Origin of the sequence: Limnohabitans sp. Jir72, from assembly GCF_003063575.1 — a bacterium.
In the GTDB taxonomy this organism is placed as follows: Bacteria; Pseudomonadota; Gammaproteobacteria; order Burkholderiales; family Burkholderiaceae_C; genus Limnohabitans_A.
In genome coordinates this window covers 110097-320137 of the sequence record NZ_NESC01000004.1, presented here as the reverse complement: position 1 = coordinate 320137, position 210041 = coordinate 110097, and the positions used below count along the sequence as shown (strand labels likewise).

200 protein-coding genes and 1 pseudogene (1 of these 201 only partly in view) are annotated in these 210041 nt (G+C 59.9%); 123 read left to right on the top strand and 78 right to left on the bottom strand.

Going from position 1 to position 210041, the window contains the following annotated elements:
* The first annotated feature begins 529 nt into the window (after positions 1-529).
* Positions 530-2071: a capsule assembly Wzi family protein gene (locus B9Z52_RS07910; protein WP_108413282.1), complete on the top strand. Its 1542-nt coding sequence runs from the start codon at positions 530-532 to the stop codon at positions 2069-2071.
* 92 nt (positions 2072-2163) lie between these two features.
* A complete protein-coding gene (locus B9Z52_RS07905) occupies positions 2164-3444 on the top strand; it encodes an O-antigen ligase (RefSeq protein ID WP_108413281.1) in 1281 nt (426 codons plus the stop codon).
* A 24-nt stretch (positions 3445-3468) separates the two neighbouring features.
* On the opposite strand, the gene B9Z52_RS07900 is transcribed toward B9Z52_RS07905, so the two are convergent.
* Positions 3469-3999, bottom strand: coding sequence for a nuclear transport factor 2 family protein (locus B9Z52_RS07900; RefSeq protein WP_108413280.1), 531 nt, complete (start codon positions 3997-3999; stop codon positions 3469-3471).
* 29 nt (positions 4000-4028) lie between these two features.
* Positions 4029-5111: a hypothetical protein gene (locus B9Z52_RS07895; RefSeq protein WP_108413279.1), complete on the bottom strand. Its 1083-nt coding sequence runs from the start codon at positions 5109-5111 to the stop codon at positions 4029-4031.
* Positions 5112-5444: 333 nt separating this feature from the next.
* On the opposite strand from B9Z52_RS07895, the gene B9Z52_RS07890 reads away from it, so the two are divergent.
* Positions 5445-12512, top strand: a complete 7068-nt coding sequence (locus B9Z52_RS07890; RefSeq protein WP_146182807.1) for a choice-of-anchor D domain-containing protein — start codon at positions 5445-5447, stop codon at positions 12510-12512.
* A 123-nt stretch (positions 12513-12635) separates the two neighbouring features.
* Here B9Z52_RS07890 and B9Z52_RS07885 read toward each other — a convergent pair whose 3' ends face one another.
* Positions 12636-13136 carry an Lrp/AsnC family transcriptional regulator gene (locus B9Z52_RS07885; RefSeq protein WP_108413277.1) on the bottom strand — a complete coding sequence of 167 codons (501 nt, stop codon included), beginning with the start codon at positions 13134-13136 and terminating at the stop codon, positions 12636-12638.
* Between the two features lie 137 nt (positions 13137-13273).
* Here B9Z52_RS07885 and glmS point away from each other — a divergent pair, with 137 nt between their 5' ends.
* Complete coding sequence (gene glmS / locus B9Z52_RS07880) at positions 13274-15136, top strand: glutamine--fructose-6-phosphate transaminase (isomerizing) (RefSeq protein ID WP_108413276.1); 1863 nt, start codon at positions 13274-13276, stop codon at positions 15134-15136.
* Positions 15137-15241: 105 nt separating this feature from the next.
* Positions 15242-15682 (top strand): surface-adhesin E family protein, encoded by a 441-nt coding sequence (locus B9Z52_RS07875; RefSeq protein ID WP_146182806.1) that lies wholly within the window; start codon positions 15242-15244, stop codon positions 15680-15682.
* Between the two features lie 134 nt (positions 15683-15816).
* Here B9Z52_RS07875 and B9Z52_RS07870 read toward each other — a convergent pair whose 3' ends face one another.
* A complete protein-coding gene (locus tag B9Z52_RS07870; protein ID WP_108413274.1) occupies positions 15817-16191 on the bottom strand; it encodes a hypothetical protein in 375 nt (124 codons plus the stop codon).
* 191 nt (positions 16192-16382) lie between these two features.
* Here B9Z52_RS07870 and B9Z52_RS07860 point away from each other — a divergent pair, with 191 nt between their 5' ends.
* Entirely contained in the window at positions 16383-16976 is a 594-nt protein-coding gene (locus tag B9Z52_RS07860; protein ID WP_108413272.1) for a helix-turn-helix domain-containing protein, read from the top strand.
* 200 nt (positions 16977-17176) lie between these two features.
* Here B9Z52_RS07860 and hemC read toward each other — a convergent pair whose 3' ends face one another.
* The 3 genes from hemC to hemF are packed head-to-tail and all read right to left on the bottom strand — an operon-like array spanning position 17177 to position 20058.
* Positions 17177-18106 (bottom strand): hydroxymethylbilane synthase, encoded by a 930-nt coding sequence (hemC, locus tag B9Z52_RS07855; RefSeq protein ID WP_108413271.1) that lies wholly within the window; start codon positions 18104-18106, stop codon positions 17177-17179.
* A gap of 16 nt (positions 18107-18122) precedes the next feature.
* The gene (gene hemB / locus B9Z52_RS07850; RefSeq protein ID WP_108413270.1) at positions 18123-19124 is read right to left on the bottom strand and encodes a porphobilinogen synthase; all 1002 of its coding nucleotides are present in this window, start codon (positions 19122-19124) and stop codon (positions 18123-18125) included.
* A 25-nt stretch (positions 19125-19149) separates the two neighbouring features.
* Positions 19150-20058, bottom strand: coding sequence for an oxygen-dependent coproporphyrinogen oxidase (hemF, locus tag B9Z52_RS07845; protein WP_108413269.1), 909 nt, complete (start codon positions 20056-20058; stop codon positions 19150-19152).
* 19 nt (positions 20059-20077) lie between these two features.
* On the opposite strand from hemF, the gene B9Z52_RS18210 reads away from it, so the two are divergent.
* Together B9Z52_RS18210 and B9Z52_RS07840 are read left to right on the top strand one after the other, a co-directional pair.
* Positions 20078-20206, top strand: coding sequence for a hypothetical protein (locus B9Z52_RS18210; protein WP_255417796.1), 129 nt, complete (start codon positions 20078-20080; stop codon positions 20204-20206).
* Positions 20207-20402: 196 nt separating this feature from the next.
* Positions 20403-22163, top strand: a complete 1761-nt coding sequence (locus B9Z52_RS07840; RefSeq protein WP_108413268.1) for an ABC transporter transmembrane domain-containing protein — start codon at positions 20403-20405, stop codon at positions 22161-22163.
* Between the two features lie 863 nt (positions 22164-23026).
* Here B9Z52_RS07840 and B9Z52_RS07835 read toward each other — a convergent pair.
* Positions 23027-23209, bottom strand: a complete 183-nt coding sequence (locus B9Z52_RS07835) for a hypothetical protein (protein WP_108413267.1) — start codon at positions 23207-23209, stop codon at positions 23027-23029.
* Between the two features lie 179 nt (positions 23210-23388).
* Here B9Z52_RS07835 and B9Z52_RS07830 point away from each other — a divergent pair, with 179 nt between their 5' ends.
* The 19 genes from B9Z52_RS07830 to B9Z52_RS18200 all read left to right on the top strand — a co-directional run bounded on the left by B9Z52_RS07830 (position 23389) and on the right by B9Z52_RS18200 (position 40061).
* Entirely contained in the window at positions 23389-24303 is a 915-nt protein-coding gene (locus B9Z52_RS07830; protein WP_108413266.1) for a polyprenyl synthetase family protein, read from the top strand.
* Positions 24304-24335: 32 nt separating this feature from the next.
* Positions 24336-25556, top strand: coding sequence for a methyltransferase (locus B9Z52_RS07825; protein WP_108413265.1), 1221 nt, complete (start codon positions 24336-24338; stop codon positions 25554-25556).
* A gap of 37 nt (positions 25557-25593) precedes the next feature.
* On the top strand, positions 25594-26547 hold the full coding sequence (gene bchC, locus B9Z52_RS07820; protein ID WP_108413264.1) for a chlorophyll synthesis pathway protein BchC: 954 nt from the start codon (positions 25594-25596) through the stop codon (positions 26545-26547).
* Positions 26544-27560 carry a chlorophyllide a reductase iron protein subunit X gene (locus B9Z52_RS07815; protein WP_108413263.1) on the top strand — a complete coding sequence of 339 codons (1017 nt, stop codon included), beginning with the start codon at positions 26544-26546 and terminating at the stop codon, positions 27558-27560. The genes bchC and B9Z52_RS07815 overlap by 4 nt, the downstream gene beginning before the upstream one ends.
* A 32-nt stretch (positions 27561-27592) precedes the next feature.
* On the top strand, positions 27593-29146 hold the full coding sequence (gene bchY, locus B9Z52_RS07810) for a chlorophyllide a reductase subunit Y (protein ID WP_108413262.1): 1554 nt from the start codon (positions 27593-27595) through the stop codon (positions 29144-29146).
* The gene (bchZ, locus tag B9Z52_RS07805) at positions 29143-30669 is read left to right on the top strand and encodes a chlorophyllide a reductase subunit Z (RefSeq protein WP_108413261.1); all 1527 of its coding nucleotides are present in this window, start codon (positions 29143-29145) and stop codon (positions 30667-30669) included. The genes bchY and bchZ overlap by 4 nt, the downstream gene beginning before the upstream one ends.
* Before the next feature lie 140 nt (positions 30670-30809).
* On the top strand, positions 30810-30953 hold the full coding sequence (pufB, locus tag B9Z52_RS07800; protein ID WP_081499349.1) for a light-harvesting antenna LH1, beta subunit: 144 nt from the start codon (positions 30810-30812) through the stop codon (positions 30951-30953).
* Positions 30954-31093: 140 nt separating this feature from the next.
* On the top strand, positions 31094-31222 hold the full coding sequence (locus B9Z52_RS18205) for a hypothetical protein (protein WP_255417795.1): 129 nt from the start codon (positions 31094-31096) through the stop codon (positions 31220-31222).
* Positions 31223-31232: 10 nt separating this feature from the next.
* On the top strand, positions 31233-31442 hold the full coding sequence (gene pufA, locus B9Z52_RS07790) for a light-harvesting antenna LH1, alpha subunit (protein WP_108413259.1): 210 nt from the start codon (positions 31233-31235) through the stop codon (positions 31440-31442).
* An 84-nt stretch (positions 31443-31526) separates the two neighbouring features.
* Positions 31527-32363, top strand: a complete 837-nt coding sequence (pufL, locus tag B9Z52_RS07785; RefSeq protein ID WP_108413258.1) for a photosynthetic reaction center subunit L — start codon at positions 31527-31529, stop codon at positions 32361-32363.
* A 48-nt stretch (positions 32364-32411) separates the two neighbouring features.
* Positions 32412-33389 (top strand): photosynthetic reaction center subunit M, encoded by a 978-nt coding sequence (pufM, locus tag B9Z52_RS07780; protein ID WP_108413257.1) that lies wholly within the window; start codon positions 32412-32414, stop codon positions 33387-33389.
* On the top strand, positions 33386-34456 hold the full coding sequence (pufC, locus tag B9Z52_RS07775) for a photosynthetic reaction center cytochrome PufC (protein WP_233251875.1): 1071 nt from the start codon (positions 33386-33388) through the stop codon (positions 34454-34456). Before pufM ends, pufC begins: the two co-directional genes overlap by 4 nt.
* A gap of 25 nt (positions 34457-34481) precedes the next feature.
* Entirely contained in the window at positions 34482-35315 is an 834-nt protein-coding gene (locus B9Z52_RS07770; protein WP_108413256.1) for a hypothetical protein, read from the top strand.
* On the top strand, positions 35308-36840 hold the full coding sequence (crtD, locus tag B9Z52_RS07765) for a 1-hydroxycarotenoid 3,4-desaturase CrtD (RefSeq protein ID WP_108413319.1): 1533 nt from the start codon (positions 35308-35310) through the stop codon (positions 36838-36840). Before B9Z52_RS07770 ends, crtD begins: the two co-directional genes overlap by 8 nt.
* Positions 36837-37700 carry a carotenoid 1,2-hydratase gene (locus B9Z52_RS07760; protein ID WP_108413255.1) on the top strand — a complete coding sequence of 288 codons (864 nt, stop codon included), beginning with the start codon at positions 36837-36839 and terminating at the stop codon, positions 37698-37700. The genes crtD and B9Z52_RS07760 overlap by 4 nt, the downstream gene beginning before the upstream one ends.
* Before the next feature lie 104 nt (positions 37701-37804).
* Positions 37805-37957 (top strand): light-harvesting antenna LH1, beta subunit, encoded by a 153-nt coding sequence (gene pufB / locus B9Z52_RS07755; protein WP_019429105.1) that lies wholly within the window; start codon positions 37805-37807, stop codon positions 37955-37957.
* A gap of 12 nt (positions 37958-37969) precedes the next feature.
* Positions 37970-38167, top strand: a complete 198-nt coding sequence (locus tag B9Z52_RS07750) for a light-harvesting protein (protein ID WP_108413254.1) — start codon at positions 37970-37972, stop codon at positions 38165-38167.
* Positions 38168-38215: 48 nt separating this feature from the next.
* Entirely contained in the window at positions 38216-39613 is a 1398-nt protein-coding gene (locus B9Z52_RS07745; protein WP_108413253.1) for a PucC family protein, read from the top strand.
* A 319-nt stretch (positions 39614-39932) separates the two neighbouring features.
* Positions 39933-40061 (top strand): hypothetical protein, encoded by a 129-nt coding sequence (locus B9Z52_RS18200; RefSeq protein ID WP_255417794.1) that lies wholly within the window; start codon positions 39933-39935, stop codon positions 40059-40061.
* 180 nt (positions 40062-40241) lie between these two features.
* Here the strand turns inward: B9Z52_RS18200 and B9Z52_RS07740 are convergent, their stop codons facing one another.
* From B9Z52_RS07740 to bchF, 14 genes are read right to left on the bottom strand one after another with little or no spacing between them, the layout of a single operon-like run.
* The gene (locus tag B9Z52_RS07740) at positions 40242-41411 is read right to left on the bottom strand and encodes a phytoene/squalene synthase family protein (RefSeq protein WP_233251874.1); all 1170 of its coding nucleotides are present in this window, start codon (positions 41409-41411) and stop codon (positions 40242-40244) included.
* Positions 41398-42975 carry a phytoene desaturase gene (locus B9Z52_RS07735; protein WP_199222058.1) on the bottom strand — a complete coding sequence of 526 codons (1578 nt, stop codon included), beginning with the start codon at positions 42973-42975 and terminating at the stop codon, positions 41398-41400. The genes B9Z52_RS07740 and B9Z52_RS07735 overlap by 14 nt, the downstream gene beginning before the upstream one ends.
* A gap of 9 nt (positions 42976-42984) precedes the next feature.
* Positions 42985-43767, bottom strand: coding sequence for a putative photosynthetic complex assembly protein PuhE (puhE, locus tag B9Z52_RS07730; RefSeq protein ID WP_108413252.1), 783 nt, complete (start codon positions 43765-43767; stop codon positions 42985-42987).
* Complete coding sequence (acsF, locus tag B9Z52_RS07725; protein ID WP_108413251.1) at positions 43761-44843, bottom strand: magnesium-protoporphyrin IX monomethyl ester (oxidative) cyclase; 1083 nt, start codon at positions 44841-44843, stop codon at positions 43761-43763. The genes puhE and acsF overlap by 7 nt, the downstream gene beginning before the upstream one ends.
* Before the next feature lie 42 nt (positions 44844-44885).
* Positions 44886-45386 carry a photosynthetic complex assembly protein PuhC gene (puhC, locus tag B9Z52_RS07720; protein ID WP_108413250.1) on the bottom strand — a complete coding sequence of 167 codons (501 nt, stop codon included), beginning with the start codon at positions 45384-45386 and terminating at the stop codon, positions 44886-44888.
* Positions 45383-46057 (bottom strand): photosynthetic complex putative assembly protein PuhB, encoded by a 675-nt coding sequence (puhB, locus tag B9Z52_RS07715; protein ID WP_233251873.1) that lies wholly within the window; start codon positions 46055-46057, stop codon positions 45383-45385. Before puhB ends, puhC begins: the two co-directional genes overlap by 4 nt.
* Complete coding sequence (gene puhA, locus B9Z52_RS07710; protein ID WP_108413249.1) at positions 46054-46818, bottom strand: photosynthetic reaction center subunit H; 765 nt, start codon at positions 46816-46818, stop codon at positions 46054-46056. The genes puhB and puhA overlap by 4 nt, the downstream gene beginning before the upstream one ends.
* Positions 46819-46845: 27 nt before the next feature.
* Positions 46846-48300, bottom strand: coding sequence for a BCD family MFS transporter (locus tag B9Z52_RS07705; protein ID WP_108413248.1), 1455 nt, complete (start codon positions 48298-48300; stop codon positions 46846-46848).
* Positions 48297-49004 carry a magnesium protoporphyrin IX methyltransferase gene (bchM, locus tag B9Z52_RS07700; RefSeq protein ID WP_108413247.1) on the bottom strand — a complete coding sequence of 236 codons (708 nt, stop codon included), beginning with the start codon at positions 49002-49004 and terminating at the stop codon, positions 48297-48299. Before bchM ends, B9Z52_RS07705 begins: the two co-directional genes overlap by 4 nt.
* 34 nt (positions 49005-49038) lie before the next feature.
* On the bottom strand, positions 49039-49950 hold the full coding sequence (bchL, locus tag B9Z52_RS07695; protein WP_019429120.1) for a ferredoxin:protochlorophyllide reductase (ATP-dependent) iron-sulfur ATP-binding protein: 912 nt from the start codon (positions 49948-49950) through the stop codon (positions 49039-49041).
* Positions 49947-53777, bottom strand: coding sequence for a magnesium chelatase subunit H (locus B9Z52_RS07690; RefSeq protein ID WP_108413246.1), 3831 nt, complete (start codon positions 53775-53777; stop codon positions 49947-49949). The genes bchL and B9Z52_RS07690 overlap by 4 nt, the downstream gene beginning before the upstream one ends.
* The gene (gene bchB / locus B9Z52_RS07685; RefSeq protein ID WP_108413245.1) at positions 53752-55395 is read right to left on the bottom strand and encodes a ferredoxin:protochlorophyllide reductase (ATP-dependent) subunit B; all 1644 of its coding nucleotides are present in this window, start codon (positions 55393-55395) and stop codon (positions 53752-53754) included. The genes B9Z52_RS07690 and bchB overlap by 26 nt, the downstream gene beginning before the upstream one ends.
* Before the next feature lie 16 nt (positions 55396-55411).
* Entirely contained in the window at positions 55412-56713 is a 1302-nt protein-coding gene (locus B9Z52_RS07680) for a ferredoxin:protochlorophyllide reductase (ATP-dependent) subunit N (RefSeq protein WP_108413244.1), read from the bottom strand.
* Complete coding sequence (bchF, locus tag B9Z52_RS07675; protein ID WP_108413243.1) at positions 56710-57219, bottom strand: 2-vinyl bacteriochlorophyllide hydratase; 510 nt, start codon at positions 57217-57219, stop codon at positions 56710-56712. The genes B9Z52_RS07680 and bchF overlap by 4 nt, the downstream gene beginning before the upstream one ends.
* 246 nt (positions 57220-57465) lie before the next feature.
* On the opposite strand from bchF, the gene B9Z52_RS07670 reads away from it, so the two are divergent.
* The 9 genes from B9Z52_RS07670 to B9Z52_RS07630 all read left to right on the top strand — a co-directional run bounded on the left by B9Z52_RS07670 (position 57466) and on the right by B9Z52_RS07630 (position 66338).
* Positions 57466-58272, top strand: a complete 807-nt coding sequence (locus tag B9Z52_RS07670; RefSeq protein ID WP_108413242.1) for a B12-binding domain-containing protein — start codon at positions 57466-57468, stop codon at positions 58270-58272.
* A gap of 131 nt (positions 58273-58403) precedes the next feature.
* The gene (ppsR, locus tag B9Z52_RS07665; protein ID WP_108413316.1) at positions 58404-59792 is read left to right on the top strand and encodes a transcriptional regulator PpsR; all 1389 of its coding nucleotides are present in this window, start codon (positions 58404-58406) and stop codon (positions 59790-59792) included.
* A gap of 73 nt (positions 59793-59865) precedes the next feature.
* Positions 59866-60831 carry a chlorophyll synthase ChlG gene (chlG, locus tag B9Z52_RS07660; protein WP_108413241.1) on the top strand — a complete coding sequence of 322 codons (966 nt, stop codon included), beginning with the start codon at positions 59866-59868 and terminating at the stop codon, positions 60829-60831.
* Positions 60828-62195 carry a BCD family MFS transporter gene (locus B9Z52_RS07655; RefSeq protein WP_108413240.1) on the top strand — a complete coding sequence of 456 codons (1368 nt, stop codon included), beginning with the start codon at positions 60828-60830 and terminating at the stop codon, positions 62193-62195. The genes chlG and B9Z52_RS07655 overlap by 4 nt, the downstream gene beginning before the upstream one ends.
* Positions 62192-63400 (top strand): geranylgeranyl diphosphate reductase, encoded by a 1209-nt coding sequence (locus tag B9Z52_RS07650; RefSeq protein WP_108413239.1) that lies wholly within the window; start codon positions 62192-62194, stop codon positions 63398-63400. Before B9Z52_RS07655 ends, B9Z52_RS07650 begins: the two co-directional genes overlap by 4 nt.
* Positions 63401-63553: 153 nt before the next feature.
* Positions 63554-63733: a hypothetical protein gene (locus B9Z52_RS07645; protein WP_108413238.1), complete on the top strand. Its 180-nt coding sequence runs from the start codon at positions 63554-63556 to the stop codon at positions 63731-63733.
* Positions 63734-63783: 50 nt separating this feature from the next.
* Entirely contained in the window at positions 63784-64680 is an 897-nt protein-coding gene (locus B9Z52_RS07640) for an alpha/beta fold hydrolase (protein ID WP_233251872.1), read from the top strand.
* Between the two features lie 46 nt (positions 64681-64726).
* The gene (locus B9Z52_RS07635) at positions 64727-65218 is read left to right on the top strand and encodes a TspO/MBR family protein (RefSeq protein WP_233251871.1); all 492 of its coding nucleotides are present in this window, start codon (positions 64727-64729) and stop codon (positions 65216-65218) included.
* Between the two features lie 262 nt (positions 65219-65480).
* Complete coding sequence (locus B9Z52_RS07630) at positions 65481-66338, top strand: B12-binding domain-containing protein (RefSeq protein WP_233251870.1); 858 nt, start codon at positions 65481-65483, stop codon at positions 66336-66338.
* Positions 66339-66354: 16 nt separating this feature from the next.
* On the opposite strand, the gene bchO is transcribed toward B9Z52_RS07630, so the two are convergent.
* From bchO to B9Z52_RS07605, 5 genes are all read right to left on the bottom strand, one after another.
* The gene (bchO, locus tag B9Z52_RS07625) at positions 66355-67242 is read right to left on the bottom strand and encodes an alpha/beta fold hydrolase BchO (RefSeq protein ID WP_108413236.1); all 888 of its coding nucleotides are present in this window, start codon (positions 67240-67242) and stop codon (positions 66355-66357) included.
* A gap of 42 nt (positions 67243-67284) precedes the next feature.
* The gene (locus B9Z52_RS07620) at positions 67285-69177 is read right to left on the bottom strand and encodes a magnesium chelatase subunit D (RefSeq protein WP_108413235.1); all 1893 of its coding nucleotides are present in this window, start codon (positions 69175-69177) and stop codon (positions 67285-67287) included.
* A gap of 23 nt (positions 69178-69200) precedes the next feature.
* Positions 69201-70226: a magnesium chelatase ATPase subunit I gene (gene bchI / locus B9Z52_RS07615; protein ID WP_108413234.1), complete on the bottom strand. Its 1026-nt coding sequence runs from the start codon at positions 70224-70226 to the stop codon at positions 69201-69203.
* Positions 70227-70315: 89 nt separating this feature from the next.
* Complete coding sequence (locus B9Z52_RS07610) at positions 70316-71596, bottom strand: Coenzyme F420 hydrogenase/dehydrogenase, beta subunit C-terminal domain (RefSeq protein WP_108413233.1); 1281 nt, start codon at positions 71594-71596, stop codon at positions 70316-70318.
* A gap of 26 nt (positions 71597-71622) precedes the next feature.
* Positions 71623-72213 (bottom strand): NnrU family protein, encoded by a 591-nt coding sequence (locus B9Z52_RS07605; protein WP_108413232.1) that lies wholly within the window; start codon positions 72211-72213, stop codon positions 71623-71625.
* Between the two features lie 192 nt (positions 72214-72405).
* Between B9Z52_RS07605 and B9Z52_RS07600 the strand changes: the two genes are divergently transcribed.
* From B9Z52_RS07600 to ccmI, 10 genes are all read left to right on the top strand, one after another.
* Positions 72406-72732 carry a high-potential iron-sulfur protein gene (locus B9Z52_RS07600; protein WP_108413231.1) on the top strand — a complete coding sequence of 109 codons (327 nt, stop codon included), beginning with the start codon at positions 72406-72408 and terminating at the stop codon, positions 72730-72732.
* 211 nt (positions 72733-72943) lie between these two features.
* Positions 72944-73597 (top strand): cytochrome c biogenesis heme-transporting ATPase CcmA, encoded by a 654-nt coding sequence (gene ccmA, locus B9Z52_RS07595; protein WP_108413230.1) that lies wholly within the window; start codon positions 72944-72946, stop codon positions 73595-73597.
* Positions 73594-74313, top strand: coding sequence for a heme exporter protein CcmB (ccmB, locus tag B9Z52_RS07590; protein WP_108413229.1), 720 nt, complete (start codon positions 73594-73596; stop codon positions 74311-74313). The genes ccmA and ccmB overlap by 4 nt, the downstream gene beginning before the upstream one ends.
* A 13-nt stretch (positions 74314-74326) precedes the next feature.
* The gene (ccmC, locus tag B9Z52_RS07585) at positions 74327-75085 is read left to right on the top strand and encodes a heme ABC transporter permease CcmC (RefSeq protein WP_108413228.1); all 759 of its coding nucleotides are present in this window, start codon (positions 74327-74329) and stop codon (positions 75083-75085) included.
* A complete protein-coding gene (gene ccmD / locus B9Z52_RS07580; RefSeq protein ID WP_108413227.1) occupies positions 75082-75366 on the top strand; it encodes a heme exporter protein CcmD in 285 nt (94 codons plus the stop codon). The genes ccmC and ccmD overlap by 4 nt, the downstream gene beginning before the upstream one ends.
* Positions 75363-75809: a cytochrome c maturation protein CcmE gene (gene ccmE / locus B9Z52_RS07575; RefSeq protein WP_108413226.1), complete on the top strand. Its 447-nt coding sequence runs from the start codon at positions 75363-75365 to the stop codon at positions 75807-75809. Before ccmD ends, ccmE begins: the two co-directional genes overlap by 4 nt.
* Positions 75810-76031: 222 nt before the next feature.
* On the top strand, positions 76032-78065 hold the full coding sequence (locus B9Z52_RS07570) for a heme lyase CcmF/NrfE family subunit (protein ID WP_199222057.1): 2034 nt from the start codon (positions 76032-76034) through the stop codon (positions 78063-78065).
* Positions 78062-78679 carry a redoxin domain-containing protein gene (locus B9Z52_RS07565; protein ID WP_233251869.1) on the top strand — a complete coding sequence of 206 codons (618 nt, stop codon included), beginning with the start codon at positions 78062-78064 and terminating at the stop codon, positions 78677-78679. Before B9Z52_RS07570 ends, B9Z52_RS07565 begins: the two co-directional genes overlap by 4 nt.
* Positions 78676-79224 (top strand): cytochrome c-type biogenesis protein, encoded by a 549-nt coding sequence (locus B9Z52_RS07560; RefSeq protein ID WP_108413225.1) that lies wholly within the window; start codon positions 78676-78678, stop codon positions 79222-79224. Before B9Z52_RS07565 ends, B9Z52_RS07560 begins: the two co-directional genes overlap by 4 nt.
* Positions 79224-80516 (top strand): c-type cytochrome biogenesis protein CcmI, encoded by a 1293-nt coding sequence (gene ccmI, locus B9Z52_RS07555; RefSeq protein ID WP_108413224.1) that lies wholly within the window; start codon positions 79224-79226, stop codon positions 80514-80516. Before B9Z52_RS07560 ends, ccmI begins: the two co-directional genes overlap by 1 nt.
* A 277-nt stretch (positions 80517-80793) precedes the next feature.
* On the opposite strand, the gene hemE is transcribed toward ccmI, so the two are convergent.
* Entirely contained in the window at positions 80794-81894 is a 1101-nt protein-coding gene (gene hemE / locus B9Z52_RS07550; RefSeq protein WP_108413223.1) for a uroporphyrinogen decarboxylase, read from the bottom strand.
* A 153-nt stretch (positions 81895-82047) separates the two neighbouring features.
* Between hemE and dxs the strand changes: the two genes are divergently transcribed.
* Both dxs and hemA (B9Z52_RS07540) read left to right on the top strand, forming a co-directional pair.
* A complete protein-coding gene (gene dxs, locus B9Z52_RS07545; protein WP_108413222.1) occupies positions 82048-83925 on the top strand; it encodes a 1-deoxy-D-xylulose-5-phosphate synthase in 1878 nt (625 codons plus the stop codon).
* The gene (gene hemA, locus B9Z52_RS07540; protein ID WP_108413221.1) at positions 83926-85179 is read left to right on the top strand and encodes a glutamyl-tRNA reductase; all 1254 of its coding nucleotides are present in this window, start codon (positions 83926-83928) and stop codon (positions 85177-85179) included.
* Between the two features lie 133 nt (positions 85180-85312).
* Here hemA (B9Z52_RS07540) and ispH read toward each other — a convergent pair whose 3' ends face one another.
* Positions 85313-86251 carry a 4-hydroxy-3-methylbut-2-enyl diphosphate reductase gene (gene ispH / locus B9Z52_RS07535; RefSeq protein ID WP_108413220.1) on the bottom strand — a complete coding sequence of 313 codons (939 nt, stop codon included), beginning with the start codon at positions 86249-86251 and terminating at the stop codon, positions 85313-85315.
* Positions 86252-86698: 447 nt separating this feature from the next.
* Between ispH and B9Z52_RS07530 the strand changes: the two genes are divergently transcribed.
* The 5 genes from B9Z52_RS07530 (at position 86699) to B9Z52_RS07510 (ending at position 89266) form a co-directional block, all read left to right on the top strand.
* On the top strand, positions 86699-86980 hold the full coding sequence (locus tag B9Z52_RS07530; protein ID WP_108413219.1) for an HU family DNA-binding protein: 282 nt from the start codon (positions 86699-86701) through the stop codon (positions 86978-86980).
* 88 nt (positions 86981-87068) lie between these two features.
* The gene (locus tag B9Z52_RS07525) at positions 87069-87530 is read left to right on the top strand and encodes an SET domain-containing protein (protein WP_108413218.1); all 462 of its coding nucleotides are present in this window, start codon (positions 87069-87071) and stop codon (positions 87528-87530) included.
* On the top strand, positions 87527-88744 hold the full coding sequence (locus B9Z52_RS07520; RefSeq protein ID WP_108413217.1) for an MFS transporter: 1218 nt from the start codon (positions 87527-87529) through the stop codon (positions 88742-88744). Before B9Z52_RS07525 ends, B9Z52_RS07520 begins: the two co-directional genes overlap by 4 nt.
* 150 nt (positions 88745-88894) lie before the next feature.
* Positions 88895-89110, top strand: a complete 216-nt coding sequence (locus B9Z52_RS07515) for a glycine zipper 2TM domain-containing protein (protein ID WP_108413312.1) — start codon at positions 88895-88897, stop codon at positions 89108-89110.
* A 9-nt stretch (positions 89111-89119) separates the two neighbouring features.
* Positions 89120-89266 carry a lmo0937 family membrane protein gene (locus B9Z52_RS07510; RefSeq protein ID WP_108413216.1) on the top strand — a complete coding sequence of 49 codons (147 nt, stop codon included), beginning with the start codon at positions 89120-89122 and terminating at the stop codon, positions 89264-89266.
* An 84-nt stretch (positions 89267-89350) separates the two neighbouring features.
* Here the strand turns inward: B9Z52_RS07510 and B9Z52_RS07505 are convergent, their stop codons facing one another.
* The 6 genes from B9Z52_RS07505 to B9Z52_RS07485 all read right to left on the bottom strand — a co-directional run bounded on the left by B9Z52_RS07505 (position 89351) and on the right by B9Z52_RS07485 (position 93857).
* Positions 89351-90559, bottom strand: coding sequence for an OmpA family protein (locus B9Z52_RS07505; protein ID WP_108413215.1), 1209 nt, complete (start codon positions 90557-90559; stop codon positions 89351-89353).
* 45 nt (positions 90560-90604) lie between these two features.
* Positions 90605-92431 carry an Ig-like domain-containing protein gene (locus B9Z52_RS07500; RefSeq protein WP_108413214.1) on the bottom strand — a complete coding sequence of 609 codons (1827 nt, stop codon included), beginning with the start codon at positions 92429-92431 and terminating at the stop codon, positions 90605-90607.
* Between the two features lie 204 nt (positions 92432-92635).
* Positions 92636-92800, bottom strand: a complete 165-nt coding sequence (locus tag B9Z52_RS17850; RefSeq protein WP_158270522.1) for a hypothetical protein — start codon at positions 92798-92800, stop codon at positions 92636-92638.
* Positions 92797-93180, bottom strand: a complete 384-nt coding sequence (locus B9Z52_RS07495; protein ID WP_108413213.1) for a hypothetical protein — start codon at positions 93178-93180, stop codon at positions 92797-92799. Before B9Z52_RS07495 ends, B9Z52_RS17850 begins: the two co-directional genes overlap by 4 nt.
* Positions 93180-93506 carry a hypothetical protein gene (locus B9Z52_RS07490; protein WP_108413212.1) on the bottom strand — a complete coding sequence of 109 codons (327 nt, stop codon included), beginning with the start codon at positions 93504-93506 and terminating at the stop codon, positions 93180-93182. Before B9Z52_RS07490 ends, B9Z52_RS07495 begins: the two co-directional genes overlap by 1 nt.
* 90 nt (positions 93507-93596) lie before the next feature.
* Positions 93597-93857 (bottom strand): VF530 family DNA-binding protein, encoded by a 261-nt coding sequence (locus B9Z52_RS07485; protein WP_108413211.1) that lies wholly within the window; start codon positions 93855-93857, stop codon positions 93597-93599.
* Between the two features lie 340 nt (positions 93858-94197).
* Between B9Z52_RS07485 and B9Z52_RS07480 the strand changes: the two genes are divergently transcribed.
* The 7 genes from B9Z52_RS07480 (at position 94198) to B9Z52_RS07450 (ending at position 100696) form a co-directional block, all read left to right on the top strand.
* Positions 94198-94761, top strand: a complete 564-nt coding sequence (locus B9Z52_RS07480) for a Crp/Fnr family transcriptional regulator (protein WP_369907865.1) — start codon at positions 94198-94200, stop codon at positions 94759-94761.
* Positions 94762-94790: 29 nt separating this feature from the next.
* The gene (locus tag B9Z52_RS07475; protein WP_108413209.1) at positions 94791-97391 is read left to right on the top strand and encodes a chemotaxis protein CheB; all 2601 of its coding nucleotides are present in this window, start codon (positions 94791-94793) and stop codon (positions 97389-97391) included.
* On the top strand, positions 97388-97987 hold the full coding sequence (locus B9Z52_RS17985) for a hypothetical protein (protein ID WP_199222056.1): 600 nt from the start codon (positions 97388-97390) through the stop codon (positions 97985-97987). The genes B9Z52_RS07475 and B9Z52_RS17985 overlap by 4 nt, the downstream gene beginning before the upstream one ends.
* 148 nt (positions 97988-98135) lie before the next feature.
* Positions 98136-98450, top strand: a complete 315-nt coding sequence (locus B9Z52_RS07465; RefSeq protein ID WP_108413208.1) for a BON domain-containing protein — start codon at positions 98136-98138, stop codon at positions 98448-98450.
* 430 nt (positions 98451-98880) lie between these two features.
* The gene (locus B9Z52_RS07460) at positions 98881-99516 is read left to right on the top strand and encodes a response regulator transcription factor (RefSeq protein WP_108413311.1); all 636 of its coding nucleotides are present in this window, start codon (positions 98881-98883) and stop codon (positions 99514-99516) included.
* Positions 99517-99561: 45 nt separating this feature from the next.
* The gene (locus B9Z52_RS07455; RefSeq protein WP_233251868.1) at positions 99562-99855 is read left to right on the top strand and encodes a hypothetical protein; all 294 of its coding nucleotides are present in this window, start codon (positions 99562-99564) and stop codon (positions 99853-99855) included.
* Positions 99856-100051: 196 nt separating this feature from the next.
* Positions 100052-100696 carry a response regulator transcription factor gene (locus B9Z52_RS07450; RefSeq protein WP_108413310.1) on the top strand — a complete coding sequence of 215 codons (645 nt, stop codon included), beginning with the start codon at positions 100052-100054 and terminating at the stop codon, positions 100694-100696.
* A 24-nt stretch (positions 100697-100720) separates the two neighbouring features.
* Here B9Z52_RS07450 and B9Z52_RS07445 read toward each other — a convergent pair whose 3' ends face one another.
* Complete coding sequence (locus B9Z52_RS07445; protein ID WP_158270521.1) at positions 100721-101278, bottom strand: Crp/Fnr family transcriptional regulator; 558 nt, start codon at positions 101276-101278, stop codon at positions 100721-100723.
* Between the two features lie 328 nt (positions 101279-101606).
* Between B9Z52_RS07445 and B9Z52_RS07440 the strand changes: the two genes are divergently transcribed.
* On the top strand, positions 101607-102296 hold the full coding sequence (locus B9Z52_RS07440; protein WP_146182804.1) for a hypothetical protein: 690 nt from the start codon (positions 101607-101609) through the stop codon (positions 102294-102296).
* Here B9Z52_RS07440 and B9Z52_RS07435 read toward each other — a convergent pair.
* The 4 genes from B9Z52_RS07435 to hemA (B9Z52_RS07420) all read right to left on the bottom strand — a co-directional run bounded on the left by B9Z52_RS07435 (position 102256) and on the right by hemA (B9Z52_RS07420) (position 107454).
* Positions 102256-104067, bottom strand: a complete 1812-nt coding sequence (locus B9Z52_RS07435; protein WP_108413205.1) for an NAD(P)/FAD-dependent oxidoreductase — start codon at positions 104065-104067, stop codon at positions 102256-102258. The genes B9Z52_RS07440 and B9Z52_RS07435 overlap by 41 nt on opposite strands.
* A gap of 69 nt (positions 104068-104136) precedes the next feature.
* A complete protein-coding gene (gene prmC / locus B9Z52_RS07430) occupies positions 104137-104976 on the bottom strand; it encodes a peptide chain release factor N(5)-glutamine methyltransferase (RefSeq protein ID WP_108413204.1) in 840 nt (279 codons plus the stop codon).
* On the bottom strand, positions 104976-106064 hold the full coding sequence (gene prfA / locus B9Z52_RS07425) for a peptide chain release factor 1 (protein ID WP_108413203.1): 1089 nt from the start codon (positions 106062-106064) through the stop codon (positions 104976-104978). The genes prmC and prfA overlap by 1 nt, the downstream gene beginning before the upstream one ends.
* Before the next feature lie 118 nt (positions 106065-106182).
* Positions 106183-107454 (bottom strand): glutamyl-tRNA reductase, encoded by a 1272-nt coding sequence (gene hemA / locus B9Z52_RS07420; RefSeq protein ID WP_108413202.1) that lies wholly within the window; start codon positions 107452-107454, stop codon positions 106183-106185.
* Between the two features lie 113 nt (positions 107455-107567).
* Between hemA (B9Z52_RS07420) and B9Z52_RS07415 the strand changes: the two genes are divergently transcribed.
* Positions 107568-107843 carry a hypothetical protein gene (locus B9Z52_RS07415; protein WP_108413201.1) on the top strand — a complete coding sequence of 92 codons (276 nt, stop codon included), beginning with the start codon at positions 107568-107570 and terminating at the stop codon, positions 107841-107843.
* 3 nt (positions 107844-107846) lie between these two features.
* Here the strand turns inward: B9Z52_RS07415 and ugpQ are convergent, their stop codons facing one another.
* The 5 genes from ugpQ to ugpB all read right to left on the bottom strand — a co-directional run bounded on the left by ugpQ (position 107847) and on the right by ugpB (position 112767).
* Positions 107847-108581 (bottom strand): glycerophosphodiester phosphodiesterase, encoded by a 735-nt coding sequence (gene ugpQ, locus B9Z52_RS07410; RefSeq protein ID WP_108413200.1) that lies wholly within the window; start codon positions 108579-108581, stop codon positions 107847-107849.
* Between the two features lie 9 nt (positions 108582-108590).
* Positions 108591-109601 (bottom strand): sn-glycerol-3-phosphate ABC transporter ATP-binding protein UgpC, encoded by a 1011-nt coding sequence (ugpC, locus tag B9Z52_RS07405; RefSeq protein WP_108413199.1) that lies wholly within the window; start codon positions 109599-109601, stop codon positions 108591-108593.
* 110 nt (positions 109602-109711) lie between these two features.
* Positions 109712-110563 carry a sn-glycerol-3-phosphate ABC transporter permease UgpE gene (gene ugpE / locus B9Z52_RS07400; RefSeq protein WP_108413198.1) on the bottom strand — a complete coding sequence of 284 codons (852 nt, stop codon included), beginning with the start codon at positions 110561-110563 and terminating at the stop codon, positions 109712-109714.
* A complete protein-coding gene (ugpA, locus tag B9Z52_RS07395) occupies positions 110563-111450 on the bottom strand; it encodes a sn-glycerol-3-phosphate ABC transporter permease UgpA (RefSeq protein ID WP_108413197.1) in 888 nt (295 codons plus the stop codon). Before ugpA ends, ugpE begins: the two co-directional genes overlap by 1 nt.
* A 9-nt stretch (positions 111451-111459) precedes the next feature.
* Entirely contained in the window at positions 111460-112767 is a 1308-nt protein-coding gene (gene ugpB, locus B9Z52_RS07390; RefSeq protein WP_108413196.1) for a sn-glycerol-3-phosphate ABC transporter substrate-binding protein UgpB, read from the bottom strand.
* 280 nt (positions 112768-113047) lie between these two features.
* Between ugpB and B9Z52_RS07385 the strand changes: the two genes are divergently transcribed.
* From B9Z52_RS07385 to aspS, 10 genes and pseudogenes are all read left to right on the top strand, one after another.
* Positions 113048-116926: a DUF3683 domain-containing protein gene (locus tag B9Z52_RS07385; RefSeq protein WP_108413195.1), complete on the top strand. Its 3879-nt coding sequence runs from the start codon at positions 113048-113050 to the stop codon at positions 116924-116926.
* 28 nt (positions 116927-116954) lie between these two features.
* Positions 116955-117371: a gamma-butyrobetaine hydroxylase-like domain-containing protein gene (locus B9Z52_RS07380; RefSeq protein WP_108413194.1), complete on the top strand. Its 417-nt coding sequence runs from the start codon at positions 116955-116957 to the stop codon at positions 117369-117371.
* Positions 117372-117394: 23 nt separating this feature from the next.
* Positions 117395-118126, top strand: a complete 732-nt coding sequence (gene ubiE, locus B9Z52_RS07375; protein WP_108413309.1) for a bifunctional demethylmenaquinone methyltransferase/2-methoxy-6-polyprenyl-1,4-benzoquinol methylase UbiE — start codon at positions 117395-117397, stop codon at positions 118124-118126.
* 37 nt (positions 118127-118163) lie between these two features.
* Positions 118164-119141 carry a Tim44 domain-containing protein gene (locus B9Z52_RS07370; RefSeq protein WP_233251867.1) on the top strand — a complete coding sequence of 326 codons (978 nt, stop codon included), beginning with the start codon at positions 118164-118166 and terminating at the stop codon, positions 119139-119141.
* Between the two features lie 49 nt (positions 119142-119190).
* The gene (locus tag B9Z52_RS07365; RefSeq protein ID WP_108413192.1) at positions 119191-119739 is read left to right on the top strand and encodes a hypothetical protein; all 549 of its coding nucleotides are present in this window, start codon (positions 119191-119193) and stop codon (positions 119737-119739) included.
* Positions 119736-121301 (top strand): ubiquinone biosynthesis regulatory protein kinase UbiB, encoded by a 1566-nt coding sequence (ubiB, locus tag B9Z52_RS07360; protein WP_108413191.1) that lies wholly within the window; start codon positions 119736-119738, stop codon positions 121299-121301. Before B9Z52_RS07365 ends, ubiB begins: the two co-directional genes overlap by 4 nt.
* 30 nt (positions 121302-121331) lie before the next feature.
* Positions 121332-122785 (top strand): annotated as a pseudogene (locus B9Z52_RS07355) (sodium:solute symporter family protein).
* 101 nt (positions 122786-122886) lie between these two features.
* Positions 122887-123213, top strand: coding sequence for an FmdB family zinc ribbon protein (locus B9Z52_RS07350; RefSeq protein WP_108413190.1), 327 nt, complete (start codon positions 122887-122889; stop codon positions 123211-123213).
* A 21-nt stretch (positions 123214-123234) separates the two neighbouring features.
* The gene (locus B9Z52_RS07345) at positions 123235-123909 is read left to right on the top strand and encodes a DUF502 domain-containing protein (protein WP_108413189.1); all 675 of its coding nucleotides are present in this window, start codon (positions 123235-123237) and stop codon (positions 123907-123909) included.
* A 54-nt stretch (positions 123910-123963) separates the two neighbouring features.
* On the top strand, positions 123964-125775 hold the full coding sequence (gene aspS / locus B9Z52_RS07340; protein WP_108413188.1) for an aspartate--tRNA ligase: 1812 nt from the start codon (positions 123964-123966) through the stop codon (positions 125773-125775).
* Positions 125776-125978: 203 nt separating this feature from the next.
* On the opposite strand, the gene B9Z52_RS07335 is transcribed toward aspS, so the two are convergent.
* Positions 125979-126374 carry an RNA-binding protein gene (locus tag B9Z52_RS07335; protein WP_108413187.1) on the bottom strand — a complete coding sequence of 132 codons (396 nt, stop codon included), beginning with the start codon at positions 126372-126374 and terminating at the stop codon, positions 125979-125981.
* Positions 126375-126791: 417 nt separating this feature from the next.
* On the opposite strand from B9Z52_RS07335, the gene katG reads away from it, so the two are divergent.
* Positions 126792-128948 carry a catalase/peroxidase HPI gene (katG, locus tag B9Z52_RS07330; RefSeq protein ID WP_108413186.1) on the top strand — a complete coding sequence of 719 codons (2157 nt, stop codon included), beginning with the start codon at positions 126792-126794 and terminating at the stop codon, positions 128946-128948.
* 63 nt (positions 128949-129011) lie between these two features.
* On the opposite strand, the gene B9Z52_RS07325 is transcribed toward katG, so the two are convergent.
* Both B9Z52_RS07325 and B9Z52_RS07320 read right to left on the bottom strand, forming a co-directional pair.
* Positions 129012-129617: an ATP-binding cassette domain-containing protein gene (locus B9Z52_RS07325; protein ID WP_233251866.1), complete on the bottom strand. Its 606-nt coding sequence runs from the start codon at positions 129615-129617 to the stop codon at positions 129012-129014.
* Between the two features lie 173 nt (positions 129618-129790).
* Positions 129791-130747, bottom strand: a complete 957-nt coding sequence (locus B9Z52_RS07320) for a DMT family transporter (protein WP_108413308.1) — start codon at positions 130745-130747, stop codon at positions 129791-129793.
* Positions 130748-130996: 249 nt separating this feature from the next.
* On the opposite strand from B9Z52_RS07320, the gene B9Z52_RS07315 reads away from it, so the two are divergent.
* From B9Z52_RS07315 to B9Z52_RS07275, 9 genes are all read left to right on the top strand, one after another.
* Positions 130997-131233, top strand: coding sequence for a DUF2789 family protein (locus tag B9Z52_RS07315; protein ID WP_108413184.1), 237 nt, complete (start codon positions 130997-130999; stop codon positions 131231-131233).
* A gap of 39 nt (positions 131234-131272) precedes the next feature.
* The gene (locus B9Z52_RS07310) at positions 131273-131698 is read left to right on the top strand and encodes a hypothetical protein (RefSeq protein WP_108413183.1); all 426 of its coding nucleotides are present in this window, start codon (positions 131273-131275) and stop codon (positions 131696-131698) included.
* 89 nt (positions 131699-131787) lie between these two features.
* Complete coding sequence (locus B9Z52_RS07305) at positions 131788-132861, top strand: efflux RND transporter periplasmic adaptor subunit (protein WP_108413182.1); 1074 nt, start codon at positions 131788-131790, stop codon at positions 132859-132861.
* On the top strand, positions 132858-135983 hold the full coding sequence (locus tag B9Z52_RS07300) for an efflux RND transporter permease subunit (RefSeq protein WP_108413181.1): 3126 nt from the start codon (positions 132858-132860) through the stop codon (positions 135981-135983). Before B9Z52_RS07305 ends, B9Z52_RS07300 begins: the two co-directional genes overlap by 4 nt.
* Complete coding sequence (locus tag B9Z52_RS07295; RefSeq protein ID WP_108413180.1) at positions 135980-137224, top strand: TolC family protein; 1245 nt, start codon at positions 135980-135982, stop codon at positions 137222-137224. The genes B9Z52_RS07300 and B9Z52_RS07295 overlap by 4 nt, the downstream gene beginning before the upstream one ends.
* A 321-nt stretch (positions 137225-137545) precedes the next feature.
* Entirely contained in the window at positions 137546-138610 is a 1065-nt protein-coding gene (locus tag B9Z52_RS07290) for a DUF6402 family protein (RefSeq protein WP_233251881.1), read from the top strand.
* Positions 138607-139212 carry a hypothetical protein gene (locus B9Z52_RS07285; protein ID WP_108413178.1) on the top strand — a complete coding sequence of 202 codons (606 nt, stop codon included), beginning with the start codon at positions 138607-138609 and terminating at the stop codon, positions 139210-139212. The genes B9Z52_RS07290 and B9Z52_RS07285 overlap by 4 nt, the downstream gene beginning before the upstream one ends.
* A gap of 27 nt (positions 139213-139239) precedes the next feature.
* The gene (locus B9Z52_RS07280) at positions 139240-140043 is read left to right on the top strand and encodes a DUF817 domain-containing protein (RefSeq protein WP_108413177.1); all 804 of its coding nucleotides are present in this window, start codon (positions 139240-139242) and stop codon (positions 140041-140043) included.
* On the top strand, positions 140030-140443 hold the full coding sequence (locus tag B9Z52_RS07275) for a DUF2809 domain-containing protein (protein WP_108413176.1): 414 nt from the start codon (positions 140030-140032) through the stop codon (positions 140441-140443). The genes B9Z52_RS07280 and B9Z52_RS07275 overlap by 14 nt, the downstream gene beginning before the upstream one ends.
* A gap of 130 nt (positions 140444-140573) precedes the next feature.
* Here B9Z52_RS07275 and arsB read toward each other — a convergent pair whose 3' ends face one another.
* The 5 genes from arsB to B9Z52_RS07250 are packed head-to-tail and all read right to left on the bottom strand — an operon-like array spanning position 140574 to position 143442.
* Complete coding sequence (gene arsB / locus B9Z52_RS07270) at positions 140574-141593, bottom strand: ACR3 family arsenite efflux transporter (protein WP_108413175.1); 1020 nt, start codon at positions 141591-141593, stop codon at positions 140574-140576.
* A 9-nt stretch (positions 141594-141602) separates the two neighbouring features.
* Positions 141603-142097: an arsenate reductase ArsC gene (locus B9Z52_RS07265; protein ID WP_108413174.1), complete on the bottom strand. Its 495-nt coding sequence runs from the start codon at positions 142095-142097 to the stop codon at positions 141603-141605.
* Positions 142098-142108: 11 nt separating this feature from the next.
* Entirely contained in the window at positions 142109-142606 is a 498-nt protein-coding gene (locus B9Z52_RS07260; protein ID WP_108413173.1) for an arsenate reductase ArsC, read from the bottom strand.
* A gap of 6 nt (positions 142607-142612) precedes the next feature.
* Entirely contained in the window at positions 142613-143107 is a 495-nt protein-coding gene (locus B9Z52_RS07255) for an ArsI/CadI family heavy metal resistance metalloenzyme (RefSeq protein WP_108413172.1), read from the bottom strand.
* Between the two features lie 11 nt (positions 143108-143118).
* Positions 143119-143442 carry a helix-turn-helix transcriptional regulator gene (locus B9Z52_RS07250; RefSeq protein ID WP_108413171.1) on the bottom strand — a complete coding sequence of 108 codons (324 nt, stop codon included), beginning with the start codon at positions 143440-143442 and terminating at the stop codon, positions 143119-143121.
* A gap of 108 nt (positions 143443-143550) precedes the next feature.
* Between B9Z52_RS07250 and arsA the strand changes: the two genes are divergently transcribed.
* The 8 genes from arsA to B9Z52_RS07210 all read left to right on the top strand — a co-directional run bounded on the left by arsA (position 143551) and on the right by B9Z52_RS07210 (position 152266).
* On the top strand, positions 143551-145326 hold the full coding sequence (gene arsA / locus B9Z52_RS07245) for an arsenical pump-driving ATPase (RefSeq protein WP_305037603.1): 1776 nt from the start codon (positions 143551-143553) through the stop codon (positions 145324-145326).
* Between the two features lie 62 nt (positions 145327-145388).
* Positions 145389-146144: a sulfite exporter TauE/SafE family protein gene (locus B9Z52_RS07240; protein ID WP_108413170.1), complete on the top strand. Its 756-nt coding sequence runs from the start codon at positions 145389-145391 to the stop codon at positions 146142-146144.
* Between the two features lie 60 nt (positions 146145-146204).
* Positions 146205-146762, top strand: a complete 558-nt coding sequence (locus B9Z52_RS07235) for an HD domain-containing protein (protein WP_233251864.1) — start codon at positions 146205-146207, stop codon at positions 146760-146762.
* 75 nt (positions 146763-146837) lie between these two features.
* Positions 146838-147680: a GNAT family N-acetyltransferase gene (locus B9Z52_RS07230; protein ID WP_108413168.1), complete on the top strand. Its 843-nt coding sequence runs from the start codon at positions 146838-146840 to the stop codon at positions 147678-147680.
* Entirely contained in the window at positions 147680-148600 is a 921-nt protein-coding gene (locus B9Z52_RS07225) for a UDP-2,3-diacylglucosamine diphosphatase (protein WP_233251863.1), read from the top strand. Before B9Z52_RS07230 ends, B9Z52_RS07225 begins: the two co-directional genes overlap by 1 nt.
* Complete coding sequence (locus tag B9Z52_RS07220) at positions 148597-149655, top strand: glycosyltransferase family 1 protein (RefSeq protein ID WP_108413167.1); 1059 nt, start codon at positions 148597-148599, stop codon at positions 149653-149655. The genes B9Z52_RS07225 and B9Z52_RS07220 overlap by 4 nt, the downstream gene beginning before the upstream one ends.
* Positions 149656-149719: 64 nt before the next feature.
* On the top strand, positions 149720-151795 hold the full coding sequence (ppk1, locus tag B9Z52_RS07215) for a polyphosphate kinase 1 (protein ID WP_108413166.1): 2076 nt from the start codon (positions 149720-149722) through the stop codon (positions 151793-151795).
* A gap of 9 nt (positions 151796-151804) precedes the next feature.
* Entirely contained in the window at positions 151805-152266 is a 462-nt protein-coding gene (locus tag B9Z52_RS07210) for a histidine phosphatase family protein (RefSeq protein ID WP_108413165.1), read from the top strand.
* 4 nt (positions 152267-152270) lie between these two features.
* Here B9Z52_RS07210 and B9Z52_RS07205 read toward each other — a convergent pair whose 3' ends face one another.
* The 5 genes from B9Z52_RS07205 to B9Z52_RS07185 form a co-directional block, all read right to left on the bottom strand.
* Positions 152271-152777: a hypothetical protein gene (locus tag B9Z52_RS07205; protein WP_233251862.1), complete on the bottom strand. Its 507-nt coding sequence runs from the start codon at positions 152775-152777 to the stop codon at positions 152271-152273.
* Positions 152778-152870: 93 nt separating this feature from the next.
* On the bottom strand, positions 152871-154376 hold the full coding sequence (gene ppx, locus B9Z52_RS07200) for an exopolyphosphatase (protein ID WP_108413164.1): 1506 nt from the start codon (positions 154374-154376) through the stop codon (positions 152871-152873).
* Positions 154377-154445: 69 nt separating this feature from the next.
* Positions 154446-155285, bottom strand: coding sequence for a CHAD domain-containing protein (locus B9Z52_RS18280; protein WP_108413163.1), 840 nt, complete (start codon positions 155283-155285; stop codon positions 154446-154448).
* Positions 155286-155288: 3 nt separating this feature from the next.
* The gene (locus tag B9Z52_RS07190) at positions 155289-156107 is read right to left on the bottom strand and encodes a PPK2 family polyphosphate kinase (protein WP_233251860.1); all 819 of its coding nucleotides are present in this window, start codon (positions 156105-156107) and stop codon (positions 155289-155291) included.
* Positions 156108-156121: 14 nt separating this feature from the next.
* A complete protein-coding gene (locus tag B9Z52_RS07185; RefSeq protein ID WP_108413161.1) occupies positions 156122-157402 on the bottom strand; it encodes an MgtC/SapB family protein in 1281 nt (426 codons plus the stop codon).
* A gap of 234 nt (positions 157403-157636) precedes the next feature.
* On the opposite strand from B9Z52_RS07185, the gene pstS reads away from it, so the two are divergent.
* From pstS to lplT, 9 genes are all read left to right on the top strand, one after another.
* Entirely contained in the window at positions 157637-158653 is a 1017-nt protein-coding gene (gene pstS / locus B9Z52_RS07180) for a phosphate ABC transporter substrate-binding protein PstS (RefSeq protein WP_108413160.1), read from the top strand.
* A gap of 107 nt (positions 158654-158760) precedes the next feature.
* Positions 158761-159747: a phosphate ABC transporter permease subunit PstC gene (pstC, locus tag B9Z52_RS07175; protein WP_233251859.1), complete on the top strand. Its 987-nt coding sequence runs from the start codon at positions 158761-158763 to the stop codon at positions 159745-159747.
* Positions 159748-159769: 22 nt separating this feature from the next.
* A complete protein-coding gene (gene pstA, locus B9Z52_RS07170; RefSeq protein WP_108413158.1) occupies positions 159770-160618 on the top strand; it encodes a phosphate ABC transporter permease PstA in 849 nt (282 codons plus the stop codon).
* 24 nt (positions 160619-160642) lie between these two features.
* Positions 160643-161422, top strand: a complete 780-nt coding sequence (gene pstB, locus B9Z52_RS07165; RefSeq protein WP_108413157.1) for a phosphate ABC transporter ATP-binding protein PstB — start codon at positions 160643-160645, stop codon at positions 161420-161422.
* 13 nt (positions 161423-161435) lie between these two features.
* Positions 161436-162134 (top strand): phosphate signaling complex protein PhoU, encoded by a 699-nt coding sequence (gene phoU, locus B9Z52_RS07160; RefSeq protein ID WP_108413156.1) that lies wholly within the window; start codon positions 161436-161438, stop codon positions 162132-162134.
* On the top strand, positions 162131-162826 hold the full coding sequence (phoB, locus tag B9Z52_RS07155) for a phosphate regulon transcriptional regulator PhoB (RefSeq protein ID WP_108413155.1): 696 nt from the start codon (positions 162131-162133) through the stop codon (positions 162824-162826). The genes phoU and phoB overlap by 4 nt, the downstream gene beginning before the upstream one ends.
* Before the next feature lie 15 nt (positions 162827-162841).
* Positions 162842-164176, top strand: coding sequence for a phosphate regulon sensor histidine kinase PhoR (gene phoR, locus B9Z52_RS07150; protein WP_108413154.1), 1335 nt, complete (start codon positions 162842-162844; stop codon positions 164174-164176).
* 96 nt (positions 164177-164272) lie between these two features.
* Positions 164273-165727, top strand: coding sequence for a UDP-glucose/GDP-mannose dehydrogenase family protein (locus B9Z52_RS07145; RefSeq protein WP_108413153.1), 1455 nt, complete (start codon positions 164273-164275; stop codon positions 165725-165727).
* Positions 165681-166928 carry a lysophospholipid transporter LplT gene (gene lplT / locus B9Z52_RS07140; protein WP_233251858.1) on the top strand — a complete coding sequence of 416 codons (1248 nt, stop codon included), beginning with the start codon at positions 165681-165683 and terminating at the stop codon, positions 166926-166928. The genes B9Z52_RS07145 and lplT overlap by 47 nt, the downstream gene beginning before the upstream one ends.
* Positions 166929-166953: 25 nt before the next feature.
* Here lplT and B9Z52_RS07135 read toward each other — a convergent pair whose 3' ends face one another.
* Positions 166954-168246: a glycosyltransferase family 1 protein gene (locus B9Z52_RS07135; RefSeq protein ID WP_233251880.1), complete on the bottom strand. Its 1293-nt coding sequence runs from the start codon at positions 168244-168246 to the stop codon at positions 166954-166956.
* Between the two features lie 34 nt (positions 168247-168280).
* Here B9Z52_RS07135 and B9Z52_RS07130 point away from each other — a divergent pair, with 34 nt between their 5' ends.
* Complete coding sequence (locus tag B9Z52_RS07130; protein WP_108413303.1) at positions 168281-168889, top strand: hypothetical protein; 609 nt, start codon at positions 168281-168283, stop codon at positions 168887-168889.
* Between the two features lie 66 nt (positions 168890-168955).
* Here B9Z52_RS07130 and B9Z52_RS07125 read toward each other — a convergent pair whose 3' ends face one another.
* Positions 168956-170587, bottom strand: coding sequence for an aminotransferase class III-fold pyridoxal phosphate-dependent enzyme (locus B9Z52_RS07125; protein ID WP_108413151.1), 1632 nt, complete (start codon positions 170585-170587; stop codon positions 168956-168958).
* Positions 170588-170643: 56 nt separating this feature from the next.
* Between B9Z52_RS07125 and asd the strand changes: the two genes are divergently transcribed.
* Complete coding sequence (gene asd, locus B9Z52_RS07120; protein WP_108413150.1) at positions 170644-171519, top strand: archaetidylserine decarboxylase; 876 nt, start codon at positions 170644-170646, stop codon at positions 171517-171519.
* A 19-nt stretch (positions 171520-171538) separates the two neighbouring features.
* Here asd and ppk2 read toward each other — a convergent pair whose 3' ends face one another.
* Complete coding sequence (gene ppk2 / locus B9Z52_RS07115; protein ID WP_108413149.1) at positions 171539-172438, bottom strand: polyphosphate kinase 2; 900 nt, start codon at positions 172436-172438, stop codon at positions 171539-171541.
* A gap of 161 nt (positions 172439-172599) precedes the next feature.
* Between ppk2 and B9Z52_RS07110 the strand changes: the two genes are divergently transcribed.
* Positions 172600-173697, top strand: a complete 1098-nt coding sequence (locus B9Z52_RS07110) for a magnesium transporter CorA family protein (protein ID WP_108413302.1) — start codon at positions 172600-172602, stop codon at positions 173695-173697.
* A 160-nt stretch (positions 173698-173857) separates the two neighbouring features.
* A complete protein-coding gene (locus B9Z52_RS07105) occupies positions 173858-174742 on the top strand; it encodes a sterol desaturase family protein (RefSeq protein WP_108413148.1) in 885 nt (294 codons plus the stop codon).
* Positions 174743-174779: 37 nt separating this feature from the next.
* Here B9Z52_RS07105 and B9Z52_RS07100 read toward each other — a convergent pair whose 3' ends face one another.
* Complete coding sequence (locus B9Z52_RS07100; RefSeq protein WP_108413147.1) at positions 174780-177353, bottom strand: cation-translocating P-type ATPase; 2574 nt, start codon at positions 177351-177353, stop codon at positions 174780-174782.
* Between the two features lie 749 nt (positions 177354-178102).
* On the opposite strand from B9Z52_RS07100, the gene B9Z52_RS07090 reads away from it, so the two are divergent.
* On the top strand, positions 178103-178555 hold the full coding sequence (locus tag B9Z52_RS07090; RefSeq protein ID WP_108413301.1) for a MaoC family dehydratase: 453 nt from the start codon (positions 178103-178105) through the stop codon (positions 178553-178555).
* On the opposite strand, the gene trmL is transcribed toward B9Z52_RS07090, so the two are convergent.
* Together trmL and B9Z52_RS07080 are read right to left on the bottom strand one after the other, a co-directional pair.
* Complete coding sequence (gene trmL, locus B9Z52_RS07085; RefSeq protein WP_108413146.1) at positions 178546-179034, bottom strand: tRNA (uridine(34)/cytosine(34)/5-carboxymethylaminomethyluridine(34)-2'-O)-methyltransferase TrmL; 489 nt, start codon at positions 179032-179034, stop codon at positions 178546-178548. The two genes, B9Z52_RS07090 and trmL, sit on opposite strands and share 10 nt — an antisense overlap.
* A gap of 30 nt (positions 179035-179064) precedes the next feature.
* The gene (locus B9Z52_RS07080; protein ID WP_233251857.1) at positions 179065-179808 is read right to left on the bottom strand and encodes a ComF family protein; all 744 of its coding nucleotides are present in this window, start codon (positions 179806-179808) and stop codon (positions 179065-179067) included.
* A gap of 117 nt (positions 179809-179925) precedes the next feature.
* Between B9Z52_RS07080 and B9Z52_RS07075 the strand changes: the two genes are divergently transcribed.
* The 8 genes from B9Z52_RS07075 to B9Z52_RS07045 all read left to right on the top strand — a co-directional run bounded on the left by B9Z52_RS07075 (position 179926) and on the right by B9Z52_RS07045 (position 186193).
* The gene (locus B9Z52_RS07075; RefSeq protein ID WP_108413300.1) at positions 179926-180843 is read left to right on the top strand and encodes a biotin synthase; all 918 of its coding nucleotides are present in this window, start codon (positions 179926-179928) and stop codon (positions 180841-180843) included.
* Between the two features lie 95 nt (positions 180844-180938).
* Positions 180939-181415 (top strand): DUF2244 domain-containing protein, encoded by a 477-nt coding sequence (locus tag B9Z52_RS07070; protein WP_108413144.1) that lies wholly within the window; start codon positions 180939-180941, stop codon positions 181413-181415.
* 78 nt (positions 181416-181493) lie between these two features.
* Positions 181494-182666, top strand: coding sequence for a cytochrome c oxidase subunit II (gene coxB / locus B9Z52_RS07065; protein WP_108413143.1), 1173 nt, complete (start codon positions 181494-181496; stop codon positions 182664-182666).
* Positions 182667-182698: 32 nt separating this feature from the next.
* The gene (gene ctaD / locus B9Z52_RS07060) at positions 182699-184315 is read left to right on the top strand and encodes a cytochrome c oxidase subunit I (RefSeq protein WP_108413142.1); all 1617 of its coding nucleotides are present in this window, start codon (positions 182699-182701) and stop codon (positions 184313-184315) included.
* Between the two features lie 7 nt (positions 184316-184322).
* Positions 184323-184439: a cytochrome oxidase small assembly protein gene (locus B9Z52_RS18105; RefSeq protein ID WP_369907864.1), complete on the top strand. Its 117-nt coding sequence runs from the start codon at positions 184323-184325 to the stop codon at positions 184437-184439.
* Between the two features lie 9 nt (positions 184440-184448).
* Entirely contained in the window at positions 184449-185060 is a 612-nt protein-coding gene (locus tag B9Z52_RS07055) for a cytochrome c oxidase assembly protein (protein ID WP_108413141.1), read from the top strand.
* The gene (locus tag B9Z52_RS07050) at positions 185057-185269 is read left to right on the top strand and encodes a DUF2970 domain-containing protein (RefSeq protein ID WP_108413140.1); all 213 of its coding nucleotides are present in this window, start codon (positions 185057-185059) and stop codon (positions 185267-185269) included. The genes B9Z52_RS07055 and B9Z52_RS07050 overlap by 4 nt, the downstream gene beginning before the upstream one ends.
* A 42-nt stretch (positions 185270-185311) precedes the next feature.
* On the top strand, positions 185312-186193 hold the full coding sequence (locus B9Z52_RS07045; protein ID WP_108413139.1) for a cytochrome c oxidase subunit 3: 882 nt from the start codon (positions 185312-185314) through the stop codon (positions 186191-186193).
* Between the two features lie 63 nt (positions 186194-186256).
* Here B9Z52_RS07045 and B9Z52_RS07040 read toward each other — a convergent pair whose 3' ends face one another.
* Positions 186257-186490, bottom strand: a complete 234-nt coding sequence (locus tag B9Z52_RS07040; protein ID WP_199222055.1) for a twin transmembrane helix small protein — start codon at positions 186488-186490, stop codon at positions 186257-186259.
* 99 nt (positions 186491-186589) lie between these two features.
* Between B9Z52_RS07040 and B9Z52_RS07035 the strand changes: the two genes are divergently transcribed.
* Genes B9Z52_RS07035 through B9Z52_RS07015 form a run of 5 tightly spaced genes read left to right on the top strand, consistent with a single transcriptional unit; the run spans position 186590 to position 190558 of the window.
* On the top strand, positions 186590-187237 hold the full coding sequence (locus B9Z52_RS07035; protein WP_233251856.1) for an SURF1 family protein: 648 nt from the start codon (positions 186590-186592) through the stop codon (positions 187235-187237).
* Positions 187197-187910, top strand: a complete 714-nt coding sequence (locus tag B9Z52_RS07030) for a hypothetical protein (RefSeq protein ID WP_108413136.1) — start codon at positions 187197-187199, stop codon at positions 187908-187910. The genes B9Z52_RS07035 and B9Z52_RS07030 overlap by 41 nt, the downstream gene beginning before the upstream one ends.
* Positions 187911-187915: 5 nt before the next feature.
* Positions 187916-189079 carry a heme A synthase gene (locus B9Z52_RS07025; RefSeq protein ID WP_108413299.1) on the top strand — a complete coding sequence of 388 codons (1164 nt, stop codon included), beginning with the start codon at positions 187916-187918 and terminating at the stop codon, positions 189077-189079.
* Positions 189076-189960: a heme o synthase gene (gene cyoE, locus B9Z52_RS07020; protein WP_108413135.1), complete on the top strand. Its 885-nt coding sequence runs from the start codon at positions 189076-189078 to the stop codon at positions 189958-189960. Before B9Z52_RS07025 ends, cyoE begins: the two co-directional genes overlap by 4 nt.
* A 7-nt stretch (positions 189961-189967) precedes the next feature.
* On the top strand, positions 189968-190558 hold the full coding sequence (locus B9Z52_RS07015) for an SCO family protein (RefSeq protein WP_108413134.1): 591 nt from the start codon (positions 189968-189970) through the stop codon (positions 190556-190558).
* A gap of 38 nt (positions 190559-190596) precedes the next feature.
* Here the strand turns inward: B9Z52_RS07015 and B9Z52_RS07010 are convergent, their stop codons facing one another.
* The 4 genes from B9Z52_RS07010 to ftsY all read right to left on the bottom strand — a co-directional run bounded on the left by B9Z52_RS07010 (position 190597) and on the right by ftsY (position 194854).
* Positions 190597-191592 (bottom strand): tripartite tricarboxylate transporter substrate binding protein, encoded by a 996-nt coding sequence (locus B9Z52_RS07010; RefSeq protein WP_108413133.1) that lies wholly within the window; start codon positions 191590-191592, stop codon positions 190597-190599.
* A 138-nt stretch (positions 191593-191730) separates the two neighbouring features.
* Positions 191731-192663, bottom strand: coding sequence for an RNA polymerase sigma factor RpoH (gene rpoH / locus B9Z52_RS07005; protein WP_108413132.1), 933 nt, complete (start codon positions 192661-192663; stop codon positions 191731-191733).
* A 99-nt stretch (positions 192664-192762) separates the two neighbouring features.
* Positions 192763-193824, bottom strand: coding sequence for a selenide, water dikinase SelD (selD, locus tag B9Z52_RS07000; RefSeq protein WP_108413131.1), 1062 nt, complete (start codon positions 193822-193824; stop codon positions 192763-192765).
* Between the two features lie 4 nt (positions 193825-193828).
* Positions 193829-194854, bottom strand: a complete 1026-nt coding sequence (gene ftsY / locus B9Z52_RS06995; protein ID WP_199222054.1) for a signal recognition particle-docking protein FtsY — start codon at positions 194852-194854, stop codon at positions 193829-193831.
* 28 nt (positions 194855-194882) lie between these two features.
* Between ftsY and B9Z52_RS06990 the strand changes: the two genes are divergently transcribed.
* From B9Z52_RS06990 to coaD, 5 genes are all read left to right on the top strand, one after another.
* Positions 194883-196301, top strand: a complete 1419-nt coding sequence (locus B9Z52_RS06990; protein ID WP_108413129.1) for a pitrilysin family protein — start codon at positions 194883-194885, stop codon at positions 196299-196301.
* Between the two features lie 10 nt (positions 196302-196311).
* Complete coding sequence (locus B9Z52_RS06985) at positions 196312-197664, top strand: M16 family metallopeptidase (protein WP_369907863.1); 1353 nt, start codon at positions 196312-196314, stop codon at positions 197662-197664.
* 150 nt (positions 197665-197814) lie between these two features.
* Positions 197815-198114: a cell envelope biogenesis protein TolA gene (locus B9Z52_RS06980; protein ID WP_108413128.1), complete on the top strand. Its 300-nt coding sequence runs from the start codon at positions 197815-197817 to the stop codon at positions 198112-198114.
* A gap of 142 nt (positions 198115-198256) precedes the next feature.
* Positions 198257-198904, top strand: coding sequence for a 16S rRNA (guanine(966)-N(2))-methyltransferase RsmD (gene rsmD / locus B9Z52_RS06975; RefSeq protein WP_108413127.1), 648 nt, complete (start codon positions 198257-198259; stop codon positions 198902-198904).
* Positions 198905-198946: 42 nt separating this feature from the next.
* Positions 198947-199441 carry a pantetheine-phosphate adenylyltransferase gene (coaD, locus tag B9Z52_RS06970; protein ID WP_108413126.1) on the top strand — a complete coding sequence of 165 codons (495 nt, stop codon included), beginning with the start codon at positions 198947-198949 and terminating at the stop codon, positions 199439-199441.
* Between the two features lie 124 nt (positions 199442-199565).
* Here coaD and B9Z52_RS06965 read toward each other — a convergent pair whose 3' ends face one another.
* Genes B9Z52_RS06965 through B9Z52_RS06935 form a run of 7 tightly spaced genes read right to left on the bottom strand, consistent with a single transcriptional unit; the run spans position 199566 to position 205394 of the window.
* Complete coding sequence (locus tag B9Z52_RS06965; protein ID WP_108413125.1) at positions 199566-201146, bottom strand: GMC family oxidoreductase; 1581 nt, start codon at positions 201144-201146, stop codon at positions 199566-199568.
* 23 nt (positions 201147-201169) lie between these two features.
* Positions 201170-201724, bottom strand: coding sequence for a gluconate 2-dehydrogenase subunit 3 family protein (locus B9Z52_RS06960; protein ID WP_199222053.1), 555 nt, complete (start codon positions 201722-201724; stop codon positions 201170-201172).
* The gene (locus B9Z52_RS06955; protein WP_108413124.1) at positions 201721-202428 is read right to left on the bottom strand and encodes a ligase; all 708 of its coding nucleotides are present in this window, start codon (positions 202426-202428) and stop codon (positions 201721-201723) included. The genes B9Z52_RS06960 and B9Z52_RS06955 overlap by 4 nt, the downstream gene beginning before the upstream one ends.
* Positions 202418-203059: a dihydrolipoamide acetyltransferase family protein gene (locus B9Z52_RS06950; RefSeq protein ID WP_108413123.1), complete on the bottom strand. Its 642-nt coding sequence runs from the start codon at positions 203057-203059 to the stop codon at positions 202418-202420. The genes B9Z52_RS06955 and B9Z52_RS06950 overlap by 11 nt, the downstream gene beginning before the upstream one ends.
* Positions 203056-203298 carry a lipoyl domain-containing protein gene (locus B9Z52_RS06945; RefSeq protein ID WP_108413122.1) on the bottom strand — a complete coding sequence of 81 codons (243 nt, stop codon included), beginning with the start codon at positions 203296-203298 and terminating at the stop codon, positions 203056-203058. Before B9Z52_RS06945 ends, B9Z52_RS06950 begins: the two co-directional genes overlap by 4 nt.
* Positions 203295-204335, bottom strand: coding sequence for an alpha-ketoacid dehydrogenase subunit beta (locus B9Z52_RS06940; protein ID WP_053172431.1), 1041 nt, complete (start codon positions 204333-204335; stop codon positions 203295-203297). The genes B9Z52_RS06945 and B9Z52_RS06940 overlap by 4 nt, the downstream gene beginning before the upstream one ends.
* 51 nt (positions 204336-204386) lie before the next feature.
* Positions 204387-205394, bottom strand: a complete 1008-nt coding sequence (locus B9Z52_RS06935; RefSeq protein WP_108413121.1) for a thiamine pyrophosphate-dependent dehydrogenase E1 component subunit alpha — start codon at positions 205392-205394, stop codon at positions 204387-204389.
* Between the two features lie 355 nt (positions 205395-205749).
* Between B9Z52_RS06935 and B9Z52_RS06930 the strand changes: the two genes are divergently transcribed.
* Entirely contained in the window at positions 205750-207747 is a 1998-nt protein-coding gene (locus tag B9Z52_RS06930; RefSeq protein ID WP_108413296.1) for a sigma-54-dependent Fis family transcriptional regulator, read from the top strand.
* A gap of 11 nt (positions 207748-207758) precedes the next feature.
* On the opposite strand, the gene recJ is transcribed toward B9Z52_RS06930, so the two are convergent.
* Together recJ and B9Z52_RS06920 are read right to left on the bottom strand one after the other, a co-directional pair.
* Complete coding sequence (recJ, locus tag B9Z52_RS06925; protein WP_108413120.1) at positions 207759-209468, bottom strand: single-stranded-DNA-specific exonuclease RecJ; 1710 nt, start codon at positions 209466-209468, stop codon at positions 207759-207761.
* A 7-nt stretch (positions 209469-209475) separates the two neighbouring features.
* Positions 209476-210041, bottom strand: the 3' portion of a protein-coding gene (locus tag B9Z52_RS06920; protein WP_108413119.1) for a hypothetical protein. Its footprint extends 385 nt past the window's final position; 566 of the gene's 951 nt are visible here — the last part of the coding sequence; its start codon lies beyond the right edge, outside the window — the gene reads right to left on this strand; the stop codon is at positions 209476-209478.

Below are 210041 nucleotides of genomic sequence, written 5' to 3'. Positions count from 1 at the left end.
GCCAGATCGATGCCTACTGTTGTAACCTTCATGTCGGACGCTCCTGTCTGTTCAAGTGGTTGATTTGCATCTCCACTTTGGCACATTTCGATGCCGTGTAGGTGGGAGCGTCCATCCCATTGCTTACTGCGCTCCTACGGAGAGATGCCTTTGTTGTAGGAGCCCACCCTGTGGGCGATGTTTTGCATGGGCGTCTGCAAGCGATCGCGCACGGGGTGCGCTCCTACGGAGAGATGCCTTTGTTGTAGGAGCCCACCCCTGTGGGCGATGTTTTGCATGGGCGTCTGCAAGCGATCGCGCACGGGGTGCGCTCCTACGCAGAGATGGCTTTGTTGTAGGAGCCCACCCCTGTGGGCGATGTTTTACATGGGCGTCTGCAAGCGATCGCGCACGGGGTGTGTCCGCAAGATCGGGGGATCAGCTTTTGGCTTGTTTTTGCGCCGTATGAGCAGCCATTGTGAATTGAGTACAAAAAAGTACCTATAAATTAGAATAACGACATCTGTTGTTAAATTTATAGTGTCGATTTGTGAAAATTCATAAAATTTTTGGAGTGGTTTTTGGCCTGGCTTTGTCTGTGCAGGCTCAAACGACCGCCAGTGTTCCTTACACCCCAACTTGGCAAGCGCGTCATCATTTGCAGTGGTTAGCTGACCATGCGGGTTTGATGCTGACGGTCTCTCATTGGCCTTTGCCGGCTGCTGCGGTGCAAGAGGCTTTGGACAAGTTGACGGGGGCGGCACAAGGCGATGCACAAGGCGATGTACAGGGGCTCAATGCATCGCGTGATTTTGTGCTCCAAGAGCTGGCTGCGGCACGGTCTCTGGGGCGCATTCAGGTGCATCTGCGCAGCGAGTCTGAGGGTTTGAACGGTTATGGCGAGAACTACACACCGGGCAGCAGTGCGCAGTTGTTGACGTCAGAGGGTCGCAGTCAATGGGGTGAGGTGACTGTGGCGGGGCGTTTGGGTGGGCGGCTCGAGGTCAGCCCCAACTCGCTGCAAACGCAATTCCGTGGCATGGGTACCGAAGGGCGAAACCAGATGCGCGCCGATGGTTCTTCGGCTGTGTTGGGGTGGGAGGGCTGGAATTTCCAGGCCTTTTCTCGTCAAAACTGGTGGGGCCCTGGTTGGCAGAGCAGCATGGTCAACGGACACAACAGCCCTGCTTGGTTGGGGGCTGGCGTTCAGCGTGGCAGCGCGGCACCGTCAGACAGTGTTTGGCTCAGCTGGATGGGGCCGTGGAATTTGGATGTGTTTGTGGCCAAGGCGCAGGATCCGCGCGTGGTGCAGAACCAGCCGAGTGGTTTTTTGTTTTCGGGCATGCGCTTGACGATGAAGCCCAAGCCTTGGCTAGAGGTGGGCCTGAGCCGTGCCTTGCAGACAGCCGGTGCGGGTCGGCCAAGTGGCGCTGGCAACTTTGTCAAGGCGTTTTTCGGGCAGCAGGTGAACCAAGATCCTGGCGATCCACCGGACAGCAGTGGCCAGATTGCGGGCTACGATGTGCGGGCCAGTTGCCCGGCTGTGCTGGGCAACTGCGCTGTTTACACCCAGTGGATGGGCGAGGACGCGGCGGGCAGCACCATTCCTTTGCCTTACAAGTTCATGAGCTTGTGGGGTATGGATAAAACTTATGGCAACGGCCGGTACCGGCTGTTCGCCGAGTGGGCGGACGCGAACGCCTACAGCTTGCCTTGGGACGCCAAGCTGAGTTTTCCGGGCTTTGTGAATGGTGTTTACAACCAGGGCTATACACAAGGCGCTCGTTGGGTGGGGCCGGCACAGGGATCGGGCTCACGCGTGTTGACGCTGGGCTGGATGGATGCCGAGCGCCAAAGACAGTTCAAGCTGCATGCTGGCACGGTGGCGTCAAGCATCGGGGCTTACAACCCGAGCTTGGTGAGTGCACCCCATGGCCGCCTGTGGGGTGTCAGTGCCAGCCAGACGATGCGCTGGATGGGCATGACGCTGACGCCTGAGTTGGCCTACACCCACTTGGCCGAGGGTCAGGACCAAGGGGTCAACAAGCGCAGCAATTTGCGCGTGGGCTTGATGATGGCGGTGCCGTTTTGATGTTTATTGAGGTTGCGAGTCTTCACGTTTTGGCTGAAGCCGTGAGCTCACGATAGGGGTCTGTTGGCGCTTCGGTATGGGACAATGGATGTATGAATAAAAAAATAACTAAAAAATCATTTTTATTTTTATTCTTCGTGCTGGCATTGTCTTTCAGCAGCGTGAGCTCCAAGTTGGCAGGGCTTGCTTGGTTGATGGTTGTTTGTGCAGGCGTCATGGCTGCGTGGGGTGCAAGGGGCGGGCACCGTGGGGCGGACACTGTGGGCAGTGATTTGGCTCTGGTCTGGCTGGGTTGTGCTGCGGTGGCCTTGGTTGTGAAGGCGATCCCCATGTTTTATTGGCATGACCGCTGGGAAGAAAGGCACGCTGAATTTCGCTTGCTAATGGGCGCGGTTGGTACTTATGCCTTGTGCCGGTGGCGATCACCTGTCAGCAATACCCAACAAATGGGAGTGGTTTGGGCGATGGGCATCAGTTGCGCTTTGGCCTTTTGTCTGATGCTGACAGTGGGCAGAGATGCCGCTCCAACCAATGCCATTCCGTGGGCAGTGGGCATGGCTTTGTTTGGTGCCTGTTTGTTGGCTTGGTCTTTGTCGCCTGATTTGACACGCATGAATCGCTCAGGTTCGCTGGCAGGTGCTTTGCTGGGTTTGGGGGCGGTTCTGGTCAGCGAGAGTCGGGGCGCTTATGGCTTGGCATTGCTTTGGCTTGTACTTGTTTTTGTGCATGCCAAGGATTGGGCAGTTGGTGTTTTCTTGAGGCACAACGGGGCGCAGAGGTTGACGCGCTATCAAATCATTGGCCTTGCCTTGGGGGCTATGCTGTGCCTGGGATTACTGACCCAAAGCGCAGTGTTGCAACGACCATTGCAACGTTTGCAAATGGCGGTGCAAGAAATTCAGCTGAGTCAGAAATCTCTTGAAGCTGGCTCTAATACCTCGGTGGGGGCTAGGCTCCTGATGTGGAATCGCAGTGTTCCATTCATTGCCGAGTCGCTTTGGCTTGGCCATGGACAAGCAGCCAGAAAAATGGCCATCACAAGTTGGGCACGCGAGGCGAACTCAACTGAGGTCTTGTCATTGGGGCATGTGCACAATGAATATTTACACACCTTGATGGACCATGGCTTGTGGGGACTGGCCAGCTTGCTGTTTTATGCATTGGGCATGCTCTGGATCTGCATTCGCCTGTGGCATTCGAACTTGCGTCCCCAGGCTTGGGCGATGGGCGGGGTCTTGTTTATTCACAGCACGGCTGAATTGACCAACGTCAACTTCGCCCATAACTATTACCCGACGATGCTGTCGCTGGTGATTGGCTTCGTCTTGATCTCAGCTTGCCGTCCGCTTCCTAAGACTGGCGCACTGAATTGACCAGATCATTCCAATTCGCGCTACTCAGCCTTTGCCATCTGGCCTGATGGGCGTGGGCTTTGGTGCGCCCAGTCCGATGGTGCTTTCGTAGCGATTGAGCAATTGGCGGGTGGCCTCGCGCCAGATGTCGACGATGAGTTGTTGTTGACTTGCTTGCTGTGGATTGACGCGCAGGAAGCTGACGATGCGCAGGTCGTCTTGCACTTGTACGGTCAGCTCACGAATGATCCATGGCTGGCGAGTGCGGGGCGCTTGCTGCCGGAGCCAATCGCTTTTGTCCAGGCTGGCCATGCTTGCCGTGCGGGCGGTGAAGTTTGGGGCCAATAGCTGCGCAATGGTTGGCGCGTCGTTGCGGCTGAGGGCTTCTTCAAGCGCTTGCTCGGCTTGCAGGTATTGGTGTGCGTTGTAGGTCAGCGCTGTGTCTTGCTTGGGCATTTGACGCGCTGGGCTGGGCCGCGCCTGAGCGGTCTGCGGCTGGCCCAAGCTGGGGAAACACAAACCAATCGACAACAGCAGGCTTGCGCCTGCGGCAGCTGTGGGTGATGTTTTGCCCATTGATCAGCTCAGGCCGTGATGTGACGCGATCACTGCACCGGCCCTGTGGCGTTGATGTAGCACTTGGAGTCTTTGGCGCTGAGCTGGCGTTGCAGCAGGTAGTTGCGTGAGCCACCGGTGGAGGTGGGCAAGGTAACGTTCCAGTAGGCGCCGTTGCTGGCCTTTTGGACTTTGCTGCCAAAGGTCCAGCTGCACATGTCGGAGTTTTCCGAGCCCGCAGCGTTGTACCAGGCGTTGAGCAGCGGATCGGTCACGGTTTCGATCAACTCGTGGGCGATGACCGAGACCATGCCGTCAACGGCGGCATTGCCGTTGGGCGAGATGGTTTGCACAGCGCAGGAGGCCAGGCTCTTGTTGGGATTGCCGATGAAGCCGTATTTGACCGTGTTGGCCCCGATGCTGCCGTAGGAGTGCCAGCCGCAATACTGGGTAAGGAAGCCTGAGCGCTCGGCAATGTCCGAGGACGACAGCACCAGGTAAATGGCATTGGCATCGCCCGCACCGGCATAGGCTTTGACGAGCGCGAAAACGTTCGCATCGCTCATGCTTTTATTGCCGTAGGCCGCTGAGGCCGCTTGCGTGAATTCTGTGATGACCGGGGATGACGCTTGGGTCACGAAGGTGTTGCCAGTTTGGGTGTAAAGGCCCAAGTTGGAGGAGAAGCCGGTGGTGATGCCTGAGTAGTTGTTGACCAGGTTTTGCTGCGACATGCCCCAGATGGCATCTCGGATGATTTGCTGGCCTGCGGCGTTGTCGGTCCCGTTGGTCTGTTTCCAGTTGCCGTACCAGATGAGAACGACTTTGGAGAGATTGCCCATGACCGGTCCACCTTGGTAAGTGATGGGGCTGCTGGCTGCAGCTGTCGATCCGGCGGTGGGTGCCTTGGCCAGCAAGGCCGTGCTGTGGTTCGAAAAGGGGTTTTGCAGATAAATCTCTGGCGACAGCTGGTGCTTGATTTTTTGCTGGGTGTTGCCGTCCGCGTCATGCACAGGCTCGCTGGCGTTGCGCGCGTTGGATTCGGCCATGGCCATGGCGCTGATGCTCAAAATGCCTGCCAGCAAGCAGTGTGCGGCGGCAAGACGGATGCGGTTTCGGGTCAATCGGTTGTGCATGGCCAAGTCTCCTCAAATGATTGCTTATTGTAAGAAGGAATTGAAAAAACAGCCCAGCCAAGATTTTGCCAGCGGATGAGCCATATCGGCATTGTCTTTGACCGGCTTAATCACTAAAAATGGTACTCGGCATCATTATTTGTTAAAAACAGTAAAATTATAGAAAACTATTATTTGATGGCATTGACATTCGTCAAGTTGGGGTGCGCCTCCGCGTGCTGGTGATCAGGTTTTGTGTGCGTTCGGCCCTCAGGTCGCATGCAACGGACTGGGCAACTGGCACTTTGGTGAAGTGCGATGCCGTCAAAAATCAAAACTGTTGAGTACCAAACCATGAAGTACCTGTTTTCCATGAAGTCCAGGTGGCCGCAAATGGCGGCCCTTGGACTGATGCTGGGCGTGCTATCGACCAGCGTCAGCGCGCAGCAGGCGGGGTGTACCTACCCCTCCGGCCAAACGCCAACACCCTACAACGGAACCTGGACGCCCCCGCTGGGTGCTGCCGGTTACAACCCAGGTGTCAACTACTGCGTACCCAACTTCTCGGTCAGCCCACCGCTCAAGAAGTTTGTGGACGCGATGCCTGGTGTGGGCTCTTCCAACAAGAACGGCTTGGGGCAGTACATTCCTCTGGCTCAGCCCGATACGAGCACATTCCCAGGCAACGATTACTACGAGATCGGCCTGAAGCAGTACACCGAGCGCATGCACTCGGACCTGCCTTCTGGCATGGCGACCACCAAGCTGCGGGGCTTTTACCAAAAGAACGGCAGCGACAGCACCAACCATTACCTTGGCCCCATGATCATGGCCAAGCGTGGCAAGGCAGTGCGGCTCAAATTCTTCAATGAGCTGCTGCTGTCCAATCAGCCCAACGGTTACCTGCCGTTGCCGATGGACCGCAACCTGATGGGTGCGGGCATGGGGCCTTTGGCCGCCGATGGGGTCACGCCTTGTGACCCGATGGTCACCAACACCTGTGCCAATTATTCTGACAACCGTGCGGTCATTCACCTGCACGGCGGCTTGACGCCTTGGATCAGTGATGGCACCCCGCACCAGTGGATCACGCCTGCAGGCGAACCCGCTGTGTACAAGAAGGGTGACAGTTTCCAGAACGTCCCGGACATGATCGGTACAGGTCGTGGCCAATTCACGCCTGCACCCAAAGACGGCATTGGCACGTACTATTACACCAACAACCAAAGCGGTCGTTTGCTGTTCTACCACGACCACTCCTTGGGCTTGACGCGTTTGAACGTCTACGCCGGCATGGCCGCACCGTACCTGATTGTGGACCCGGTGGAGGACCTGTTGATGACAGGCGGCACATCGGGATCGTTCACGATCCCGGCTGGCGTTTTGCCTGACCAATCGAACCTGCTGGGCGTGGGTACAACCGGCAGCGTCGCCGAATACAAATACGGTATTCCGCTGGTGATCCAGGACAAATCGTTCGTCAACGGTGACATGTATGGCACCGGTGCCAACGGACCTTTGGTCAATGGGCTGCCCACCAACGGCGCGACAGCAGGCATGCCCGCCACCAAGGACTCTGATCCTTTGTGGTTCAAGCACGTCAACAACTCTCAGCACGGCGACCTGTGGTTGCCGCACGAGTATTTGCCCAACGAAGACCCCTTCAACACTTGGTATGACCCGGCTACCAACAGCTACGGTGCCAACCCGAAGGGCCGCTGGGACTACGCGCCGTGGATGAACCCGCCCGCAGTGCCCATGAACGATGTGTTGCCATCGCCCACGGCGATTCCCGAGACCTATGGTGACACCATGCTGGTCAACGGCACGGCTTTCCCGTACATGGAATTGCCATCGACAGCGGCGCGCTTTCGCGTGCTGAACGCGAGCAACGACCGTTTCTTGAACTTGCAGTTGTACTACGCATCGACCAAGGATGGCGTGCTTTGCCGTGGAAATGCAGTGACTGACCTGTCATTGTGTACAGAAGTCTCCATGATTCCGGCCATCGATTACAAAGCTTACGCTGGTTTGAAGGTGGATGTCGGCAACATGAAGATCGATACGGCCTCAATGCCTGCGTCTTGGCCAACAGATGGTCGCGCCGGTGGTGTGCCTTACTGGGCGCACAGCGGTCCCGACATCTTGCAAATTGGCAACGAAGCGGGTTTCCTCGCGCAAGTCGCTCCGTGGCCTTCGCAGCCCGTGGACTTTGACCACAACACGCGCAGCGTGACCTTGAACGGCATCACCAGCCGCTCATTGATGCTGCCTTCTGCCGTTCGTGCAGACGTGGTGGTGGACTTCTCCAGCGTGCCTGCTGGCTCGGCGCTGATCATGTACAACGATGCGCCAGCGCCCATGCCTTTGTGGGACAACCGCAACGACTACTACACCAACGACGGCGATCAAACCGACGGCGGCGGGGCACCCAACACAGAGCCAGGCTACGGTCCGAACACACGCACAGTGATGCAGTTCCGCATCACGGGCGCGCCATCGAGCCCCTCGGCATTCACTTTGGCCAAACTGACGTCTGAATTGCCCAAGGCATTCCTGCTGGCCCAAAAGCCACCGCATGTGCCGCAGACCTTCTACCCTGATGCGACAGGCGTTGTGCCCAACACTGCAGTGACCAACGTTTATGCCAACGTGATGGACGAGTCGCTGAACATCTCGGGCACAAAACAGACAGTCAATCGCGTGGTTGTGACCGCGCCAGGCCAAAGCTACAACAAAGCACCGACAGTCAAATTGTCTGGCGGCGCTTGCGTGGATACCCTCAACAAACCTGCGTTCCCCACAGCCACCGCATCGCTGGACGGCCTGACGGGCGTGAACTTGGTGACCGGCGGTACAGGCTACACAACGATCCCCACAGTCACCATCACCCCCGCAGTGGGCGGTGGCGGTGCGGGTGCCACAGCCGTGGCCACAGTGACCGGCGGCATCGTCACCGGCGTGTATGTGACCAACCCGGGTTCGGGCTACTTGTTGGCACCGACCGTGACCATCACGGGCGGCGGCGGCACGGGTGCCACAGCCACCTCCAACGTGATCACCGGCTCGGTCGGCTCGATCACACTGGGCGCTAATGCTGGCACCATCAAATGCCTGAGCTCGCCTTTGGTGACTTTGGTGGCTGGCAAAGGCAACCCTGGAACGGGTGCGACTGCTGTGACCACGCTGACCGGTGACTTGGTGCTGGACGGCAAGAACCTGATTGAAGGTTTTGACCGTGAATACGGCCGCATGGACGCAATGCTGGGCTCTACGCCCAACCCGCTGACCCCTGTCATGGGCGCAGGCCCTGTGGTGGGTGTGGCGTACTACGTGGACCCACCGACAGAAGTGTTGACGGGCAACACGACGTACCTGTGGCGCATCATGCACATTGGTGTGGACTCGCACGCGATCCACTTCCACTTGTTCGATGTGCAGCTGATCAACCGTGTGGACTGGACAGGCGTGATCAAGCCGCCATTTGCAGACGAATTTGGTTGGAAAGAAACAGTCCGTACCAATCCGTTTGAAGACATCATTGTGGCGCTCAAGCCCTCGGCAACGGACATGGCATTGCCATTCACGATTCCTAACAGCTTGCGTTTGCTGGATCCGACAGTGCCAGCGGGCTCGACGGGTATCTTCAGCCCCGTGGCACCGCCACCGGGTGTGGCCGCAGTGGCGCAAACGACCAACGTGGTCAACAGCTTCGGCTGGGAATACGTGTGGCACTGCCACTTGCTGGGTCACGAAGAGAACGACATGATGCGCCCCATCGTGTTCTATCCGGAGATGCCAACAGGGGGTCTGAATCCTCAGTCGCTGACCTTTGCGGCAGCGGCAGTGGGTTCGACCAGCGCGGCGCAGACGGTCACGCTGACCAACTCGGGTGTGATGCCATTGGCCATCAGCGCCATCAGCTTCACGTCCGACACGGGTGCAACGGGTGCGCAACTCGACTTCCAGCGCCTGGGTGGCACTTGCGTGGTCCCCAGTAGCTTGGTTTCTGGCGCAAGTTGCACAATCACTGTTGTGTTCAAGCCGTCCACATCGGGTGCCATCACCGGCGCTTTGATCGTGACTGACAACAGCATGGGACGCGCGGGTGCACAACAGAGCGTGATCTTGAAAGGTGCAGGCCAAGCGCCCATGGCTACCTTGTCGACCACCGCTTTGGACTTTGGAACGGTCAGTACTGCCGCCACATCGCCTGCGCAAGTAATCACATTGACCAATTCTGGAAGTGGTCCCTTGGGCAGCATAGCGGTGACGTCCAGTGCAGCTGACTACACCGTGGTTCCGGGTGCCGGGACATGCCCTGCAGCGCCCAACACGCTGGCACCTGGCGCTTCTTGTAATGTGTATGTGACATTCAAGCCTTTGGCCAACGGAACCCGCACAGCCAATTTGACCATCGCCACATCCGCTGGGCCATCAGTCGTGAGCATGACGGGTTTGGGTGTGACTTTGCCCATGGCGACTTTCTCGGTGGCTGCTATGAATTTCGGAACCAGCAAAGTGGGTGTGAATCCGGCCACGCAATTGGTGACGGTGACCAACACGGGTGATCCTGGCTCGACCTTGAATGTGGCTGTGCCGACAACAACACTGCCATTCAGTGTCACGGGTGGTGTTTGTAACTTGGCTAAAAATGCATCGTGTACTTTCACGGTGGGGTTTGCGGCAACTGCGGCAGGCACTTACACCCAAAACTTGCAGCTATCCACAAATAGCGGTGGTGTTGCGGCGACCTTGCAGCAAGTGGCTTTGAGCGCTGTGGCGGCAGTGCCGCAGGCACAGTTGACGGCGGCGTCTGCGACGTTCGCTCCTGCAACGGTGTCGTCGACCAATACATTGACCGCAAACTTGAGCAACACTGGTGTCGTTCCTCTTGCATTCACTTCGATCGCCATGAATTACGTGTCCGGGACCAGCAGTGTGCTGACACAGACCAACAGCTGCGTCTCTCCCTTGGCAGCGGGTGCTTCGTGTGTGATCACGGTAACGTACAAACCAACGGCAGGGTCGTCAACGGACGTGGCCAATCTGGTGGTGACCGATGACAGTGGTGGTGTGTTGAATACGACCCAGACGATTCAGTTCACAGGAACATCCACCTATCTGCCCACAGCATCGGTCTCGGTGAGTGCGCTTGATTTTGGAACGGGCTATACCGGACTGACCTCGTCGGCACAGGTGGTGACTTTGACCAACACGGGCGCAGGTCCTCTGGGCAATATTGTGGTGACCTCCAATACGGCTGATTACACGGTGGTTCCAGGTTCGAGTACATGCCCTGCTGCGCCCAATTCGCTGGGCATTGGCCTGTCGTGTAGCTTCTCTGTGACATTCAAGCCTTTGACGGTCGGTACCAAAACTGGCAGCTTGTCGATTGCGAGCATGGCTGGCACGAACACGGTCAGTTTGACCGGTGTGGGTGTGGCACCACCGACGGCAAGCTTCTCTGCTGTTTCCTTGAATTTCGGCACCAACAAAGTGGGCGTGAATCCAGCCACGCAATTGGTGACGGTGACCAACACAGGTGGATCGGGTTCGACCTTGAATGTGGCTTTGCCAACGGCGACGGCACCATTTTCGGTGACGGGTTCTGCCTGTACCTTGTCACAAAATGCATCGTGCAGCTTCACTGTTGGATTTGCGGCAACTGCAGCGGGGACAAATACCCAAAACTTGCAGATAACGACCAACAGCGGCGGTAATCCGGGTGTGGTGCAGCAAGTGGCTTTGAGCGCTGTGGCTGCAGTGCCTCAGGCACAGTTGACGACCGCCTTGGCTACATTTGCGCCTGCAACGGTTTCATCGACCAGCACGACGACGGCCACGTTGACAAACACGGGTACGGTTCCTCTGGCGTTCACCTCGATTGCCATGAGCGATGTGTCGGGCACGCCTGGCGTGCTGAAACAGACCAACAGTTGCGTTTCGCCTTTGGCAGCGGGTGCTTCCTGCGTGATCACGGTGACTTACAAACCAACAGTGGGGACATCGACAGATAAAGCCAATTTGGTCGTAACCGATGACAGTGGTGGTGTGGTGAATGCAACCCAAACCCTGCAGTTCACAGGTACGTCCACTTATTTGCCGATGGTCTCGGTGTCGGTGAATGCGCTTGATTTTGCGTCGGTCTATACCAGCGTGACATCGTCTGCACAGTTGGTCACATTGACGAACACTGGAGCGGGTCCTTTGGGCAATATCGTGGCGACCTCTAATGCTGCTGACTACACCGTGGTTGCGGGCACATGTCCCGTCGCGCCCAACACCTTAGCGGCTGGTTTGTCGTGTAACTTGTCTGTGACATTCAAGCCCACGGCTACTGGCACGAGAGCGGGTAGCGTGACGATCACCAGCATGGCTGGCACCAACACGGTCAGTTTGACCGGTGTGGGTGTGGCACCGCCGGTGGCCACCTTCTCGAGCGCTGCCTTGAATTTCGGCACCAACAAAGTGGGTGTCAATCCAGCCACGCAATTGGTGACGGTGACCAACACGGGGGGTGCGGGCTCGACATTGAATGTGGCTGTGCCAGCGGCAACCGCACCATTCTCAGTGACGGGTAGCGCATGTGCTTTGCTGCAAAATGCATCGTGCACTTTCACTGTGGCGTATGCCGCAACCGCTGCCGGGACGTTCACGCAGAACGTGGCCTTCACAAGCAACAGCGGCGGTACTGCCGGTGCAGTTCAGCAAGTGGCGCTGAGCGCAGTTGCTGCAGTGCCGCAAGCGGCGTTGACAACAGCTTCTGCAACGTTTGTCAATGCCGCCATCGGATCGACCAGTGCGACCACAGCCACACTGACCAACACCGGTGTTGTGCCGCTGGCATTCAGCTCGATTGCTGTGATCGATGTGTCGGGTACGCCTGGTGTGCTGACACAGGCCAACAGCTGCGTTTCGCCCTTGGCTGCCGGTGCTTCGTGTGTGATCACGGTGACCTACAAGCCAACGGTGGGGTCTTCTACAGACAAAGCCACCCTGACGGTGACAGACGACATGGGGGGTGTTGCTAACACAGCGCAAACGGTGGCTTACACAGGCACCTCTGCTGCGCCTTTGCCTGTGGCCGCTCTGACGGGTACATTGAACTTCGGGGCAGGCGTGGTGGCTTCGGGTGCTACATCTACGCTGGCGGCCACATTGACCAACAGCGGCACGGCCAAGCTGACCATTGCCAGTATTGCAACCGCACCCGCTGCTGGAGCGTTCACTGTCGTGGCTGGCTCAACGACTTGTTCAGCGGTCAATGGTTTGGCTGTGGGTCAAAGTTGTACGGTGACCGTGCAATTTGCTCCAAAAGCTGCCAAGACGGCATACAGCGGTACATTGACCATCACGGACAATCACAACGGCGTGGCCAACTCCAAACAGACTTTGACGATTTCAGGAACTTCTAAATAAGTCAAGAACAGCCCTAGTCTGCGTCATTTCATCAAGGCACTTTTCAAGCTGATTGAAAAGTGCCTTTTTTTATGGCGGTTGTTTGACAGCCTGGGTTTGCACCATCTGCCCCGGTGGTCAGGTTCAGGGTTTGTTTTGGCCTGCGAGCACCGGCCATGTGGTGGTGAATTTGGCCCGGTGGGTGGCAAAGAAGGCTTTGACATTCCGCACGTTGGCGTCTTGTGTGAACAAGGTTTGGCTGATGCTCAGGTAGTGCGGCATGTCGGCGGCCTGCACGACCAGCATGAAGTCGGGGCCAGGTGAGACGCGCCAGCACTGTTGTACAGCCTCGTTTGCAACGGCCCGTTGTTCAAATGCATTGAGGTGTTCACTGCCTTGTTTGTCGAGCGAAATTTCAACCATGGCGGTCAGTCCGTGTCCTAACGCGACGCCCAGCTTGTCGTGGTTGAGCACGGCTATTTGGCGCTCGATCCAGCCGCCGTCGATCAAACGCTTGACGCGTCGCAGGCAGGTGGGGGGCGAGACGTTGACTTTTTCAGCCAAGGCCACATTGCTCAGGCTGGCATCGTGCTGAAGGCTGTCGAGCAAAAGAAGGTCGATCAAGTCAAGTTCGTTGTGTTCCATTATTTGTATTTTAATGAAATAAAATTTCATATTAATCATACAAAGAAATTTTTAAATAAATTACTGTTGATATTGATTGGATATTTCGTGGTCTGCGGTCTAAGATTCAGGCAACTTCCTGCTTCTGGAGCATCTTTATGTGTGGCATCGTCGGCGCAGTCTCTTCCCGCAACATCGTTCCCATCCTCGTGCAAGGCTTACAGCGCCTGGAATACCGGGGCTATGACTCCTGCGGCGTGGCCGTGCACGCGGCCAGCCTGAACGGCGGCACAGGCGGCTTGCAGCGCGCCCGCAGCACCTCGCGCGTGGCCGAGTTGATGGACCAAGTGAGCGCCGACCACATCGAAGGCGGTACCGGCATTGCCCACACCCGCTGGGCCACGCACGGCGCGCCTGCGGTGCACAACGCGCACCCCCACTTCAGCCACGGCACGGGCGCGGCAGACGCCAAGCCGGGCAAGGTCGCGCTGGTGCACAACGGCATCATCGAAAACCACGAAGAACTGCGCGCCGCCTTGCAGGCCAAGGGCTATGTCTTCAGCAGCCAGACCGACACCGAAGTCATTGCCCATCTGGTAGACAGCGTGTACGACGGCGATATTTTTGAAGCCGTCAAAACCGCCATCCGCCAGCTGCACGGCGCCTACGCGATTGCGGTGTTCCACAAAGACGAGCCGCAGCGCGTGATCGGTGCGCGCGCAGGTTCGCCACTGATTCTGGGCGTGGGCCAGGGCGAAACATTCCTTGCCAGCGACGCGATGGCGCTGGCGGGCGTGACCGACCAGATCGTCTACCTCGAAGAGGGCGACGTGGTCGACATCCAGCTGGGCAAATACTGGGTGGTGGACCGCGACCACAAGGCCGTGAGCCGCGCCGTGAAGACCGTGCACGCGCACAGCGGCGCGGCAGAACTTGGTCCCTACCGCCATTACATGCAAAAGGAAATCTTCGAGCAGCCGCGTGCGATTGCCGACACGCTCGAAGGCGTGGAAGGCATCACGCCCGAGCTGTTTGGCGATGGCGCGTATTCCACATTCAAGGCGATTGACAACGTGCTGATCCTGGCCTGCGGCACCAGCTACTACAGCGGCTGCGTGGCCAAGTACTGGATCGAAGCGATTGCCAAAGTGCCCTGTCAGGTCGAGATCGCCAGCGAATACCGCTACCGCGAATCGGTACCCAACCCCAACACGCTGATCGTCACCATCACCCAAAGCGGTGAGACCGCCGACACCCTGGCCGCACTGCGCCACGCGCAAAGCCTGGGCATGACACACACGCTCACCATTTGCAACGTGTCCACCAGCGCCATGGTGCGAGAGTGCAAACACGCCTACGTGACCCGCGCCGGGGCCGAGATCGGCGTGGCATCGACCAAGGCCTTCACCACCCAACTGGCCGGACTGTTTTTGCTGACCCTGGCGCTGGCGCAGACCAAAGGTCGTTTGAGCGACGAAGAAGAAGCCGGGCACATCAAAGCCATGCGCCACCTGCCTGCCGCACTGCAAGCCGTGCTGGCGCTGGAGCCGCAAATCATTGCCTGGTCACAAGAATTTGCCAGCAAAGAAAACGCACTGTTCCTGGGCCGTGGCACGCACTACCCGATTGCCCTTGAGGGGGCGCTCAAGCTCAAAGAAATCACCTACATCCACGCCGAAGCCTATGCCGCAGGCGAACTCAAACACGGCCCGCTGGCGCTCGTCACCAGCGCCATGCCCGTGGTGACCGTTGCCCCCAACGACCAGCTGCTCGAAAAGTTGAAAAGCAATATGCAAGAAGTGCGTGCTCGGGGCGGTGTGCTCTATGTGCTGGCCGATGGCGACACGAAAATCGAAAGCAGCGAAGGCGTGAACGTGATCCGCATGCCTGAGCACTACGGTGTGTTGTCACCGATCTTGCATGTGGTGCCCTTGCAGCTGCTCAGCTATCACACGGCTTGTGCGCGGGGGACGGATGTGGACAAACCACGTAACCTCGCAAAATCAGTGACGGTAGAGTAGGCGTGAACGAGATTGAATGGTGTCGGCTTTAGGGTGTGTCATTCAACTTGCTGATTTTTTTGCGCAGTGCATTCACGCAAAAAATGATTTAAAAAGGAGCAGGCCGTGCTGATAAGAACCTTTTTTGCGATCTTGACTTTTGCCAGCGCTTGGGCACAGGCCGGTGAATGGCATCTCATTTCTACCAGCTCGGATTTGGCAAAAAAAACCTATTGGTACGTTGATCCCGCCAGCATCGTGATCCAATCGAATTTGGTGCAAGCCCGGCTGCGCACCGTGTGGTCCACCTTGCAATATGGCCCCAGCGACATTGGTTACCAGTCCACCACGTATCTCAATTATGTCGATTGCAAAAATAGGTCTATCGCTTTCACTGGCAACACCTATTTTCAAGATGTGGCGTCGTCCAGTGAGCCCGTTCACCAAGAGGACGAACGCCCTCTCGGTGAGCTGAGATTTATGCCTGTTCGACCCGGTTCGTCTGGCGAAGTGCGGGTGAACTACCTGTGTCGTTCAAGCAGCGGATCTTCAAACAGTTTGACTTAAGCACAAAGAGCGCACTGAATTTTGTGCAAAAGGAAGGCGTGTACTTGATCAAGCGAGTGACTTGACTTGAATCTCTTGTATATTCATGTGTCTATTTGTCATTGCACGAACTGTCGAGTGAACTGGCGGATACATCAAACAGTCTGTGCTTTATTTCCAAAAGCGTCTTTTAAGATTTCGCTGTAGTTAGTCAATGCATTGAGCATTTTGGGTTGGGCAACAACAAGGCGAAGTCGCTTGTCGTGTTCCGCACCTTCCAATGAGCACCAGCCATCAGCAAGTAGACGCTTTAAGTGCTTTCGGATACCTGCCTCACTGAAGTCAATGGTGTGAAAGAGCAACTTTAAGGTCAAAGGTTTGCTCTTGATCGTGTTGTAAGCAATCACCAAAAACAGGTCTAACGCCAAAGCACTTTGCTCAATCGGCAGATTGCTTCTTTCCCAATCACGAACTTTTAATGCATTTTCGGTGATTGGAATTAACTTTTGAATACTTTCTATATTTGTCATGGTGCGCTTCAATGCGAAGATCGTATTCGCATATAGAAAATATGACTACTTAAATAACATATACAAAGTGCGTACTCTTTTGATTGTCAAGTTGGATGAATTCGGCGAATATAGACAATTGAATAATGTGAGTTATTTTCAATTGGGTAATTTAGATAAGATTCAAATTAAAAATGGTATGAAGTATAAAAATGCTGAACATAAAATACACCAAAACCAATGAAGTTGTTACTACAAAAGACGCAGCAAAAATATTAAACTTATCAGTATCATCCATACGAATTTTGGCAAATAAAGGAATTATAATTTCTTGGAATACCCCAGGGGGCCATCGGAGGTATGAAAAAAACTCTTTGCTAAACTACAAGAAAAATTTACAAGACAAAAATATAATAAACGAGAAAATTTGCATTAAAATTATTTCGGATGAAAATATACCAATTACTGAAGATTTAAAAGATCTGATTGACGTATTTGATATTGAATTTTGGTCATCATTGCCAGAGGCATATTTATCTTTTTCGAGTAAGGCCCCGGATATAATTATTTTCAATATGAGAATCCCGCTAAAAGACCAAATAGAAAATATATTGGCACTGGATGAATATATATCCAATATGAATAAAAAGATAGCGGCAATTTGTATGGGGGAATCAATAAATCTTGCGCACAACGTCAGGCAAAAAATTTCTGGTTCAACAAAATTAATTAATGAGGATTTGACAAATCAATGGATTAAATCTTTCGTGCTTGGAATTTCATCGGCAAAATTCATTTCAAAATAATTTAATATATTAATGGTTGGTTACCGCACGGTGGTACACCTGTAGGACTTCCACAAGAACAATGTACAGCGGGTGTTTCAGCGCATGGGCTGTCAACTGAGCCGCAGCGGGCGCTCCAAAACGGCCGAGGCTGGGCTGCAGCAGGAGTTCATCACGCCTGACAGCCCGGAGCAAAACGGTGCTCAAACCCAACACACTGACTAAAGCGCTATCGCACCATTGGCGATCAACTGTTGTGCAACCCGTCGTCCCAAGTCAGTCGCTTGAGGCAACACATCTGGCGCAGACATGTCCAGGTGGCATTGTTCATGCGCATGAATCAGTGCGGCGGTTTTCAACAGCGGGTCTCCCCAGGCTGCATGAATCGAAAGCACATCCATTTCCAGCGTGGCATGCGCAGCCAAGGGCATCGAGCAGCTGCCGCCCATGGTTCTGCTGACGCCTCTTTCGGCGTAGACCTGCACGGCTGTCGGCAGGTGGTTCAAGCTGGAAAGAAGGTGCGCGAGGTCCGGGCGGTTGGCGCAAATTTCGATGCCGATGGCGCCCTGACCCGCCGCAGGCGTCATGCGGTCCAACGCAAAAGCGTGGCGAATGCGATCTTTCAAACCCAGTCTTTTGAGGCCGGCACTGGCCAGCACTATGCCCGCATAGTGGCCTTCGTCGAGCTTGCGCAATCGCGTGTCCAAGTTGCCTCTCAACGGTTCAATTTTCAGATCGGGCCGCAGGGCCTGAAGCAGCACCGTTCTTCTCAAGCTGGACGTGCCGACCACCGCACCGGGTGGCAAACTGTCCAGGCTCTCAAAGTGGGGGGACACCCAGGCATCGCGTGGATCTTCTCTTTCGAGAATGCACGCCAGTTCAAAGCCTTCAGGCAAATCCATCGGGACATCTTTGAGCGAGTGCACCGCGATGTGGGCGGATCCATCTGCCAAGGCGACTTCAAGTTCTTTGATGAACAAGCCTTTGCCGCCCACTTGGCTCAAGGGTTGGTCCAAAATTTGATCACCCTGGGTCGTCATGCCCAGCAGTCCGACCTGATGGCCTTGCAATTCAAGCAGCTGTTTGACGTGGTTGGCCTGCCACAAGGCCAGCCGACTCTCGCGAGTGGCAATGATGAGTTGAGAGGTCATCTGGGTTCCAAGAGGGTTAGTTGGGTGTCTTCAATTGTTTGGCCGCATCGATCGCAAAGTAAGTCAAGATGCCATCAGCGCCCGCCCGTTTGAAGGCCAGCAGACTTTCCATCATGACCGCGTCGTGGTCCAGCCAACCGTTGTGCGCTGCGGCCTTGAGCATGGCGTATTCGCCCGACACTTGGTAGGCAAATGTGGGCACGCCAAACTGGTCTTTGACCCGGCGAACAATGTCCAGGTAGGGCATGCCGGGCTTGACCATCACCATGTCGGCACCTTCGGCAATGTCCGAGGCCACTTCGCGCAGGGCTTCGTCTGAATTGCCGGGGTCCATTTGGTAGGTTTTTTTATCGCTCTTGCCCAGATTGGTGGCGGAGCCCACGGCATCGCGGAAGGGGCCGTAAAACGCGCTGGCGTATTTGGCGCTGTAGGCCATGATGCGGGTGTGGATGTGCCCTTGGTCTTCCAGGGCTTGGCGAATGGCACCAATGCGGCCATCCATCATGTCGCTGGGGGCAATGATGTCGACACCGGCTGCAGCATGCGTGATCGCTTGTCGCTGGAGGATTTCAACCGTCTTGTCGTTGATGATGTAACCGTTTTCGTCCAGCAGGCCATCTTGGCCATGGCTGGTGTACGGGTCCAGTGCCACATCGGTCATGATGCCCAGCGAGGGGAAGTGTTGTTTCAGGGTCGCCACGACCTGTGGGATCAGCCCTTGGGGGTTGGTGGCTTCGATGCCGTCGGGCGTCTTGAGGTGGCCGCTGATGACGGGAAACAGCGCCATGACGGGAATGCCCAGCGCCACGCACTCTTCGGCCACCTTCAACAGCAGATCCAGGCTCATTCTGCTGACGCCGGGCATGGAAGCCACAGGTTCGAGCCTGTTGTGGCCTTCCAGCACAAAGACGGGGTAAATCAAATCGTTCACGCTCAAGGCGTGTTCACGCACCAGCCTTCGGGTGAAGTCATCACGGCGCAGACGGCGAGGGCGGTTGAGGGGGAAAGGTGTGGCCATATGGGGTGTATCGGTGGAGGGTTGTTTAAAGCCAATCGCGGCGAACAATGAAGCGCTGCATCAAGTCGTGCTCGGGCGTTCCGGGTGCGGCTTCGTGTTGGTAGGACCAGCTCGCCAAAGGGGGCATGGACAACAAGATGGATTCGGTGCGCCCGCCGGACTGCAAGCCAAAGTGGGTGCCACGGTCCCACACCAAATTGAACTCCACATACCGGCCGCGTCGGTACAACTGATGGGCCCGCTCGCGCTCGCCGTAAGGGGTGTGCCTTCTTTCTTCAACCAGGGGCATGTAAGCGGTGAGGAACGCATCGCCCACACTTTTCAAAACCGCAAAGCTTTTTTCGCTGCCGAATTCTGAAAAGTCATCGAAAAAAATACCGCCAATGCCGCGTTGCTCGTTGCGATGCTTCAAGCAGAAATAGTCATCGCACCAGGTTTTGAACCGGGGATACAAATCCGCGCCATGGGGCGCGAGCGCATCCCGGCAGGTTTGGTGGAAATGGATGGCGTCTTCTTCAAACCCGTAATAGGGCGTCAAGTCCATGCCGCCCCCAAACCAGGCCACCGTCTGGCCATCTCGCGTTTGGGCAGACAGCATGCGCACATTCATGTGCACGGTCGGTGCGTAAGGGTTGCGCGGATGAAAAACCAAGGAAACGCCCATGGCCTCGAACGGTGCGCCCGACAGCTCGGGCCTGGCGTGGGTGGCCGATGGCGGCAGCTGAGGCCCCGTGACATGTGAAAACCCGCATCCCGCACGTTCAAACACGGCCCCGTTTTCTAGAATTTGGGTGATGCCTTGGCCTTGCAGTGGCTCGCCCTTTGGTTTTTCCCAGGCGTCAGACAGAAAGCTGCGCCCATCCATCTGCGCTGCGGCCGTTGTGATGCGGTCTTGCAAGCCGATGAGGTAGTTTTTGACAGCACCAGTGTCCATGAATCGCCTTGTTTGTTGAATGGGAGGCGCTCAAGCTGCTTTCGACGGCTTGTCGCTGGCGGTGGATGTTTGGCACCATTCGCCAGCGTCTGAGCACCTGGTGATTGTCTGGTTCATGCAGATTTCCCAAGAAAACGCCAACGATTGAGTGTCAACTTGGATTGACAATATCACATGTGTTGTTCAGGAGGCAACTGGGTTGACCCGCATTGGGGCCGTGTGCCAAGCCTGACGGCCTGAGCTGTGTTGGCCTTCTATCGAGCACGATGGGCAGTTGTAAGATGGGCGCAGTGATGCCCGTCAGGCATCTTTCTTTTTTGGATTGCCCTCATACCTTATTGTTTATGGCCGCCTCACCTCAATCGCTCACGGGTCTCGCTCCTTTTTTTAAGCCCTACCGTGTGGCTTTGGTTTTTGCTGCGCTGTTTTTGTTACTGGCTGCGGGCACGACCTTGGCGTTTCCTTGGGTCTTGCGCCAGCTGATTGACCAAGGGCTGTCCGCCGGGGCATCGGCCGATCAGCTGTCGGGCAACTTTTTGCAGTTGTTTGGTGTTGCGGCAGCTTTGGCGGTGTTTTCTTCTGGGCGTTATTACACCGTGAGCTGGTTGGGCGAGCGCATCACCGGCGACTTGCGCAATGCGGTGTATGGCCATGTGCTCCAACAAAGCCCCGCTTTTTTTGAAACCACGCAATCGGGTGAGGTGCTCTCGCGCCTGACCAACGACACGACGTTGGTGCAAACCGTGGTGGGTTCTTCTTTCTCCATGGGTCTGCGCAACCTGGTGATGGGCGCAGGGGCTTTGATCATGCTGGTCTGGACCAATCCGGTGCTGATGCTTCAGGTGGTGGCGGTGCTGGCAGCGGTGATTTTCCCCAGCGTTTACCTGGGCCGTCGCGTGCGCCGCTTGTCCCGAGCCAACCAAGATCGGGTGGCCGATTCGAGCGCCATCGCCTCCGAGGTGCTCAACGCCATCAGTGTGGTTCAAAGTTACACCGCCGAAGGCCGTGAAACGCGTCGCTTCATCGAATCGACCGCCCGCGCCTTGGGCACCGCCTTGGGCCGCATCCGTGCACGCGCAGTGCTGGTGGGTTTCATCATCATGGCTTCTAGTGCTGTGTTGCTCTGGGGTTTGTACATGGGCACGCTGGCCGTGCGGGCGGGCACCAGCACAGCCGGCCAGCTGGGCGAAACCGTGTTTTACGTGATCTTGCTGGCCAGTGCTTTTGCGGTGCTGGGCGAGGTGTATGGTGATTTGCTGCGCGCAGCCGGGGCCACCGAGCGCCTGATGGAGTTGCTGCACACCGAATCCAACCTCAAGATTGCACCCCTGCCGCAACAAGCGCCTTGGCCGCAAGGCGGCTCATCGTTGCAATTGGAGACCGTGCGCTTTCATTACCCTTCACGCCCTGACACTTGGGCGTTGGACCAGCTCAGTGGCCAGATCCACCCCGGCCAGACCGTGGCTGTGGTCGGCCCGAGTGGCGCGGGCAAGACCACCTTGTTCGATTTGCTCATGCGCTTTCATGACCCGCAGTCGGGCCGCATTGTGCTGGACGGTGTGCCCATCGAGCAAATGGACCTGCACGACTTGCGCCACCGCATGGCCATCGTGCCGCAGGAGCCGGTTATTTTTTCGGGCACGGTGATCGAGAACATCCGCTACGGCAGACCCGAGGCCAGCTTGGAAGACGTGTACGCGGCCGCCGAGGCCGCTTATGCCCAAGAATTCATCCATGAACTGCCCGAGGGCTTTGACACCTACCTGGGCGACAGGGGCGTGCGTTTGTCGGGCGGGCAGCGCCAGCGCATTGCGATTGCGCGGGCCATTTTGAAGAACCCACCGCTCTTGCTGCTGGACGAAGCCACCAGCGCGCTGGATGCGCAAAGCGAAAAGATGGTGCAAGCTGCTCTCGACAAAGCCATGGTCGGGCGCACCACGCTGGTCATTGCGCATCGCCTGGCCACGGTGCAACGCGCCGATGTGATCTGGGTGCTGGAGCGCGGCCGCCTGATGGAGCAAGGCACCCACGCCGAGCTGCAAGCCAAAGGCGGGCTCTATGCGAGTTTGGCGGCGCTGCAGTTCAATACCGCATCAGGCGTCTGAGCCATTCTTGGTAAAACCATCGCGCACAGGGTGCGCTCCCACAAAGCAGCGTCGTGTTTTTGTAGGAGCCCACCCCGTGGGCGATGGGCGTGGCACACGCCCCCAAAACCATCGCGCACAGGGTGCGCTCCCACAAAGCAGCGTCGTGTTTTTGTAGGAGCCCGCCCCATGGGCGATGGGCGTGGCACACGCCCCCAAAACCATCGCGCACAGGGTGCGCTCCCACAAAGCAGCGTCGTGTTTTTGTAGGAGCCCGCCCCATGGGCGATGGGCGTGGCACACGCCCCCAAAACCATCGCGCACAGGGTGCGCTCCCACAAAGCAGCGTCGTGTTTTTGTAGGAGCCCGCCCCATGGGCGATGGGCGTGGCACACGCCCCCAAAACCATCGCGCACAGGGTGCGCTCCCACAAAGCAGCGTCGTGTTTTTGTAGGAGCCCGCCCCATGGGCGATGGGCGTGGCACACGCCCCCAAAACCATCGCGCACAGGGTGCGCTCCCACAAAGCAGCGTCGTGTTTTTGTAGGAGCCCACCCCGCGGGCGATGGGCGTGGCACACGCCCCCAAAACCATCGCGCACAGGGTGCGCTCCCACAAAGCAGCGTCGTGTTTTTGTAGGAGCCCGCCCCATGGGCGATGGGCGTGGCACACGCCCCCAAAACCATCGCGCACAGGGTGCGCTCCCACAAAGCAGCGTCGTGTTTTTGTAGGAGCCCACCCCGCGGGCGATGGGCGTGGCACACGCCCCCAAAACCATCGCGCACAGGGTGCGCTCCCACAAAGCGTCGTGTTTTTGTAGGAGCCCACCCCGTGGGCGATGGGCGTGGCACACGCCCTTAAAACCATCGCACACAGGCGTGTGTTTCACGTCTTCTTACTCGGTGCGTCGTCCGCTTGATCGGTAGCTTGACCGGTAGCCTCATGGCTCGCTTTCTCGCGCGCGCGTTGCTGGCGTGTTTGTTCTTGCGCCTTGCGGACATCGTGCATTTGCCAAAAGGCAAACACGAAGACCAGACCAAAAATGCCCAGCTCCAACCAGATGCCCATGATGTTGCTCCTGTTGGTTTGAACGTGTTGCCATCCTATCCGAGATGCCGCAGCCACTGACCTCGGTGGGCAGTGTGGGGTGCTTGATGTCAGTAAATGTTGACACTCGATGTAATCAGGTTACATTTACAGCCATGCTTGTCAGCTGGGGTTGACAGGCCTTCTCCTTCGGAGGTCCCATGAGTCTGTTGACACGCGCCGAGCAAGCCCTGAGCACACATTTTGAGCAAGCCGCAGGCACTGGCGCGCCGCCACGCCTGGTCAGCGCCATGCGGCACGCCGTATTCTCAGGCGGGGCGCGCATACGCCCGCAGCTGTGCATGGCCGTGGCCACCGCTTGTGGCGATGACACACCCGAGTTGACCAATGCCGCCGCCGTGGCGCTCGAATTGATGCATTGCGCGTCCTTGGTGCACGACGACATGCCTGCTTTTGACAACGCCGACACCCGGCGCGGTTTGCCCACGGTGCACAAAGCCTTCAGCGAGCCACTGGCCTTGCTGGCCGGTGATGGTCTGATCGTCATGGCTTACCGCGTTTTGTTGCAAGCAGGTGTGCAGCGTCCCGAGCGCTTGATCGCGCTGATGGACAACCTGACCTCGGGCGTGGGCCTGCCCCATGGCATCGTGTCTGGGCAAGCCTGGGAGTGCGAGACCAGTGCAGACCTGGGCCAATACCAACGCGCCAAGACCGGGGCGCTGTTCGTCTCGGCGACCTGCGCCGGGGCCCTCAGTTGCGGCGTGTCACCTGAACCATGGGCATATCTGGGGCAGTATTTGGGAGAAGCCTACCAAGTGGCGGACGATATCCGTGACGTGATCGCCGATGCGGCCACCTTGGGTAAGCCTGCGGGGCAAGATGTGTTGCACGCCCGCCCCAGCTCTGCGCAGGCGCTGGGTCTGACCGGTGCGATTGCCCATTTTGACCAGCTGATCAACCAAGCTGCAGCCTCGATTCCGGCCTGTTCTTGCCGCGACATGCTTTGCCAATTGGTGCAGGTGGAGGCCGATCGCTTGGTGCCTAAAGCCCTGTGCGAGGGCTATTTCAAGACCCACCCCGAAGTGGCCTCGGACCGCATCAGTACGCCACATTGAACGCCCAGACCCCAAGACGCGAAGGAAGCACGATGTCCCACCCCCTGGATCTGGCCGCCATGCAGGCACATACCGTTCCCGCCACCATCAAGGATGCTTGGCAAGAACGCCTGGAGCGCTGGTACGCACACCCTGGCCTGTACCGCTGGTCGTTGCGCAATCCGCTGACGCGCTGGCTCACGCGCCGCCGCACCCGCAAGCTGTTTGATCTGATGGCCGGGTTTGTGCACAGCCAGGTGTTGCTGGGGTGTGTGAGGCTGGATCTCTTTCGCGCATTGCACCAAGCCCCTGCCAACCTGACCGATCTGTCGCACAGCACCGGTCTGGCACCGGCGGTGTTGCAGCGCTTGCTGCTGTCGGCCGTGGCTCTGGGCTTGCTGGAGCACCGCAGCCAGGGCCGCTTTGGCCTGGGGCCGCTGGGCGTTCCTTTGGCCCAGCACGAGGGCATTGCCCAGATGATCGAGCACAACCATTTGCTCTACCAGGACATGCAGGACCCTCTGCAGTTTCTGGGCAGCGCTTGGAGCGGCGGCATGGCCGAGTACTGGCCTTATGCCCATGAAAAAACCACTGTGCCTGATGCCAAGGTTAAGGCGGAGGTGGACAAGTTCACGCGCTATTCGCAGCTCATGGCCGCTTCGCAAGGCTTTGTGGTGCAAGAAATCTTGTCGTCCTACTTTTTTGATGAGCACCGTTGCGTGCTCGATGTGGGGGCGGGCAAGGGTCGCTTTGTCAGCGAGCTGGCCGCGCATGCGCCGCACCTGCGGTTCAAGATGTTTGACCTGCCTCCTGTGCTCGAACTGGCCCGCGAGGGCTTGCAAGCCAAGGGTTTGACGCAGCGCGTGAGCTTGCACCCCGGCAGCTTTCTGGATGACCCGTTGCCAGAAGGTGCCGACCTGATCACCTTGGTGCGGGTAGCGCACGACCATCCCGATGCTGTGGTGCGGCAGATTTTGCAAAAAGCCCATGCTGCCTTGCCGCTCGGGGGCGTCTTGTTGCTGGCCGAGCCCATGGCCCAACCGCATGAGGAAGCGGGGCAGCCCGAGGCCTCAGTCGATGCATATTTCCACTTTTACCTGTTGGCCATGGGAGCGGGCCGCCTGCGTACCCCGCAAGAGCTGCAAACCATGATGCAAGAGGCCGGTTTCACGCATGTCGAGCAAGTGTCCAACGCCATGCCCATCCACGCGCGCATCCTTTTGGGACGCAAATCTCAGTGTTTACCCTCGGTTTTGCAAAATAGTGTCAATTAACTTTGACATTGAACAATGTAAGGCGAAAAATACAGTCATGAAATCTCAAGCCGTCGTCTTCAACAGCCCCAGGCACCTGTCCTTGCAGGCGCTGGACTTGCCTGAATTGCAGGCCGGTCAACTGGAAGTTGCTGTTGAATACAGCGGCATCAGCACCGGCACCGAGCGCATGCTCTGGGACGGCAGCATGCCGCCCTTCCCTGGCATGGGTTACCCGCTGGTGCCCGGTTACGAGACGGTGGGCCGCGTGGTCCGCGCCGCCTCGGACACCGGTGTGCAAGCCGGTCAGCGCGTGTTTGTGCCCGGCGCCAATTGCTTCACCGGCGTCAAAAGCCTGTTTGGCGGTGCGGCATCCCGCTTGGTGGTCACCTCGCAAAAAGTGGTGCCCGTGGCCGAGCACCTGGGCGCGCAATCGGTCTTGCTGGCGTTGGCCGCCACGGCTTACCACGCGGTGTCGGGTGGGGGTCAGCAGGAGCCGTTTGACCCGCCTGAACTCATCATTGGCCATGGTGTCATGGGTCGCTTGCTGGCGCGCCTGACGGTGGCCGCAGGCCTGCCAGCACCCACCGTGTGGGAAACCCAGGCCCAGCGCTCTGCTGGGGCCGAGGGCTACACCGTGGTTCAGCCGCAAGACGACCCACGCCGCGACTACCGCACCATTTACGACGTGAGCGGCGACGGCAGCCTGCTCAACAGCCTGATTCAGCGCCTGCGCCCCGGTGGCGAGTTGGTGTTGGCCGGCTTTTACAAACAAGACCTCTCCTTTGCCTACGCCCCGGCCTTCATGCGCGAAGCGCGCATGCGCATCGCTGCCGAGTGGAAGCGCCCCGATCTGTTGGCCGTCAACGAACTGGTGAACACCGGTCGTTTGTCGCTCGACGGTTTGATCACCCACACCCAGCCATCGACGCAAGCTGGTTCTGCCTACGAGACCGCCTTCGGAGATGCGAGCTGTCTCAAGATGATCCTTGATTGGAGTGCCTCCGCATGAACACCCCCACCACCACAGACGCCACCACCCAGCCCATCAAATTTGTTGAAGTGCTGCGCCGCGAAGCCGACGTCGAACCCGACGCCGTGAGCACCTCCGAGGTGACCAAAGAGACACAAATCATTGCCATCTATGGCAAAGGCGGCATTGGCAAAAGCTTCACGCTGGCCAACCTGTCTTACATGATGGCCCAGCAGGGCAAAAAAGTGCTGCTGATCGGCTGCGACCCCAAGAGCGACACCACCAGTTTGTTGTTTGGTGGAAAAGCCTGCCCCACCATCATCGAAACCTCATCGCGCCTCAAACTCTCCGGCCAGGCCGTGAGCATTGGCGACGTGTGCTTCAAGCGCGATGGCGTGTTCGCCATGGAATTGGGCGGCCCCGAAGTCGGTCGCGGTTGCGGCGGGCGCGGCATCATCCACGGCTTTGAAACGCTCGAAAAACTCGGTTTCCACGACTGGGGTTTTGACTACGTCTTGCTCGACTTTTTGGGCGACGTGGTCTGCGGCGGCTTTGGTCTGCCCATTGCCCGCGACATGTGCCAAAAAGTGATCGTAGTCGCCAGCAACGACTTGCAGTCGCTGTATGTGGCCAACAACGTCTGCTCGGCGGTGGAGTATTTCCGCAAGCTCGGCGGCAACGTCGGCGTGGCCGGCATGGTCATCAACAAAGACGACGGCACGGGCGAAGCCCAGACCTTTGCGGCCAACGCGGGCATCCCGGTGCTGGCCGCCATTCCGGCCAACGAAGACATCCGCCGCAAGAGTGCGAGCTACGAAATCATTGGCCGGCCTGACGGCGAGTGGGGCCCGCTGTTTGCCGAGCTGGCCAAGAACGTGGCCGAAGCGCCGCCCCAGCGTCCAAAACCCCAGACTCAGGACCAGTTGCTGGGCCTGTTCAGTGCCGACGTGGTCGGCCGCAATGTGGTGCTCGAGCCTGCCACCGTGTTCGACATGGTCGGCAAGCACGAAGACATCAAGCCCTCGCTGGAAGTCGTCTACGACGCGGCCTGAACCGCTGCAGACCACACCCACAGGAACAGGCCATGACACGCACCATCCCGATTCATCCCAGTACCGACGCACCCAACCCCGCAGGCTTGCAGGGCGACGGCATGGGCTGTCACGCCGGTACAGAGGCCATGGTGGCCGCCGCCAAAGAGGCGGGCAAGTCCGAGGTGCTCGACCAGTACGCCCGCGACTACCCGCGCCAGCCCGATGCCGGTCCGCACGACCAGCCGCAAAGCATGTGTCCCGCATTTGGTTCGTTGCGCGTGGGTTTGCGCATGAAGCGCACGTCCACCATTTTGTCGGGCTCGGCATGTTGCGTGTACGGCTTGACGTTCACCTCGCATTTTTACGGCGCCCGCCGCAGCGTGGGCTACGTGCCCTTCAACTCGGAGTCGCTGGTCACGGGCAAACTGTTTGAAGACATCCGCGAAGCGGTGCATGCCGAGGCCGATCCCGAAAAATTCGATACCGTCATCATCATCAACCTGTGTGTGCCCACCGCCAGCGGCGTGCCGCTGCAGTTGTTGCCCAAAGAGATCAACGGCGTGCGCATCATTGGCATTGACGTGCCTGGTTTTGGCGTCCCCACCCATGCCGAGGCCAAAGACGTGCTGGCCGGAGCGATGCTGAAATACGCCCGCGAAGAAATCATGAGCGGTCCCGTGGCAGCGCCCCGCGCCGGTCGTGGCGATCTGCCCACCGTGGCCTTGCTGGGCGAGATGTTTCCGGCCGACCCGGTCATCATTGGCCAGATGCTCGCCCCCATGGGCTTGGCCGCGGGCCCTGTGGTGCCCACCCGTGAATGGCGCGAGTTGTATGCCGCGCTCGACTGCTCGGTGGCCGCCGCCATCCACCCGTTTTACACCGCCAGCGTGCGCGAATTCAAAGCGGCCGGTCGCCCTGTGGTGGGTTCCGCCCCCGTCGGCTTGGAGGGCACTCAAGACTGGTTGCAAAACATCGGTCAGGCCGCGGGCATTGCGCAGGCGCAAATCGACGTGGCCCGCAATCAGGCGCTCACGCAAATGCGTGGCTTGCTGATGCAAAAGCCCATTTCCGGCCGCATCACCTTGAGTGGCTACGAAGGCTCCGAATTGTTGGTCGGCCGTTTGCTCATCGAGTGCGGTGCCGATCTGCGTTATGTCGGCTCGGCTTGTCCCGCCACCGAATGGAACGCACAAGACATCGCCTGGCTGCAGGCCAAGGGCGTGCAGGTGCAAATGCGTGCCTCGCTCGAGCAAGACCTGAACGCCATGTACGAATACCGGCCACAGCTGGCCATTGGCACCACCCCGGTGGTGCAGATCGCCAAGCAAAACAGCGTGCCATCGCTCTACTTCACCAACTTGATCTCGGCCAGACCCCTGATGGGTGTGGCCGGTGCCGGGTCCTTGGTGCAAGTGGTGCAAGCGGCCATGGGCAACCAGGTCCGTTTTGATGCGATGAAAGATTTCTTTGGCGATGTGGGTGCGGGCCACGCCGCAGGTGTCTGGGAGTCGGTGCCCAAAGACAGGCCGGAGTTCAAGGCCGAAACCCGCCGTCAGATTGAAAAGCTCTTGAAAAAGCGCAAGGCCGAGGAGATGGGTTCATGAACCAAGTCAATCCTCCACCCAGCACCGTGGCCAAGCCCAAGTCGCCACTCATCCTCGACCACGACCGCGCAGGCGGTTACTGGGGCGCGGTGTATGTGTTCACCGCCATCAAGGGTTTGCAGGTGGTGATTGACGGCCCAGTCGGCTGCGAAAACTTGCCCGTCACTTCGGTGCTGCATTACACCGATGCCTTGCCCCCGCACGAGTTGCCGATTGTGGTGACGGGCTTGGCCGAAGAGCAGCTGGGCCGCGAAGGCACCGAAGGCGCCATGAAACGCGCCCACGCCACGCTCGACCCCGAACTGCCCGCCGTGGTGGTGACCGGCTCGATTGCCGAGATGATCGGTGGCGGTGTCACGCCCGAAGGCACCAACATCGCACGCTTTTTGCCACGCACCATCGACGAAGACCAGTGGCAATGTGCCAACCGTGCCATGTACTGGCTCTGGAGCGAATACGGCCTGCGCAAAGTGCCCGCGCGCAAGCCCTTTGAAGACCGCCCCGAGGGAGAAAAGCCCCGTGTCAACATCATTGGCCCCAGCTACGGCACATTCAACAGTGCAAGCGACTTGGCCGAAATCCGTCGACTGGTGCAAGGCATTGGCGCCGAGGTCAACATGGTCTTCCCGCTGGGCAGCCACCTGGCCGATGTTTCACGTTTGGTCGAAGCCGATGTGAACATTTGCATGTACCGCGAGTTTGGCCGCATGCTCTGCGAAGCTTTAGAGCGCCCCTATTTGCAAGCGCCCATCGGGCTGCACAGCACCACCTACTTTTTGCGCAAGCTGGGTCAATTGCTGCACCTGGACCCAGAACCTTTCATTGAGCGTGAAAAGCACACGACGCTCAAGCCCATGTGGGACCTGTGGCGTTCGGTCACGCAAGATTTTTTTGCCACAGCCAGCTTTGCCGTGGTGGCGGGCGAGACCTACTCGCGCGGCCTCAAAAATTTCCTTGAAAACGAAATGGGCTTGCCTTGCCGCTTCAGCATCTCACGCACGGCGGGCAGCAAGACCGACAACGCCACGGTGCGCGAGCTGGTCAAAACGCAAACGCCACTCATCATGTTTGGCAGCTACAACGAGCGCATGTACCTCAGTGAGATCTCGGGTGGCAGCCCGATGCGTGCAGCCTTTATTCCCGCGTCGTTTCCCGGCGCCATCATCCGCCGTCACACCGGCACGCCCTTCATGGGTTACAGCGGTGCGAGCTACGTGATCCAAGAGGTGTGCAACGCGTTGTTTGATGCACTGTTCCACATCCTGCCTTTGGGCTCTGAGATGGACAAGGCTCCAGCCACTCAGGCGCGTGGTGTGGTCGCTCCCAACGCCAGCTGGCAAGACCAGGCCCAGCAGCGCCTGCGGGATGTGGTGCAGAGCCAGCCGGTGCTGGTCCAGATTTCAGCGGCCAAGCGCTTGCGCGACCAGGCCGAACAACTCTCGCAGGCCCAGGGCCAAAGCGAGGTGACCGAAGCCCATGTGAACGCGGCCAGCCGCGAACTGGGTCTGGGGGTGGCGGCATGAATCACGCCTTGATCAACACAACAGCTGGTGCCGCCGCGTGCGCTGCCGCTGAACCGATGTCGTGGCCTTTGGCTGCGGATGCCCATCTGCGCGGGCTGTGCGCACCCCGGGTCGCAAGGCCTCGTTAACAGGAGAAAAAAATGTCCACAAAGACATCCATTTCCGGACTCACCGATGAGGAAGCCCAGGAATTTCACCACTACTGGATGCAAGGCGCCGTGGGTTTTACAGCAGTTGCTGTATTGGCCCACATCTTGGTCTGGGCGTGGCGTCCCTGGTTCTGATTCAGAGCCTGTTTTTTCAACCATAGATTGACGGAGTCACTGTCATGCCAAACACAAGCCACCTCAACGGGGACCATTCGCCCGCGAATGAATCCCCGGCATATTGGTCCATTTTCCTCATCGGTTTTGGATGCCTCTTCGTGCTCGTCGTACTGGCCAAGCTGGTCGGCGTGCACTGGCGGGATCTGCTGCCCGGTGCAGAAGACGCCAAGAGCATGAGCCAGGGCGTGAAAGCTGCGGTGTACACCTTCATGTCCCACATCATTTAGGAGATTCACCATGTGGAGAATTTGGCGTCTTTTCGATCCGCTGCGTGCCATGGTGCTGCAGGGTATTTTCTTGTTTGGTCTGGCCGCGATGATTCACCTCATCTTGCTCAGCACGAACAAATTCAATTGGCTCGACGGGGCGAAAAAACCCGTGGCGGCATCGGCGCAAAACTCGCCTTTGCCCACTGCGGTGGCATCGCTGCCCGCAACCAAGTCCTGATCCAGGACTTGCCACCCAGATGCTGTCATCGAACCCCGGTTTGATGCAGCGTCTGTTCACCCTTTCAGGCAGGAGGACCCAACCATGGCCATGCTGAGTTTTGAAAAAAAGTACCGTGTTCGCGGTGGTACCCTGCTGGGTGGCGACTTGTTCGACTTCTGGGTTGGACCCTTTTACGTCGGGTTTTTTGGTGTCACCACCTTGTTCTTCTCGTTCCTGGGCACGGCGCTCATTTTGTGGGGAGCCTCACAAGGCCCGACCTGGAACATTTGGCAAATCAGCATTGCACCGCCTGATTTGTCTTACGGTCTGCGCTTTGCGCCCCTGATGGAAGGCGGCCTGTGGCAGCTCATCACGGTGTGCGCCATCGGTGCCTTTGTCTCCTGGATGATGCGCGAGGTCGAAATCTGCCGCAAGTTGGGCATGGGCTTTCATGTGCCCGTGGCCTTCGGTGTGGCCATCTCGGCTTATGTCACCTTGGTGGTCGTGCGGCCGGTGCTCATGGGCGCTTGGGGTCATGGCTTTCCCTACGGCATCTACAGCCACCTGGACTGGGTGTCCAACGTGGGCTACCAGTACCTGCACTTTCATTACAACCCGGCGCACATGATCGCTGTGAGTTTCTTTTTCGCCAGTGTGTTTGCTTTGTCGCTGCACGGCGGTCTGATTCTCTCGTCCACCAACCCCGCACCGGGCACCGTGGTCAAGACACCCGAGCACGAAGACACGTTCTTCCGCGACATCATCGGCTACTCGATCGGCACTCTGGGCATCCACCGACTGGGCTTGTTCCTGGCGCTGGCCGCCGTGTTGTTCAGCGCCCTGTGCATTGTGCTCAGCGGCCCCTTCTGGAGCCGTGGCTGGCCCGAGTGGTGGAGCTGGTGGCTGAACATGCCGATCTGGTCCCAGTGGCCCGTTTGAGTCGGACTGCCCGCACCGTCCGAATCTGAAGAATTGAGGAGTACCACAATGGCCGACTATCAAAACCTGTTCACCACGGTGCAAGCCGTGGGTCCGGTGCACCACGGGGTGCCCCTCGGGCACGGCAACAGCCCGCGCACCGGGCAGCCCCTGATCAACTACTGGGTGGGCAAGCTGGGCAATGCGCAGCTGGGGCCCATTTACCTGGGCGGCCTCGGTCTGGCGTCGCTCATTTGCGGTTTGATCGCCTTCACCCTGATCGGCATGAACATGCTGGCCTCGGTCAACTACGACCCGATCCAATTTGTGCGTCAGCTGTTTTGGCTGTCGCTGGAGCCGCCACCACCGAGTTATGGCCTGAGCATCCCGCCGCTCAACCAGGGGGGCTGGTTCCTCATCGTGGGCTTGTTCTTCACCGCTTCGGTGATGCTCTGGTGGGCCCGCACTTACCGCCGTGCAGTGGAGCTGGGCATGGGCACGCACATCGCCTGGGCATTCGCTGCGGCCATCTGGCTGTTTCTGGTGCTGGGCTTGTTTCGCCCCATCCTGATGGGCTCTTGGGGCGAGGCAGTGCCTTATGGCATCTTCCCTCACCTGGACTGGACGGCCGCTTTCTCGCTGCGTTACGGCAACCTGTTTTACAACCCCTTCCACGCGCTGTCCATCGTGTTCCTCTATGGTTCAGCGCTGCTGTTTGCCATGCACGGCGCGACCATTCTGGCGGTGACCCGCTTTGGTGGCGAACGCGAGATCGAGCAGATCACCGACCGGGGCACGGCCTCTGAACGCGCTGCTTTGTTCTGGCGCTGGACCATGGGTTTCAACGCGACCATGGAGTCGATTCACCGTTGGGCTTGGTGGTTTGCCGTCCTCTGTCCCATCACGGGCGGTATCGGCATCTTGCTGACCGGCACGGTGGTGGACAACTGGTACCTCTGGGCCATCAAGCATGGCGTGGCGCCGCCTTACCCGGAAATTTTCCCAGCCATGACGGACCCCGCACTGAGCATTGGAGCCAAGCCATGAGCACGCACATTCTCAACACATCGCCATGGATGAGCCGCATAGCCAATGGCTTAGGCTTGGCTTGCATCGGTTTGCTCGGTTTGGTGCTGACAGGCTGCGAGCGACCCAGTCCCGAGACCGTGCAAAGTGGCTACCGCGGCACGGGCATGGTTCAGGTGTACAACGCCCGTTTGCTCGAAGTCAAAACCGAGAAGAACCAGCCGCCTGTGGCCATTCCTTCGCCTGGCTCTGATGGCCCCAAAGCCGCGCAGGCCTACAAAAATGTCAAGGTGCTTGGCAACTTGAGCGTGGGCGAGTTCAACCGCCTGATGGTCTCAATGGCCAACTGGGTGGCCCCGCAAGAAGGTTGCGCGTATTGCCACGCCTTGCCCAATTTTGAAGACGACAGCAAGTACACCAAGGTGGTGGCGCGCCGCATGATCGAGATGACGCGGCACATCAACTCGGACTGGCAGCCGCACGTCGCCCAAACCGGCGTGACCTGCTACACCTGCCACCGGGGCGAGCCGGTGCCCAATGCGATCTGGTTCAAGTCCAACCCGCAACCCTACGGCTCGAACTTCATGGGCGACAAAGCCGGACAAAACGAACCGTCTCCGGTGGTCAACCTGTCATCGCTGCCCAACGACCCATTCACGCCCTTTTTGTTGGGCGACCAGAAGATCCGTGTGAACGGCCCCACGGCACTGCCTTCCGGCAATAAGCAGTCGATCAAGCAGGCCGAGTGGACCTATGGGCTGATGACGCACATGTCCAACTCCTTGGGCGTCAACTGCACTTATTGCCACAACACACAGTCCTTCCAGAACTGGGAAAACAGCCCGCCGCAGCGCACGACCGCATGGCACGGCATCCGCATGGCGCGTGACCTGAATCTGACCTACATGGAGTCTTTGACCGAAGTCTTCCCGGCGCACCGCAAGGGGCCGACTGGCGACGTGGCCAAGCTCAATTGTGCGACTTGCCACCAGGGTGCTTACAAGCCGCTCAATGGCGCGCCCATGGCCAAGGACTATCCCGAGTTGTTGAAACCCGCTTTGGCAGCTGCCAAAGTCGCGGCCAAGTAGTCCACAAGCTACCGGACATCCTGTCATGCAAGCCATCTCAACACCTCATGATCCGCTCGCCGGTGTGGTGGTGGTGTTGCTGGCTGACTTTATGCGCCAGCACCAGGGCTGGGGTTGGCTGCGGCTGGTGGCGGGTGCCACGCCATACAAGGATGTTCCGGGCCTGACCATGGTCAAGGTCATGGGCAGTGGTCACGGCGGTGGCTTCAGTTTGCGGCCTAGCGCCACGCACCAGGGGCTGATCTGCACTTTCAGCCACCTCGATCTGGCCCTCCAATTTTTTGACAGTCCTGTCGTGCAGGCTTACCGCAGTCGCGCCCGCGAGTGCTGGACAGGTGTGCTGTCGGTGCAGTCAGCCAGAGGCCAATGGGACAAACAAGCCTGGCAAGCCAGCAGCGTTCAGGCGCTGGGCGAGCAGGGCGAGTTGAATGCCAAAGGGCCTTTTGCCGTGCTGACCCGCGCCAGCATTGTGCCGACCAAGGCCATGGCGTTTTGGCGTTATGCCCCGGCGGCGCAAGCCGACCTGAGCCAGGCCCCCGGCTGCCTGCTGGCCATGGGCCTGGGTGAAGCACCTTTGGTGCGGCAATGCACCTTCAGCTTGTGGCATGACACACAGGCCATGCTGCAGTACGCACACCAGGGCGCGCACCAGGCGGCCAGCGCCGCAGCGTACAAGCACCAATTTTTTTCAGAATCGCTTTTTGTGCGCATGCAGGTGCTGCAGATGGCTGGTGTCTGGCAAGGCAAGACCTTCAACCTGCTCGCTGCCCCAAGGTCGGGTGAGGAGCAGGGCTTACAACCTGTCTTGCAAGGGGCGTCCGCACAGGATGTGCCAGGCCTGGAGCTCAGCCATGTCTGAGCACCAGGTCGTCATCGTGGGTGCAGGCATGGGCGGTTTGTGCAGCGCCATCATGCTGGCACACCAAGGCCTGGATGTGACCGTGGTCGAAGCCTCGGGGGCACCCGGTGGCAAGGTGCACAGCCGCGAGGTGAACGGTGCACACATCGACAGCGGCCCCACCGTGTTCACCATGCGCTGGGTATTCGATGCCTTGCTGCGCAGCGTGGGCACCAGTGTGGATGCCGAGATGCGCATCACACCGCTGCAGGTGTTGGCGCGGCACTTCTGGCCCGATGGCAGCCAACTCGATTTGTCGGCCAATGCACAAGAGAGTGAAGCCGCCATTGCGGCTTGGTCGGGGGGCGACGAAGCCAAGCGTTTCCGGAATTTTTGCAAGACCACCCGCCAGCTCTATGCCACGCTCGAAGGCCCGATGATCCGCGCCCAGCGCCCGAGCATGGGCGGCTTCATGGGTGACTTGGGTTTCAAAGGTTTGGGCGTGCTGGCCCAACTCGGCCCCATGCGCAGCCTGTGGCAGCAACTGGGTCACCAATTCACCGACCCGCGACTGCGCCAGCTCTTTGCCCGCTATGCCACCTACTGCGGCTCATCGCCTTGGCAGTCTCCAGCCACGCTCATGCTGATCGCCCAAGTCGAGATGGACGGGGTCTGGTCGGTCGAAGGCGGCATGGTCGGCATGGCCCAGGCACTGGCCCGTGTGGCCCGGCGCCGTGGTGCGGTGTTCCGATACCACAGCACTTGCCAGCGCATCGAGCAGCGCCAGGGGCGCGTGTGCGGGGTGCACTTGCAGTCAGGTGAGTTCTTGCCGGCCGACCGCGTGATTTTCAATGGCGACGTTGCAGCTTTGCGCCAAGGCTTGTTGGGCGACGGTGTGCGCCGCGCCGTGCCGCAGGCCGCGCCGCCGCGCTCTTTGTCGGCTTTGACTTGGTCCATGCACACACCCGCCGAGGGGGTTGCGCTGGATCGGCACAACGTGTTTTTTCAGAGCACGTACGCCAGTGAGTTCGAAGACATTTTCGAGCGCCAGCGCCTGCCCGAGCACCCCACGGTCTATGTCTGCGCACAAGACCGGCCTGCTGACCTTGCAACGGGTCAGGACGAGCGCATTTTTTGTTTGGTCAACGCCCCTGCCTGCGGTGATGGCAACGCGGTCACCGAGGAGGCTTTAGAACAATGCCAAACGCACACCTTTCAGCATCTGCGCCAGTTGGGCCTGAATCTGCAAGCCACAACGGCCAACAGCCTGCGCACGACACCCCAGGATTTTCATCGGCGCTTTCCGGCCAGCGGCGGAGCGCTGTACGGGCAGGCGACGCACGGCTGGACGAGCATCTTCCAAAGACCTGGCTCCACCACACCCCTGCAGGGCCTGTATCTGGCGGGGGGCAGCGTGCACCCGGGGCCGGGCGTGCCGATGGCGGCGCTGTCCGGGCAGCGGGCGGCCGAGGCGCTGATGGCGAGCCTCGCTTCGACCAGACGGTTCCAGACGGGGGCTACCTTTGGTGGTATGTCGACGCCATGAGTGATTGCGGTCAACACGGCATCACCCTCATTGCTTTTGTCGGCAGTGTGTTCTCGCCTTATTACGCCTGGGCGCGCAGACGTGGCCGTGCCAACCCGGATAACCACTGCGCGCTGAACGTGGCCATTTACAGCAAAGGCCAAGGCCGATGGGCCATGACCGAGCGTGGGCAGCGCCACTGCGCCCGCAGCGCCCAGCAATTGACCATCGGACCGAGCCAATTGAACTGGGACGGGGACTGTCTGACCATCGACATCAACGAGGTCTGTGTGCCGTTTCCACAGCGTATCCAGGGCCGCATCAAGCTGTGGCCGCAGCAGCTTTTTGCTTATTCCAAGCCTTTGGATGAGGCAGGCCGTCATCGCTGGGGACCTTTGGCCCCATCTTCGCGCATTGAGGTTGATCTGAAATCACCGGACTTGCGGTGGCAAGGCCACGCCTATCTGGATTCCAACGAGGGTGACGAGCCGGTGGACCAGGGCTTTCACACCTGGGACTGGTCGCGTGCCCGCACGCGCGACGGCAGCACCGTGGTGTTTTACGACATGCAAGCGCCCGCCGCCGATGACCGCGTGCTGTCGCTGCGCTTCACACCCAAAGGCACGGTGGAGCCCATCGCCGCGCCACCGGTGCAGCGCCTACCCAAGACAGCTTGGCGCATCGATCGCCGCATGCGCAGCACGCAAGCCGTGCGGGTGCACGAACAACTTGAAGACACGCCGTTTTACCAGCGTGCCTTGCTGCAATTTGACTACGCCGGTGAGCCATTGCTTGCCTTCCACGAAACCCTGTCGGTGCCCCGTTTGGTGTCACCGGTGGTTCAAGCCATGCTGCCTTGGCGCATGCCACGGCGGGCTTGAGATGAACACCCTTGAACTTCTTTTCAAGGCAACCCCATTCCTGGCCATGGTGGCCATGAATAGCCCTCGTGCGGGCCGTGCACGTCTTCTGCAAGGAGAAAACTATGTCTAACTCAGACAAAGTCTGGCCAACGGGACTGACCGAGGCCGAATCGGAAGAGATTCACCGCAATCTCATCCAGGGTACGCAGATTTTCGGCATGATTGCCGCATTTGCCCATCTGCTGGCCTACATCTATTCACCCTGGCTCAAGTAAAGGAGACACATCATGATCTACTCGAAAATGTGGTGTGTGGTGAAACCTTCGGTCGGTATCCCGGTGTTCATTGCGGCTGTGGCGATTTCGTCCTTCAGCGTGCACTTGGCCCTGACCATGAACACCACCTGGGTGAAAAGCTTCCTCAATGGCGGCTCCAAAGTGGTCGCTATGGCGCCTGCTGCGGCGGATGCCACGGTGAAGAAGTAAGGGTGCAAGCCCGAACGGCCAGACGCGAAAGCGTCTGGTCTTTCCCTTATGACCAAAACTAAAACACGATCATCTCTTGCACATGTGCTGGCCAACCTGGGCCCGCGCTTTTTGCCCTTTGCAGATGCCGCCAGCGATGACTTGCCGCTGTCCCGTCTGCTGCGTTTGTCGTTGTTTCAAATTTCTGTCGGCATGGCCATGGTCATGCTGGTGGGCACCCTCAACCGCGTGATGATCGTGGAGCTGCAAGTGCCCGCCACGCTGGTGTCCTTCATGGTGGCTTTGCCCTTGCTTGTAGCGCCGCTGCGGGCGCTGATCGGCTTTCGCTCGGACAACCACCGCTCGCAACTGGGCTGGCGGCGCGTGCCCTACATCTGGATGGGCAGCTTGCTGCAATTCGGTGGTTTTTCCATCATGCCCTTTGCCCTGCTGGTGCTCAGCGGTGCTGGACAGGCCAGTCAGGCCCCGGCCTGGGTGGGCTTGGTCGGTGCGGCTGGCGCTTTTGTGCTGGTGGGCTTGGGCATGCACACGGTCCAAACCGCAGGCCTGGCGCTGGCCACTGACCTGGCCCCGCCCGAGCGCCAGCCCAAAGTGGTTGGCCTCATGTATGTGATGCAACTGGTGGGCATGATCGGCAGCGCCTTGATGCTCGGCCATTTGCTGCGCGACTACAGTCCCGGTCAGCTGATCCGCGTGGTGCAATCGGTGGCGGTGATGACGCTGCTGCTCAATGTGGTCGCCCTGTGGAAGCAAGAGCCTCGCAGCCGACTGCGCAAACCTGGTACACCCCTCGAACACAGCTTTGGCGAGGCCTGGCAATTGTTTTGCCAAGGCCCCAACACCGTGCGCCGTTTGCTGGCCGTGGGTTTGGGCACCATGGCCTTCACCATGGAAGATGTGTTGTTGGAGCCTTATGGCGGCGAGATCCTGGGCCTGAGCGTCTCCACCACCACCATGCTCACCGCCACCTTGGCTTTTGGTGGCTTGATCGGTTTTGCCTGGGCTTCGCGTGTGCTCAGCCGGGGCGAAGATGCTTACCGCATGGCCAGTTGGGGCGCTTGGGTGGGGGTGCCTGCCTTTGTGGCCGTGATCGCATCGGCCCCGCTGGATTCGCCGGTTTTGTTTGCATCGGGCATTTTCCTGATCGGCCTGGGTGGCGGCTTGTTTGCCCATGGCACCCTCACGGCCGCCATGCGACTGGCTCCGCCAGAACACATTGGCCTGGCCATGGGGGCCTGGGGCGCGGTGCAGGCTACGGCCGCCGGTGTGGGCATGGCCGCGGGTGGCTTGGTGCGCGACGGCGTGGCGCTGCTCAGCAGTTCGGTCATGGGCTACTCGGCTGTGTATGCGCTCGAAATCCTTTTGCTGGTGCTGACCCTGTGGGCCATCGCCCCGATGATGCGGCCATGGCGTGCACTTGCCTCGGCACCCGTCCCTTCCCCATAATGCGCAGCCACCAGAGTGCATTTTTGTGATGCCTTTCATCTTTCATCAACTCAAGGAAAAACCATGGAAATCAAACACATCCTCATCATCATGTTCGTGGTTTTCTGCCTGTTCATGCTGGCCAACTGGTTCAACCGCCCCAAACGCCCCAGCCACAAACCGATGGACAAACCCATGGAGTAATGGCCATGGTGGTCGTGACTCACGTTGATTGACGGATCGCGTCGATGGCTTGGGTCAATTGGGCTTGAACGCACCTGTGCTCGATGCTGTCTTCAGCGGCGATGCAGGCCATTTTTCTTGAACTGTTTTTGTCATCATGAACAAATTAACCATTTCTCAAATCCGCCAAAAATCTGGGCGTTATTACGCCATTGGCATCGCGGTGTTTTCTTCGTTTTTTGTGGTGATTGCCGTGATCGCCCAGTTGGTTTCAAGCAACAGCTGACCAGCAAGGACCGGCCACGGCGCTGATGCTCGTGGTCGTGCAGGAAATACAGGTACTTTGAGACTTGGTCAGGTCCTGCGTGTTGATTTGCTGACCGATGGGGGTGGCTGACGTAAAGCCAACGCGGCCAGATGCTGTGCTAATGGGCCCTCATGGGGCAGGACAGCCCCGTCACTCTTGTCATGCCGTGGGGCTTGCTGCGTTGCGGTTGAGTCGTTCGCTTTCGCGTCGCTCCAGCAGCTCGAGCATCCAGGCCACACGCTGGGGCATGGCGCGGTTGGGGAAATAGGCTTTGTGCCCTGTCACGGGGGTGGCATCGCGGCAGCCTTGCACCATGCCGACGATGGCGGCCAAGGGTTCGGGGGTGTGTTCGCTCACTCGAATCCAGTGCACCTGTGTCCAAGCGCTGGCCAGCAGCATGAGCTTGCGCGTGGTGCTGACCACCGTGCGCTTGTTGACCGAGTCCAGGCCTTCACGGCGCAGCTGGTGGCCGATCTCGGCGTAGATCACGCTGGCCGCACAAATGGCCGCGCGGCAGTCCGGCGGCAGGGCGGCAATGCCCGAGTGCGCTTGTTTGTAGAGTCGGTCGGCTTCGTCCAGCAAGCGCGTCACCACGTGCGCGATACCGGGCGTGAAGGTGGGCTGGGCCAGCCAGGCATCGGGTTGGACACCGGCCTCGATCAGCCAGCGGCGCGGCAGGTACAGGCGGCCAATGCGGGCGTCATGGCCCACGTCGCGGGCGATGTTGGTCAGCTGCATGGCCACGCCCAGTTCGCATGCGCGCGCCAGGGTGTCCATGCTTTGAGGCCCCATGATCCAGCTCATCATGGCACCCACACTGCCGGCCACCCGGGCACCGTAGGCATGCAGGTCTTCGATGCTGTCGTAAGTGCGCCCGGCCGCGTCCCAGGCAAAGCCTTCGATCAGCGCGTCCAGCAAATGGCGCGGCAATTTGTACTGCTGCACCAAGAGGCTCAGGGCGTGGTCTTCGACGTGGTCGTGTGGGGTGCCGGCATAGATGGCATCCAGGCGCGCTTGCAACACCCGCAAAGGTGTGTCGCCGGGCTGGGCTTCGTCCACCAGGTCATCGGCCACGCGGCAAAAGGCGTACAGCGCGATGGCGGCAGTGCGCACACGCGGTGGCAGCAAGCGGCTGGCTGCAAAAAAGGTTTTGGAGCCGCCTTGCATCATGGCCACACAGGCCTGCAGGTCGAGCGAGTCGAAGTCGAGTTCTTTCAAGGCCACAGGCGCAGTGGGTTCTGTGGCTTGGTTTGCAGAGGCTGTGGGCGTGGTCACTGCGCGCAGGTGACGCGTGTCTGCCGCGCTGGCCATGCGTTCAGGCTGGGACATGGGGCACCACCGTTTCCAAAGCTTTGGCCGACATCAGTACACCGGGCACACCCGCACCCGGATGCGTGCTGGCACCCACCACAAACAAACCCGGCACATCTTCACTGCGGTTGTGCGGACGGAACCACGCGCTTTGCAGCAACAAGGGCTCCAGGCCAAAGCCCGCGCCTTTGTAAGACCACAAGTTGTCGTGAAAATCCTGCGGCGTGGTGACCTTGCTGGTCACGATGCAGTCGCGCAGGCCAGGCAGCACGCTGGCCTCCAGACTCTCTGCAATCGCTGCGCGGTAGGTCTCGGCAAAGGCGGGCCAGTCGGTGCCGCTGTCCAGGTGCGGCACGGGCGAGAGCACATAAAAGGTGTCGCAGCCTTCGGGTGCCAGCGATGGGTCGGTGGCGGTGGGGCGGTGCAAATACAGGCTGAAGTCGTCGGCCAGTTTGTGCTTTTTGAAAATGTCTTGCAGCAGGCCTTGGTAGCGCGGGCCCAGCACCATCATGTGGTGCGGCACGTCTTTGTATTGCTTGGAGGTGCCGAAGTACCAGACAAACAGGCCCATGGAGTATTTACCGTTGGCGATTTTGCGGTCGGTCCAGACGCGGCGGTGCTCGGGTGCCACCAGATTCTTGTAAGTCCAGGCGGTGTCGCCGTTGCTGACCACGATGTCGGCGGGCACGAACTCGCCGTTTTGCAATTCGACGCCACAGGCGCGGCCTTTTTCAATGCGAATTTGTGTGACGGGCGCATTGCAGCGCAGCGGTACGCCGCGCTCTTCCAACAAGCCGACCAAGCCTTTGACAATCGCCCCGGTGCCGCCCATGGCCGAGTGCACACCCCAGGTGCGCTCTAGCGAATTGATGAGGGCGTAGGCGCAGGTGACCGCAAACGGGTTGCCGCCGATCAGCAGCGGGTGAAAGCTCATCACGGTGCGCAGCTTGTCGTTGCGCATGTGTTTGGCCACCAGGCTGTAGAGGCTGCGCCAGGCGCCCATGCGCAAAAAGTCGGGGATGGCGGCCATCAGGTCGCTGACCTTGTCAAAGGCCATGTCGCCCATGCCCTCAAAACCCAGGGTCTTGCAGCGCTCGGCTTCTTCCAAAAAGCGTTCGTAGCCGGGCAGGTCAGAGGGCTCGAAACGGGCCACCTCGGCCCGCATGTGCTCGGCGTCGCCGTTGTAGTCGAACCAGGTGCCGTCGGAAAACCGCACGCGGTAAAACGGGTCCATGGCCACCAGCTTCACATCGTCTGCAAAGCTTTTGCCGCAGAGCGCCCACAGCTCTTCGAGCAAAAACGGTGCGGTGATGATGGTGGGGCCAGCATCGAAAGTGAAGCCGTCTTGGTGGTGCACATAGGCGCGGCCCCCAGGAGCGTCGAGTTTTTCAAAGACCTTGACCTCGTAGCCCTTGACGCTCAGGCGAATGGCCGCAGCCAGTCCGCCAAAGCCGCTGCCAATGACCACGGCCACCGGGCGCTGTGGCGTGCGACTCACCTCACCGGTACTGGGGCGTTGTGGGATGTTCGGTGTGTCAAAGCCATCGGCACGCAGGGCGGGGGTGAGGGTCAAGGTGTTCATGGGGGGCCTTCAAGGGGGTGAGGTCAAAGCCGGTTTGTTGGTCTGGCCCATGGCCCAACCCCACAGCCGCTCCAGTGGCCAAGGAAAAATCATGATGATGTGCTCAACAATCGCCAGCCCCAGCAGCGTGGCCAACATGACCCAACCCGTGGTGATGGCCACCGCGCCTTGTTGTGCCAACCACACCAACCAAAACCAGGTCCCCATGGACACGCCCATGGACAGCACGAACCACAGCGTCATATTGCGCGTGCGGAAATAACTGGCCAAATACTTGAGGTGTTCGGGCAGGTATTGCGCGCCGTTTTGAGGTACGCCAAAAAACAAATTCAGTTTGGCTGACAGTCGCATGAACCACAGCAGCGCATAGGTGCAAATCGCCACATGGTTGTGTTGGCCCTCTTGCATCCACCACAGCACGGCAAAGTTGGCCAACAAGGCCAGCTCGTGGTGAAGCATGACTTGCACCGATTGCACAAAGCGCGGCCAACCCGTGGTGCCCGCATCCAGTGGCGTTTTGCGCGGGCCGGTGATCCAGCCGGTCAAAAAGGCCAGCTCATGCCAGCCCCACATCACGATCACGCTGCCAAAGGCCAGGTAAGCGTTGAACACGCTGACCTCTTGCATGCTGTGTGCCACGCCCCAAAAACTCAAAGCCAACAGCACCGTCCAGCCTGCCAGGCTGAAGCGAAAGCTGCGCGCAGGCAGCCGGTCGAGCCACAAGATCACGCCCGTGCCAACCCACCAGCACAGGGCCGTGAACACGCAAGCCATGACGACTTCATTCACCATGCGGGTTCCATGCGCACCTGAGGCGACAGATCTTGTTGAATGACCGGCATGAAGTACAGGCGCGCAAAGGTAGCGGCGGCTTTGACAGCACAAATGCCTTGTTGCAGCTTGCCCACCACGCCGCCGCCCACCTTGGCTTTTTCCATGGCTTGCGAAATGGCAAACAGGCGCTCCAGGCCACGGCGGAAGTCGGGGTGGTCGGTGTCGAGCGCCAACGGGAAGACTTGCTGCGTGATGGCAGTGGTGATGCGGAAGACTTGGTAGTCGTATTCGCTCGAATCGAGGCCCATGGCCTCGTGCAGCATGGGGCGGGTGTGGTCGCGCACGTACATCGTGGCGTACACGGCCAGTAAAAAGAAGCGAACCCAAAGCTTGTTGACGCCGCTGAGAAGTTTAGGGTTGGCCCGCATGATCAGGGCAAAAGACTCGCCATGGCGGAACTCGTCGTTGCACCACAGCTCGAACCAGCGAAAGATGGGGTGAAAGCGTTTTTCGGGGTGCTTTTCAAGCTGGCGAAAGATGGTGATGTAGCGTGCGTAGCCGATTTTTTCGGACAGGTAGGTCGCGTAGTAAATGTATTTGGGCTTGAAGAAGGTGTACTTCTTGGTGCGCTTCAAGTTGCCCAGATCAATGCCCAAATTGAAGTCACGCAAAGACAAGTTGATGAAGCCCGCGTGGCGCGACTCGTCGCGTGCCAAGTAGGTCATCAGCTGCTTGATGTCGGGGTTGGTGACGTTCTTGCGAATCTCGTTGTAGAGCACACAACCGGAAAATTCCGAGGTCAGCGAGCTGACCAGAAAGTCCATGAATTCCTGGCGCATCTCGGGCGAGAGGCTGGCCATGCCTGCAGCCACTTCACCTGCAAAGGCTTCGTCGCGCTGGAAGTGGTCGTGGTTGTTGTCGCCCTCGTACTCGGCCATCATCTTGTCCCACTCGGCGCGCACGGGCTCGATGTCGATGCGGTCCATGGCGGCAAAATCGGTGGTGTAAAAACGCGGGCTGATCATGTCGCTGTGCACGGCCTTTTTGTTGGCGTCTTCAGCGGTTTCAATGGTGTGGACAGCGGTGGCGTTCATGGGGTTCTCCGGTGCGGGTTCAATCAGGTTCAGCGGGTGGCTTCAGCGGGCGGTTTTCAGGGGCGCAGTGTCTTGCCCTGCCAGTCTCAGACCCGCAAACACGGCGGCGTTGCTGGGACCGAACGACTCCAGGTCAATGCGTTGACCGGTGCTGGGGTCTTGCAAGGTCAGGCGGCCATCGGTGCGGCCGACCAGCACAAAGGGGGCATCGCCACCCATTTTTTCGCGGTGGCGTTCGCGGGCGAGTGCTCGCAAGGTGCTGCGCAAAAAACCTTGCTCGCCAGTGAACCGGGCCACTGGCTGACCACTTTGGCTGTCCAGCACGGCGATGTCACCCCCGGGCAGGTCGCGAAAATGCAGATCGCGCTGCCATTGCACAGGGGCGTCAGGGGTGCGCGGGTCCAGTCCGGACCAGCGGGCCAGGCCCACGGCCACCAGCACAGCCAGCAGCACCACGCCGATCCAAGCCATGGGCAGGTTCAGGCCATGGTTCTGAGGGGCTTGGCGACTTGGCCGCCAGTCGTGCTTGGGCAGGGTGTTCATGCCAGCATGCCTTGCGCAGGGTTGCGGGTGGGTGTGTTGGTGTGTGTGGTCACGGGGACTTGCGCGTCACCTAGGTTCAGACTTTGGCCTGCACGTTCGGCACGCCACAACGTCAGCAGTTGCTCGCCCACTTGTGTGCTGTTGGGAACGCAGCGCAGGGTGGGTTGGGGCTGGGTGACGTACCAAGCGCGCTGGTGCGGCCACAGGTGGGCCCAGCCGATGCGGTCTTCAGAGTTCAAGGCCAGCGCGATGTCGCCCGTGCCTGCGCCTTGGGGTTTCAGCGAAGCGCCCGCGATGCGTTTGAAAGGCAGGTTGAAGGTCAGCGTGAGCACGATGCCGATGCGCATGACCACGCGCTTGTTGGTGAGGGTGTAGAGCGTGCTGCGCGCCGACATCCAGGCTGTGCCCAAGAGCAGGGCCAGCGCCATCGCGTAAAGGCTTGCGGCGATCACCAAAGGTTTCCAGTCCACCTGTCCCTCGGGTGCCGTCAGGTTGATCACCTGCACGGCCAGCATCAGCGCAAAGTACAGCGCGACCTTGCGCACATGAAACGCGTGGATCGCCAAACGTTTCCAGTCGGGCGCACCTTGCCAGACCACGCGCTCACCCTTGGGCAGCGCGCTGGGCAAGCCGGGGGCGGCTTCCCACTCGTGTTCGTGGGTGGCTTTCACAGCAGGGGTTCCTGACGCTCAGGCGTGGCGTACAAGGTGCCCGCACCGTAATAGGCGGTGATTTTTTCTTCTTCGAGCAAGGTGATTTGCTCGGGTGATTTGGTCTGCGGCACGTTCACAAACTGGTGACCCAAAATGGCCTGCACATGGGTGCCGTCTTTCTTGATGCGCGCAAAGGTCATGGGCAACAAGACGCGTTTGTCCGAGCCTGCCAGCTGCACTTCGGCGTAGCGGAACAGCATTTCCATGCGGTCCACCCAGAGTTCGACCACAGTCCCTGCGACGACCTTGTCAGCACCCCAGACCGGCAGGCCACGGGGGTCCACGTCCTGTTTGGCGACCGAGTGATCAGCGGCCACACGCAGAGGCACGATCTTCGGGTGACCATGTGGGTCCATGTCAGGGATGTCGGCGCGCATGGCCCAGGCACCCGGGCCCACACCCGCCAGCAGGGGGTCACCCAGTGGCTCCAGCGGTGCGCCGTTCCAGCCGTGCATGGGCTGGGCGCTGTATTCGCCGTCAGGACGTGCCAAATCGGGGGCCAGGTAGGTGTGGCCGTCTTGTGTTTTAAAGGTCTTGGGCTCGGGAACGGGGGGCCAACCTTCGATCTTGGGGCCGTTGTCGCGACCCGAATCCATGGGGTAGCCCTCGCGGTGGTTTTCGCGCAAGAGGTAGTAAATCAGTCCCGCGAAGAACGCCCAGAACATGTACAACACGATTTGGGCCACATCGATGTACTGTGTGATTGCGCCTGTTTCCATGGCTGTCTCCTTCAAAAAATCGGTGCATCAGCCCGGCAGTTGCGCCAGGCCAAAGGGTTGGGGGGTGGAGGGGGTGCTGGCTGCCCGTGCTGCCAAGTGGCTCGCACGCAACATGGGGCCCATGGCCACCAGCACCACAAAGAGCAAATAAATTTCCAGGTGGTAGACAAAGCTGTAGGCCGTGATGGGTGTGACCAAGGCCTCGCCCAAGGCGCCTGACATGGCCAGCACCGACACACCGTCGCGCACAGCCCCGCCCAGCGCCATGGCTGCGCCCGCGCTGGTGGCTTGCACCGCGCCCCAAGTGCCGATCACCAAGCCGCCCAGATCGTCCAGTCGACCCTCTTCCTGGCCCATGCCCATGGCGGTGACCAACATGCCCACCGAGAACAAGCCGCCACTGAAGCCGATCAGGCCAACACCCACGCGGAACAGCCAGGCCGCTTCCAGCGGTCCGGAAAAAATGACCATCGCAAAAGCGGGCAAGCCCAGCAACACACCCAGGCTGGCCAGGCGGCAGGCATGCAGCCCGCCCGTGAGCCAGCGGGCCGACATCAAAAAGGCCAGCAAGGCACCACCCGAACTCAAAGCTGTGAGCGCACTGGTCATGCCCACGTCGAGCTTCAGAATTTCGGCGGCATAGGGCTCCAGCACAATGTCCTGCATGTTGAAGGCAAAGGTGCCGATGCCCAACGTCCACAAAAAGCGGCGCATCTGCGGCTGGGCCAACAGTTCCCGCCAGCTGCTGGCAAAGCCACCGGCTTCGCGTTGTCCGCGCTTGGCTTGACGGGCCTCTTGTTTCCACAGCGAGGCCAGGTTGAGTACCGCCACCATGACCGCACAGCCTTGCACCATCTGGATCAGTTTTTGCGGACTGAACTCGCTGAGCATCAGGCCAAACACCGTGCTGCTGGCGATCATGCCCACCAGCAGCATGCTGTAGAGCAAGGCCACGACGCGCGGGCGTTTGTCGTCGGTGGCCAGGTCGTGCGCCAGCGCCATGCCCGCGGTTTGCGTGACCTGGATGCCCGCGCCCACCAGCACAAAGGCTAGGCATGCGCCCACTTGCCCGACCCAGACGTTGGTGTGGTCGGGCTCGGATAAGAGCAACAAGGCAAACGGCATGATGGACAAGCCACCAAACAGCAGCAAAGTACCGGTCCACATGTAGGGAATGCGGCGCAGGCCCAGCGCCGAGGGGTGCGTGTCGCTGCGGTAGCCGATCAGGGTGCGCAGCGGCGCAAACACCATGGGGATGGCCACCGCCAAGGCCACCCACCACGCTGGCACTTGCAGCTCGACAATCATCACCCGGTTGAGCGTGCCCACGAGCAGCGCCGTGACCATGCCGATCACCACCTGAAACAGCGACAGGCGCAGCAATCGCGCCATCGGCAGCTCGGGCGAGGCCGCATCGGCAAACGGCATGAAGCGCGTGCCGTAAGCCGTGAACCAGCGGGGGACCGGGATGCGCAGTTTCATGAGCGGGTCCACTCCCACGCTTGCGAGGTGTAAAAGCCGCTGGCCACACGCTGCATGCGCGCGCCTTGCCAGTCCTGTAAATCGGGGTGGTTGTGCATGCGCTGCAGTAAGTCGGCGTGCGCCACGGGTGAGAGCGAAGGCGAGCGGTCGCTGCGCGGAAACAAGCGGCCCGCGCTGTGCATGAGTGCCAAGAGCGGTGTGCGTGGCGCAAATGTGAAGGCCATGGAGACGCGTGTGCGTTGCGCCAGACCGGCCAGCGCTTCGGCGATCTGGTCGCTGTCGTAATGGATCAGTGAGTCCATGCACACCACATGGTCAAAGTGACCCAGGTCGGGGCTGAGCATGTCGCCCGATAAAAATTCCACCGAACCCGGCAGCCTTGGGTGTTCGGCCGCCATGCGTTCGGCGGCCAATTTCACCAGCGTCGGTGAGAGGTCAATAGCCATCACATCGGCTCCCCGCAGCGCCGCTTGCAAGGCCAGCGCGCCGGTGCCACAACCGGCATCCAGCACGCGCAGGCCGCGCAGGTCTTGTGGCAACCACGACAGCAGGGTTTCGCGCATGGTGTCGCGCCCGGCGCGCACGGTGGCGCGGATGCGACCCACCGGCTCGTTCGAGGTCAGGCGCGCCCAGGCATCGGCCGCCGTGCGGTCAAAGTAGTGCTCGATCTGGCTGCGGCGTTGTTCGTAGGCGGTGGTGTTCATCGTGTGACTTTCTTGGCTTGTTTTTGAGCTGGCTTCAGTCGAAACCCAGCAGGTCAAAAATATCGCGGTCTTTCATCGGGATCGATGGCAGCGGGTCGGCCCCCAGCCAAAGGGCCGCAGCCAAGCGCATGTATTCGTCTTGCACGGCTTTCACAGCCGGTGTGGGTTCCAACTCGAACAGGGTGCACTTTTGCAAACGGCTCTTGCGGATTTCGTCGAGCATGGGGAAGTGCGCCATGGTCTTCAGACCCGTGACCGCGTTGTACTTGTCGATCTGGTCAGTCGCATCGCTGCGGTTGGCGATCACGCCGCCCAAACGCACGTTGTAGTTTTTGGCCTTGGCACCAATCGCTTGGACGATGCGGTTCATCGCAAAGATGGAGTCAAAGTCGTTGGCCGTGACGATGAGCGCCCGGTCGGCGTGTTGCAGCGGGGCAGCAAAGCCACCACACACCACGTCGCCCAGCACGTCAAAAATCACCACATCGGTGTCTTCGAGCAGGTGGTGCTCTTTGAGCAGTTTCACAGTCTGGCCGACCACATAGCCGCCGCAGCCGGTCCCTGCAGGCGGGCCACCGGCTTCCACGCACATCACGCCGTTGTAGCCTTTGAAGACGAAGTCATCAAGGCGCAGTTCTTCGGCATGGAAGTCCACCGTTTCGAGCGCGTCGATCACGGTGGGCATGAGTTTTTTGGTCAGAGTGAAGGTGGAGTCGTGTTTGGGGTCGCAGCCGATTTGCAGCACGCGTTTGCCCAACTTGCTGAAAGCCACCGACAGGTTCGAAGACGTGGTGCTTTTGCCGATGCCGCCCTTGCCGTAGACCGCAAACACCTTGGCGGTGCCGATTTTGACGGTGGGGTCCATCTGGAACTGCACACTGCCTTCGCCGTCTGCGCCGCGTACCCTTTGAATGCTGTTCACGGGGATGCTGGTGGTTTCGATCATGCTGGGAGTCCTTCGTGTATGCCTTCAAGGCGGTCTTCAAGTTCTTCACCGGCACGCAGCAGGGCTGTCATGGTCTCGGCGTCGGGTTGCCAGTACTGGCGGCGCGTGGCCTCCAGCAGGCGGTTGGCCACTTTGGCCGATGCGGTGGGGTTGAGCTGGGCCATGCGCTCGCGCATGGCGGGGTCCAGCACAAAGGTCTGGGCCAGCTGCTGGTAGACCCAGGGCTGAACTTGCCCTGTCGTGGCCGACCAACCCATGGTGTTGGTGAGGTGGACTTCGATTTGTCGAACACCTTCGTAGCCGTGTTGCAACATGCTTTCGTGCCACTTGGGGTTGAGCATGCGGCTGCGGGTTTCTAGGGCGACTTGTTCGGTCAGGCTGCGCACCACGCCGTCGCCTTGGGTCTGGTCGCCGATGAAGACGGGCGGGGCTTCGGCGGCGTTGCCGTCGCGCTGGTGTTTGGCCTGCAGCACGGCGCGGCTGATGCCGCCCAGAGTGTCAAAGTAGGTGTCGATGCTGGTCACGCCCAGCTCCACCGAGTCGAGGTTTTGGTAGGTGAGCGAGACACTGGCCAGCGCGCTTTGCAGCACGGCGGTGTTGCGCACCGGGCGGCCTTCGCGGCCGTAGGCAAAGCCTTTGCGTTGGGTGAAGGCGTCGCCCAGTTCGTTTTCGTTTTCCCAGCAGCTGCTGTCGATCAGGTTGTTCACGTTCGCGCCGTAGGCGCCTTCGGTGTTGCCAAACACGCGCAGCGCGGCGCATTCCATATTGCTGCCTTCGTGCTCGGCCAAGTAGGCCAAGGCATGTTGGCGCACAAAGTTTTGCTCAAGTGGTTCATCGGCACTGGCCGCCAAAAACGCGGCCTCGGCCAGCAAGCGGATTTGCATGGGCAGCAGGTCGCGGAAGATGCCCGACAAGGTGATGACCACGTCGATGCGGGGGCGGCCCAACTCAGCCAAAGGAATCAGCTGCGCGCCAGCCAAGCGGCCGTAGCTGTCAAAGCGCGGGGCGGCGCCCATCAAGGCCAGGGCTTGCGCCATGGGGCTGCCTTCGGTCTTGAGGTTGTCGGTGCCCCACAGCACCATGGCCACGGTCTCGGGCAGGGCTTGGTGGTCTTGTTGGTAGCGGGCCAAGAGTTTGTCGGCCTGGCGCATGCCATCGCGCACAGCAAAAGCCGAGGGCATGCGGAAAGGGTCGAGGCCGTGCAGGTTGCGTCCGGTGGGCAGCACGTTGGCGTTGCGGATCAGGTCGCCGCCGGGGGCGGGTTGCAAATAGCGGCCGTCGAGGGCGCGCATCAGGCCTTGCATTTCGTGGTCTTCGCCCAGCAGGCGGTTGCTGCGCACCAGCTGGCGCAGAGTCTCGGCTTGGGCTTTGTCGCCAGCAGCTAGGTCGGTGCTGAACTGTGCGTTCAGTTGTGTTTCGCTCGCACCGTCGACCAGGGCTTCCATCAAGCTGGCGTTTTGTGCTGCGCTCAAGCCCATGGCGTCGGCCATGACTTTGAGGGTGCCCAAACGTTGCTCGCGGGTGGGGGCTTGGCCCATGACGTGCAGGCCTTCGGGAATCAGCGCGTATTCGAGTTCGAGCAGCTGGTTTTGCAGCTGCTCGATCCAGGCGGTGGCGTCACCTGTTGGCGATGCGGGAACGGACAAGTCGATGCTCTGCGCTTGCTCGCGGATCAGCGCCGTGAGGCTCTCGCGGTCTTGGGCTTGGTCGGGGCCCATTTGCTGCCAACGCTCGATGGATTGCTGCAAGCTGACCAATTCTTTGTACAGGCCGGAGTGCGTGAGCGAGGGCGTGAGGTAGCTCACCAGTGTGGCCGCGCCACGGCGCTTGGCCAATGCACCTTCGGACGGGTTGTTGGCGGCGTAGAGGTAAACATTGGGCAGCGCGCCGATCAGGCGGTCGGGCCAGCACTGGGCCGACAGACCCGTTTGTTTGCCGGGCATGAATTCGAGCGCGCCGTGCGTGCCAAAGTGCAGCACCGCATCGGCGGCGTAGTCGTCGCGCAGGTAGCGGTAGAAGGCGCTGAATGCGTGGGTGGGGGCGCAGCCGGTTTCAAACAGCAGGCGCATCGGGTCGCCTTCGTAGCCAAAGCCCGGTTGCACCGTGACCACCACCTGGCCAAAGTCTGCGCCCAGCACAAAGATGGACTGGCCGTTGGTCAGGTGCTTGCCGGGGGCGGGGCCCCACTGCGCTTCGATCTCGTTCAGCCAGCGCTCATGTTGCACATGGTGGCCCGTGTCGATGGCGTGCAGCACATTGGCCTGCGTGCCGTACTGGCTGGCGTTGCCCTGCAGCAGACGGTTGCGCAGGTCGTCCACGCTGGCGGGCAATGTGACTTGGTAGCCCTCGAGCGACAAGCGCTGCAAGGTGTTGAACAGCGACTGGAACACCGACAGGTAAGCGGCCGTGCCCACGCTGCCTGCGTTGGGTGGGAAGTTGAACAGCACGATGGCCAGCTTGCGCTCGGCACGCGGTTTGTCGCGCAGGCGCACCAGGCGCTCGACGCGTGCGGTGAGCATCTCGGTGCGCTCGCTGCAGGTGAACATGTCCTGGCTGCGCGGGCCGCTCGGAAAGGTGCAGCGCTTGTCGCAGCCATGGCAGGTTTCACCAGCGGGGCCGGGGCGGCCACCGTAGACCATGGGCAAGATCGAGCCGTCGAGTTCAGGGATGGCCACCATGATGGTGTTTTCCACCGGCAGCAGGCCACGGGTCGAATCGCCCCATTGCTCGATCGATTGGAACTCCAGCGGGTGCGCGGCGATGTAGGGCACATCGAGTTCGCTCAGGGCCACTTCTGCGGCGCTGGCGTCGTTGTAGGCGGGGCCACCGACGAGCGAGAAACCGGTGAGCGACACCAGGGATTGGATCTTCGCGCCCGTACCTTGCTTGAAAAATCGGTCCATGGCCGGGCGAGCATCGAGGCCGCTGGCAAAAGCGGGGATGACACGCAGGCCGCGCGCTTGCAGCGAGGCGATGACCGCGTCGTAATGCGCGGTGTTGCCGGCCAGCAAATACGAGCGCAAGAGCAACAGGCCCACAGCGGGCTGGTCTTTACGGTTATGGCCGGGCAGGTCGCTCAGCTGTTCGCTGATGCGCTGTTTCATCTGCGGGTGGTACAGGCCCACCTCGGGGTATTCGATCGGGTCTTCCGGCTGGGCCAAGGCGCGCAGCGGCTCGCGCGGGCCTTGGGCGTAGCGGTGCACCAAGGTTTTGACCAGGTGCTCGATGTTGTGCTCTGAACCAGCCAACCAGTAGCGCATGGTCAAGAAGAACAGGCGCAGGTCTTGCGCGGTGCCGGGAATGAAACGCAGCAGCTTGGGCAGGCGGCGCAGCATGGCCATTTGCTTGGCCCCGGCGCTTGAGGGTGCGCCGCTATCGGCACCGGTGTCTTTGTTTTTGGCGCTGGGGCGCAGCTTTTTGAGCAGGGCCATCAGGCCACTCGATTCGCGGCCCATGACCAGCTTGCCCATGCGGGTGAGCTGGGTCACTTGCGGGGCGGACATGATGCAGACCATGGCGTCGCAGTGATCGCGGCGCGCCTGCAGGGCGTCGAGCACGGGCAGGAAATGGTCTTCCATGAAGAGCATGGTGACGATGACCAGATCGGCTTGCGCCACGGCGGCGAGAACCGCGGCCAGTGCCTTGTCGCTGTCGCGCCACGCCGAGGCGCTGTGGGTTTGCAGGTGCAGGCCGGGGAGGTCGCGCGCCAGGCGCTCGGCGGCACTGTCGGCCGCGCTGGCCAGGTGGCTGTCCATGGTCAGCAGCACCACGCTCATGCGGGGGGGGCTGCTGTTGGGTTTTTTATCGGCTGTAATGGGCTTTGGCATCGTAGAGCGTCTCCACGGTGATGGTCGCCACGCCCAGGTCTTGGGCAAATCGCTCGGTGTTGCGGCGCGCTTTGCCCCGCACAAAGAACGGGATCTTGCCCAGCTCCTTTTCGGCTTCGGGGCTCCAGGTGGCCTGGTTCGAAGCGGCTTGGGCGGGGGCGGCGACCTTTTGAACGCTGTCGGTGGTCAGGGTGTCGGGGTGAGCGGGTGTTGCGGAAGACGCGGCAGCCGTTGCGCTAACCGCTGTGGCAACGGGTGCTGCCACAACCGGAGCCACGTTCTCTGCCGCAGGCCGCGTGCTGCCCAAATGCGAGGGTGCAGCCCCGGCGTGGAACTCGAAGTCTTCGCGGAACATGCCGATCAGGTGTTCTTCCAGGCCCATCATCAGCGGGTGGACCCAGGTGTCGAACAGCACGTTCGCGCCTTCAAAACCCATTTGTGGTGCGTAGCGGGCCGGGAAGTCCTGCACGTGCACCGGGGCCGAAATCACCGCGCAGGGAATGCCTTGGCGCTTGGCGATGTGGCGTTCCATCTGCGTGCCCAAAATCAGCTCGGGCTGCAGCGCGTTGATCTGGGTTTCGACTTCCAGATAGTCGTCGGTGATCAGCGCTTCGACGCCGTAGCGTTTGGCGCAATCGCGCACTTCGCGGGCAAATTCGCGGCTGTAAGTGCCCATGCCCACCACCTCAAAACCCATCTCCTGGCTGGCGATGCGGGCGGCGGCCACCACGTGTGTGGCGTCGCCAAAAATATAAACACGCTTGCCGGTCAGGTAGGTCGAGTCGACCGACTTGGCGTACCAGTGGGCATGCGCGTTGGCGGGGTCTTGTGCGGGCTGGGGCAGACTGGTCAGGGCGCAGACTTCGGCGATGAAGTCGCGCGTGGCGTGGCTGCCCAAGGGCACGGTCTTGGTGTAGGGCTGGTCAAACTGTCGCTGCAACCACTGCGCGGCGGCCAGGCCAATTTCGGGGTAGAGCACCACGTTGAAGTCGGCCTCGGCCAACTTTTGCACGTCGGCCACGCTGGCACTCAAGGGGGCGACCACGGCGACATCGACACCGAGTTGGTTCAAGAGCTGCGTGATTTCCTTGACGTCGTCGCGATGGCGAAAACCCAGGGCGCTGGGGCCCAAGATGTTGCAAGTGGGGCGTACTTTTGCGGGCTTTTCAGCCGCGGGCTTGTGCACCAGGTGGCGGCACAGTTGGTAGAAGGTCTCGCTCGCGCCCCAGTTTTCCTTGCGCTGGTAAGAGGGTAACTCCAAGGCCACCACGGGGATGGTCAGCTGCAGGGCTTGGGCCAAACCACCCGGGTCGTCCTGGATCAGCTCGGCCGTGCACGACGAACCCACCAGCATGGCGGCGGGTTGGAAGCGCGCCATGGCTTGGCGGGCAGCGTCTTTGAAGAGTTCGGCCGTGTCGCCGCCCAGATCACGCGCCTGGAAGGTGGTGTAGGTGACGGGCGGGCGGCGCGGCAGGCGCTCGATCATGGTGAACAGCAGGTCAGCGTAGGTGTCGCCTTGGGGAGCGTGCAGCACGTAGTGCACGTCCGTCATGGCGGTGGCCACGCGCATGGCTCCCACATGGGGCGGTCCTTCGTAAGTCCAGAGCGTCAGTTGCATGGTGTGTTCCTGCGCTTTATGCCGCCAGCTTCAGGCGGCGTTTGAGGGGGCGGCTGAACAGACCGGCCAAATCGGCCGCTTGTTCGTAGCCCTGAATGGGGGTGAAGACCAACTCGATGGCCCACTTGGTGGTGATGCCTTGCGCCTCCAAGGGGTTGGCCAAACCGAGGCCACACACCACCAAATCGGGCGCATCGGCGATGCAGCGGTCGAGCTGCAGGTCCACGTCTTGGCCTTCGCTGATGCGGGTGCCTGCGGGCAACAAGGCGAGTTCGGCGGCCATGTGCTGGCGGTGCAAATAGGGTGTGCCCACTTCCACCAAATCCATGCCCAGTTCACGGTGCACAAAGCGCGCCAGCGGGATTTCGAGCTGCGAGTCGGGGAAGAAGAAGATCCGTTGGCCTTGCAACATTTGGCGCTGCACGGCCAGGGCTTTTTCGGCGCGTTGGCGGGGTGCGGCGGTGGCTTGTTCAAACACCTCGGGGGTCACGCCAAATTCGGTCGCGGCCGCTTGCAGCCAAGCGGTCGTGCCTTCCACGCCCAGTGGAAAGGGTGCTGGCAAATGCTGCGCGCCGCGCGACTGCAGCGCCCGTGCGGTGTCGGCCAAAAAGGGCTGGGCCAACAAATAACGGGTGTTGGGGCCAACCACCGGCATGGCCTGGCTGTTGCGCGGCGGGAAGAAGCTGACCTGCAAACCCATGCGTTCCAACAAGCTGCGCATCTGGTCTTCGACCACATCGGCCAGGGTGCCCACCACCATCAGGGCGGGGGCCGTGTCGGTGCTGGCGGGCAAGCCGGGCAGGCTAGGAACAAGGGCCGCCAGGCAAGCGTCTTCACCTTGGGTGAAGGTGGTTTCGATGCCGCTGCCCGAGTAGTTGAGCACGCGCACCGCAGGGTGGTGGATTTGGTTTTGGCGCTCGGCGGCGCGCGACAGGTCGAGCTTGATGACCTCGGACGGGCAAGAGCCCACCAAAAACAACAAGCGGATGTCGGGGCGACGTGCCAGCAGCTGGCCGACCACACGGTCGAGTTCTTCATGCACATCGGCCAAACCGGCCAAGTCGCGCTCGTCGATGATGGCGGTGCCAAAGCGTGGTTCGGCAAAAATCATCACGCCCGCGGCCGACTGGATCAGGTGGGCGCAGGTGCGTGAGCCCACCACCAGAAAGAAAGCGTCTTGAATTTTGCGGTGCAGCCAGATGATGCCGGTCAGGCCACAAAACACCTCGCGCTGGCCGCGTTCGACCAAAGGGACGACGTCGGTACAGCCGGAGGTTTGAGCGGAAGTTTCGGCGCGGATCGGGATGATGGTGCTCATGTGCTGGCCTGTGCACCCGATGCGGGCAAAGATGTGGAGGAGGGTTGTTTTTGCAGCCGCGCCATGCGCAGCTTGCGGATGTATTGCGCCGCGTTGATCGCGTAGCTGCCGTAAGCGGCCAGGGCCAGCAGCAGCTGGTCGGTGGCGCTCCAGTGGCCTTGCCACCAGACCCAGACATAAGCCGTGTGCAGCGCCATGACCCCCATGCTGACCACGTCTTCCCAGAAGAAGGCGGGGGCAAACAAATAGCGTCCAAACACGACCTTTTCCCAAATGGCGCCGGTGACCATGATGGCGTAGAGCACCACGGTTTTCAGCACCACCGAGGCCAAGGCCCAGTCGGTGTGCTCGCCGGTGTGGAGGCTGTTGATGACCAGATACAAACTGATGCCAAAAATCAGGAACTGCACCGGGGCCAGCACACCTTGCACCAGCGTCCAGACGGTCGCGTCACGCCGGGCGCGTTGCGCTGGCGTGTACAAAACCTGGGGGCTGGAGGTGGGCATGAGGAACCTTGTGGCTGGATGTCTTGGGTTGAATGTAAGTCTGGGCATACAGTGTGTCAACATGAATTGACATATATTTCGAGTCATAGGGTTTACACTCAATACAGGAATGGCCATTGAATTCACACTTGAAGCTGTGTTGGTGAAATGGGCCTGACGGGCTTCATTCCCATCATTTCTTGCGTCGAGCACGCCAAAGTGTTGGAGCCTGCCGCTGATGTCTTCCTCTGCTGATCGGTGCTTGTCATGGCGCAATTCAATGTCGAAAACTCTCCATCGCCTCCATCGCCGCAGGCCTGTGCGCAGCTTTTGCCAGAATCTATCCGGCAGGGCTCGCCGGTGGGGCCGCGCTTGGTGGGCGGGACGTCTTTCACGGGCAAGTCAGCACTCGACCTGGCCCAGATCCAGATCCTGGCGCAAGCTTGTTTGCAAGGCCTGGACGCGGCGCGTCAAGTGGTTTTTGGCTGGCAACGTCAAGGGCAGTCCCTGGAGGACATCTATTTGCAAGGCATCACGCCTTGTGCGCGTTTGCTGGGGGATTGGTGGTGTTCTGACCGTCTCGACTTCGCCATGACCACCATTGCTTCGGCTCACCTGCAGCAGCTGCTGCATGATTTCAGTGCCGAGTTTTTGCATGAAACGCCCGCCCAAAGCCATGGACTGAGTTTGTTGCTGATGACCGAGCCTGGCGCTCAGCACAGCATGGGTTTGCTCATGTTGAGTGAGTTTTTTAAACGGGAGGGTTGGTTGGTCACGCTCGGTGTTCCCCAGGATGTGGCGGAGTTCAAGCGCTTGTTTCAATCCGAATGGTTTGACGCGGTGGGCATCTCGGTCAGCACAGACCGGCATTTGGACGCCATGAGCAGTGTGTTGCCACAACTCTTGGCAGGCGTAGACAACCTCGGTGTAAGACTGTTTGTCGGCGGCCCCATGGCCCATGCGGCCCCGGATCTTTTGACAGGACTTGCCGCACAAGTGGTGGCGCAAGATGCACCGGGCACGGTGGCATGGCTCGCTCTTCAGATGGCTTTGCCACTGGCAAAAGGAGTTTAAAGTGTCAGTTAAGTTATTTTTATTACCTTTAAATTTCGCTGTTATGGCGGTTTTATACCCTCAGGGGCCTATACTTGTATGACAAATTCAAGTGTCAACTTCCTGATGCTCAAACCCGTTTGGTTTACAACATGAAGCTTCCCTCTCTAGACGCCGCCACATTCACCCAGTTGCTGGGTGTGGTGTCGGACGTCACTTTGGTCATGGACCCCATGGGGCTGATTGAGGATGTGTCCACGGGGCGCGACACCTTGGCGGCTTTGGGTTGCCAGTCCTGGGTCGGTCGTCGTTGGATCGACACCGTTACCAGCGAAAGCCGCACCAAAATCCAGGACATGCTGCACTCTCAAGGTGCACCCGACGTTCTGCGCTGGCGGCATGTGAACCACCTCTCGCCCGTTGGCAATGAGGTGGCCATTCAATATGTCGTGTTGCCCTTGGGTGCAGGCAAGTTGTTGGCCATGGGCCGTGATCTCGAAAGCCTGGCCGAGTTGCAACGACGCTTGGTTGAAACCCAGCAATCGATGGAGCGCGATTATTTACGTCTGCGTCACATCGAAGCGCGCTACCGTGTCTTGTTTGACACCTCATCTGAGGCTGTTTTGATGGTGGATGCCGCCACGCAGCGTGTGCTCGAAGCCAATGTGGGTGCACAAGCCTTGCTCAAAGACGCCGGCAAACGCCTGGTCGGACGTGATGTGCGGGAGTGTTTTGAAGGCGACAGCCAAGGCGAAGTGCAGTCTTTGCTGCGAATGGCACTGGCGACCGGCCGCATTGAGATGTGTTCTGCCCGTGTGGCGGGTTTGCCCTCGGCTTGGACGGTGTCTGCCACGGTGTTTCGCCAAGAGGGCGGGGCGCAGTTTTTGGTGCGCTTGGTGACCCGGGAAAGCACGGTGGTGCCGCGTCAGGACAGTGGTTCGTCGGCTGCACTGAGCGAAGCCATGGAGCGTTTCCCCGACGGTTGGTTGTTGACCGACACCTCGGGTGTGATCAAAAGCGTCAACGAAGAAGGCATGGCCCTGCTGGGCTTGACTGCTTCTTCTCAAGTGGTTGGGCAAAGTCTGGAGCGCTGGTTGCTGCGCGGATCGGTCGATTGGGGTGTGCTCAATACCAGTTTGCGCCAGCAGCTGCCAGTGCGCAATTTCGCCACCGAAGTGCGTACTTTGTCAGGCATGACCTTGCCGGTCGAGGTTTCTGCTGTGTGCCTGGCTCGTCCCGAGCCCATGTACGCCTTTTTTGTGCGCGACATGGACCGTCGCCTGCAAGGCGGGGCCTCGGTGTCACAAAGCCAAGTCAATCCCTTTGCCGAATTGTCACAGTTGGTGGGCCGTCGACCCATCAAGGACATTGTGGGTGAGACGGTGGACACCATTGAGCGCATGTGCATCGAAGCCGCATTGGAATTGACCCACAACAACCGCGCTTCGGCAGCGGAAATGTTGGGTTTGTCACGCCAAAGTCTGTACGTCAAACTGCGTCGCTTTGGCATGGTGGCCGAGGCTGAGGCAGACAATCCCTGAAGAATGTCAATTTAAATGGACGGTAAGTGTCAATCCTAGTTGACATTTCAAGATCGATCTTCACAATGGGGGCATGGACACCCCGCCTCTGGCCCCTGCGCCACCACTTCAGGCTTCGCACCTTGCATCGGCCGTGCTCAACCGGCCCGCTTTGCGCACGGTGGCCGAGCTCCTCAAACCTATTACTTGGTTCCCGCCCATGTGGGCTTTTGCCTGTGGGGTGGTGGCCTCGGGTCAAGCCCTGAGCGCGCATTGGGGTTTGCTGCTCTTGGGCCTGGTGCTCACTGGCCCGCTGGTGTGTGCCAGCAGCCAGGCCGTCAACGACTGGTTTGACCGGCATGTCGATGCCATCAACGAACCGAACCGCCCCATCCCCTCGGGCCGGATGCCTAGGCGCTGGGGACTGGGCATTGCGATTGCCTGGACCGCGCTGTCGCTGGTCTGGGCCACGCTCATGGGGCCTTGGGGCTTTGCCGCCTGCGCCTTGGCCATTGCGTTGTCGTGGGCCTACAGCGCACCACCTGTGCGCCTGAAAAACAACGGCTGGTGGGGCAACGCGGCTTGCGCCCTGAGTTATGAGGGGCTGGCTTGGCTCACGGGCACGGCCGTCATGCTGGGTGGGGCCTGGCCCGGCCCGCATTCGGTGGCGCTGGCGCTGCTCTACAGCGTGGGGGCGCACGGCATCATGACGCTCAACGATTTCAAGGCCATCGAAGGCGACCGCCGCATGGGCGTGGCCTCGCTGCCGGTGCAGCTGGGCGCGCACGGCGCGGCGCGCATGGCCTGCGTGTTCATGCTGGTGCCGCAGGTGGTGGTGTCGGCATTGCTTTTGAGCTGGCAACTGCCATGGCACGCCGCAGCTGTCTTGGCTTTGGCAGTTTTGCAAGGGCCCTTGATGGCCAAATTTTTGCGCCAACCGGTGGAGCGGGCCTTGCATGTGTCGGCCTTTGGTGTGCCGTTGTTTGTCAGCGGCATGATGGTCAGCGCATGGGGCCTGCGCCAGTTGAATCAGTTGCAACACACCGTGGGGGCTTTATGAACACAGCGTTGAGCATGCCAGTGTTTGGCTGGTTTCAGATCATCCGCTTGGGCCTGATCCAGGCCTGCCTGGGCGCGGTGGTGGTGGTGACCACCTCCACGCTCAACCGCATCATGGTCGTTGAGCTGGCGCTGCCCGCCTTGCTGCCCGGCTTTTTGGTGGCCTGGCATTACGCCGTGCAGATGGTGCGCCCGCGCATGGGTTTTGGGGCTGACAAGGGCCGCCGCAGCACGCCCTGGATGATGGGCGGCATGCTGGTGCTGGGCACAGGCGGTGTGATGGCCGCAGCCGCCACGGTCTGGATGGCCGCCGAGCCGTTTTATGGCGCGCTGTTGGCCTGCTTGTCGTTCAGCCTGATTGGCTTGGGCGTGAGCGCTTGCGGCACATCGCTGCTGGCGCTGATGGCCAAACGTGTGCCTGACGAGCGCCGCGCCCCTGCGGCCACCACGGTGTGGCTGATGATGATTGTGGGCTTTGCCGTCACTGCCGGTGTGGTGGGCAAGCTGATTGACCCCTACAGCCCGCAGGTGCTGCTGCAGGTCTCGGCGGGTTTGAGTGTGCTGACCGCCTTGATCACGGCCCTGTGTTTGTGGGGCCTGGAAAAAGACGCCGATCCGCAGATGTTGCCCGTGCGAAGCGAGGCCGCCGAGCGCCAACAAAAGCAAGATTTCAAAGAAGCCTTCAAAGAGGTGTGGGCCGACCCGGCAGCGCGCACCTTCACCGTGTTTGTGTTCATGTCCATGCTGGCTTACAGCGCGCAGGATTTGATTTTGGAGCCCTTTGCGGGCGCGGTACACGGCTTCACGCCGGGGCAAACCACGCAGCTGTCGGGCTGGCACCACATGGGGGTTTTGATCGGCATGCTGGCTGTGGCGGGCGCAGGGTCTCGCTGGGTGGCAGGACGGCTGGGTTCGGTGCAAGCCTGGATGGTGGGTGGCTGCTTGCTGTCGGCTCTGGCTACATTGGGTTTGTGCAGTTCGGCCATGGCCGAGGTTTGGCCGCTCAAGGCCAATGTGGTGTTTTTGGGCGTGGCCAATGGCGCGTTTTCAATCGCAGCGATTGCCACCATGATGCGTCTGGCTGGCGCGGGCGGTGCAGGCCGCGAAGGCACCCGCATGGGTTTGTGGGGCGCGGCGCAAGCGGCGGCTTTTGGTCTGGGTGGTTTGCTGGGCACTGCTGCCAGCGACCTGGCCCACGCCTTGTTGGGTGAACAACGCACGGCCTATGCGGCCGTGTTTGGCATGCAAGCGCTCATGTTTGCGGTGTCCGCGGCGGTGGCTTTGCGCCTGCGCTCTGGCCCGCAACAGCAGAGACCTTTGCGTTTTGACACTTCTGCATTGCTGAAAGGTGGGTCAAGCTCATGAACCAGACCGATTTTGATTTCGTGGTGGTGGGGGGGGGGCCTTCGGGTGCCACCGCTGCGTATGACCTGGTGCGCCAGGGATGGCGCGTATTGCTGCTCGACCGCCAGGGCCGCACCAAGCCTTGCGGTGGCGCGATCCCACCGCGCTTGATCAAGGACTTTGACATCCCTGACCACCTGCTGGTGGCCAAGGTGCGCTGCGCCCGCATGATCTCGCCCGCCGACAACAAAGTCGACATCCCCATCGACAATGGTTTTGTCGGCATGGTCGATCGCGACGAGTTTGACGAGTATTTGCGCGAACGCGCCGCACAGTCGGGGGTGGTGCGCTGCCAGGCGATTTTTGACAAGCTGCAGCACGACGACAGCGGTCAGTTGTGGGTCCACTACACCCCGGTCACGTCCAAAGAGCACGCTGCTGCCGAGCATGCCCGCTCTGTGAAGGTCAGCGCCCGCATGGTGGTGGGTGCCGATGGCGCACGCTCTGAAGTGGCGCGTCAGGCCATTCCCAATGCGCACAAAACCAAATACGTGTTTGCTTACCACGAGATCATCGAGTCGCCTGTGGGCCAGCCGGGTTACGACGCGGCGCGCTGCGACGTGTACTACCAAGGTCAGGTTTCGCCCGACTTTTATGGCTGGGTCTTCCCGCACGGCAAGACCATGAGCGTGGGCATGGGCAGCGCCGACAAAGGCTATTCGCTGCGCAGCGCCACAGCCCGTCTGCGAGAGATTGCAGGCTTGGTGAATGCACCCACCTTGCGCCGCGAAGGCGCGCCGATTCCGCTCAAGCCACTGCCCCAATGGGACAACGGGCGCGATGTGGTGGTGGTGGGCGATGCTGCGGGTGTGGTCGCACCCTCGTCGGGCGAAGGCATTTATTACGCGATGGACTGCGCCCGGCGTGTGGCCCAGGCCGCGCACCTGGCCCTTAAAACCGGCAACAGTGCTTGCCTGAAACAAGGCCGCAAGAGCTTCATGAAGCAGCACGGCCGCGTGTTCTGGATTCTGGGCGTGATGCAGTACTTCTGGTACCAAAACGACCGTCGCCGCGAAAAGTTCGTCAAGATCTGCGAAGACCGCGACGTGCAGCGCCTGACCTTTGAGTCGTACATGAACAAGGAACTGGCCCGCAAGGACCCGATGGCGCATGTGCGCATCTTTCTCAAGGACATGGCGCACCTGCTGGGCATGGCGCGAACTTGATGCACTGGCCTAAAGCAATACGACGCCGCTGTGCGGCTCGAGGGCTGTTGCTGGTGATCTTGCTGCACAAGAGCAGCCAAGCACTGAAGCGGCAAGCCCCAGGCATGCACCTGCATTGATGTCAAAACCGATTTTTTAAGCAGGAGTGCGGACATGCAGCCTTCTTTGATGGCCACGATTTTCTTGTTGATGACGGGCTTGTGCGGTGCCGCTTATTGGTGGCTGGACAGAAAAATGCAGCGACTGTCCGACACCTTGCGCGACACCTACAAACTGGGCCTGATGATCATCTACGGTTTGCAAATGGTGTTGCTGCTGATGTTTGCCATTTAACCGTGGCTTGGTCCACGCGCACGCAGCCTGACGTGAAAAGGCTTTGGCTCATGCTCGCCTTGACTGTTTTTGCGGCCTTGTCCTTTGGTTTGTGGACACCCGACCTGCCGCTTGCCGATTTGGAGTTCAGGTACCTGCAGGCACCTGCTGATTTGCGCTCGGTGGGCCCATGGCGTTTGCATGTGCGTGACAGCGGTCCCCGGCAGGCTCCAGTGGTGGTTTTGGTGCATGGCTTTGGAGCCAGCTTGCAAACCTGGGATGCGTGGGCCCGGGGCCTGAGCCAAACCCACCGCGTGATCCGTCTGGACCTGCCCGGTAGCGGCCTGAGCCCGCCCGATCCCGCGAACGACTACACAGATGCGCGCAGCCTGCAGCTGCTGCTCAGTTTGCTGGACGCATTGGACGTGTCTCGTGCCAGTATCGTGGGCCATTCGATGGGGGGGCGAATCGCCTGGACTTTTGCGGCCAAACACCCCGAGCGCACCGACCGGCTGGTGTTGATTGCGCCCGATGGCTTTGCCAGCGCAGGCTTTGAATACGGCAAGCCCATGGATGTGCCTGCCAGCTTGAGCTTGATGCGCCATGTGCTGCCCAAACCCCTGCTGCGCATGAGCCTCAAATCAGCCTACGCGCAGCCAGATCACCTGAGCGATGCGCTGACCACCCGCTACCACGACCTGTTGCGCGCGCCCGGTGCTCGTCAGGCCATGCTGGAGCGATTGAAGCAAACCGTGTTGCAAGAACCTGAGCCCATGCTGCGCCAGATCAAGGCACCGACTTTGTTGCTTTGGGGAGAGGCCGATGCCATGATCCCGGTGATCAACGCCCGTGATTACCTGCAGGCCATTCCCGGCAGCCGTCTGCTGTCTTGGCCCGGGGTGGGGCATTTGCCACAAGAAGAAGCCGCAGAGGTTTCGCTTCAGGCCGTGGTGGATTTCTTGCGTTGATGGGATTGCGGGGGCCGCGAGGCCGAGCCCGGCGACAATGCGGCCTATGAACAAACCAACCTGGACTCGATTGGCGCTGGCCTTTGCGCTGAGCTATGCCACGGCGGGCATCGGTGGCGCCCTGACCGAACTGGGACCGTGGTACTTTGCCCTGAAGCACCCGACCTGGAAGCCGCCGGACGCCGCCTTTGGCGTGATCTGGAGCACCATCTTCACCCTGTGCGCCATCAGCGGCTTTCTGGCCTGGCAAGCGGCCAACTCGCCCGCACTGCGCCGCCGCGTGGCGGGGCTGTTTGGCGTGAATGCCGTGCTCAACATCGTCTGGAGTGCGCTGTACTTCAAGTTGCAGCGCCCGGATTGGGCGCTGCTGGAGGTGGTTTTTCTGTGGCTTTCCATCGTGGCCCTGATCGTGGGCCTGTGGCGGCTGTCACGCTGGGCCAGTTTGCTGCTGATCAGTTATGGGGTCTGGGTCGGCATCGCGGCGGTGTTGAACCTGCAAACGGTTCAGCTCAATGGGCCTTTTGGCGGTCTTGGGTGACCGCAGGGTCTGAAACCCGTTTTTGCCCATGATTTGGAAAATGGTCTTTTTGAGTGGATTTTCCGCCTGCCAGTGCGGATTCAGGGGTTTTAAAACGTTTTTCTGGCTTGTCAAGCCTAGGGTTTCTCATGCTTGTTGATCCAGATCAATGAATTTATAAACCAATTTGCAGCTGCGAATCGGCATGCTATGTCGCTGGCGGATCAACGCCCCGGTTTTCACCTTCGAAGAGGGTGACACGCTCATGCTGCAAGGAACGCTCATGTCTGGGTTCAACAACTCGGGTGGTCAGTCACATGCTTACCAGCCATTGGCCAGTCAGCAGGACGACTGCAAGGACGCCCTGCTGGCAGTGATCGAGCAGCAGATCATTCCCCGACTGCTTAATGTGCATCAGTTATTTCCTGGCAAGGTCCAGGCCTTGCATGAGCAGGACTCTGTGGCTGAGCAGCCGGAGTTTCTGGCTTTCACGCAGCACTGCCTGAGTGGGGATGTCCGCCAAGCCAACGAGATCGTCGATGCCCTCATGGCCAGGGGCTTGGCGCATGACCGGATTTTTCTGGAGTTGATCACCCCGGCAGCACGCCATTTGGGCGTCTTGTGGGAGCAGGATTTGTGCGATTTCGCGCAAGTCACCTGTGGTTTGGCGATGATGCACCAGATGATTTATCGACTGGGTTATGAGTCGCCAGCAGGTCCCCGTGATGAGGGCGACAGCGAGCGTGTCATGTTGGCCTGTGCGCCGGGTTCCCAGCATTTTCTGGGACTCACGATCGTGGCTGACTTTTTCCGCCAAGCCGGTGCAGAGGTGGTGCTAGAAATTTCCTCCTCAGAGTCTGAGCTGCTGCGGGCCGTGGCCAACGAGTGGTTTGACGTGGTCGGTATTTCGGTGGCCTTGGAGGCGCAACTGAAGACCCTGCCTGAGCTGATCCAGCATTTGCGGGCCAACTCGGGCAATCCGAAAGTTCGTGTGGTTTTGGGCGGACCGATTTTTCTGATGCAGGAATGCTCGCCGCAGGATCTGGGCGCAGACGCCATCTTCACGGATGCGCGTGAGGCCGTGGGTGCTGTCAAGCAGCTGGTGCGGTCCAGCTCAAGCCTGCCACCCACAGGCGGCTGACCCTGATAAAGCCCGCTCACGCTGAGCGGCACCAGCGCAGGATGTGTTGCACCGTGTCCATCGGGTCTTGTTCGTGGGCCAGGTGCCCCAAACCGGCTTGCACGGTTTGATGCGCTTGCGGCAGGCGCTTGCAGGCCTCGTCGGCCAAGGCGGGCGGCACGGTCTGGTCTTGCGCGCCGATGTGCATGAACACCGGGTTGCGGATCTCGTGCAGGCGCGCGGCCAAGGGCTTGAGGCGCCAAGCGGCCATCATCGACAGCACGCCGTGCACATGCCCCGAGTTGCTGAGCACGCGGGTGTACAGATCCATCCCTTGCGCGTCGAGCGTGGAGCCCGTGCGTGCGATCCACTCGGCCACCGAACCGGGCTTGGCCGCCAGCTTGGCAGTGGCCCAGGCCGACAGCGGGTTAAGCGCCGCCAGCTTGGCCGCCGGACCAAACAACCACGAGGCCACGCCGGGCAGGGGCAGCCAAGCCGGGTTCAGGCCAATCAAGGTGCTGCGCGCCAGGCTGCCAAAGTTCAGCGCCATGTGCGCGGCAATCGCCGCACCGGCAGAATGGCCCACGATGACTTGGGGCGTGAGCTTCAATTGCAGCATCAGGGCGCGCAGGCCTTCGGCCATCCCGGGCAGCGACAAGGCTCCCTCGGGTCCCCGGCTGGTGAACGCGTGGCCCGGCAAATCGGGTGCGACCACGGTGAAGTGCTGTGCCAGCGTTGGCAAGAGGCCACGCCAGCTGAAGTTGCCCGAGCCCGTGCCGTGCAAGAGCAGCATGCAGGGGCCTTGGCCTTGCATTTGCACATGCCAGTGGATGCCCCCAGCCTGCACAAAGCGGCTGTGCGGCGCATGTGGCCAGCTGGCCCGGTGTTCGGGCCAAGACATGCCGGGGTAAAAGCTTTCGAACATGGGCAATTCGGAGGGGGTTCAACAAAGGCAAAGGCGACGGGCTCAGGCCGGACCGGTGCGCAGGCTGTCCATGGCGTGGGCCATGCGCTGGGCTTGCACCTGCGGCATGGGCAGGTAGCTGGCACCCATGGTCGCGGCCAGTTGTTTGGCTTGCGCATCGGGCTGTACGCTGGTGTCGATCCACAGCGCACGGTGGCCGGTGCTGCGCCATTGCTGGCCCCAGTTCTGGGCATCGGCCTGCGCCTGGGCGCGGCCACCCACGCCTTGCAGCGTCACGTTGGCGCGCCCATCGCTCAGCACCACCAGGATCGGGGTGACGCCCTGACGCTGCAGCAAGGCGGCTTGTTCGTGCGCCATTTTGAGGGCGAGCGCCAGCGGTGTGCCCCCACCGCCGGGCAAGCCGGTCATGGCGCGTTTGGCCCGCACCAGCGAGCGCGTGGCGGGCAGCAGCAGCTGCGCCTGTGCGCCCCGAAAGGCCACGATGCACACGCTGTCGCGCCGCGCATACGACTGCTGCAGCAGCAACTCGACCGCACCTTTGGCTTCGGCCAAGCGCTGCAAGGCGGCCGAACCCGAAGCGTCGAGTGCCAGGATCAGGCAGCTCGAAGAGCGCTGCTGGTAGCGCTGGATGTGGAAGTCTTCGGCGCGGATGGCGATGCGGCCTCGGCTGGCCGTGGTGTCGTTTGAGCTGGCCAGCGGTGTGGCCTGGCGCAGGCGCTGGCGCGGCGCAGCAGCGCGCAAGGTGGCCAACACATGCAGCCGCGCATGGCCGCCCGGACGACCCGGGCGCGGGGGCAGGGGGCGGCCGCGTTGCTGCCCAGCGCGGGTCTGGCCGCTGCGGCCAGACGTGTTGCCACTGCGTGCGCCTTTTTGTGTGGCCAGCGCATCCAGCATGTGCGGTGGCAAGCTGGCCAGGGCGGCGGCCACCATCATCTCTTGCAGGTCTTCGGCGCTGGGCTCTTGGGGGGGCGTGTCTGGAGGCGCATCTTCGGGCGCATCACCGGGTGGCGGATCGCTCGGCGCTTGATCGGGTGTCTCCGGCTTGGGCGGCGGCTCAGGCGTTTCGTCGTTTTCGGGCGGCGGCGGTTCAGCCGACTGTTCTTCTGACGGCTCGGCTGGCCACTGCGTGGCGCGGGGTGCCAGCACGCAGCGCGCGGCAAAGCCCAGGTCTTCGTCGTCCAGCACACTGCGCCCGTTGAGGGCCGCATGGGCGCTGGCCACGCGCAGCGCCAGGATGGGCGCGCGCAAGGAGCCTATGCCCAAGCCCAGCGCCGACGCGCACAGCGCATGCAGTTGCGCATCGCTGGCTTGGACCTGTTGCAGCTGCTCGCGTGCACGCGCCAGGGCGCCAGGGCTCAGACCTATGTGCAGGGCATCGTCTTCGCTGTCGTTCAGACTGGCGTCGATGTCCGAAGGCGACAGCGCCTGCAAATCGAGCCACAGGCCCAGTCGCTCTTGCAGCGCGGCGTTCACGCCCGACTCGTCGGGCAAAGATTCGTCCAGCGCCACCACACCAAAGCGGGTGGCGGTAGGGGCGCTGGCGTGGTGGGTGGCCGCCACTTGGCCCGAATCCAGCGCCTGCATCAGCGGGGCCAGCAGAGCCGGTGCCAGGCGCTCGGCCATGGGCAGGCAGACCAAGCCTTGGTCGGCTTGTTGCAGCAAGCCCGCTTGCATGCGCAGCTGTCCGGTTTGCAGGGTGTGGGCCAAATCGATGCCGCCCAAGAGGCGCTCGGCATCGGCCGAGCCGGGCACCTTGACCAGCGGCAGGCCCAGACTGGCCAGTGTGCTCAGCCAGCGTTCGCGCACCGGGCCGTGCGGGGCGCGCAGGCACACGCCGCCCAGGCCATGCGGGTCCAGCTGCAAAATTTGCAAGCTGCTCAGCGCATCGTGCCAAGCGTCCAGGCTTTGCTGGCTTGAGGCCTTGTCTTGGGTCATGGGCTGCAGGGCGGTGCAGCGCTTTAAGCGGCCAGCACTTCTTGCAGGCTGCGTTGCACGCGTGCGCCCGAGTCGGTGTCGTCCAGCGGGTTGCGGCGCAGGCGGTGGCGCAGGGCCAGCGGGGCCATGCTTTGCAGGTGTTCGGCCTGCACCGAAAGATGCCCTTGCAAAGCAGCAAAGGCACGGGTGGCGCGCAACAACGTGAGTTCGGCGCGCAGACCGTCGGTGCCCAACTGCTGGCACAGCCGTGCGCACAGCATCAGCATGTCGTCGCTGACTGTCACATCAGCCAGCCGCTCACGCGCTTTGAGGATGCGTTTTTGCAGCTTCTGGTTGTCTTTGTGCCACAGGGCTTTGAAGGCGGTGGGGTCTTTTTCAAATGCGTCGCGGCGCTTGATGATGTCCACGCGCAGCTTCAGGTCTTGCGGCGTGCGCACCTGCACCGACAGGCCAAAACGGTCGAGCAACTGCGGGCGCAGCTCGCCTTCTTCGGGGTTGCCGCTGCCCACCAGCACAAAGCGGGCGGGGTGGCGCACGCTCAGGCCTTCGCGCTCGACCAGGTTCTCGCCCGAGGCGGCCACGTCGATCAGCAGGTCCACCAAGTGGTCGTCCAGCAGGTTGACCTCGTCGATGTACAAAAAGCCCCGGTGTGCTTGTGCCAGCAGGCCGGGGGCGAAAGATTTGACGCCTTGCGACAAGGCTTTTTCCAGATCCAGCGCGCCGACCACACGGTCTTCGGTCGCGCCTAAGGGCAGGTCGACCACGGCCACGCTTTGGCGTTCGGTCACCACTTTGGCTTTGGGATCGCGGGCTTGGCAGACCGGGCAGGCGCTTGCCGGTTTGGCCGGGTCGCATCGGTAAGGGCAGCCTTTGACGACCGAAATCGGGGGCAACAGGTCGGCCAAGGCGCGCACGGCGGTGGATTTGCCGGTGCCCCGGTCACCCAGAACCAGCACGCCGCCGATCGAGGGGTCGACCGCCACCACCTGGATGGCGAGGGTCATTTCATCTTGACCAACGATGGCCGCGAAAGGGAAGGTCAGTGCCATGGGGCGTCCCGAAAAACTGTTCTCGGCCCATCATCCAAAAGACACGGCAAAGTGTCAAGTTAAATTTACACTCCAAATGGACTCTGGAGTTAGATTTTGGGCGTGGAGGTGTCAACGGGTTGGGATTCGGGTTTCAGCCCATAGCGGGCCGCCAGATCCCAAACGTGCTGCGGCAACATGTTTTTGATGCGCGCTGGCGCCTCGCGGCGCAGGTGCAGGATGGACTCGATGGCCTTCATCTCGACCCGGGCGCGTGCAAACTCCAGACCACGCGGCCCCACCCGGGGCATGAGCCAGTTGACCAGCGGCTTGATCCAGGCGGGCATGCGCCGCAGCGGCAGGCCCCCGGCGGCGCGCTCGGTGTTGGTCATGAAGCCGCGCACCGGGCCATCCCTTTTGCCTTTGCTGATGGGGGCGCTGGTGACCAATTGCGCCTGAATGCCGTCGAGCACCGCTTGTCCGCGTGCGTTGCGCACCAACAACCACTGTTGGCCGTGACCGCCCATGTAACCCACCGTGATGTCGGCCAGCACATTGGTGTAGTCCACGCAGGTGCGGCAAGTCAGCGGGAAAAAGTCGGGTGGCAGGGTGGAGAGCGGCAGGTTCAAAAACGGGATCAGGCGCTTGTCGCCTTGGTCGGTGCGCACCTCCACCTTGTAGTCGGCGCGGAACTCCACATAGCTGATGTCCTGTGGCCGGTCCGAGATCAGGCCCAGAAACTGGTGAAAGTTTTCGGTCGTGGTGTTGTCCGAGCAGGGCGTGCCGATCACGTAGAGCTGCTCCAGACCTTGCTCGCGCTCGAGCTGCGGCTGGATGGCCCGCAGGGCGTAAATCTGGCAGGGGATGCCGATCACGGCCAGCCGTTTGTGGCCTTGCGCCAACGCGGGCTCCACCAGGCTGAGCAGTGGCGCATAGCCCATGCGCATGCCCCGGCACTGCGCCATGTCTTCGGCGCGGGTGACCAGCACCGGGCGCGGCCGCCAGCGGTCATGCGGGTCGGCGGCCATGGCGATCACGGCGTCCACCAGGCCTTTTTCGAGCAGCACCTCGGCCAGGCGTGTGGTGATGCCGGTCCACTGCGCGCCGTGCGTGGGTGGGTCCAGGCGGGCACTCAGGATCTGTTGGTAAGGCCCGAAAAACAACTCGTCGGGCTGGGCCTTGTTCGCAGCGTTGCCCTGTTGGCGCACACGGCCATGCACCCGCTGCTCCAAGCCCGGGTAATCGGGCTGGATGAACTGGCAGGCCTGGCCACAGCGCTTGGGGTCATCGGTGCGCGAGAGTCCGCAATCGGTGCACAGCTTGCGGGCGGGGGCGGTGATGGGGTTGGCCAAAGGCGTGCTTTGAGCAAAGTGGTCTGGCGAGATGCTCATGGCGGCAGCCTCTGGTCCGAGCCCAATCAGACCGCGCGGGTGAAAGGCATCACACCGATCAGCCACAGGTGCAGGCCGCCCATCAGGAATGCGGCCCAGACGCCCGTGCCCAGCGCTACCGCCAACAAGCTGCCGATCAGCGTGCCTTCGGGGGCGGTGTGCATGCTCAGGCGCTCGCGCTGGCGTGCCGCGCGGAACACCAGTACTGACCAGATCAGAAAACCGCCGAACAAGAGCACATCGGCCAGGTTCCCGTTCGACAGCAAATGGGCCAGTGCCCAGACCTTGACCGACAAGGTCATGGGGTGGCGAAGTTTGGCTTTGATTTGGTTGCCGGGCACATAAGCGGCCACCAGCAAGACCATGGCCAGCCACATCAGCAAGATGGTGGTGTGCTGCATGCCGCGAGGAGGTGTCCACAGCACCACCGGGTCCAGACGCGCTTGCCCGTAGCCTTGCACCAGCAGGGTCAGACCCAGCAGCGAAATGCCCGCATAAACGCCCTTGAAACCCAACGCACCCCAGCGGGCGATGGCGTTTTGGCGCAGCTGCGGCGCCAAGCTCTGCAACGAGTGGATGCCTAAGAAGAGAACCAGGCCGATGAGCAATTGCAGCATGTAAAACCTTTGTGAAACAGGGATGGTGTTGAGCCGCATTCTGACACGGGCATGTCCATTGCGGTTGACAACTGCAGTCTCGGCAGTTCCTTTGTGAATTGCTCAGGTATCTCATCTTTCACGACAAGTTGAACGATCTGACGCACAATAAATCGCTCAGTATTTTCTGACCTTCCCTTTCAGGAGCAATCCATGTCCCTTTTCTCATCCCGTCCCTCGAATCGCCGCGTATTCATGATGCAGGCTGCCACCGTCGCCACCGCTGTGATGGCTGTGAGCGAGGCCTCCGCCCAAGCCATGGTGGACGAAAAAGATGCTCAGGCCGCAGGTCTGGGTTACAAAGCCGATGCCACCAAGGTCGACAAGGCCAAAAACCCCAAGTTCGCTGCGGGTTCCAATTGCGGCAACTGCGCCCTGTTCCAGGGCAAGGCCGGCGCAGCTTCCGGCGGTTGCCCCTTGTTTGCAGGCAAGCAAGTCTCCGCCAAGGGCTGGTGCTCGGCTTACGCCAAAAAGGCCTGAGGCGCACAGCCTCCCGAGCCGCCTGCTGGCTCGGAACGGAAACCGCCCTCGGGCGGTTTTTTTTCGGATATTCGGTTGATTTACCGATCTTTGCAGGCCTTGATGTTGGTGCTTACCCTTGTTTTTGGCTGATTTGCAGATCCTTGAATGCACAAAGTGTCAATCTATCATTACACTTTGATCTGTCTTCAACCGACCAGAAAGCCCTTCAATGGCGTCTTGGGTGCTCAAAGCGATGGACCTGGCCTGCCAAAAGGCCCAGCGGACACTGTTCGAGGGCGTCAGCTTTTCAGTGCCCGAAGGCAGCTGGTTGCACATCGAAGGCGCCAACGGTTGCGGCAAGAGCAGTTTGCTGCGCATCCTGTGCGGCCTGTCCCCTGCGGCCAGTGGTCAGGTGCTCTGGCCTGAATCCGCACAAAACCCAACGCCAAGGTCAATTTCACGCCCGGACCGTTCGGTGCTTCACTACATCGGCCACGCCTTGGGCCTCAAGCACGATCTGAGCGCTTGCGACAACCTGTGCCTGGATGCCCAGGTCAGTGGCTTGCCGCTCAGCCGCGATCAGGCCTTGCAAGCGCTGGCGGCGCAGGGCCTGCAAAGCCGGGCGCATTTGCCTGTGCGTGTTTTGTCGCAAGGCCAACGCCAGGGTGTCGCGCTGGCGCGTTTGCGCACCAGCCCGGCACGGCTGTGGGTGCTGGACGAACCCTTGGTCGGGCTCGATGCCCAGGCCACTGCCACGGCCCGCGCCTTGTTGCAGTCGCATGTGGACGCGGGTGGCGCGCTGGTCATGACCAGCCACCACGATGTGCAGCTGCAAGGCCCCGGTGCACGTTTCCATCTGGGCGGTGGGGCGGTCGCCGCATGAACGCCCAGTCCCTCAAGGCCCCTGCCCTGTCGCAGGTGCTGCCCAGCCCCTGGCAGGCCATGGCCGGTTTGCTCAGGCGCGACCTGCGCCTGGCGTTTCGGCGCAAGTCCGAGTGGCTGGGCGCGGTGTTTTTCTTTGTGCTGGTGGCCGCTTTGTTTCCGCTGGCCATTGGCCCCGAGCCCGCCACGCTGCGCCTGATCGGGCCGGGCGTGCTGTGGGTGGCGGCCTTGCTGGCCAGCATGCTGAGCCTGGGCCGCTTGTTCGAGGCTGACCACCAAGACGGCAGCCTGGAGCAGCTGGGACTGTCGGCCGCGCCCCTGTCCTGGCTGGTCAGCGCCAAGCTGCTGGCGCATTGGCTGATCTCGGGCTTGCCTTTGGTGCTGTTGTCGCCGCTCTTGGGCTTGCAGTTTGCTTTGGGGCCAGAGGCTTTGGGCATGCTGGCGCTCACGCTCTTGATCGGCACACCGGTGTTGTCCTTGCTGGGCGCGATTGGTGCGGCGCTGACTTTGGGTGTGCGCGGTGGCGGGGTGCTGCAGTCGCTCTTGCTCTTGCCCTTGTATGTGCCGGTGCTGGTGTTCGGCACGGGCGCGGTCGATGCGCAGATGCGCGGTCTGGGGGGCGAGGCGCACGTCTCGGTTTTGCTGGCGCTTTTGCTGGGCGCGGCGGCTTTCAGCCCCTGGGCCTGTGCTGCGGCATTGCGCTTGGCGCTGGAATGAACAGGACCCGTCCATGAAGCTTTTTCACTACGCTGCGCCGCAAAACTTTTACCCTCTGGCCGGGCGGCTGTGGCCCTGGCTGGCGCTGCTGGCCACGGTGCTCGCGCTGGCGGGTTTGTGGGTGGGCTTTATGGTGGCGCCGGCCGATGCGCAGCAGGGCCAGGCCTACCGCATCATTTACATCCATGTGCCGGTGTCCTGGATGGCCATGGTGATTTATTTGGCCATGGCTTTGTGGAGCGTGCTGGGTCTGGTGTTCAACACGCGCTTGTCGGGCCTGATGACGCGGGCACTCGCGCCCACCGGGGCCTTGCTGGCGTTTTTGTCGCTGTGGACCGGGGCCTTGTGGGGCAAGCCGATGTGGGGCACCTATTGGGTGTGGGACGCGCGGTTGACCTCGATGCTGATCCTGCTGTTTTTGTATGTGGGCTACATCGCACTGACCTCGGCGATTGAAGACCCTCGCCGCTCGGACCGGGCCGGTGCCTTGGTGGCGCTGGTGGGGGCGGTGAACGTGCCCATCATCTATTTTTCGGTCAAGTGGTGGAACACCTTGCACCAGGGCGCGTCGGTCTCGCTCAGGCAATCGCCGCGCATGGCCAGTGTGATGATGACCGGCATGCTGCTCATGAGCCTGGCGATTTGGTTGTACGCCGCAGCCATCGCCCTGTGGCGCGTGCGCAGCTTGATGCTGGTGCGCGACAGCCACGCGGGCTGGGTGCAGCAACTGCCTGAAGTGCAGGCGCACCGGCTTTTGAAGGGCGTCGCATGATCTGGCAAAGCACTTCGGAGTTCTGGGCCATGGGCGGCTATGGCGCTTATGTGTGGGGCAGCGTGGGCTTGAGCGCGGCTTTGCTGGCTCTCGAGGTCTGGCTGGTCCGCATGGGGCGTCAGCAGGCGCTGGATGCGGTGTGCGAAGCCATGGATGCCGAGCAGGATGTCCAGAGCGATGCCGACCGGGCATGGGTGTCCAACACCCCCCAATGCGCGCAATACCCTTCCAGCCATCCCGCAGGCCATTCACCCCGCATCACGCCCGGAGCGCCTTCATGAAAAGCCGCCACAAACGAGGCCTGGGCATTGGGCTGGGCGTGCTGCTGCTGTGCGGCGCGGCTTATTTCGTGCTCAACGCTTTCCAGAGCAATCTGGTATTTTTCTTCACGCCCACGCAAGTGGCCGCCGGTGAAGCGCCCAAAGATGGGCACTTTCGGGTCGGTGGTCTGGTCAAGGCGGGCAGCGTCAAGCGCCAGGACATGGCGGTCGAATTTGTGGTGACCGACACCCACCAAGAGATGCCGGTGCGCTATGTGGGCCTGCTGCCCGATTTGTTCAAAGAGGGCAAAGGCGTGGTGGCCCAAGGCCGACTGGATGCGGGCCGCCTGTTTGTGGCCAGCGAGGTGCTGGCCAAACACGACGAAAACTACATGCCGCCCGAAGCCCAGCACGCGCTGGACGAGGCGGCCAAGGCCCGCATGGGCGCGGCGGTGCAGCGATGAAGCGCGCTGTGGCCTCATGGACTTGGCCTAAGCAAGTTTTGGGCGCAAGGCACGGAGCGCATCTTCATGTAGGAGCACACCCCTGTGGGCGATGGGGCCTGTCACAGGCTGTGCAAACCATCGCCCACGGGGTGGGCTCCTACAAGGACCAGCGCGGACGCATCCCTGGTGTGTGCACGACCAAATGGCATGCTCGTGGCACCGGATCGACAGGAGCCCAGCATGTGGCCTGAAGTCGGCCATCTGGCCTTGATCATGGCGGCCTGGGTGGCCTTGGCTCAAGCGGTGCTGCCGCTGTGGGGCAGCCTGTCTGCGGGGCGCTCGGGTTGGCAGGCGCTGGCGCGGCCTTTGGCGGTGGTGCAGCTGGCCCTGATCGTGCTGGCCTTTGGGGCTTTGTGGCACGCCTTTCACATGCACGACTTCAGCGTGCGCTATGTCGCGCAGCACTCCAACACTTTGCTGCCTGCGCCCTACCGCCTGTCGGCCATTTGGGCCGGGCACGAAGGCTCGCTGCTGTTGTGGGTCTTCATGCTCGCGGTCTGGTCGGTGGCGGTGGCCCTGTTTTCCAAGCGTTTGCCACAGGCCCTGGTGGCGCAGGTGCTGGGCGTGATGGGCGCGGTGTCGGTGGGGTTTTTGGCCTTCATCCTCACCTTGTCCAACCCGTTCGCGCGGCAGTTTCCGGCTCCGTCTGAGGGCCGCGATTTGACGCCTTTGTTGCAAGACCCGGGACTGGTGATCCACCCGCCCATGCTCTACATGGGCTATGTGGGCATGTCGGTGGCCTTTGCCTTTGCCATGGCGGCGCTGCTGTCGGGGCGGCTCGATGCCGCTTGGGCGCGTTGGGCGCGGCCCTGGACGCTGGCGGCGTGGGGCTTTTTGACGCTGGGCATCGCGCTGGGTTCTTGGTGGGCTTATTACGAGCTGGGCTGGGGCGGCTGGTGGTTTTGGGACCCGGTGGAAAACGCCTCGCTCATGCCCTGGCTGGTGGCCACGGCGCTGATCCATTCGCTCATGGTCACCGACAAGCGCGGCCAGTTCAAGGCTTGGACGGTGCTCTTGGCCATTGGCGCGTTTTCGCTCAGCCTGCTGGGCACCTTCCTCGTGCGCTCGGGCGTGCTGACGTCGGTGCACGCCTTCACCACCGACCCGGGCCGGGGCATCTTCATCTTGCTGTTTCTGGCCGTGGTGGTGGGGGTGTCGCTGGCCTTGTTTGCCTGGCGTGCGCCGCAATGGGCCAACGCTTCGCAGCCGGTGGCCGGTTCACGCGAATCGTTTTTGCTGCTCAACAGCGTGCTCTTGGTGGTGGCCACGGCGGCGGTGCTGCTGGGCACCTTGTACCCGCTGATCATCGACGCGCTGAACCTGGGCAAGCTGTCGGTGGGGCCGCCGTACTTTGACAGTGTGTTCGTGCCCCTGATGGTGCCGCTGCTCTTGGCCATGGTGCCGGGCACGGTGGTGCCCTGGCATGTGGCGCGTTGGGCGGCTGTGCGGTCGGTGGGGGTGCCCGGGGCCTTGGCGCTGCTGGCGGCCAGCGCTTGGGCCAGCTGGGGGGGCACGCCGATGGCCGAGGGCATCAGCACCAGCAGCACCACCAGCCTGGGCGGTTGGCTCGCGGTGATGGGCGGGACGCTGGGCGGCTGGATCGCGCTGTCGGGCGCTTGGCAAGTCGCGCTGCGCCTGCGTTTGCCGGGTGCACCGGGCCTGGCCTGGTGGGGCATGCACGCGGCGCATCTGGGTGTGGCGGTGCTGGTGCTGGGCATCACCGGCGTCAAGTCCTTTCAGGTGGAGCGCGATGTGCGCCTGGGCCTGGGCGATGCGGTCACGGTGGCCGGTGTGCGCTACCAGCTGATCAGCGTGGACAACCATTTGGGGCCGAACTATTTGGCCTTGCGTGCTCAACTCAAGATGTTCGAAGGTGCGCCTGGCGACGAGCGCCAGGTGGGCACCCTGCAGCCCGAAAAGCGCCGCTACGTGTCCAGCGCCATGCCCATGACCGAGGCGGCGATTGACCGCACGCTGTGGCGCGATCGCTATGTGTCTTTGGGCGAACCTCTGGCGGGCGAGCCGCCGCAGTGGAGCTTTCGCGTGTACCACAAGCCCTTTGTGTCGTGGATCTGGCTGGGCGCGCTTTGCATGGTGCTGGGCGGGGGTCTGGCGGCTTGGGACCGGCGCTACCGGCAGTCGGCTGCCCAGCGGTCGGCCGCTGGGGCCATGCCAGGCACGGCCTCTGTGGCCGGGCTGGGGGGGCCAGCATGAGTGGGCCGCTGTCTCCCGTCAAACCGCAGCGCATGCCGCGCTGGGTGTTCGTGCCGCTGGCTTTGTTTTTGGGCATGGTGGTGTTTTTGGCGGTGGGGCTGAACCGCAACCCGCAGGAAATTCCTTCGCCGCTCATCGGTCGGCCCGCACCGGCTTTTCAGTTGCCGGTGGTGGGGGGCGCTGAAGCATTCAGCGCTGCGCAATTCAAGGGCCAGCTCACGCTGGTGAATTTTTGGGCCACCTGGTGCGCGGGTTGCAAAGAGGAGCACCCGATCCTGATGGCGCTGTCGCGCCAGCCGGGGCTGCAGATGGTGGGCTTCAACTACAAAGAATTGCAGGCCTCGGAGCTGTCGGGCCAGGACCCGCAAAGCGCGCAAGCGCTGCAAAAAGCCACGGCCCGCCACCAGGCCTGGCTGCAAAAACACGGTCAGGCCTTTGGCGTGAACCTGCTCGACATGGATGGCCGGGTGGGCATGGACTTTGGCGTGTACGGCTTGCCCGAAACCTATCTGGTGGACCGCGAGGGCGTGGTCCGGTTCAAGCACGCCGGGGCCTTGACGCCCGAAGTCGTGCAGCACAAGTTGCTGCCGCTGATGCGGCGTTTGCAGCCATGAGCGCCGCACGCATGATCTTTCTTGCGGTGGCCTTGACCGGGTTCCAGCCGCAGGCCTTCTGTGCGTCAGGGGTCCAGCCAAGCCTGCAAGCCGCCAGCGAAGTTCGCGCCGTTGCAGCGCCTGTGCTGCCCTTGGTGTTGCCTGCTGTTTCGGTGGGCGAGTCGGCCCGGACCGAAGCCCCCATGTCGCCCCAGGCCCGCTGGGACCACATCGCGACCGAATTGCGCTGTCTGGTGTGCCAGAACGAGTCGCTGGCCTCGTCGAACGCCGAGCTGGCGGTGGATCTGCGGCGCGAAGTGAGGCACCTGATCGAGCAGGGCCAGAGCGACGCCGACATCCGAACTTTTCTGGTCAGCCGCTATGGAGACTTCGTGCTGTACAAGCCCGAGGTCAAGCCCGTGACCTGGTTGCTGTGGTTTGGCCCCTTTGTCTTGCTGCTGCTGGCGCTGGGTGTGGCGATGCGCGTGATGCGCCGCACACCGGCCGCGCCTGCCCCATTGACCGATCACGAGCGCGAACGCGTTCGCCAACTGCTGGAGTCCTGATGTCGTTTTTGCCGCCCTGGGTCGGTTTGCTTTTGGCGCTGCTGCTGTTCGGTGCGCTGGCCGCCTGGGTGTTGCGGCGGGGCCTCGCCCGTCAAGCGGCAAACTTGGCGCAGGTGGTGACAGGTGAAGATGTGCAGGCCCAGGCCCATCGGCGCATTCAGCAGCAGCACCTGGCCGATCTGGACAGGGCCTTGACCGAAGGCCGACTGAACGCCAACCAACACGCAGCGGCCCGCGACGAGCTGATGCGCCAGGTCCTGTTGGATCAGGCCCAAGCTGGGACGGCTTTGCAGCGAGGTGGCGATGGGGTGACGGGCCCGGTGCGCTGGGGCTGGATCGTGCTCTTGCTGGGTGCGCTCAGCGGTTTGAGTTATCTGCAACTGGGCGCACAGCAGACCTGGTGGCCCGTGCCACTCAGCCAGCGGGTGCAGATCAGCGCCACCTCGCCCGAGCAACTGGCCGAGCAAACGCGTGTGTGGCAGCAGGCCACGCAAAACCGCCCCGACGATGCCGAGGCCTGGCTGACGCTGGCGCGTTTGCAGGCCGCCCAGAACGCGCACGCCCAGGCCGAACAAGCCCTGGCCCGGGTGCTGGCCTTGTCCCCCGAGCCCGATCTGTGGATTGAGCGGGCGCAAATGAAGGCCTTGAGCGCTGGCGGGGTTTACACCGGCGAGCCTTGGCAATGGATTGAAAACGTGTTGCGAGAGCAGCCCCGGCATCTGAACGCACTGGTGCTGGCGGGCAGCGCGGCCTGGTCGGAAAAACGCCATGCGGCCGCGCAAAGTTATTGGCAGCGCGCCCTGGGCCTGGTGCCTGCCGACAGTGAAGCCGCACAGGGTCTGCAGCAAGCGCTGGCGCAGGCACAGGCCGCGTCGCCAGCGGCGGAGCTGGCGCAGGGCGTCGCGGCACCCCCCAGCGCTGCGGCACCGGGCACCGCTTTGGCGGGGGACGCCCGTCCTGTCATTCAAGGCGAGGTTCGTCTTTCGCCCGAATTGCAAAAGCACATCGTCACCGGCGCGACCTTGTTCGTCTACGCCCTGGCTGAAGAAGGCTCGCGCCGCCCGGTGGCCATCTGGCGCAGCACGCCCACATCGTGGCCGGTTCGCTTTGCCTTGAGCGACAGCATGGGCATGGGCGCACCGCCCGTGTTGTCCTCACTGGCGCAAGTGCGCTTGGTGGCGCGGATATCCCAAACCGGTTCCGCGCAAAAGCAAGCGGGTGATCTTCAGGTCGAGTTGCCCGGCGTGAAGACGGGTGTTCAGGGCGTGGTGCTCGACATCACCGGGCGCTGAACATCACAGACAAGACCGCCCTTGTCGCAGGCAGAGGATCGCTCAGCTTGTGTGGGGTGTGAATTGGGGCGCTGTTGCAGGCGCTGACTCGTACCGAGTGCGTTTCCGGCCAGGTGTTTGTGGACAGGCCCTCGGCTTTTGATCGCGATCGGAGACCCTTCCACAAGGTGGCGGGTTTTGTAGGAGCGCACCCTGTGCGCGATTGTTTTTTGGGTGCGTGTGCCACGCCCATCGCCCACGGGGTGGGCTCCTACAAGGGGGCGAAGTGCTGTCGGGTTCAGCTTTGGCGCTGTTGACGCGAGTGGCTGTGCACCGCCTCCACCAGCGCCGTCACATGCTCGGGCGGTGTGAACTGGCTGATGCCGTGCCCCAGGTTGAAGATGTGGGTGGGGCCGGTGGTGCTGCGGTCGGTGTGCGGCGTGCCAAAGCTGTCCAGCACCCGGTGCACCTCAGTCGCAATTTGCGCGGGTGGCGCAAACAAGATGTTCGGGTCGATGTTGCCTTGCAGCGCTTTACCCGGGCCGCCGACTTCGCCGCCCACCAAAGCGCGGGCGCGGCCCAGGTTCATGGTCCAGTCCAAGCCCAGCACGTCGCAGTTCAGGCCCGCCATCTCGGGCAGCCACAGGCCGCCGCCTTTGGTGAAGACGATGCTGGGGATACGCTGTCCGTTGTGCTCGGTCTTGAGCTGGCTCAGCACGCGGGCGGTGTAGGCCAGGCTGAATTCCTGGAAGGCGGCATCGGCCAGCACGCCGCCCCAGCTGTCGAAAATCATGGCCGCTTGCGCGCCCGCTTCGATCTGGGTATTCAGGTACAGGGCCACGGCATCGGCGTTGATCTCCAAAATGCGGTGCATCAGGTCAGGGCGGCTGTACATCAGGGTCTTCACATGCCGGTAGTCGTCAGACCCCGCACCTTCGACCATGTAGCACGCCAGCGTCCAGGGGCTGCCCGAAAAACCGATCAGCGGCACGCGGCCATTCAATGCCTTGCGGATTGAAGTGACCGCGTCGAACACGTAGCGCAGCTTGGCCATGTCGGGCACAGCGAGCTCTGCCACGGCAGCTTCGTCGCGCACGTTCTTGGCAAAACGTGGGCCTTCGCCTTGGGCAAAAGACAGACCCAGGCCCATGGCATCGGGCACAGTCAGGATGTCGCTGAACAAAATGGCGGCATCCAGTGGGTAGCGCTCCAGCGGCTGCAGGGTCACCTCGGTGGCGTAGTCGACGTTGGTGGCCAAGCCCATGAAGCTGCCAGCCTTGGCGCGGGTGGCGCAGTACTCGGGCAAGTAGCGGCCGGCTTGGCGCATCAGCCACACGGGCGTGTGGTCGGTGGCCTGACGCAAGCAGGCACGCAGGAAGCTGTCGTTTTGGAGGGTCATGGAGAGGGCTTTATTTCAGCGTCAGCTGGGTTGGGATTGGACGTGTCGTTGGGGTATGTCAACTTTTTGTATTTTGCAAAGTGTCAATCTAACTTGACATTTTGTCAAATGCCTGTAGATTCAAGGCCAGACAAGTCAATAAGAAGGCCAGCCATGGACGCCTTGCGGGAATGGATTCAATCTCCGACACAGCTCAGAGCGCTGCCGCTTGAGCGCTTGCCGGACTTGTCCAAAGAGTTGCGACAACGCCTGATCCAGTCGGTGTCACAAACCGGCGGCCATTTCAGCTCCAATTTGGGCACAGTTGAATTGACCATCGCCTTGCACTACGTGTACAACACGCCGCAAGATCGATTGGTTTGGGATGTGGGTCATCAAACCTACGCTCACAAAATGCTCACAGGTCGGATGGATCGGATGTCTACGCTGCGCCAGCGGGGCGGTTTGAGCGGATTTCCGCACCGCCAAGAGAGTGAATACGATGCCTTTGGCACGGCGCATTCATCCACCAGCATCTCGGCTGCCTTGGGCATGGCCATGGCCGCCAAGCTCACGGGCAGTGCACGAAAATCGGTGGCCATCATCGGCGACGGCGCCCTCACAGCAGGCATGGCTTATGAGGCCATGAACAATGCGGGGACCAGTGATTGCGATGTGTTGGTGGTGCTCAACGACAACGACATGTCCATCAGCCCGCCGGTGGGGGCCTTGAACCAATACCTGTCAGAGCTGATGTCTGGCCGTTTTTATGCGCAGGCCAAAAAACTGAGCCAGCAACTTTTGCGCAACGCGCCGCCCTTGTTTGCATTGGCCAAGCATCTGGAACAGCAAACGCAGCAATTCATCCAGCCCGCGACGATTTTCGAAAAACTCGGCTTCACCTACACCGGTCCGATCGACGGCCACGATGTTGTGGGATTGGTGCAGGCCCTGCAGAAAGTTTCACAAGAAAAAGGCCCCCAGTTTTTGCATGTGGTCACCCGCAAAGGCCAGGGCTATGCCAGAGCCGAGGCAGATCCTGTGAGTTACCACGGACCGGGCAAGTTCGATCCGGCGGTTGGGTTGAAGCCGACGACAGCCAGTCCGCTGACCTTCACGCAAGTGTTCGGTCAATGGCTGTGTGACATGGCCACCCATGATGCACGCTTGGTGGGCATCACCCCGGCGATGCGCGAAGGCTCGGGCATGGTGGCTTTCAGCCAACGCTTTCCTGAGCGGTATCACGATGTGGGCATCGCCGAACAGCATGCCGTGACCTTCGCTGCGGGCTTGGCTTGTGAGGGCCTCAAGCCGGTGGTGGCGATTTACTCGACTTTCTTGCAACGGGCCTACGACCAATTGATCCATGACGTGGCTTTGCAAAAGTTGCCTGTGGTCTTCGCGCTGGACCGCGCTGGACTGGTTGGCGCCGATGGGCCAACGCACGCCGGTATGTTTGACATCGCCTTCACGCGCTGCATTCCGAACATGAGTGTGGCTTGTCCGGCCGATGAAAACGAATGCCGACAATTGCTGAGCACGGCTTATGCCCAGGATCATCCGGTCACGGTGCGCTACCCCAGGGGCGCGGGCATCGGTGCGAGCTTGTCAACCGATTTGCAAGCATTGCCTTTTGGACGGGCAGAAGTTTGTCGGCATGGGCAGGGCGTGGCCATCCTCGCCTTTGGCCCTTTGCTGCATGAGGCACTGAAAGCGGCCGAATCTCTAGACGCTACGGTCGTGAACATGCGTTGGGCGAAACCACTGGATCTGGACCTGCTGAGGCAGGTGGCACAGCAGCATGAGCGGTTCATCACGCTGGAAGATGGCGCGCGCATGGGAGGCGCCGGCGCCGCTGTGCTGGAAGCCTTGCAGGATATGGGCATCCATCAAGCTGTGTTGGTCATGGGGTATGAGGATGCTTTCACAGAACATGGCGATCCCCAGGAATTGATGCAGCACTACGGACTGACCGCCGCTGGCATTCATCAGCGCATGGCCCAGGTTTGGCCCGAGCTGTATGCCACGCCCATGCTCAGAAAGGTGGTCTGAATGGCAGTCTGGACTCTGGGCCTGAATCACCGAACCGCGCCCATCGACTTGCGCGAGCGCTTCGCCTTTGCCTCCGACCAACTGGTGTTGTCACTGCAAGGACTGCGCCGCAGTTTTGACACACACAAAGAAGTGGCTATTTTGTCGACCTGCAACCGCACAGAAATTTATTGTGCGGGAGAACAAGTGCAATGGCGCCAAACGCTCAAATGGTTGGCTGACACTGGCAAGGCACAGGTCGACAGTTTGCAGTCGCACATCTATCGACTGGAAGGCGATGCCTCGGCAAGGCATGCCTTCAGGGTGGCCAGTGGTCTGGACTCCATGGTCTTGGGTGAGTCGCAAATACTGGGTCAATTCAAGGATGCAGTCCGCTTGGCGGCTGACTCTGGCGTCTTGGGCAGCACTTTGAATCAGTTGTTCCAGCGCTCCTTTGCGGTGGCCAAAGAAGTGCGAACAGCCACGGACATTGGCGCACACTCCATCAGCATGGCTGCGGCAACTGTTCGCTTGGCCAGTCAGATTTTTGAAAACATCAAAGACGCCCATGTCCTGTTCGTCGGGGCTGGTGAGATGATTGAATTGTGCGTGGCGCACTTTGCGGCCAAATCGCCCCGATCGATCACGATCGCCAACCGTTCAGCAGACAGGGCCGACTTGTTGGCGGCCATGCATGGCGGACGCAGCATCGCTTTGGCCGACTTGCCCAAGCGCTTGCAGGAATTTGATGTGGTCATCAGTTGCACCGCCAGCACTTTGCCCTTGATCGGTCTGGGCGCTGTGCAACGGGCACTGCGTGCCCGCAAAAACCGGCCCATGTTCATGGTGGATCTGGCGGTGCCGCGAGACATTGAGCCTGAAGTGAAAAACCTGTCAGGGGTGTATTTGTACACCGTTGACGATCTGAAGCAGGTCATTCAAAGTGGCCAAAACCATCGCCAAGAAGCGGTGGCTGAAGCGGAAATCATCATTGACCAAGGTGTCCATAAATTCATGGCCTGGTTGGAGCAGCGCAGTCATGTGCCGCTGATTCAGGAATTGAACCTCCAGGCTGACGCTTGGCGCCAGACCGAGCTGAGTCGCGCGCGCAAACGCTTGGAAAAGGGCGATTCCGTGGACAGCGTGTTGGAGTCATTGTCCATGGGCTTGATGAAAAAAGTGCTGAACGGCCCCTTGCGCGAGTTGAACCACCCCAGCAGTGAGCAACGAGAAAGATCGCTGGTGGCGGTCAAGCAATTCTTTTTAAACGACTGAGCGGTGAGAAGTCAAAGTCCGAGATGAAGCTGCCCCCCGCGACCCGGGGGTGTACGGTGATGCTCAGGCCGAGCCAACCGCCGATCGCAGCGCTTGAAAAGCGGGCTGCCGACTCGCGACTCACGCGGGTGAATCAGGGGCGAATTCTCAGTCCTTTAGGGAGTGGGTATTTGGTGTTTTCCTGCAGGCCATTCATCTTTCGCACACTGAGTGCGCCCATCTCCCGCAAACGTGCAATCACCTCCTGTACCAACACTTCGGGGGCTGAAGCGCCAGCGGTCAAACCTACGCGGGGTTTGCCTTCAAACCATTTCACTTGCAGTTCCATCGCACTGTCGACCATGTGGCTGTCAACACCCATGCGCTGCGCCAATTCGCGCAGGCGGTTGCTGTTGGAGCTGGCGGGGCTGCCGACGACGATCATCACATCCACTTGGCTGCTCATGAGTTTGACGGCGTCTTGGCGGTTTTGTGTGGCGTAGCAAATGTCTTGCTGTTTGGCTTGCCGCAGTTGGGGGAATTTATTTTTCAGAACCGTCAATATCTCTGCCGTATCGTCCAGACTCAAAGTGGTTTGGGTGACGACGGCCAGCCGTTCAGTCTGGCCAGGGTTCAAGCAGGCCACATCGGCCAAGTCTTCGACCAAGTGGATGCCGCTGTCAATTTGTCCCAGGGTGCCTTCGACTTCGGGGTGCCCTTTGTGGCCAATCATGATGAATTCGTAGCCCTCTTTGTGCAGCTTTGCGACTTCGACATGGACTTTGGAGACCAGCGGACAGGTCGCATCGAAGATGGAAAACCCCCGGTCCTGCGCCTCTTGCTGAACGGCTCGGCTGACCCCGTGTGCGCTGAAAATCAGCGTGGCACCGGGCGGAACCTCACTCAGGTCTTCGATGAAAATAGCGCCCTTTTTTTTCAAGGACTCGACCACCAAGGTGTTGTGAACAATCTCATGCCGCACATAAATCGGTGGACCGAATTTGGCGAGCGCGCGTTCCACGATTTCAATGGCGCGGTCTACCCCTGCGCAAAATCCCCGGGGCTCGGCGAGCAAGATGGATTCAATGTTCATGGCCGCAATGCAGAAGTCGGCATTTTCGAATACAGCAATTGCATACAGCCCCTTTGCTCATACATTGGAGTGGTCATCGGTTTTGTTGAACGTCAGTAGGTGGGTATCGGCGTACAGACGGTGACAGTGACAGCGTACAAGGCGGCTTGGCACTGCGCTGTCGCACGCTCGACTGCTGACACCGGTCACTAAGCTGGAGATGGGGCGCACCGCGTCCGTCAAAGCGGCAGACTACTTCTCGAAGCGCTTGACCCATGAAGTTTGAATTCCATTTGTTTGTCAGCCATGCGCTTTTTTTGTGGCTGTAGAAACCCACCCCTGTGGGCTCCACAAAAATCGATCTCTTGCCCCTTGCTCAAGACTTCAAGAGGCTGGATCAATAAGTCATGCATAAAGACGCAAAAACGTGTCAAAATTGCGGCCGTTCAACCGATAAGGAGAAAAGCGATGAACAAAGCAGAACTGATTGAAGCGCTGGCCAATGAAACAGAAATGTCCAAAGCCGCTGCCGGTCGCGCCGTGGCCGCTTTGGTGGACATCATCACCAAGACCGTTGCCAAGAAGCAGGACGTTCAATTGATCGGCTTCGGCACTTTCAAGGCTGCCAAGCGCGCCGCTCGCAAGGGCAAGAACCCACGCACTGGCGAGCCATTGAAGATCGCCGCTGCGACAGTGCCTAAGTTCACTGCTGGTGCTGCTTTCAAAGCCGCCGTGAACAAAAAGAAGTGATCAACACCCGTTGTCAAAAAGCGGCCCAGTTGGGCCGTTTTTTTATGGCCGACATCGCAGCTTGGTCAAACAGCCTAGAAAGCTTGTGATGGCTGCATCGCGTTTTGAAGTTCAGTCTTCACGCGTTCATGGCAAGGGTGTGTTTGCCTTGTGCCACATGGCCGCAGGCGAGACCCTCATGGAATATGTGGGGGAAGTCATCTCCATGGCTGAAGCCATTGCCCGGCATCCGCACGATGCCCAAGATCCGAACCACACGTTTTATTTCCAATTGGCCGATGGACGTGTGATTGACGGTTTGCACGGGGGCAACGATTCGCGCTGGATCAATCACTCATGCCGCCCCAATTGCGTGCCTGATGAGGTCAAGGGGCGCATCTTCATCAAGACGCGCAGGCCGGTGTTTCGCGGCGAAGAGTTGACTTTTGACTATGGTCTGGAGAGTGACGAGCCCATGACCGAAGCCCTCAAGGCGCGCTATGCTTGCCGGTGCGGCGCCCGCAAGTGCCGTGGCACGATGTTGGCCACGCAGAAACCTTCCAAAGCATGAACCCTCTTTCCGAATTGTTGGCGCAGCGGTCTTACGTCCGCTTTTTGTTGGCGCGCCTGAGTGGCCTCACGGCCAACCAGATGCTGATGGTGGCCGTGGCCTGGCACATGTACGAGCTGACCTCGAGTGCATGGGACTTGGGCCTGGTGGGCTTGTTCCAGTTCATTCCGGCGCTCTTGGTCACGTTGCCTGCAGGCCATGTGGTGGACCGCTTTCACCGGGGGCGCATTTATGCCGTGTGCATGCTGGTGCAGGCGCTGGTGGCCGCCTTGCTGATGGGGGCCACACAGGGGCAGTTTGCCTCGCGTGAGTTGCTGTTTGTGGTGTCTGTCGTGTTGGGCACGGCGCGTGCGTTCCAGATGCCTGCGCAGCAGGCCTTGACGCCTTTGCTGGTGCCCCAGCGCTTGCTCTCGCGGGCGGTGGCCTTGAGCTCCAGCAGCGTGCAAGTGGGCGTGATCGCAGGGCCAGCCTTGGGTGGTTTGTTGTTCGCCTATGGCGCGCTCACGGTTTATGCGGTTTGCACCGCTTTGCTGTTGCTCGCGGGTGTGATGACTTTGTTTGTGCATTACAGCCATCGCCCGCCCACCCAGGCCCCCAGTTTTCAGAGTTTTGTGGCCGGGCTGGTGTTTGTGTGGCGGCACAAGGTTTTGCTGGGCGCCACCACGCTGGACATGTTTGCGGTCTTGCTTGGCGGCGCGGTGGCTTTGCTGCCGATTTATGCCCGTGACATCTTGCATGTGGGGCCCGAGGGCTTGGGGCTTTTGCGGGCCGCGCCAGCGGCAGGGGCCTTGCTCATGTCTTTGGCCTTGACGCGTTGGCCGCTGGAGCGGCGTGTGGGCCCGCGCTTGTTGATGGCGGTGGCCGTGTTCGGTCTGGCCACCGTGGTGTTTGGCATGTCTTCACATTTCTGGCTGTCGGTGCTGGCGCTGGCCGTCACGGGGGCGGCAGACAACATCAGCGTGGTGGTGCGCATCACCGTGATGCAGCTGGAAACCCCCGACGAGATGCGCGGTCGGGTGGCGGCGGTCAACTCGATTTTCATTGGCGCGTCCAACCAGTTGGGCGAGTTCGAGTCGGGCTCGGTGGCTGCGTGGACAAGTCCTGAGTTCTCGGCCATCAGCGGGGGTGTGGGCACGGTGTTGGTGGCCTGCCTGTGGTGGCGGCTGTTCCCCGGTTTGGCACGGCGAGATCATTTGAGTCCATCGCGTTCTTGATCGACATCAAGATCGCTGTGTGCTCGTGTTCACAGACCTTTGCGGCGCGAACTTCTATGCTGAATTGACTTGCTTGGTGCATGCTGTTTGAAGCATGCAACGATCAGGCGTTCATCTAACCTCAAAAGGAGTTTCACTATGCAAACAAACATGACCACTGTCCGAATTGCGGGCATTGCCTTGCTCACGATGGCTCTGGTGGGACTGGCAGCATGCTCAGGCATGACGAAGCAAGAAAAGAGCACCGCCATCGGCGCGGGTGTCGGTGCCATCGGTGGCGCGATACTGACCGGCGGCAGCACGGCAGGCACAGTCGGTGGCGCAGCTGTGGGCGGCGTGATTGGTCACGAAGTCAACAAAAAGTGAGCCACGGCCATGCTTGAAAGCCTTGTTGTCATCTTGCTTGTGCTGTGGGTGCTCGGCCTGGTGTCGTCCTACACCATGGGCGGCTTCATCCACATCTTGCTGGTCATCGCCTTGGTGGTGGTGCTGATCCGTGTGATTCAGGGTCGGCGACTGTAGCCAAAAGGGCAGCCGCTGGGTTGGGGTTGCCTTCATTAAAAAGCCTGCACCTTGTCAAAGGTGCAGGCTTTTTTGCAGGGTACTTCAGCGTTGTTGCTGTGTGCCTGCGACGTTCACTTCCACGCGCCTGTCAACGCGCAGACAAGTGATCAGGGCTTGGGTGGCTTTGCTGCCTTTGCACTCATTGGGCTGTGTTTCAGGTTGGTCCGAGCCCACACCCATGGCGGTGACTTTGTTGGCAGGGATGCCGCCGACTTGTACCAGGTAGTTTTGCACCGCCTCGGCGCGACGTGTCGACAGCTTGGCGTTGTAGGCCTTGCTGCCCAAGCGGTCGGTATGACCCGTCACTTGAATCGCGTCGATGTTGACGGCTTGCAGCTCCATGAGCAGTTTGTCCAGCGCTTGCTTGCCATCGGACTGGAGCTTGTCTTGGTCAAATCCAAACAGCGAGTCGGCCTCCAACTTGACCTTCACCCAAGGCTTGGGTGCAGGCGCAGGTGCAGGTGCAGGTGCTGGTGCTGGTGCAGGTGCAGGAACAACCTGTGGCTCTGCTGGCGCAGCTGCGGCAACCACCACAGGTTCGGGGGCTGGTGCCACATAAGGCGTATAAGCCGTGCTGGTTTTGGTGGGCGTTGATCCGCCAAAACGGTACACCAAGCCCAGTGAAATCAAGTCCACATCGCCGCGATTGCCCACGGCATCGTTGACTCGGTAGCGTTCACCTTCAAGGCGCAAGGTCAACGCTGGGGTGAACGCATACTGTGTGCCAAAGCCGTACTTGTAATTGGTCTCTCGCTTGTGGGGTGATGGGTTTGTCACGCTGACCGCGCCAGTACCGCTGAATTCGTCTTTGGTCTGTGCATAGGCGGCCCCCACGCGGCCAATCAGTGACCATTGCTCGGTGATGGGCAAGGTGCCCACCAAATCGAGGTTGAGGCCTTTGATCCGCGCGGTGCCTGACAGGCTGCCAGCTGGCGTGGTGTTGGCGGTAAAACCAAACCGACCCAAGTCAAAGTAGCCGGTCTCCACAGCCCAGTTCGGGTTGATCGGGAATCCCACAAAAGCCTTGTAGCCGGTGCCTTTGCGGTCCTCGCTGATGCTGTCGGTCGTCAAACCAGATCCGAGCAAGTCTTGTGTGATGCGGGCATTGTCAATGTGCGCCTTGGATTCGCCCGCACTGATGCCCATGTACATGCCCGAGTTGATCAGGGCTTCTTGTGCCTGCAGCAGAGGGCTGGCCAAAAGGGCCAGGACCAGCAGCGTTGGGCGGGGGTGGAATGTCAATTTTTTCATCTCTCGTTCTCCAAAAATAGGCGAAATGCCTGTGTCAAAAAAGGGTCAAGGGCTGGGCACGGTGATCGTGCAGGCGTCGCATGAAATGGCCTCGGCTGCCGCACCCTGGTTCAGGGCTCGGCCCTCCAGGTTGGCACCGGTTTGCAGCGTGATGGCGGTGCCCGCCAGCATGGTGCCTTTCATGACAGAACTCGTGCCCAAGGTGATGGCGCTGCCGGCAGTCCAGAACACATTGCTGGCTTTGGCACCACCGCTGAGCACGATTTGGCTGGTGGACAAGGTGGTGATGCTGGTCGCGCTGCGGATCACAAAGACCGCATTGGTGTCGCCTTGCGCATCCAGTGTCAGATGGCTGCCTGCCGATAAATCGATGCTCGTCAGTGACTCGTACAGGCCGGGGTAGAAGGTCAGACCTGCCAGATTGGTGGTGATGGGTGTGGGGGTGCCGCGGCCTGCACCGATGGCATTGGTGTAAGCGCTCAGCACATCGGTTTTGGCATTGCTCAGCAGCGTCGGATTGATCAACGCGCAAGCGGGACCTGTACCGTCAACAGCGTAGACATGGCCCACCACTTCGGGGCAAGTTGCAGGTGTGCTGAAGCCCGTGATGCTGGCACCTGTATCGGGTGTCAGGCCCACATCGCCCGTGATGAGCGAGGTCGGGATGTTGTTGATGGCTGCCGAGCCCAAGATGGCGAAGTTGGACGATGAAGCCAAAACGACCGGGGTCTGACATTCGCTGGTGCCCGTGGTGAATTGCCACACTTTGTTCGCGACCAAGGCGTTGCTGGCCAGGTCTTTCACACCACCGGAGCCGCTCAGCACTGTGGCCGTGTAGGCGGTCGAAGGCGACAGGTTGGCACTGGGGTTGATCGATGCAACCTGTGTCCCTGCGTCATAGGTGATCACCGCCACAACAGGCAAATTCAAACTGGCGGACGGTGCCAGTGTCAGCGTGGTGGTGGTCAGGGTCAGCGGGTCCATGGGTTCGCTGAAGGTCGTGTTCACGGTTTTGTTCAGACACACAGCAATGCCTGCATCAACCGGGTTGGTCAGTGTGACAGTGGGTGCCGTGGTGTCGATCACATCGGCTGTCGTGAAAGTCCAGACTTTGTCCACAGTCAAGGGGTTTCCCGCCAGATCGGTGGCGACCGTGCTGATGGTGGCCGTGAAGGCGGTGTTGCTGGGCAATGGTGCCGGTGCAGTGGGTGTGAAGGTGGCTGTACGCGCGCCAACGGCATAGCTCACGCTGCCCACCACCGGGGTATCGCCCACCGTGGTTTTGAGGGTGAAGCTGGTGGCGTTGATCGTGGCAGGGGCCATGTCTTCGCTGAAAGTGGCGGTCATCAAAGTGTTGACAGCGGCCACTGCATCTTGTGCTGGCGTTTGACTGATGACGGTTGGCGCAAGGCCATCTGTGCTGGAGCCTGTATCAAAAGACCACGCAAATGCACTGCTCAAGGGCGTGCCATTGGTGTCTTGCGCATCGGTGGTGATCGTGGCAACGCAACGGGTACTCAAGGGCAAGTTGTTTGTGGGCGAAAAAGTGGCCACACGGCTGTTGATGTCATAGGCCACCGTGCCGGGCACGGCCGTACCCAAGGGGCAAGCCAGCGTGAACGTGCTCGTGGTCAGGGTGACGGGGTTCATGGCCTTGTTGAAAGTGGCGGTGACTTGGGTGTTGATGGCCACACCCGAAACAACGGGGTTGCTGGCCAAAGGGGCGGTAGCGCTGACGCTGGGGGCCAGGGTTGATCCATTGCTGGAGCCCAAAATCGGGTCTTTGCCGCCGCCGCAACCCGCGATGAGCAGCGTGGACGCCAAAGTCAGCAACCACGTCATGGTGCTGATGCGAGAGATCGATGGGTGCATGAAGGGGCTCCTGACTCGGTGTTCTGGAAGTTCAGAGGATTGAAAATGACCAAGCGGTTTTCGGCCGCTGATCGCTGGTAGGGCGTGAGGCAATGGGTTAAACCACTGCCTCACGCCGCCAGTTTGGAGCGTCACGCTCGACGGGTCAGTGTGTTGGCTCACACGGTGCGCCAGTGCTGAGCAGGTCCTTGCGTTGCCGATGGTTCAACGTCGTGTGTTGCGTTCACGTTGAGTGGGTTGAGCGGTGGTCTTCGCTTTGGCCTGAAGCCATCGCTGCAACAAAATCAACCAAATGGGGTCGTGAACGCTGTCCGCCAGTCTGGCGCGTGAAATCGCCAAACGTTGTACCGGCGTCAGATCGGCATTCATGAGGTCTGCACTTCTTGGATGGCCAGAATGTCGAGTTGGATTTGTTCCCTGATCTCGTCCAACATCGGGCGTGTGCGCAGACTTCGGGCCCATGCCCAGCACAAGCCACTCAGGGCCAACAAAATCAGGGGCAATGCCAACAAGACCCAGGCGTGGTGGTTGTCAATCTGGGGCAAAGCGCACCACAACAACAAGGCCACACCGCCCAGAATCAGCGACAACAAAAGACCCAACAGCCCGAGTGAATACAGCACAAAGCGGTTTTTCAATGTGCACAGGTGCTGTGCCCAAGCCTGACCCGCCAAATCTGCATAGCCTTGTGCATGCGCTTTGAGCAATTCAGGGGGCAACACCAACAGCTTGAGCAACAGCTTGAACATCAGTTTTTGCGCGACTGAATGAACCAGGACATCACCAAAGCCACTGCTGCACCTGTACCGGCCGCAACCAGAACAGACTTGAGGGGCGAATGTTGGATGTAATGCTCGGCTGTGATGCGCACATGCCGAGTGCCATTTTTCAGTTGATGTTCCACTTCGAGCGCGGCGTCTTGACCTTGATTGCTCAGGTCTTGCACGCTTTCGTGGATGCGGTTGGCCATGCGATTGAGCACGGGTTTTGTTTCGGCCAGTACCTCGTTGACCGTGTTGGAGAGGTCAGCGCCAAGCGCCTGAATTTTTTGATGGGGGGTTTTTTGATCGGACATGAAGGCCTTTACAGTGAATGAAACCAAGTGAGGCATTCACTGTAAAAACCACAGATGCATTTGTCTGTGGTGTGGCGCACCCTTGTCAGATCAGGACGGTCCGTGGGCGCTTCTTTTTTGTTCGCGCAACATGAACAGGTACAGGCTTTCGACCTTGTCGCGCGCCCATGGCGTGCGGCGCAAAAATTTCAAACTTGAGCCCACGCTGGGCTCGTGCGTGAAGCAGCGAATCGGGACCAGCGTGCCCAACTCATGCCAGCCGTAATGGTCTGCCAATTGCGTGACGACCCTCTCCAGCGTCAGGCCGTGCAGGGGATTTCGGGGCTGTACAGGTGGCTTGGAGGTGTTCATGGGCTGATCGTTGGCGTAAAGGACGAGGATTTAGACGGTTTATTTGTGCTGCATCAAGGGCGCATCATGAATCTGTTGCATCATGAGTTGCGCTGTGTGGCTGCGTATTTTAGGTTTGAGCCCGCACCAGCGCAGATGACACGGTACTTATGAAACGATATGAAATGACGATGGCGGTGTGCACATGAGCGCGCAAGCCAGTCGCCTTCTTAACCAATTGCTGGCATGTTTGCCAGATGAGGCGTGGGCGCGCTTGTTGCCATTTTTGGCGCTTGTGAAGTTGCCAGCCGGACAATCGATGTACGAATCGGGCGCAAACTTTTTTTATGTTTATTTTCCTTTGAATTCCACGGTCGCGCTGCACGGCTTGACCGAAAGCGGTGATTCGTCCGTTTTGGCATTGGTGGGGCGTGAGGGCGTCGTGGGCGTCTCCAGTTTTATGGGCGGCTTGTCCACGACCAGCAATGCCACGGTGCTGGCAGGCGGAGATTTTTTGCGCGTTCGTTCAACCGATTTGTTGAGTGAGTTTGAGAATTCGACGCCCTTGTTGCACTTGTTGCTGCGCTACACGCAAGCGCTGATCACGCAAATGGCGCAGACCTCCGTTTGCAACCGCCACCATACGCTCGAAAAAGCTTTCAGTCGTTGCTTGCTGCTGTGTCTGGACCGGGCACCCGGCAATGAATTGCGTTTGACCCATGAACAAATGGCCAATTTGCTGGGCGTGCGGCGTGAAGGCGTGAGCGAAGCCGCTTCACGTCTGCAGCGGCAAGGCCTCATTCGTTACTCACGTGGACGCATCGAAGTGCTGGACCGCCAGGGGTTGGAGCAAGGCACTTGCGAATGCTATGGCGTGATCAAAACAGAATACGATCGCTTGCTGCCGATGCGTTTGGCGGTGTGAGCCCCATGGTTCTTGGAGTCTTGTCGTGAATGTCCGTTTTGTCTGATTTATCCGTTTCTGTCCCTGCGCGCGATGGCCCCCGCATTGTGGGCATCGGTGCATCGGCCGGCGGTCTGTCGGCGATGGAAGCGTTCTTTGCGCATGTGCCACTGGACACCGACTGCGCCTATGTGGTGGTGCAGCACATGGCGCCCGATCACCCCAGTTTGCTCGGGACTTTGCTTCAGCGGGTGACGGCTTTGCCTGTTTCTGATGCGCAAGATGGCGTTGTTTTGCTGCCCAACACCGTGCATGTGATGGCTTGTGATGGCGCTTTGACGGTGGTGCGGGGTTGTTTGCACTTTCGTGCCGCCCACAAGGTGCCAGGTTTGCGTGGCCCCCATTTGCCGATTGACGGCTTGTTGACCTCATTGGCACAAGACCAAGGCGAGCGAGCCGTGGGTGTGGTTTTGTCCGGCATGGGGCGAGACGGCGTGCAGGGGCTGCAGGCCATTTACAACACAGGCGGTTTAACACTGGCGCAGCAACCGGACACCGCCGCTTTTGTGTCCATGCCACAAAGTGCGATCGATGCCCAGTGCGTTGATGTGGTGGCACCTCCGCAAGACATGCCAGCGCGCATGGTGCAGGGCCTGAAAATGCCCAAAGTCAAGGCCGCGTTGGTACAGCCATCCGCTGACGCTGAGCCCATAGATGCTTTGCAGGCCATCGTGCGCTTGCTGCACCAGCAGCACAAACACGATTTGTCGCTTTACAAGCCAAGCACTTTGCGCCGACGCGTCGAGCGGCGCATGCATGTGCACCAGTTGCCTTCCATGGCGGCTTATTTGGAGCACCTGCAAACACATCCGCAAGAGTTGGCTTTGTTGTTTTCCGAAATACTGATCGGTGTCACTGCCTTTTTCAGGGACCCGCTGGTGTGGTCCGATTTGGCGGAAAAAGTTTTACCCGGCTTGTTGCAACAGCCGCGCACAGGCCCTGTGCGGGCATGGGTGCTGGGTTGCTCTACGGGTGAAGAGGCTTACAGTCTGGCCATGGCCTTGCAAGAGGTGCAAGATGACTTGGCCAAAGCCAGCCCTGCCCATAAGCCATGGCCGGTGCAGATTTTCGCGACCGACCTGAATGCCGCAGGCATCGCGGTGGCGCGTAAAGGCTGCTACAGCGCACAGTCACTCGCCGAGATGGACCCTGTGCGTCGGGACCGCTTTTTTGTGCCCTACGATGGTGGCTACCTCATCCAGCCCGAGATCCGCTCCATGGTGCTGTTCGCGCAGCACGATGTGATCCAGGACCCGCCGTTTACCCAGCTGGATCTGTTGCTGTGCCGCAATGTGTTGATTTATTTCAATGCCGCACTGCAGAGGCGTTTGATGCCCTTGTTTCACTTCAGCTTGCGCCCGGCTGGTGTGCTGGTTCTGGGCAGTGCCGAAACCGTGGGGCGCTCGCAAAGCCTGTTTGCCGTGCTCCATCCCAAGTCCCGCATTTACCGCCGGAACGAGCAAACTCTGTTGCCCGGTTCGGTAGACTTTCCTATCCAACGCTCACTGAAAGCACGCGCTGCCGTGCAGGAGTTGTCTGTGCCCATGTCAGCTTCCAATGCTTCTTCCAACTTGCAATCCCTGGCCGATCAAGTGTTGCTGCAGACCTTTTCACCGGCTGCGGTGCTGGTCAACGCGACGGGGGACATCCTCTACATCAGTGGGCGCACAGGTCGCTACTTGGAGCCTGCTGCAGGCAAAGCCAACTGGAATGTCCACGTCATGCTGCGCCATGCGCTGCGCGCTCAGGTGGCCATGGCCTTGCGCCAGGCTTTGCAGGAACGACAGCCGGTGGTCCTGCATGGCCTGCCGCTGGAAGGCGATGGCCAACGCCAGCTGCAAGTGACGGTGCAGCCCTTGCAGGAGCCTCAGGCGCTGGCAGGCATGGCCATGCTGGTGTTCAAGGAGGTGGCTGCACCCGGCACAGCAGGTTCCGCATCGGCCCTGCCAAACGCCGCGCTGGTAGACGAGCTCCAAAGTGCCCGCGAAGAAATTCAGGCCCTGCGCCATGAGATGCAGGCGTCCAAAGAAGAGATGCATGCGCTCAACGAATCCATGCAAACGGCCAACGAAGAGTTGCAGTCGTCCAATGAAGAGTTGACCACCTCCAAGGAGGAAGCGCAGTCCATGAACGAAGAGCTGCAAACCATCAATGGCGAGTTGCAAACACGTCTGGATGATTTGGCATTGGCCCAAAGCGACATGCAAAACCTGCTCAACAGCACCGACATTGCGACGCTGTTTCTGGACAACGATTTGAATGTGCGGCGTTACACCGAGCAAGCGGTGGGCATCTTCCATTTGCGTGAAGCCGATGTGGGCCGACCTCTGAGCGATCTGGCCAGCACCTTGGACTATCCACAGCTGCAGACCGATGTGAAAGAAACCTTGCGCACCCTGGCATCGTGCGCCAAATCGGTTGTCGCCAGCGACGGACGTTGGTTTTCGGTGCGCATCATGCCTTACCGCACCTTGGCCAACATGATCCAAGGTGCCGTACTCACCTTTGTGGACATCAGCGCTGCCAAAGCGCTGGAGTTCCGTTTGCGCGAGGCCCATGCGGCCGCGCCACCTGCAGGAGCCAAGTCATGACATCCGTCCCCATTTCCATCCACTCCCCGTCTGTTTTGCGCGAACGCGCACAAGCGCTGCTGCAAGCCAAGGGTGCCAGTCTCACTGCGGCCAAAGATCCGAGTACGGCCTTGCGCGTCTTGTTCGACCTGGCCTCATCGCCCGACACGGCGCACGATGCGCTGGCCTTGTTGCACGAGTTGCAGGTGCACCAGGTTGAGTTGGATTTACAAAACGAAGAGCTGCAGCGCTCGCGTGCCGAGTTGGAGTCGGCCTGGGCCTATCAGCTCCAATGGCACGATGCTTCGCCCAGTGCCCAATTGGTGTTGGATGAAGCCGGGTGCTTGTTGGAGTGCAACGCGGGCGCCTTGAAAAGCCTGAACCAGGACATTCAGCATGTGCTGGGCAAACGCCTGGAGACTTGGCTTGCAGCGGGCGATGTGCCTGGCGTGCAAGCTTGGCTTGCAGTTGCGCAGAAAAGCGATCAACCCGTTTCTTTGTGCTTGCAGTTGCACGCAGCGGACCAGACCATGCGGTCTGTATGCGCAGCCGCGCAAGCCAATCCGATGGCCCCTGGTGTGTTGGTGGCCTGGGTGGATTTGCCATCGATTTCTTGACGTCCTTGTGTGGCTTGGCGCACTGACTCAGACGCCATATCCCGTTATCGTGGGCTTGTCTGGATTGGAAACTTGTTGTTGTCAATCCAGGCGGGCGGCCAAGCCTTGACTTGGCCTGTTTAGACACTCTGCACGACAGGATTGCACCATGACTCACAAAACTTTCTGGGCCGCTACGGCAACTTCATTGGTCATTTTGGCCGCCACGGGCTGCGCGGTCTCGCGTGGTCAGGAAAGCGTAGGCGCTTACGTTGATGACACCGGCATCACCAGCTTGGTCAAAGCACGTTTTTACGAAGACAAAGATGTCGCGGGTTCGTCCATCGGCGTCGAAACGCTGAAGGGCACCGTGATGTTGTCGGGCTTTGCCAAAAGTTCACTGGAACGCAACAAAGCAGAAAGCATTGCCCGTGGCGTCAAGGGCGTGACCTCGGTCAAGAACGAAATCGCGATTCGCCCCTGAGCGCTTGCGACCCCTGGCACAGGCCGTGTGTGGCGTGCCGGCCAGGCGCTTTGACCCATGCCGACTTTGGCGCTGAGCGCTGGCTATTTTTTGCCTGGGCATCTGGCCGCAGTCGCTGGGTTTTACCCATACTTGCGAGTTGCAATATTTGTTCTTGTCTTTGCCCTGGATTGGTCGGGCCCTGGCCGCGCGAGCCGCGTGCCTTGGCATGGAGATGGCCCAAGGGAGCCACAACTGGTTTGAGTTGGCACATGTGATCTTGGCTGTGCGGCATGCACGGGCACTACTGGTTTGAAAGTAAGCCCAGTCACCAATTCAAGGCATTTCTTTGGACACATATCTTGCCTATCCTTATTGCATATTAGCGCTGGCGTTCATGGTGTTTTGTGCGCAGTGATCCCCTGAAATTTGCTTGTGAAGGATGACGCTGATGTGTATTGATTTGGTACTTGCAGACCCGTATCCCGTCATGCTTGATGGTTTGACGCATGTGTTCCACGAGTCTTCGGATTTCTCGGTCAAGTCATGCGTGGACAACGGTGATGCGGCTTTGCAAGCTGTGCAGCAATACCAGCCGCATATTTTGGTCATGGACCTGTCACTGACACAAAGAAGCGGTTTGGCTTTGTTGCAGGCCATGCAAGCTTGCGAGAGTCAGACCCGTGCCGTGGTGTTCACCGGTGCCTCGATTGGCGAGGTCATGCAAGCGATTGATTTGGGGGTGCAGGGTTTGGTGTCCAAAGAAAAGTCCAAGCAGATTCTGGCGCGTTGCATCAAGTCGGTGTACGAAGGCGGTCAGTGGCTGGACCGCGACTTGTCCCTGAAGACCATGTCACTTTTATTGGCGCAAAAAAAGCAGCATGCGCAAACCTCGCATTTGTTGACCCCTCGGGAATTGATGGTGGCACGCATGGTGACCGAGGGCTGGCCGAACAAAAAAATCGCCACCAAACTCTTCATCAGCGAAGGCACCGCCAAGCTGCATCTGCACCATGTTTACCAAAAGCTCAATTGTCCTGGTCGCATGTCTCTCCAACGTTTGATGCAAGACCACGGTCTGGTGTGAAAGGTGTTGCTGATGCAGGCCAACCCGTCTTTGAAAGGAAGTCCCATGTCAGATGACAGCAAGTTCTTGGAGTCGGCTTATGCCTTGCACGTGAGCGAACATTTTCGGCGTGCGTCAGAAGAGTTGTTGCATGCTTATCAGCGCAACAAGGAAGCCAATCGCCATCATGAAGCAGGTGCATTCAAGGCGGCTTTGCACCACGTGAAGCTGTCCAAGCACCATGCATTCAACGCGCACGAGCATCTGAAAGATGCCTTGCTGATCAGTGAAAAAATTGGACAAATGGATGCACGCATGGACATGCGGGATGGTTCGATTGGCGGCGCATCGGTTCAGTGAGTGTTTGGCGAAGGCTGGCCTCAAGGCCCGATCCAGAGAATGAATCATTTTCTGTTCTCTATGTACTGGATCGCACATTCATTCAACCTCGGCGGAACTAGACTGAGCCATGGCCTAAGGCAACGTATAAAAGGACTGTCTACCTCGTTGTGATGATCGCTACCTATTCTGATAAATGATCGCTGAAGGATTGAGCATGTCGATACGCGTTTTATTGTCGTCCAAGCACAAAGTGGTTTCCGAGGGAATCGCTGCAGTCTTGAGAACCCATGCAGATATGCAGCTGGTGGGCATTTCGGAAAATACACAGGGCACACAGGCTTTGTGTGAAGAGCTCAGTCCGCATGTCTTGCTGGTAGGCATACATGCCCATGGCACACAAGAGCTGGACCTCATACAGCGCATGACACATCGGGACTCTCCGCAAAATATTGTGGTTTATTCTGGTGAATCCGATCGCAACACGATCATGGAAATTTTGGATGCGGGTGCCAAGGGTTATGTCTCGACCACCAGTGGCATTGATGAGTTGATGTCGGCCATCCGAGCTGCTGCTGCAGGTCGCGACTATTTGTGCCAGTCTGCCGCAACCGAGATGATGGCGGGGATTCGCCAATCCAGAGACGGTGCAGCCACCGTTCGGTCGCATCTGGGTGGTCGAGAAGAGCAGGTGCTGCGTTTGATTGCCGATGGTTTTTCTTCCAAAGAAATTGCGCGCAATTTGCAGATTGCCCCCAGCACGGTTGAAGTTCATCGCCGCAACATCATGCGCAAGGTGGGCCTGCACAAAGTGGCCGATTTGACGCGTTATGCGATCCGCAACCAGATGGTGTCGGTGTGATGCCTCAGTGCGCGCTGCCAGGGCTCATTTGCCAACATGTGCGCTGGAGTCTGCCAGCTTGAGCAGACGGTCCATGTCGAGGATGTCGATGGTGCCTCTTTTGTAGTCCAAGATACCCTGCTCTTTGAGTTTGGCGGCGGCCAAGGTGATGCTCACGCGCCGCACCCCCAGCATGTGGGCGAGTTGGTCATGGGTCAGGCTCAGCTGTTGTGAGTGCGTGCGCTCGGCGCACAACACCAGCCAGGCGGCCAGTCGTGTGGGGATATCCTCACTTTGGATGGCAGCGGCCATCCTGGCGATGTCGTTGGCCATCTGCCAAAGGTAGCGTGCAATGACGCGCAAAATAGACGGGTTTGTCTGCAACAGGCCTTGCAGCGCTCGGCCGTCTACGCACCAGGCCTGACCTGATTTTTGAACTTCAAAATGCAAATGTTGGGTACTTTGCCCTAAGGCCGAGCCAAGCCCTACGGCACCTTCCGAACCAATGAGCCCCACGGCCAAACTCGATTGCATGGCCTTGTTGACCCAAAGCGTCACGCAGGCATCGAGCAAAAAATAGACCTTCGGACGGCTTTCACTCACCGGCATATTCAGGCGTTGACCTTGGGCCAACTCAACAAGCTGACAGATTTGATGAAGTTGGCCGATATCTTTCTCGGAGAGCTGAAAGATGAGGCCGTTGGTTGAAAAATTCACAAAATCATCCGGCGACACTGTTGGTGGCGCGGCATCTTGCTGCTCGTGGATGCCAGCAAAAATCACGCGTATTGAATCAACAAAGATTGTATGACGCAATGATTCGCAACATAGTCATAGTTTTATTGGTTTATGTTCGTTACAGAACATAGAATACTGACAATATCAGAACCACTAAAGTCAAGGGAGCGAGTCTTTCCTTGGCGACAACGCATTGACCTGGCTTGTTCGTAACTCTCTGCTGAATTTGATGCTCAAGGAAGCGACATCGGATCAGGGTGCATCGCTTGAAAGCGTTTTCCTGCCGCAAGGGCCGCTCTCGCTGGCACCCGAGCATCCGTATGTTTACTTTCCTCGGGATGCTTTGTTGGCCATTTCGCAAAGCTGCCATGTGCACGATGCAGTGGATGTGGCCGTGGTGGGGCACCATGCCTGCATTGGCCCCTCGGAGTTGTGGGGCGTCAAGATCAAAGCCATGGTCATGGTGCCTGGCCATGCTTATCGCCTGGATTGGTCAAGCCTGAAGCAGGGGACAAAGCTGTATGGCACATGGGTGTGGTACCTCACCTCGGTGATCCATGGCCTGATTGAGCAGATGGCACAAACGGCTTATTGTGCCCAGCACCACAACGCCACACAGCGTTTGGCCAGTTGGCTTTTGGTCTGTTTGGCGCAGCATGGTGGCGCATCCTTGACGGTGCCCCAGGACTTGTTGCCAGCATCCTTGCGCCAACAAGAGTCGGCTCTGCAAATCGCGTTGAACCAGCTAGAAACCACCCAGGCGCTTGGCCTGTCCGATGCGGGCGTCCATGTGCTGGATGCCAAGCGCTTGGCGCGTGTGGCGTGCCTGTGTCACACCATGGTCATCCACGACATTGCTGAGCGACAGCCTCGGCCACTTTGATGCCGTCCACACCGGCAGACAAAATGCCGCCCGCATAGCTGGCCCCCTCACCGGCCGGGTACAGACCACGCGTGTTGAGGCTTTGAAAGTCTTCGCCTCGTGGAATTTTGAGCGGTGAAGAGGTGCGTGTTTCTACGCCAGTCATGACCGCATCGGCCATGTCGTAGCCTTTGATCTTGCGGCCGAACACCGGCAGCGCTTCGCGCATGGCCGCCACAGCGTAGTCGGGCAGCACATCGGCCAGATCCCCCAGCTTGACGCCGGGTTTGTAGGACGGCACCACGCTGCCCCAGCTGTGCGATGCGCGTTGCGCCAGAAAGTCGCCCACCAATTGACCGGGGGCTTCGTAGTTGGCACCGCCCACTTCAAAGGCACGCGTTTCCAGCTGGCGTTGCAGCACGATGCCCGCCAACGGGTGAGGCGCAGGCGGTTTTTGCTGTGCCAAGGCCAAGGCTTCTTGCGCCAGCTGTGCGCCGTCGACATCGCCAAAGGCCGCTTGCCAGGCGGCGGTGTCCAGCGGATAGTCCGGCGGGTCGATGCCCACCACCATGCCCGCGTTGGCATTGCGTTCGTTGCGCGAGTACTGGCTCATGCCGTTGGTGACCACGCGGCCGGGCTCGCTGGTGGCGGCCACCACCGTGCCGCCGGGGCACATGCAAAAGCTGTAAACCGCGCGGCCGTTTTGCGCGTGGTGCACCAGCTTGTAATCGGCAGCGCCCAGCAGGGGGTGGCCTGCGTGGCGGCCCCAGCGGGCCTGGTCGATCACGCTTTGCGGGTGCTCGATGCGCACACCAATCGAAAACGCTTTGGCCTGCAAGGCCACGCCACGTTGGTGCAGCATCACAACGGTGTCGCGCGAGCTGTGGCCCAAGGCCAGCACCACATGGCGCGTGGCCAGGATGTGGCTTTGGCCGGTGCGCAGGTCCAGCACCTGCAGGCCGTTGACCTGTTGACCCTCTGGTGCGGGCGTGAGCAGCACATCGTTCACGCGTTGCTCAAATCGGATTTCGCCACCCAGTGCCTTGATTTGCTCGCGGATGTTTTCCACCACCTTGACCAGCTTGAAGGTGCCGATGTGCGGGTGCGCGGCAAACAAGATGTCGGCAGGGGCCCCGGCCTTGACGAACTCATCCATCACCTTGCGGCCCAGGTGGCGCGGGTCTTTGATTTGGCTGTAGAGCTTGCCGTCACTGAAGGTGCCAGCGCCGCCTTCGCCAAACTGCACATTGCTCTCGGGGTTGAGCGTTTTCTTGCGCCACAGGCCCCAGGTGTCCTTGGTGCGTTCGCGCACGGGTTTGCCGCGTTCCAGCACGATGGGCTTGAAGCCCATTTGCGCCAAGCTCAGCGCCGCGAACATGCCGCAAGGGCCAAAGCCCACCACCACGGGGCGCTCGCCGTCGTGCGTGCCAAAGTCTGCGCGGGCATGGCGAGGCGGGTGCCAAGTCATGTCGGGTGTGGGCTGGATGTGCGGGTTCTTCTCGAACTGTTGCAGCAGCGCGGTTTGCGCAGACGCATCGCTCAATGTGATGTCCACGATGAACACCGCCAGCAGCTCGGCCTTGCGGGCATCGAAGCTGCGTTTGAAAACGTGCAGCGTGGCGATGTCGGACTCGCCGAGTCCCAAGGCTTTGGCGGCCAGTTGGCGCAAAGCCGCTTCGGGGTGGGGCGGTGGAATGCGGTCCTCGTCGGTTTCAGACGGGGCGTCTGCAGCGCGGCGCGCTTGCACTGGCAGGGCCGAGAGGGGGAGTTTGAGTTCAGAAATTCGGATCATGGTCGTGGCTTGTGGTTATCAAGCAAGAAGCCCTGATTATCCCCGTTGCGGCCGGGCCTGTTTGGCTGTTCACAAAGTCAACCGCCCGCCTGTGCAGCGGTCCACCCCGGCCAGATCTTGGCGTGACTGCACATCGGTGAATCCGGCTTGTCTCAGCAGGCCCTGCACGGCGGTGGCCTGGTCCCAGCCGTGTTCCAGCAGCAGCCAACTGCCTGGGGCCAGGTGGCTGGAGGCTTGCGCGATGATCTGGCGGATGTCCGCCAGGCCATCGGCCCCGCTGGTCAGGGCTTGCAGGGGCTCGTGCGTCAGTGCGGCCAGGTGCGGGTCGCCAGCGGCCACATAAGGCGGGTTGGAGGCAATCAGATCGAACACCCCGGGCACAGCGGCCAGCCAGTCACTCAGCACAAACTGCACCGGCAAGTTCAAGCGCTGGGCGTTGGCTCGGGCCACGGCCAGAGCGTCTTCGCTGGCGTCTACGGCCCACACCTGTGCATCGGGGCGGGCGTGTTGCAGCGCCAAGGCCACCGCACCGCTGCCGGTGCCCAGGTCCAGCACGCGCAAGCCCTGTGGGGCGGGCGTGGCGGGCAGCACCGCCAGTGCCCATTCCACCAGGGTTTCGGTGTCGGGGCGCGGGTCCAGCACGCGGGCATCCACCGACAGCGTTAAACCAAAAAAATCTTTGCGACCGGTGATGTAGGCCACAGGCTCGCCGCTCAGGCGGCGGTGCAGCGCAGCTTGCCAAGTGGCATGTTGCGTGGGCGTTAAGGCGTCGTTGTCGTGGCTCAGCAGCCAGGCGCGGTCATGCAGGGGGCGGCCCAAGCTGTGCAGCAGCAGCATCTGCGCATCGACCCGGGCCATGCCCTGTGTGTGTGCCTGGTTCAGGCATTCGGTCAGTGTGGGGGTGTTCATCAGGTGGTGGCCCCGATCTCCAGCGCGGCCAGTTGTTCTGCGGCTTCGTAAGCCTGCAGCGCATCGACCACGTCTTTCAAATCGCCTTCCATGATGGTGAGCAGTTTGTACAGCGTGAGGTTGATGCGGTGGTCGGTCAAGCGGCCTTGCGGAAAGTTGTAAGTGCGGATGCGGTCCGAGCGGTCGCCGCTGCCGATCAGGCTTTTGCGTTCGGCCGCGTCTTTGGCAGCGCGTTCGGCCCGGTCTTTTTCCTGGATGCGGGCCGTCAGCACCTTCAGGGCCTGGGCCTTGTTGCTGTGCTGGCTGCGGCCGTCCTGGCATTCGGCCACGATGCCCGTGGGCAAGTGGGTGATGCGCACGGCCGAGTCGGTTTTGTTGATGTGCTGTCCGCCCGCACCGCTGGCGCGGTAGGTGTCGATGCGCAAGTCCGAGGGGTTGATCTTGATCGCCTCGGCTTCGTCCGGCTCGGCCAGCACCGCCACGGTGCAGGCGCTGGTGTGGATGCGACCTTGTGTCTCGGTGGCGGGCACGCGCTGCACCCGGTGGCCGCCGGACTCGAACTTGAGTGCGCCGTAAACGGTGTCGCCTTCGATGCGCACCACCACTTCTTTGTAGCCGCCCAGCTCGCTCACCGATTCAGACACGATCTCGCACTTCCAGCCTTGGCTTTCGGCATAGCGGGTGTACATGCGCAGCAAGTCGCCCGCAAACAGCGCCGACTCGTCACCACCGGTGCCTGCGCGGATTTCCACAAAAGCCGGGCGGGCGTCGTCTGGATCTTTGGGCAGCAGCATGCGCTGCAATTCGGCCTCCAGCGTTTGCAACTCGGCGCTGGCGCTGGCGATTTCTTCTTCGGCCATCTCGCGCAGGTCGGCGTCATCGAGCATGGCTTGGGCGGCGCTCAGATCGGCTGTGCGCTGCTGAAAGCGGGCAAAGCGCGAGGCCACGGCGCTGACCTCGGCATGCTCGCGCGAGAGCTTCAGGAACTGGGTCATGTCGCCCATGATGTCCTCGCGGGACAGCAAAAAGTCCAGCTCGGTCAGCCGCAGGGCGTAGCGTTCGAGTTGTTGGATGAGGAAGGGTTTCATGCGACCAAAGTGTTGTAGCTCGGAGCTTCAGCTCCGACTTGCGCCAGGTGTCGGAGCTGAAGCTCCGACCTGCGAGGATAGTGGGATCTTGTCGGTGTTCAAGCGCCGACCGGCAACGCTAACGCTCTTGCCGCAAAAACAGGCGCTGCACCGCTTGCATGGTCTGCTCGCGGTGGGCAGCGTCGGCGCTGCGCAGGTCAGCCAGGGTGCCGTGCAGCATTTTTTGGGTCAGGCCTTTGGCCAGGGCTTCCAGCACGGCTTCAGGTGACTCGCCTTTGGCCAGCAGCTTGCGGGCACGGGCCAATTCGGCTTCGCGCCAGTTGTCGGCTTGTTGGTGCAGTTGCTGGATCAGCGGCACGCTGTCGCGCTGGCCCAGCCAGTGGCTGAAGCTTTGCACGCCGGCGTCGATGATCACTTCGGCCTCGGCCACTGCCGCCTGGCGTTGGGCCTGGCCCGCTTGCACCACACTGGCCAAGTCGTCCACGGTGTAGAGGTAAACGTCTTGGAGCGCTTTGACTTCGGGCTCGATGTCACGCGGCACGGCCAGGTCGACCATGAACATGGGGCGGTGCTTGCGCTTCTTCAATGCCCGCTCTACCGCGCCCAGACCGATCAGGGGCAAGGTGCTGGCGGTGCAGCTGATCACGGCGTCGAACTCGTGCAGGCGATCGGGCAGCTGGGACAGTTGCATCACTTGCGCGCCAAAACGGTTGGCCAGCTTTTCGCCGCGTTCCAGGCTGCGGTTGGCAATGGTCATGCTGTGCGGTTGTTTGGCGGCAAAGTGGGTCACCACCAACTCGATCATCTCGCCCGCACCGACAAACAGCACCTTGATGTCCCTAAGGTTTTCAAACAGCTGGCTGGCCAGGCGCACCGAGGCAGCGGCCATGCTGATCGAGTGGGCTCCGATTTCGGTGGCGGTGCGCACTTCCTTGGCCACGGCAAAGGTGCGTTGAAACAGCTGGTTGAGGGTGCTGCCCAAAGCCCCCGCTTGTTCTGCGGCACGCACCGCGTCTTTCAGTTGCCCCAGGATCTGGGCTTCGCCCAAGACCATCGAGTCGAGTCCGCTGGCCACCCGGAAGGCGTGCCGCGCAGCCTCGTTGCCTTCGAGCAGATAGGTGTGCGATTGGAGTTCTTGTGCCGATACGCCACCGGCTTGGGCCAGCCAACGCAAGGTGTCGGCGGTGGCGGCTTGATCGGCGGCGCAATAAATCTCGGTGCGGTTGCAAGTGGACAAGATCGCCGCTTCGGGCGTCTGGTCGGTGCGCTGGGCCAGATCGCTGCGCAAACCCTGCAAAGTGGGGGCCAGCTGGTCCACGGCGAACGCAAACCGGCCGCGCAAATCGAGCGGCGCAGTCGTGTGGTTCAAACCGAGGGTCCAGACAGCCATGTGCTGATTATAGAAACCCCCTTTGCGCGGCCCGACCTGGGGGGCTTTCAGGGCACAATCGAGTCGCTTGCGTCACACGGCGTGACGCGAACTTAGACCTGTTTCAAGCGCCCATGACTGTCTGGTTACTCATCTTGCATCTGCTGAACTTTGTACTGCCCGCGCTGGCCATGGCCGTGCTGATGCCCTGGGCCGGGCGCTGGGTGATGGGCTCAGGCGGCTGGCCTGTGCGACGGCGCAGGGCTGTGCATGCCTTGGCGGGCGTGCTGGTGCTGGTGGCAGGTTTGGTCTTGCAAGGCCATGACGGAAAAATGAGCACCTACATGGCGCTGGTGCTGGTCGCCGCGACAGCCGAGTGGGCCATGCACCGGGGCTGGAGCCGCAAATAAGGCTCAGGCTGGGCTGAACAGGTCCACCCTGTCCGTGATGATGCCGTCGGTGCCCAAGGCCAGCAGGTGCTGAGCCGCCCATTCGTCGTTGACGGTATAGCTCAGGCAACGCAGGCCTGCGCCCTTGACTTGGGCCACGGTGGTGGCGTCCCACAGGGCGTAGTGGGCGACCACGGCCACACAATGGAGTGCCAGGGCTTTTTCCAACCAGCCGTCCCACAAGGTATCGACCAGCAGGCCGCGGGGCAGTTCGGGCGCGACCGCTTGGGCTGCCGCCAGCGCGTCGGGCTTGAACGAGGTCAAGAGTGGCGGCACCTCGGCCCCTTGCCACAGCTGGGCTGCGAGGCGGGCCACAGCTTCGCCGGTGGCGGCTTCGGTGCCCGGGGTGGGTTTGATCTCGATGTTGAGCAGGCAACGGTTGGCCAGGCAAAAACGGGCCAGACCTTCCAGAGTGGCCAGGGGCTCGCCCGCAAAGGCACGGGAATGCCAGCGGCCTGCATCCAGCTGCGAGAGCGTCTGCCAGGCTTGTTCGCCGCCGATGCCTTGGCCGTTGGTGGTGCGTTCCAGTGTGGCGTCGTGCATCAGAAACACCACACCGTCGGCGCTGAGTTTGGCATCGCACTCGAACATGCGGTAGCCGTGCTCAGACCCAAGCCGAAAGGCGGCCAGCGTGTTTTCGGGGGCGAGTTTGCCAGCGCCCCGGTGGGCGATCCAGCGCGGGTAGGGCCAGGGTTTCATGGGACCCGTTCAGGCGATGCGTTTTTGGGTCTGCGCGTCAAACCAGTGCACGCGGTCGGCGCGGGGCGTGGCGCAGAAGGTGGTGCCCGGTTGCGGCGCGGGCAGCGACTCGTCCAGCCGCAAGGTGAGTGTTTCATCTCCTAAGCGGGCGTGCACCAGACGCTCGGCGCCCAGCAGTTCCACCGTGTCCACAGACAGCATCCAACCACCAGATGGCGTGATGTCCAGGTGCTCGGGGCGGATGCCCATGATTTGCCCTGCGGGCGTGCCCGGCGCGTGCTTGAGCAGGTTCATGGGCGGCGATCCGATGAAACTGGCCACAAAGGTGCTGGCCGGGCGGTTGTAGACCTCTTCGGGCGTGCCAAATTGCTCCATGTGGCCACCGTTCATCACGATCATGCGCTGGGCCAGCGTCATGGCTTCGACCTGGTCGTGCGTGACAAACAGGCTGGTGATGCCCAATTCGCGGTGCAGTTTTTGAATCTCCAGCCGGGTCTGGGCGCGCAGCTTGGCGTCCAGATTCGACAGCGGCTCGTCAAACAAAAACACCTGCGGCTGGCGCACAATGGCGCGGCCCATGGCCACGCGCTGGCGCTGGCCACCGGACAACTCGCGGGGTTTGCGTTGCAGCAAGTGGCTCAATTCGAGGATGCTCGCCGCCTTGTCCACGCGGGCCTTGATCTCTTCGATGGGGCGCTTGGCGATCTTCAGGCCATAGGCCATGTTGTCGAACACGCTCATGTGCGGGTACAGCGCGTAGTTCTGAAACACCATGGCGATGTCACGCTCGGCGGGTTCCAGCTCGTTGACCACACGCTCACCAATTGAAATGGTGCCGCCCGAGATGTCTTCCAGGCCCGCCACCATGCGGAGCAGGGTGGACTTGCCGCAGCCGGACGGCCCGACGATGACCACGAATTCGCCATCGGCGATGCTGGCGCTCAGGTCGTGGATGACGGTGTTGGCCTTGGCGCCCGCGCCATAGGTTTTGAGGATGTGGGAAAGGGTGATGGAGGCCATGGATTTTTTAATCAGACGGGGACAGAGCAACGCTTCGCATGGGTCTGTCTCCGGGTTACTAATTTGACGGGGACAGAGCACCGCTTCGCAGTGGTCTGTCCCCGGTGTATTTATTTCTCCGTATCAACCAGGCCCTTGACGAACCATTTTTGCATCAGCATGACCACCGCCGCAGGCGGGATCATGGCCAGCATGGCCGTGGCCATGACGATGTGCCACTCGGTCTGGGCGTCGCCGCCCGAGATCATGCGTTTGATGCCAATCACCACCGGGTACATGTTTTCTTCGGTGGTGACCAAAAGCGGCCAGAGGTACTGGTTCCAGCCATAGATGAACTGGATCACGAACAGCGCTGCCATGCTGGTGGCCGACAGCGGCACCAGCACGTCCTTGAAAAAGCGCATCGGCCCCGCGCCGTCCATGCGGGCGGCTTCGACCAGTTCATCGGGCACGGTCAAAAAGAACTGACGGAATAAAAACGTGGCCGTGGCCGAGGCGATCAAAGGCACCGTCAGGCCCGCATAGCTGTTGAGCATGCCCAGGTCTGACACGACCTTGTAGGTGGGGCCAATGCGCACTTCGACCGGCAGCATCAGGGTGATGAAGATGCCCCAGAAGACGGCCATGCGGAACGGAAAGCGGAAGTACACGATGGCAAAGGCCGACAGCAGCGACATGGCGATCTTGCCAAGGGCAATGGTCAGGGCGCAGACCAGGCTGACGAACATCATCGGTCCCACGGCGGCCGTTGAGCCCATGCCGATGCGGTCACCCAGCAAAGCGGCCTTGTAGTTCTCGATCAGGTGCGATCCGGGCCACAGCGACATGGGCGCCTTGACCACTTCTTCCATGGTGTGGGTGGAGGCCACAAAGGTCACATAGACCGGAAAAGCCACCACCATCACGCCTACGATCAGCACCGCGTGCGAGACGATGTCGAGGAATCGGTTGCGCTCAATCATCAGTAGTTCACTTTTTTCTCGACAAAGCGGAACTGCACCACCGTGAGCGCCACCACGATGACCATCAGCACCACCGACTGTGCAGCCGAGCCGCCCAAGTCCATTGCTTTGAAGCCATCGAAGTAGACCTTGTAGACCAAAATGGCTGTGTCCTTGCCGGGGCCGCCTTTGGTAGCCGCGTCAACGATGCCAAAGGTGTCAAAAAAGGCATAGACCACGTTGATCACCAGCAGGAAGAAGCTGGTGGGTGACAAGAGCGGGAACTGGATGGTCCAGAACCGCTTCCATGGCCCCGCGCCGTCGATGGCGGCGGCTTCGATCAGCGATTTGGGAATGCTTTGCAGTCCGGCCAGGAAAAACAGAAAGTTGTAGGACAGTTGTTTCCAGACGGCGGCCATGACCACCAATGCCATCGCGTGGCGGCTGTTGAGCAGCGCGTTCCACTCAAAACCCCATTGGTTCAGTGCGTATGAGACGACCCCAATGCTGGGCGAAAACAAAAACAACCAGACCACGCCCGCCACGGCCGGGGCCACGGCATAGGGCCAGATCAGCAAGGTGCGGTAGAAGGTGGAGCCCCGTACCACGCGGTCGGCAAAATAAGCCAGCACCAAAGAGATGGTCATGCCCAGACTGGCCACCAGCCCCGAGAAAATCGCGGTGGTGCCAAAAGAAGCCAAATAGGTTTCATCGTTCCAGAGGTTGACGAAGTTCTCCAGACCCACCCATTCGACCGAGGTGCCAAAGGGGTCCGACTGCTGGAACGATTGCAGCAAAGCCTGGCCCGCAGGCCAGAAAAAGAAGACGCTGATGATGAGCACCTGGGGTGCGATCAGCACCCAAGGCAGCCAGGTCGAGCGAAAGACGATGCGTTTTTCGGCAGCCAAAACGGGTCATCAGCCTTTGTTGGCTTTTTCAAAGCGTTCGAGCAAGTCGTTGCCGCGCTTGATGATGCTGTCCAGGGCTTCTTTGGCGGTCTTTTTGCCAGCCCAGACCTGCTCGAACTCTTCGTCCTCGATGGTCCGGATCTGTACGTAGTTGCCCAGACGGATGCCGCGCGACTTGTCGGTGGTCTTGCGGATCATCTGGTTCACAGCCGTGTCGGTGCCGGGGTTTTGTTTGTAAAAGCCCGACTGCTCGGTCAGCTTGAAAGCCGCCATGGTGATCGGCAGGTAGCCGGTGCGCTTGTGGCTGGCCGACTGCACTTCGGCATTGGACAGGTAATTGAAGAAAGTGGCCACGCCTTTGTATTCTTCGGCTTTTTTGCCTGACATGACCCACAGGCTGGCACCGCCGATGACGGTGTTTTGCGGGGCACCGGCCACATCGGGGTAATAGGGCAGGGTGGACAGGCCGTAGCCGAACTTGGCGTTTTTGGCCACGTTGCCGTAAAAGCCCGACGAGGTGGTGATCATGGCGCACTCGCCGGAGACGAAAGACGCCTCTGGCACGTTGGCGCGGCCCTTGTAGACGAACAGGCCTTGTTTGGCCATGTTGCCCAGGTTCTCGATGTGGCGCACATGCAGGGGCGAATTGGCCACCAGGCGGGCGTTGGTGCCGCGCATGCCGTTGCCTAGGGTGGCCAGTTCGGTGTTGTGCCAGGTGGAGAAGCTCTCCAGCTGGGTCCAGCCTTGCCAAGCGGTGGTGAAGGGGCATTTGTGGCCATTGGCCTTGAGCTTGGCGGCGGCGAGGGCCACTTCAGGCCAAGTGGCTGGGGGCTTGCTGGTGTCGATGCCAGCGGCCTTGAAGGCGTCCTTGTTGAAATAAAACACCGTGGTGGAGCTGTTGAAGGGGAAAGACAGCATCTGACCGCTCGGGGCTGTGTAGTAACCGGCCACGGCGGGTACATAGGCGGTGGGGTCGAATTTGTAGCCAGCGTCCTGCATCACTTTGCCCACGGGCACGACCACGCCTTTACTGGCCATCATGGTGGCGGTGCCCACTTCAAACACCTGCAGGATGTGCGGGGCGTTGCCAGCGCGGAAGGCCGCCACGGCCGCGGTCATGGACTCGTCGTAACTGCCCTTGAAGACCGGGTTGATCTTGTAATCCTTCTGGCTGGCGTTGAAGTTCTTGGCCAGGTCATTGACCCATTCGCCGTTGACGGCGGTCATGGAGTGCCACCACTGGATTTCGGTTTGGGCTTGGGCAGACAGGCTGGCCAGGCCCAAGGCCAGAGCGCTGAGGGAGAGCTTGAGTTTCATGGCGTTTTCCGGGAAAGGTGGGGCGGCGAACAAAGGTGCCTATTATTTGAGCAGGAATTTCAGACCAGTTTGGCGCTTAAAAATGTCAAAAGGATTAAACCCATGTGAAATTCAGGCGACAACCCGGGCTTTCCATGACGAGAGACCTTTGGGCGACAGGTTCCCCTGCGCACGGCGTGTGTTTGTTGCACTGCGGTAACATTCACCCTCAGCCGGGTTCAAGCCAGTTTCCGTGTCTGGCTGAATGCGTATTGACACGCTGCTGACCGCGCCTACTCCTATGAATGCACCCACCACGCTCCAACATTTGATGCAAGCCGACGCCGATGCGCCGCGCCTGCGCGAGATCCCTTACAACTACACCAGCTTTTCTGACCGCGAAATCGTGGTCCGCCTGCTGGGCGAGAAGGCTTGGGATCTGCTGAACCAGTTGCGCGATGAGCGCCGCACAGGCCGCTCGGCCCGCATGCTCTACGAAGTGCTGGGCGACATTTGGGTGGTCGAGCGCAACCCCTATTTGCAGGACGACCTGCTGGACAACCCCGGCCGCCGCAAGATGCTGGTAGACGCCTTGCAGCACCGCCTGGGCGAAGTGCAAAAACGCCGCACCCCCAATGTGGATGCCGCCCGCGACGCCCTGGTGGGGGCTTTGCTGGTCTTGGCCGGTCAGGCCGTCACCCAATTCAACGAGCGCTTTGCCAACCGCGCCAAGCTGCGCAGCCAGGTGCAAAAGACCCTGGGGCGCCTCACGGCCAAGGACAACATCAAATTTGATGGCCTCTCGCGTGTGAGCCACGTGACCGACGCCACCGACTGGCGCGTGGAATACCCCTTTGTGGTGCTGACCCCCGACAGCGAAGCCGAAATGGCGGGTCTGGTCAAAGGCTGTATCGATCTGGGCCTGACCATCGTCCCGCGCGGCGGCGGCACGGGCTACACGGGTGGCGCGATCCCGCTGACCTGGAAGAGCGCGGTCATCAACACCGAAAAGCTCGAAGCCATGACCGAGGTCGAGATGGTCGACCTGCCGGGCATCGCCCACAAGATCCCCACCATCTACACCGAAGCCGGTGTGGTGACCCAGCGCGTGGCCGATGCGGCCGAGCGCGGTGGTTTTGTCTTTGCGGTGGACCCGACTTCGGCCGAGGCCTCTTGCATCGGCGGCAACATCGCCATGAACGCGGGCGGCAAAAAGGCCGTCTTGTGGGGCACAGCGCTCGACAACCTGGCCAGCTGGCGCATGGTCACGCCCGACGCCGAATGGCTGGATGTGGTGCGCATGGACCACAACATGGGCAAGATCCATGATGCCGAAGTGGCCACCTTCGAGCTGCGCTATTTCAAGGCCGACGGCAAGACGCCGATCCGCACCGAAACCCTGGTGATCCCGGGCAAGACTTTCCGCAAAGAAGGCCTTGGCAAGGACGTGACCGACAAGTTCCTCTCGGGCCTGCCAGGCGTGCAAAAAGAGGGCTGCGATGGCCTGATCACCAGCGCCCGTTGGGTGGTGCACCGCATGCCCACCCACACCCGCACCGTGTGCATGGAGTTCTTTGGCCACGCCCGCGAGGCCGTGCCCAGCATCGTCGAGATCAAAGACTTCATGTTCGCCGAGCAAAAGCGCACCGGCACCGTGATGGCAGGTCTGGAGCACTTGGATGACCGCTATTTGCGGGCGGTGGGTTATTCCACCAAGTCCAAGCGCGGGGGCTTTCCCAAGATGGTGTTGATCGGTGACATCGCCGGTGACAACGCCGACGACGTGGCCAAGGCGACGTCTGAGATCGTGCGCATTGCCAACTCGCGCAGTGGCGAAGGCTTCATCGCCATCAGCCCCGAGGCGCGCAAAAAATTCTGGCTCGACCGCAAGAAAACAGCGGCCATTTCACGCCACACCAACGCCTTCAAGGTCAACGAAGATGTGGTGATTCCGCTGCCGCGCATGGCCGAGTACACCGACGGCATCGAGCGCATCAACATCGAACTCTCCCTGCGCAACAAGCTCAAATTTTGTGCCGAGCTGGAGAGTTTCCTGGAGCGCGGCAACCTGCCCTTGGGCAAGCAAGAAGACGCCAACGAAATCGCCTCGGCCGAACTGCTGGAAGACCGGGTGGCGCAGGCCTTGGCCGTGGTGCGGGAGGTGCAGACCCAGTGGCAAGGCTGGCTCACGCAAGTCGACGAGCTCTTCCCCCAGTTGCAAGACCACACGTTGCGCGCCAGCTGGAAGACGCAGATTCGTCCGGCTTTGCAAAACATCTTCTCGGGCTCAGCCTTCCAGCCGATCTTGACCGAAGTCACGGCCATCCATCAGCGCGTGCTCAAGGGCCGTGTGTGGGTGGCGCTGCACATGCACGCCGGTGACGGCAATGTGCACACCAACATCCCCGTCAACTCCGACAATTACGAGATGCTGCAGACCGCGCACGAAGCGGTGGCCCGCATCATGGTGCTGGCGCGCAGCCTGGACGGTGTGATCTCGGGCGAGCACGGCATTGGCATCACCAAGCTCGAATTTTTGACCGACGCCGAGTTGGCCAATTTCACCGCCTACAAAGCCAAGGTGGACCCGCAAGGGCGCTTCAACAAAGGCAAGCTGCTGCGCGGTGCTGCCTTGACCGGCTTGGGCGACGATGTGCATGCGGCCGATTTGACGCACGCTTACACCCCCAGCTTTGGCTTGATGGGCCACGAGTCGCTGATCATGCAGCAGTCTGACATTGGCGCGATCGCGGCCAGCGTGAAGGACTGCCTGCGCTGCGGCAAGTGCAAGCCCGTGTGCGCGACGCACGTGCCACGTGCCAATTTGCTCTACAGCCCACGCAACAAAATCCTGGCCACTTCCCTGCTGGTCGAGGCCTTCTTGTACGAAGAGCAGACCCGCCGTGGCGTGTCCATCAAGCACTGGCAAGAGTTTGAAGACGTGGCCGACCATTGCACCGTTTGCCACAAGTGCCTGACGCCTTGCCCGGTGAACATCGACTTTGGCGATGTGTCCATGAACATGCGCAACCTTTTGCGCAAGATGGGGCAAAAAAGCTTCCGGCCCGGCAATGCCGCAGCCATGTTCATGCTCAACGCGACCAACCCTGAGACCATCAAGGTGGCCCGCATGGCCATGGTGGGCGTGGGCATGAAGGCTCAGCGCTTTGTGGCCGGTCTGCTCAAGGGTATAGCCCGCAAACAAACCAGTGCACCGCCCGCCTCGGTGGGCACTGCGCCCATCAAAGAGCAGGTGATCCACTTCATCAACAAGAAGATGCCGGGCAATTTGCCCAAGAAGACGGCGCGTGCCTTGCTTGACATTGAAGACAATGATTACGTGCCGATCATCCGCGATCCGCAAACCACCACGTCGGAAACCGAAGCGGTGTTTTACTTCCCTGGCTGCGGGTCTGAACGCTTGTTCAGCCAAGTGGGCTTGGCCACGCAGGCCATGCTCTGGCACGCAGGTGTGCAGACCGTGCTGCCACCGGGCTACCTGTGCTGCGGTTACCCGCAAAAGGGCTCAGGCCAGTTCGACAAGGCCGAGAAGATCATCACCGACAACCGGGTGTTGTTCCACCGCGTGGCCAACACGCTCAACTACCTCGACATCAAGACCGTGGTGGTCAGCTGCGGCACCTGCTACGACCAGTTGCAGGGCTACGAGTTCGACAAGATCTTCCCGGGCTGCCGCATCGTGGACATCCATGAGTTTTTGCTCGAAAAAGGCATCAAGCTTGAGGCACAGGGCGCTTACCTGTACCACGACCCTTGCCACTCGCCCATGAAGTTGCAAGACCCCATGAAGACCGTCAAAGGCTTGCTGGGTGATCAGGTGCTCAAATCAGACCGCTGCTGTGGCGAGTCGGGCACGCTGGGCGTCACGCGTCCTGACATCTCCACGCAAGTGCGTTTCCGCAAAGAGGAAGAAATCCTCAAAGGCGAAGCCGCATTGCGCGCCAGCGGTGCAGTGGGCCCCAAAGACAACGTCAAGATCCTCACCAGCTGCCCCAGCTGCTTGCAAGGCCTGTCGCGCTTTGGCGACGACCTGCAAAACGGTTTGCTGGAGGCCGACTACATCGTGGTCGAGATGGCCAAGCACATCTTGGGCGAGAACTGGATGCCCGAGTACGTCAGCGCCGCCAATGCCGGTGGCATTGAGCGCGTGTTGGTTTAACGTTGCAAAGCAACACGCGAAAGTCACTATGGCCGGATTGAAAAAAGAAACCCCCACGCCCGAGTCCCTGACCGTGCATGGCCAGACCAAGGTGCTGGAAATCGGCTTTTCCGATGGTGCGCAATTTCGCATCCCGTTCGAGCTGATGCGCATCTACTCCCCCTCGGCCGAGGTGCAGGGCCATGGCCCCGGCCAGGAAGTGCTGCAGACCGGCAAGCGCCAGGTCACGGTGATCGAGATCGAGCCTGTGGGCAATTACGCGGTCAAACCCACTTTCTCGGACGGTCACGACTCGGGCCTGTTCACTTGGGAGTACCTTTACTTCTTGGGCGACCAGCAAGCCGCTTTGTGGCAACAATACCAAGAGCGCCTGCAAGCCGCAGGCACCGACCGTGACGCGCCCATGCTCGGAAAAGCGGGCAGCAGCTGCGGTCATAGCCATTGAATATCCGGTTGAAAGAGTTGCCCATGAGCACCACCCATTTCGGTTTCAAGACCGTCGACGAAAAAGAAAAAGCCAAGCATGTGCGTGGCGTGTTTGACTCGGTCGCGTCCAAATACGACGTGATGAACGACCTGATGTCCATGGGGCTGCACCGCGTCTGGAAGGCCTACACCGTGCAGGTGGCCAACCTCAAGGAAGGCGACCAGGTGCTGGACATCGCGGGCGGCACGGGCGATTTGTCCATGGCGTTTGCCAAGAAGGTCGGCACCACAGGCCGTGTGGTGCACACCGACATCAACGAAGCCATGCTCAGCACCGGCCGGGACCGCTTGGTCGACCACGGCCTGGCCCTGCCCACCTTGGTGTGCGATGCCGAGAAGTTGCCTTTTCCGGACAACCATTTCAACGTGGTCAGCGTGGCCTTTGGTCTGCGCAACATGACACACAAGGATGTGGCGCTCAAAGAAATGTGTCGCGTGCTCAAGCCTGGTGGCAAATTGTTGGTGCTCGAGTTCTCCAAAGTGGCCAAGCCGCTGGAGAAAATCTACGACTGGTACAGCTTCAAAATCTTGCCGCACATGGGCAAGTTGGTGGCCGGGGACGCCGACAGTTATCGCTATTTGGCTGAATCCATTCGCATGCATCCGGGCCAGGAAGAGCTGAAAACCCTTATGAAAAGAAGCGGATTTGGCCATGTGGATTTTCACAATTTGTCAGCCGGGGTGGTAGCCTTGCATGCAGGCATCAAGTGCTGATGCCTGTTTTGTGAGACTGTTATCCATTGGAGACACCGTGAACAAGTTCTTGACCCTTTTGCTCGCTGCCGTTTTGGCCTTGGGCAGTTTGAATGCCGAAGCCGCCCGACGTTTTGGCGGTGGCAAGTCCATCGGTCAGCAATCGAATCAAGTGACCCAGCGCGAAGCGGTGCGTCCACAGCAAGCTGCTGCTCCCGCGCAACAAGCTGCGCCCGCTGCAGGTAAACCTGCCATGGCAGCACCTGCTGCCAAGAGGCCCTGGGGTGCCATGTTGGGTGGCTTGGCTGCAGGCTTGGGTCTGGCTTGGTTGGCCCACTCTTTGGGCATGGGCGAGGCCTTTGGCAACGTCTTGATGTTCATGCTGGTGGCTATGGCGGTCATGGCCTTGATCGGCATGTTCATGCGTCGCAGGGGGGGGACTGCACAGCAAGGCGGTTTCGCTTACCAAGGTGCTGGTGCCACGGCCGAGCAACCTGCATCTTTCAAACAATACAAACCAGAGACCGTCGGCAATGATGCGTCGGCCCGCCCTTGGGAAGCCCAAGGCACCCGCTTTGATGGCTCCGCGGCGGCCCAAACCGGAGGGTCCATGATCGGTTCGGCTTTGAGCGGTTCGCAAAACTGGGGCGTGCCTGCGGGCTTTGATGTGGCCGGTTTTGTGGCTGCGGCCAAACAGAATTTTGTGACCCTGCAAGACGCGTGGGACCGTTCAGACATCACCACCTTGCGCTCCATGATGACCGACACCATGGTCGCCGAAATCCGCAGCCAATTGGCAGAACGCGAAAGTCAGTTCCCGGGTCAGCCCAACAAGACCGAAGTGGTCATGCTCGAAGCCCAGTTGCTGGGCATCGAAGAGCAGGCCGATGCCTATCTGGCGAGCGTGGAGTTCAACGGCATGATCCGCGAGGACGCCTCGGCAGGTCCGAGCCCTTTCCGCGAAGTCTGGAACATGACCAAGCCCAAGCAGGGTGGTAGCGGCTGGCTGGTCGCTGGTGTGCAAGCGCTGCAATAAAGCACAGGCCCTCATGCAGGGCCTTGTCTTTCGTGAATAATCGGGGACTATGGCAACACAGTCCCCTTTTTCTTGGGCCGCTCAGGCGCTGCCCCAATTCGCATCCAATTTCCAGCCACCCGCCTGGGTGGTCGACGAGTCGGTCAACCGTCTTGTCCTGTTCCTTAACCACGTGCTGCAAAGTGAGCCCGAAGCCATGGCCCGCCTGGCGCGCCAAAAAGGCCAGCGCATTGAGCTGGTCTGGGACCGCATCCAGTTGCAGCTGACCCCTACGCCAGCAGGTTTGCTTGAGCGCGGCCGCTTTGAAGGCTTTGACCTGCGGCTGACGGTGACGGAAGAATCTCCCGTGTCACTGGCCTCTGCTCTGGCCAAAGGTGACAAGCCGAAAGTGCGCATCGAAGGCGATGTGCAACTGGCCGCCGAGATCAATTGGCTGATCGACCACGTGCGCTGGGATGCCGAGGAAGACCTGGCCCGCCTGGTGGGCGATGCCCTGGCCCACACGCTGGCCCAAGCCGCACGCAAAGCCATGGAGGCCCTGCGTGGCTTTGTGGCCAAGCGTCCTGGCAGCGACATCGTTTCCGGTAGCGCCGCATGAGCCGCCTCGGCCGCGGAGCGTTCATCGTCTTCATCGTCCTGCGCTATGGACTGGACGAGTTGGTGCTCTCCAGCTTCCAAAAGCCCTGGATTCGCCTGCTGGCCCGTGTACTCTCAGTGGGGCGCGACCTGCGCTCGCCGCGTGCCGTGCGTCTGCGCGAAGCGCTGGAGCGCTTGGGCCCGATCTTTGTGAAGTTCGGTCAGGTGTTGTCCACCCGGCGCGACCTGCTGCCGCTGGACATTGCCGAAGAGCTGGCCAAGCTGCAAGACCGCGTACCGCCCTTCAGCTCCGACATCGCTGTGGCCACCATCGAGCGTGCCTTTCGCAAGCCGGTGGATACCATCTTTGAAAGCTTTGAGCGCGAGCCCGTGGCCAGTGCCTCGATCGCACAGGTGCACTTTGCCACCTTGCGCAGCAAGTCCGGCGACCTGCGCGAAGTGGCGGTCAAGGTCTTGCGCCCCGGAATGCTGCCCGTCATTCAAAAAGACCTGAGCCTCATGCGCATGATGGCCGGCTGGGTGGAGAACCTGAGTGCCGATGGCAAACGCCTCAAGCCCCGCGAAGTGGTGGCCGAGTTCGACAAATACCTGAACGACGAGTTGGACCTGGTGCGCGAGGCCTCGAACGCTGCGCAACTGCGCCGCAACATGGAAGGCCTCGATTTGGTGCTGATCCCCGAGATGGTCTGGGACTATTGCCAGCCCGAGGTGCTGGTGATGGAGCGCATGCACGGTGTGCCCATCAGCCATGTGGACCGCCTGCGCGAAGCGGGTGTGGACATCCCCAAGCTGGCCCGCGACGGCGTGACCTTGTTTTTCACGCAGGTTTTTCGCGACGGTTTTTTCCATGCCGACATGCACCCGGGCAACATCCAGGTCAGCTTGGCGCCCGAGACCTTTGGTCGCTACATCTCGCTGGACTTTGGCATCGTGGGCACACTGACCGAATACGACAAAGAGTATTTGGCGCAGAACTTCACGGCCTTTTTCCGCCGTGATTACAAGCGCGTGGCAGAACTCCACATCGAGTCCGGCTGGGTGCCTGCTGACACGCGTGTAGACGAACTCGAAGCCGCCATTCGTGCGGTGTGCGAACCTTACTTTGACCGTCCGTTGAAAGAAATCTCGCTCGGCATGGTGCTCATGCGTCTGTTCCAGACTTCTCGGCGTTTTCATGTGGAGATCCAGCCGCAGCTGGTGCTCTTGCAAAAAACCTTGCTCAACATCGAAGGCTTGGGCCGTCAGCTCGATCCCGAGTTGGACCTTTGGAGCACCGCCAAACCTTTCCTCGAAAAATGGATGCTGGACCAGATTGGCCCCAAAAAATTGTGGGACGAGCTCAAGGCCCAGGCGCCGCATTACGCCAAGCTGCTGCCGCAGCTGCCGCGCCTCTTGCACGATTACCTGAAGCAGCCGCGTCAGCACGATGCCAAGCACCTCGAACAACTGCTGGTCGAGCAGCGCCGCACCAACAAATTGCTGCAAACCCTGCTGTACATCGGCATGGGCTTTTTGCTCAGTTTGCTGGGCATGCAGGTCTGGTCGCACTGGCAGCTGTACTGATTTTTCGCTTTCCAAACAGGAGACATTGCCTTGTTGCTGACCCTCGTGATCGCCTACCTGCTGGTGACCATCGCGATTGGCCTGGTGGCCGCCAAGCGCGTGAAAAGCTCTGCCGACTTCGCCATCGCGGGCCGGCACTTGCCGCTGGCCATGATCATCACCACCACTTTCGCCACCTGGTTTGGTTCTGAGACGGTGTTGGGTATCCCGGCCAAGTTCGTCAACAGCGGTCTGCACGGCGTGGTCGAGGACCCCTTTGGCGCTGGCAGTTGCCTGATTTTGGTAGGGCTGTTCTTTGCGTCCAAGCTCTACCGCATGACCTTGCTGACCATCAGCGACTATTTCCGCGAGCGCTATGGCCGCAGTGTGGAGGTCATTTGCTCCGTCATCATCATGGTCAGTTACTTGGGCTGGGTCTCGGCGCAGGTGACGGCTTTGGGTTTGGTCTTCAACGTCTTGTCGGACGGGGCCATCAGCATGCCTTTGGGCATGGTGATCGGGGTGGTGTCCATCCTGGCTTACACCTTGTTTGGCGGCATGTGGTCGGTGGCCATCACCGATTTCATGCAGATGATCATTTTGGTGGTGGGTTTGGCCATATTGGCCGTGTTTGCAGGCCAGCAGGCCAGCAGGCCGGTGGTGCCGACAAGGTGCTGGCCCTGGCTGTGAGTCAGGACATGTTCAAGTTCTGGCCGGAGCCCAATTTCAAGGACATCATTTTCTTTTTCGCCGCGTCCATCACCATCATGCTCGGCTCCATCCCACAGCAAGATGTGTTTCAGCGGGTGATGTCGGCCAACAGCGAGTTTGCGGCCACCCGAGGCCCCGTGATCGGCGGGATTTTCTACATCCTGTTTGCATTTGTGCCCATGTTTTTGGTGGTCAGTGCCATGATCATCATGCCTGAAGAGGCCGCCAGACTGATCGCCGAAGACCCGCAAAAAGTCCTGCCTACGCTGGTCATGACCCAGATGCCATTCGTCATGCAGGTGCTGTTTTTTGGCGCTTTGCTTTCGGCCATCAAGTCCTGCGCCTCGGCCACCTTGCTGGCCCCCAGCGTGACCTTCACCGAAAACATCTGGCGCCAGTTTTTTCCTGACCAAACCGACGCGCAGGAGCTCAAAGCCATGCGCATCACGGTACTGGTGTTCAGTGTGTTGGTGCTGACTTATGCCGTTGCCATGCAAGGCACATCGATCTACGAAATGGTTTCGGGGGCCTACCAGGTCACCTTGGTGGGGGCTTTTGTGCCCCTGGCTTTTGGCCTCTACTGGAACAAAGCAAGCACCCAAGGCGCCTTGTTCGCCATTGCCTTGGGCTTGTTGACCTGGCTGGGTTTCACGTTCACACCTTGGGGTGAGGCATTCCCCGCCCAATTGGCGGGTGTGTTGGCCAGCTTGGCGGGCATGTGGCTGGGTTCGGTGGCACCGCAATGGCTGGCCAGCCAGCACGCGGGGCACCGCCCCGTGATCGGTTTGGAGTAATCCTCGCCAGAAACCGGGCGCGATGCACCGGCGGGGCTTGAACAGCCGCCCCCGCCTATAATTGAGGGTTTTGAATTTTCAACCTGAAAAGAGCCCTCTTCATGCCCATTTACGCCTACAAGTGTGAGTCCTGCGGACATGCCAAGGATGTGCTGCAAAAAATCTCCGATGACCCCCTGACCGACTGCCCAGCCTGCGGTGCGCCCAAGTTCAGCAAGCAGCTCAGCGCACCCGGCTTTCAGCTCAAGGGCTCTGGCTGGTACGCCACCGATTTCAAAGGCGGCAGCGGTGTCACCGGTGCAGCAGCAGCGGCCAGTCCCGCTGCAGCCACCGAGCCTACTGCGGCACCTGCGGCACCTGCGGCACCTGCGGAATCTTCCACCTCGGCTGCGGCTGGCGGCTGCGCCGCATCGTGCGCCTGCCACTGACCCACCACCGATCGCCACTTCATGAAAACACGCAGCTTCAAACAGTATTTCATCACCGGTCTGCTGGTGTGGCTGCCCATGGGCATCACCGTCTGGGTCCTGACTTGGCTGGTGGGTTTGCTTGACAGCATTTTCCTGGCCGTGCTTTACGCGGCCGATTCGCTGATCCCCGGCATGCACAAATTGGCCGAAGCTTTGCGCGGTGTGCCGGGTCTGGGCGTGATGCTGGTGGCGATCGTGATTTTCTCTACAGGCGTTTTCGTGGCCAATATTTTTGGCCAATGGATGCTGCGCCAGTGGGACAACCTGATGAACCGCATCCCTGTGGTGCGCAGCATTTACACCAGCGTCAAGCAAGTGGCCGATACCTTGTTCTCCGGTACGGGCAACGCGTTCTCCAAAGCCCTGTTGGTGCAGTACCCCCGCGAGGGCTCTTGGACCATTGCCTTTCTGACCGGCACGCCTGGCGGCGAAGTGGCCAAGCACCTGGATCAGCCCATGGTCAGCGTGTATGTGCCGACCACACCCAATCCCACCTCGGGCTTCTTTTTGATGATGCCCACGGCCGACGTGATCGAACTCGACATGAGTGTGGACGATGCCCTCAAGTACATCATCTCCATGGGGGTGGTGGTGCCCGGTGGCCCCGATCAAATCCCTTCGGTTGAGTCCTCAGCCGCCAAACCATCCTTGTGAGTGAGGTCATGGCCAACGGCAGATGACCTCTTTGAATTTAGAAAGTAAAACAACATGTCCATGCGTTCCCACTATTGCGGTCTGGTGACCGAAGCCCTGAGCGGCCAAACCGTGAGCCTGTGCGGCTGGGTCAACCGTCGCCGTGACCACGGTGGCGTGATCTTCATCGACCTGCGTGACCGCGAAGGCTATGTGCAAGTCGTGTGCGACCCTGACCGCCCTGACATGTTCAAAGTGGCCGAAGACGTGCGCAATGAGTTTTGTGTGCAGATCAAAGGTGTGGTCCGTGCCCGCCCCGAAGGCACCACCAACGACCACCTCAAAAGCGGCAAGATCGAAGTGCTGTGCCACGAACTGATTGTGCTCAACGCCTCCGTCACGCCACCTTTCCAGATCGACGAAGACAACCTGTCCGAGACAACGCGCCTCACGCACCGCGTGCTGGACCTGCGCCGTCCGTACATGCAAAACAACCTGATGCTGCGCTACAAAGTGGCCATGGAAGTGCGCAAATACCTCGACGAAAATGGTTTTGTGGACATCGAGACCCCCATGCTCACCAAGAGCACACCCGAAGGCGCCCGTGATTACCTGGTGCCCAGCCGCGTGCACGATGGCCAGTTTTTTGCGCTGCCTCAGTCGCCCCAGCTGTTCAAGCAGCTCTTGATGGTGGCGGGCTACGACCGTTATTACCAGATCACCAAGTGCTTCCGCGACGAAGACTTGCGTGCTGACCGCCAGCCCGAATTCACCCAGATCGATATCGAAACATCGTTCCTGACCGAGGAAGAAATCCGCGACATGTTCCAAGGCATGATCAAGCGCGTTTTCCTCAAAACCATCGGCGTGGACTTGGGCGAGTTCCCGGTCATGACCTACCAGGACGCGATGCACCTGTACGGCTCGGATAAGCCTGACCTGCGCGTGAAACTGCAGTTCACCGAAGTCACCGACGTCATGGGCGACGTGGACTTCAAGGTCTTCTCGGGCGCTGCCAACATGAAGGGCGGCCGTGTGGTGGCCCTGCGCGTGCCGGGTGGTTCGGTCGAAGGCGGCGGCATCAGCCGTGGCGAGATCGACGCTTACACCGAGTTCGTCAAGATCTATGGCGCCAAAGGCCTGGCTTACATCCGCGTCAACGACCTGTCCAAAGGCCGTGACGGTTTGCAGTCGCCCATCGTCAAGAACATCCACGACACAGCACTCAATGCCGTGCTGGAGCGCTCGGGTGCTCAAAACGGCGACCTGATTTTCTTTGGCGCTGACAAAGAAAAAATCGTCAACGACGCCATCGGCGCGCTGCGCATCAAGATCGGTCACAGCGCCTTTGGCAAAGCCAACGGCCTGTTTGAAGACCGTTGGGCCCCGATGTGGGTGGTGGACTTTCCCATGTTCGAGTTCGACGACGAAAACCAGCGTTACACCGCTGTGCACCACCCCTTCACCGCGCCCAAAGACGGCCACGAAGACTGGATGGTCACCGCCCCTGAGAAATGCATCTCCAAGGGCTACGACATGGTGTTGAACGGTTGGGAAATGGGCGGCGGCTCGGTGCGTATCCACCGCGCTGACGTGCAGCAAAAAGTGTTTGACGCTTTGAAGATCACGCCCGAAGAAGCCCAGCTCAAGTTCGGCTTTTTGCTCGACGCCTTGCAATACGGTGCGCCGCCACACGGCGGCTTGGCGTTCGGCTTGGACCGCATCGTCACGCTGATGACCGGTGCCGAATCCATCCGTGACGTGATTGCTTTCCCCAAGACACAACGCGCTCAGTGTTTGCTCACCCAAGCGCCAAGTCCAGTGGACGAAAAGCAGTTGCGTGAATTGCACATCCGCTTGCGCAATCTGGATGCCGTCAAAGCCTAAACAGCCCTGACGCTTGCAAAGCCAACGCCACCTTCGGGTGGCGTTGGCTTTTGTGCTTTTTGAATGCTGAACCGGTCAGACGATCACCCACAAAAAAGGCTTCAAAACCGAAGTCATGAAGCCTTTGATGTGTCTGAACTCGGCGTCATGCCGAGTCAGAAATGTTGTCACGGCATCTCTGCCGCTGACGGGATGCGCAGGGCTCAGTAGCCGCCGCGACCGCCGCCGCCACCGCCGTAGCCGCCACCGCCGGAACGGTCGCCGCCACCGCCGTAGCCGCCGCCACCGGAACGGCCGCCACCGCCGTAACCGCCACCACCACCGAAACCACCAGTGCGTGGAGGACGAGCTTCCATCGGACGGGCTTCGTTCACGGTGATGCTGCGGCCACCCAAAGACTGGCCATTCATGCCTTCAATGGCGGCTTGCGCTTCGGCATCGCTGCCCATTTCGACAAAGCCGAAACCTTTGGAGCGACCAGTGTCGCGTTCCATCATGACTTTTGCGCTGGTGATGGCGCCGAATTCGCCGAAAGCCTGCTGCAGGTCTTCGTCACGAACGGTGTACGGCAAGTTGCCGACGTAAAGTTTATTGCCCATGGGGACTCCTCAAAAATACAAAAAACAAAGCGATGGGGTCCCGAAAGCAGAACAAACTTGAAAAGTGTCGCCGTAGCGCGCGAAACTGACCGATCACCTGACTTGTGCTGTTTTTTATGAACAGCACGCATGCATTATGGGGCATAGATTGGAAAAGTGTTGATTTTCTTGTCGCCGTCATTGTTTTATCGCTTCTTGATCGGTGCGATTGGCGTGTCAGTGCACTGATCAGGGATGGGTTCATTGCTTGTTTTTCTTGTTGTGTTCGCTTGTTAACCGTGGCGGCACGTGGGTGTGGCCGTCGTCATGAAATACCTCCCCACGCAGGCGCCAGCCTCTTTAAACTGAACCGATGCGGGTGCCTTGGGTCGGGTGCGCACCAGGCCTTCCATTCCACATCCGCCAAGTGAAGTAAAAATGAACACAAGCCATCCCGTTACCGCAGCGCACTGCCCCGTCATGCATGGGGCCAACACCCTCAGTGGTCAAAACAACATGGTTTGGTGGCCCAAGGCGCTCAAGCTGGACATCTTGCACCAGCACGACAGCAAGGCCAACCCCATGGTGCCAGGCTTCAGCTACCGCGATGAGGTCCAAAAGCTCGATGTCCCCGCGCTCAAAAAAGATTTGAATGCCTTCATGACCGACAGCCAGGACTGGTGGCCAGCCGACTGGGGGCACTACGGCGGCTTGATGGTCCGCATGGCGTGGCATGCTGCAGGCACTTACCGCATTGCCGATGGACGGGGCGGGGCGGGCACAGGCAATCAGCGTTTTGCGCCACTCAATTCATGGCCGGACAACGTCAACTTGGACAAGGCCCGCCGCTTGCTGTGGCCCATCAAAAAGAAATACGGCAACCGGCTCAGCTGGGCCGATCTGATCGTGTTGGCGGGCACCGTGGCCTATGAGTCCATGGGGCTGCAGACCCTTGGTTTTGCCTTTGGCCGCGAAGACATCTGGCAGCCCGAGCAAGACATCGATTGGGGTTCCGAAAAAGAATGGCTGGCATCGACCCGGTATGCCACGGAGCAGCGCGAATCGCTGACCAATCCTTTGGCGGCCGTTCAAATGGGTTTGGTTTACGTGAACCCCGAAGGCGTCAATGGCCAACCTGATCCATTGAAGACGGCTCAGGATGTGCGGTTGACCTTTCAACGCATGGCCATGAACGACGAAGAAACCGTGGCATTGACCGCCGGTGGTCACACCGTGGGCAAAGCCCACGGCAATGGCCAGGCTCAAAGCCTCGGGCCCGTGCCTGAGGCCGCCGACATCGCGGAGCAAGGTCTGGGCTGGATGAACCACACCAGTGCCAGCACAGGGCGGCACACGGTCTCCAGTGGCCTTGAAGGCGCATGGACCACGCACCCCACCCAATGGGACAACGGGTATTTCAAAATGCTGCTGCAGCACGATTGGGAACTCACTCAAAGCCCCGCGGGTGCATGGCAATGGAAGGCCGTGCACATCGCACCCGAAGACATGCCCGCAGATGTGCAAGACCCAGGCATCCGCGTCCAGCCCATGATGACCGACGCTGACATGGCCATCAAGATGGATCCTGCTTACAGCGTGATTGCGCAGCGCTTTCACCAAGACCCTGCGCATTTCACCAAGGTGTTTGCCCGCGCCTGGTTCAAGCTCACCCATCGGGACATGGGGCCTCGGGCCCGTTACATCGGCCCCGACGTACCCCAGGAAGAATTCATCTGGCAAGACCCTGTGCCGATGGGCAGGGCCGACTACGATGTGGCCGCTGTCGAGGCGCGCCTCTTGTCATGTGGTTTGAGCCTCAGCGAAATGGTGAGCACCGCTTGGGACAGTGCCCGCACCTTCCGCCACTCCGACAAACGAGGCGGTGCCAACGGCGCCCGCATCCGTTTGGCGCCGCAAAAGGACTGGGTGGGCAATGAGCCCGCACGTTTGGCCAAAGTGCTGGCCGTCCTTGAGCCCATAGCCAAAATTTCAGGCGCCAGCTTGGCCGATGTCATCGTGCTGGCGGGCAATGTGGGCGTGGCGCAAGCGGTCAAGGCGGCGGGCTTTGACATCCCTGTGCCTTTCTTGCCTGGCCGGGGCGATGCCACCGACGCCATGACCGATGCCGAGTCGTTCGCGGTGCTCGAGCCCGTTCACGACGGGTTTCGCAACTGGGTTAAGCCCGACCAGACCACCAGCCCGGAAGAGTTGTTGCTCGACCGTGCACAACTCATGGGCCTGACGGCGCCTGAAATGACGGTCCTGGTGGGTGGCATGCGTGTTCTGGGCACCAACCACGGCAACATCAGACAAGGTCAATTCACTGACCGCATAGGCGTTCTGAGCAACGACTTCTTTGTGAACCTGACGGACATGGCCTGCCAGTGGAAACCTGTCGGCAAAAACAGCTACAACATGGACGACCGAAAAACGGGTCAGACCCAGTGGACGGCCACACGCGTTGACTTGGTATTCGGCTCCAACGCCATTTTGCGGGCCTATGCCGAGGTGTATGCGCAAGACGACAACCGTGAAAAATTGGCGCGTGACTTTGTGGCCGCCTGGACCAAGGTCATGAACGCTGACCGCTTTTAAAAGCAACACCGTGCAGCGGGCGAGGGCTCTGACCATGGAGCCCTCGACCACTGAGCTGTCGGTTCAAAGTGTCAGGATGCTGGCCAGCGTGAGCTGGCTGGGCACTTCGTAGTCGGCCACGATCCAGGCGCGGTCGGCGTGGTGAGCCGCTTCATTCAGGAAGCTTTTGATGGCTCGAATGGACGACAGATCCAGTGCAACAAAAGGCTGATCGAGCAAGGTCACAGTGGCGCCCGATGCCAAAGCGGCGGTGATCATCACTTTGCGACGGCTGCCCGCAGACAGCATGTTCAGCCGCTTGTGGCGGTGGTCGTCCATGTCCAGCGCTTGGGCCAGCTCTTGCAGCAGTGCGTCGTTCCAACTGGGATAATGCAGGCGCAAGGCGTCCCAGATTTCTTGCACGGTGGTCTCGTCGTGTTCGGGGGATTTCAAGTCGCACCAGAACACCTGTTGACGGTAAGCGTTGGCTTGATCGGGCCATGTGGCATGGCCGGTTGCAAGTCGGCCGCTGCTGGGGCGCAGGTCGGTGGCCAGCAAGCGCAACAGGCTGGTTTTGCCAGCGCCTTCATCACCGGTCACGCAAGTGACGCCCGCCGGAACATTCAGGCTCAGCGCATGGAAAAGTGGTGACAGGCTTGGGCCACCTGTCAGGGCGGTGATCTGAAGCACCGTTTGAGGGTGGGGTGTTAGAAAAGTGTGTTGAACCATCTTGTGAAAGTGCCTTTTGGGGCGATAAAAGTCAATGGAATTGGGTGGAGATATTTCTAAAGGCGTGAAGGCGTTTCATGCAGTCATGCCGCACATTGGCCCTGGGATTTTGGCAATGACTTGGACGCAGTGCATCAAGCGCCGCCCAGCTTGACGGGTTTGACTCGCAGCCCTGCGATCACCCCCATCACCAGCAGCGCCACGCCCGCGAGAGTGAGGGGTTCAGGCCATTGCCTGCGCAGCATAAAGGTGTAGGCCAAAGCCGCCAGACTTTCAAACACGATGAGTTGGCCTGCCAGTGCCGTGGGCAGGCGCTGGCTGGCGGCGTTCCAGCACAGCGTGCCCAGCCATGAGGCGAACAAACCGATGGCCATCATCAGGCCGACAAAGGCCAGCGGGCGTGGCCCCCAGGGCATGGGCAGAGCATCGTCCGTGAGCGACAACCACAGCCAGAACAGCGCATAACCCAGGAGTGCCAGAGGCAAGGTGGCCAGGCCTTGCGCGGTGGCCCACACGCGCGGGTTGCGATCTGGATGAGCGCGCAGCCAGTCTGCGTTTTTCAAGGGGTACCAGGTCCAGCAGACCAAAGCACCCACGGCCAGCATGGCCCCGGTGATGTAGCGTGTGGTGCTGGCCTTCGGGTTTTGCAGCAAGGCGGTCCATTCCACGCGGTGGACGCAGGCAATGCCCAGCAAGATGAGCACCAGCGCAGGCAAGAGTTGGTGCCACGGAAAACGCCCGTCACGTTGGTGATTCAGCACATTGGCCGACACCGCAATCACCACCGGCAGCGTGCCGATGACCATGCTGGGTAAGGCACCACCCGCACGCTGGATGGCGCTGGCCAGAAACAGGTAATACAGCACGTTGCCAATGGCCGCCAGACGCAAGGCGGCCAGCCAGTCTGCGCGGCTCAGGCGTCGCAGTTCAGCACGGTCCATGCAAGCCAGTGGCAGCGCGATCACCCCAAACGCCAGGTAGCGCCCGAAGGTGTGCAATGCGGCTGGGTACTCGGGCAGCATCAGCGGCCCGACGAACACCAGGCCCCACATCAGACCGGCGGCCAGAGAAAAAAAGATACCACCCAGCATGATCGGCGAATGCTTGTTCATGGGGCAATGACAGACAGGTTCGCCAAGCCGGCAGTCGCCAGATGGCCAGATTGGATTTCGTCCATGCGCTAGATTATCCGTGGCGGGCCTTGTGCAGACCTTTCGGTCTGGTGGAATTGGCCAAGTGGTCAATGGCGCAGAGTTGCTGCACTTCGTAACATGTGCTGAGATACCCCGACTTCGCGCTTCAACTGTTGCGCAGGTTCCTCATCGATTCAAAGGCGCACGATGGAACAAGGCTCACACGCTTTTCACGAACTGTTCGCCCAGCTGGGGCTGGCCTGTGATCGTCAGGGCATCGAGGTGTTCCTGAAGGCGCACCGTGCGCTCACGGGTGACGTCGCCTTGTCTGAGGCACCGTTTTGGACCCCCGCCCAAGCTGCTTTTTTGAGGGAGTCTGTCATGTTGGATGCCGATTGGGCGCAACAAGCAGAGCAGCTGAGCCAGGCCTTGCGTTGGCGCTGAGGGCGGGGCGGTTTGTTCCGGCCAAATTACAATGCTCACGTGGCCAACCATTCTTTCATCGCAAGCATCCGTCAAGGGGTCGTGATCGTCCTCATGGCCTTGCTCGCATTGGCACCTTTCTTGCACGGTCATCTTGGGCCATCGCATGTCAGTGGTTTTCATGTCGATGGCCTGGACTTGAGCCACAGCGCACAAGCTGCCGAAACACTGGCCACGGTGTCTGTTCATGTGTCGGGCCATACCGCTTCCGAAGAAGAGTCCCCTGCGCTGGGGGTGTCGGTGTCCTTGCCTCAAACGGGCGAAGATTTGCATTTGGCCACGGGCATCGTCCCTTTCTTGTTGTGGGTCTGGTTGACCCCCAAAGTCCCCAGTCGGCGTGTGCGTCGCACGCCCCCGCAGGTCCAAGCTGCGCCAAGCACTTACCCGCCCGGCTGGCCACCGCCCGCTTTGGCTCCCCCGCTTTGATCCTTGTTTGAACCGTCGGCCTTTGCGCCGGTGCGGCTCACCGCTGGCCGGTGATTTTTCCTTATTGCATTTTTTCAGGAGAGTCGGTCATGACAGGACTGCTCAAAACCATCGTTTTTGTGGGTGTGTGGGGCTCGGCTGCGGCCTGGGCGCAAGGCGCTGCGCCCGCCGAGCTGCGGCTCGATGCGCAGCAAAAGGCAGCGCTGGGGGTGCGCGTGGCGCCTGTGCAGGCGGCGCAAGCGGGTGCATTGCTGGCTTCGGCCACAGTGACGGTGCCGCCGGGCCGCGAGGTCACAGTGGCTGCACCTTATGCCGGTGTCATCACCCGCATCGACGCGGGCTTGGGCGATGTGCTCAAGGCCGGTGCACCTTTGGCCCAGTGGAGCAGCCCGCAACTGGCCGATGCCCGCCGCCAGATGCGCGAGGCGCAGCTGGATGTGCAAAACGCCCAGGCCGCTTTGTCGCGTGACCAGGCCATGCTGGCCGACGGCATCATCCCGGCGGCTCGGCTGCAGATCAGCCAGAACAAATTCCATGCAGCGCAAGCCGCGCTGCAAGCCAAGCAAGCCGAGCTGCGCTCTTCCGGGGCCAGCCCGGGCGGCGCAGATTACGCCGGTGCCAGCTTGACGTCGCCCTTGAATGGCACGCTGGTGCAGTCTTGGGTCAGCGTGGGCCAGCGGGTGGAGGCCGGTATGCCTTTGTTCAAGGTGGCCGATACGCGGCAGCTGCAACTCGATCTGGTGCTCTCGCCCGAGAAGGCGGCGCAGCTCAAAGTGGGCGACGCGGTCAGCGTGCCTTCGCGGCAAGCCAAAGCGGTGCTGATGGGCATCAGCCGTGCGGTGGATGCCGCGCAGCAAGCCCAAGCGCGTGCGCGGGTGACGACACCCGGCAGCTTGAGCGCAGGTGAAGTCTTGCCGGTGCAGCTGCACCCCGGCGTCACGCCCGCGCAAGCGGCTTGGCAAGTGCCTGCGCGCGCCGTGATCGCGCACCAGATGCAAAGCTGGGTGTTCGTGGCCAGTGCCCAGGGCTTTGTGCCCACACTGGTCAAAGTCTTGTCCAGCAACGACGAGCAAACGGTGGTGAGCGGCGCGCTGAGCGCCAAGCAGCAGGTGGCCGTCACGGGCTTGGCTTCGCTGCGCGCCCTGCTGCAAAAGGATGAATGAGCATGGACGCCATGATCCGCTGGGCGCTGCGTTACCGCCACCTGACCCTGCTGTTGGCAGCCCTCTTGATGCTGGCCGGTTTGCAGGCTTGGCAACAACTGCCGATTGACGCTTTCCCCGATATCTCGCCGACCCAGGCCAAGATCATCCTGAAGATCCCGGGCATGACGCCCGAAGAGGTCGAGCAGCGTGTGGTCAAGCCGATCGAGCAAGAGCTTTTGAGCATCCCCAAAAAGCGCATGGTGCGTTCGGTCTCCAAATACGGCATCGCCGACATCACGCTGGACTTTGACGAAGGCGTGGACATTTATTGGGCGCGCCAGCAAGTGTCCGAACGGCTGAACGGCGTGATGGGCGATTTGCCTGCTGGCGTGAGTGGCGGCCTGGCGCCGATCACCACGCCCCTGTCCGATCTGTACATGTTCACTGTCGAAGGAGAAGACTTCACTCTGGCCGAGAAACGCCGTGTGCTCGATTGGACCATTCGGCCTGAACTGCGCACGATTGCTGGCGTGGCCGAGGTCAATGCCATGGGCGGCGAGGTGCAGACTTTTGAGGTGCTGCCCAAAACCGAACGCATGGCCGCATTGGGTGTGAGCATGGCCAGCCTGCGCGAGGCCCTGGCCAACAACAACAGCAACGACGGCGCAGGCCGCATGTCGGCTGGCGAAGAGTCGCTGGTGGTGCGTGTGGAAGGCGCGGTCAAGACTCTGGACGATCTGCGCGCCATCCGCATCGAGCAGCCGCACTCGGGCCAGAAGATTTTGCTCGACGATGTGGCGGTGGTGCGCCACGGCGCGCTCACCCGCTATGGCGCGGTGACGCAAGACGGGCGCGGCGAAGCGGTGGAGGGTCTGGTGCTGGGCCTGCGCGGCGTCAATGCCCGTGAGCTGGTCGATGCGATTGACCTGAAGATCCGCGACTTGCAAAAACGCCTGCCCGAGGGCATGACGATCAAGACCTTCTACAACCGAGGCGAGCTGGTCACGCGCGCGGCCAACACCGTCATCAAGGCCCTGGCCGAAGCGGCGGTGCTGGTCTGCGTGGTGCTCTATGTTTTCTTAGGCGGCTTGCGGCCTGCGCTGGTGGTGGCGGTGTCGCTGCCGCTGTCCTTGCTGGCCACCTTTTTGCTCATGCGCTACACCGGTATCACCGCCAACCTGATGAGCTTGGGGGGCTTGGCGATTGCGCTGGGCATGCTGGTCGATGCCTCGGTGGTGGTGGTGGAAAACGTGGAAACCCAGCTGGCCCATGCGCCTGCGGGCCACGACATGACCATCACCGAACGCGTGCTGCACGCGGTGCGCGAAGTGCTCAAGCCGGTGGGGGCGGGCGTGCTCATCATTTGTGTGGTGTTCTTGCCGCTGCTGACCTTGCAGGGGCTGGAGGGCAAGCTGTTTTCACCCGTTGCCGTGACCATCATCATGGCCTTGTCGGCTTCGCTGGTGCTGGCCTTCACGGTGGTGCCTGCGCTGGCGTCTTTGGTGCTCAAGCCGCAAACCGCGCACGAGCCTTGGGTGATGGTCAAGCTCCTGCGCACTTATGTGAAGTGGCGCGATGCCAGCTGGCGGCATCCGCGCTGGCTGGTGGGCGTGGTGTTGGGTTCGCTGGTTTTGGCAGGCGGTCTGTACACGCAGATTGGCAAGACCTTCATGCCGACCTTGGACGAAGGCGACATTCTCGTGCAGCTGCAAAAAACCTCATCGATTTCGCTGGCAGCGTCCATGGACATTGACACCCGTGTTCAACAGGCTATTTTGGCCCATGTGCCGGAGGTGAAATCGGTCATTGCCCGTGTGGGCTCGGATGAGTTGGGCCTGGACCCAATGGGGCTGGACGAGACCGATACCTTTCTCGTGCTCAAACCCAAAAGCGAATGGCGCGGCAGCAAGGAGGACATCATCGTGGCCTTGCGTGAGGTACTGGAGGGCTTTCCAGGTCTGGTCTATGGTTTTACGCAGCCGATCGAGATGCGGATTTCCGAAATGTTGACCGGCACCCGGGGCGATGTGGCGATCAAGTTGTTCGGTGCTGATTTGCAGCAACTGATCAGAACAGCGCAGCAAGTGGCCGAGGCCGTGCGCAAGACCGACGGCGCTGCCGAGGTGATCGCGCCCAAAGCCGAAGGCATGCAGTACCTGAGCGTGGCCGTGAACCGCCACACGGTGGGCCAGTCGGGCATGAGCGTGGCCTCGGTGCAGCAGGCCTTGCGCCAGCAGCTCGAAGGCGAAACCGTGGGCCATGTGTTGGACCGGGGCATCCGCACGGCCCTGACTTTGCGGGGCAACGACACGGTGCGCAGCAGCCCCGAGGCCTTTCGCAACCTGCCGATCACCGCGCCCGATGGCCGCGCCTGGCCGGCCAGCGCCTTGGCCGACATCCGCGTGGTGGACGGCCCGATCCGCATCGACCATGAACTGAGCCAGCGCCTGACGACGATTCAGGTCTCGGTGGAAGGGCGCGATTTGACCGGCTTTGTGGCCGATGCCCAGCAAGCGGTGGCCGCGCTCGGACTGCCCAAGGACATCCAGGTGGTGTGGGGTGGCCAGTTTGAAAACCAGCAACGGGCCGCAGCGCGTTTGAGCGTGGTGATCCCGGCGGCGATGGGCCTGATCTTTTTGATCCTGACTTTCACCTTCGGCTCGGTGGTGCAGGCGGGCATCATCTTTTTGAACATCCCGTTTGCCTTGGTGGGCGGTGTGGTGGCGTTGGCCATCTCGGGGCAATACCTGTCGGTCCCAGCCTCGGTGGGTTTCATCGCCTTGCTGGGCATTGCGGTGCTCAACGGGGTGGTGATGGTCACGCATTTCAACGAGCGGCTGCAAAACGGTGAGGCCCTGGCGCAAGTGGTGCGCTTGGGTGCCGAGCGCCGTTTGCGGCCGGTGCTGATGACGGCCTTGATCACGGCGCTGGGCATGATCCCCTTGCTGTTTGCCACGGGGCCTGGCTCCGAAATTCAAAAGCCTTTGGCCATCGTGGTCACGGGGGGCTTGGTCAGCTCGACTTTGTTGACCTTGTTGTTGTTGCCGCTGATTTTTGAGCGCTGGGGGGCTTTGGGCAGTTTGGCCGAGCTCTGGGCCCATTTCCGTCAGCCCCAACGCCAAGACAGGAGCGTCTCATGAAAAAACTGTGCACGGCCCTGATCGTGGGCGGCATGTGCCTGGGTCTGCGTGTGCAGGCGCAAGACACCTTGGGTGTGTGGTTGCCGCCTGCCGATCGGGTGCAGACCCTCGTGAAAAACAGCCACGGCATTTTGGCTGCGCAATCGCAGCAGGCGGCGCAACTGCAAAGGGCCCGTGCGACCGAGGCGGGCGCGGGCGAATTCAACCTGCGCATGAGCCAGCAAAACCGCAAAACCATCGACCCGGGTGGCCGCTTCAATGAGCAGCTGGTCAGTCTGGAGCGCTCTGTGCGCTGGTGGGGCAAGGCGGGGCTGGATGCCAAGCTGGCCGAGCAAAGCCGCAAGGTGGCCAGCATCGGCTACGCCGACGCCCTGCACGAGGCCAGCCGTGAGCTGATGCGCCAATGGTTTGTGCTGCACCAGCTGGCGCTGGCCCGCGAGGCGGCCAGTGCGCAAGCGCAGCTGTCGCAAGAACTGCACCGCCAAGCGCAGCTGCGTTTGAAGCAGGGCGACATCTCGCAACTGGACGCGAGCCTGGCGCAAGCCGAGCTGCAACGCGCACAGGCGGCGGTGGCCGTGTCGCAAGCGCAGTGGACAGCGGCGTGGGCGCAGCTGCAAAAGCGCTACCCCGGTTTGCCCGAGCCTGCCTGGCCTGCCGTGCCCAGCGATGTGCCCGAGCTGCCCGCTTTGCCAACCTTGCTGCAAGAGTTTTTGCAAAACCACCATGAGCTGAATTTGCGCCGTGCTGAATTGCAGCGCCTGCGTTTGCAGGCCGAGCGCATGGACCGCGACCGCCTGCCCGATCCGGTGCTGGGGGTGTACGCCGCGCGCGAGCGCGCGGGCGCCGAAAGCATTGTGGGGGTGTCGCTGGGTTTTGCTTTGCCTGGCTCGGCGCGGCAGGCCCATGCGGCCGCCGCCTTGGCCGAGGCGAACCAGCTGGAAGAACAAGTGCAGCAAATGACGCTGGATTTAGGCGCAGCTTTTGAGGCGCGTTGGTTGAACTTGCACCTGCAGAGGCAGGCACTGACGAGCTTGCAGTTGGCCGCGCAAACACAGGCGACGGCGGTGACCCAATCGCTCAAGGCCTTTGCCATGGGCGAGCACAGCATGACCGAGCTGATCCAGAACCGCAGGCTGGCGCAAGAAAGCCTGCGCGAGCGTCAAAGGCTGCAGCTGGAACTGGTGGAGAGTTGGGCCCTGATGAATCTGGACCTGCACAGGATCTGGGACTTCGACGAGTGAAATTTCAAGCCTGATCTGGTTTTAAATATTTTGAGTGCTATTCTTTATTTTTGTAAAAAATAGATAACTTAAATGAAAAAACAGCCGTTCCTCAGGTTCGATTACAAGGGGCCACTTCGGCGCGACTGGCTTTTGTTCGAAAAAGACCAAGGGTGTGTGTTTGTTCAAGGTGACCTTTGTCTGCAAATGGACAAACAGCCACCCCCTTTGCCGCACGCTGCAAAAGAGGTGGTCAGCAAGCCAGCTGTTGCTGCGGTAGCGTCAGTCGCACGGCACGCTGTACCTCCTAAAAAAGATGCTGCTGTCGTTTTTTTGGAATGGATGATTGCGCGTGGCGAGAAAAAACAAGCCAATGCCCAAGTCAAACCTGAACCCAAGCTGCCCAAACCGTTTGATCTGTACGACATCCCCGCGGCACTGAGAGCAGCAGGTTTCTCTGTTGCCGCCAAACTGGCGCAAAAATGGCTCGACAGTGCCGCCTACACCGCCTATGGGACTGACGAGCCCGGTAACGCTCAAGATGGACGCTATCCCGAAGACAAAGTGGACCTGAGCACCATCAGCCTGAGCTGGCTGCGGGACCAACCCAAGCTTGAAAAGCGGTATCAGGCTTTGCTGACCCACTTGGCATCGCCGAACGCTTTGCGTGAACTTAGCAAGAACTTCGTCAAGTACCTCTCCAACTACCCCGGCCTGAGCCACGAACTGAATACCCGCGAGCATTGCCAAGGCGATTGGCAAACGGTGCACGAGTTGTTTCAGTTTCAGCTGGAGTCTGTGGGAATGCTCGACACGTTGACCGATTCGTTGGGCATGACGGACGTGACAGCGGCATTGGCCAACTTCAACTTCTATGCAGCGGTGGCGCGCGCCAATGTCAAGACCGAGGTTTACAACGTCTATAACACCCCCACGGGCACACGGCACTGTCGCAAATCCATGGTGGAAATCACCCATGTGTGGGTTTATGCCAAAGACAGTTATTCCTTTCACGACAGCGGGGCATCATCGCAATACTTGGGCCATTGGAACAACCATGGCGTGATCGTTTTGCCTGCGGCGGTGGCGGCCAGCGTGGGGATGAAAAAGGTGGCTGATACGACCCATACAGTTCGAGCAAAACCACTGGACTCTGTGGTGCTAAAGCTTCTTGAGCGCATCAATGACCAAAACGTTGAACTGTGGAACGATGAGGTGGCTCGCTTCCCTGTCGATATCGGCGGCTCTTTGCTGGAGAAAGATGTGTACTACCCCGTGCGCAACCGCAATTACCGTGACTGGCGTGCTAAAAACAACCGCGGGGGTGACTTTTTGCTCATGACCGAGCCCAAGCTGGTCAGACTCGATCAGCCTATCGTTTTGGATATGCCGGAGGTGTGCAAATGAACACGGCTGCAACTTGGCAATTACTCAAGAAGTGGAGCAAACGGGGGGTGATCACTTTTCTGGTGCTTTACATTCTTCTGACGATGGATAGCCTGTTTTCTACCGCTACACCAAGCTGCCCAATTGAGCGGCATACATTTGAAGGGCAAACCTTTGATGTTGAACTGTGCTACGACGTTGGCCAGCGTATCCTTGGACTCGGATTCGGCGTGTATTCAACAGAAGGCAAACTGCTTGCTTGGAGAAGCTCCACTTTCGACCCAGAGAGTCGTCTCAACTACCTGGCGATTGACGACAGCATGATCCGCTACAGCGATAGTCCCATGGACCGGATCAATCCACCAGCAGACTGCGTCCTCAACATGCCACCCACGTGGGTGGATTGGTTGGAGGCTCGACTGCCGGGCGGAATTCCCGGCTTGAGTCATTGCGGTTCAGCCAGCTTGCAAGTTGTGGATAAAGCCCAGGCGCAGTGGGAGGACCGAATAGCACCCCAACGGGTCAAAGAAGAACAGGCGTCACGAGACAACCAAGCTTACTGGCACGCCCGCGCTGCAGCCACGGCTGCGTCTCCTGCTTCTGCAGCTTCCGTGGGTCCATAAGAGAGATTCACAAAAAAATTCTGCATCATGATATTTATTCGACTAACTTGGCCACGCTGGACTTTGGAGCTTTACCACTTCACACGCAAAGAAGCTCAGGCCTGCTTGTTTGCAGGCCTGTTCTTCTTGTCGGTGTGGTTGGTCCCTCGTGCTGGTCAATGGGGCATCGCTCGATACGATCTGCTCCTTTTGATCGCCTTGGTCATCCAGCTGGGCATGCTGCTTTCTGGCGTGGAAACTTGGGACGAACTCAAGGCGATCTGCGCCTTCCATGTGCTTGGCTTTCTGTTGGAAGTGTTCAAGACCTCCAGCGGCATCAAATCTTGGTCATACCCTGATCCTGCGCACACCAAGCTTTGGGGTGTGCCTCTGTTTTCGGGTTTCATGTATGCCGCCGTGGGCAGCTACATCATTCAGGCGTGGCGCTTGCTGCATATGCGGGTAGAACACCATCCGCCATATTGGATGGCTGGTCTGGTGGCCGGTGCGATTTATCTGAATTTTTTCACTCACCATTACATTGGCGATTACCGCTGGTACTTGGGTGCACTGGCCCTTGGGCTTTACGCACGCTCGCGCATCGTGTTCCGTCCCAATCAAACAGACCGCCGCATGCCTTTGGCTTTGGGCTTGGTACTGGTAGCATTTTTCATTTGGTTGGCAGAAAACATCGGCACGTTTCTGGGGCTCTGGGCTTACCCTCATCAAATGGGTGCATGGGCCGCCGTGCATGTGAGCAAATGGAGTGCGTGGTCATTGTTGGTGCTCATGAGCTTTACCATCGTTACCAATCTGAAGCACATCAAGGCCACGATACATGTGCCTGCGTGAAGCCGCACCGAGTCAGGAAAAACAGCGCAGCCAATGGATGTCGGGCGTACTGATATTGCTGGTGATTACGTTGGGCTTGGCATCCCGTCACTATGGGCAGCATTGGTCGTATGGCTTAAACAACCATCCCGGTGATGTGCTGTGGGCACTGATGATTTTCTATGTTTGGTCATTTATAAAACCCGCAGCCACGACTGTTTTTTTGGCGAAAGTCAGCTTATTGACGTGTTTCTTAGTGGAGTTCTCGCAACTACTCGAAACCCCTTTGCTGAACGCGATCAGGCTCACAGTGTGGGGACGGCTGGTGCTGGGTAGCAGCTTTTCGTGGACAGACATGGCTGCCTACACCATAGGTGTTACGGTGGGCGTATTGCTGGATAGGTGGCGTTTGGCTAGATGAAGAAGAATTGATTTCACCGTATAGCCTTTCTAATAAATTTCAGCCAATGAGATTTCTTTAACCGAACATGAATGAAACTTTGTGGTGGGCAGTGCCGTCGGAATAGAGAGATTTCAAATCGGTGCAGGACTCAGCTCCGTTCGTACCAGCCCTTGCTCTGGTTGACCACGCGCACCACCAGCAGCATGACGGGCACCTCGATCAGCACGCCCACCACGGTGGCCAACGCCGCGCCCGAGTGGAAGCCAAACAGGCTGATGGCGGCGGCCACGGCCAGCTCGAAAAAGTTGGACGCACCGATCAGCGCCGAGGGGCAGGCGATCTCGTGCTTTTCGCCCAGGGCGCGGTTCAGGCCATAAGCCAGGGCCGAGTTGAACAAGACCTGGATCAGGATGGGCACCGCCAGCAAGGCGATCACCAGCGGCTGCTGCAAGATGGCTTCGCCCTGAAAGGCGAACAGCAAGACCAGCGTGGCCAGCAAGGCCGTGATGGACCAGGGGCCGATGCGCTGCATGGCGGCATCAAAAGCCGCCTGGCCCTGGCGCAGCAATTGGCGGCGCCACAGCTGCGCCAGCAGCACCGGGATCACGATGTACAGCACCACCGAGGTGAGCAAGGTGTCCCAAGGCACGGTGATGGCCGAGATGCCGAGCAAGAAGCCCACCAGCGGCGCAAATGCGACCACCATGATGCTGTCGTTCAGCGCCACTTGCGACAGGGTGAACAGCGGGTTGCCATTCGTCAGGCGGCTCCATACGAACACCATGGCGGTGCAGGGCGCTGCAGCCAGCAAGATGAGCCCGGCGATGTAGCTGTCCAGCTGGTCGGCAGGCAAGTAGGGCGCAAACAGGTGGCGGATGAAAATCCAGCCCAGCAGCGCCATCGAAAACGGTTTGACCAGCCAGTTGACGAACAAGGTCACGCCGATGCCGCGCACATGCTGGCGCACCTGGCCCAGGGCGCCAAAGTCCACCTTGACCAACATGGGGATGACCATCACCCAGATCAGCAAGCCCACCGGCAGATTGACCTTGGCGATCTCCATCTGGCCAATGGCCTGGAACACCTCGGGCATGAATTGGCCCAGCGCGATGCCGACCACGATGCACAGGAAAACCCAGACGGTGAGGTAACGTTCAAAAATGTTCATGGTGTGGCTTCAGTTGGCGCAGATGCGGTTCAGTTCGTTTTGCAGCTGGGCAGGGCTCAGCTGGTCCAGTGGCAATTGCAAGAGCTGCAACATGCGGTAGCCAATCGCTTGGCGTGTCAATTCAAAAGCCTGGCGCTTGCCTTCATCGCCACCCAAGGCGTTGGACGGATCGGGGTAACCCCAGTGGACCTTGACCGGGCTGCCTGGCCAGTAGGGACAAGTCTCGGCGGCGGCGCTGTCGCACACGGTGATCACGATGTGCATCTCGGGTGCGCCGGGTGCTGTGAATTCATCCCAGCTCTTGCTGCGGTAGCCGCTGGTGTCGATGCCCGCATGGTTCAAGGCTTCCAGCGCAAAGGGGTTGAGCCTGCCGCTGGGGGCACTGCCTGCACTGAACGCGCGGACATCGCGGCCCAGTTGCCGGGCCCAGTGGTTGAGCATGCCCTCGCTCAGGACGCTGCGGGCGGAGTTGTGGGTGCACAGGATGAGGACGTTGGTGGTCATGGTGGTGCTCGTTATTCTTGGCCAATGCGGTGGGCGTGGGCTTGCAAGGAGAGTCGGTCCAGGCTGTCAAAGGGCAAGGCCATGAACAATTCGATCCTTCGTTTGAGTGCATAGGCCGTATCGCGGAAGTTTTTCTCGACTTCGGCTGTGGACTGTGCGGGCATGTCACCCGGATCGGCAACACCCCAGTGCGCACTGACGGGTTGTCCGGGCCACACAGGGCAGACTTCGCCTGCAGCGCGGTCACACACGGTGAAGATGAAATCCAGCACAGGTGCACCGGCTTGGCTGAACTCGGCCCAGCTTTTGCTGCGCACGCCTTGTGCGGGCACATCCAGGCTGGCCAGTGTGGCCAGGGCCTGGGGGTTGACGGTGCCATTGGGCATGCTGCCTGCAGAAAACGCCTGGAAGCGGCCTGCGCCCAGATGGTTCATCAGGCATTCGGCCATCACCGAGCGGACCGAGTTGCCGGTGCAGACAAAAAGAACGTTGTAAACAGGGTGTGTCATGGGGGTTCAGCAGCAAGAGGATGAGGAAGACGAAGAGGTGGGGCCACAGCATGCCGAGGCGGTTGCAGCAGCTTGGGCCGTGGGTGGTGCGCAGCAGACAGCGCCGGACGCCTGGGCGGCCTGGTTTTCGTGGAAAACCGGGATGTTGCCCAAGGTGTGAAAGTGTTCCCAGGCGATGCCTTGCGGATCGGTGATCCAGTGCTTGTCGCTTTGGGCGTAGCAACAGGAGGTCTCGCCTTCATCGATCAGGGCCATGTCGGCGTTTTGGGCCCGGTCCTTCAGTTGCAGCAGTTCTTCGGCGCTATCGGTCTGGAACCCCAGGTGGTCCAGGCCAGCTTGGCCGCCGCGCGTGGAGATGGCAAAGTTCACACGCGGATCGTCCAGCATCCATTTGGCGTAATCGGATTCAAGCCGGGTGGGCGGGGCCGAGAACAGGCGCTCGTAAAACGCGATGCTCGCGTTCAGGTCATCGACACGGATGTGGACATGGAATCTTTTCATGGTGGTTCTCTTCAGCAGGGGCAGGCGGTGGCTTCTTCGACAAGGCAGGCTTCGCCCTGGCAGCAGTTTTGCGTCAGGTAGGCGAGCACGCCGCTCATGTGCGCGTATTGCGCACGGTAAATCAGGTTGCGGCCGCTGCGCTCTTGCGAGATCAGATCGGCGTGGAGCAACTCTTTCAGGTGAAAAGACAAGGTGGCCGCTGGCACGCCCAGGCCTTCGGCCATGACGGCGGGGGTCAGGCCCTGTGTGCCGGTGACCACCAGGGCGCGGAATATCTGCAGGCGGTGGGGCTGGGCCAGCGCGGCCAGGGCTTTGATGACTTGTTTCTCTTCCATGCTTCGACTTTAATGGAAATATGTGACGATTTGATGTCGAGCAATGCACCTTGATCTGGCGCAGACCCTCAGATGTGAAATTCGCGTAAATTGAACGAAAGATCCACGATGGTGCCCAACACAATGACCCGACTGCAATGGCTGCAAGCGCCGACCCGCTTTTTGTTTTTCACGGGCAAGGGGGGCGTGGGTAAAACCTCGCTGTCCACCGCCACGGCCATCGCGCTGGCGGATGCCGGGCAAAAAGTTTTGCTGGTCAGCACCGATGCGGCCTCCAACCTGGACGAAATGCTGGGCGTGCCCTTGAGCAACCAGCCGGTGGCCGTGCCCGGCGTGCCGGGCCTGAGCCTGATCAACATCGACCCCGATGAGGCTGCCAGGGCCTACCGGCAGCGTGTGATCGATCAGATGGACCCTGCCGTGCCCGAGGCTGACAAGGCGGTGGTGCGTGAACAGCTGTCGGGTGCTTGCACCACCGAGATCGCTTCGTTTGACGAGTTCTCCAGCCTGCTGGCGCAAGACGCGCCGTATGCGCACATCGTGTTTGACACCGCGCCCAGTGGCCACACTTTGCGCTTGCTGAGTTTGCCCAAGGCCTGGAGCGGATTTTTGGCGGGCAATGACCAGGGGGCTTCGTGTCTGGGGCCCCATTCGGGCCTGAAGATGCAGGAGGCGCGCTTCAACCAGGCGTTGGCCGCCCTCAGCAATCCGGCTTTGACTTCGGTGGTTCTGGTGGCGCGCCCCGAGGTCAGTGCACTGGCCGAAGCCGCCCGCACCAGCGTGGAGCTGAAGGCTCTGGGTTTGACGCAACAACGGCTGATCGTCAATGGCGTGTTCCATGCCAGCGTGCCCGATGATGCGGTCGCGCAGGCCATCGACACGCAAGGGCAGCAGGCACTGGCGCACATGCCCGAAGCCTTGCGCGCTTTGCCGCAGGACGAAGTGCCTCTGCGGGCGATGGACAACGTCGGTCTGCCTGCACTTCGGGCCTTGCTCTCGGATGCGCCCCCTTCACCCAGTGGCTCTGCGGTCGTGGTGGACCCGCTGCAAGGGCAGAGCCTGCAGCAGCTGGTGGACGAGCTGGCACAGCAATCGCACGGCCTGATCATGGTGATGGGCAAGGGCGGTGTAGGCAAAACCACGGTGGCTGCGGCCTTAGCCCTGGGCTTGCAGCAAAAAGGCAAAACCGTTCACCTGAGCACCACCGATCCGGCGGCGCACTTGGCCCAGACACTGCAGGCGCAGGTGCCGGGCCTGCAGGTCAGCCGCATTGACCCGAAGGTTGAAACGCAGAAATACATCGACAAGATCATGGCCGCCAAAGGCGCTTCGCTGGACGAACACGAGAAGGCCTTGCTGCTCGAAGACCTGCAATCGCCCTGCACCGAAGAGGTGGCGGTGTTCCACGCGTTTTCGCACATCGTGGCGCAGGCCCGCATGGGTTTTGTGGTGTTGGACACCGCACCCACAGGCCATTCGCTGCTGTTGGTGGATGCCGCCGGGGCTTACCACCGGCAGATGCTCAGCAGTTTTGAAAAGCACACGGGCACGGCGGCCAAGGTGGTCACGCCGCTCATGCGCATGCAGGACCCGAGTTACACCCGGATCATTTTGGTGACTTTGCCCGAGACCACGCCGGTCTCGCAGGCGGTGGCCCTGCAAGACGATTTGCGCCGCGCGCGCATTGAGCCTTACGCCTGGGTGCTCAACCGGTCTGTGATGGCGGCCAAGCCCCGTGACCCTTTGCTGGTGGCGCGTCTGGCGGGTGAGGTGCGGCAGATCCAGCGGATTCGACCCGCCCTGGCGGAAAGGCTGTTTGTCATCCCGTTTCAGCCCGAGCCACCGGTGGGGCTGGCGGCTTTGCACCGTTTGTTGACGTCCTGAGGTGCTTGCAGGGGCGGCTGTGGGCAGGCCCGGGCTAAGATGGCTGACCTGAAAGATCTGCCGTGGACCTGCCCTTCATCACCGACCCCTTTTTCTACTTCGTCTCCGTTCCCGCTGTGCTGCTGCTGGGCATCAGCAAAAGCGGCTTTGGCGCGGGCTTGGGCTCATTGGCTGTGCCTGTCATGGCCTTGGCCATCTCGGTGCCTCAGGCGGCGGCCATCTTGATGCCGGTGTTGTTCGTCATGGATGTGCTGGGCATGGCGGCTTACAAGAAGACGCTGGACCGCCGCTTGCTGGCTTTCATGGTGCCCTTCAGCTTGCTGGGCATCTTGATTGGCACTTTGTTGTTCAAGGTGATGAACCCGCATCTGGTCGCAGGCCTGGTGGGTGGATTCACCTTGTTGTTTCTGGCGCAGCGTTTGCTGTTCCCGCCGCAGCCAGGCAGAGCGCCGCCACCCGCTTGGCTGGGGGCGATCTTGTTGACGATCTCGGGCTTTACCAGTTTCATCGCGCATGCAGGCGGGCCGCCGGTCAATGCGTATGTGATTCCGCTCAAGCTCAAGCCGGTGGTGTTCACCGGCACCATGGCTTTTTTGTTTTTCTTCATCAATATGGCCAAGTGGGTGCCTTACGCCTGGTTGGGTTTGCTGGACTTGCAAAATTTTGCGACCTCGCTGGTCTTGCTGCCTTTTGCGCCTTTGGGCGTGTGGATGGGGGTGCGCATTGCCAAGCGCATCGAGCCGGTGATGTTTTATCGGCTGGTGTATCTGGGCATGTTCCTCACGGGCAGCAAACTGTTGTGGGATGGTTTTCATTGAGGTGATCTTGCGCTGCTGACTTGTCGCATGGATGTCATGAACTTCATTCAACATGCGCGCATGCACGAACGACACAAGACGATTTTGGACCTTTACCGCTATGGGGGTGATCGTCTTTATGCTGGAGAGCCCGTCACACAGCTCGAGCACGCATGGCAATGCGGCAGATTGGCCGAAAAATCGGGCGCAAACACCGCGTTGCAATTGGCCAGCTGGTTGCATGACTTGGGGCATCTGTGGGTCAACAGTCCGGGTACACCCACTTTGCGTGGTGAAGACGACCGTCATGAAGCCGTGGCGGCCGACATCCTTGCCCCTTTGTTTGGCTCAGCCGTGGCGGAGCCGGTCCGTCTGCATGTGCAGGCCAAGCGTTATTTGGTCACGACCAACCGAGCCTACGCGGCCAAACTTTCGCAGGATTCGACCCGGAGTCTGGGCCTGCAAGGCGGTGTCATGTCCTCTCAGGAGTGCGCTTCGTTTGAAGCGCAGCCTTACTTCAAGGATGCGTTGAAGTTGCGTGTGTGGGATGACCTTGGCAAGAAGAAGGCCTGGTTTGAAGACAGTCGGGATGATGCGTTGATGCATCTTGAAAAATTGATGCAAGCTGCGGCGTCATGAAAATTTCATGAGTTCGACTTTTGGGTGTCATGAGCCCCTTTGATCATGGAGGGACAGATCAAAAGGAGTGTCCTCATGAAAGAGTTGCCCAACCCCACTTTCGCATTGTCCCCGTTGAATTTGCCCAGGGGGTCACTTCATCCGGCGCAGTCCAACTCCGCTGTGGATTTCCTGCCTCGCCGTGCCAAAAGCGCTATTGAGGTCAGTTGGGCAAAACATCAGGACGAAGTCCGCGAAGCACAGCGACTGAGGTTTGACATTTTCGGCACCGAGATGGGCGCCCGCTTGTCCACCAAGGTGCCTGGTCATGACATCGATTTGTTCGATGACTATTGCGAGCATTTGCTGGTGCGTGAATCCGAAACAGGCCAGGTGATCGGCACCTACCGCGTGTTGACGCCCGAGCAGGCCAAGCGCGCGGGCAGCACTTACAGCGACACCGAGTTTGATTTGACCCGTTTGCGCGACATGCGCAGCCGCATGGTGGAGCTCGGTCGCAGCTGCGTGCATGCCGACCACCGCCAAGGTGGCGTGATCATGGCGCTGTGGGGAGCCTTGTTCGAATTCATGGAGCGCAACCACCTGGATGTGATGATCGGTTGCGCCAGCATCCCGATGTTGCACAACGGGGTGGTCACAGGCCATGCCGCGGCCAGCATCTGGCACCAGTTGCGTGAAACGCATTTGGCGTCGATCCAATACCATGTGCGCCCGCGTCTGCCCTTGCCAGTGGATGCACTTGAGCATGACCTGTCGATCGAGCCGCCAGCGCTGATCAAAGGCTACTTGCGTTTGGGCGCCAAGATTTTGGGCGCTCCTGCCTGGGACCCGGATTTCAACACGGCCGATTTGCCCATGATGATGCAGACGGCCGATATCCCTGCACGCTATCGCCGTCACTTCTCGGGGAGTGTCTGATGCGCGTGCCGACCGCAGACCTGCAAACGGCCTTGCTGTTTGAGGCATCGCCCATGGCCACAAGACCGCTGGCCGGTGCTGCGGTCGATGTGCCTGTCGATGCTGCAGCACCACCAGAAGAGGATGATTCGCCCGCAGACCGCCCACGGTTGCGGGCGATTTTCATTTCAGACTTGCACATCGGAACGCCCGGATTTCAGGCCGATGCCTTGTTGGATTTTTTGAAGCAGCACCGCTGTGACACGCTGTATTTGGTGGGCGACATTGTGGATGGCTGGCAGCTGCGCCGCCGCTGGTTCTGGCCTCAAAGTCACAACGATGTGGTGCAGAAGTTGCTTCGCCGTGCGCGCAAGGGCTGCCGCGTCATTTATGTGCCTGGCAACCACGATGAGTTTGCGCGGCACTTCGTGGGGCATGCCTTTGGCGGTGTGGAGGTGCTTCATGACACGGTGCACACCACGGCCACAGGCCTCAAGTTGTGGGTGATCCATGGCGACCATTTTGACGGCGTGATCCAGTGCGCCAAGTGGCTGGCTTATGTGGGTGACTGGTTGTATGAATTGACCTTGAAGCTCAACCGCTACCTTAACAGTTGGCGTGCCCGCATGGGTTTGGGGTATTGGTCTTTGTCGGCCTATTTGAAACTCAAGGTCAAGAAAGCCGTGAACTTCATCAGCGACTTTGAAGTGGCAGTGGCCCAAGAGGCCAAGCGCCGAGGGTATGACGGTGTCGTGTGTGGGCACATCCACCACGCCGAGATCCGTGACGTCAACGGCATTTTGTATTGCAACGACGGTGATTGGGTGGAAAGCCGCACCGCACTGGTTGAGCACATGGACGGTCGCCTGGAGATCGTGCATTGGGGTGCAGGTGAGGCGGTCACGGTGCGTGAAATGCATGCCGCGGAGGCCCTCGCATGAAACTGGCCTTGATCACCGATGCATGGCATCCACAAATCAACGGCGTGGTCACGACCTTGCAGGAGTTGGTGGTGGCTTTGGCCCCCTTGGGCGTGCAGGTGGAAGTGATCCATCCTGGTTTGTTTCGCAACAAGCCTTGCCCGGGTTACAAGGGCATCGATCTGGCCGTTCGCCCTGCCAAGCCTTTGGCCAAAATGCTCGACAAATTGCAGCCCGATGCGATCCATCTGGCCACGGAAGGCCCAATCGGCTGGGCGGCGCGTCGCTATTGCCTGAAAAAAAAGCTGGCCTTCACCACGGCCTTTCACACCAAATTCCCGGAAATATTGCATGCCGCTTTGCGGGTTCCACTGTCATGGGGTTACGCTTTGTTTCGCCACTTTCACCGGCCTTCTTCGGGGGTGATGGTGCCCACGCAGGGCGTGCTTGAGATGCTCAAGGCCAGAGGATTCGCCCAGCTCAAGTCCTGGACCCACGGGGTGGACCTGGGCTTGTTCCAATACCATGACAAGCCGCTGGACTTGCCCGCTTTGGCCCATTTGCCAAGACCTTTGTCTTTGTTTGTTGGCCGTGTGTCTTACGAAAAAAACATCGAAGCCTTTTTGTCGATGAAGCTGCCGGGCACCCGCATCGTCTGTGGGGTAGGGCCTTTGGAGGACAGTTTGCGTCAGCGTTTTCCCGGTGTGGTGTGGATGGGCGTTTTGCCCCGCACCGAATTGGCCCAAATCTACGCCGCCAGCGATGTCTTCGTGTTTCCTTCCAAAAATGAGACCTTCGGTTTGGTCATGCTCGAAGCCATGGCTTGCGGCACGCCGGTGGCCGCCTACCCGGTGGATGGCCCCTTGCAGGTCTTGGGGGCAGACCATGCGGACGTTGTGGGTGGCGTGTTGCACGAAGACCTCGGCCATGCGGTAGCGCACGCCCTGCAGGTGCCGCGACATGAAGCCCGCAGACGCGCCATGCACTTTGATTGGCCTCAGACGGCCAAAAGCTTTGCTTCGCACTTGGTCAATGTGCGCCAACGCACGGAGGATGGGCGCGAGGTGTTCACATAATTGTCATCAAAGTGACTTGAATAGTTCTTAGGATCAGACCGCATTGAGATGAAAATAAAAGATCATGAGTTCTGAATCCTCCAACAGTCACAGCGACAAAGCACCATCGTCCTTGCTGGACCGAGACTTGAGCATTCTGGCTTTCAACGAGCGGGTGCTCGATTGGGCACATCGCCCCGATGTGCCCTTGCTGGAGCGTTTGCGCTATTTGTGTATCGTCTCTTCTAACCTGGACGAGTTTTTCGAAGTGCGTGCCGAGCCGCATGTGATGGGGGCCTTGCAAGGTCTGCGTTCTGGACCCTACACGGCTGAAAGTCTGGCGGCCATCACCGAGCAAGCCAATGCCATGGTGGCCCGCCAATATGCGCTGTACAACGATGACTTGTTGCCCGCACTGGAGCGTCAGGGCTTTCGAGTCCTCTCGCATGGCGAGCGCAATGCCGAGCAACGCCGTTGGGTAAGCAGCTACTTCCGCCGCGAGGTGCAGCCCTTGCTGGTGCCCGTGGGCCTCGATCCCGCACACCCTTTTCCGCAAGTGGCCAACAAATCGCTGAACTTCATTGTCCAGTTGTCCGGCAAGGATGCATTTGGAAGGTCCAACGAGATCGCCATCGTCAAGGTGCCACGGGTCTTGCCCCGATTGATTCCACTGCCCGCCAAGCTTTGCAATGGCACCACTTCTTTTGTGCTCTTGTCGAGTGTGATCCGGGCGCATTTGAGTGAGCTTTTTCCTGGCCGTGTGGTGGGCCAGTTCTCGCAGTTCAGGGTCACCCGTCACTCGGATCTGGCCGTCGATGAAGACGACATTGGCAACTTGCGCACGGCACTGCGCGAAGGCTTGCAGCACCGCAATTACGGTCAATCGGTCCGGCTGGAGGTCTCGTCCGATTGCTCGCTGCGACTGGCCGAATTCTTGCGCAAGGAATTTCAGTTGCCAGAGTTGTCGGTGTTTCGTGTCAATGGCCCGGTGAACCTGGTGCGCTTGATGCAGTTGATCGATCTGGCACAAGCACCACATCTGTTGTTCCCCCCCTACAAGGCCAGTTTTCCGGTGCAGTTGCCCAGCCACGGCTCCATCCTCGCCCGACTGCGCCAAGGTGATGTGCTTTTTCACCAACCCTTTGAAAGTTTTGATGGTGTGCTGGCGTTCTTGCGCGAGGCGGTGTCGGACCCGAATGTGCTGGCGATCAAACAGACCATCTACCGCACGGGCAGTGACCCGGCCATGATGGATCTGCTGTGTGAAGCGGTGCGTCAGGGCAAAGAGGTCACGGCGGTGGTAGAGCTCAAAGCCCGTTTTGACGAAGAAGCCAACATCAACTGGGCCGAGCAGCTGGAGTCCATCGGCGCACAGGTGGTCTATGGTGTGGTGGGCCTGAAGACCCATGCCAAGATGCTCTTGATCACCCGCAGAGAAGGCCGCACATTGCGGCGCTACGGGCATTTGTCCACGGGCAACTACAACCCGCGAACGGCCAGGCTGTACACCGACATCAGTTACCTCACGGCCGATGCGGCCATCACGGCCGACATGGACCAGCTGTTCGGACACCTGGCCAGCCAGAGCCGTTTGCCAAAGATGAAACGTTTGTTGGTTGCGCCGTTCACCTTGCACGCGGACATGCTCTCGCGCATCCGTGCAGCGGGTGCGGCTGCACAAGCCGGGCGGGGCGGTCGCATTGTCTTGAAGATGAATTCCTTGACCGATGTGCCGCTGATCGAAGCCCTGCTGGCGGCGGGCCAACAAGGCGCCAGGATCGATTTGATTGTGCGCGGCGCTTGCATGCTGCCCGCAGGCGTACCAGGGGTGAGTGAAAACATCCGGGTACGCTCGGTGATTGGCCGGTTTCTGGAGCATTCACGGGTGTTTTATTTCCGTGCGGGCGAGACGGAGTCTTTGTACCTGTCGAGTGCCGACTGGATGAGCCGCAACATGATGCGGCGCGTTGAACTGGCCTGGCCAGTCGATGACCCCATCTTGCGCCAACGCATCATTGATGAATGCTTGCTGGCCTATCTGCACGACAGCAAGGATGCCTGGGATCTGGCGACCGATGGCCGTTATCACCGTGTGGGCTTGAACGCCCCGGGGCATGGGGCACAAAGCGCGCTGATGGCGCGTTACAGCGCAGTGAAGTGAGGGTTGTTCATGGACTTGATCTTGTGGCGACACGCCGAAGCCCACGATGCCGAGGCGGGCCAGGACGATATGCAGCGGGCTTTGACAGCGCGGGGTGAAAAGCACGCCACTCGAATGGCGGTTTGGCTTGATCGTCAGTTACCCGAAGGGGTGAGGGTGTTCAGCAGCCCAGCGGTCCGGGCCGAACAGACCGTGCGTGCTTTGGGGCGTCGGTACAAAGTGCGTGATGCCCTGTCGCCAGGTGCATCCGTGGATGACTTGCTGGAAGCGGCGGGCTGGCCCCATGCCAAATACCCTGTGGTTCTGGTGGGGCATCAGCCATCGCTGGGCGCGGTGGCTTCCCGCTTGCTGCAGATGGGGGACACGCCCTGCCCTGTTCGCAAGGGGTCCGTCTGGTGGTTGCGCAGCCGCCAACGTGACGGCATCGATCAGACGGTGATCATGTCGGTCACCGTCGCGGATCGGCTTTAAGCCTTCAGGACTTGCTGGGGCGTCCTGTTTTCACGGTGGGGATGGCCGCCAGTGCTTTCTTGAAGCTGGCATCTGGCAAACCCGAGATGACTTGCAGGCCGGCACGGATCAATTCGCTTTTTTTGATTTCAACGCCCAGTGTCATGGCGCGTTTTTTCATATCTGCAAGTTGGGTGAATTCGGTTTTTGGGATGGTGAAGCTGTCGCGCACGACTTTGACTTTTTTCTCTTTGACCGGTTTGGCTTTGGCCGCTTCAGGCTTGGTCACAGGCGGCTTGACAGGTGTTGGCTTGAGTGCGGCTTTGCGCGGTGCTTTGGCTGGCGCTTTGGCAGGTGCTGCCTTGGAAGCTGCTTGGGGTGCGCGCTGAGTTGTTGACGGCTTGGCTTTGGGTGATGTCGTCCGTGCTTTTTTGGCAGGGGCTTTGGCCGCAGCCTCGGGGGCAGGGCTCACAGCCTTGCTGGCACTTGTGCTGGGTGCAGCGGTTTGGTTGGTGGTGGATGTTGCGTTCATATGATCTCCTTTTAAAAAAACGGTGCATACAGTTTATACCGTTGGTGCAAGAAAATCAATGGCCGTGTTGTCCGAGCCTGTTTGCGTCGCCCCTTAAAGGACTTGTACTTTCAGTTCCCAGCCGGTTTTGAACCAGGCGACACTTTCTTCGCTCAGCAAATGCGCCGATTGCGGCCATTGCTCGGCCCACTGCGCGCTGAGTTTGAGTCTGGCGGTTCTCCTGGTGGCATCCACACTCAACTCGATCGAGGAGGTGTCCGGATCGCGGCGAGCATGGCAAAGGATCACGCTCATGCGCAAGGCCATGAGTTGCTGGACAAACAGGGGGTCTTGCAAGGGCGCATCGAGTTTGCGAAGTTTGCCGCGGTGTCCTAACACCAGCTGGCTCAGTCGGTGCAATTCGTCGATCGTGAAACCCGGTAAGTCGGTATTGTCCAGAATGTAGGCACCGTGCTTGTGGTAGTCGCTGTGCGAGATGCGCATGCCGACTTCGTGCAGTTGTGCAGCCCAATGCACTTTGCGCAAATGGCGTGCGGTTTCGGTGTCGGTGTCATGCGCGCCCTTGCCCAGCATGTGGGTCAACAGGGTTTGCGCGGTGCTTGAGACACGTTCGGCCTGCAGTAAGTCAGCGCCAAATCGCTGTGTCAGCCAAGCAATCATGTGCGCGCGCACATCGTCTTGTGGACTTTCACGGTCCAGCAGGTCATACAAGGCACCATGGCGCAGGGCGCCTTGTGCGGCCAGCATTTCGTCAATTTGCAGCAAATCAAAAACGGCGCGCAAGACGGCCAAGCCACCGCCGATGACCGGACGGCGGTCCTCTTTGATGCCTTCGATCTTGAGGTACTCGGGTTTTTGTGCTTTGAGCAGCTTGTCTTTGAGCCAATCGAGCCCGTCGCGGGTGATCAAGCCTTCAGGCCAACCCGCCAGAGCCAGCACATCGGCCACCGCGCCCACGGTGCCTGACGAGCCGTAGCACGTGTCCCAGCTTGAACGTGGGTAGAGCATTTGCGCCTCGTCCAAAATGGCTTTGGCCGCAATCTCGGCAGCCTTGAACGCTGAATTGGTCCATTGCCCATCCGGGAAGTACTTCATCGACCAGGCCACGCTGCCAACGCGGTAAGACTCCAGCGTTTGGGCTTGGGCGTTTTGGCCCAAGATCAATTCGGTCGATCGCCCGCCAATGTCCACCACCAGGCGGCGCTCTGGTGATTGGGGCAAAAGGTGTGACACACCCAAGTAAATCAAGCGTGCTTCTTCACGCCCTGCAATGACCTCGATCGGAAAACCCAGTATGTCTTTGGCCTTGGCTAAAAAAATTTCGCGGTTGCGAGCTTCGCGCATGGTCTGAGTGGCCACCGCACGCACTTGGTGGGGCTGAAAGCCGGCGATGCGTTCTGCAAATCGGGCCAGGCAGTCCCAGCCGCGCTGCATGGCGTCTTCGCTCAGGTTGCGATCAGCATCCAAGCCATTGCCTTGGCGCACGGTTTCCTTGAGGTACTCCACGCGCCTGAGGTGCCCCGCTTCCAGTTGTCCGATTTCCAGACGAAAACTGTTGGAGCCAAGGTCAATGGCGGCGAAAAGGGACTGGGTTTGCATGGTGGAATCGGTGGCAACAGTGGGCTTGATTATGTGACGGTTATTTGAAAATTTGATGACAATCAGTTTTCACTGTGAAGAATCCAAGTGGCCCATCGATGCGCGCCAAGCTTGAGCCAACTTGGGACAGTGCTCATGCCCTTCGATCAGATTCAACACCATCTGCATGTCCTGATCATGGCCCCAAGCGATTTGTTTTTTTCTCACGCGCCGCAGTTGAGCCCGCAGTTTTTTGTCGGGCCGGTTCGTCAGCAGACTTTCCAGGGCATATCGCTCTTGTTTGAGCAGGATGCGGCCTTGGTGTCGCCGCTCTGGACTGCGGGCGTGACGGTGGTTTTTGATATTTTTCTGCAAACGTTGAAGCCTTTGTTTGGCCCATTGCCGAAAGGGCCTGTCCTGGAGTTTCAGGTGTGCAGTCTTCAGACGCTTGTTCCAATTCCTGAGTTGTTGCAATGCTGCGCCGACATGCGGCTTGGCGATTTCTTGCGCCAGTGCGTGGCGTGCCCGCAGACGGTCTTGCTGCAGCAGTTGCAGCAAAGCAGGCCACTCGTTGGCACCCACATTGGGGTGACTTTGGTGCCATGTGGGCAAGGTGTTTTCCAGAGCCACATCCAGATTGCGCAGCTGTCCAGTGAGTTGCCACAAATACCGAAGAGCGGCCTTGCCGCGCTCAGGCAGCTCAGGCAGCAAGGGTTTGTAAAACTTCAACAGGCATTTTTGACGGCGCCATGCCACTCTGGCCTGGTGCAAGCTCTCTGTTTGTCGGGTGTGCGTCCAGGCTTGGAGAAAGTTGCAGGTGTCTTGCAGCGAGACACGCAAAAGATGTTTCAAATGCCACCAGGCCAGGCCAGCGCTCTTGCCGGGCAGATCCTGAGCGGCTGAGCGTCTGGCTTTTTGAATGCGGGGCATGGCTCACTTCATTTTGAAATGCGTCAAATCCAGTTTTGGGCTGGGCATGACCAGCGACATGCTCTGCAAGGTGTGCACCAACAGCTCGGCGACCAACAGGTCTCGGTAAGGCTTGGAGTCGGCGGGCACCACATACCAAGGCGCTGCATCGGTGCTGGTCGCTTGCATGGCGTTTTCGTAGGCATGCATGTAGGCACGCCAGTGTCTGCGGTCTTCAAAGTCGGAGGCCTGCACTTTCCAGTGTTTCAAGGGGTCGTCCAGTCGAGCTTGCAAGCGTTTTTTTTGTTCCTGTTTGGAGATGTGCAAATAGCACTTGACGACCGCAACGCCGCTGTCGTGCAGCAAGGATTCAAAGTGCCGAATATGTTGGTGTCTTTCCTCGCACATGGAATGCTCTAGCGTGTTCTGCACGATCGGCACGAGCACGTCCTCGTAGTGGCTGCGGTTGAAGATCACCATCTCGCCCAAGGCCGGTGTTTTGGCATGGATGCGCCACAAGAAGTCGTGCCGGTATTCCAGTTCCTGCGGCACACCAAAAGCCTCAGCCCGCACGCCCAAGGGGCTGATGTGGGCAAAGACACTGCGGATGCAACCGTCTTTGCCAGAGGTGTCCATGCCTTGCAGGACCAAGAGCAAGGCGCGTGTTTTGCTGGCATACAGCATGGCTTGCAAGCGGTTGAGCTGCTCTGCCAGTTCGGCCATGCGTGCAGGCCATTGCTGCTTTTCGGCCTCGGTGTGCGCGCCAGGCAGGGTTGGTATATCGGACAAATCCAGGGGGTGCTGTGGCGACACGCGCCAGTCAGACCAGTTGATGGTGTTCACGGGTCTTGTCCTTGTCATGGTGTTCCGGTGAACCCTATTGTCCACGGGCTGGCCCATGCGCCCAGCCAGACCGCGGTGATCACCAGCAGCAGTCCGGGCAGGATCAGCAGCGCAAACGCTTTGCCGCCAGCACCGATGGCGACAGCCGCCTTGCTCAAGGTGTTGGTGCTGACGGCCAACAAGATGGCCAGTTGGGCTTGTGCAGGTGATGATTGTCCTTTGTTGAGTAAACTGCTCATGGAAGCTACGCTCGAATGAGCGTCCACCAAGCCTGCGAGCATGCTGGCGATCAGCACACCGAGCTTGCCCATCCAGTGGTTCAATGCGGCGGTCATGATGGTGATGCTGAGCACAGCCAAGCTGAGCATCAGCGTGGTCTTGTGCTCAAATGCGTGGCCTTTCAGGTCCCAATTCGGTGGACTCAGTTGTGCGGGGTGTGCCTTGTGCAACCACACGGCATAAAGACCTGCAGTGCAGCAGCCTGAGCCAATCGGCAAAAGCATGCCCGCCAAGATGCCGGGAATCAGGATAGAAATCAAAAAGCCCAGTTGAACCATGGTGGAAATCGTGGACAGCACCGCACCCATGGCGGCGGCATGCAGCACCTGAGGCTCGCGTTTGGAGGCTTGGCCCATCGCCAAAATGGTGGCTGTGCTGGAGATGAAACCACCGGCAAAACCGGTCAGTGCCATGCCCGCCTGCACACCCAATGTGCGTTTGGCCATGTAACCCAAGGCGCTGATGCTCATGACCGCGACCACAAAGCGTGCCAGGTCATGCGGGTTGATGGCCAAGAACGGCCCGGTGTAAAGGTCAGGGCTCAGCGGCAGCAAAATCAGTGCTGCAGCCAGGAAAACGATCACGTCTTTGAGTTCTTGCTCGGTGATGACTTGGTGCACAAAGCGGTGCATTTCTTCTCGAGCGGCCAGGATGGCCGCCAGGGCGATGCCCATGGTGGCCGCCAATTCGGGCGATGGGCGCGACAGTGCGCCCAGCAAGCAGGTCAGCAAAATGGCCACTTCAGAGGTCAGACCCGGATCGTTTCGCCGCGATTGTTGGTATGCGCTCATGCTGAGTGCGCCCAAGGCCAGCAAGGCGGTACTCACCAACCAGGGCGTGCTCAGACTTTGCGCTGCAAAGCCCAGCATCGCCGCGCCCGTGAAGGTGCGGATGCCTGCCGATCGGCGCTGGGGGCCGTTGCCCTTGTGGCGCTCCCTTTCCGTGCCGACCAGCAGGCCGATGCCCAAAGCCACAGACAGCGGGATAAGCGCGGTGGGATCTGAGAGTGTCAACATGCAGCCAATCTGAATTAGAAAAAATGAGTCAAAAAGCAATCTTCGCTTGGCTTGGGATGCTTGAGCTCACGGTGCATCATGGCGGCGGTGGCCAGGTGCTTCTGTGCGCTGAAACACCTTGGTTTTTTATTTGACACATTCTTGTCACAATCTGTCGTTAAATTCAATGACATGAATAAAGAGCGGTCAATTCTTGGCCCTCTGTCTTGTGATGACCCTGAAACAGGAGTGGATATGTTGAAAATGAAATCCGTGATCGCCGCCGTGGGCCTGAGCGTTCTGGCCGCCACCAGCTGGGCTGCCGACATCACTGGCGCTGGCGCCACTTTTCCCTACCCCATGTATGCCAAGTGGGCCGAAGCCTACAAGGCTGCCACCGGCACTGGCCTGAACTACCAGTCCATCGGTTCTTCGGGTGGTTTGAAGCAAATCCGCGCCAAGACCGTGACCTTTGGTGCTTCTGACGCGCCCGTGTCGGGCGACGACCTGGACAAAGACGGTATGGTCCAATTCCCGGCGATCATCGGCGGTACTGTGCCCGTGGTGAACCTGGAAGGTTTCAAGCCCGGTGAGCTGCGCATCAGTGGCCCCGTACTGGCCGACATTTACATGGGCACCATCACCAAGTGGAACGATGCCAAACTGGCCGCTTTGAATCCTGGCAAAAACTTGCCTGACCAGTCCATCACTGTGGTGCACCGCGCCGACGGCTCGGGCACCACCTTCAACTTCACCGATTACCTGACGTCCGTCAGCAAAGCCTGGGCCGACAAAGTGGGCAAAGGCGCTGCGGTCAAGTGGCCGGCAGATTCGTCCGTGGGCGGCAAGGGCAACGAAGGCGTTGCAGCCAACGTGAACCGCGTCAAAGGTGCCGTGGGTTACGTGGAATACGCCTACGTCAAGAAAAACAACATGAACTATTTGCAGCTGCTCAACGCGTCTGGCAAGTACGTGAGCCCAGATGACCTGACCTTTGCTGCAGCAGCAGCGGGTGCCGACTGGTTCAGCGTGCCTGGCATGGGCGTGTCGATGGTCAATGCCAAAGGCAACGAGAGCTGGCCCATCAGCACCGCTTCTTTCATCTTGATGTACAAAAAACCCACCGATAAAGCTTCTTCCGATGAAGTCCTGAAGTTCTTTGACTGGGCTTTCAAGAACGGCAAAAAGATGGCTTCTGACTTGGACTATGTGCCACTGCCTGACAGCCTGACCAACCAGATTCGCAGCAAAGTCTGGTCTGAGATCAAGTGATTGTGAAGCGAAGCCCTTGAGGGCTTCCAGGCCTCTCACCCGCAAGGGCGAGGGGCCTTTTTAAAAGTACCGCGTTGCACACTGTGCAGTTGTCACAAGGAATGAATATGGGATCGATCGAAGAGGCCCGCCACGCGCCCGATCAAAACATGCTGTCCGTGGTGAAGCGTCAACGCATTCAGGACTTCTTTTTTCACAAGATCACCCTGAGCTTTTCGCTGCTGGTCTTGTTTGCCCTCATGGGCATCATCATTTCCTTGCTGATCAATGCTTGGCCGGCCTTGGCCAAGTTTGGTTTCCAGTTCATCTGGCGTGTCGAGTGGGACATCGTCAACGACGAGTTCGGTGCGGCCATCGCCATTTTTGGCACCCTGGTCAGTGCGCTGATTGCTTTGCTGATCGCAGTGCCTCTGTCGTTTGGCATTGCCCTGTTTTTGACCGAAACCTGCCCGACCGCTTTGCGCCGCCCGCTGGGCACGGCCATTGAGTTGTTGGCCGCAGTGCCTTCCATCATTTATGGCATGTTCGGTCTGTTCATCTTCGCGCCCCTGTTTGCCGAATATGGCCAGCCCGCCCTGCAATCGACCTTGGGCCAGATGCCCCTGATTGGCAAGCTGTTTGGCGGCGCCATGAACGGCGTGGGCATTTTGGCGGCGGGCATTGTGCTGGCGTTCATGATCGTCCCTTTCATCGCCGCCGTTATGCGCGATGTGTTCGAGATCGTGCCGCCCATCTTGCGCGAGTCGGCCTATGGCCTCGGTTGTACGACATGGGAAGTGGTGCGCAGCATCGTTTTGCCCTACACCCAAAAGGGCGTCATCGGTGGCGTCATGCTGGGTCTGGGGCGCGCACTGGGCGAGACCATGGCGGTCACTTTTGTGATTGGCAATTCGCAACGCTTGAGCGCATCACTGTTCTCGCCAGGGACCACCATCGCCTCGACTTTGGCCAATGAATTTGGCGAAGCGGCTGACTTTCATTTGTCCACCTTGTTCGCATTGGGCTTCTTGCTGTTCGTGATCACCTTCATCGTCTTGAGCATCGCCAAGATCATGTTGATTCGCGCAGAAAAAGCCAAGGGCACCAAGACCTGATGCCCCGCACTGGAGAAATACGATGGATCTGAAAATTTACAAACGCAGACAAGTGGTCAACCGCATTGGCTTGACTTTGTCCATGTCGGCGATGGGCTTGGGCCTGTTCGTCTTGCTGTGGATCTTGTCTGTGCTGCTGTCCAACGGCTTGGCTGCATTGGACTGGGCCATGTTCACGCAATCCACACCGGCCCCCGGCTCCGAGGGCGGCGGCTTGGCCAATGCCATCGTCGGCAGCCTGATGATGGTGTTGGTGACGGCCTTTGTCAGCACGCCCATTGGCATCTTTGCCGGGGTGTACCTGGCTGAATATGGTGACCAAAGCAAAACCGCTGAGCTGACCCGATTTGTGACCGACATCATGTTGTCTGCGCCTTCCATCGTGCTGGGGCTGTTTGTGTATGCGGTCTTGGTGGCGCAGGTGCAGCACTTTTCGGGTTGGGCCGGGTCTTTGGCCTTGTCCTTGATCGCCGTGCCTGTGGTGGTGCGCACCACCGAAAACATGTTGCGCTTGGTGCCTGGCAGCTTGCGTGAAGCGGCTTTTGCCCTGGGTGCACCGCGCTGGAAAGTGGCCACCTTCATCACCTTGCGCGCAGCCAAGTCGGGCGTGATGACCGGTTTGCTGCTGGCCCTGGCCCGCATCAGCGGTGAGACGGCACCCTTGCTGTTCACGGCTTTGAACAACCAGTTCTTCTCGACCAACATGAACGCACCCATGGCCAACTTGCCTGTGGTGATTTTCCAGTTCGCGATGAGCCCATACGACAACTGGGTCCGCCTGGCCTGGGGCGGCGCTTTGCTGATCACCTTGACGGTGTTGATCCTGAACATCTTGGCCCGCGTGTTTTTCCGCGAAAAAGCCCAAGGCTAATTTTTTGAATGGATGGAATTTCCAATGCCTGCAACGCAAAACCTCCCATTGAAGAACGCGATTGAAATTCGCAATCTGAACTTCTTTTATGGCGCCTTCAAGGGCCTGAAAAATGTCAATCTGGACATTGCAGAGAACAAGGTCACCGCTTTCATCGGCCCATCAGGCTGCGGTAAGTCCACCTTGCTGCGCACGCTCAACCGCATGTACAGCCTGTACCCTGGTCAGCGTGCCGAAGGCGAGATCAACTTTTACGGCCAGAACATCCTCGATGCCAAGCAAGACCTGAACTTGTTGCGTGCCCGTGTGGGCATGGTGTTCCAAAAGCCCACGCCGTTCCCGATGTCGATTTACGACAACATCGCTTTTGGCATCCGTTTGTATGAAAACCTCGGCCGCGCCGATATGGACGAGCGGGTGGAATGGGCGCTGACCAAGGCGGCGATCTGGACCGAGGTCAAAGACAAACTCGGGCAAAGCGGTCTGTCTTTGTCGGGTGGTCAGCAGCAGCGCCTGTGCATTGCACGCACCGTGGCGGTCAAGCCGTCGGTCATATTGCTTGACGAACCCACCTCGGCGCTCGATCCGATCTCGACCGCCAAGGTCGAAGAGTTGGTCAGCGAGTTGAAGAAAGACCACACAGTGGCCATCGTGACGCATAACATGCAGCAAGCCGCACGCGTGTCTGACTTCACGGCCTACATGTATCTGGGTGAGTTGATGGAATTCGGTCAGACCGAACAAATTTTTATGAAGCCCGCCCGCCAGGAAACCGAAGACTACATCACCGGCCGTTTCGGCTGATCAGGAGCACCCCATGGACAAACACATTTCAAGTCAATTCGATGCAGATCTGACCAACGTGTCTTCGCGCGTATTGGAGTTGGGGGGGTTGGTTGAGTCGCAAACCCGCCACGCGGTCTATGCCCTGGCTCAGTTCAGCGCCGAGGTGGCCGATCAGGTGATTGCGACAGAAAAACAAGTCAACACCATGGAAGTGGAGATCGATGCCGAGTTGGCCTCGATCATTGCCCGCCGCCAACCTACAGCGCGCGATTTGCGATTGCTGATGGCCATCTCCAAGATCACGGGTAACCTCGAGCGCGTGGGGGACGAGGCCGACCGCATCGCTCGCATGGTCAAGCAAATCTTGCATCAAGGCAGCCCACGCAACTTGCCTTCGTCCGAGTTGCGCATTGCCTCTGACTTGGCATCCGGCTTGCTGCGCAAGTCGCTCGATGCCTTTGCGCGTCTGGATGTCAACACTGCCTTGGTGATCCTCAAAGAGGATGATTTGATCGATGCGGAGTTCAATGGCTTTGTGCGCAAACTGGTCACCTACATGATGGAAGACCCCCGCACGATTTCAGCCAGCCTGGATTTGTTGTTTGTCGCCAAAGCCATCGAGCGCATCGGTGACCACGCCAAAAACATCGCCGAATTCGTGATTTATGTGGTCAAGGGTGCCGATGTCCGCCACACCGCTTTATCGGACATTGAACAAGCCGTCAAATGAGAAGCCTGCCCAGAATTCTGATTGTCGAAGACGAGTCGGCGATTGCCGAACTCATTTCGGTGAACTTGCGCCACAACGGCTTTCAGCCGGTGTGGGCGATGGACGCCGAGTCTGCGCAACGTGAACTTGACGAAATCTTGCCGGATGTGATTTTGCTCGACTGGATGCTGCCGGGAGAGAGTGGCTTGGCGCTGGCACGCCGCTGGCGCTCTGCGGCACGAACAAAGGCGGTGCCCATCTTGATGCTGACCGCGCGCGGCGATGAAGCCGACCGTGTGGCGGGGCTTGATGCGGGTGCGGATGATTACATCGTCAAGCCTTTTTCGCCACGTGAACTGTTGGCGCGAATTCGCGCTGTCTTGCGCCGCCGTGTGCCTGAATCTGCAGGCGGTTTGGTAAAAATTGCCGAACTGCAACTCGATGCCGACACCTACCGCGTCAGCTGGCAGGACAAGCCGCTGAAGGTGGGGCCTACCGAATTCAAGCTCTTGCAGTACCTGATGCGCCACCCCGAACGCGTTCACACCCGTGGCATGTTGCTGGACAAAATCTGGGGTGACCATGTGTACATTGAAGAGCGCACTGTGGATGTGCACGTCAAGCGCCTGCGCGAGTCTTTGGGAGAAGCAGGCACCATGATCGAGACGGTCCGAGGCGCGGGCTATCGACTGACGGGGTCTCCTGTGGCTTGATGGCAGGGCGACGGTATGTTTTCTTCTATTTGGCTTTTCAGTGTTGCCGCTTCGTTGCTGGCCTTGATCGGTTGGTGGTTTTCAGGATTCATCTTGGCGGTATTCTTGGTGCTCGCAAGTGCCTTGTTCACGGCAAGTTTGCTCCTTTGGAGAATTCACCGACTTGAGCGTTGGCTATCTGGTGCCGATCTGATGAGCGATGTGCCATGGTCCGGTGTGTGGCTTGAGATAGCACAGCGCGTGCAACGCTTGCTCAAGCTGCGCGACAAGCATGCCAGCATGCATGAGAAAAGGCTTCACGATTTTCTGTCAGCGATTCAAGCTTCCCCCAATGGTGTGATCTTGCTCGATGAGCAAGGACGCATCGAATGGTTCAACGACACCGCTAGTGCGCATTGGGGCTTGGACAGCAGTCGCGATCGCATGCAGCATGTGGTCCACCTTGTCCGTGACCCGGTTTTTTCCAAGTATTTTGCGCAGGCCCCGCACGATTCGGATGTGATCATTGATGGGCGATCGTTGACAGTTGCACAAACGGTCAAGTTGTCTGTTCAGTTGCACGCCTATGGCGACGGACGGCAGTTGTTGCTCAGTCGCGACATCACCTTGATGGCCATGGCCGATGCCATGCGCCGTGATTTTGTAGCCAATGTGTCGCATGAAATCCGAACCCCTTTGACGGTGCTCAGCGGTTTTGTCGAGACTTTGCAAATGATTCCACTTGAGGAATCCGAACGCCAAGAGTATTTGGATTTGATGGCTGTGCAAGCATCACGCATGCAAAGTCTCGTCGCCGATTTGTTGACTTTGTCCCAGTTGGAAGGAAGTCTGCCGCCCGGTATGGCTGAAAAAGTTTCACTCAAAGAACTGATGGCGCAGGTCGCCTCTGATGCCCATGCTTTGTCGGCAGTTTTAGGGGGGCATGACATCGAGCAGCGACAGGCTGCACATGATTTTGTATTTGAGCCTGCACCCGCATGGGCGCTGTTGGGTGTGCGTTCTGAGTTGCTCAGTGCGGTCTCTAATCTGGTCAGCAACGCTGTTCGTTACACGCCTACAGGCGGCAAGATCCATGTGTCATGGTCACGTGATGCTGAGCAGGTGGTCTTGTCTGTTAAGGACACAGGGCCGGGCATTGCACCCGAGCACTTGCCACGATTGTCTGAGCGTTTTTACCGGGTTGACCGAAGTCGTTCACGCGAGACGGGCGGCACCGGCCTGGGCTTGGCCATTGCCAAGCATGTGGCGCAACGTCATGGCGGCGAATTGCGCATTGAAAGCCAGTTGGGCAAAGGGTCCAACTTCATGCTGTCTTTGCCGATCAGCCGTGTGGAGCCTTGGGAATTTTGAGCAATTCGGATGCCATCTTGTCATCGGAGTTTCTTTTTTTTGACTTCATAGTTTCACCGTCAGTGTGAATCATCAACCTCAAATGGAGGTTGATCTATGCGCATCACAGTTATTGGCTCAGGTTATGTTGGATTGGTCACGGGAGCTTGCCTGTCTGATCTCGGATTCAAAGTGGTTTGCCTTGACAAGGACGAGACCAAAATTCGAGCCTTGCAAGAAGGTGATGTGCCTATTTATGAACCAGGTTTGAAAGAGCTGTTGGCCAAGAACAGAGCCGACGGCCGAATTCGTTTCACCACAGACAGCAACGAAGCGATTGAACACGGAGATGTCCTGTTCATTGCCGTGGGCACGCCGGCGACCGAAGATGGGTCTGCTGATTTGAGCCATGTGCTGTCGGTGGCCTCAATGATCGGGCGTCAACTCAAGGGTTTTAAGCTGATCGTGAACAAATCGACCGTGCCTGTGGGTACGGCAGACAGAGTGCGTGCAGCGATAGAGCACGAGTTGTCACATCGCGGCATGCCCACACATGTGTTTGACGTCATCTCTAATCCGGAATTTCTCAAAGAGGGGGCTGCGATCGATGATTTCATGCGGCCCGACCGAATTGTGGTGGGCATCGACGAGGGCATTCATCAGGCCAAAAGCCAGCGCATGATGGGCGATTTGTATGCCAGTTTCAACCGCCACCATTCACGCACTGTGTGGATGGATGTGCGCAGTGCCGAGCTGACCAAATACGCTGCCAATGCCATGCTGGCTGCACGCATCTCCTTCATGAATGAGATGGCCAATTTGTCGGATGCTTTGGGCGCTGACATTGATCATATTCGACGTGGTATCGGTGCAGACAGCAGAATTGGGCACAGCTTTTTGTATGCTGGATGCGGGTATGGCGGCAGTTGCTTTCCCAAGGACACGCAGGCCTTGGTCAGCACCGCGCAGGCGCATGGTCAATCCATGTCGGTTGTGCAAGCGACTGAACAAGTCAATCAACGCCAGAAATTGTTGCTGGTGGATCGCCTGGTCAAGGCCATGGGGCCGGATTTGTCGGGTCGCCGCATCGCCATTTGGGGCTTGGCCTTCAAACCCAACACCGATGACATGCGCGAAGCCCCCAGCCGTGTGGTGATTGAGCATTTGCTCTTGCGTGGCGCACGTGTGACGGCGTATGACCCGATTGCAGGACATGAAGCCATGAAGGCTTTGCGCCAAGACCTGGCAGGCCGTGAGCATTTGCTGGCGCAGTTTGCGCTGACCGATTCCGATATGCAAGCCTTGGAAGGGGCCGATGCACTGATGGTGCTGACGGAGTGGAAAAATTTTCACAACCCCGACTTTGACGGGATGAAATCAGTCATGCGAAAGCCGTTCATTCTGGATGGTCGCAATTTGTACAACCCGGAGGCGCTCAGTGAATTGGGCATGGCCTACCAAGGTATTGGCCGACGCAACCACTTGGTGCCCTTGTTGAGCTTCGATTCCGTGATCGAGCTGGCTGATGAAGCCAAGTTGCCTGCGCTTGCGCACGGCATGGCACATGCCTAAAGGTTTTTATGCCTTGATTCTGGCGCAATTCGCCAGCGGTCTGGCCGACAACGCCTTGATGATTTTGGGCGTTTTCTTTTTACAAGAGCAGGGCTATCCCGTTTGGTGGGCGCCCTTGCTCAAGTTTTCCTTCACTTTGTCGTATGTGTTGTTGGCCAGCGTGGTGGGTCCTGTTTCAGACGCATTTCCTAAAGGGCGTTTGATGGCCAGCATGAACTTGGTCAAGCTCAGCGGCGTGGTGCTGTTGGTCTTGGGTGTGAATCCTTTGGTGGCGTTCGCCCTGATTGGGATCGCTGCGGCCGTGTATGCGCCAGCCAAGTATGGGCTGGTGACCGAGACGGTTGCGGCTTCACATTTGGTCAAGGCCAATGCTTGGCTGGAAGTCTCAGTGGTGATGTCGGTCTTGTTGGGGGTGGCCTTGGGAGGGTGGCTGATCGGCTGGCATGGTCACAGTGCTTCGCTGGCCATCAGCGGTTTGAATTCGAGTGCTTTGGACGCGTTTGCGCTCGTGTCGCTGATCTATGTTGTTTCTGCATTTCTCAATGCAGGCTTGGGCACCATGGGCGCGGGCAATGTTCAGCTGCCGCTGCTCTGGCGCGACTTGCGTTGGTCAGTTTTTTGGCAAAGTAACCGTCAACTGTGGAAAGACCCTTTGGGCGGCGTCTCTTTGTATGTGACCACCCTCAGTTGGGGGGTGGGGGCCGTTTTGCAGTTTGCTGTGCTCGCCTGGGCCCAGAGCATGGCGGGTTTGACGTTGCAGCAAGGGGCGTATTTGCAAGCCCTTGTCGCGATCGGTGTGATGGCGGGCGCTTGGCGTGCATCCAAGCAATTTCAGCTTTTCAATGCACGCAAGGCGATGGTTTGGGGTTTGTTGCTTGCCGCCATCTTGCCCTTGATGACGCTGATCAGCGGGGTGGCACTGGCCATTCCCGTTTTGCTTGCAGCGGGTTTTTCGGGGGGCATGCTGCTGGTGCCGATGAATGCGTTGCTTCAGCACCGAGGTCAAAAAATACTCACTTCAGGGCGCTCGATTGCGGTTCAAGGATTCAACGAAAATTTGAGCGTGTTGGTGATGCTTGGAATCTACAGTGCTTTGCTGGCTGCAGGCATGCGTTTATGGAGCATCATGCTTTTGTTGACTGTCCCACTTTTGGCGGCTGTCTTGCCGTTGGGCATGAAGTTTTGGAGAAAATCTGCTTGAGCCGACCCTTCAAGGCCTCTGGAGTTCAGGATTTTCCAGCTTCATGAAGGGTCATGCGGAATATTTTTTCGACTTGATGCGCAATTTCTTGCCAATCCCATTGAAGGCTTCGCGCGCAGTTGAACTGCCGAGCTTGATGCAAAACGTCTGGCGTCGTGGTGATGGCCAGTGCCGTTTGAATGAACTCTTGGGGACTCTCGCTTCGAACCAGCCAGCCGTTGAGTGTGTCTTCTACCAGCTCTGATGCGGCGGCACAATCAAAGGCTAAAACCGGTGTGCCGCAGGCGAGCGCTTCCAAGGTCACATTGCCGAAAGTTTCCGTCAGGCTGGGGAAAAGAAACAGGTCAGAATTGGCATAGAGCGACGCCAGTTCATCGTGGGTGCACATGCCCATGAAAATCGCATCAGGGCAGTTGTTTTCCAATGTCGCACGGTAAGGACCATCGCCTGCAAACACCAATTTGACCTTGCGTTTTGCCTGTTGCAAGGCCTTGTAGGTGCTGATGATCAAGTCAAGGTTCTTTTCCGGTGCCAAGCGGCCTACAGACAGCAAGACCATGGTCGAGTCATCGGCATGCCATGTATCGCGAAATGCTTGGCTTCTGCGCGCGGGATGGAAAATCTTGGTGTCTACACCGCGTGACACGACGCGTAAATTTTGAAAGCCCGACGCCTCCAGTTCAGCTTTCAAGGCGTGGGTGGGCACCATCGTGCAAGCTGTGCGGTTGTGAAATTTCCGCAGGTAAGCCACGATGGGCTTGCTCAGCCAGCCGATGCCATAGTGTTTGCTGTAACTGTGAAAATTGGTTCTGAAATCAGAGGTCACTGGAATGCGCAAGGTGTGCGCAGCCTGCACGGCAGACCAGCCGAGGGGCCCCTCTGTGGCGATGTGGATCAAGTCCGGTCGCTGATGGCTCCAGGCCTTGATGAGGGCTTTTTTGCTGGGCAGGCCCAGCTTGAGTTGTGGGTACCTCGGGATGGGGAGACCGCGCAACAGCAGTTCGGACCAACCCAAACTGTCTGATTGCCGCTCATGCTTGTCCTGTCTGGGGCGGATGAGTTGGATCGTGTGACGGCGTTGATTCAATTGATGGACCAATTTCGACAGTGTCAGTGCCACCCCGTTCACTTCGGGTGGCCAAGTTTCAGTCACCACAGCGATACGCAGTGATTTGTTCTCGGGTTCAAAATTCTCGACCACGATCTGATCATTTTGTGAATGTTCCATGGCACTGATCGTGAAGCGGACATTTAACAACTTGATGACAAAAAAGAGTTTTTGAAAGCCTGTCATCGTTTTTTCACACCCTTTCATCATGATTGACACACACATTCAATGAGAGGTGACTTTTGTGAAAGATTTTCTGGAAGCTTTGCGCACTCAGCGCTGGGATGACCACCGCTACTACCACCACTGCCGCATCAACCAGTCGCTGCACTTGCTCAGCGCCATGAGTTTTGTGGTGGCTTATGGCATGTTGTTCATCGATCCTGCGGTGGCCGCTTTGATCGCTTGGCTGGTCTCGATGACTTCACGCCAATCGGGTCACTTTTTCTTTGAGCCCTTGGGTTATGACCATGTGAACCAAGCGACCCAAGATCACAAGGAAGAGATCAAAGTGGGCTACAACTTGCGCCGCAAGGTGGTGTTGCTCAGCGCCTGGGCTTTGCTGCCCTTGGCCATTTATTTGAAGCCTGGTTTGTTGGGCTTGTTGCCTGTGCACGAAGACTTCGCTGGCTTCTTGCACGCGGTGGGTTATGCCTGGCTGTACTTGGGCGTGGCGGCTTTGTTGTTCCGCACGACGCATTTGTTCTTTCTCAAGGATGTTCAGACGGGGCTGGTTTGGATGACCAAAATTTTGACCGATCCCTTTCATGACATTTACCTGTACCACAAAGCCCCTTTTCAGTTGCTCAAAGGTCAGCGGTTTGAACATGTCGAAATGCGCACTTCGCTTTGACGGTGCCCTGAATTGATCCCGGCACGACAAGAAACGTCAGGGCGAAAGCCCTGACGTTTTTTTAACTCAACGGAACAGGGTTTCTTTCAGGATGCGGCGGCGAATGGCTTTGTTGGTCAATTCGGGGCTGTGCCACCACCAGCCATCTTGCTGCATCTGCTGACAGGCCTGCACAAACTTTTGCAGCACAGCATCAAACGCAGCATCGTCATAGTTGAGACTGAAAATCAAACGCCCCGTGCCCACCCAACTCAGAGCCAAACCATGCAGCCTCAGGTAGTACTGCAGCATCCAGTTGTAGCGGCTGGGCTGCGTGTAAAACAGTGTCCAAACACTCGACATGTTGGCCGCCTGCAAGGGGATGGCGTTCGCTTGCATGGTGTCGTTGAAGCGCTTGGCGCGGGCATTCCAGCGGTCATCCAAGCCTTCATAAAGCTGGGTGACCTCGGGGGTTTCCAGTTGGTCCAGAAATGCCGACATCGCGCCCATCACGGCCGGGTGGGCGTTGAAGGTGCCGCGTGCAAAGCAGATGTCCGCAGGGCGCTTGGCATCAAAGCGGTGCATCCAACGCTGTTTGCCGCAGACCACGCCCACAGGGAAGCCGCCGCCCAATGTTTTGCCATAGGTGACCATGTCGGCTTGCACGCCAAAGTAGGCTTGTGCGCCCCCTGCTGCCAGGCGAAAGCCCAGAAAGACTTCGTCAAAGATCAACACGATGCCACGCTCTGTGCAGACTTTGCGCAGTTGGTGCAGCCATGCGGTGTAAGCCTGGCGGTCGTAGGCGGCGCGTCGGCTGCTGTCGACCAGGGTCGAATCGCCAGGGGCATTGGCATTGGGGTGCAGAGCCTGCAAGGGGTTGACCAGCACACAGGCGATGTCTTTGCGGGTGCGCAAGACATCGAGGCTGCGTTCGTTCATATCGCTCAGGGTGTAGGTCTCGCGCGGTGGCATGGGGTTGCCGGGGCCGGGTTGAACATCCTCCCACCAGCCGTGGTAAGCGCCACAAAAGCGCACGATGTTTTTGCGCCGTGTGTGGTAGCGCGCCAGGCGCACCGCTTGCATGACGGCTTCGGTGCCCGACATGTGGAACGACACTTCGTCCATGCCCGAGATGGCTTTGAGCCGCTCGGCATTGCTGGCCACGCAAGGGTGGTACGCGCCCAGCACAGGGCCAAGTGCTTGTGTTCTGGCCAGGCCTTCGGCCATGGTTTTTTTGTAGAAGTCGGCACCGAACACGTTCACGCCGTAAGAGCCGGTGAGGTCGTAGAAGACCTCGCCGTCCAGATCGGTGACTTGAACGCCTTGGGCCGATTGCAAAAAAGAGCCGACTTTCAGATGTTCGCGCACCAGGGGGCTGAACTGGAACGGCACCCGGTATGCCGCGATGAATTGCATGTCCGAGATGTTGTCACGGGCTTGCGCGGTGGCCTCGATGCTCAAGCGGTGGCGTGTTTGCAGGGTTTGAGCGAGCTCAAAAAATGCAGCACGGCGCGTGGCTTGAACCGATGCGGGCGCACCGTCACAGCCAAAAAATTGGCTTTCGCCAAAGCTGTAGCCCGGCAACCAGCGTGCCAGGCGTTTGGCCATGCGCGAGTGCCCAGCCAAAGAGCGGTGCTTGGCACGCGACAACTGGATGCGCTGCCGAATTGCGGGTGCCAAAGCTGCCAAAGCGCCCAAACTGATCCATGTGGAGTTCACGGTAGATGTCCTTGTGTCAATGAAATTTCTTTTTATTCAATTTGAGTGACAAACGTATGAAGATACAAAAACATTTCCAAAAATGGCTCTTGCAAGAAGACCTGAACTTTTTGTTGACCAACCGCATTCCGCGCATCACCTTGACGCGGTTCATGGGGTGGTGGAGCCAAATTAGAAACCCCTGGGTGGCCAAAGCGTCCATCGCGGTGTGGCGCTTGTTCACCGATCTGGACTTGAGTGAGGCGCGGAAAACCCAATTTGCAAGCGTTCACGAATGCTTCACGCGCGAGTTAAAGCCCGGAGTGCGCCCCGTGGACCCGGATATGTCGGTGCTGACTTCGCCTTGCGACGCCATCATTGGCGCCTGTGGCGAGATTCGTCAGGGTCAGGTCTACCAAGCCAAAGGCTTTCCCTACAGCTTGCAGGCCTTGCTGGGCGAATCCGAGATGGCCAAAGCTTGGCCCGCTGCGCTAGAGGGCGGCAAGTTCGTCACCATGCGCCTGACCAGCAGCATGTACCACCGCTTTCATGCGCCGATGGACGCGCAGCTGGCGCATGTGACGTACATCTCTGGGGATACCTGGAACGTCAACCCGATTGCTTTGAAGCGCGTCCAGGCCTTGTTTTGCAAAAACGAGCGGGCTCTTTTGCACATGAAGTTGGCCGATGCAACACCGATCTTGCTGGTGCCTGTGGCGGCTGTGCTGGTGGCCAGCATGCGTTTTCATGCGCTCGATGTCTTGCTCAACTTGCGCTACAAAGGCCCCAACGAAATCCCTTGTGATGCGCATTACAGCAAGGGACAAGAGATGGGCTGGTTCGAGCACGGCTCGACCATTTTGCTGTTTGTGCCGCCGGGTTTTGAGTGGGTGGACGGTGTGGGCACCGGTCACCCCATCCGCATGGGGCAGGCCTTGTTGAAGAGGGTATGACCGCAGCAGGCCGGTCGTTTCAGTATTTTTCTGGAACGATCATGTCCTGTGGGACGGGGTGTCGAATGTAGTCCGGGTTGCGCACGCGCCCTGGCAGATTGACTTGGGTGTGTTCGATCTCGTGATAAGGCACTTGGCCCAGCAGGTGGTCGATGCAGTTGAGACGGGCCTTTTTCTTGTCCACCGCTTGCACCACCCACCAAGGCGCCTCGGCAATGTGGGTGCGCTCGATCATGGTTTCCTTGGCGCGGGTGTAGTCTTCCCAGCGGCGGCGGCTTTCCAAGTCCATGGGGCTCAATTTCCACTGTTTGAGCGGATCGTGGATGCGGCCCAAAAAGCGGGCATGTTGTTCGTCGTCGGTGATGGAGAACCAGTACTTCACCAGCTGAATCCCACTGCGCACCAGCATTTTTTCGAACTCAGGCACGGATCGGAAAAATTCTTCGTATTCTTCGTCGTTGCAAAAGCCCATGACGCGTTCAACACCCGCGCGGTTGTACCAGCTGCGGTCAAACAGCACGATTTCACCGGCGGCGGGCAAGTGTGAGATGTAGCGCTGGAAGTACCACTGGGTTTTTTCACGGTCGTTGGGTGCGGGCAATGCGGCCACGCGGCACACGCGGGGGTTCAGACGTTGGGTGATGCGCTTGATCACGCCGCCTTTGCCCGCCGCATCGCGGCCTTCAAACAAGATCACCATGCGGTGCCCCGTCTTGACCACCCAGTCTTGCAGCATGACCAGTTCGGATTGCAGACGCAGCAGCTCACGGAAATACTGCACGCGTTCGCTCGCCAGTTCAGAGCTCGTATGGGTCAGTCGATCATCCAACTCCATTTCGAGTTCTTCATCCAGGCTGTCGAGCAGGTCTTCGCGCAATTGGCGCATTTGCGCTTCGGTGATGCTTGTAGTGTGGGTCATACGCAGTGGTTCAAAAATATTGAAATTCACTCTGTCATGGCAAGGTGTCAATTTGATGACATTTGAAAATGATCGTTGCGAAATTGTCATGACACTTTCATGACCGTGCTGCAACATCAGGCGATCAGGGCAACATGTTGTTGCCCAACACAAAGCCAAAGATGCGTGTTTTCAACATCCAAACCCACCAAGTCAGCGAAGAAGACCGCTTGCCAGGCGGCTTGCCTGAACAAGGCTTTGTCTGGATGGCGTTTGCCAGGCGTGAATTCGAGTTGCTGCAAGCGCAGATTCAAACGTGGTTGCAAGACGCCTGCGGGGTGGAGGTCTATGAGCTGCATCTGCAGGATGTGCTGAACAACCAATTGCCATCGCACTATGACTACACCTCGGACTACGATTTGTTGGTGTTCAGGCGTTTGGCTCGGGGGCGATCTGAAACCGATTTGTCCAAGCCAGGCGAGGTCTTGCACCAAGAGAACCGCAAAGCAGGCCCGAGCATCTTGCGCAAGATCGACACCAGTCCAGTGGCTTTCTTGGTGTTTGACCGGGTGGTGATTTCGGTGCATCCGACCGATTGCGCGGTGCGCACGGTGTTTGCCAGCCGCTTGCTCAATGCCGCGCAGATGGCTCCTGCCCAAGCGGCGCACCGATTGCCAGGCAGTCCTGCCGACTTGATGCTGCGCATGGTCAGCAGCGTGGTGGATGGCTATCTGGATTTGCGCCGGGAGTTGACCCGTCAATTGGACCATTGGCAAAGCGAGTTGATCAATCCGCAAGCGAGCTTCAACAATTGGAGTGATTTGCTCAACGCCCGACTGACTTTGCACTATCTGGACGAGGTTTGTGAAGACCAACGTGCTGCTATCAAGGACTGGATTGAGGCGTTGGACACATGGCAAGTCAGTGACACATCGACGCAGGAAAACCTGGAAATGCTGCGAGTCCGCAGTCGAGATGTTTTGGAGCACATTGAGCGAGTGGTTCACCATGTGGGACGCTTGGAGCAAAGTGCCGAGACGGCCGTGCAAATGCATTTCAATGCGCAAAGCAATCGCACCAATGAAATCATGCGAACCCTGACGGTACTGACAGCGATTTTTTTGCCCTTGAATTTGATCACGGGATTTTTTGGCATGAACTTTGAAAACTTTCCGCTCTTGCATTCCGAGGAGGGTCTTTTCTTGACAGAACTGTTCATGCTGGCGGTGGCCGTGGGCTTGGCCTGGGTTTTTTGGCGCAAGCGTTATCTGAGCACATAAAGGGTTTTCATCCAGATCATTGCTGGAGGCGTGTGCACAAAAATGGCACTTGGAAGACGCGGGGATTACCCGTATGGTCTTGTAGGCATGAATTGGTTATCTTTTTCAAATCCGTTTGTCCAAACTATAGGCAACGAGAAAATACAAAAGGAAACTGTTGATGACCGCTGTACAAATTCAAAATGCCTTGGTGGTGTGCACCATTTTGGGCTTTGCCATGATGGAGTTCGTGAGTCGACGTTACAAGCACAACGTCAATGCCACGGCCAATGACACCAAGCTCGAGGTGTTGATGTTCCTGAGCGTTCTGGCGGTCACGCAGCCGCTGGCCATTTTGCTGACGTCCAAGTTGGGCACGGCGTTTTTCCCGCAATACAAAGATGTCTTGGCCGACATGCCTTGGTGGGGCATGGTGGCGGTGTTGCTGGTGTTCGATGACATGACGCAGTACTGGTGGCACCGCCTGTCGCACTCGCCCTTCCTGTGGCCGCTGCACCGCGCGCACCATTCGGCCGAGTACATGAGCATCCGTGTCACTTTTCGCAACAACTTTTTCTATTACCTGATGATGCCTGGCCTGTGGTTTGCCGGTGCCTTGTTGTACCTGGGCTTTGGCGGCATGGTCTATGCGCTGTACATCGCGGTCAAGCTGTTCGTGATTTTGGGCGCGCATTGTGCTTGGCGTTGGGACGAGCCTCTGTACCGCATCCGTGCTTTGCATCCGCTCATGTGGGTGCTTGAGCGCACCATCTCGACACCGGCCACCCATTGGGCGCACCATGCCATCACCAACAACGATGGCATCGGTCACTACAAAGGCAATTTTGGCAACCTGCTGTTTTTTTGGGACATCCTGTTTGGCAGCGCCCATATCACGCGCCAATACCCGGCCAAGGTGGGTCTGATCGATGACAAGCTGTTTGGCCAGGAGCGTTGGTACCACCAGATGTTCTATCCGCTGCTGCAGTCGCGCCGTGAACATTCGGCCTTGAAGTTTGGCGGCACCATCTACGCCGACCCCGATGAAGCGGCCCCAAGCCACTGAAAGATCCCTCGGGATTGCGCCCTGATCTGACGCCAGATCAGGGCGTTTTCGTTGCAGGGCATGGCGCACTGTGTTTGGCCAGCATCCAGTGCAGGCTCACGATCGCCAAGAGGCTGAGCAAGCCACTGGCGATCGCCACGGTCCATGGCCCATTTGGCAGCGGCGCGAATTTAAGGGCCAAGGCCAACCATGGCCAGTGCATGCCCACCAGCACACTGCTGCAGGCCAGCAAGATCACCCCCCAAGCCGATCGATTGGGCACGCGAAGGCTGGCTAAAAATTGCCCAGGCGGCGCGCGGTTGACCACAATCAGCGCGGCATAGCCCAGAACCAAAGTGACAAAAACCATGGAACGGGTCTGCTCTTGGCTCAAAGCGGGTGTGGCCTCTCCGTTCACCCATCCTTTGGCCCAGGCGTAGCTCAGGCCGACACATGCCAACACCAGCAAACCTTGCACCAGCGCCAAGGTGATGTCCCTCGCGCCAAACAGCGCCGTGCGGGTGTCGCGGGGCGGGCGTTGCATCACGTCGGCATCGGCGGGTTCATTTTCAAAAGCAATTGAGCAAGCCGGGTCGATGACCAATTCCAGCAAGGCCACATGCAGTGGCAGCATCAAGGCGGGCCAGTTCATCACCATGGGGGCAAGGGCGATCCCGGCGATGGGGATGTGGATGGCAAAGATGTAGCGCATCGACTTTTGCAGGTTGCCAAAGATGCGCCGCCCCACGCGGATGCCGCGCACGATCGAGGCGAAGTTGTCGTCCACCAGCACCAAGTCGGCGGCTTCGCGGGCCACATCGGTGCCGCGCAGGCCCATGGCCACGCCCACATGCGCTGCTTGCAATGCCGGGGCATCGTTCACGCCGTCACCCGTCATGGTCACCACCTCGCCTTGGGTTTGCAGGGCCTGCACGATGCGCAGCTTTTGGTGTGGCGAGATGCGCGCGCACACGCTCACATGCGGCAGCATGGCTTGCAAGGCCGCATCGTCCAGCTGGTCAAGTGCATCGCCGGTGAGGGTCTGGCCGGGCGGCAACCCGGCTTGCGCGGCGATCACCTGGGCGGTGGCGGGGTAATCGCCGGTGATCATGATCACGCGGATGCCGGCCGATCGGCATTCGGCCATGGCTTGCGGAATTTCTGCGCGCAGCGGATCGGTCAGGCCAATCAGGCCAAGCCATTCAAACGCAAACGCATGGGGGGTCTCGGGCCAGTCATCACCCGTGAAACGGCTTCGTGCCACGGCCAAGACGCGCAGGCCTTGTGCCGCCATGCTTTCCACGGTGCGTGACCAGTCTTGGCGGTCGTGCTCGCTCAGGTGGCACAGGTCCATCATGGCTTCGGGTGCGCCTTTGGCGGACACCATGCGGTCCAGGCTGTCGTCGAATTGCCAGACGTGGGACATGGCCTTGAGCTCGGGACTGAGCGCGTAGCTGTGCACCAGATGCCAATCGCCATGCAGTTGGTTTGTGTGCGCCAGATGCATTTGGCCCGAGGTGTGAAAGGCCGTCTCCATGGGGTCAAAAGGCTCGGGCGCACTGGCCAGGATGGCGTGCTCCAAAAGCGGGTGAAATGCTTCGGGCAGCACTGACAAGGGGGCGGCCAATGAGGCGATCTGCGGTGCATCCGGTGGGCCGACCGTCAAGGCCGTCACGGTCATGCGGTTTTCGGTCAGGGTGCCGGTCTTGTCCGTGCACAGCACGGTGGTGGCGCCCAATGTTTCGATGGCGTTGATGCGCCGGGTCAGCACGCCTTCGCGCGTCAGGCGGTGAGCGCCCAGCGCCGGGAAGATGGTCAGCACCACCGGGTATTCCTCGGGCAAGATGGCCATGGCCAGGGCAATGCCCGAGAGCAAGGCCGGTATCCATTGACCGGAGCGCAGGCCCAGGGTCAGCACCATCACCACGCACAAGACCAACACGATCAAGGCCAGCAGCTGCACCAGCCGCGCGGTTTGGGTTTGCAGCGGTGTGTTGCTTGGGCTCAGCTGGCCCAGTGATTGGCCGATGCGCCCGATCTGGCTGCGGCTGCCGGTGGCCGTGACTTGGGCCAGGCCCTGGCCGCGCACCACATAGCTGCCGGCGTGGATTGCCGCATCTGGCTCGGTGGTGGCTTTGTTCACTGGCACCGATTCGCCCGTCAGCAGCGATTCGTCGATTTGCAGGTTGTTGGCGCTGAGCAATTGGCCATCGGCAGAGACGCGGTCGCCTTCGGACAGCAGCAGAACATCGCCCACCACCACATCGCGCGCGGGGATGGCCTGTTTCTGGCCGGATCGGATCACTTGGGCCAGCGCTTGCGTCAAATCCCGCAAGGCCTGGACAGAGGCTTCGGATTTGCCTTCTTGGTAGAAGGTCAAGACCAGCACGGCCAGGACAAACACGCCCAGGGTCAAGCCTTCTGTCAGGTTACCCAGTGCCGTGTAGAGCGCGGCAGCGGTCACCAGCAGTGCGAACATGGGTTGTCGCAGCGTGTCCAACAAGCGCCCGAACAGGGAGCGGCTGGGCGTTTGCTTGATTTCATTCGGGCCGTCTTGTTCCAGGCGTGTCGCCGCTTGCTCTGTGGTCAGACCCTTGAGGGTGTTAAGGGTGTTAAGGTGGCGCTGTGTCATGGTGGATTCCCTTGACCATTGGGCCGCAGCGCGTCCAGCCTCGGCTTGACCCAAGTCATGGAAACCCTCTGTGCTTGTAGATTGAGATCCAAAGGACGAACATGGACGACCACATTGGCGAATTTGTCAAACGCATCCAGGCGCTGGAGATGCAGATTGAGCAAGAGTTTCAGCAGCGGCGCCAGCAGTTGCAAGCGGATTTCGAGCACCGCAAGGTGCGCTTTGAAGCCGAAGTCTTGGCGCAGCAAAGGCGCTTCAAGGAAGGCGTGCTCAAGTATGTGTTGACGGCCGACTGGCGGCATGTTCTGAGCGTGCCCTTCATTTATCCAGTCCTCTTGCCGATGGTGTTGCTCGATGTTTTTGTGACCTTGTACCAGTGGGTGTGCTTTCCGCTGTACCGCATGCCCCGCGTCAAGCGCTCGGACTACTTTGTGTTTGACCGGACGCACCTGGCCTATCTGAATGTGCTGGAAAAGATCAACTGCGCTTATTGCTCGTACGGCAACGGTTTGATCGCTTATGCGCGAGAGGTTGTGGGCTTGACCGAAAAGTTTTGGTGCCCCATCAAGCATGCTCGGCGCGTGATGCAGGCGCACCCTCATTACAGCGGTTTTGTGGACTATGGCGATGCGCAAAATTACCGCGATCAACTCGAGCAGTTGCGCCAGCAGCTGCAGCAGATCAAGCCCAATGCGGTGCTGTCACAGCCTGGACAGCTGCCAAGCGTTGGGCTGACTAAAGTGGGTGCCATGAAAACATTTCAAACTCTGGCCGAGCTGGCCGCTTGCGTCGGCCAGGATGTGGCCACCACCGAATGGGTGGAGATCACCCAGCAACAAGTCAACCAATTCGCCGAAGCCACGGGGGACCACCAGTGGATCCACGTCGATGTGGAGCGGGCCAAGCAAGGCCCGTTTGGCGCGCCGATTGCGCATGGCTTTTTGACACTGTCTTTGTTGCCCCAATTTTTTGACAAAACCGTTGAAGTGAGCGAGACACGCATGGGCGTGAACTACGGTTTGAACAAGGTCCGTTTCATGGCACCGGTGCCAGTGGGCAGCCGTTTGCGCGGTCATTTGCATCTGCACTCGGCCACGCCCATCGAGGGGGGCTTGCAGGTGCAGTGGAATGTGACCATCGAGCGCGAGGGCAGCGACAAGCCCGTGTGCGTGGCCGAGTCGCTGGCGCGCCTTTACACCTGAAGGTCGGTGGGGTTGGCCCCGCCAAAGCCGTTTTGGCGCCAGGCCTCGAACACCGTCACTGCCACAGCGTTGGACAGGTTCAGGCTGCGCTGGCCTTCGCGCATGGGCAGCTTGATGCGCTGCGCCGGCGCAAAAGTCTCGCGCAGTTCAGGGGCCAGGCCCCGTGTTTCGGCGCCAAACACCAGCCAGTCACCGGGCTGAAACGCCACCGTGTGCGCGACGCGGCTGCCCTTGGTGGTCAGTGCGAACATGCGGTCTGGTGCCGGTTTTTCTTGCGCCAGAAAAGCATCCCAGTTTTCATGGCGGCGCAAGGCGGCGTACTCGTGGTAGTCCAAGCCCGCGCGGCGCATGTGCTTGTCGTCCATCGAAAAACCCAGCGGCTCGACCAAATGCAAGGTACAGCCGGTGTTGGCGGCCAAGCGGATGACGTTGCCCGTGTTGGGCGGGATTTCGGGTTCGACCAGGACGATATGAAACATGGGGGTATTGTGCCTTGCGGTCAGGCCCGTTCATTCTGTGTCCGCCTCGGTGCGGGCCAGCACCACAGCGCTGATGTGGCGCGCACCTGCTTCACGCAAGGCCAGTGCTGCGGTGTGCAGTGAGGCACCGCTGGTCATCACATCGTCCACCAGGACCACCCGTTGGCCACGCACTTGCGCCATGCGCAGGGGGTCGACCGCGAACGCCCCTGTCAGATTGGCCAAGCGCTCTGCTCTGGGCAGGGTGCGTTGGGCTGGGGTGTGGCGGGTGCGCAGCAGCAGTTCGGCCTGGGTCTTGGCGGCAGAGAGTTGGCGTGCCAGCAGCAAGGACTGGTTGTAGCCCCGCTCGGCCAGCCTTTCGGCCGAAAGAGGAATGGGCAGCACACAGTCGGCTTGGGCCAAGGTGTCTTCCACCCATGGCGCGTTCAGCATCAAGCTTCCCAAGCTGCGTGCCCAGCCCGGTTGCCCGTGGAATTTCAGTTGAGCGATCAAATCGACCCAAGGCCAAGCATAGGCCGTGGCGCTCAGGCACAAATCCAGCGGTGGCGGTGATTTGAGGCAAGCCCCGCAACGCCTGCCGGTGGTCGATGCAGGTGCCGATGTTGTTGCGTGCAAGGGCAGTGCGCAGGTGCTGCAACGCGCCAGAGGCTGTGCAAAGTGGCTGATGCAGTCTTCGCACAAAGGGGCTTGAGGCCAGTTGCGGCAGACGGCGCAGCGGCTGGGCAGCCAGCGCCAGACACCCCCCGGCTGTTGAAAGACGGGCGGCTTGGCCATCCCCCTGAACAGCTTGAACCCCATTTAGTCAATATACTGCCGCCACCGTCCTGACCACAAGCGCGTTGGCTGAGCCAGCGCTGTGCATCCAGGTTTGCCCTTTTGTTTGTCTTGGCCATGTCTGCACCCGAACGTCCCCCCTCTCTGGATCCTGTTGCCGCCCTGCGTTGGGCGGCTTATCCCGTGGCGGTGGCCGCATCGCCTTGGTTGCACGAGGAGGTGGCTGCGCGCATGCAAGAGCGCCTGGATTTCATCAAGCTGCAACCCCGGCAGTGGGCCCACTGGGAGCCTTTGCGCGGGGGGCTGCAGGCGCACAAGGCCTTGCAGCAGCGTTACAGCCAAGCCGATGTCTGGCTAAGCAGTGCCCGATCAGCGCAGGCCGATGCAGCGCAAAAAGCCCTGAAAGCCGCTTGGTGGCAGCCCGCCCGCTGGATGGGGCCGCGCGTCCAAACCGGCTTGCCGCCAGAGGGCTCGGTCCAGATGGTCTGGGCCAATATGCAGTTGCATGCCTCGGCTGCACCGCAGGATTTGCTCAAAAGCTGGCATCGGGCCTTGGCGGTCGATGGTTTTTTGATGTTTTCTTGTTTCGGCCCGGACACCTTGATCGAATTGCGAGCACTCTATGCCCGCCAAGGCTGGCCCGCGCCTGCGCACGAGTTCACCGACATGCACGATTGGGGTGACATGCTGGTGCAGGCCGGTTTTGCCGAGCCTGTCATGGACATGGAGCGCATCACACTGACTTATGAAACCCCAGGCCGTTTGCTGACCGAGCTGCGCGAGTTGGGGCGCAATCTCCATACTCAGCGCTTTGCGGGCTTGCGGGGGCGACGTTGGCGCCAGCAATTGGTCGATGCCTTGATGGGCTTGGCCAAGACCGAAGAGGGCGGGTGCCTGTCTTTGAGCTTTGAAATTGTCTATGGCCATGCCCTCAAGCCCAAGCCGCGGGCTGCGGTGGCTGCGCAAACAGAAATTGGGCTGGATCAAATGCGCATCATGCTGCGTCGGTCTTCTGACTTGTCCGATAAGCTTTGATTTTTGTCAAAACCCCCTCGTAACTCGGTTAAAATGCGAGGTTATTTAGCCAAATTGCGCGCCTTCGGACGCGTTAGGTTATTGAAAGTTGACGCGTGTCAAATCCGGCTTACCAGTTCGCACAGGTGTCTGGGCCTTCCATTGATTGGCGGCTCCGGCGCAATTGCTCGGTAACACCATCCCAGTTGGGGTGGTTTTACGGTTCGCTGTGCGCAGTCTCATTGGCTATTGGCTTATTCTTCTGGTTTCAGGGGGCCGCGCTGGTGTTGACGTTTGCGGGTTTAGAACTTGTTTTGGTGGGACTGGCTTTTTTGGCCTATGCCCGCCATGCGACCGACGGTGAGTGGATTTCATTGCAAGGGCCAAATCTGGTCGTTGAGCTGGAAACCGCAGGCCGACTGGAGCGGGCAGAGTTTGCGCGTCAATGGGTGAGGGTCGAGCCTGAATCGGGTGACCACAGTCTGATCGAGTTGTCAGGCCAGGGTCGTTCGGTGCAGGTGGGGCGTTTTGTACGTCCGGAGCTCCGGCAAGTGCTGGCGCGAGAAATCAGAAGGGCCTTGCGTTCAGCGTGATGCCATGGCGGTAAATGGGGCTTTGCCCGATTTGCCAAAGGTGTGAGTTCAACAGAGTCTTGGAAGTTAGTGAGAACCATGAAGAATATTTCCAACCAATTAGCTTCGTTGCTATCCCGCGCAGGCATTTTTGCAGGCGCATGGCTGGCCACTTCTGCTTACGCGGTCAAAGATTTGCCGGGGGGTCCTGCTGTCAATCAGCTCAACTTTGCACCGCCAGCGACCAAAATCGCCGAAGAGCAGCACTGGCTGCACTGGTTCATGTTGATCATTTGTACCGTGATCTTCATTGCCGTTTTTGCGGTCATGTTCTATTCCATTTGGAAACACCGCAAGTCGGTGGGTCACAAACCTGCGACTTTCACTGAGTCCATTACGGTTGAGGTGGTTTGGACTGCCGTGCCATTCCTGATCGTGATTTTGATGGCCCTGCCGGCTACCAAAGTGCTGGTCGCCCAGAAAGACACCACCAACGCCGATTTGACTGTCAAGGCAACAGGCTATCAGTGGAAGTGGGGCTACGATTACATCAAGGGCCAAGGTGAAGGTCTGAGCTACATCTCTACGCTCGATTCCACCCAGCGTGCGATGTCGGATGCCGGTAAGCCTGAAGGTGACAACTACCTGCTCAAAGTGGATAACCCTCTGGTGGTGCCTGTTGGTCAGAAGATCCGCGTGATCACCACGGCGAACGATGTGATTCACGCGTTTGCTGTGCCAGCTTTCGGCATCAAGCAAGACGCCATCCCAGGTTTTGTGCGCGACACTTGGTTCCGGGCCGAAAAAACCGGTGATTTTTATGGCCAGTGCCAAGAGCTGTGCGGCAAAGAGCACGCTTACATGCCCATCCACGTGAAGGTGCTGTCGGCTGCGGACTACACCGCTTGGGTCGACGCCGAGAAGAAAAAACAAGCGGCCAAAGCCGATGACCCAGCCAAAGTCTGGGCCTTGGATGATTTGGCCAAGCGTGGAGAGAAGGTCTATGCGGCCAACTGCGCAGCCTGCCACCAGGCCAACGGCAAGGGCGCTGGCCCGATCAAGCCGCTGGATGGTGCCGCAGTGGTGCAAGACGCTGACAAGAGCAAGCAAATTGCCGTTTTGCTCAACGGTCAAAACAATGGTGCAATGCCATCGTGGAAGGCTTTGTCTGACACCGAAATCGCTGCTGTGATCACCTACACCAAGAACAACTGGTCCAACAAGACCGGGCAGATCGTGCAACCAGCTGAAGTGCTGGCCGCACGCAAGTAAGTCAGTACCGCATTAAATAAGAGGAAATCAAGATGAGTGCCGTTCTCGACCATCACGATCATGCCCACGACGACCACGGGCACGCACCTGCGGGCTGGCGTCGTTGGGTCTATGCGACCAACCACAAAGACATCGGTACCTTGTACCTCTTGTTCAGCTTCGCCATGCTCATGGTGGGCGGTGTGTTGGCCTTGTTGATCCGCGCCGAGCTGTTCCAGCCTGGCCTGCAAATTGTCAACCCCGAGTTGTTCAATCAATTCACCACCATGCACGGCATCATCATGGTGTTCGGCGCGATCATGCCAGCCTTCGTGGGCTTTGCGAACTGGATGCTGCCTTTGCAAGTGGGCGCTTCCGACATGGCCTTTGCCCGCATGAACAACTTCAGTTTCTGGCTGATGATCCCTGCCGCATTGATGCTGGTGGGGTCGTTCTTCATGCCTGGCGGCGCACCCGCTGCCGGCTGGACGCTGTATGCACCTTTGACCCTGCAAATGGGTCCTTCCATGGACGCTGGTATTTTCGCCATGCACATCCTAGGTGCTTCGTCCATCATGGGCTCGATCAACATCATCGTGACCATCCTGAACATGCGCGCGCCTGGCATGACCTTGATGAAGATGCCCATGTTCGCATGGACGTGGTTGATCACCGCTTACCTGCTGATCGCCGTGATGCCCGTGTTGGCTGGCGCGATCACCATGACGCTGACTGACCGTCACTTCGGCACCAGCTTCTTCAACCCCGCTGGCGGCGGTGACCCGGTCATGTACCAGCACATCTTCTGGTTCTTCGGTCACCCCGAGGTGTACATCATGATCTTGCCCGCTTTCGGCATCATCAGCCAGATCGTGCCTGCTTTCTCGCGCAAGAAATTGTTCGGTTACGCCTCCATGGTGTATGCCACTTCTTCCATCGCCATCTTGTCGTTCATCGTGTGGGCTCACCACATGTTCACGACCGGTATGCCTGTGACGGGTCAGTTGTTCTTCATGTACGCTACGATGTTGATCGCTGTGCCGACCGCCGTGAAGATCTTCAACTGGATCGCCACCATGTGGCGCGGTTCCATGACGTTTGAAACCCCCATGCTGTTTGCAGTGGGCTTCATCTTCGTGTTCACCATGGGTGGTTTCACCGGTCTGATCTTGTCGATGGCACCCATCGACATCCAGATGCAGGACACCTACTATGTGGTGGCGCACTTCCACTACGTGTTGGTGGCCGGTTCCTTGTTTGCCTTGTTTGCAGGTTTCTACTACTGGTCGCCCAAGTGGACCGGTGTGATGTACAACGAAGGTCGCGGCAAGTTGCACTTCTGGTGGTCGCTGATTTCCTTCAACGTCACTTTCTTCCCCATGCACTTTTTGGGTCTGGCCGGTATGCCACGTCGCTATGCCGATTACCCCATGCAGTTCACCGACTTCAACATGATTGCATCCGTGGGTGCCTTCTTCTTCGGTTTTGCCCAGGTTTACTTCTTCTTGTTCGTTGTGGTCCCTACCATGCGTGGCCAAGGTACCAAAGCATCGCAAAAGCCTTGGGAAGCTGCCGAAGGTCTGGAGTGGGAAGTCCCATCGCCAGCGCCTTTCCACACTTTCGAAAATCCACCCAAGCTGGACGCCACAGCGACCCGCGTGATCGGTTGATTCGACCATGGCCATGACACCTGAACAAAAGAAAAGCAATGTGCGCTTGGGCCTGATTCTGGCTACGGTGGCACTGGCCATCCTGGTCGGTTTTGTGGCCAAGCTGATGTTGTTGCAGCACTGAGTTGATCTGATGAACTTGCGCAGTGAAAACCTGAAGATGGTGGGCAAGCTGGCGGTTGTGACCGCTGGCATGTTCAGCTTTGGGTATGCGCTGATCCCGATCTACAAACACATCTGTGAAGTGACCGGGATCAACATTTTGTCGATTTCCGAGCGCATGGTGCCGGGCAATGGCACAGCGGGTTCGCAGGTCAAATTGCCTGCCAACACGCAAGTGGATTTGAGCCGCACCATCACGGTGGAGTTTGATGCGAATGCACGGGGTCCTTGGGATTTCAAACCTGAAAAACGTTCGATTCAGGTCCATCCAGGTGAGCTCAACACTGTGATGTACGAGTTTCAGAATGTCCAGAACCGCCGCATGGCGGCTCAGGCCATTCCCAGCTATGCACCGCACCAGGCCGCCAATCACTTCAACAAGCTCGAGTGTTTCTGTTTCAATCAGTACACCTTGGAGCCAGGGGAAAAGAAACGTTGGCCAGTGGTTTTCGTGATCGATCCCAAGTTGTCCAAAGATGTGACCACCATCACCTTGTCATACACCTTCTTTGAAGTCGGTGGTAAGACACCGGCTGCGCCTGTCGCGGCTGTGCTCGACCAAAAGCCGGGAGCGGGTTCATGACTGAACCGCGCAAAGGCTCCCTGTTTCGCACAGTGCAGGCCGTGCTTTGGGCATTCGTTGGTATCCGCAAAAATGCGGACTACCAAAAAGACGTTGATAAGCTCAATCCCTTCCATATCATGGCAGTCGGTATTGCAGCGGCTTTATTGTTTGTGCTGGGGCTCATTGCCCTGGTTAATTGGGTCGTGGTTCAGCCCACGGGTCTTTAATCCCAAGATTCGAGTTTGAAAGAAAAGAGAGCAGGAGTCAGTATGAGTTCCACCGCACACGGCACAACGCCTTATTATTTTGTCCCCCACGAGTCGCGCCATCCGGTGATGGCCGCGATCGGGTTGTTTTTCGTGATCCTTGGCGCTGGTCAATGGATCAACGGCGAAGGCTGGGGCATGTATTCATTGTTCTTCGGTCTGATTTGGTGGCTGACTGTTTTGTACCAATGGTTCAAGCAATCCATTTCAGAGAGCGAAGGCGGTCAATATGGTCGAAAGATTGATTTGTCTTACCGCTGGAGCATGACTTGGTTCATCTTCTCTGAAGTCATGTTCTTTGGTGCTTTTTTCTCGGCTTTGTGGTGGGCACGTTCCCACTCGGTGCCAGCCTTGGGCAGCCTTGACAACGCTTTGTTGTGGCCTGAGTTCAAGTCGGTGTGGCCGTCTTTGGCTGCAGGCGTGACCGCATCGCCTGCTGGCATCATCGAGCCCTTCCAGACCATGACACCGTTTTGGTTGCCTACCATCAACACTGCTTTGTTGTTGACATCGGGCGTGACTTTGACGATTGCTCACCACGCCATGCAGCATGGCGACCGCAGCAAGACGATCAAGTTCATGTGGATGACGGTGCTCTTGGGTGTGATTTTCTTGTTCGTCCAGGGCTATGAATATGCCCACGCCTGGAGCGAAATGAACCTCAAGCTGTCTTCGGGCGTCTACGGCTCGACCTTCTACATGCTGACCGGCTTCCACGGTTTCCACGTGTTCGTTGGCATGTTGATGCTCTTGTTCATCACACTGCGTTTGCAAAAAGGTCACTTCACGCCGGAGCGTCACTTCGGTTTCGAAGGCGCTGCATGGTACTGGCACTTCGTGGACGTGGTCTGGCTGGGTTTGTACATCCTGGTTTACTGGATGTAAGGCCTGTCATGCTCAGCAAAAAAGCGCCCCAGGGCGCTTTTTTGTTGCTAAGTCATCAAGGGATCAGGCCCCAGCAGGAATGCCCGTGGGCTGAATCCAGCCCATCTTCCACGAAATCAACACGCAGATAAAGAGCACAATCGACAAGCCCACTCGCAATGCCAATGCGGTGGCCATGCTGCCTTTGCGCGGTGCTTGGCCCTCTTGGGGTGGTGTGCCGCTGCGCATCATGTAAATCAAAGCAGAGACGAGGCTGGCCAAGATGGCCAAAAAAGCGAGTGCAACCAGTATTTTCATGAACAGCATTATCCAATGAGTCTGTCCCGACCGTCTTTTCACCGCATTTTGATTTTTGCGTCTGCCGTATTGGGGATGGCTTTGACCTTTTCCTTGGGCATGTGGCAAGTGGGCCGTGGGGATGAAAAGTTGGCGTTGCAGGCTGCCAAAGACGAGCGCAGCGGTATGGCCGTGCTCGATTGGCGCGGTCTGACTGGATCGATGACGTCCGCAGAAATGAATGTGCTGATGTACCGACAAATGGTGCTCAAGGGGCGGTGGCTCCCAGCGCATACCGTGTACCTTGAAAACCGTCAAATGAATGGGCGGGCTGGTTTTTACGTGATGACGCCGATGCGCCTGGATTCAACAGACACTGTCGTTTTGGTGCAGCGTGGTTGGGCACCGCGCTCCTTCAAGGACCGACAAGCACTGCCTTTGATCGAGACAAGCGATGAAACGGTGGAAGTCACGGGGACATTAGCCCCTTGGCCCTCACGGCTGTACGATTTTGGCGGGGTAGAAGTTGCAGCCATACGGCAAAATCTCGACTTGATCAGTTTCCGCCAGCAAACCGGTCTGGATTTGAAGAATTTCAGCTTGGTCCAAACAGGTGCAGCATCTGAAGGTTTGCTGCGTGATTGGCCTGTGGTGGCCTCGGGTGTCGAAAAACACCAAGGCTATGCATTTCAATGGTTCGGGCTCTGCGCCCTGATCGCACTACTTTATGTCTGGTTTCAAATTGTCCAAGCAAGCCGAAAAAAATGAACTGACAGATGCACCTTTGGGCATGACGGTGCACGACTTGCCGCGGCCCGGCGAGGTTGCACAAGCTGACGCGCAGCGCACAAACTCAGGTCGCTGGAAAATGCTGGCCCTCCTGTTGGTGTGTGCGGCACCGGTCATCGCTTCGTATTTCACTTATTACGTGGTGCGCCCCGAAGCGCGCCGGCATTACGGGGAGTTGATCACCCCTCAGGTGGATTTGCCCGATGCCTCGGCACTCAATTTGCAAGGGCAGTCCGTGGACTTGAAGAGCCTCAAGGGGCAGTGGCTGCTGGTGGCAGTGGGCTCTGGCGATTGCAAAAATGCTTGCAAGGAAAACCTGTACTTTCAGCGCCAATTGCGCGAAATCATGGGCAAGGAGAAAGACCGCGTAGACCGCGTGTGGGTGCTGACCGATGAGGCCCCTGTGGATGCAACACTGTTGCCCGCCTTGAGCCAAGCGCATGTTCTGCGTGTGGACGCACCAGTGCTCCAGGCTTGGCTGAGTCCTGCCGCCGGACAGGCTGTGCAAGACCACTTGTACGTGATCGACCCCATGGGCCATTTCATGATGCGCTTTCCTGCGCACATGGATGTGGCCGGAGCCTCCAAAGCCAAGAAGGATTTGGACCGTTTGATGCGCGCCTCGGCCTCTTGGGACCAGGCCGGTCGTTGATGCCCATGAGCACGTTAGATCTGTACAACCTCAACCCCATCCTCCAAGTGATGGCTACGGGTCTGGCATTGGCCTTGCTCCCCCTGAGCTGGTGGGTCTGGCGTCATCGCCATGCGCCTGCTGGTCGCCGTTTGCAGGCCTTGACCATCCTGACCTTGTTTCTGACCTTTGATCTGATTTTGTTTGGTGCATTCACCCGGTTGACCGATTCGGGTCTGGGCTGTCCCGATTGGCCGGGTTGTTACGGCAGTGCCACGCCGGTGGGCGCTCAGGTGCACATCGAGGCCGCGCAATCGGCCATGCCCACAGGCCCGGTCACGCATGGCAAAGCCTGGGTCGAGATGGTGCACCGCTATCTGGCCACTGGTGTGGGGGTTTTGATCATGAGTCTGGGGATGATGACCTGGAACCAGCGACGAAGAGACCCTGCGCAAGCTGTGAACCCTGCCTGGCCGACGTTCACTTTGTTATGGGTCTGCCTGCAAGGCGCTTTCGGTGCCTTGACGGTCACCATGAAACTGTTTCCCGCCATCGTGACTTTACATTTGCTGTTTGGCATCGGCTTGCTGGCTTTGCTGGCCGCTCAGGCGGTGCGGTATGACGGTTGGCAAAGCTTTGCGGTGTCACCTGCATTGCGCCGTGGACTATGGCTGGCCTTTGGCTTGCTTTGCCTGCAAATAGCTTTGGGCGGCTGGGTGAGCACCAACTATGCGGTGCTCGCGTGCACAGGTTTTCCGTCTTGCAACGGCACTTGGTTGCCCGAGCTCAACTGGCAGGGCTTTGCGCTGTGGCGCGATCTGGGTCATACCGTGGAGGGTCAGATCTTGCCTTTTTCTGCATTGACCACCATCCACTTCGTTCACCGCAGTGCGGCATGGGGGGTGTTGACGGTGCTGGTCTTTGTGGGCTGGCGTTTGCGTCAGGTCCCAGGCATGCAGCGATTGGCGCATGCCTTGTTGACTTTGGCCGCTTTGCAATTGGCCACAGGTCTGAGCAATGTGGTGTTGGACTGGCCTTTGGTGGCTGCGGTGTTGCACACCGGTGGCGCATCGGCGCTGGTGTTGGTGTTGACTTGGGCGCTGTGCATCAGTCGCCCGGCTAATTCTGTGGATTCACCGCGCCATGGCGCAGGTGAACGTTCTTCTCTTGATTCAAGGCCTGCTGCATGACTGCTGCGACTTCTTCTGCTTGGCGCCAGTATTACGCGCTGACCAAACCCCGTGTGGTTCAACTGATCGTGTTCTGCGCACTGATTGGCATGGTGCTGGCCGTACCCGGTGCACCCAGAGCGCCCGAGTTGCTCTTGGGCTTGTGGGCTTGTGTTGGCATCTGGCTGGTGGCCGGCGCGGCGGCAGCTTTCAACTGTTTGGTGGAAAAAACCATCGATTCGAAAATGAAGCGAACCGCTTGGCGTCCCACCGCCAAAGGCGAGCTGAGCGATCGACAGGCCTTGCTGTTCTCAGCCGCTTTGTGCACGCTGGGTTCTGCCATTTTGTACGTGATGGTCAACCCACTCACCATGTGGCTGACCTTTGCCACTTTTGTGGGCTACGCCATCGTTTACACCGTGATCCTCAAACCGCTCACGCCACAAAACATCGTGATTGGCGGTGCCAGCGGAGCCATGCCACCGGTGCTGGGCTGGGCTGCCATGACGGGCGAAGTGGGCCCCGAGGCGCTCATCCTTTTCCTCATCATCTTCTTGTGGACGCCGCCGCATTTCTGGGCGTTGGCGCTCTACCGCGTGGAGGACTATCGCAAGTCGGGCCTGCCCATGCTGCCCGTGACGCATGGCAATGCCTTCACCCGCTTGCAGATCCTGCTGTACACGGTGGTTTTGATGGCCGCTTGCCTGATGCCCTTTGTGTACGGTATGAGCTCTTGGCTTTACTTGGGTGTGGCCGCAGTCTTGAGTATCGGCTTCATCGCTTACGCCGTCGCCTTGTTTCGTGTCTATTCCGACGAATTGGCGCGCAAGACGTTCCGTTTTTCCCTGATTCATCTGAGCGCTTTGTTTGCCGCGCTGCTGGTGGATCATTACCTTTTTTGAGCATCCTATGAACAAACGTCAATGGCTCGCTGGACTGAGCTCAGTGGCCTTGCTGGCGCTAGGCGCTTGTGGGCAGGATAAGCCCGCTTTTCGCGGTGTGGACATCTCGGGCGCTGAATATGCTCAGGGCTGGGAGCTGGCAGACCAAAACGGGCAGTTGCGCACGCTTAAGGACTTTGCCAGCAAGGTCGTGATTGTGTTTTTTGGCTACACCCAATGCCCCGATGTGTGCCCGACCTCCATGCAGGAGCTGGCCGAGGTCAAACGCCTGCTGGGCAAGGGCGGTGAACGTCTGCAAGGCGTGTTCATCACGGTGGACCCGGACCGCGATACGCCTGAGCTGCTCAAGTCCTACATGGCCAACTTTGATCCGAGCTTTGTGGCTTTGCGGGCCAGCACGCCCGAGCAGCTGGCCAAGGTCACCAAAGACTTCAAGATTTACTACAAGAAGGTCGATGGCAAAACGTCCACCAGCTACACCATGGACCACTCGGCGGGGAGTTACACCTTCGACCCGCAAGGCCGGGTGCGCCTGTACAACCGCTATGGCAGCGGCGCAGCGGCGCTCGCCGAAGACGTCAAGATCTTGCTCAAGTGACGCCAGCTGAGTGTCGGGGCGCAGGTGCCCCGGCCGGATCAATTGATCTGGATTTTTTGGCGCACGATGATGTCGCCCAGCGCCTTGGTGTCGGCTTGAATGCGGTTGCGCAAACCCTCGGGCGATGAGCCCACCACCTGCCAGCCTTGCTGGAACATGTGCGAGCGCATGTCGGGCGAGCGCACGATTTCGCTGACGATGGCCGACAGTTTGTTCAGCACGGCAGGCGGCATTGAGGCGGGGGCCGCCACGGCATTCCAGATTTCCTGCTGGTAGTTTTTCACACCGACCTCGGCCAGGCTGGCCACATCGGGCGCGAGCGTGCTGCGGCCTGCGCTGGTGGTGCCTATTGCACGCAGCTTGCCTGCACGCACCTGGGTCAAGGCCATGGCAGGTGGCAGCAGCGCCAACTGGATTTGCCCGCCCATCATGGCGTTCATGATTTGCGGGTTGCCGGGGTAGGGCACATGCACCGGGTCGATGCCCGCTTGCGTTTTGAGCAACTCCATGCCCAGATGTGCCACGGTGCCCACGCCGGGGGAGCCATAGCTCAGTTTGTTGCCGCTTTGCCGGGCGTGGGCCAGCCATTGCGCGGGTGAGGTGCCTGGCGCATCGGCGGGCGCTGCCAGCAGCAATGGCGCGGTCCCAATCAGGCTCACCGGGGCCAAGTCTTTCAAGGGGTCGTACGTCACCTTGGGGTTGAGGATGCGGGCGATCGTCATGTTGCCGTTGATCATCAGACCCAAGGTGTGGCCATCGGTGGACTTGGCCACATGGTCGGCCGCAATGTTGCCACCTGCGCCCACCTTGTTTTCGACGATCACGGTCTGCCCCAGGGCTTTGCCCAAAGGTTCCGCCAGCGCACGTGCCGTCAAGTCAGGGCTGGAACCGGCCGGAAAGCCGACCACCAGCTTGATGGTCTGGCTGGGCCAGTCGGCAGCGGCTTGCGCCAAATGACTGGTCAGGCACAAGGCCAGGGCAGCAGCGCTCAACAAGGATCGGCGGGAAAGAGGGGACAAAGTTTGCAAGCGCATCAAGGGATCTCCAGAACATCTCAACAGCTGCCACTTTAGCGCAGCGCCAATATGCCTTGTGACGGTACGTTGTGCGTGCAGGGTCTGCCAAAAAAATACCCGGCCATGGCCGGGTAAGGGGGGTGTTTGCCAGTGCGTTTAGGCGAACTCGACAAGCGCCTTTTTCATCTTTTTCATGGCCGCGACTTCGATCTGGCGGATGCGTTCAGCGCTCACGCCGTATTCGGCCGCCAGGTCGTGCAGCGTCATGCCGCCCGAGCCGTTGTCGTTGACCTTGAGCCAGCGCTCTTCCACGATGCGGCGACTGCGTTCGTCCAAGGCGTTCAGCGCGGCCGCCAGTCCATCGCTGGCCATCACATCGCGCTGGTGCGCTTCGATCATGGCAGTGGGCTCGTGGCTGGCATCGGCCAAGTAAGCAATCGGGCCAAAGGCCTGTTCGCCATCGTCCGAGGGGGCTGGGTCCAGCAGCACGTCACCACCGGACATGCGCATTTCCATCTCCATGACTTCTTCGCGCTTGACGTTGAGGTCATGTGCCATCACGTCAATCTGCTCGGGCGTCAGCGTATCGCGGTGCGTGCCGCTTTCGGCCTCGGCCTTGAAGCCTTGCTTCATCGAGCGCAGGTTGAAAAACAGCTTGCGCTGGGCCTTGGTCGTGGCGACCTTGACCATGCGCCAGTTTTTCAGGATGTACTCGTGGATTTCGGCCTTGATCCAGTGCAGCGCGTAGCTGACCAGGCGCACGCCTTGGTCGGGGTCGAAACGCTTGACGGCCTTCATCAGGCCCACATTGCCTTCCTGGATCAGGTCGCCGTGGGGCAGGCCATAGCCCAGGTATTGGCGTGACACGGACACGACCAAGCGCAGGTGCGAGAGCACCAGTTTGCGGGCGGCTTCCAAATCGTCGTTGGCATTGAGTTGGCGGGCGGCTTCTTGCTCTTCCTCAAGCGTGAGCATGGGCATGCGGTTGACCGCTGAGATGTACGCGTCCAGGTGACCCAGCGAGGGCACCACGGCCCATGGGTTGCCCAGTGTCATCGCGGTGGCCGGGGAAATGGTTTGAGTGGTCATACCAGAACTCCTTTTAATCCACCCATATTAGCACTCCCTGGGTGTGAGTGCTAATACCCTGAACACGGAAGCCGTGTGCAGGTGTAACAGGTAGGTCGTTCAGTCTTGGATCACCAAGCCAGCGTGGCCTTCGACCACCCGGCCCAGCACCGCCGCCTGGTCAAAGCCGTAGCGGGCGAAGGTGGCCAGCACCTCGTCTAAGCTGTCCGGGCTGCAGGCCACCAGCAGGCCACCGCTGGTTTGGGGGTCGGTCAGCAGGGCTTGGTCAGGGGCCGCAAAGCCAGCAGGCAGCTGGACATCTTGGCCATAGCCGGCCCAGTTGCGGCCAGAAGCACCGGTCACCATCCCTTGGGCGGCCAGCTCGCGCACGCCCGTCAGCAAGGGCACCTTGGACCAGTCGATCTGGACCGTGCAGCCGCTGCCACGGGCCATTTCAAGTGCATGGCCCGCCAAACCAAAGCCTGTCACGTCGGTGAGCGCATGCACACCTGGCAGGGCAGCTAAATCGGGGCCTGGAGTGTTCAAGCGGGTGGTGGTGGCGATCATTTGGGCATAGCCCTCGGCAGGCAGGGCGTTCTTTTTCAGGGCCGCCGACAGCACGCCGACGCCCAGCGGTTTGCCCAGCACCAGAACATCGCCTGGCCGAGCATCTGCATTGCGCTTGATGCGGCTGGGGTGGACCAGACCCAAGGCCACCAAGCCATAAATGGGCTCCACCGAGTCGATGGTGTGCCCGCCCGCGATCGGGATGCCTGCGGCTTGGCAGACGCTGGCACCGCCTTCGAGGATGCGGCCAATGGTGTGGGTGGACAGCACGTTGATGGGCATGCCCACCAAGGCCAGCGCCATGATGGGCGTGCCCCCCATGGCGTAGACATCGCTGATGGCATTGGTCGCGGCAATGCGGCCAAAGTCGAAGGGGTCGTCCACGATGGGCATGAAAAAGTCGGTGGTCGCGATCAGGGCCTGCTCGTCGTTGAGCTTGTAAACCGCCGCGTCGTCGGCCGTCTCGATGCCCACCAGCAGTTCCTTGGGCAAGGGCATCGCATGGGTGCTTTTGAGGATGTCAGACAGCACGCCGGGTGCAATCTTGCAGCCGCAACCGCCCCCGTGCGAGAGGGAGGTCAAACGCGGTTCGGATCGGGTTTCGGTGGTGGTCATGGGTTCAGCTCAGCAGGGCCTGCGCGAATTCGCGGGCGTCAAAAGTTTCGAGGTCTTCCAGTTTTTCGCCCACGCCGATGAAATACACCGGGATGGGTTTTTCGCGGGCAATGGCGCACAGCACGCCGCCCTTGGCCGTGCCGTCCAGCTTGGTCACGATCAGGCCCGTCAGGCCCAGGGTGTCGTCAAAAGCCTTCACTTGGGCCAGCGCGTTTTGGCCCGTGTTGCCGTCAATCACCAGCAAGACCTCGTGCGGTGCGCTGGCCTCGGCCTTTTGCACCACGCGCTTGATCTTGCCCAGCTCTTGCATCAGGTGCAGCTGGGTCGGCAGGCGGCCTGCGGTGTCCACCAAGACCACATCGCGGCCACGGGCGCGGCCTGCGGTCACGGCGTCAAAGCTCACGGCGGCTGGGTCGCCGCCTTCTTGGCTGACGATCTCTACCGTGTTGCGGTCCGCCCAAACGGCCAGCTGCTCGCGCGCCGCTGCCCGAAATGTGTCGGCTGCGGCCAGCAAGACGCTCAGGCCGTCATCGGCCAGGTGTTTGGTGAGTTTGCCGATGGATGTGGTTTTGCCCGCCCCGTTGACCCCAGCGACCATGATCACCGTGGGGTGGTGTGCGCCGATCTCCAGCGGTTTTTGCAAGACTTTCAGCAAATCGGCAATGGCCTCGGCCAGCAGACCTTTGACTTGGGCGGGCTCGGTGGCCTTGGCTTCTTTGACGCGACGCTTCAGGTCTTGCAGCAGGTGCTCGGTCGCTTTGACGCCGGTGTCGGCCATGAGCAAGGCGGTTTCGAGCTCTTCGTAGAGTTCGTCGTCGATGCGTGTGCCGGTGAACACCGTGGCGATGTTGGAGCCGGTCTTGCGCAGGCCGTTTTTCAGGCGGTCCAGCCAGCCCTGGCGCGCGGGTGCGGCAGGCGCTGGCTCGGCCACGGGCTCTGCAGCGGGCGCTGTGTTGACGGCTGCAGCGGCGGCTGGCGGGGGTATTTTCGCCTGCTCTGGCGGGGACTTTTTGCTGAAGAAACTGAACATGGTGTGGATTTGAAGGATCATGCATTCTATGAAACCGAACTTTCTCTTGGGAATTTCCTGGCTGGCCGTTCTTTTGGGCGCGTCTTTGACCACCTTTGCACAGGCCCCTGCGGCTGCTGCGGCCACGCCTGCTGCGCAAGTGCACACCTACACACTGGCCAACGGCATGACTTTGTGGGTCAAGCCAGACCGCCGAGCGCCCACAGCCGTGCACATGGTCTGGGTGCGTGTGGGCTCCATGGACGAGGTGGACGGCACCAGCGGTGTGGCCCATGTGCTGGAACACATGCTCTTCAAAGGCACGCCCACTTTGCCCGCCGGAGAGTTTTCGCGCCGCGTGGCGGCACTGGGCGGGCGCGAAAACGCGTTCACCTCCAAGGACTACACGGGCTACTACCAGCAGATCCCCTCTCACCAGCTGGAAGCCGTGATGCGGCTGGAGTCGGACCGCTTTGCCAACAACCAGTGGCCCGATGCGGAATTTGCCAAAGAGCTGGAGGTCGTCAAGGAAGAGCGCCGCTTGCGCACCGAGGACAACCCCCGGGCCTTGCTGCACGAAATGCTCGCGGCCACCTCTTTGACCGCTTCCCCCTATCGCCGCCCCATCGTGGGCTGGATGAGCGATCTGGACGCCATGACGGCACAAGACGCGCGCGATTTTTACCGCCACTGGTACGTGCCGGGCAACGCGGTGGTGGTGGTGGCGGGCGATGTGGACCCGGTGCAGGTCAAAGCCCTGGCTGAGCAGTATTACGGCGCGATCCCCTCGCGCAGCGTGGCCGATCGCAAGCCCCAGCAAGAGCCCGCCCAGCAAGGGCTGCGCCGCTTTGAATTCAAGGCCCCTGCCGAGCAGTCTTATGTGGCGCTGGCCTTCAAGGTGCCTCGCCTGGCCAGTTTGCAGCCCTCGCCAGAGCACGACGATGCGCTGGCCCTGACCGTGCTGGCTGCGGTGCTGGACGGTTACAGCGGCGCCCGTCTGGAGCGCGCCCTGACCCAAGGTGAGCAGCGCCTGGCCGACAGCGTGGGCGCGCACAACGGCCTGATGGGGCGAGGTCCGCAATTTTTCTATCTCGAAGGCGTACCTGCCAAAGGCCAGACCACCGAGGCGCTGGAAGCCGCCTTGCGCGCCCAAGTGCAAAAAGTGGCATCACAGGGCGTGACCGAAAGCGAGCTGCAACGCGTCAAGACCCAGTGGGTCGCCAGCGAAATCTACAAACTCGACTCGGTTTTTAACCAGGCCCGCGAACTGGGTGTGGCCTGGACGCTGGGTTTGCCACCCGACCATGGCGCGCAACTGATGGCCCGGCTGCGCCAGGTCACGGCCGCGCAAGTGCAGACGGTGGCGCAAAAGTATTTCGGGGATGACAGCCTCACCGTGGCGGTGTTGCGCCCGCAGCCCCTGTCGGGACAAGTCAAACGCAAACCCGCTGCCGGTGCGCGGCACTGAAGGGGTGGTCATGAAAGTCAACAACATGTTTCGTCAAATGGGCCTGTGTGCTGCTTTGCTGGCGGCCACTTGGGCACAGGCGGCCTTGCCGATTCAGCACTGGACCCTGCCCAGCGGTGCCCGCGTCTACTTGGTCGAAAGCCACGCCATCCCGATGGTCGATGTCCAGATCGATCTGGACGCTGGCAGTCGGCGCGATCCGGCCGCGCAGGCCGGCTTGGCCTCGGTCATGGCTGGACAAATCTCCAGCGGCCTGCGCGCCGACCCCAAAGGTTCAGGCCCGTATGCCAAGGCCATGGATGAAAACCAGCTGGGTGAAGCGTGGGCCGATCTGGGGGCCAGCTTTGGTGCCGGTGCCAGCGCAGACCGCTTGAGCTTTTCGCTGCGCAGCCTGAGCTATCCGGACTTGCTGGACAAGGCGGTGGCCTTGGCCGCACGTCAAATGGCGCATCCGACGTTTCCCGAGCCCGTCTGGGTGCGTGACCGTGAGCGCATGTCGGCCGCCATCCGCGAGTCTTTGACGCAACCGGGCACGTTGGTGCAAAACAGCTACGCCTCGGCCGTCTATGGTGCCCATCCTTACGGCTACAAAACCACGCCCGAATCCTTGTCGCGCATTGGCGCCGCTGAACTGAAAGCCTTGCATGCCCAGGCTTTGCGTCCCTGCAATGCCGCAGTCAGCGTGGTGGGCGATCTGTCGCGAGCCCAGGCCGATGCGCTGGTCAAACGTCTGTTGGCCCTGTGGCCAGCCATGGCCACTTGCCAGCCTTTGCCGCCGGTGGCCGAGGTCCAGCCTCTGCAAGCAGCACAAATTGTGAACGTGCCTTTTGATTCGGCACAGGCCCATGTGCTGATGGGGCAGCCGGGCTACAAGCGCAATGATCCGGACTTTTTCGCTTTGCTGGTGGGCAACCACATTTTGGGTGGCGGCGGCTTTGTGTCGCGCTTGACCGAGCAGGTGCGCGAAAAGCGGGGCCTGAGCTACAGCGTGTACAGCTATTTCGCGCCAGCACTGCACGCGGGCGCCTTCACCGTGGGTTTGCAAACCCGCCCAGACCAAGCCGCGCAGGCCACGGCGGTGGCACAAGAGGTGGTGCGCACTTTCGTCAAGGACGGCCCCACCGAAGCCGAGTTGCAAGCGGCCAAGTCCAACCTGATCGGCGGCTTTGCCTTGCGCATCGACAGCAACCGCAAGCTGCTCGACAACGTGTCCAACATCGCTTGGAACCGACTGCCCCTGAATTACCTGGACAGCTGGACCGCGCAGGTCGAACGTGTGCGTGTGGACGATGTGCGCCGCGCCATGGCCCGGGTGTTGCAGCCCGATCGCATGGTCACGGTGGTGCTGGGCGCGCAGCCCTGATATTCAGCGGTGCCCGATCAGTGGAAGGCTTGCAAAACACATGCGCTTACAACTGGCCCGGCGCTTTCGTCATCAGACCGCAGACGGGGCGCGTTGTAGTTGCAAGTCCAGCAAGGTGTTGGACTGAAAACTGAAAGAAGGACTCTTCTCATGAACAAGCTGCTCGCCACCCTGATCGCCGGTTTCTTTGCTGCCGGTGCATTCGCCCAAGCTCCCGCTGCGCCCGCGACAGCCGCTGCTCCTGCAGCCGCCGTAGCACCAGCTGCCAAAGCGGAAGTGAAAGATGCCAAGGCACAAGCCAAAGCCGTGAAAGCCGAAAAGAAAGCGGCTCACAAAGCCGAAGCGAAAGCGGCACAAGCGTCCGCTGAAACCAAAGTGGCACCTGCCGCAGAAAAAACGGCCGACAAAGCCGCTGCCAAAGTGGATGCCAAGATGCCTCAAGGCAAGTGATGCCCGGCGGCCGGACCGTTTGTCCGGCCTGCGGTTCACCCACAAGAAGCCAGCACCCGTGCTGGCTTTCTTGTTTGTGGGTGCCGTTGGAGCATGCCACCCAGGTGCAGGGGCCACATGCTGGCCTTTACACTTGCAGACCATGCCCTCATCCAATTCCAAACGCGCAATGAGCGAAAGTGCCGTTCGCCATGCCGCCTCCAAAAAGCCTCACAAGCCGGTGCCTAAAGGCCCGCCCTCGCACGAGGTGCGCATTATCGGCGGCCAGTGGCGCCGCACACGCCTCAAAGTCATCGACAAACCGGGCCTGCGCCCCACGCCTGATCGCGTGCGTGAAACTCTCTTCAACTGGTTGGGCCAAGACCTGGCCGGGTGGCGCTGTGTGGACGCGTTTGCAGGCACCGGCGCACTGGGGCTGGAGGCGGCTTCACGCGGTGCGTCGCATGTTCTGATGCTGGAGCAAGACCCTGTGCTGGTGAGCGCTTTGCAAGCCCATGTGCTGCGTTTGCAGGCGGGCATGGTCCAGGTGCAGCGCGGTGATGCCATCACGGCATTGCAACGCCTGCCTGCAGGCAGTGTGGACCTGGTGTTCATCGACCCGCCGTTTGATGGCCCTTGGTTTGAATCGGCGCTCAAGGCGGCTGCAGCGGCGGTGCCGCTGGGCGGCTGGGTGTACCTGGAGGCGCCCGTGGCCTGGACCGACGAGGCGCTGGGTGTTTGGGGCCTGAAGGTCGAGCGCCACCTGAAGGCCGGTGCCGTGCACGCCCATTTGCTGCAGCGCACTGCATAAACGCACTGCATAATTTGTGCAGACTGAACCGAGGACTCCACCATGAACCACCCCGTGATCGCTGTTTACTCCGGCACCTTTGACCCGCTGACGCTGGGCCATGAGGACGTGGTGCGCCGTGCGGCCCGCATGTTCGATCAGGTCATCATCGCGGTGGCCACTGCGCACCACAAGAAAACCCTGTTCAGCCTGGACGAGCGCCTGCACCTGGCGCAGTCGGCCTTGCACGATTGCGCCAATGTGAAGGCGGTGCCTTTTGATGGGCTGATTGTGGATTTTGTGCGCGCCCAAAAGGCGCAAGTCATCGTGCGCGGCCTGCGTTCGGTGACCGACTATGACTATGAAACCCAGATGTCGGGCATGAACCGGCACTTGGCGCCCGATGTGGACACCGTGTTTTTGCACACCAGCGCGAATGTGCAACACATCAGCAGCACCTTGGTGCGCGAAATCGCCAAGCTCGGCGGTGATGTGTCGGGCCTGGTTTCAGCGCCCGTGCTCAACGCGTTGGAGTTCAAGCTGTCCAGCACAGCTTGACTGCGTGGCGATGGTGTTGCATGCAAAGTACGCTGTTGATGTGCGGCCAATCGCTGGATCACACCTTGTCTGGCCTTGAACGGCCAGGCACGGTGTGAACCACAACGATTTGTCGCGCAGGCTCTTAGAGGTCCCGACGTTTCATCGCGTTTTCAATGAAACCGGCTTGCCGAATGGCCAGGGCCACGATGGTGAGGGTCGGGTTGCAGGCGCCGCTGGACGTGAATTGGCTGCCGTCCGAGACAAAGAGGTTTTTGATGTCGTGCGCCTGACCGTGGCGGTTGACCACCCCGTCGCGCGCTTTTTCACTCATGCGGTTGGTGCCCATGTTGTGGCTGGCCGGGTAAGGCGGCATGTCGATCACACGCTTGGCCCCCACGGCTTCGGACAAAGCACGCCATTGCTTGAGGCCGTGGCTGGCGAGCCGATCATCGTTGGCGGTGTAGGTCTTGGTGACGACGGGGACGGGCAGACCATATTGGTCTTTTTCCGTGGCGTGCAGGGTGATGCGGTTGTCCGCCATGGCCTGGTCTTCGCCGCACACCCAGACGCAGGTCATGTGGTCGTACAAATCGATGGCCGATGTGAAATCGCGCCCCCAGCCGCCCGGTTGCATGAAGGCCGCCATGAAGGGCAGGCCCAGAGACAAACCTTCCAGGTAGTAACCACCATTGAAGCCGCGTGATGCGTCATGTCGTGCTTCATCGGCCACCACCGCACCAATAGAGGTGCCACGGTACATGTAGACAGGTTTGTCATAAATCGACGCCGCTGCCGCTGTGGAGTGGTTCATGTAATTGCGCCCCACCTGGCCGGACGAGTTGGCCAAACCGTCACGGAACATGCTGGAGGCCGAGTTCAGCAAGAGGCGTGGCGACTCAATCGAGTTGCCTGCGACACAAACGATGCGCGCTTTCTGGAAATGCTGCTTGCCGTTTTTGTCGGCATACAGCACGCCCGTGGCTTTGCCCTGTGCGTCATGTTCAATGCGCAGGGCCATGGACTGCGGGCGCAGCTCGACCTTGCCGGTGCCCAGGGCATCCGGGATGTCTGCATACAGGGTGGACCATTTCGCGCCGATCTTGCAGCCTTGCATGCAAAAACCGATTTGCTGGCAACCGGGGCGGTGCTGGTAGGCCTGCGAGTTGATGGCCATGGGGCGCACGATGTTTTTGTAGCCAATCTTGCGCGCCCCGGCAGCGATGACCTTGTAGTGGTTGTTCTCAGGCAGCATGGGCAATCCGCTGGCTGCAGTGCCCGTGACGCCCAACTTCTTTTCGGCCAGATCGTAGAAGGGCGCCATTTCGGCGTAATCCACAGGCCAATCCATCACTTGCGTGCCCGCTTGTTCGCCATAGGTGCTGCGGGTTTTGAATTCGTGCGGCTGAAAGCGCAAGGCAAGGCCAGCCCAGTGGACAGATGAACCACCGACGCCCTTGACGATCCAGGCGGGCAGGCCGGGGTAGGTCTTGGTGTGGTGCCAGCCACCGGCCGAGATGCGCTTGTCCAGCCAGGAAATTTTGTTGAACATGCCCCATTCATCGTTGTCGATATCGGCCTGGGTGTAGTGTTTGCCCGCCTCCAGAATCACGCAGTTGATGCCTTTTTGGGCCAACTCATTGGCCAGGGTTCCGCCGCCCGCGCCGGAGCCGACGATGACCACGACGCTGTCGTCGTTGAGGCTAAATTGTGTAGGTGTTGCCATGTGTTTATCTCCTGAAAATGGGCTCAAAGCCAGTTGATGTCGTTGAAGCCACGGTTGACGTAACCGCCCTTTTGCCAAGATGAGCCTTCGTAGCCCAACATGGGCCAGACCTGCTTGTTGTCGTAAAGACCGGTGACCATGTCACCGCGGATTTTTTGGAAAAAGGGCGTTTGTTCCATGCCTTTGAGCAAGCTGACGCGATCGGCTTCTTTGGGAATGGCCACATAGCTGGTGCCAAAACGGGCTCTGGCTTGTGCGTTCAATTCAGAGACACCATCGGTGATCAGTTTTTTCAGGGCCGCATTTTTGGCTGCAGCTTTTTCATGTGGCATGAGCGCTTGCAGGTAATAACGATCGGTCAATTTGTCATGCGGGTAAATATCGCGCGCCATGCGAAGCAAGGTCACACCCGTTTGGCTGCCAAGCACCTTGAAGGATGCTGCGTGGAGCACCGAGGGTGTCACGCTCAGAGCCGCAATCGGGACGACACTCATGCCGGCAGCACCCGCGAGAAATCCTCGGCGCTGAACTTGAGGCAATTTTTCGAGGATGCGCATGGAAGGTTTTTGTGTGTTCATAAAGTCTCCTGTGTTGAAAATGAATGAAGCGTTTCATGCACTGCAAAAGACAGTGCAGGAAACACATCGAGGTCTGTGACCATGTGGTCCAGATAGGCGCTGACCGAAGTGGTTGCGCGCTCTAGCACCGTGGCGTCTGTCTGGGGTTTGCCCATGGCCTCGCACAGCAGTGCCCAGTCGGGTGGATTGACCAAAATACCCGCGGTCAGCAACACGCCTGTGCGCCGGCGTACTTGGGCCAGACCGACGAGCTTTCGTCCATCGGCCACCACTTCCCAGGGGGACAAGCCTGCAAAGCAAGCCCAATGCGCGGGGCGGATCGGGTGCGAGGCCAGGGCTTTGGCGGGCACGTCCCAGCATTTGTGCAATGCCGTGGCCAGGCCCTCGCCCAACCAGCGGTAGCTGCTCAAAATGCCCTGGCCAACTGCAGGGTGGTCAGGCGGCAATATGACCGACAGGCTCAGCATCCAGGGGCCTGTTAGAACCGCCCCGCCACCGGCGTGACGCACCAACGCTTGTATGGCGCTGTCAGGCAGTTGTGCCAAATTGGCACGCTGCCCGCAACCCAGAACCAACGCAGGCTCCGTGTAGCGCCAAAAGCGCAACCGGGGCTCTGTGACCAGCGTGTCCAGCTGCTCTTCGTTCCAGCGTTGCTCTTGTGCAGCTGACGCTGTCAGGCAATCAACAAGCCAGTCACGCTTCATGGCAAACTCCTGCTTCAAGTCGCTTGCGCAAGTCGGCCAAGAACAGGGCAGCAGGGTGACCATCCACAGCGCGGTGATCGAACACCAATGTCATGGACATCATGGGCGCAATCACGATCTGGCCGTCACGCACCACGGGGGTGTCCAGCGTGCGGCCGATGCCCAAAATACCCACTTGGGGTGGATTGAGAATCGGCGTGAACCAGTCAATGCCCGTGGCGCCCAGATTCGTCACCGTGAAGCTGCCGCCCTGATAGGCCTTGGGCGGCAAGCTTTGCTGGCGTGCTGCTGCGGCCAATTCCCGAACCTGCTGCGCCATGTCGGCCAGTGACCTGGCCGCCGCGTTGCGGATCACAGGCACAGCCAAGCCTTCTGACAGCGCGACGGCCATCCCCAGATTCACCACGCTCTGCGGGGCGATGCCCTCGGGGGTCAGCCACGCATTGAGCGCGGGGTGATCCCGCAAAGCGCCTGCGACCGCGCTGAGCACCTGGGGCGTGACGCCGACTTGTTGGCCCAGGCAGGCCGTCATGTCGACTTCCACGGTCATGGCCACGCGAGGGGCTTGCCAGCCCAAGGTCATGTTGCGCGCAATCGCACCTCGCATGCCTTTGAGGGGAATGACGCTCATGACAGCTCGATCAGTGTGGTGCCGCGCGCGAAAGTCTCCTCGACCTGCACGCAAATGCGTTGCACGGTGCCGGCCACGGGGGCCGTGATTTCATGGCTGGACTTGACCAGAACCACGCTGCCCAGCACCTGACCTGCCGTCACCGTGTCATGTTCTTTGACCCGCCATTCTTCCACCAGGGCTTCGGTGCCCTCATCCACGTCGGCCCACAATTCGGCGGGCAAGGTCACGGCGTTCATGCGGCCACCTTCACTTTCGGCGCCACCATCAAGGCTTGTGCCTGCTGCACGATGTTGGCCACTTGCGGGATGACGAATTGTTCCAGCGGACGGCTGTAGGGAATCGGCACATCGGGCACGGCCAAGCGTCGCACAGGCGTTTTGAGGGTCAGGATGTCCAGGTTTTCGGCCACCAGTGCGGCGATCTCGCCCGACAGACCAAAGCTCAAATAGTCTTCATCGGCCACCAGCAGACGCCCCGTCTTGCTGACCGAGGCCAAGATGGTTTCGCGGTCCAGGGGCACCACGGTGCGCAAATCCACAATCTCTGCGTCGATGCCCTGTGCGGCCAGGGTTTCGGCGGCCAGCACCGCTTTTTGCACCATCTGGCTGAGCGTGACGATCGTCACATCGCGGCCTTCGCGCACGACCTTGGCCTTGCCGAATGGGATGGTGTAAGCCTCTTGCGGCACCTCGTTGGTGCTGCCCTCCAGGTAGGACATCCAGGGCAGGCCCATGATGCCTTTGTGGAACATGAAGACCACGGGGTTGTTGTCCCGGATGGCCTGCGTCATCAAACCCTTGGCGTCATAGGCGTTGGAGGGCACCACCACCTTGAGGCCCGGCATGTGGGCAAATGTGGCGTACAGGCATTGCGAGTGCTGCGCCGCATCGTTGTAGCCGCCGCCAATGGCCGTCATCAGCACCATGGGCAGCTGGATGTTGCCACCGGCCATGTAGGTGTTCTTGGCCATGTGGTTGTAGATCATGTCCATGCACACGCCAAAGAAGTCGACAAACATCAATTCGGCAATCGGGCGCATGCCTTCTGCCGCTGCGCCGATGGCCGCGCCAATGAAGCCGGTTTCAGAGATGGGCGTGTCCATGATGCGGTCTTTGCCAAACTTGTCGAGCAGGCCGCCGGTGGCACCGAAGATGCCGCCGTACTTGCCGACGTCTTCGCCGAGCACAAAGACTTCTGCGTCGCGTTCCATCTCCTGGCCAATGGCTTCGGAGATGGCTTGGGCCATGGTGAGTTTGCGGGTGGGTTGGGTCATGAAGGACTCCTGAAATGTGAGGGGGTGTGGGGTTTTCCGAGGCTGAAAAATTCAGGCAAAGACATGCAGCAAGGCGTCTTCGGCTTCGGGGTAGGGGCTGTTGCGCGCGAAGTCGTAAGCCTCTTGAACGCGCTGGTGCACGGCCTGGCGCAATGCCGCGTCTTGGCCATCGTCCAGGGCGCCCAGGGAACGCAGTTGCTGAGCCAGGTGCGGGATCGGATCGTTTTTGCGCAATTCCTCTGTTTCGCCTTTGGGGCGGTAGGTTTCCGGGTCACCTTGAAAGTGACCCAGGTAGCGGTCGGTCTTGACCTCGATCAGGGTCGGCCCAAGGCCTGCGCGTGCCCGCGCCACGGCTTGGCCTGCGGCTTTGAACACTTCGACGGCGTCGTTGTCTTTCACCAAAATGCCGGGCATGCCGTATGCCGCTGCACGGTCTGAATTCCAGGCCACAGAGGTCGATTCGGACTTTTCGACCGAGATGGCATACGCGTTGTCTTCGCACACAAAAATCACCGGCAAGCGCCACAGGGCAGCCAGGTTCATGGATTCATGGAAGGCACCCTGGTTGGTGGCGCCTTCTCCAAAAAAGGCGACGGCCACCGCATCGGTGCCGCGCTTTTTGGCGGCCAGCGCTGCGCCGCAAGCCGGGGGCATGCTGGCGCCCACGATGCCGCTGCAGCTGAACTTGTGCTCCGGGTCAAACAAATGCATGTGACCGCCCTTGCCACGGCCCAGGCCCGTGGCCTTGCCAAACATCTCGGCCGTCATGGGTTTGAGGGGCACGCCCTTGGCAATGGCAAAGTGGTGCGGGCGGTGTGCGCCCACCACGGTGTCGTCTTGGCGCAGATGCGCGCACACCCCGACGGCCACCGGCTCCTGGCCTGCGGCCAGGTGCATCTCTCCGGGAACGGGGCCTGAGCCGATGTCAAAGGCCAGGCCTTTTTGAATGGCGGGCGGCAGTTTGCCTTCCATATACACCTTGACCATGGTTTCTTCGTACTCACGAATTTCGACCATCGTTTCGTACATCCACCGCAATTGCTCGGTACTTGCTTGCATGCATATCTCCTCAAGTTCTGGTGCCGTGCACCGTCGAATGACGGGCATCGGACGATGAACTTTTGCAATCGCCGTGCCAGTGGGCAAAAGCCAGTTCCAGCAAGGGATTGCCCTGACTGCATGGCCGCTGGCCTGTTGCAAAAGGCAGACAGGTGATGCAATGGCCGCCTTTCGGGGTGCGACAGGTGTTGCATTCACATGCAACAAATGACACGTTTCAGTCGGGTAAGCGCCAATGAAAACAGAGGCATAAATGACTATGATGGAGTCGTCTTGTCAACGACTTCACGTGTGCTTACGGCGTTTGGGGGAATCCTTCTTGCGCCGCTTGTAGGGCGTGTTCACCCCTTTCACCATGTCCTTTTCTGCTTCCGTCATCGACCAGCGCATTCGTCAGGCCATGCAGGGCGACTCGGCCCTGGCCAAGTCCTGGAAACGGTCTCTGGAGCGCTACCAGATAGACCCAGGTCTGAGCACGCCACCCAGGGTGTATTCGAGGGGGCAGCTCAAGGATTACCAAACGCCACTGGAAGACTTGATGCACACCGCGCGCGAGGGCATGAATCAACTCTCGCGCCAAGTGCGGGATGCCGGTTATGTGGTGTTGCTGACCGATCCACAGGGCGTGACGGTGGACTTTGTGAACAACGAGGCCCACGACAAAGAGCTGCGACATGCGGGTCTTTACGTGGGGGCTTGCTGGTCAGAGGAGGTGGAAGGCACTTGCGCAGTGGGCGTGTGTTCGATTGAACGCGCACCCATCACCGTGCACCACGATGAGCACTTTCGCTCGCCCAACACCACCTTGACCTGCAGCTCTGCCCCGGTGTTCGGACCTGCGGGTGATTTGCTGGCCGTTCTGGATGCATCGGCCCTGTATTCACCGCATGACAAGCGCAGTCAACACCTGGTGTTGCAGATGGTGTCGCAAACGGCCCGAATGGTCGAGGACGCTTATTTTTTGCGCCAGCATCGCCACCACTGCGTCTTGCACCTGAGCGAAAGCCGGGCCTTGCTGGATGTGCAGGTCAGCCTCTTGATGGCCTTGGACGAGAGCGGGCGGGTCATGGCCGCCAACAGCCGGGCGCGTCAGTGCTTGGGGGCCCATCCGGACCATCCACTGGCGCATGCGCTGACGTGCATGGGGGCAGACATCAGCCATGTGTTGGGCCTGGACATGCCCGCACTGGTCACGCAGGCGCACCGGGCCAAAGGTGACGCCTTCGAAGTGCGCCATGTGGCCAGTGCACGTCGCTACTTTGCCAAACTCACGCATCCGACGCAGCCGCGTGTGACCCGGGTCTTGGCAGACCATGCCCAGGCCGCTTCGGTGGGCACGGACCTGCAAGCTTTGCATGTGCTGGCCGGTACGGACCCCTTGATGATGTCCAACGTGCTCAAGGCCAGTCGGGTGATGAACAAGGGCATTTCGGTCTTGTTGCATGGGGAGACCGGCACCGGCAAGGAAATGTTTGCGCAAGCCATGCACCAGTGCAGCGCCCGCAAAGCCCAATCCTTTATCGCCCTCAATTGCGCAGCCATTCCCGAAAGCCTGATTGAGAGTGAGTTGTTTGGCTATGCGGATGGCGCCTTCACCGGGGCACGCGCCAAAGGGGTCAAGGGCAAGATCCAGCAAGCCGATGGCGGCACCTTGTTTCTGGATGAAATTGGCGACATGCCACTGGCTTTGCAGACCCGCTTGTTGCGCGTTCTGGCGGAAGGGGAAGTCATGCCCTTGGGCGCAGAGGTGTCGGCCAAAGTGGATGTGCAGGTCATTTGCGCCTCGCACCGCAAGCTGCTGTCCATGGTGGAAGAGGGGCACTTCCGGCAGGACTTGTATTTTCGTTTGAGTGGCATCGTGATCGAGTTGCCTGCTTTGCGCGAACGCCAGGATTTGGGCGCACTGATTGAACAGGTCTTGCACGCGCAAACACGCGCACAGTCCAGGGTGTTCATTCCCACCATCACGCCAGAGGCCTGCGATTTGTTGAAGCACTATGCATGGCCTGGCAATATCCGCGAGTTGAAAAACGTGTTGCGAACGGCGGTGGCCTTGTGTGAACGCAATCTGATCGAGCCCAGGCATTTGCCTCGCGAGTTGCAGTGCGGTGCGGGCGTGCCTTTGTTGCCGCCCCGCTTGGCCTCGGGGGAGCCGCTGGCGTCATGCACGGCCCTGTCCAGCCAGCCACCGTCGTCCATGCCAGAGTCAGCCCTGCACGAAAAGAGCGCCCAACTCCTGGCGCATTTGCGCCAAGAGCGCTGGAATGTCTCGGAAGTGGCCCGCCAACTGGGCGTCAGCCGCTCCACCATTTACCGGCGCATGGCGCGCGAAGGCATCAGTGCGCCGATTTGAGGTGGATCACATCAATCCTCGGCGCCTTCCACCAGAAAACGCACGCGTTTTTGGCCTTGCCATTCGTCGGCATCGAGCCTATAGGCCAGTTTGACGCGTGAGGGCAAAGGCTCGGTGCGGCCAAACCAGATGCCGTCGACCGGCTGGCCCTGGTGTTTCATCTTGAGCGACAGGTGTTTCTCACCCACCAGCCGCTGCGAGACCACCTCGATCTCTTCGCAAAACACAGGCGGTGCAAAGCCTTGGCCCCAGACCTCGTGGTGCAGCATGTCCACCAGATCCACCCGGCGGTATTCGGCGGGCAGCGGCCCATCGGTTTCCAGGCGGCGTTGCAGGGTGGCAGCGTCCAGCCACTCCATCGCCACCTGGTTGAGCGTTTCCTCGAACACATCGAGGTGTTCTTCTGCAATCGTGCAACCCGCCGCCATGGCGTGGCCGCCAAAGCGCAGCAGCACGCCCGGGGCGCGTTTGGCCACCAGGTCGAGCGCGTCGCGCAAATGGAAGCCCGCAATCGAGCGGCCCGAGCCTTTGAGTTCGTGTTCTTTTCCGGGTGCGCTGCTGGCCGCGAATACAAAGGTGGGGCGGTGCAGCTTGTCCTTGATGCGCGAGGCCACGATGCCGACCACGCCTTCGTGAAAGTCCGGGTCGAACACACAAATGGCAGGCGGCGGCTCGTCGCCTTCGTCAAACAGTGATTCGGCCATCTCCATGGCCATCTCTCGCATATCGCCCTCGATCACGCGGCGTTCCCGGTTGATCGCATCCAGTTGTTTGGCCAGTTCGTCGGCGCGGCCTGCGTCGTCGGTCAGCAGGCATTCGATGCCCAGCGTCATGTCAGCCAGGCGTCCAGCGGCGTTGATGCGCGGGCCTAAGGCAAAGCCAAAATCAAAGGTGGTGGCCTTGGCGGTTTCGCGGCCCGCTGCGCGCATGAGCGCTGCCATGCCGGGCGGCAAGGCTCCGGCCCGCACGCGGCGCAGGCCCTGTGCCACCAAACGGCGGTTGTTCGCGTCGAGCTTGACCACATCGGCCACGGTGCCCAAAGCCACCAGCGGCAGCAGCGCGTCCAGGCGCGGCTGGTTGCTCGCGTCAAACACGCCGCGCTGGCGCAACTCAGCCCGAAGGGCCAGCAGCACATAAAACATGACGCCCACACCGGCCATGGATTTGCTGACAAAGCTGCAGCCGGGCTGGTTGGGGTTGACGATGACCTCAGCCGTGGGCAATTCGCTGCCGGGCAGGTGGTGGTCCGTCACCAGCACCTGCAGGCCCAGCGCTTGCGCCGCTTGCACGCCCGCCACGCTGGCAATGCCGTTGTCCACGGTGATCAACACATCGGCACCTTGCGCGTGCACCCGCTGAGCAATCGGCGGGGTCAGGCCGTAGCCGTCGATCACGCGGTCGGGTACCAGATAGCTCACGTTTTGGGCACCCAGCATGCGCAGGCCGCGCACGCCCACGGCGCAGGCGGTCGCGCCGTCGCAGTCGTAATCGGCCACGATGCACAGGCGCTTGTTTTGCGCCATGGCGTCGGCCAGCAGTTTGGCGGCTTCGGTGGTGCCCAGCATGCCGGCCGGGGGCAGCAGCAGGTTCAGGGCGTCGTCGAGTTCGTCTTTGGACTGCACGCCACGGGCGGCATACAGGCGGGCCAGCAGGGGGTGGATACCCGCTTGTTCCAGCGCCCAGGCGCTGCGGGGGGGCACATCTCGGGTGAGCAAATTCATGGGGTGATCAGGTTGTGATGAGGGCTTGAAGTGCCGCAGCAGGGGTGGTTTTGTTGAACAGTTGCTTGAACAGGCGCTGGTGCCAGGCGGCAGGCGCTGCGGTGTAGGTGTGGGCCGTGTGCTCGCTGCACAGACTGAGCGTGCCTTGGCCCGTGGCTTTGACGTGTTGCAGCAAGTCGGCCACGGCGCTGGTGTCGAGTTGCTGCCAGGCTTGCCGCCAAGCCTGCGCGTTGCCGTGCAAGGCACCCGATCGCAAGGCGGTTGACACGGTGGCGGGCTGCGCCGGGACCGTGGTGCCTTCAGGCAGCGTGCCTGCGCCGTGCAGCCAAAAGGCGTTGACGGTGTGCTGCCTGCGGGCATCACGGGCGTCGTTCACCGGGTGGTTGTAGAGCAGCATCTGCATCTCGCTTTGCAGGCGTTGCAGGGGACGGGCGGCAGAGCCAACGGGCATCCAGTCCTTCACGTTCTGGTCGATCACCCGGTCGAGCGATGCGGTGCTCAGTTCTGCTAGCAGCGGTCCTTGGGCATGCCAGCGCAAGGCGCTGTGCCAAGTCACTTGCAAGCCGTCTTCTT

What these genes read in the sequence shown, in the direction of transcription:
- pstB (WP_108413157.1), top strand. Translation starts at nt 160,643, where the DNA reads ATGCCTGCAACGCAAAACCTCCCATTGAAGAACGCGATTGAAATTCGC.
- B9Z52_RS07630 (WP_233251870.1), top strand. Translation starts at nt 65,481, where the DNA reads ATGTCTGGGTTCAACAACTCGGGTGGTCAGTCACATGCTTACCAGCCA.
- B9Z52_RS07760 (WP_108413255.1), top strand. Translation starts at nt 36,837, where the DNA reads ATGAGTGATTGCGGTCAACACGGCATCACCCTCATTGCTTTTGTCGGC.
- B9Z52_RS07560 (WP_108413225.1), top strand. Translation starts at nt 78,676, where the DNA reads ATGAGCGCCGCACGCATGATCTTTCTTGCGGTGGCCTTGACCGGGTTC.
- ugpC (WP_108413199.1), bottom strand. Translation starts at nt 109,601, where the DNA reads ATGGCCTCCATCACCCTTTCCCACATCCTCAAAACCTATGGCGCGGGC.
- B9Z52_RS07840 (WP_108413268.1), top strand. Translation starts at nt 20,403, where the DNA reads ATGGCCGCCTCACCTCAATCGCTCACGGGTCTCGCTCCTTTTTTTAAG.
- pstS (WP_108413160.1), top strand. Translation starts at nt 157,637, where the DNA reads ATGTTGAAAATGAAATCCGTGATCGCCGCCGTGGGCCTGAGCGTTCTG.
- B9Z52_RS07750 (WP_108413254.1), top strand. Translation starts at nt 37,970, where the DNA reads ATGATCTACTCGAAAATGTGGTGTGTGGTGAAACCTTCGGTCGGTATC.
- B9Z52_RS07740 (WP_233251874.1), bottom strand. Translation starts at nt 41,411, where the DNA reads ATGTCCCAGCCTGAACGCATGGCCAGCGCGGCAGACACGCGTCACCTG.
- ccmA (WP_108413230.1), top strand. Translation starts at nt 72,944, where the DNA reads ATGGCGTCTTGGGTGCTCAAAGCGATGGACCTGGCCTGCCAAAAGGCC.
- B9Z52_RS07680 (WP_108413244.1), bottom strand. Translation starts at nt 56,713, where the DNA reads ATGAGCACCATCATCCCGATCCGCGCCGAAACTTCCGCTCAAACCTCC.
- B9Z52_RS06960 (WP_199222053.1), bottom strand. Translation starts at nt 201,724, where the DNA reads ATGAACACACAAAAACCTTCCATGCGCATCCTCGAAAAATTGCCTCAA.
- B9Z52_RS07415 (WP_108413201.1), top strand. Translation starts at nt 107,568, where the DNA reads ATGACTGTCTGGTTACTCATCTTGCATCTGCTGAACTTTGTACTGCCC.
- B9Z52_RS07105 (WP_108413148.1), top strand. Translation starts at nt 173,858, where the DNA reads ATGACCGCTGTACAAATTCAAAATGCCTTGGTGGTGTGCACCATTTTG.
- pufB (WP_019429105.1), top strand. Translation starts at nt 37,805, where the DNA reads ATGTCTAACTCAGACAAAGTCTGGCCAACGGGACTGACCGAGGCCGAA.
- bchL (WP_019429120.1), bottom strand. Translation starts at nt 49,950, where the DNA reads ATGATCGAAACCACCAGCATCCCCGTGAACAGCATTCAAAGGGTACGC.
- B9Z52_RS07830 (WP_108413266.1), top strand. Translation starts at nt 23,389, where the DNA reads ATGAGTCTGTTGACACGCGCCGAGCAAGCCCTGAGCACACATTTTGAG.
- B9Z52_RS07670 (WP_108413242.1), top strand. Translation starts at nt 57,466, where the DNA reads ATGGCGCAATTCAATGTCGAAAACTCTCCATCGCCTCCATCGCCGCAG.
- B9Z52_RS07500 (WP_108413214.1), bottom strand. Translation starts at nt 92,431, where the DNA reads ATGCACCCATCGATCTCTCGCATCAGCACCATGACGTGGTTGCTGACT.
- phoB (WP_108413155.1), top strand. Translation starts at nt 162,131, where the DNA reads ATGAGAAGCCTGCCCAGAATTCTGATTGTCGAAGACGAGTCGGCGATT.
- B9Z52_RS07435 (WP_108413205.1), bottom strand. Translation starts at nt 104,067, where the DNA reads ATGATCCGAATTTCTGAACTCAAACTCCCCCTCTCGGCCCTGCCAGTG.
- arsA (WP_305037603.1), top strand. Translation starts at nt 143,551, where the DNA reads ATGGTGCCCAACACAATGACCCGACTGCAATGGCTGCAAGCGCCGACC.
- B9Z52_RS07010 (WP_108413133.1), bottom strand. Translation starts at nt 191,592, where the DNA reads ATGCGCTTGCAAACTTTGTCCCCTCTTTCCCGCCGATCCTTGTTGAGC.
- B9Z52_RS07295 (WP_108413180.1), top strand. Translation starts at nt 135,980, where the DNA reads ATGAAAAAACTGTGCACGGCCCTGATCGTGGGCGGCATGTGCCTGGGT.
- B9Z52_RS07035 (WP_233251856.1), top strand. Translation starts at nt 186,590, where the DNA reads ATGTGGCAAGTGGGCCGTGGGGATGAAAAGTTGGCGTTGCAGGCTGCC.
- ccmI (WP_108413224.1), top strand. Translation starts at nt 79,224, where the DNA reads ATGTCGTTTTTGCCGCCCTGGGTCGGTTTGCTTTTGGCGCTGCTGCTG.
- B9Z52_RS07265 (WP_108413174.1), bottom strand. Translation starts at nt 142,097, where the DNA reads ATGACCACCAACGTCCTCATCCTGTGCACCCACAACTCCGCCCGCAGC.
- B9Z52_RS07895 (WP_108413279.1), bottom strand. Translation starts at nt 5,111, where the DNA reads ATGCACAACCGATTGACCCGAAACCGCATCCGTCTTGCCGCCGCACAC.
- phoR (WP_108413154.1), top strand. Translation starts at nt 162,842, where the DNA reads ATGTTTTCTTCTATTTGGCTTTTCAGTGTTGCCGCTTCGTTGCTGGCC.
- B9Z52_RS07285 (WP_108413178.1), top strand. Translation starts at nt 138,607, where the DNA reads ATGAACACGGCTGCAACTTGGCAATTACTCAAGAAGTGGAGCAAACGG.
- B9Z52_RS07255 (WP_108413172.1), bottom strand. Translation starts at nt 143,107, where the DNA reads ATGAAAAGATTCCATGTCCACATCCGTGTCGATGACCTGAACGCGAGC.
- B9Z52_RS18210 (WP_255417796.1), top strand. Translation starts at nt 20,078, where the DNA reads ATGGGAGGCGCTCAAGCTGCTTTCGACGGCTTGTCGCTGGCGGTGGAT.
- B9Z52_RS06980 (WP_108413128.1), top strand. Translation starts at nt 197,815, where the DNA reads ATGAACAAGCTGCTCGCCACCCTGATCGCCGGTTTCTTTGCTGCCGGT.
- bchO (WP_108413236.1), bottom strand. Translation starts at nt 67,242, where the DNA reads ATGTTCGAAAGCTTTTACCCCGGCATGTCTTGGCCCGAACACCGGGCC.
- B9Z52_RS07335 (WP_108413187.1), bottom strand. Translation starts at nt 126,374, where the DNA reads ATGGGCAATAAACTTTACGTCGGCAACTTGCCGTACACCGTTCGTGAC.
- puhA (WP_108413249.1), bottom strand. Translation starts at nt 46,818, where the DNA reads ATGGAAACAGGCGCAATCACACAGTACATCGATGTGGCCCAAATCGTG.
- B9Z52_RS07040 (WP_199222055.1), bottom strand. Translation starts at nt 186,490, where the DNA reads ATGAAAATACTGGTTGCACTCGCTTTTTTGGCCATCTTGGCCAGCCTC.
- B9Z52_RS07835 (WP_108413267.1), bottom strand. Translation starts at nt 23,209, where the DNA reads ATGGGCATCTGGTTGGAGCTGGGCATTTTTGGTCTGGTCTTCGTGTTT.
- ppk1 (WP_108413166.1), top strand. Translation starts at nt 149,720, where the DNA reads ATGAGTTCTGAATCCTCCAACAGTCACAGCGACAAAGCACCATCGTCC.
- B9Z52_RS07890 (WP_146182807.1), top strand. Translation starts at nt 5,445, where the DNA reads ATGAAGTACCTGTTTTCCATGAAGTCCAGGTGGCCGCAAATGGCGGCC.
- pufA (WP_108413259.1), top strand. Translation starts at nt 31,233, where the DNA reads ATGTGGAGAATTTGGCGTCTTTTCGATCCGCTGCGTGCCATGGTGCTG.
- B9Z52_RS06965 (WP_108413125.1), bottom strand. Translation starts at nt 201,146, where the DNA reads ATGGCAACACCTACACAATTTAGCCTCAACGACGACAGCGTCGTGGTC.
- phoU (WP_108413156.1), top strand. Translation starts at nt 161,436, where the DNA reads ATGGACAAACACATTTCAAGTCAATTCGATGCAGATCTGACCAACGTG.
- B9Z52_RS07505 (WP_108413215.1), bottom strand. Translation starts at nt 90,559, where the DNA reads ATGAAAAAATTGACATTCCACCCCCGCCCAACGCTGCTGGTCCTGGCC.
- ppsR (WP_108413316.1), top strand. Translation starts at nt 58,404, where the DNA reads ATGAAGCTTCCCTCTCTAGACGCCGCCACATTCACCCAGTTGCTGGGT.
- B9Z52_RS07635 (WP_233251871.1), top strand. Translation starts at nt 64,727, where the DNA reads ATGAACAAACCAACCTGGACTCGATTGGCGCTGGCCTTTGCGCTGAGC.
- B9Z52_RS18105 (WP_369907864.1), top strand. Translation starts at nt 184,323, where the DNA reads ATGGCCATGACACCTGAACAAAAGAAAAGCAATGTGCGCTTGGGCCTG.
- B9Z52_RS07210 (WP_108413165.1), top strand. Translation starts at nt 151,805, where the DNA reads ATGGACTTGATCTTGTGGCGACACGCCGAAGCCCACGATGCCGAGGCG.
- B9Z52_RS07380 (WP_108413194.1), top strand. Translation starts at nt 116,955, where the DNA reads ATGGCCGGATTGAAAAAAGAAACCCCCACGCCCGAGTCCCTGACCGTG.
- B9Z52_RS07475 (WP_108413209.1), top strand. Translation starts at nt 94,791, where the DNA reads ATGTCCGTTTTGTCTGATTTATCCGTTTCTGTCCCTGCGCGCGATGGC.
- hemA (WP_108413221.1), top strand. Translation starts at nt 83,926, where the DNA reads ATGGCAGTCTGGACTCTGGGCCTGAATCACCGAACCGCGCCCATCGAC.
- B9Z52_RS07345 (WP_108413189.1), top strand. Translation starts at nt 123,235, where the DNA reads ATGAAAACACGCAGCTTCAAACAGTATTTCATCACCGGTCTGCTGGTG.
- lplT (WP_233251858.1), top strand. Translation starts at nt 165,681, where the DNA reads ATGAAGCCAAGTTGCCTGCGCTTGCGCACGGCATGGCACATGCCTAAA.
- B9Z52_RS07030 (WP_108413136.1), top strand. Translation starts at nt 187,197, where the DNA reads ATGTCTGGTTTCAAATTGTCCAAGCAAGCCGAAAAAAATGAACTGACA.
- ugpB (WP_108413196.1), bottom strand. Translation starts at nt 112,767, where the DNA reads ATGAAACTCAAGCTCTCCCTCAGCGCTCTGGCCTTGGGCCTGGCCAGC.
- B9Z52_RS07320 (WP_108413308.1), bottom strand. Translation starts at nt 130,747, where the DNA reads ATGCTGGGTGGTATCTTTTTTTCTCTGGCCGCCGGTCTGATGTGGGGC.
- pufL (WP_108413258.1), top strand. Translation starts at nt 31,527, where the DNA reads ATGGCCATGCTGAGTTTTGAAAAAAAGTACCGTGTTCGCGGTGGTACC.
- cyoE (WP_108413135.1), top strand. Translation starts at nt 189,076, where the DNA reads ATGACTGCTGCGACTTCTTCTGCTTGGCGCCAGTATTACGCGCTGACC.
- dxs (WP_108413222.1), top strand. Translation starts at nt 82,048, where the DNA reads ATGGACGCCTTGCGGGAATGGATTCAATCTCCGACACAGCTCAGAGCG.
- B9Z52_RS07015 (WP_108413134.1), top strand. Translation starts at nt 189,968, where the DNA reads ATGAACAAACGTCAATGGCTCGCTGGACTGAGCTCAGTGGCCTTGCTG.
- B9Z52_RS06930 (WP_108413296.1), top strand. Translation starts at nt 205,750, where the DNA reads ATGTCCTTTTCTGCTTCCGTCATCGACCAGCGCATTCGTCAGGCCATG.
- recJ (WP_108413120.1), bottom strand. Translation starts at nt 209,468, where the DNA reads ATGAATTTGCTCACCCGAGATGTGCCCCCCCGCAGCGCCTGGGCGCTG.
- B9Z52_RS07495 (WP_108413213.1), bottom strand. Translation starts at nt 93,180, where the DNA reads ATGTTCAAGCTGTTGCTCAAGCTGTTGGTGTTGCCCCCTGAATTGCTC.
- rsmD (WP_108413127.1), top strand. Translation starts at nt 198,257, where the DNA reads ATGCCCTCATCCAATTCCAAACGCGCAATGAGCGAAAGTGCCGTTCGC.
- B9Z52_RS07490 (WP_108413212.1), bottom strand. Translation starts at nt 93,506, where the DNA reads ATGTCCGATCAAAAAACCCCCCATCAAAAAATTCAGGCGCTTGGCGCT.
- B9Z52_RS07365 (WP_108413192.1), top strand. Translation starts at nt 119,191, where the DNA reads ATGGCAACACAGTCCCCTTTTTCTTGGGCCGCTCAGGCGCTGCCCCAA.
- pstA (WP_108413158.1), top strand. Translation starts at nt 159,770, where the DNA reads ATGGATCTGAAAATTTACAAACGCAGACAAGTGGTCAACCGCATTGGC.
- bchZ (WP_108413261.1), top strand. Translation starts at nt 29,143, where the DNA reads ATGAACCAAGTCAATCCTCCACCCAGCACCGTGGCCAAGCCCAAGTCG.
- prmC (WP_108413204.1), bottom strand. Translation starts at nt 104,976, where the DNA reads ATGAACACCCCCACACTGACCGAATGCCTGAACCAGGCACACACACAG.
- B9Z52_RS07650 (WP_108413239.1), top strand. Translation starts at nt 62,192, where the DNA reads ATGAACCAGACCGATTTTGATTTCGTGGTGGTGGGGGGGGGGCCTTCG.
- B9Z52_RS07045 (WP_108413139.1), top strand. Translation starts at nt 185,312, where the DNA reads ATGAGTTCCACCGCACACGGCACAACGCCTTATTATTTTGTCCCCCAC.
- puhC (WP_108413250.1), bottom strand. Translation starts at nt 45,386, where the DNA reads ATGAACACCCTGCCCAAGCACGACTGGCGGCCAAGTCGCCAAGCCCCT.
- B9Z52_RS07205 (WP_233251862.1), bottom strand. Translation starts at nt 152,777, where the DNA reads ATGAACGCAACATCCACCACCAACCAAACCGCTGCACCCAGCACAAGT.
- B9Z52_RS07100 (WP_108413147.1), bottom strand. Translation starts at nt 177,353, where the DNA reads ATGACACAGCGCCACCTTAACACCCTTAACACCCTCAAGGGTCTGACC.
- arsB (WP_108413175.1), bottom strand. Translation starts at nt 141,593, where the DNA reads ATGAACATTTTTGAACGTTACCTCACCGTCTGGGTTTTCCTGTGCATC.
- coxB (WP_108413143.1), top strand. Translation starts at nt 181,494, where the DNA reads ATGAAGAATATTTCCAACCAATTAGCTTCGTTGCTATCCCGCGCAGGC.
- hemC (WP_108413271.1), bottom strand. Translation starts at nt 18,106, where the DNA reads ATGACCTCTCAACTCATCATTGCCACTCGCGAGAGTCGGCTGGCCTTG.
- bchB (WP_108413245.1), bottom strand. Translation starts at nt 55,395, where the DNA reads ATGCAACTGACGCTCTGGACTTACGAAGGACCGCCCCATGTGGGAGCC.
- B9Z52_RS07525 (WP_108413218.1), top strand. Translation starts at nt 87,069, where the DNA reads ATGGCTGCATCGCGTTTTGAAGTTCAGTCTTCACGCGTTCATGGCAAG.
- B9Z52_RS18200 (WP_255417794.1), top strand. Translation starts at nt 39,933, where the DNA reads ATGAACAAATTAACCATTTCTCAAATCCGCCAAAAATCTGGGCGTTAT.
- B9Z52_RS07290 (WP_233251881.1), top strand. Translation starts at nt 137,546, where the DNA reads ATGATTGCGCGTGGCGAGAAAAAACAAGCCAATGCCCAAGTCAAACCT.
- B9Z52_RS06940 (WP_053172431.1), bottom strand. Translation starts at nt 204,335, where the DNA reads ATGACCCAACCCACCCGCAAACTCACCATGGCCCAAGCCATCTCCGAA.
- B9Z52_RS07530 (WP_108413219.1), top strand. Translation starts at nt 86,699, where the DNA reads ATGAACAAAGCAGAACTGATTGAAGCGCTGGCCAATGAAACAGAAATG.
- B9Z52_RS07815 (WP_108413263.1), top strand. Translation starts at nt 26,544, where the DNA reads ATGAACACCCCCACCACCACAGACGCCACCACCCAGCCCATCAAATTT.
- B9Z52_RS06950 (WP_108413123.1), bottom strand. Translation starts at nt 203,059, where the DNA reads ATGAGCGTCATTCCCCTCAAAGGCATGCGAGGTGCGATTGCGCGCAAC.
- ugpQ (WP_108413200.1), bottom strand. Translation starts at nt 108,581, where the DNA reads ATGAAACCCTGGCCCTACCCGCGCTGGATCGCCCACCGGGGCGCTGGC.
- hemF (WP_108413269.1), bottom strand. Translation starts at nt 20,058, where the DNA reads ATGGACACTGGTGCTGTCAAAAACTACCTCATCGGCTTGCAAGACCGC.
- B9Z52_RS07520 (WP_108413217.1), top strand. Translation starts at nt 87,527, where the DNA reads ATGAACCCTCTTTCCGAATTGTTGGCGCAGCGGTCTTACGTCCGCTTT.
- B9Z52_RS07185 (WP_108413161.1), bottom strand. Translation starts at nt 157,402, where the DNA reads ATGTTGACACTCTCAGATCCCACCGCGCTTATCCCGCTGTCTGTGGCT.
- B9Z52_RS07485 (WP_108413211.1), bottom strand. Translation starts at nt 93,857, where the DNA reads ATGAACACCTCCAAGCCACCTGTACAGCCCCGAAATCCCCTGCACGGC.
- ubiE (WP_108413309.1), top strand. Translation starts at nt 117,395, where the DNA reads ATGAGCACCACCCATTTCGGTTTCAAGACCGTCGACGAAAAAGAAAAA.
- aspS (WP_108413188.1), top strand. Translation starts at nt 123,964, where the DNA reads ATGTCCATGCGTTCCCACTATTGCGGTCTGGTGACCGAAGCCCTGAGC.
- B9Z52_RS07735 (WP_199222058.1), bottom strand. Translation starts at nt 42,975, where the DNA reads ATGAACACCTTGACCCTCACCCCCGCCCTGCGTGCCGATGGCTTTGAC.
- pufC (WP_233251875.1), top strand. Translation starts at nt 33,386, where the DNA reads ATGAGCACGCACATTCTCAACACATCGCCATGGATGAGCCGCATAGCC.
- B9Z52_RS07460 (WP_108413311.1), top strand. Translation starts at nt 98,881, where the DNA reads ATGTGTATTGATTTGGTACTTGCAGACCCGTATCCCGTCATGCTTGAT.
- B9Z52_RS07110 (WP_108413302.1), top strand. Translation starts at nt 172,600, where the DNA reads ATGCGTGTTTTCAACATCCAAACCCACCAAGTCAGCGAAGAAGACCGC.
- ctaD (WP_108413142.1), top strand. Translation starts at nt 182,699, where the DNA reads ATGAGTGCCGTTCTCGACCATCACGATCATGCCCACGACGACCACGGG.
- B9Z52_RS17985 (WP_199222056.1), top strand. Translation starts at nt 97,388, where the DNA reads ATGACATCCGTCCCCATTTCCATCCACTCCCCGTCTGTTTTGCGCGAA.
- B9Z52_RS07235 (WP_233251864.1), top strand. Translation starts at nt 146,205, where the DNA reads ATGCACGAACGACACAAGACGATTTTGGACCTTTACCGCTATGGGGGT.
- B9Z52_RS07645 (WP_108413238.1), top strand. Translation starts at nt 63,554, where the DNA reads ATGCAGCCTTCTTTGATGGCCACGATTTTCTTGTTGATGACGGGCTTG.
- B9Z52_RS06985 (WP_369907863.1), top strand. Translation starts at nt 196,312, where the DNA reads ATGAAAGTCAACAACATGTTTCGTCAAATGGGCCTGTGTGCTGCTTTG.
- B9Z52_RS07220 (WP_108413167.1), top strand. Translation starts at nt 148,597, where the DNA reads ATGAAACTGGCCTTGATCACCGATGCATGGCATCCACAAATCAACGGC.
- B9Z52_RS07745 (WP_108413253.1), top strand. Translation starts at nt 38,216, where the DNA reads ATGACCAAAACTAAAACACGATCATCTCTTGCACATGTGCTGGCCAAC.
- B9Z52_RS07300 (WP_108413181.1), top strand. Translation starts at nt 132,858, where the DNA reads ATGAGCATGGACGCCATGATCCGCTGGGCGCTGCGTTACCGCCACCTG.
- B9Z52_RS07905 (WP_108413281.1), top strand. Translation starts at nt 2,164, where the DNA reads ATGAATAAAAAAATAACTAAAAAATCATTTTTATTTTTATTCTTCGTG.
- bchM (WP_108413247.1), bottom strand. Translation starts at nt 49,004, where the DNA reads ATGAACACCACCGCCTACGAACAACGCCGCAGCCAGATCGAGCACTAC.
- hemB (WP_108413270.1), bottom strand. Translation starts at nt 19,124, where the DNA reads ATGGCCACACCTTTCCCCCTCAACCGCCCTCGCCGTCTGCGCCGTGAT.
- B9Z52_RS07825 (WP_108413265.1), top strand. Translation starts at nt 24,336, where the DNA reads ATGTCCCACCCCCTGGATCTGGCCGCCATGCAGGCACATACCGTTCCC.
- B9Z52_RS07570 (WP_199222057.1), top strand. Translation starts at nt 76,032, where the DNA reads ATGTGGCCTGAAGTCGGCCATCTGGCCTTGATCATGGCGGCCTGGGTG.
- B9Z52_RS07315 (WP_108413184.1), top strand. Translation starts at nt 130,997, where the DNA reads ATGGAACAAGGCTCACACGCTTTTCACGAACTGTTCGCCCAGCTGGGG.
- ccmE (WP_108413226.1), top strand. Translation starts at nt 75,363, where the DNA reads ATGAAAAGCCGCCACAAACGAGGCCTGGGCATTGGGCTGGGCGTGCTG.
- B9Z52_RS07135 (WP_233251880.1), bottom strand. Translation starts at nt 168,246, where the DNA reads ATGATGAAAGGGTGTGAAAAAACGATGACAGGCTTTCAAAAACTCTTT.
- B9Z52_RS07565 (WP_233251869.1), top strand. Translation starts at nt 78,062, where the DNA reads ATGAGTGGGCCGCTGTCTCCCGTCAAACCGCAGCGCATGCCGCGCTGG.
- B9Z52_RS06990 (WP_108413129.1), top strand. Translation starts at nt 194,883, where the DNA reads ATGAAACCGAACTTTCTCTTGGGAATTTCCTGGCTGGCCGTTCTTTTG.
- coaD (WP_108413126.1), top strand. Translation starts at nt 198,947, where the DNA reads ATGAACCACCCCGTGATCGCTGTTTACTCCGGCACCTTTGACCCGCTG.
- B9Z52_RS07075 (WP_108413300.1), top strand. Translation starts at nt 179,926, where the DNA reads ATGTCTGCACCCGAACGTCCCCCCTCTCTGGATCCTGTTGCCGCCCTG.
- prfA (WP_108413203.1), bottom strand. Translation starts at nt 106,064, where the DNA reads ATGAAACCCTTCCTCATCCAACAACTCGAACGCTACGCCCTGCGGCTG.
- ppx (WP_108413164.1), bottom strand. Translation starts at nt 154,376, where the DNA reads ATGCAAACCCAGTCCCTTTTCGCCGCCATTGACCTTGGCTCCAACAGT.
- B9Z52_RS07280 (WP_108413177.1), top strand. Translation starts at nt 139,240, where the DNA reads ATGATATTTATTCGACTAACTTGGCCACGCTGGACTTTGGAGCTTTAC.
- hemE (WP_108413223.1), bottom strand. Translation starts at nt 81,894, where the DNA reads ATGACCCTCCAAAACGACAGCTTCCTGCGTGCCTGCTTGCGTCAGGCC.
- pufM (WP_108413257.1), top strand. Translation starts at nt 32,412, where the DNA reads ATGGCCGACTATCAAAACCTGTTCACCACGGTGCAAGCCGTGGGTCCG.
- B9Z52_RS07225 (WP_233251863.1), top strand. Translation starts at nt 147,680, where the DNA reads ATGCGCGTGCCGACCGCAGACCTGCAAACGGCCTTGCTGTTTGAGGCA.
- B9Z52_RS07090 (WP_108413301.1), top strand. Translation starts at nt 178,103, where the DNA reads ATGAAAACATTTCAAACTCTGGCCGAGCTGGCCGCTTGCGTCGGCCAG.
- B9Z52_RS07050 (WP_108413140.1), top strand. Translation starts at nt 185,057, where the DNA reads ATGACTGAACCGCGCAAAGGCTCCCTGTTTCGCACAGTGCAGGCCGTG.
- B9Z52_RS07260 (WP_108413173.1), bottom strand. Translation starts at nt 142,606, where the DNA reads ATGACACACCCTGTTTACAACGTTCTTTTTGTCTGCACCGGCAACTCG.
- katG (WP_108413186.1), top strand. Translation starts at nt 126,792, where the DNA reads ATGAACACAAGCCATCCCGTTACCGCAGCGCACTGCCCCGTCATGCAT.
- B9Z52_RS07705 (WP_108413248.1), bottom strand. Translation starts at nt 48,300, where the DNA reads ATGAAACTGCGCATCCCGGTCCCCCGCTGGTTCACGGCTTACGGCACG.
- B9Z52_RS07230 (WP_108413168.1), top strand. Translation starts at nt 146,838, where the DNA reads ATGAAAGAGTTGCCCAACCCCACTTTCGCATTGTCCCCGTTGAATTTG.
- bchI (WP_108413234.1), bottom strand. Translation starts at nt 70,226, where the DNA reads ATGGCACTGACCTTCCCTTTCGCGGCCATCGTTGGTCAAGATGAAATG.
- pstC (WP_233251859.1), top strand. Translation starts at nt 158,761, where the DNA reads ATGGGATCGATCGAAGAGGCCCGCCACGCGCCCGATCAAAACATGCTG.
- B9Z52_RS07690 (WP_108413246.1), bottom strand. Translation starts at nt 53,777, where the DNA reads ATGCCAAAGCCCATTACAGCCGATAAAAAACCCAACAGCAGCCCCCCC.
- rpoH (WP_108413132.1), bottom strand. Translation starts at nt 192,663, where the DNA reads ATGACCACTCAAACCATTTCCCCGGCCACCGCGATGACACTGGGCAAC.
- B9Z52_RS07455 (WP_233251868.1), top strand. Translation starts at nt 99,562, where the DNA reads ATGTCAGATGACAGCAAGTTCTTGGAGTCGGCTTATGCCTTGCACGTG.
- puhE (WP_108413252.1), bottom strand. Translation starts at nt 43,767, where the DNA reads ATGGTGAATGAAGTCGTCATGGCTTGCGTGTTCACGGCCCTGTGCTGG.
- B9Z52_RS17850 (WP_158270522.1), bottom strand. Translation starts at nt 92,800, where the DNA reads ATGAATGCCGATCTGACGCCGGTACAACGTTTGGCGATTTCACGCGCC.
- B9Z52_RS07620 (WP_108413235.1), bottom strand. Translation starts at nt 69,177, where the DNA reads ATGACCCAAGACAAGGCCTCAAGCCAGCAAAGCCTGGACGCTTGGCAC.
- B9Z52_RS07860 (WP_108413272.1), top strand. Translation starts at nt 16,383, where the DNA reads ATGCTGAACATAAAATACACCAAAACCAATGAAGTTGTTACTACAAAA.
- ccmD (WP_108413227.1), top strand. Translation starts at nt 75,082, where the DNA reads ATGATCTGGCAAAGCACTTCGGAGTTCTGGGCCATGGGCGGCTATGGC.
- B9Z52_RS07385 (WP_108413195.1), top strand. Translation starts at nt 113,048, where the DNA reads ATGAATGCACCCACCACGCTCCAACATTTGATGCAAGCCGACGCCGAT.
- bchY (WP_108413262.1), top strand. Translation starts at nt 27,593, where the DNA reads ATGACACGCACCATCCCGATTCATCCCAGTACCGACGCACCCAACCCC.
- ubiB (WP_108413191.1), top strand. Translation starts at nt 119,736, where the DNA reads ATGAGCCGCCTCGGCCGCGGAGCGTTCATCGTCTTCATCGTCCTGCGC.
- B9Z52_RS06935 (WP_108413121.1), bottom strand. Translation starts at nt 205,394, where the DNA reads ATGCAAGCAAGTACCGAGCAATTGCGGTGGATGTACGAAACGATGGTC.
- B9Z52_RS07080 (WP_233251857.1), bottom strand. Translation starts at nt 179,808, where the DNA reads ATGGCCAAGCCGCCCGTCTTTCAACAGCCGGGGGGTGTCTGGCGCTGG.
- bchC (WP_108413264.1), top strand. Translation starts at nt 25,594, where the DNA reads ATGAAATCTCAAGCCGTCGTCTTCAACAGCCCCAGGCACCTGTCCTTG.
- crtD (WP_108413319.1), top strand. Translation starts at nt 35,308, where the DNA reads ATGTCTGAGCACCAGGTCGTCATCGTGGGTGCAGGCATGGGCGGTTTG.
- B9Z52_RS07605 (WP_108413232.1), bottom strand. Translation starts at nt 72,213, where the DNA reads ATGCTGCAATTGCTCATCGGCCTGGTTCTCTTCTTAGGCATCCACTCG.
- ispH (WP_108413220.1), bottom strand. Translation starts at nt 86,251, where the DNA reads ATGAACATTGAATCCATCTTGCTCGCCGAGCCCCGGGGATTTTGCGCA.
- acsF (WP_108413251.1), bottom strand. Translation starts at nt 44,843, where the DNA reads ATGAACGCCACCGCTGTCCACACCATTGAAACCGCTGAAGACGCCAAC.
- selD (WP_108413131.1), bottom strand. Translation starts at nt 193,824, where the DNA reads ATGACCACCACCGAAACCCGATCCGAACCGCGTTTGACCTCCCTCTCG.
- ugpE (WP_108413198.1), bottom strand. Translation starts at nt 110,563, where the DNA reads ATGATTGAGCGCAACCGATTCCTCGACATCGTCTCGCACGCGGTGCTG.
- B9Z52_RS07640 (WP_233251872.1), top strand. Translation starts at nt 63,784, where the DNA reads ATGCTCGCCTTGACTGTTTTTGCGGCCTTGTCCTTTGGTTTGTGGACA.
- B9Z52_RS07450 (WP_108413310.1), top strand. Translation starts at nt 100,052, where the DNA reads ATGTCGATACGCGTTTTATTGTCGTCCAAGCACAAAGTGGTTTCCGAG.
- ppk2 (WP_108413149.1), bottom strand. Translation starts at nt 172,438, where the DNA reads ATGACCCACACTACAAGCATCACCGAAGCGCAAATGCGCCAATTGCGC.
- B9Z52_RS06955 (WP_108413124.1), bottom strand. Translation starts at nt 202,428, where the DNA reads ATGAAGCGTGACTGGCTTGTTGATTGCCTGACAGCGTCAGCTGCACAA.
- B9Z52_RS07515 (WP_108413312.1), top strand. Translation starts at nt 88,895, where the DNA reads ATGACCACTGTCCGAATTGCGGGCATTGCCTTGCTCACGATGGCTCTG.
- trmL (WP_108413146.1), bottom strand. Translation starts at nt 179,034, where the DNA reads ATGTTTCATATCGTCCTGGTCGAACCCGAAATCCCGCCCAACACGGGC.
- pufB (WP_081499349.1), top strand. Translation starts at nt 30,810, where the DNA reads ATGTCCACAAAGACATCCATTTCCGGACTCACCGATGAGGAAGCCCAG.
- B9Z52_RS07025 (WP_108413299.1), top strand. Translation starts at nt 187,916, where the DNA reads ATGAGCACGTTAGATCTGTACAACCTCAACCCCATCCTCCAAGTGATG.
- ftsY (WP_199222054.1), bottom strand. Translation starts at nt 194,854, where the DNA reads ATGTTCAGTTTCTTCAGCAAAAAGTCCCCGCCAGAGCAGGCGAAAATA.
- glmS (WP_108413276.1), top strand. Translation starts at nt 13,274, where the DNA reads ATGTGTGGCATCGTCGGCGCAGTCTCTTCCCGCAACATCGTTCCCATC.
- B9Z52_RS07350 (WP_108413190.1), top strand. Translation starts at nt 122,887, where the DNA reads ATGCCCATTTACGCCTACAAGTGTGAGTCCTGCGGACATGCCAAGGAT.
- B9Z52_RS06945 (WP_108413122.1), bottom strand. Translation starts at nt 203,298, where the DNA reads ATGAACGCCGTGACCTTGCCCGCCGAATTGTGGGCCGACGTGGATGAG.
- B9Z52_RS07655 (WP_108413240.1), top strand. Translation starts at nt 60,828, where the DNA reads ATGAACACAGCGTTGAGCATGCCAGTGTTTGGCTGGTTTCAGATCATC.
- chlG (WP_108413241.1), top strand. Translation starts at nt 59,866, where the DNA reads ATGGACACCCCGCCTCTGGCCCCTGCGCCACCACTTCAGGCTTCGCAC.
- B9Z52_RS07250 (WP_108413171.1), bottom strand. Translation starts at nt 143,442, where the DNA reads ATGGAAGAGAAACAAGTCATCAAAGCCCTGGCCGCGCTGGCCCAGCCC.
- hemA (WP_108413202.1), bottom strand. Translation starts at nt 107,454, where the DNA reads ATGGCTGTCTGGACCCTCGGTTTGAACCACACGACTGCGCCGCTCGAT.
- B9Z52_RS07305 (WP_108413182.1), top strand. Translation starts at nt 131,788, where the DNA reads ATGACAGGACTGCTCAAAACCATCGTTTTTGTGGGTGTGTGGGGCTCG.
- B9Z52_RS07055 (WP_108413141.1), top strand. Translation starts at nt 184,449, where the DNA reads ATGAACTTGCGCAGTGAAAACCTGAAGATGGTGGGCAAGCTGGCGGTT.
- asd (WP_108413150.1), top strand. Translation starts at nt 170,644, where the DNA reads ATGAAGATACAAAAACATTTCCAAAAATGGCTCTTGCAAGAAGACCTG.
- B9Z52_RS07275 (WP_108413176.1), top strand. Translation starts at nt 140,030, where the DNA reads ATGTGCCTGCGTGAAGCCGCACCGAGTCAGGAAAAACAGCGCAGCCAA.
- B9Z52_RS07870 (WP_108413274.1), bottom strand. Translation starts at nt 16,191, where the DNA reads ATGACAAATATAGAAAGTATTCAAAAGTTAATTCCAATCACCGAAAAT.
- B9Z52_RS18280 (WP_108413163.1), bottom strand. Translation starts at nt 155,285, where the DNA reads ATGCCCCGCATTCAAAAAGCCAGACGCTCAGCCGCTCAGGATCTGCCC.
- B9Z52_RS07600 (WP_108413231.1), top strand. Translation starts at nt 72,406, where the DNA reads ATGTCCCTTTTCTCATCCCGTCCCTCGAATCGCCGCGTATTCATGATG.
- B9Z52_RS07770 (WP_108413256.1), top strand. Translation starts at nt 34,482, where the DNA reads ATGCAAGCCATCTCAACACCTCATGATCCGCTCGCCGGTGTGGTGGTG.
- bchF (WP_108413243.1), bottom strand. Translation starts at nt 57,219, where the DNA reads ATGCCCACCTCCAGCCCCCAGGTTTTGTACACGCCAGCGCAACGCGCC.
- B9Z52_RS07885 (WP_108413277.1), bottom strand. Translation starts at nt 13,136, where the DNA reads ATGGAACACAACGAACTTGACTTGATCGACCTTCTTTTGCTCGACAGC.
- ccmB (WP_108413229.1), top strand. Translation starts at nt 73,594, where the DNA reads ATGAACGCCCAGTCCCTCAAGGCCCCTGCCCTGTCGCAGGTGCTGCCC.
- B9Z52_RS07900 (WP_108413280.1), bottom strand. Translation starts at nt 3,999, where the DNA reads ATGGGCAAAACATCACCCACAGCTGCCGCAGGCGCAAGCCTGCTGTTG.
- ccmC (WP_108413228.1), top strand. Translation starts at nt 74,327, where the DNA reads ATGAAGCTTTTTCACTACGCTGCGCCGCAAAACTTTTACCCTCTGGCC.
- B9Z52_RS07510 (WP_108413216.1), top strand. Translation starts at nt 89,120, where the DNA reads ATGCTTGAAAGCCTTGTTGTCATCTTGCTTGTGCTGTGGGTGCTCGGC.
- B9Z52_RS07465 (WP_108413208.1), top strand. Translation starts at nt 98,136, where the DNA reads ATGACTCACAAAACTTTCTGGGCCGCTACGGCAACTTCATTGGTCATT.
- B9Z52_RS07145 (WP_108413153.1), top strand. Translation starts at nt 164,273, where the DNA reads ATGCGCATCACAGTTATTGGCTCAGGTTATGTTGGATTGGTCACGGGA.
- B9Z52_RS07610 (WP_108413233.1), bottom strand. Translation starts at nt 71,596, where the DNA reads ATGAGCATCTCGCCAGACCACTTTGCTCAAAGCACGCCTTTGGCCAAC.